At 69.1% G+C, this 230,686-nt stretch carries 206 protein-coding genes, 1 tRNA gene and 1 pseudogene (2 of these 208 only partly in view); 85 read left to right on the top strand and 123 right to left on the bottom strand.

Translation table 11 applies throughout. The annotated features are described in order from the left end of the window. Positions 1–393, top strand: the 3' portion of a protein-coding gene (locus FFS72_RS02600) for a hypothetical protein (protein WP_137872491.1). 60 nt of this gene lie to the left of the window's left edge; only the last 393 of its 453 coding nucleotides appear in the window; its start codon lies off the left edge, out of view; it ends in the stop codon at positions 391–393. Positions 394–397: 4 nt separating this feature from the next. Here FFS72_RS02600 and FFS72_RS02605 read toward each other — a convergent pair whose 3' ends face one another. Then, a complete protein-coding gene (locus tag FFS72_RS02605) occupies positions 398–1,354 on the bottom strand; it encodes a R2-like ligand-binding oxidase (RefSeq protein ID WP_137872492.1) in 957 nt (318 codons plus the stop codon). An 82-nt stretch (positions 1,355–1,436) separates the two neighbouring features. Further along, complete coding sequence (locus FFS72_RS02610) at positions 1,437–2,579, bottom strand: M24 family metallopeptidase (protein WP_137872493.1); 1,143 nt, start codon at positions 2,577–2,579, stop codon at positions 1,437–1,439. Between the two features lie 38 nt (positions 2,580–2,617). Here FFS72_RS02610 and FFS72_RS02615 point away from each other — a divergent pair, with 38 nt between their 5' ends. Next, a complete protein-coding gene (locus FFS72_RS02615; protein WP_137872494.1) occupies positions 2,618–3,562 on the top strand; it encodes a 5'-3' exonuclease in 945 nt (314 codons plus the stop codon). 3 nt (positions 3,563–3,565) lie between these two features. On the opposite strand, the gene FFS72_RS02620 is transcribed toward FFS72_RS02615, so the two are convergent. The 7 genes from FFS72_RS02620 to pafA all read right to left on the bottom strand — a co-directional run bounded on the left by FFS72_RS02620 (position 3,566) and on the right by pafA (position 11,955). Further along, complete coding sequence (locus FFS72_RS02620) at positions 3,566–4,348, bottom strand: DUF4333 domain-containing protein (RefSeq protein WP_137872495.1); 783 nt, start codon at positions 4,346–4,348, stop codon at positions 3,566–3,568. A 168-nt stretch (positions 4,349–4,516) separates the two neighbouring features. Next, complete coding sequence (locus tag FFS72_RS02625) at positions 4,517–7,207, bottom strand: DEAD/DEAH box helicase (RefSeq protein WP_137872496.1); 2,691 nt, start codon at positions 7,205–7,207, stop codon at positions 4,517–4,519. A 68-nt stretch (positions 7,208–7,275) separates the two neighbouring features. Then, positions 7,276–8,223, bottom strand: a complete 948-nt coding sequence (tatC, locus tag FFS72_RS02630; protein ID WP_137872497.1) for a twin-arginine translocase subunit TatC — start codon at positions 8,221–8,223, stop codon at positions 7,276–7,278. A gap of 71 nt (positions 8,224–8,294) precedes the next feature. Further along, positions 8,295–8,546: a Sec-independent protein translocase subunit TatA gene (gene tatA / locus FFS72_RS02635; RefSeq protein ID WP_050064319.1), complete on the bottom strand. Its 252-nt coding sequence runs from the start codon at positions 8,544–8,546 to the stop codon at positions 8,295–8,297. Between the two features lie 72 nt (positions 8,547–8,618). Next, on the bottom strand, positions 8,619–9,587 hold the full coding sequence (locus FFS72_RS02640) for a helix-turn-helix transcriptional regulator (protein ID WP_137872498.1): 969 nt from the start codon (positions 9,585–9,587) through the stop codon (positions 8,619–8,621). Next, positions 9,584–10,570 (bottom strand): helix-turn-helix transcriptional regulator, encoded by a 987-nt coding sequence (locus tag FFS72_RS02645; protein WP_171018533.1) that lies wholly within the window; start codon positions 10,568–10,570, stop codon positions 9,584–9,586. The genes FFS72_RS02640 and FFS72_RS02645 overlap by 4 nt, the downstream gene beginning before the upstream one ends. A gap of 26 nt (positions 10,571–10,596) precedes the next feature. Beyond that, positions 10,597–11,955, bottom strand: a complete 1,359-nt coding sequence (pafA, locus tag FFS72_RS02650; RefSeq protein ID WP_212744312.1) for a Pup--protein ligase — start codon at positions 11,953–11,955, stop codon at positions 10,597–10,599. Between the two features lie 118 nt (positions 11,956–12,073). Between pafA and FFS72_RS02655 the strand changes: the two genes are divergently transcribed. Then, on the top strand, positions 12,074–13,492 hold the full coding sequence (locus tag FFS72_RS02655; protein ID WP_137872735.1) for a bifunctional phosphatase PAP2/diacylglycerol kinase family protein: 1,419 nt from the start codon (positions 12,074–12,076) through the stop codon (positions 13,490–13,492). A 7-nt stretch (positions 13,493–13,499) separates the two neighbouring features. On the opposite strand, the gene prcA is transcribed toward FFS72_RS02655, so the two are convergent. The 5 genes from prcA to FFS72_RS02680 form a co-directional block, all read right to left on the bottom strand. Then, entirely contained in the window at positions 13,500–14,261 is a 762-nt protein-coding gene (gene prcA, locus FFS72_RS02660; RefSeq protein WP_137872499.1) for a proteasome subunit alpha, read from the bottom strand. Further along, positions 14,258–15,115, bottom strand: a complete 858-nt coding sequence (prcB, locus tag FFS72_RS02665; RefSeq protein WP_137872736.1) for a proteasome subunit beta — start codon at positions 15,113–15,115, stop codon at positions 14,258–14,260. Before prcB ends, prcA begins: the two co-directional genes overlap by 4 nt. 41 nt (positions 15,116–15,156) lie before the next feature. After that, a complete protein-coding gene (locus FFS72_RS02670) occupies positions 15,157–15,351 on the bottom strand; it encodes a ubiquitin-like protein Pup (RefSeq protein ID WP_050064313.1) in 195 nt (64 codons plus the stop codon). A 131-nt stretch (positions 15,352–15,482) separates the two neighbouring features. Continuing rightward, positions 15,483–16,982, bottom strand: coding sequence for a depupylase/deamidase Dop (gene dop / locus FFS72_RS02675; protein WP_050064312.1), 1,500 nt, complete (start codon positions 16,980–16,982; stop codon positions 15,483–15,485). Positions 16,983–17,151: 169 nt separating this feature from the next. Next, positions 17,152–17,532: a nitroreductase family deazaflavin-dependent oxidoreductase gene (locus FFS72_RS02680; protein WP_137872500.1), complete on the bottom strand. Its 381-nt coding sequence runs from the start codon at positions 17,530–17,532 to the stop codon at positions 17,152–17,154. Positions 17,533–17,567: 35 nt separating this feature from the next. Here FFS72_RS02680 and FFS72_RS02685 point away from each other — a divergent pair, with 35 nt between their 5' ends. Next, positions 17,568–18,110: an NUDIX hydrolase gene (locus FFS72_RS02685; protein WP_137872501.1), complete on the top strand. Its 543-nt coding sequence runs from the start codon at positions 17,568–17,570 to the stop codon at positions 18,108–18,110. 19 nt (positions 18,111–18,129) lie between these two features. Here FFS72_RS02685 and FFS72_RS02690 read toward each other — a convergent pair whose 3' ends face one another. Continuing rightward, a complete protein-coding gene (locus FFS72_RS02690; RefSeq protein ID WP_137872502.1) occupies positions 18,130–19,563 on the bottom strand; it encodes a carotenoid oxygenase family protein in 1,434 nt (477 codons plus the stop codon). 58 nt (positions 19,564–19,621) lie between these two features. Here FFS72_RS02690 and FFS72_RS02695 point away from each other — a divergent pair, with 58 nt between their 5' ends. Next, complete coding sequence (locus FFS72_RS02695) at positions 19,622–20,305, top strand: TetR/AcrR family transcriptional regulator (RefSeq protein ID WP_137872503.1); 684 nt, start codon at positions 19,622–19,624, stop codon at positions 20,303–20,305. 56 nt (positions 20,306–20,361) lie between these two features. Here the strand turns inward: FFS72_RS02695 and arc are convergent, their stop codons facing one another. Continuing rightward, complete coding sequence (gene arc, locus FFS72_RS02700; protein ID WP_137872504.1) at positions 20,362–22,137, bottom strand: proteasome ATPase; 1,776 nt, start codon at positions 22,135–22,137, stop codon at positions 20,362–20,364. 171 nt (positions 22,138–22,308) lie between these two features. Between arc and FFS72_RS02705 the strand changes: the two genes are divergently transcribed. Further along, positions 22,309–22,815 carry a WKL family lipoprotein gene (locus FFS72_RS02705; RefSeq protein ID WP_137872505.1) on the top strand — a complete coding sequence of 169 codons (507 nt, stop codon included), beginning with the start codon at positions 22,309–22,311 and terminating at the stop codon, positions 22,813–22,815. A gap of 126 nt (positions 22,816–22,941) precedes the next feature. Here FFS72_RS02705 and FFS72_RS02710 read toward each other — a convergent pair whose 3' ends face one another. Continuing rightward, entirely contained in the window at positions 22,942–23,793 is an 852-nt protein-coding gene (locus FFS72_RS02710; protein WP_137872506.1) for a tRNA (adenine-N1)-methyltransferase, read from the bottom strand. A gap of 84 nt (positions 23,794–23,877) precedes the next feature. On the opposite strand from FFS72_RS02710, the gene FFS72_RS02715 reads away from it, so the two are divergent. Both FFS72_RS02715 and FFS72_RS02720 read left to right on the top strand, forming a co-directional pair. Next, positions 23,878–24,768 carry a RecB family exonuclease gene (locus tag FFS72_RS02715; RefSeq protein ID WP_137872507.1) on the top strand — a complete coding sequence of 297 codons (891 nt, stop codon included), beginning with the start codon at positions 23,878–23,880 and terminating at the stop codon, positions 24,766–24,768. Between the two features lie 7 nt (positions 24,769–24,775). Further along, positions 24,776–25,576 carry a thioesterase family protein gene (locus FFS72_RS02720; RefSeq protein WP_137872737.1) on the top strand — a complete coding sequence of 267 codons (801 nt, stop codon included), beginning with the start codon at positions 24,776–24,778 and terminating at the stop codon, positions 25,574–25,576. Positions 25,577–25,630: 54 nt separating this feature from the next. Here the strand turns inward: FFS72_RS02720 and hisG are convergent, their stop codons facing one another. The 6 genes from hisG to metH are packed head-to-tail and all read right to left on the bottom strand — an operon-like array spanning position 25,631 to position 32,896. Beyond that, positions 25,631–26,482 (bottom strand): ATP phosphoribosyltransferase, encoded by an 852-nt coding sequence (hisG, locus tag FFS72_RS02725; RefSeq protein WP_137872508.1) that lies wholly within the window; start codon positions 26,480–26,482, stop codon positions 25,631–25,633. A 57-nt stretch (positions 26,483–26,539) separates the two neighbouring features. Further along, on the bottom strand, positions 26,540–26,803 hold the full coding sequence (locus FFS72_RS02730; RefSeq protein ID WP_050064303.1) for a phosphoribosyl-ATP diphosphatase: 264 nt from the start codon (positions 26,801–26,803) through the stop codon (positions 26,540–26,542). 28 nt (positions 26,804–26,831) lie between these two features. Next, positions 26,832–27,767, bottom strand: a complete 936-nt coding sequence (locus FFS72_RS02735) for a pseudouridine synthase (protein ID WP_137872509.1) — start codon at positions 27,765–27,767, stop codon at positions 26,832–26,834. 6 nt (positions 27,768–27,773) lie between these two features. After that, positions 27,774–28,622, bottom strand: coding sequence for an oxygen-dependent tRNA uridine(34) hydroxylase TrhO (gene trhO, locus FFS72_RS02740; protein WP_137872510.1), 849 nt, complete (start codon positions 28,620–28,622; stop codon positions 27,774–27,776). Then, entirely contained in the window at positions 28,623–29,318 is a 696-nt protein-coding gene (locus tag FFS72_RS02745) for an HAD family hydrolase (RefSeq protein ID WP_502704068.1), read from the bottom strand. A gap of 8 nt (positions 29,319–29,326) precedes the next feature. Then, the gene (gene metH / locus FFS72_RS02750; RefSeq protein ID WP_137872511.1) at positions 29,327–32,896 is read right to left on the bottom strand and encodes a methionine synthase; all 3,570 of its coding nucleotides are present in this window, start codon (positions 32,894–32,896) and stop codon (positions 29,327–29,329) included. Positions 32,897–32,971: 75 nt separating this feature from the next. On the opposite strand from metH, the gene FFS72_RS02755 reads away from it, so the two are divergent. Together FFS72_RS02755 and FFS72_RS02760 are read left to right on the top strand one after the other, a co-directional pair. Then, positions 32,972–33,880 (top strand): PAC2 family protein, encoded by a 909-nt coding sequence (locus FFS72_RS02755; protein WP_137872739.1) that lies wholly within the window; start codon positions 32,972–32,974, stop codon positions 33,878–33,880. A 5-nt stretch (positions 33,881–33,885) separates the two neighbouring features. After that, positions 33,886–35,016, top strand: coding sequence for an MFS transporter (locus tag FFS72_RS02760; RefSeq protein WP_137872512.1), 1,131 nt, complete (start codon positions 33,886–33,888; stop codon positions 35,014–35,016). 16 nt (positions 35,017–35,032) lie between these two features. Here FFS72_RS02760 and FFS72_RS02765 read toward each other — a convergent pair whose 3' ends face one another. Continuing rightward, positions 35,033–35,404 carry a hypothetical protein gene (locus FFS72_RS02765; RefSeq protein ID WP_137872513.1) on the bottom strand — a complete coding sequence of 124 codons (372 nt, stop codon included), beginning with the start codon at positions 35,402–35,404 and terminating at the stop codon, positions 35,033–35,035. A gap of 155 nt (positions 35,405–35,559) precedes the next feature. Here FFS72_RS02765 and FFS72_RS02770 point away from each other — a divergent pair, with 155 nt between their 5' ends. Further along, complete coding sequence (locus tag FFS72_RS02770) at positions 35,560–36,306, top strand: hypothetical protein (RefSeq protein ID WP_137872514.1); 747 nt, start codon at positions 35,560–35,562, stop codon at positions 36,304–36,306. Here FFS72_RS02770 and FFS72_RS02775 read toward each other — a convergent pair. The 3 genes from FFS72_RS02775 to FFS72_RS02785 all read right to left on the bottom strand — a co-directional run bounded on the left by FFS72_RS02775 (position 36,284) and on the right by FFS72_RS02785 (position 38,982). Then, a complete protein-coding gene (locus FFS72_RS02775) occupies positions 36,284–36,886 on the bottom strand; it encodes a hypothetical protein (protein ID WP_171018535.1) in 603 nt (200 codons plus the stop codon). The two genes, FFS72_RS02770 and FFS72_RS02775, sit on opposite strands and share 23 nt — an antisense overlap. A gap of 143 nt (positions 36,887–37,029) precedes the next feature. Further along, positions 37,030–37,680: an ArsR/SmtB family transcription factor gene (locus FFS72_RS02780; protein ID WP_137872516.1), complete on the bottom strand. Its 651-nt coding sequence runs from the start codon at positions 37,678–37,680 to the stop codon at positions 37,030–37,032. A gap of 54 nt (positions 37,681–37,734) precedes the next feature. Further along, positions 37,735–38,982: an MFS transporter gene (locus FFS72_RS02785; protein ID WP_137872517.1), complete on the bottom strand. Its 1,248-nt coding sequence runs from the start codon at positions 38,980–38,982 to the stop codon at positions 37,735–37,737. Positions 38,983–39,153: 171 nt separating this feature from the next. Between FFS72_RS02785 and nirB the strand changes: the two genes are divergently transcribed. The 15 genes from nirB (at position 39,154) to FFS72_RS02860 (ending at position 64,143) form a co-directional block, all read left to right on the top strand. Then, entirely contained in the window at positions 39,154–41,652 is a 2,499-nt protein-coding gene (gene nirB / locus FFS72_RS02790) for a nitrite reductase large subunit NirB (RefSeq protein ID WP_137872518.1), read from the top strand. Next, a complete protein-coding gene (locus FFS72_RS02795) occupies positions 41,649–41,969 on the top strand; it encodes a Rieske (2Fe-2S) protein (RefSeq protein ID WP_137872519.1) in 321 nt (106 codons plus the stop codon). Before nirB ends, FFS72_RS02795 begins: the two co-directional genes overlap by 4 nt. 64 nt (positions 41,970–42,033) lie before the next feature. Continuing rightward, a complete protein-coding gene (locus tag FFS72_RS02800) occupies positions 42,034–45,753 on the top strand; it encodes a nitrate reductase subunit alpha (protein WP_137872520.1) in 3,720 nt (1,239 codons plus the stop codon). A 10-nt stretch (positions 45,754–45,763) separates the two neighbouring features. Next, positions 45,764–47,401, top strand: coding sequence for a nitrate reductase subunit beta (gene narH, locus FFS72_RS02805; protein ID WP_137872521.1), 1,638 nt, complete (start codon positions 45,764–45,766; stop codon positions 47,399–47,401). After that, entirely contained in the window at positions 47,401–48,144 is a 744-nt protein-coding gene (narJ, locus tag FFS72_RS02810) for a nitrate reductase molybdenum cofactor assembly chaperone (protein WP_137872522.1), read from the top strand. Before narH ends, narJ begins: the two co-directional genes overlap by 1 nt. Further along, positions 48,141–48,875 carry a respiratory nitrate reductase subunit gamma gene (narI, locus tag FFS72_RS02815; RefSeq protein WP_137872523.1) on the top strand — a complete coding sequence of 245 codons (735 nt, stop codon included), beginning with the start codon at positions 48,141–48,143 and terminating at the stop codon, positions 48,873–48,875. Before narJ ends, narI begins: the two co-directional genes overlap by 4 nt. A gap of 141 nt (positions 48,876–49,016) precedes the next feature. Then, positions 49,017–49,751: an MspA family porin gene (locus FFS72_RS02820; RefSeq protein ID WP_137872524.1), complete on the top strand. Its 735-nt coding sequence runs from the start codon at positions 49,017–49,019 to the stop codon at positions 49,749–49,751. A 226-nt stretch (positions 49,752–49,977) separates the two neighbouring features. Further along, positions 49,978–51,417, top strand: coding sequence for a TIGR02677 family protein (locus tag FFS72_RS02825; protein WP_137872740.1), 1,440 nt, complete (start codon positions 49,978–49,980; stop codon positions 51,415–51,417). Further along, the gene (locus FFS72_RS02830; protein WP_137872525.1) at positions 51,414–52,784 is read left to right on the top strand and encodes a TIGR02678 family protein; all 1,371 of its coding nucleotides are present in this window, start codon (positions 51,414–51,416) and stop codon (positions 52,782–52,784) included. The genes FFS72_RS02825 and FFS72_RS02830 overlap by 4 nt, the downstream gene beginning before the upstream one ends. 13 nt (positions 52,785–52,797) lie before the next feature. Continuing rightward, positions 52,798–56,952 carry a TIGR02680 family protein gene (locus FFS72_RS02835; protein ID WP_137872526.1) on the top strand — a complete coding sequence of 1,385 codons (4,155 nt, stop codon included), beginning with the start codon at positions 52,798–52,800 and terminating at the stop codon, positions 56,950–56,952. 84 nt (positions 56,953–57,036) lie between these two features. Further along, complete coding sequence (locus FFS72_RS02840; RefSeq protein WP_137872527.1) at positions 57,037–59,958, top strand: ATP-binding protein; 2,922 nt, start codon at positions 57,037–57,039, stop codon at positions 59,956–59,958. Positions 59,959–60,050: 92 nt separating this feature from the next. Beyond that, positions 60,051–60,719, top strand: coding sequence for a type 1 glutamine amidotransferase domain-containing protein (locus FFS72_RS02845; RefSeq protein ID WP_137872528.1), 669 nt, complete (start codon positions 60,051–60,053; stop codon positions 60,717–60,719). 68 nt (positions 60,720–60,787) lie between these two features. Continuing rightward, a complete protein-coding gene (locus FFS72_RS02850; protein WP_137872529.1) occupies positions 60,788–62,188 on the top strand; it encodes an FAD-binding oxidoreductase in 1,401 nt (466 codons plus the stop codon). Between the two features lie 45 nt (positions 62,189–62,233). Continuing rightward, positions 62,234–63,601, top strand: coding sequence for a flavin-containing monooxygenase (locus FFS72_RS02855; RefSeq protein ID WP_137872530.1), 1,368 nt, complete (start codon positions 62,234–62,236; stop codon positions 63,599–63,601). A gap of 113 nt (positions 63,602–63,714) precedes the next feature. Continuing rightward, positions 63,715–64,143 carry a hypothetical protein gene (locus tag FFS72_RS02860; RefSeq protein WP_137872531.1) on the top strand — a complete coding sequence of 143 codons (429 nt, stop codon included), beginning with the start codon at positions 63,715–63,717 and terminating at the stop codon, positions 64,141–64,143. Positions 64,144–64,192: 49 nt separating this feature from the next. Here the strand turns inward: FFS72_RS02860 and mshC are convergent, their stop codons facing one another. From mshC to FFS72_RS02885, 5 genes are all read right to left on the bottom strand, one after another. Continuing rightward, the gene (mshC, locus tag FFS72_RS02865) at positions 64,193–65,434 is read right to left on the bottom strand and encodes a cysteine--1-D-myo-inosityl 2-amino-2-deoxy-alpha-D-glucopyranoside ligase (protein WP_137872532.1); all 1,242 of its coding nucleotides are present in this window, start codon (positions 65,432–65,434) and stop codon (positions 64,193–64,195) included. 79 nt (positions 65,435–65,513) lie between these two features. After that, positions 65,514–66,347 (bottom strand): SCO1664 family protein, encoded by an 834-nt coding sequence (locus tag FFS72_RS02870; RefSeq protein ID WP_137872533.1) that lies wholly within the window; start codon positions 66,345–66,347, stop codon positions 65,514–65,516. Positions 66,348–66,351: 4 nt separating this feature from the next. Continuing rightward, a complete protein-coding gene (locus FFS72_RS02875) occupies positions 66,352–66,963 on the bottom strand; it encodes a DUF3090 domain-containing protein (RefSeq protein ID WP_137872534.1) in 612 nt (203 codons plus the stop codon). 40 nt (positions 66,964–67,003) lie between these two features. Continuing rightward, entirely contained in the window at positions 67,004–67,720 is a 717-nt protein-coding gene (locus FFS72_RS02880; protein ID WP_137872535.1) for a histidine phosphatase family protein, read from the bottom strand. Positions 67,721–67,747: 27 nt separating this feature from the next. Further along, positions 67,748–68,590: an undecaprenyl-diphosphate phosphatase gene (locus tag FFS72_RS02885; RefSeq protein WP_171018551.1), complete on the bottom strand. Its 843-nt coding sequence runs from the start codon at positions 68,588–68,590 to the stop codon at positions 67,748–67,750. A 157-nt stretch (positions 68,591–68,747) separates the two neighbouring features. Here FFS72_RS02885 and FFS72_RS02890 point away from each other — a divergent pair, with 157 nt between their 5' ends. From FFS72_RS02890 to FFS72_RS02920, 7 genes are all read left to right on the top strand, one after another. Next, positions 68,748–69,674 (top strand): aldo/keto reductase, encoded by a 927-nt coding sequence (locus tag FFS72_RS02890; RefSeq protein ID WP_137872537.1) that lies wholly within the window; start codon positions 68,748–68,750, stop codon positions 69,672–69,674. 10 nt (positions 69,675–69,684) lie between these two features. After that, positions 69,685–70,110 (top strand): TIGR03668 family PPOX class F420-dependent oxidoreductase, encoded by a 426-nt coding sequence (locus FFS72_RS02895; protein WP_137872538.1) that lies wholly within the window; start codon positions 69,685–69,687, stop codon positions 70,108–70,110. A 93-nt stretch (positions 70,111–70,203) separates the two neighbouring features. After that, positions 70,204–70,881 (top strand): biliverdin-producing heme oxygenase, encoded by a 678-nt coding sequence (locus tag FFS72_RS02900; RefSeq protein WP_137872539.1) that lies wholly within the window; start codon positions 70,204–70,206, stop codon positions 70,879–70,881. An 8-nt stretch (positions 70,882–70,889) separates the two neighbouring features. Continuing rightward, positions 70,890–71,906, top strand: a complete 1,017-nt coding sequence (locus FFS72_RS02905) for a heme/hemin ABC transporter substrate-binding protein (protein WP_502704069.1) — start codon at positions 70,890–70,892, stop codon at positions 71,904–71,906. 59 nt (positions 71,907–71,965) lie between these two features. Next, on the top strand, positions 71,966–72,979 hold the full coding sequence (locus FFS72_RS02910; RefSeq protein WP_137872742.1) for a FecCD family ABC transporter permease: 1,014 nt from the start codon (positions 71,966–71,968) through the stop codon (positions 72,977–72,979). Beyond that, positions 72,976–73,824 (top strand): heme ABC transporter ATP-binding protein, encoded by an 849-nt coding sequence (locus FFS72_RS02915; protein WP_137872540.1) that lies wholly within the window; start codon positions 72,976–72,978, stop codon positions 73,822–73,824. Before FFS72_RS02910 ends, FFS72_RS02915 begins: the two co-directional genes overlap by 4 nt. A gap of 53 nt (positions 73,825–73,877) precedes the next feature. Then, complete coding sequence (locus FFS72_RS02920; protein ID WP_137872541.1) at positions 73,878–77,126, top strand: ATP-binding protein; 3,249 nt, start codon at positions 73,878–73,880, stop codon at positions 77,124–77,126. On the opposite strand, the gene FFS72_RS02925 is transcribed toward FFS72_RS02920, so the two are convergent. Further along, on the bottom strand, positions 77,083–77,772 hold the full coding sequence (locus FFS72_RS02925) for a hypothetical protein (protein ID WP_137872542.1): 690 nt from the start codon (positions 77,770–77,772) through the stop codon (positions 77,083–77,085). The genes FFS72_RS02920 and FFS72_RS02925 overlap by 44 nt on opposite strands. Positions 77,773–77,875: 103 nt before the next feature. Here FFS72_RS02925 and FFS72_RS02930 point away from each other — a divergent pair, with 103 nt between their 5' ends. Together FFS72_RS02930 and FFS72_RS02935 are read left to right on the top strand one after the other, a co-directional pair. Continuing rightward, complete coding sequence (locus FFS72_RS02930; RefSeq protein WP_249353085.1) at positions 77,876–78,955, top strand: YncE family protein; 1,080 nt, start codon at positions 77,876–77,878, stop codon at positions 78,953–78,955. Positions 78,956–79,011: 56 nt separating this feature from the next. After that, complete coding sequence (locus FFS72_RS02935; protein ID WP_137872543.1) at positions 79,012–80,082, top strand: quinone-dependent dihydroorotate dehydrogenase; 1,071 nt, start codon at positions 79,012–79,014, stop codon at positions 80,080–80,082. Positions 80,083–80,129: 47 nt separating this feature from the next. Here the strand turns inward: FFS72_RS02935 and FFS72_RS02940 are convergent, their stop codons facing one another. Both FFS72_RS02940 and FFS72_RS02945 read right to left on the bottom strand, forming a co-directional pair. Then, complete coding sequence (locus tag FFS72_RS02940) at positions 80,130–80,663, bottom strand: YbhB/YbcL family Raf kinase inhibitor-like protein (protein WP_137872544.1); 534 nt, start codon at positions 80,661–80,663, stop codon at positions 80,130–80,132. A gap of 11 nt (positions 80,664–80,674) precedes the next feature. Beyond that, positions 80,675–82,003, bottom strand: a complete 1,329-nt coding sequence (locus tag FFS72_RS02945; protein ID WP_050064551.1) for a M20/M25/M40 family metallo-hydrolase — start codon at positions 82,001–82,003, stop codon at positions 80,675–80,677. Positions 82,004–82,218: 215 nt separating this feature from the next. Here FFS72_RS02945 and FFS72_RS02950 point away from each other — a divergent pair. From FFS72_RS02950 to FFS72_RS02965, 4 genes are all read left to right on the top strand, one after another. After that, positions 82,219–82,304, top strand: a tRNA-Leu gene (locus FFS72_RS02950). A gap of 217 nt (positions 82,305–82,521) precedes the next feature. Further along, entirely contained in the window at positions 82,522–83,976 is a 1,455-nt protein-coding gene (locus FFS72_RS02955) for an SDR family NAD(P)-dependent oxidoreductase (RefSeq protein WP_137872545.1), read from the top strand. Between the two features lie 132 nt (positions 83,977–84,108). After that, positions 84,109–85,629, top strand: a complete 1,521-nt coding sequence (locus FFS72_RS02960; protein ID WP_137872546.1) for a glutamate-cysteine ligase family protein — start codon at positions 84,109–84,111, stop codon at positions 85,627–85,629. An 11-nt stretch (positions 85,630–85,640) separates the two neighbouring features. Continuing rightward, positions 85,641–86,879: a saccharopine dehydrogenase family protein gene (locus tag FFS72_RS02965; protein WP_137872547.1), complete on the top strand. Its 1,239-nt coding sequence runs from the start codon at positions 85,641–85,643 to the stop codon at positions 86,877–86,879. Here the strand turns inward: FFS72_RS02965 and FFS72_RS02970 are convergent. Further along, positions 86,860–87,561, bottom strand: a complete 702-nt coding sequence (locus tag FFS72_RS02970) for a lysoplasmalogenase family protein (RefSeq protein ID WP_137872548.1) — start codon at positions 87,559–87,561, stop codon at positions 86,860–86,862. The two genes, FFS72_RS02965 and FFS72_RS02970, sit on opposite strands and share 20 nt — an antisense overlap. Positions 87,562–87,592: 31 nt before the next feature. Here FFS72_RS02970 and FFS72_RS02975 point away from each other — a divergent pair, with 31 nt between their 5' ends. The 3 genes from FFS72_RS02975 to FFS72_RS26730 all read left to right on the top strand — a co-directional run bounded on the left by FFS72_RS02975 (position 87,593) and on the right by FFS72_RS26730 (position 91,228). Beyond that, entirely contained in the window at positions 87,593–88,930 is a 1,338-nt protein-coding gene (locus tag FFS72_RS02975) for a CoA transferase (RefSeq protein ID WP_502704072.1), read from the top strand. A gap of 57 nt (positions 88,931–88,987) precedes the next feature. Then, positions 88,988–90,025: a nucleoside hydrolase gene (locus FFS72_RS02980; RefSeq protein WP_137872549.1), complete on the top strand. Its 1,038-nt coding sequence runs from the start codon at positions 88,988–88,990 to the stop codon at positions 90,023–90,025. 72 nt (positions 90,026–90,097) lie between these two features. Next, on the top strand, positions 90,098–91,228 hold the full coding sequence (locus FFS72_RS26730; protein ID WP_249353086.1) for a BPL-N domain-containing protein: 1,131 nt from the start codon (positions 90,098–90,100) through the stop codon (positions 91,226–91,228). Here the strand turns inward: FFS72_RS26730 and FFS72_RS02990 are convergent. Next, positions 91,225–93,678, bottom strand: a complete 2,454-nt coding sequence (locus tag FFS72_RS02990; protein WP_171018538.1) for a helix-turn-helix transcriptional regulator — start codon at positions 93,676–93,678, stop codon at positions 91,225–91,227. The two genes, FFS72_RS26730 and FFS72_RS02990, sit on opposite strands and share 4 nt — an antisense overlap. Before the next feature lie 453 nt (positions 93,679–94,131). Between FFS72_RS02990 and FFS72_RS02995 the strand changes: the two genes are divergently transcribed. The 4 genes from FFS72_RS02995 to FFS72_RS03010 are packed head-to-tail and all read left to right on the top strand — an operon-like array spanning position 94,132 to position 100,739. After that, positions 94,132–98,049, top strand: a complete 3,918-nt coding sequence (locus FFS72_RS02995) for a Pls/PosA family non-ribosomal peptide synthetase (RefSeq protein ID WP_249353087.1) — start codon at positions 94,132–94,134, stop codon at positions 98,047–98,049. After that, the gene (locus tag FFS72_RS03000) at positions 98,046–98,729 is read left to right on the top strand and encodes a BPL-N domain-containing protein (RefSeq protein WP_212744313.1); all 684 of its coding nucleotides are present in this window, start codon (positions 98,046–98,048) and stop codon (positions 98,727–98,729) included. Before FFS72_RS02995 ends, FFS72_RS03000 begins: the two co-directional genes overlap by 4 nt. A 1-nt stretch (position 98,730) precedes the next feature. Next, on the top strand, positions 98,731–99,954 hold the full coding sequence (locus tag FFS72_RS03005) for a heparan-alpha-glucosaminide N-acetyltransferase domain-containing protein (RefSeq protein ID WP_137872552.1): 1,224 nt from the start codon (positions 98,731–98,733) through the stop codon (positions 99,952–99,954). 14 nt (positions 99,955–99,968) lie between these two features. Next, positions 99,969–100,739, top strand: a complete 771-nt coding sequence (locus FFS72_RS03010) for a BPL-N domain-containing protein (protein WP_249353088.1) — start codon at positions 99,969–99,971, stop codon at positions 100,737–100,739. A gap of 17 nt (positions 100,740–100,756) precedes the next feature. On the opposite strand, the gene FFS72_RS03015 is transcribed toward FFS72_RS03010, so the two are convergent. The 4 genes from FFS72_RS03015 to mutA are packed head-to-tail and all read right to left on the bottom strand — an operon-like array spanning position 100,757 to position 106,472. Further along, a complete protein-coding gene (locus tag FFS72_RS03015; RefSeq protein WP_249353089.1) occupies positions 100,757–101,341 on the bottom strand; it encodes a C40 family peptidase in 585 nt (194 codons plus the stop codon). Between the two features lie 19 nt (positions 101,342–101,360). Further along, on the bottom strand, positions 101,361–102,356 hold the full coding sequence (meaB, locus tag FFS72_RS03020; RefSeq protein WP_171018539.1) for a methylmalonyl Co-A mutase-associated GTPase MeaB: 996 nt from the start codon (positions 102,354–102,356) through the stop codon (positions 101,361–101,363). Continuing rightward, positions 102,343–104,595: a methylmalonyl-CoA mutase gene (gene scpA, locus FFS72_RS03025; RefSeq protein ID WP_137872554.1), complete on the bottom strand. Its 2,253-nt coding sequence runs from the start codon at positions 104,593–104,595 to the stop codon at positions 102,343–102,345. Before scpA ends, meaB begins: the two co-directional genes overlap by 14 nt. Then, positions 104,592–106,472 carry a methylmalonyl-CoA mutase small subunit gene (gene mutA / locus FFS72_RS03030; RefSeq protein ID WP_137872555.1) on the bottom strand — a complete coding sequence of 627 codons (1,881 nt, stop codon included), beginning with the start codon at positions 106,470–106,472 and terminating at the stop codon, positions 104,592–104,594. Before mutA ends, scpA begins: the two co-directional genes overlap by 4 nt. 116 nt (positions 106,473–106,588) lie before the next feature. On the opposite strand from mutA, the gene FFS72_RS03035 reads away from it, so the two are divergent. From FFS72_RS03035 to otsB, 5 genes are all read left to right on the top strand, one after another. Next, positions 106,589–107,386 (top strand): PaaI family thioesterase, encoded by a 798-nt coding sequence (locus FFS72_RS03035; protein ID WP_137872556.1) that lies wholly within the window; start codon positions 106,589–106,591, stop codon positions 107,384–107,386. Then, a complete protein-coding gene (locus tag FFS72_RS03040) occupies positions 107,380–108,123 on the top strand; it encodes a TVP38/TMEM64 family protein (protein ID WP_137872557.1) in 744 nt (247 codons plus the stop codon). Before FFS72_RS03035 ends, FFS72_RS03040 begins: the two co-directional genes overlap by 7 nt. A gap of 38 nt (positions 108,124–108,161) precedes the next feature. Beyond that, positions 108,162–108,728 carry a hypothetical protein gene (locus FFS72_RS03045; RefSeq protein ID WP_137872558.1) on the top strand — a complete coding sequence of 189 codons (567 nt, stop codon included), beginning with the start codon at positions 108,162–108,164 and terminating at the stop codon, positions 108,726–108,728. Beyond that, on the top strand, positions 108,725–109,234 hold the full coding sequence (locus FFS72_RS03050; protein WP_137872559.1) for a hypothetical protein: 510 nt from the start codon (positions 108,725–108,727) through the stop codon (positions 109,232–109,234). The genes FFS72_RS03045 and FFS72_RS03050 overlap by 4 nt, the downstream gene beginning before the upstream one ends. A 134-nt stretch (positions 109,235–109,368) precedes the next feature. After that, on the top strand, positions 109,369–113,079 hold the full coding sequence (gene otsB / locus FFS72_RS03055; RefSeq protein WP_137872560.1) for a trehalose-phosphatase: 3,711 nt from the start codon (positions 109,369–109,371) through the stop codon (positions 113,077–113,079). 1 nt (position 113,080) lies between these two features. Here the strand turns inward: otsB and FFS72_RS03060 are convergent, their stop codons facing one another. From FFS72_RS03060 to FFS72_RS03075, 4 genes are all read right to left on the bottom strand, one after another. Continuing rightward, on the bottom strand, positions 113,081–113,893 hold the full coding sequence (locus FFS72_RS03060; RefSeq protein WP_249353090.1) for an HAD family hydrolase: 813 nt from the start codon (positions 113,891–113,893) through the stop codon (positions 113,081–113,083). Positions 113,894–113,920: 27 nt separating this feature from the next. Further along, positions 113,921–115,102, bottom strand: a complete 1,182-nt coding sequence (locus tag FFS72_RS03065) for an SPFH domain-containing protein (RefSeq protein WP_171018540.1) — start codon at positions 115,100–115,102, stop codon at positions 113,921–113,923. 21 nt (positions 115,103–115,123) lie between these two features. Continuing rightward, positions 115,124–115,555: an NfeD family protein gene (locus FFS72_RS03070; protein WP_050064250.1), complete on the bottom strand. Its 432-nt coding sequence runs from the start codon at positions 115,553–115,555 to the stop codon at positions 115,124–115,126. Positions 115,556–115,620: 65 nt separating this feature from the next. Beyond that, the gene (locus tag FFS72_RS03075) at positions 115,621–116,445 is read right to left on the bottom strand and encodes a DUF3097 domain-containing protein (RefSeq protein WP_137872561.1); all 825 of its coding nucleotides are present in this window, start codon (positions 116,443–116,445) and stop codon (positions 115,621–115,623) included. 52 nt (positions 116,446–116,497) lie between these two features. Between FFS72_RS03075 and FFS72_RS03080 the strand changes: the two genes are divergently transcribed. Beyond that, positions 116,498–117,310, top strand: a complete 813-nt coding sequence (locus FFS72_RS03080) for an Rv1486c family protein (RefSeq protein ID WP_137872562.1) — start codon at positions 116,498–116,500, stop codon at positions 117,308–117,310. A gap of 35 nt (positions 117,311–117,345) precedes the next feature. Here the strand turns inward: FFS72_RS03080 and FFS72_RS03085 are convergent, their stop codons facing one another. Continuing rightward, positions 117,346–117,804 carry an SRPBCC family protein gene (locus FFS72_RS03085; protein ID WP_137872563.1) on the bottom strand — a complete coding sequence of 153 codons (459 nt, stop codon included), beginning with the start codon at positions 117,802–117,804 and terminating at the stop codon, positions 117,346–117,348. 205 nt (positions 117,805–118,009) lie between these two features. Between FFS72_RS03085 and FFS72_RS03090 the strand changes: the two genes are divergently transcribed. Then, the gene (locus tag FFS72_RS03090; RefSeq protein WP_137872564.1) at positions 118,010–119,302 is read left to right on the top strand and encodes a type I glutamate--ammonia ligase; all 1,293 of its coding nucleotides are present in this window, start codon (positions 118,010–118,012) and stop codon (positions 119,300–119,302) included. Between the two features lie 13 nt (positions 119,303–119,315). Here the strand turns inward: FFS72_RS03090 and FFS72_RS03095 are convergent, their stop codons facing one another. The 9 genes from FFS72_RS03095 to FFS72_RS03135 all read right to left on the bottom strand — a co-directional run bounded on the left by FFS72_RS03095 (position 119,316) and on the right by FFS72_RS03135 (position 127,984). Next, a complete protein-coding gene (locus FFS72_RS03095; RefSeq protein ID WP_137872565.1) occupies positions 119,316–119,624 on the bottom strand; it encodes a hypothetical protein in 309 nt (102 codons plus the stop codon). Positions 119,625–119,702: 78 nt separating this feature from the next. Continuing rightward, complete coding sequence (locus FFS72_RS03100; protein WP_137872566.1) at positions 119,703–120,755, bottom strand: ferrochelatase; 1,053 nt, start codon at positions 120,753–120,755, stop codon at positions 119,703–119,705. A 4-nt stretch (positions 120,756–120,759) separates the two neighbouring features. Beyond that, positions 120,760–121,593 carry an NADH-dependent enoyl-ACP reductase InhA gene (gene inhA, locus FFS72_RS03105; protein ID WP_137872567.1) on the bottom strand — a complete coding sequence of 278 codons (834 nt, stop codon included), beginning with the start codon at positions 121,591–121,593 and terminating at the stop codon, positions 120,760–120,762. A gap of 53 nt (positions 121,594–121,646) precedes the next feature. Continuing rightward, a complete protein-coding gene (gene fabG1 / locus FFS72_RS03110; RefSeq protein ID WP_050064242.1) occupies positions 121,647–122,369 on the bottom strand; it encodes a 3-oxoacyl-ACP reductase FabG1 in 723 nt (240 codons plus the stop codon). A gap of 62 nt (positions 122,370–122,431) precedes the next feature. After that, entirely contained in the window at positions 122,432–123,412 is a 981-nt protein-coding gene (locus FFS72_RS03115; RefSeq protein WP_137872568.1) for a VWA domain-containing protein, read from the bottom strand. Next, positions 123,409–124,365 (bottom strand): DUF58 domain-containing protein, encoded by a 957-nt coding sequence (locus FFS72_RS03120; protein WP_137872569.1) that lies wholly within the window; start codon positions 124,363–124,365, stop codon positions 123,409–123,411. Before FFS72_RS03120 ends, FFS72_RS03115 begins: the two co-directional genes overlap by 4 nt. Beyond that, on the bottom strand, positions 124,362–125,543 hold the full coding sequence (locus tag FFS72_RS03125) for an AAA family ATPase (RefSeq protein WP_137872570.1): 1,182 nt from the start codon (positions 125,541–125,543) through the stop codon (positions 124,362–124,364). Before FFS72_RS03125 ends, FFS72_RS03120 begins: the two co-directional genes overlap by 4 nt. 48 nt (positions 125,544–125,591) lie before the next feature. Next, positions 125,592–127,160 (bottom strand): NlpC/P60 family protein, encoded by a 1,569-nt coding sequence (locus tag FFS72_RS03130; RefSeq protein WP_137872571.1) that lies wholly within the window; start codon positions 127,158–127,160, stop codon positions 125,592–125,594. 305 nt (positions 127,161–127,465) lie between these two features. Continuing rightward, positions 127,466–127,984, bottom strand: a complete 519-nt coding sequence (locus tag FFS72_RS03135; RefSeq protein WP_137872572.1) for an Rv1476 family membrane protein — start codon at positions 127,982–127,984, stop codon at positions 127,466–127,468. Positions 127,985–128,349: 365 nt separating this feature from the next. Between FFS72_RS03135 and acnA the strand changes: the two genes are divergently transcribed. The 3 genes from acnA to FFS72_RS03150 all read left to right on the top strand — a co-directional run bounded on the left by acnA (position 128,350) and on the right by FFS72_RS03150 (position 133,586). After that, complete coding sequence (gene acnA / locus FFS72_RS03140; protein ID WP_137872573.1) at positions 128,350–131,154, top strand: aconitate hydratase AcnA; 2,805 nt, start codon at positions 128,350–128,352, stop codon at positions 131,152–131,154. A gap of 113 nt (positions 131,155–131,267) precedes the next feature. Continuing rightward, positions 131,268–131,843, top strand: coding sequence for a TetR/AcrR family transcriptional regulator (locus FFS72_RS03145; RefSeq protein WP_137872574.1), 576 nt, complete (start codon positions 131,268–131,270; stop codon positions 131,841–131,843). Between the two features lie 138 nt (positions 131,844–131,981). Beyond that, positions 131,982–133,586 carry a GMC oxidoreductase gene (locus tag FFS72_RS03150; protein ID WP_171018554.1) on the top strand — a complete coding sequence of 535 codons (1,605 nt, stop codon included), beginning with the start codon at positions 131,982–131,984 and terminating at the stop codon, positions 133,584–133,586. A gap of 3 nt (positions 133,587–133,589) precedes the next feature. Here the strand turns inward: FFS72_RS03150 and FFS72_RS03155 are convergent, their stop codons facing one another. From FFS72_RS03155 to FFS72_RS03165, 3 genes are all read right to left on the bottom strand, one after another. Then, positions 133,590–133,817 (bottom strand): helix-turn-helix domain-containing protein, encoded by a 228-nt coding sequence (locus tag FFS72_RS03155; RefSeq protein ID WP_137872575.1) that lies wholly within the window; start codon positions 133,815–133,817, stop codon positions 133,590–133,592. A gap of 92 nt (positions 133,818–133,909) precedes the next feature. After that, positions 133,910–135,541, bottom strand: coding sequence for an ABC-F family ATP-binding cassette domain-containing protein (locus FFS72_RS03160; protein WP_137872576.1), 1,632 nt, complete (start codon positions 135,539–135,541; stop codon positions 133,910–133,912). A 6-nt stretch (positions 135,542–135,547) separates the two neighbouring features. Then, entirely contained in the window at positions 135,548–135,925 is a 378-nt protein-coding gene (locus FFS72_RS03165) for a DUF1622 domain-containing protein (RefSeq protein WP_137872577.1), read from the bottom strand. Between the two features lie 72 nt (positions 135,926–135,997). Between FFS72_RS03165 and FFS72_RS03170 the strand changes: the two genes are divergently transcribed. Together FFS72_RS03170 and FFS72_RS03175 are read left to right on the top strand one after the other, a co-directional pair. Further along, positions 135,998–137,125: a lycopene cyclase family protein gene (locus FFS72_RS03170; protein WP_137872578.1), complete on the top strand. Its 1,128-nt coding sequence runs from the start codon at positions 135,998–136,000 to the stop codon at positions 137,123–137,125. A gap of 21 nt (positions 137,126–137,146) precedes the next feature. Beyond that, positions 137,147–138,190, top strand: coding sequence for a TIGR03617 family F420-dependent LLM class oxidoreductase (locus tag FFS72_RS03175; RefSeq protein WP_137872579.1), 1,044 nt, complete (start codon positions 137,147–137,149; stop codon positions 138,188–138,190). Here the strand turns inward: FFS72_RS03175 and FFS72_RS03180 are convergent. Both FFS72_RS03180 and ligD read right to left on the bottom strand, forming a co-directional pair. Further along, positions 138,153–138,962 carry a metal-dependent hydrolase gene (locus tag FFS72_RS03180; RefSeq protein ID WP_137872580.1) on the bottom strand — a complete coding sequence of 270 codons (810 nt, stop codon included), beginning with the start codon at positions 138,960–138,962 and terminating at the stop codon, positions 138,153–138,155. The genes FFS72_RS03175 and FFS72_RS03180 overlap by 38 nt on opposite strands. Positions 138,963–139,074: 112 nt before the next feature. Continuing rightward, complete coding sequence (gene ligD / locus FFS72_RS03185) at positions 139,075–140,970, bottom strand: non-homologous end-joining DNA ligase (RefSeq protein ID WP_137872581.1); 1,896 nt, start codon at positions 140,968–140,970, stop codon at positions 139,075–139,077. 63 nt (positions 140,971–141,033) lie between these two features. On the opposite strand from ligD, the gene ku reads away from it, so the two are divergent. Further along, the gene (gene ku / locus FFS72_RS03190; protein ID WP_137872582.1) at positions 141,034–141,828 is read left to right on the top strand and encodes a non-homologous end joining protein Ku; all 795 of its coding nucleotides are present in this window, start codon (positions 141,034–141,036) and stop codon (positions 141,826–141,828) included. A gap of 10 nt (positions 141,829–141,838) precedes the next feature. Here ku and FFS72_RS03195 read toward each other — a convergent pair whose 3' ends face one another. From FFS72_RS03195 to FFS72_RS03235, 9 genes are all read right to left on the bottom strand, one after another. Continuing rightward, positions 141,839–142,300, bottom strand: a complete 462-nt coding sequence (locus FFS72_RS03195; RefSeq protein WP_137872583.1) for a DUF4334 domain-containing protein — start codon at positions 142,298–142,300, stop codon at positions 141,839–141,841. Next, complete coding sequence (locus tag FFS72_RS03200; protein ID WP_137872584.1) at positions 142,297–143,418, bottom strand: NAD(P)-dependent alcohol dehydrogenase; 1,122 nt, start codon at positions 143,416–143,418, stop codon at positions 142,297–142,299. Before FFS72_RS03200 ends, FFS72_RS03195 begins: the two co-directional genes overlap by 4 nt. Positions 143,419–143,631: 213 nt before the next feature. Beyond that, a complete protein-coding gene (locus tag FFS72_RS03205) occupies positions 143,632–144,078 on the bottom strand; it encodes a metal-sulfur cluster assembly factor (RefSeq protein ID WP_283235396.1) in 447 nt (148 codons plus the stop codon). Continuing rightward, entirely contained in the window at positions 144,075–144,563 is a 489-nt protein-coding gene (gene sufU, locus FFS72_RS03210; protein WP_137872585.1) for a Fe-S cluster assembly sulfur transfer protein SufU, read from the bottom strand. Before sufU ends, FFS72_RS03205 begins: the two co-directional genes overlap by 4 nt. 1 nt (position 144,564) lies before the next feature. Further along, the gene (locus FFS72_RS03215) at positions 144,565–145,869 is read right to left on the bottom strand and encodes a cysteine desulfurase (RefSeq protein WP_137872586.1); all 1,305 of its coding nucleotides are present in this window, start codon (positions 145,867–145,869) and stop codon (positions 144,565–144,567) included. A gap of 5 nt (positions 145,870–145,874) precedes the next feature. Then, positions 145,875–146,666, bottom strand: coding sequence for a Fe-S cluster assembly ATPase SufC (gene sufC / locus FFS72_RS03220; RefSeq protein ID WP_050065952.1), 792 nt, complete (start codon positions 146,664–146,666; stop codon positions 145,875–145,877). A 51-nt stretch (positions 146,667–146,717) separates the two neighbouring features. After that, positions 146,718–147,899 (bottom strand): Fe-S cluster assembly protein SufD, encoded by a 1,182-nt coding sequence (gene sufD, locus FFS72_RS03225; protein WP_137872587.1) that lies wholly within the window; start codon positions 147,897–147,899, stop codon positions 146,718–146,720. After that, positions 147,900–149,306 carry a Fe-S cluster assembly protein SufB gene (gene sufB / locus FFS72_RS03230; protein ID WP_212744316.1) on the bottom strand — a complete coding sequence of 469 codons (1,407 nt, stop codon included), beginning with the start codon at positions 149,304–149,306 and terminating at the stop codon, positions 147,900–147,902. A 136-nt stretch (positions 149,307–149,442) separates the two neighbouring features. Further along, entirely contained in the window at positions 149,443–150,111 is a 669-nt protein-coding gene (locus FFS72_RS03235) for a helix-turn-helix transcriptional regulator (RefSeq protein ID WP_283235397.1), read from the bottom strand. Positions 150,112–150,276: 165 nt separating this feature from the next. Here FFS72_RS03235 and mptB point away from each other — a divergent pair, with 165 nt between their 5' ends. The 6 genes from mptB (at position 150,277) to FFS72_RS03265 (ending at position 156,892) form a co-directional block, all read left to right on the top strand. Beyond that, positions 150,277–152,040 (top strand): polyprenol phosphomannose-dependent alpha 1,6 mannosyltransferase MptB, encoded by a 1,764-nt coding sequence (mptB, locus tag FFS72_RS03240; protein ID WP_137872589.1) that lies wholly within the window; start codon positions 150,277–150,279, stop codon positions 152,038–152,040. Then, the gene (locus FFS72_RS03245) at positions 152,037–152,972 is read left to right on the top strand and encodes an ABC transporter ATP-binding protein (protein ID WP_050065956.1); all 936 of its coding nucleotides are present in this window, start codon (positions 152,037–152,039) and stop codon (positions 152,970–152,972) included. Before mptB ends, FFS72_RS03245 begins: the two co-directional genes overlap by 4 nt. Beyond that, positions 152,969–153,769: an ABC transporter permease gene (locus FFS72_RS03250; protein WP_137872590.1), complete on the top strand. Its 801-nt coding sequence runs from the start codon at positions 152,969–152,971 to the stop codon at positions 153,767–153,769. The genes FFS72_RS03245 and FFS72_RS03250 overlap by 4 nt, the downstream gene beginning before the upstream one ends. 95 nt (positions 153,770–153,864) lie before the next feature. Then, a complete protein-coding gene (locus FFS72_RS03255; RefSeq protein ID WP_249353114.1) occupies positions 153,865–155,214 on the top strand; it encodes a hypothetical protein in 1,350 nt (449 codons plus the stop codon). 118 nt (positions 155,215–155,332) lie between these two features. After that, on the top strand, positions 155,333–156,313 hold the full coding sequence (locus FFS72_RS03260) for a COX15/CtaA family protein (protein ID WP_137872591.1): 981 nt from the start codon (positions 155,333–155,335) through the stop codon (positions 156,311–156,313). Positions 156,314–156,403: 90 nt separating this feature from the next. Beyond that, positions 156,404–156,892, top strand: coding sequence for an SRPBCC family protein (locus FFS72_RS03265; RefSeq protein ID WP_137872592.1), 489 nt, complete (start codon positions 156,404–156,406; stop codon positions 156,890–156,892). A 67-nt stretch (positions 156,893–156,959) separates the two neighbouring features. Here FFS72_RS03265 and FFS72_RS03270 read toward each other — a convergent pair whose 3' ends face one another. Further along, positions 156,960–157,325, bottom strand: a complete 366-nt coding sequence (locus FFS72_RS03270; protein WP_137872593.1) for a hypothetical protein — start codon at positions 157,323–157,325, stop codon at positions 156,960–156,962. A 33-nt stretch (positions 157,326–157,358) separates the two neighbouring features. Here FFS72_RS03270 and FFS72_RS03275 point away from each other — a divergent pair, with 33 nt between their 5' ends. Further along, complete coding sequence (locus FFS72_RS03275; RefSeq protein WP_137872594.1) at positions 157,359–158,324, top strand: quinone oxidoreductase family protein; 966 nt, start codon at positions 157,359–157,361, stop codon at positions 158,322–158,324. Positions 158,325–158,405: 81 nt separating this feature from the next. On the opposite strand, the gene FFS72_RS03280 is transcribed toward FFS72_RS03275, so the two are convergent. Beyond that, the gene (locus FFS72_RS03280) at positions 158,406–159,377 is read right to left on the bottom strand and encodes a heme o synthase (RefSeq protein ID WP_502704073.1); all 972 of its coding nucleotides are present in this window, start codon (positions 159,375–159,377) and stop codon (positions 158,406–158,408) included. 396 nt (positions 159,378–159,773) lie between these two features. Between FFS72_RS03280 and tkt the strand changes: the two genes are divergently transcribed. The 6 genes from tkt (at position 159,774) to FFS72_RS03310 (ending at position 166,908) form a co-directional block, all read left to right on the top strand. After that, a complete protein-coding gene (gene tkt / locus FFS72_RS03285; protein WP_137872596.1) occupies positions 159,774–161,876 on the top strand; it encodes a transketolase in 2,103 nt (700 codons plus the stop codon). A 5-nt stretch (positions 161,877–161,881) separates the two neighbouring features. Next, entirely contained in the window at positions 161,882–162,994 is a 1,113-nt protein-coding gene (gene tal, locus FFS72_RS03290; RefSeq protein WP_137872597.1) for a transaldolase, read from the top strand. 5 nt (positions 162,995–162,999) lie between these two features. Continuing rightward, complete coding sequence (gene zwf, locus FFS72_RS03295; protein WP_050065964.1) at positions 163,000–164,571, top strand: glucose-6-phosphate dehydrogenase; 1,572 nt, start codon at positions 163,000–163,002, stop codon at positions 164,569–164,571. Positions 164,572–164,590: 19 nt separating this feature from the next. Further along, positions 164,591–165,499 (top strand): glucose-6-phosphate dehydrogenase assembly protein OpcA, encoded by a 909-nt coding sequence (gene opcA / locus FFS72_RS03300; protein WP_137872598.1) that lies wholly within the window; start codon positions 164,591–164,593, stop codon positions 165,497–165,499. A gap of 68 nt (positions 165,500–165,567) precedes the next feature. Continuing rightward, positions 165,568–166,314: a 6-phosphogluconolactonase gene (gene pgl / locus FFS72_RS03305; RefSeq protein ID WP_137872599.1), complete on the top strand. Its 747-nt coding sequence runs from the start codon at positions 165,568–165,570 to the stop codon at positions 166,312–166,314. Positions 166,315–166,683: 369 nt separating this feature from the next. Continuing rightward, the gene (locus tag FFS72_RS03310; protein ID WP_137872600.1) at positions 166,684–166,908 is read left to right on the top strand and encodes a hypothetical protein; all 225 of its coding nucleotides are present in this window, start codon (positions 166,684–166,686) and stop codon (positions 166,906–166,908) included. Between the two features lie 9 nt (positions 166,909–166,917). Here FFS72_RS03310 and ppc read toward each other — a convergent pair whose 3' ends face one another. After that, complete coding sequence (gene ppc, locus FFS72_RS03315; RefSeq protein ID WP_137872601.1) at positions 166,918–169,701, bottom strand: phosphoenolpyruvate carboxylase; 2,784 nt, start codon at positions 169,699–169,701, stop codon at positions 166,918–166,920. A 72-nt stretch (positions 169,702–169,773) separates the two neighbouring features. Next, on the bottom strand, positions 169,774–170,007 hold the full coding sequence (gene secG, locus FFS72_RS03320; protein WP_050065968.1) for a preprotein translocase subunit SecG: 234 nt from the start codon (positions 170,005–170,007) through the stop codon (positions 169,774–169,776). A 219-nt stretch (positions 170,008–170,226) separates the two neighbouring features. Between secG and FFS72_RS03325 the strand changes: the two genes are divergently transcribed. Then, positions 170,227–171,141 (top strand): tyrosine-protein phosphatase, encoded by a 915-nt coding sequence (locus FFS72_RS03325; RefSeq protein ID WP_137872602.1) that lies wholly within the window; start codon positions 170,227–170,229, stop codon positions 171,139–171,141. Positions 171,142–171,202: 61 nt separating this feature from the next. Here the strand turns inward: FFS72_RS03325 and FFS72_RS03330 are convergent, their stop codons facing one another. Both FFS72_RS03330 and FFS72_RS03335 read right to left on the bottom strand, forming a co-directional pair. Next, the gene (locus FFS72_RS03330) at positions 171,203–172,861 is read right to left on the bottom strand and encodes an FAD-binding dehydrogenase (protein ID WP_137872603.1); all 1,659 of its coding nucleotides are present in this window, start codon (positions 172,859–172,861) and stop codon (positions 171,203–171,205) included. 7 nt (positions 172,862–172,868) lie between these two features. After that, positions 172,869–173,474 carry a TetR/AcrR family transcriptional regulator gene (locus FFS72_RS03335; protein WP_137872604.1) on the bottom strand — a complete coding sequence of 202 codons (606 nt, stop codon included), beginning with the start codon at positions 173,472–173,474 and terminating at the stop codon, positions 172,869–172,871. Between the two features lie 102 nt (positions 173,475–173,576). Between FFS72_RS03335 and speG the strand changes: the two genes are divergently transcribed. After that, positions 173,577–174,095, top strand: coding sequence for a spermidine N1-acetyltransferase (speG, locus tag FFS72_RS03340; protein WP_137872605.1), 519 nt, complete (start codon positions 173,577–173,579; stop codon positions 174,093–174,095). A 19-nt stretch (positions 174,096–174,114) separates the two neighbouring features. Here the strand turns inward: speG and FFS72_RS03345 are convergent, their stop codons facing one another. Then, positions 174,115–174,573: a nitroreductase family deazaflavin-dependent oxidoreductase gene (locus tag FFS72_RS03345; RefSeq protein ID WP_283235398.1), complete on the bottom strand. Its 459-nt coding sequence runs from the start codon at positions 174,571–174,573 to the stop codon at positions 174,115–174,117. Positions 174,574–174,710: 137 nt separating this feature from the next. On the opposite strand from FFS72_RS03345, the gene FFS72_RS26320 reads away from it, so the two are divergent. After that, entirely contained in the window at positions 174,711–175,199 is a 489-nt protein-coding gene (locus tag FFS72_RS26320) for a nuclear transport factor 2-like protein (RefSeq protein ID WP_171018542.1), read from the top strand. An 86-nt stretch (positions 175,200–175,285) separates the two neighbouring features. On the opposite strand, the gene tpiA is transcribed toward FFS72_RS26320, so the two are convergent. The 14 genes from tpiA to FFS72_RS03420 all read right to left on the bottom strand — a co-directional run bounded on the left by tpiA (position 175,286) and on the right by FFS72_RS03420 (position 188,530). Next, positions 175,286–176,071 (bottom strand): triose-phosphate isomerase, encoded by a 786-nt coding sequence (tpiA, locus tag FFS72_RS03355; protein ID WP_137872606.1) that lies wholly within the window; start codon positions 176,069–176,071, stop codon positions 175,286–175,288. Then, the gene (locus tag FFS72_RS03360) at positions 176,061–177,275 is read right to left on the bottom strand and encodes a phosphoglycerate kinase (protein WP_137872607.1); all 1,215 of its coding nucleotides are present in this window, start codon (positions 177,273–177,275) and stop codon (positions 176,061–176,063) included. Before FFS72_RS03360 ends, tpiA begins: the two co-directional genes overlap by 11 nt. A gap of 5 nt (positions 177,276–177,280) precedes the next feature. Next, a complete protein-coding gene (gap, locus tag FFS72_RS03365; RefSeq protein ID WP_137872608.1) occupies positions 177,281–178,300 on the bottom strand; it encodes a type I glyceraldehyde-3-phosphate dehydrogenase in 1,020 nt (339 codons plus the stop codon). Positions 178,301–178,395: 95 nt separating this feature from the next. Then, positions 178,396–179,373 carry a DNA-binding protein WhiA gene (gene whiA, locus FFS72_RS03370; RefSeq protein ID WP_171018555.1) on the bottom strand — a complete coding sequence of 326 codons (978 nt, stop codon included), beginning with the start codon at positions 179,371–179,373 and terminating at the stop codon, positions 178,396–178,398. After that, complete coding sequence (locus tag FFS72_RS03375) at positions 179,370–180,404, bottom strand: gluconeogenesis factor YvcK family protein (protein ID WP_137872610.1); 1,035 nt, start codon at positions 180,402–180,404, stop codon at positions 179,370–179,372. The genes whiA and FFS72_RS03375 overlap by 4 nt, the downstream gene beginning before the upstream one ends. Next, a complete protein-coding gene (gene rapZ, locus FFS72_RS03380) occupies positions 180,401–181,297 on the bottom strand; it encodes an RNase adapter RapZ (RefSeq protein ID WP_137872611.1) in 897 nt (298 codons plus the stop codon). Before rapZ ends, FFS72_RS03375 begins: the two co-directional genes overlap by 4 nt. Continuing rightward, the gene (gene uvrC / locus FFS72_RS03385; protein WP_137872612.1) at positions 181,294–183,411 is read right to left on the bottom strand and encodes an excinuclease ABC subunit UvrC; all 2,118 of its coding nucleotides are present in this window, start codon (positions 183,409–183,411) and stop codon (positions 181,294–181,296) included. Before uvrC ends, rapZ begins: the two co-directional genes overlap by 4 nt. A 35-nt stretch (positions 183,412–183,446) precedes the next feature. Continuing rightward, a complete protein-coding gene (locus tag FFS72_RS03390; protein ID WP_137872753.1) occupies positions 183,447–183,899 on the bottom strand; it encodes a PH domain-containing protein in 453 nt (150 codons plus the stop codon). 2 nt (positions 183,900–183,901) lie between these two features. Continuing rightward, positions 183,902–184,387, bottom strand: coding sequence for a 6,7-dimethyl-8-ribityllumazine synthase (ribH, locus tag FFS72_RS03395; RefSeq protein ID WP_137872613.1), 486 nt, complete (start codon positions 184,385–184,387; stop codon positions 183,902–183,904). Further along, positions 184,384–185,637 carry a bifunctional 3,4-dihydroxy-2-butanone-4-phosphate synthase/GTP cyclohydrolase II gene (locus FFS72_RS03400; RefSeq protein WP_137872614.1) on the bottom strand — a complete coding sequence of 418 codons (1,254 nt, stop codon included), beginning with the start codon at positions 185,635–185,637 and terminating at the stop codon, positions 184,384–184,386. The genes ribH and FFS72_RS03400 overlap by 4 nt, the downstream gene beginning before the upstream one ends. Before the next feature lie 131 nt (positions 185,638–185,768). After that, complete coding sequence (locus tag FFS72_RS03405; protein ID WP_137872615.1) at positions 185,769–186,386, bottom strand: riboflavin synthase; 618 nt, start codon at positions 186,384–186,386, stop codon at positions 185,769–185,771. A gap of 47 nt (positions 186,387–186,433) precedes the next feature. After that, on the bottom strand, positions 186,434–187,486 hold the full coding sequence (ribD, locus tag FFS72_RS03410) for a bifunctional diaminohydroxyphosphoribosylaminopyrimidine deaminase/5-amino-6-(5-phosphoribosylamino)uracil reductase RibD (RefSeq protein ID WP_137872616.1): 1,053 nt from the start codon (positions 187,484–187,486) through the stop codon (positions 186,434–186,436). A gap of 2 nt (positions 187,487–187,488) precedes the next feature. Then, positions 187,489–188,172: a ribulose-phosphate 3-epimerase gene (gene rpe, locus FFS72_RS03415; protein ID WP_137872617.1), complete on the bottom strand. Its 684-nt coding sequence runs from the start codon at positions 188,170–188,172 to the stop codon at positions 187,489–187,491. 10 nt (positions 188,173–188,182) lie between these two features. Next, entirely contained in the window at positions 188,183–188,530 is a 348-nt protein-coding gene (locus tag FFS72_RS03420) for an MmcQ/YjbR family DNA-binding protein (RefSeq protein ID WP_137872618.1), read from the bottom strand. 199 nt (positions 188,531–188,729) lie between these two features. Here FFS72_RS03420 and FFS72_RS03425 point away from each other — a divergent pair, with 199 nt between their 5' ends. From FFS72_RS03425 to FFS72_RS03435, 3 genes are all read left to right on the top strand, one after another. After that, on the top strand, positions 188,730–190,100 hold the full coding sequence (locus tag FFS72_RS03425; RefSeq protein ID WP_137872619.1) for a hemolysin family protein: 1,371 nt from the start codon (positions 188,730–188,732) through the stop codon (positions 190,098–190,100). After that, positions 190,093–191,097 carry a hemolysin family protein gene (locus FFS72_RS03430; protein ID WP_137872620.1) on the top strand — a complete coding sequence of 335 codons (1,005 nt, stop codon included), beginning with the start codon at positions 190,093–190,095 and terminating at the stop codon, positions 191,095–191,097. Before FFS72_RS03425 ends, FFS72_RS03430 begins: the two co-directional genes overlap by 8 nt. Positions 191,098–191,190: 93 nt before the next feature. Next, on the top strand, positions 191,191–192,471 hold the full coding sequence (locus tag FFS72_RS03435; RefSeq protein ID WP_137872621.1) for a hemolysin family protein: 1,281 nt from the start codon (positions 191,191–191,193) through the stop codon (positions 192,469–192,471). On the opposite strand, the gene FFS72_RS03440 is transcribed toward FFS72_RS03435, so the two are convergent. Genes FFS72_RS03440 through FFS72_RS03450 form a run of 3 tightly spaced genes read right to left on the bottom strand, consistent with a single transcriptional unit; the run spans position 192,465 to position 195,899 of the window. Next, positions 192,465–192,812, bottom strand: a complete 348-nt coding sequence (locus tag FFS72_RS03440; protein ID WP_137872622.1) for a UBP-type zinc finger domain-containing protein — start codon at positions 192,810–192,812, stop codon at positions 192,465–192,467. The genes FFS72_RS03435 and FFS72_RS03440 overlap by 7 nt on opposite strands. Beyond that, positions 192,805–194,244, bottom strand: coding sequence for an ATP-binding protein (locus tag FFS72_RS03445; RefSeq protein ID WP_137872623.1), 1,440 nt, complete (start codon positions 194,242–194,244; stop codon positions 192,805–192,807). Before FFS72_RS03445 ends, FFS72_RS03440 begins: the two co-directional genes overlap by 8 nt. Then, positions 194,241–195,899: an NAD(P)/FAD-dependent oxidoreductase gene (locus FFS72_RS03450; RefSeq protein ID WP_137872624.1), complete on the bottom strand. Its 1,659-nt coding sequence runs from the start codon at positions 195,897–195,899 to the stop codon at positions 194,241–194,243. The genes FFS72_RS03445 and FFS72_RS03450 overlap by 4 nt, the downstream gene beginning before the upstream one ends. A gap of 186 nt (positions 195,900–196,085) precedes the next feature. On the opposite strand from FFS72_RS03450, the gene FFS72_RS26925 reads away from it, so the two are divergent. From FFS72_RS26925 to FFS72_RS03465, 3 genes are all read left to right on the top strand, one after another. Continuing rightward, the gene (locus FFS72_RS26925; protein ID WP_283235399.1) at positions 196,086–196,217 is read left to right on the top strand and encodes a hypothetical protein; all 132 of its coding nucleotides are present in this window, start codon (positions 196,086–196,088) and stop codon (positions 196,215–196,217) included. 357 nt (positions 196,218–196,574) lie between these two features. Beyond that, on the top strand, positions 196,575–197,159 hold the full coding sequence (locus tag FFS72_RS03460) for a Chromate resistance protein ChrB (RefSeq protein WP_137872626.1): 585 nt from the start codon (positions 196,575–196,577) through the stop codon (positions 197,157–197,159). Further along, positions 197,156–198,322 (top strand): MFS transporter, encoded by a 1,167-nt coding sequence (locus tag FFS72_RS03465; RefSeq protein WP_137872627.1) that lies wholly within the window; start codon positions 197,156–197,158, stop codon positions 198,320–198,322. Before FFS72_RS03460 ends, FFS72_RS03465 begins: the two co-directional genes overlap by 4 nt. Positions 198,323–198,353: 31 nt before the next feature. Here FFS72_RS03465 and lplAB read toward each other — a convergent pair whose 3' ends face one another. Beyond that, the gene (lplAB, locus tag FFS72_RS03470; protein WP_137872628.1) at positions 198,354–199,403 is read right to left on the bottom strand and encodes a lipoate-protein ligase LplAB; all 1,050 of its coding nucleotides are present in this window, start codon (positions 199,401–199,403) and stop codon (positions 198,354–198,356) included. Positions 199,404–199,430: 27 nt separating this feature from the next. Between lplAB and FFS72_RS03475 the strand changes: the two genes are divergently transcribed. Further along, on the top strand, positions 199,431–199,784 hold the full coding sequence (locus tag FFS72_RS03475; RefSeq protein WP_137872629.1) for a VOC family protein: 354 nt from the start codon (positions 199,431–199,433) through the stop codon (positions 199,782–199,784). A gap of 28 nt (positions 199,785–199,812) precedes the next feature. On the opposite strand, the gene FFS72_RS03480 is transcribed toward FFS72_RS03475, so the two are convergent. Further along, positions 199,813–200,160 carry a hypothetical protein gene (locus tag FFS72_RS03480; protein WP_137872630.1) on the bottom strand — a complete coding sequence of 116 codons (348 nt, stop codon included), beginning with the start codon at positions 200,158–200,160 and terminating at the stop codon, positions 199,813–199,815. A 64-nt stretch (positions 200,161–200,224) separates the two neighbouring features. Next, positions 200,225–200,305: pseudogene (locus tag FFS72_RS27035) on the bottom strand (VOC family protein); the annotation flags it as partial. 157 nt (positions 200,306–200,462) lie between these two features. Here FFS72_RS27035 and FFS72_RS03490 point away from each other — a divergent pair. Beyond that, positions 200,463–202,280, top strand: a complete 1,818-nt coding sequence (locus tag FFS72_RS03490) for a multicopper oxidase family protein (RefSeq protein ID WP_137872631.1) — start codon at positions 200,463–200,465, stop codon at positions 202,278–202,280. Between the two features lie 182 nt (positions 202,281–202,462). On the opposite strand, the gene FFS72_RS03495 is transcribed toward FFS72_RS03490, so the two are convergent. Genes FFS72_RS03495 through def form a run of 3 tightly spaced genes read right to left on the bottom strand, consistent with a single transcriptional unit; the run spans position 202,463 to position 205,378 of the window. After that, on the bottom strand, positions 202,463–203,935 hold the full coding sequence (locus tag FFS72_RS03495) for an RsmB/NOP family class I SAM-dependent RNA methyltransferase (RefSeq protein ID WP_137872632.1): 1,473 nt from the start codon (positions 203,933–203,935) through the stop codon (positions 202,463–202,465). Then, positions 203,932–204,864 carry a methionyl-tRNA formyltransferase gene (gene fmt / locus FFS72_RS03500; RefSeq protein WP_137872633.1) on the bottom strand — a complete coding sequence of 311 codons (933 nt, stop codon included), beginning with the start codon at positions 204,862–204,864 and terminating at the stop codon, positions 203,932–203,934. The genes FFS72_RS03495 and fmt overlap by 4 nt, the downstream gene beginning before the upstream one ends. A gap of 1 nt (position 204,865) precedes the next feature. Then, positions 204,866–205,378 (bottom strand): peptide deformylase, encoded by a 513-nt coding sequence (gene def / locus FFS72_RS03505; RefSeq protein ID WP_137872634.1) that lies wholly within the window; start codon positions 205,376–205,378, stop codon positions 204,866–204,868. 242 nt (positions 205,379–205,620) lie between these two features. Here def and FFS72_RS03510 point away from each other — a divergent pair, with 242 nt between their 5' ends. Next, on the top strand, positions 205,621–205,827 hold the full coding sequence (locus FFS72_RS03510; protein WP_050066244.1) for a hypothetical protein: 207 nt from the start codon (positions 205,621–205,623) through the stop codon (positions 205,825–205,827). A 25-nt stretch (positions 205,828–205,852) separates the two neighbouring features. Here FFS72_RS03510 and FFS72_RS03515 read toward each other — a convergent pair whose 3' ends face one another. From FFS72_RS03515 to FFS72_RS03600, 18 genes are all read right to left on the bottom strand, one after another. Next, the gene (locus FFS72_RS03515) at positions 205,853–206,848 is read right to left on the bottom strand and encodes an esterase/lipase family protein (RefSeq protein ID WP_137872635.1); all 996 of its coding nucleotides are present in this window, start codon (positions 206,846–206,848) and stop codon (positions 205,853–205,855) included. 60 nt (positions 206,849–206,908) lie between these two features. After that, positions 206,909–207,760, bottom strand: a complete 852-nt coding sequence (locus tag FFS72_RS03520) for a PadR family transcriptional regulator (RefSeq protein ID WP_249353092.1) — start codon at positions 207,758–207,760, stop codon at positions 206,909–206,911. A 111-nt stretch (positions 207,761–207,871) separates the two neighbouring features. Further along, the gene (locus tag FFS72_RS03525; RefSeq protein ID WP_212744314.1) at positions 207,872–209,887 is read right to left on the bottom strand and encodes a primosomal protein N'; all 2,016 of its coding nucleotides are present in this window, start codon (positions 209,885–209,887) and stop codon (positions 207,872–207,874) included. Positions 209,888–209,955: 68 nt separating this feature from the next. Beyond that, on the bottom strand, positions 209,956–211,170 hold the full coding sequence (gene metK, locus FFS72_RS03530; RefSeq protein WP_137872636.1) for a methionine adenosyltransferase: 1,215 nt from the start codon (positions 211,168–211,170) through the stop codon (positions 209,956–209,958). A gap of 114 nt (positions 211,171–211,284) precedes the next feature. Then, a complete protein-coding gene (gene coaBC, locus FFS72_RS03535) occupies positions 211,285–212,598 on the bottom strand; it encodes a bifunctional phosphopantothenoylcysteine decarboxylase/phosphopantothenate--cysteine ligase CoaBC (protein ID WP_171018543.1) in 1,314 nt (437 codons plus the stop codon). A 34-nt stretch (positions 212,599–212,632) separates the two neighbouring features. Beyond that, positions 212,633–212,929, bottom strand: a complete 297-nt coding sequence (rpoZ, locus tag FFS72_RS03540) for a DNA-directed RNA polymerase subunit omega (protein ID WP_050066003.1) — start codon at positions 212,927–212,929, stop codon at positions 212,633–212,635. 74 nt (positions 212,930–213,003) lie between these two features. Continuing rightward, positions 213,004–213,588, bottom strand: a complete 585-nt coding sequence (gmk, locus tag FFS72_RS03545; protein WP_502704070.1) for a guanylate kinase — start codon at positions 213,586–213,588, stop codon at positions 213,004–213,006. An 82-nt stretch (positions 213,589–213,670) separates the two neighbouring features. Next, complete coding sequence (gene mihF, locus FFS72_RS03550; protein ID WP_050066004.1) at positions 213,671–213,991, bottom strand: integration host factor, actinobacterial type; 321 nt, start codon at positions 213,989–213,991, stop codon at positions 213,671–213,673. A 126-nt stretch (positions 213,992–214,117) separates the two neighbouring features. Beyond that, positions 214,118–214,945, bottom strand: coding sequence for an orotidine-5'-phosphate decarboxylase (gene pyrF, locus FFS72_RS03555; protein WP_137872638.1), 828 nt, complete (start codon positions 214,943–214,945; stop codon positions 214,118–214,120). Further along, positions 214,942–218,280, bottom strand: coding sequence for a carbamoyl-phosphate synthase large subunit (gene carB, locus FFS72_RS03560; RefSeq protein ID WP_137872639.1), 3,339 nt, complete (start codon positions 218,278–218,280; stop codon positions 214,942–214,944). The genes pyrF and carB overlap by 4 nt, the downstream gene beginning before the upstream one ends. Next, positions 218,280–219,446: a glutamine-hydrolyzing carbamoyl-phosphate synthase small subunit gene (gene carA, locus FFS72_RS03565; RefSeq protein ID WP_137872640.1), complete on the bottom strand. Its 1,167-nt coding sequence runs from the start codon at positions 219,444–219,446 to the stop codon at positions 218,280–218,282. The genes carB and carA overlap by 1 nt, the downstream gene beginning before the upstream one ends. Next, positions 219,443–219,934 carry a PH-like domain-containing protein gene (locus FFS72_RS03570; protein WP_137872641.1) on the bottom strand — a complete coding sequence of 164 codons (492 nt, stop codon included), beginning with the start codon at positions 219,932–219,934 and terminating at the stop codon, positions 219,443–219,445. The genes carA and FFS72_RS03570 overlap by 4 nt, the downstream gene beginning before the upstream one ends. Then, entirely contained in the window at positions 219,931–221,244 is a 1,314-nt protein-coding gene (locus tag FFS72_RS03575; protein WP_137872642.1) for a dihydroorotase, read from the bottom strand. The genes FFS72_RS03570 and FFS72_RS03575 overlap by 4 nt, the downstream gene beginning before the upstream one ends. Beyond that, positions 221,241–222,188 (bottom strand): aspartate carbamoyltransferase catalytic subunit, encoded by a 948-nt coding sequence (locus tag FFS72_RS03580; protein ID WP_137872643.1) that lies wholly within the window; start codon positions 222,186–222,188, stop codon positions 221,241–221,243. The genes FFS72_RS03575 and FFS72_RS03580 overlap by 4 nt, the downstream gene beginning before the upstream one ends. After that, the gene (gene pyrR, locus FFS72_RS03585) at positions 222,185–222,784 is read right to left on the bottom strand and encodes a bifunctional pyr operon transcriptional regulator/uracil phosphoribosyltransferase PyrR (RefSeq protein ID WP_137872644.1); all 600 of its coding nucleotides are present in this window, start codon (positions 222,782–222,784) and stop codon (positions 222,185–222,187) included. The genes FFS72_RS03580 and pyrR overlap by 4 nt, the downstream gene beginning before the upstream one ends. A 190-nt stretch (positions 222,785–222,974) precedes the next feature. After that, positions 222,975–223,475: a transcription antitermination factor NusB gene (gene nusB / locus FFS72_RS03590; protein ID WP_137872645.1), complete on the bottom strand. Its 501-nt coding sequence runs from the start codon at positions 223,473–223,475 to the stop codon at positions 222,975–222,977. A 1-nt stretch (position 223,476) separates the two neighbouring features. Beyond that, positions 223,477–224,040, bottom strand: a complete 564-nt coding sequence (efp, locus tag FFS72_RS03595) for an elongation factor P (protein ID WP_050066012.1) — start codon at positions 224,038–224,040, stop codon at positions 223,477–223,479. Positions 224,041–224,058: 18 nt separating this feature from the next. Beyond that, positions 224,059–225,165, bottom strand: a complete 1,107-nt coding sequence (locus tag FFS72_RS03600; protein ID WP_137872646.1) for a M24 family metallopeptidase — start codon at positions 225,163–225,165, stop codon at positions 224,059–224,061. 123 nt (positions 225,166–225,288) lie between these two features. On the opposite strand from FFS72_RS03600, the gene FFS72_RS03605 reads away from it, so the two are divergent. Next, a complete protein-coding gene (locus tag FFS72_RS03605) occupies positions 225,289–225,921 on the top strand; it encodes a B-4DMT family transporter (RefSeq protein ID WP_171018544.1) in 633 nt (210 codons plus the stop codon). 82 nt (positions 225,922–226,003) lie between these two features. Here FFS72_RS03605 and aroB read toward each other — a convergent pair whose 3' ends face one another. The 6 genes in view from aroB to FFS72_RS03635 are tightly spaced (at most 58 nt apart) and all read right to left on the bottom strand, a layout consistent with a single transcriptional unit that may run on beyond the window. Then, a complete protein-coding gene (gene aroB / locus FFS72_RS03610; protein WP_137872647.1) occupies positions 226,004–227,107 on the bottom strand; it encodes a 3-dehydroquinate synthase in 1,104 nt (367 codons plus the stop codon). Beyond that, a complete protein-coding gene (locus FFS72_RS03615; RefSeq protein WP_137872648.1) occupies positions 227,104–227,670 on the bottom strand; it encodes a shikimate kinase in 567 nt (188 codons plus the stop codon). The genes aroB and FFS72_RS03615 overlap by 4 nt, the downstream gene beginning before the upstream one ends. Beyond that, complete coding sequence (gene aroC / locus FFS72_RS03620; protein WP_137872757.1) at positions 227,667–228,854, bottom strand: chorismate synthase; 1,188 nt, start codon at positions 228,852–228,854, stop codon at positions 227,667–227,669. Before aroC ends, FFS72_RS03615 begins: the two co-directional genes overlap by 4 nt. Before the next feature lie 43 nt (positions 228,855–228,897). Continuing rightward, a complete protein-coding gene (locus tag FFS72_RS03625; protein ID WP_137872649.1) occupies positions 228,898–229,323 on the bottom strand; it encodes an A24 family peptidase in 426 nt (141 codons plus the stop codon). A 58-nt stretch (positions 229,324–229,381) separates the two neighbouring features. After that, complete coding sequence (locus FFS72_RS03630; RefSeq protein ID WP_249353094.1) at positions 229,382–230,260, bottom strand: shikimate dehydrogenase; 879 nt, start codon at positions 230,258–230,260, stop codon at positions 229,382–229,384. Beyond that, positions 230,250–230,686 carry the end of an endolytic transglycosylase MltG gene (locus FFS72_RS03635; RefSeq protein ID WP_137872650.1) on the bottom strand. It continues 793 nt past the right edge of the window, so 437 of the gene's 1,230 nt are visible here — the last part of the coding sequence; the start codon falls outside the window, past its right edge; its stop codon occupies positions 230,250–230,252. The genes FFS72_RS03630 and FFS72_RS03635 overlap by 11 nt, the downstream gene beginning before the upstream one ends.

The following is a 230,686-nucleotide window of genomic DNA, read 5'->3' on the forward strand; positions in this document are numbered from 1 at the left end:
CTGCTCGCCGCGGCTCCCGCGAACGCCCTTCCACCACACCCGTTCGGTCCACCAGCCCTGACCATCGGTTGCCCCAACCAGGGCAGCCTGATGTCGCTGACCGGCGCCACCGGACAGTCCGGGCCCGAACCGGGCATCAACCCAGGAGAGATCCGCTTCCAGACGTTCCCCGCCGCACCGCCGATTCCTGCGGCAGGCCAGGTGACCGTCGCATGGATCAACTTCGACACCGGGCAGAGCGGGATCGCGAACCTCGAAGGGGCCTACCCCTACTACTCGAAGACGGTGTACACCGGACGCGGCAACGTCATGGCCACGGTGTTCGGATCCATCAACCTCGGCAGTATGCCGCTGTGCCAGTCGAACCCGACGTTCGGCAACTTCATCGCCTGACGCGTCACTTCCGGGCGTCCGCGAACGCCGCCGCGTCCTCCTGCCCGAAGCGGTCCTCGAGAACCTCGGGGCTGTAGTCGAGGTCGATCTCCTCGACCGGGCGACCGCGTGCGGACTCGATCGCGCCGAGCCTGCGCTGCGCGCGGTCCGCGGCGTATGCGACGAACTCCTCGGGGTCGAGACCGAACGGCTGCACCTCGAACTGGGCGTTGTTCCAGTTGATCAGCCCGATGGCGAGGGGCATCAGCTCCGTCATCCGCTGCTGGACGACGTCCCAGTTGTGGTCGTCGGCGGCCACGTGCCTGCGGCAGGTGAACGTGCCCCACGCCATGTGACGCCGTTCGTCGGTGCCGATCAGCCGGATCAACTCCTGCATGCCGGGCAGGATGTCCCACTCCGTGCAGATCTTCTGCCAGCCGTAGTACCCGGTCAGTGCGAGGCTGCCCTCGATGACGTGGTTGTAGGTCACCGACGCCCGCACCTGGTTCGCCGGGCTGGGGTCGGCCTCCAGGACACGCAGACAGTCCGGCAGCTCCTCGTAGAACAGCTGCCGGTACGAGGGGTTGTCGGCGACGAAGTGGTGCAGGTCGCCCGTGAGGCCGACGGCGTCCATCCACAACCGGAAGATCTGCGTGTGCTTCGCTTCCTCGAAGCAGAACTGCGTCAGGTACATCTCGTCGCCGAGTCGGCCCTCCGCGGACATCGCCCGCATGAACGGCTGGATGTCCTCGGTGACGGCCTCCTCCCCGGCGATGAACTGGGCGCACAGTTGGGTGGCGCTGCGCTGCTGCTCGCTCGTCAGTCCGGCCCAGTCCTCGGCGTCCTGACCGAAGTCCACCGACATCGGATCCCAGAAGTGCGCGTTCCCCTTCGCGAACAGGCGCAGCGGAAAGGAATCCCAGTTCAGTCCGCCGGACCGGAGCGATCCGAAACCCTGGCGGTGCGGTGATGTCGTGGTCATGGCGGCACGTCCTCACGAGTATGGGTGTGGTCCAACTCACACCCTATGCCTCGTCGCGTCCGTCACCTCGTAACGGCGACCCTCAATTCGCGGGCAACACCGTCAGCCCGTGCGGACGGGTGTTCATCGGCTCGCAGCCATCCGCGGTCACCACCACGATGTCCTCGATCCGGGCACCCCAGACTCCACGGAAGTAGATGCCCGGCTCGATGCTGAACGCCATTCCTTCCGAGAGTTCGATGCGGTTTCCCGCCACGATGTACGGCTCCTCGTGCACCGACAGACCGATCCCGTGACCCGTGCGGTGCACGAACACCTCGGCCAACCCCTCGGCGGCGAGGACGCTACGCGCCGCCGCGTCCACCGATTCCGCCGTCACGCCCGGCCGCACCGCGTCCACCGCGGCCTGCTGCGCACGCTCGAGGATCGCGACCTTCGCCGCGACCTCCGCCGACGGCTCACCGATGCTGTACGTCCGGGTGCTGTCCGAGTTGTATCCCGGCGCAACGGGACCACCGATGTCGATCACCACCACGTCACCGGCCTCGATGACCCGATCCGACACCTCGTGATGCGGGTCCGCCCCGTGCGGGCCCGACCCGACGATCACGAACTCGGCACCCGTGTGGCCCTCCTCCACGATCGCCGCCGCGATGTCGTCGGCGACCTGCGCCTCCGTCCGCCCGGCGCGCAGCCACTCCGCCATCCGCGCGTGCACCCGGTCGATCGCCGCCCCCGCGCGCCGCAGCGCGTCGATCTCCGCGTCGTCCTTCACCATGCGGAGTTCCCGCAACACCCCGGTCGCAAGGACGGGCGGCGCACCCAGCGCCGTCGTCAACGGAATGACGTGCAACGCGGGCATCGCCTCCGCAACCGCCGTGCGCCCCGGCCTCGGCAGGAGCGACCCGACCACACCGTACGGATCGACCCCGTCCACCCAGTCGTGAACCGGCAACCCCAGATCCGCGACCGCCGACTCCCCGAGACCGGCGAGTTCGAGCGTCGGAACGACCACCGCAGGCGACGATCCGTCCGCCGGAATCACCAGACAGGTCAGCCGCTCGAACGACTCGGCGCCCGACCCCACCAGGTACTTCAGGTCCGGGCCCGGAGTGATGAGCAACGCGTCCAGCCCGGACGCGGCCGTCAGCTCCGCCGCGCGGCGCAGGCGGTCGGCGTAGACGGCAGTCGGAAAGCGTGCGGGGGACGCGCTCTGTGCACTCATGACAGTCAAGGTTAGTGGTCTTTGGCAGGATGGGCGGCATGACCGGACCCCTCCTGCTCCTCGACGGCGCGAGCCTGTGGTTCCGCGCGTATTACGCACTCCCCGAATCCTTCACGGCGAAGGACGGCCGACCTGTCAACGCCGTCCGCGGATTCACCGACATGGTCGCGTCACTGATCACCCGACACCAGCCCGGCAGGCTCGTGGTGTGCCTCGATCTGGACTGGCGCCCCCAGTTCCGGGTCGACCTCGTGCCGTCCTACAAGGCGCACCGCGTCGCCGAGGAGTTCACCGCGGGACCGGACGTCGAGGAGGTCCCCGACACCCTCACCCCGCAGGTCGACATGATCATGGACGTTCTCGCCGCGGCGGGCATCGCCACGGCCGGGGCAGTCGGATTCGAGGCCGACGACGTCCTCGGCACCCTCGCCGCCCACGAACGGGACGACACCGTCGTCGTCGTCAGCGGCGACCGCGACCTGCTGCAGGTCGTCGCCGACGAACCCGTGCCGGTCCGGGTGCTCTACGTCGGACGCGGACTGTCCAAGGCCGAACTGTTCGGACCAGCCGAGGTCGCCGAGAAGTACGGCGTCCCCGCCGATCGTCCCGGCCCCGGATATGCCGAACTCGCCCTGCTGCGCGGCGACCCGTCGGACGGCCTGCCCGGCGTCAAGGGCGTCGGAGAGAAGACCGCGTCGACGCTGCTCCTGCAGTACGGGTCGGTGGAGGCACTCCGCGCCGCCGTCGACGACCCGGAATCGGGTCTGGCCAAGGGGGTTCGAGCGAAACTCGCCGCATCCGCCGACTACCTCGACGCCGCGCTCCCCGTGGTGCGGGTGGCCGTCGACGCCCCGGTCGAACTCTCCGGACCCGACGGCCTTCCCGCGACACCCCACGACCCGGATCGCCTGGCCGCACTCGCCGACGACCTGAACATCGGAACCTCGCTCGGTCGACTCACCGCGGCGATGGCGGCGCGGTAGGCGTCACTTGGAGGTCGGGCGGCTCACCTCGTAGGTTCCCTCGTCGTCGGTGAAAGTCACCTTCACCTCCTGCGGAGTGCCCTCCACCGTCAGTGAACAGGTGAAACTCGCGCCCTCGACAACCTTCTGACCCGACGGGCAGTCGACATCCTCGATGCCGGTGAACTGGTATCCCGTCAAGACGTCCGTCACGCCCTGCTCCGCGGCGTCGCTGTCGAGCGTCTTGCTTCCGGAGAACACCCCGCTGACGGCGAGCGCGAGCACCACGACCGCGACCGCGGCGGCCGCACCGAGCCCGATCCACAGCGGCATCTTCGACTTCGGAGCGGCCGCCGGGAACTGACCCGGGTACCCACCGCTCGGGTACTGCCCGAATGCCTGCGGGAACTGACCTGGTTGCGGCTGTCCGGGATGAGGGGGGACGGGCTGCTGCTGACCCGGTTGCGGCTGGCCCGGGAACTGCTGGCCGTACGCGGGATACTGCTGCCCATAGGCGGGCGGCTGCTGCCCGTACGCGGGTTGCTGCTGAGGCTGCTCCTGCGGGTAGCCCTGGTACTGCGGTGCCTGCGGATACTGACCCGGCGCCGGGTACTGGCCCTGCTGGGGAGCCTGCGGATACTGACCGTACTGGGGGGCGCCGTACTGCTGCGGAGCTCCGTACTGCTGGGGCTGCCCCGGCTGGTCGGTCCACGCCTGCAGACCCCACGCCTGCTGCTGAGGCTGCTGCGCCGAGGGATTCGCCTCCGGGTTTCCCGCACCCTCCGGACCCGTCGTGTCGTCACTCATGTCCTGCCTCCACTTCCCGCTTCCCGCCGCTCACGCGTACGTCACCCATTACGCCGCCCCCCTGGGATCGCGGCAGAACAATTCGGAATACAACCACATCTTCACGGTTCGGGCGCCGCCGACCGACAGCCACCGCGTTCTGGCAGTGTCAACAGGCCACGATTTCGTTCAGGCCGCGTCCACGGCCACGACCCCGCGGCGGATCGCACCAACCGCCTTCGCCGCCGCCGACCGCACCTCCGGATCCGGCGCGGTCTGGTGAACCTGGTCCAGCAGGTCGATCACCTGCCTGCACCACCGCACGAAATCGCCCGCCGACAGCGCCTGGCCGCGATCCCCCGCGGCGAGAAGGGTGTCCACGAGCGGTTCACCGCGCGCCCACATGTGTATCGCCGTGACGAAACCGAAGTCGGGTTCCCGTGTCAGCGGCAGCTTGTGCCCGACCTCGTCGGTGCGCAGTGCCGACCACAGCCGCACCGTCTCCCCGAGTGCTCGCTGAAGCGGCGCCGTCGGACCCCGATCCGCTGTCGCCGCGTCCTGCCGGGACTCGAACACCAACGCCGACACCACCCCGGCGAGCTCTGCAGGAGCCAGCCCCTTCCACGTTCCGTGTCGCAGGCACTCCGCCACCAGCAGATCGCTCTCCGAGTACAGCCGCATGAGGCGGTGACCGTTCTCGGTGACGCCGCCGTCGGCGTCGGTGTAGCCGCGCTCGGCGAGCAGTCGCAGGATTCGATCGAACGTCCGGGCCAGCGAGTTCGTCGTCGCCGCGACCTTCTGCCGCTTGCTGTCGATCTCACGGGCAAGCCGGTTGTAGCGCTCGCCGATTCGGCTCAGCCGCTCCCGATCCGGTGCCGTGTGACCGGGATGATCCCGCAGCGCCCGACGCAACGTTGCCAACTCCCGGTCGCTCGCGGCGGGGGACTTGCGTTTCGAGTACCGGGTCGGCGCAACGATTCCCGTGCTACGCAGGGCCGACGCGAGATCGCGTCGGGTACGGGCGGTGCGGTGCTGCACGTGGCGAGGCAACCGCATGGTGCCCAACGCTTTTGCGGGCGTCGGGAAGTCGGCTGCGGAGATGCGTCCCGCCCACTTGTCCTCGGTCAGCACCAGCGGACGCGGATCGGTTCGGTCGTTGTCCGGTTCGAGGACGACGGCGAGTCCGGTACGGCGACCCGTCGGGATCCCGATGACGTCGCCGCGCCGGAGCGCCGTCAACGCCTCGACCGCCTCGCCGCGCCGGTCGGTCCGCCCTTGACGTTCGAGTTGCCGCTCCCGATTCCGGACCCGCTCCCGCAACTGCGCGTACTCGAAGAACTCGCTGTCGGCACCGCCGAGCTGCTCCCGCAGCTCGGCGAGCGCGTGTTCGTCCTTCTCGATCGAGCGGACCATCCCGACCACGGACCGGTCCGCCTGGAACTGCGCGAACGACCGCTCCAGCAGCGCGCGCGCATCGGAGGCGCCCATCCGGTCGATCAGGTTGATCGACATGTTGTACGACGGCCGGAAGGAGCTGCGCAGCGGGAACGTGCGGGTCGATGCGAGCCCGGCCACTTCGGTGGCTTCGACGCCGGGCTGCCACAGGACGACCGCGTGCCCCTCGATGTCGATGCCGCGGCGGCCGGCCCGCCCGGTGAGCTGCGTGTACTCACCCGGAGTCAACTCCGCGTGCGTTTCGCCGTTGAACTTCACGAGTCGCTCGAGGACGACGGTCCGGGCGGGCATGTTGATGCCGAGTGCGAGGGTTTCCGTCGCGAACACCGCGCGGACCAGTCCCTTGACGAACAGTTCCTCGACGGTGTGCCGGAACGCGGGCAGCATCCCCGCGTGATGCCCCGCGATGCCCCGCTCGAGGCCTTCCCGCCACTCCCAGTACCCGAGCACCGACAGGTCGTGTTTCGGGAGTGCGCCGGTGTGCTTGTCGATGATCGCGGCGATCTCGTCGGCCTGCTCCTCGGTCGTCAGGCGCAGCTTCGACCGCAGACACTGGGCGACCGCGGCATCGCATCCCGCGCGACTGAAGATGAACGTGATCGCGGGCAGCAGTCCCTCGTCGTCGAGCCGGGCGATCACCTCGGGCCGCGGCAGGGGTCGGCTACCGGAGCTCGGAGACGATCCGCGACCCCGCCCGCGGGGCTGCCACGATTCGTGCCGGTCGAGTGCCTGCCGCTGCTTGAGATACCGGACCAGCTCCCGGTCGATGACCAGCCGAGCCGCCGGATCCGCGTCCTGCGCGGTCGTGTCGAACAGGTCGAAGAGCCGACGGCCCACCATCATGTGCTGCCACAGCGGAATGGGCCGTACCTCGTCGACGACGACCTCGGTGTCGCCGCGGACGGTCTCCATCCAGGCCCCGAACTCCTCCGCGTTGCTGACCGTCGCCGACAGGCTCACCAGCCGAACATCGTCCGGCAGGTGCAGGATCACCTCCTCCCACACCGCGCCACGGAACCGGTCCGCGAGGTAGTGCACCTCGTCCATCACGACATGCGAGAGTCCGCGCAGGGTCGGCGAATTCGCGTACAGCATGTTGCGGAGCACCTCGGTGGTCATCACCACAACCGGCGCGTCGGAGTTGATGCTGACGTCACCCGTGAGCAGGCCGACGGAGTTCTTGCCGTACCTCTCGACGAGATCCGCGTACTTCTGGTTGCTGAGCGCCTTGATCGGCGTCGTGTAGAAGCACTTGCGGCCGGACACGAGCGCGAGGTGAACGGCGAACTCTCCGATCACCGTCTTGCCCGCACCGGTCGGAGCGCACACGAGGACGCCGTGTCCGGATTCGAGTGCTCGGCACGCCTCCACCTGGAACCCGTCCAGGGGGAAGCTCAACTGCGCGGCGAAGAGGTCGAGTTCCACCCCGTCAGGCTATCGATCGGGACGCACCGCGGCCGACAGGCCCGCTCCGGGTGCGCCGCCGCGGACTGCTACAGGGTGTCCGAGTAGTCGTTGACGCGGGTCGGGGACCCGATGTCCGACGTGGCGCCCACCGGGGACACCGCGGTGTCGAGCGGCGATGCCTCGTCGTCGTCGAGCTCGGCCCATTCCGCCGCCGCGGCCTTGCGTGCCTTGCGCCTGTCGTTGAGTCGGGCCACCTGGATCGCGACCTCCAGCAGGACGGTCAGTGCCACGGCCAACGCGAGCATCGAGAACGGATCCTGGCCGGGCGTGAACACCGCCGCGAAGACGAACAGCGCCATGATCAGTCCGCGGCGCCATGCCTTGAGCTTCTCGTAGCTGAGCACACCGACGAAGTTGAGCGCGACGATCAGCAGCGGGATCTCGAAGCTGACGCCGAAGATGATCAGCAGATTGATCAGGAAGCCGAAGTACTCGTTACCACTCAGTGCCGTGACCTGTACGTCGCCACCGATGGTGAGCAGGAAGTGCAGTGCCTTCGACACCACCAGGTAGGCGAGGAGCGAGCCGGCAACGAAGAGGGTGGCCGCCGAGGCGACGAACCCGATTGCGTAACGCCGTTCCTTGTTGTGCAGGCCCGGGGTGATGAACGCCCAGATGTGGTACAGCCAGATCGGGCAGGCCATCACGACGCCCGCGGTGAACGCGACCTTGAACCGGAGCATGAACTGCTCGAACGGCCCGGTCGCGAGCAGCCGGCACGCACCGTCGGACGTCAGCTCGGCCCGTGACTCCGGCGGCAGGGAACAGTACGGCCCGCGGAGGATGTCACCCAGGCTCTCGATGCCGAAGAGTTGGTGCGAGTACCAGAAGAACCCGAAGGCAGTGGTCACCGCGATCGCGAGAAGTGACCACAGCAACCGTGTACGCAACTCGTACAGGTGGTCGATCAACGACATCGTGCCGTCGGGGTTGACCCGGCGCCTGCTGCGCCGCGGGTCGAAGGGGATTCGCACTGATTCGGGCCCTGGTTCTGCTCAGCCGTGATCGGGGGCGCCGCGCGCCCCCGATCACCCGGTGGGTCTGGTTACGAGGCCTTGGTCTCGGTGACGGTCTCGGTGACCGCCGGCTGCTGCACCTGCGGGGTTGCGGGAAGCTGCGCGGCGGGAGCCTGCTCCGGCGCGGGCGTGCCGTCGTTCTGCATCTCCTTGACTTCGCTCTTGAAGATCCGCAGCGAACGGCCCAGTCCGCGGGCGGCGTCGGGCAGCTTCTTCGAGCCGAAGAGAACGATGACGACGACGGCCACGATCAGCCAATGCTGCCAGCTCATGGCACCCATTTTTACCTCCAGAAATCGGTTGTCTCGATGCTACCGGACCCAGTCAGGAGCGGCGCTGGGGAATGCTGTGAATCAACCCTCGATCGCCTGTTGGTACGCCGCGAGTGCCGCACGAGCTCGCACACGTACCGACTCGGACAATTCAGGCGGACCGAGGACTCGGATTCCCGCGCCGAATCCTGCCATGAGACGGGCCATCCAGGAGGGGGAAGCGAATCTCATCGATGCCTCGACACTGCCGTCGTCCCGCACGACGATGTCCGTCATCGGGTAGTAATCGAGCACCCAGGCGTGGTCGGGAGCGATCAGCAATCGCGCCTGCGGGAGCGTGTCGTCGTCCTGGAACAAGTCGAGAGACGACGAATCGTCGTAGGCGGATGCGGGGACGCTGGCAGCCTCGTCCAACTCGGTGGCCTCGTCGATCCGGTCGTACCGGAACAGCCGGACACCGTCGGCCTGCCTGCACCACGCCTGCAGGTAGCTGTGATTGTCGACCAGCACCACCCGGATCGGATCGACGACGCGACGCGTCACCGCGTCCCGCGATGCCGAGAAATAGGTGATGTCCAGCGCCCGCCCGTGCCGGACCGCCGCACGCACCGTCGCGACGACCGGGTTCTCCGGGTCCGTCTCCACAGCGGAACGCGTCACCACCCCGCCCGCCGCGACACCAGCAGCCGACTCGATCTTCGCGATCGCGCCCTGCACCGACGTCGGGTCCGCCGTCCCCGGCAGTTCGCCGAGGGCACGCAACGCCACCAGCAGCGCCGTCGCCTCCGTCGACGTCAGCCGCAGCGGACGGTCGATGCCCGCCGAGAAGGTGACCTCGATGGTCTCTTCTTCGAAGGACAGGTCGATGAGGTCGCCCGGCCCGTAACCCGGAAGCCCGCACACCCAGAGCTGTTCGAGGTCCGTCGTCAACTGCGCGACGGTGACGCCGAGCTCGGCCGCGGCCTCGCTCTTCGTGATCCCCGGGTTCGCGACGAAGTACGGCACCATGTTCAGCAGCCGCGTCAGCCGCAGGGACAAGCGCTGGCTCATCGGGTCTCTCCCGCGGCAACGGTCAGGCGCGCGATGACGTCGTCCCGAAGTGCAGCGGGCTCGATCACCACCGCATCGGCTCCGTATCCGGCGATGAGCCGAGCCAGCCAATCCCTCGACCGAACCGGTACCTCGAACACCACTCCCCCTTCGCCGCCGATCGTCGCCGGCCGCACCGGCTTGCCAAGGCGTCGCACACCCTGCGCGCGCCCGTCCCGCACCCACACCGTCGCCGTCCCCGACACACCGGCTGTCCCGACCGCCCGCCCGACGATGTCGCGCAGATCCGTCCCCGCCGGCTTGTGCACGACTCCGGCGGGACCGACCGGGACCACCGGCTCCGCGATCCGAGACAGCCGGAACGTGCGCGGCGCGCCGCGATCGACATCGTGCCCGACCACGTACCACCGACCGTCGTGAGTGACCACACCCCACGGTTCGACCGTGCGGGTCGCGAACGGCGCGTTGGGCGCCGGTCGATGCTCGAACCGAATGGCACGCCCGGCCTCGATCGCCGACAGCACGGTGTCGAGTGCGGGTTCGGACCCCCGGCTCCTGGCAGGCAGCGCGGTGACGAGTGCGGACGCAGACTCCTGGTCGACGACGACACCCGCGGCCCTGAGCTTGAGTACCGCTCCCTGCGCTGCCGACGTCATCTCCGGCGATTCCAGCAACCGCAGTGCGATCGCCACCGCGGCGGACTCCTCGCTCGTCAGATCGATCTCCGGCAGCGCGTACGCCTCCAGATTGATCCGGTACCCCTCGGCGGAGGTGAAACCTGCAGCGGGCCCCGTCTCGAGCGGAACCCCGAGGTCGCGCAGTTCGCTCTTGTCCCGCTCGAACATCCGACTGAACGCCTCGGAACTTGCCGAGTCCTGGTACCCCGCGACACTCTCGCGGATCTTGTCCGCAGTCACGAATTGCCGGGTCGCGAGCAGGCAGATGACAAGATTCATCAACCGTTCGACTTTGCTGGTCGCCACGGATCAGCAGCCTAACGGCACGCCCCTCACATCGACGCGATGAGCCTCTCCACTCGTTCGTCGACCGACCGGAACGGGTCCTTGCACAGCACCGTTCGCTGGGCCTGATCGTTGAGCTTGAGGTGCACCCAGTCGACGGTGAAGTCGCGCCCGGCGTCCTGGGCCGCCGCGATGAAGTCGCCGCGCAGCTTCGCCCGCGTCGTCTGCGGCGGCACGTTCACCGCGGCGTCGATCTGCTCGTCTTCGGTGACCCGCTTCGCGAGTCCCTTGCGCTGCAGCAGATCGAACACCCCGCGCCCGCGCTTGATGTCGTGGTACGCCAGATCGAGTTGCGCGATCTTCGGGTCCGCCAGCTCCAGGTTGTGCTTGTCCTGGTACCGCTGGAACAACTTGCGCTTGATCACCCAGTCGACCTCGGTGTCGACCTTCGCGAAGTCCTGCGACTCCACGGCGTCGAGCACGCGGCCCCACAGTTCCACCACCGCGGCCACCTGCGGATCGGGCTCACGGTTGTGCAGGTGCTCGACGGCCCGCGCGTGGTACTCGCGCTGGATGTCGAGCGCACTGGCCTGCCGCCCGCCTGCGAGGCGAACCGGCCGACGTCCGGTCAGGTCGTGGCTGACCTCGCGGATCGCGCGAATCGGATTGTCCAGGGCGAAGTCCCGGAACGAGACGCCCGCTTCGATCATCTCCAGCACCAGCGACGCCGTACCCACCTTGAGCATCGTGGTGGTCTCGGACATGTTGGAGTCACCGACGATGACGTGCAACCGGCGGTACTTCTCCGCGTCGGCGTGCGGTTCGTCCCTCGTGTTGATGATCGGCCGGGAACGGGTCGTCGCGGACGACACGCCCTCCCAGATGTGCTCGGCACGCTGGGACAGGCAGAACGTCGCGGACTTCGGGGTCTGCAGCACCTTGCCCGCTCCGCAGATCAGCTGACGCGTCACGAGGAAAGGCAACAACACATCGGAGATGCGGGAGAACTCACCTGCACGAACCACGAGGAAGTTCTCATGGCAGCCGTACGAGTTGCCCGCCGAATCGGTGTTGTTCTTGAACAGGTAGATGTCGCCGCCGATGCCCTCCTCGGCGAGCCGCTGCTCCGCGTCGACGAGAAGATCCTCGAGGACGCGCTCACCGGCGCGGTCGTGCGTCACGAGCTGCACGAGTCCGTCGCACTCCGCTGTCGCGTACTCCGGATGGGATCCGACGTCCAGATACAGGCGTGCGCCGTTCCTCAGGAACACGTTGGAGCTTCGTCCCCACGACACGACACGCCGGAACAGGTACCGCGCAACCTCGTCCGGACTCAGTCTCCGGTGACCGTGGAAGGTGCAGGTGACACCGAACTCGGTCTCAATTCCCATGATTCGTCGCTCCACACTTCGACAGTACAGCGCGGAACGCCTCAGTCACCTGGTTCGCGTACCCGGCAGCGCCGCCTACTGTGGGAACGTGGCCGAAGTGAGACTTTTCGCAGCGAGTACCGACCTGAAGGTAATGCGCCTGAGCACCGATCTGCCGCCGTCACCGCTCGACGGCGGCCTCCGACTACTGAGCGGGGCGGCGAACCACAGCGTGCTGTGGATGGGTACTGCCGCCGGCATGATGCTCGTCGGTGGGCGGGCCCGCCGCGCGGCCGTCCGCGGGCTGTTCGCGGTGGCAGGGGCGAGCGCGCTGTCCAACGCCGTCCTCAAGCCGCTGTTCCCGCGCCGCCGCCCTCCCGCGGGCACTCTCGAGTTCGCGCACCGCAGGGGCCTGCCTGCGCCCCGTTCGTCGTCCTTCCCCTCCGGGCACTCCGCATCCGCCGCAGCATTCGCCACCGCAGTCGCGATCGAGTACCCGGCGGCAGGACTGGCGATCGCGCCCGTCGCGGCGGCAGTCGGCTACTCGCGGGTGCACACCGGCGTGCACTGGCCCTCCGACGTCCTGGTGGGGGCGGGTGTCGGTGCCGCGATCGCCCTCGCCACCCGTCGGTGGTGGGCGGTCCGCTCCGAGGAACCCGCGACGCTCGGGCCGGACCATCCGTCCCAGGCGCTACCCGACGGCGAAGGCATGGCCGTGTTCGCCAACCCGGGCTCCGGCAGCGACGACGGCGACATCAGGGCCGACGTCGCGAAGCACATGCCGCAGGCGCGAATCGTCGAGTTCGATGCCGATCGCGACTTCACCGAGCAGATCGACGATGTTGTGTCGAAGTACTCACCGAAGGCACTGGGCGTGTGCGGCGGTGACGGAACCGTCGCGACCGTCGCCGACGCCGCCATCAGGCACGACCTCCCGCTCGCCGTGTTTCCCGGTGGCACCCTCAACCACTTCGCCCGCGACGCGGGGGCAGGCGATGTCCAGTCGACCGCGCAGGCGGTCGCCGAGGGGCAGGCCGAGCTCGTCGATGTCGGCGCGGTACAGGTCGACGGCGCGACTGCGTTGACATTCGTCAACACCGCCAGCCTGGGCGGCTATCCGGACGTGGTTCGGCTCCGCGAGAAGTGGGAACCACGCATCGGCAAGTGGCCGGCGGCGGCGCTCGCCATGGTGCGGGTCCTGGCATCGGCGGAACCGCTCGCCGCCGACATCGACGGCCGTCCGCACGCGGTGTGGATGCTGTTCGTGGGGAACGGCCGGTACTCGCCCGCGGATCAGGTGCCGATGTCGCGGCCCGAGATCCACCGCGGCATTCTCGACGTCCGGTACCTGCTCGCCGATCACCGCTGGTCCCGACTCCGGCTCGTCGGGGCCGCACTGACCGGAACCCTCGGAACGTCGCGTACCTACGTTCAGCGGCGCGTCCCCACCGTGTCCGTGACCATCGACGGCCCGAACGTCGCACTGGCGACCGACGGCGAAGTGATCGCCGACGGCCGCCAGTTCGAGTTCCGCAGTGAACCGCGGAAGGTGGTGCTGTACCGCCAGGTGTGAGCGGCGCTCACTCCGCCGTCGCGGTATCCCCCGGTTGCTCCGGCGCGGCTGTGGCACCGGGGAGCAGCGCTTCGAGAGCCGCGCCCGTGACACGGCGGAACGCCCGCCGCGGTCGACTCTGGTCGAGCACTGCGACCTCGAGACTCCCGACGCCGAGCACTCGGCGCTCCAGCTCACCGTTGCCACCGGTCGCGGTGCCGTCCTGCAACGCGTTCACCGCAACCGTAACCGCAGCATCCAGCGAGAGCCCCGGTTCGTACGACGTACGCAGTGCCGTTGCGATGGGCTCGGTCGCTCCGCCCATCACGACGAACTGCTGCTCGTCAACGATGGAACCGTCGTAGGTGATCCGGTACAGCTGCGCGTGATGAGGCTGGTCCGAACGCCCGACCTCGGCAACACACAGTTCCACCTCGTACGGCTTCGGCTGCTCGGTGAAGATCGTGCCGAGCGTCTGCGCGTAGGCGTTCGCGAGCGAACGGCCCGTGACGTCGCGGCGGTCGTAGGAGTAGCCCCGCATGTCCGCGTGCATGATGCCTGCACGCCTGAGGTTCTCGAACTCGTTGTACTTGCCGACTGCCGCGAAACCGAGACGGTCGTAGAGTTCGCTCACCTTGTGCAGTGACGACGACGGATTCTCCGCAACGAACAGCACACCGTCGGCGTAGGTGAGCACGATGACGCTCCGTCCGCGCGCAATGCCCTTGCGCGCCAGCTCCGAGCGATCCCGCATGATCTGCTCGGCGGAGGCGTAGTACGGCATCGTCACGGCGTGTCACCTGCTTCCTTGGTGCGATCGGCGATCACGGCGCGCGCGATCTCGGCGAGACGCGACGCATCGACGACGGCGGCGCCCGCGTCGGTGATCACCACCGCGGTCGGGTAGATCCCGCGGGTCAGATCCGGGCCACCGGTCGCGGAGTCGTCGTCCGCGGCGTCGTAAAGCGCCTCGATTGCCGCCCGCAGCGCGCCGGACTCGTCCGCGGCCGGGTTGAAGATCTTCTTCAGCGACGACTTCGCGAAGAGCGAACCCGATCCCACCGCGTGGTAACCGGCCCGTTCCTCGTAACGACCACCGACCACGTCGTACGAGACGATCCGGCCCGCCCGCGCGGTGTCGGAGGCGTCGAGGTCGTAACCGACGAGCAACGGCACCACCGCCAGACCCTGCATCGCGGCACCGAGGTTGCCCCGCACCATCGACGAGAGGCGATTCGCCTTGCCGTCGAAGGTGAGCGGGACGCCCTCGATCTTCTCGTAGTGCTCGAGTTCGACTGCGAACAGTCGCACCAACTCGATGGCGACGCCCGCGGTGCCCGCGATACCGGCTGCCGAGTAGTCGTCGGTGACGTACACCTTCTCGACGTCCCGGCTGGCGATCAGGTTGCCCATCGTCGCCCGGCGATCACCCGCGAGGACGACACCTCCGGCGAACGTCAGGGCCACAATCGTCGTGCCGTGCGGGGCGACGTCCGAGCGAGCTGTCATCGGCTCACCCCTTTCTGCAGAAGTTCCGAGGTCGAATCGGTTCTCCGGCAACAGTTCCGGCGCATGCAGACGCAGATGCTCGGCGAACGAGGAAAGCTGGGAATCGAAACCCATCCGAGAATCGAAACGCAGCATCCCGCCCCCCACCACCGAACGCGCCGCCGGGAAATCGGCCGTCACTGGCCGCCCTTTTGCACGTACGCGCGCACGAAGTCCTCAGCGTTCTCCTCGAGCACGTCGTCGATCTCGTCGAGAAGGTCGTCCGTCTCTTCCGCGAGCTTCTCGCGACGCTCCTGACCCGCGCCACCGTCGCCGGGGACGGCATCGTCGTCGTCGCCACCGCCACTGCGTGTCGTCTGCTCCTGAGCCATAGCCACCGACCTCCTCGTCATCTCGTTGCACCGCTGCACAGCGCGCGTGCTCGGACCTTCACACTACCGATCGGCAGCGACACCGGGAGGTTTCCCGTTCGTGTCGCAGGCGATCGCTTCACGTCGGCGAATCAGGTGGTCAACTGGTCGACCAGGTCTGCAGCCGACTCTGCCGAATCGAGGAGCGCACCCACATGGGCCTTGCTCCCACGCAACGGCTCGAGCGTCGGAATCCGGACCAGCGAATCCCGTCCCAGGTCGAAGATCACCGAGTCCCAGCTCGCCGCCGCGATGTCGGCGCCGAACCGTCGCAGGCACTCGCCGCGGAAGTACGCCCTGGTGTCGGTGGGCGGGTTGTGGATCGCTTCCAACACCTGCTGCTCGGTGACGAGGCGCTCGATCGAGCCACGGGCGACAAGTCGGTTGTACAGGCCCTTGTCGAGGCGGACGTCCGAGTACTGCAGGTCCAGCAGGTGCAGCTTGGGAGCCGACCAGGCCAGGCCCTCGCGCTTCCGGAACCCTTCGAGAATCCGAAGCTTCGCCGGCCAGTCCAGCAGGTGCGCGCACTCGAGCGGATCGCGTTCGAGCAGGTCGAGCACCAGCGCCCACTTCGAGAGGACGTCGGCGGCACGGACGTCGTCCGATCCCTCGCGCTCGACGAATCGGGCGGCGCGCTCGTGGTAGATCCGTTGCAGCGCAAGACCGGTCATCTCCCGGCCGTCAGCGAGCGCTACGGTCTGCCGCAGCGTGGGATCGTGGCTGATCTGATGGACGGCCGTGACCGGCCTGGCCAACTGCAGATCGGTCAGGTCGACTCCGGCCTCGATGAGGTCGAGCACCAGTGCCGTCGTCCCGACCTTCAGGTATGTCGACCACTCCGCGAGATTCGCGTCACCGATGATGACGTGCAGCCGGCGGTACTTCTCGGCGTCGGCGTGCGGCTCGTCCCGCGTGTTGATGATGCCGCGCTTGAGCGTCGTTTCGAGGCCGACCTCCACCTCGATGTAGTCGGCTCGCTGCGACAACTGGAAGCCGGGTTCGTCACCGGACTGACCGATGCCAACGCGACCGGAACCGCAGATCACCTGGCGGGACGCGAAGAACGGCGTCAAGCCGGCGATGATCGCGGTGAAGGGGGTGTCCCGAGAGCACAGGTAGTTCTCGTGGGTGCCGTAGGAAGCACCCTTGCCGTCGACGTTGTTCTTGTACAGCTGCAGGCGCGGTGCACCGGGGACGCTGGAGGCATGCCGGGCGGCCGCCTCCATCACGCGCTCCCCCGCCTTGTCCCAGATCACGGCATCGAGAGGGTCCGTCACCTCGGGCGCGGAGTACTCCGGGTGGGCGTGATCGACGTACAGCCGGGCACCGTTGGTGAGGATCATGTTCGCGGCGCCGACCTCGTCGGCGTCGATCACCGGGGCCGGACCGTTGAACCTGCCGAGGTCGAATCCGCGTGCGTCCCGCAGGGGCGACTCGACCTCGTAGTCCCATCGCGTCCGCTTGGCCCTCGGGACGCCCGCGGCGGCGGCATAGGCCAGCACCGCCTGTGTGGAGGTCAGGATGGGGTTCGCCGTCGGTTCCGACGGGGACGAAATCCCGTACTCGACCTCGATACCGATGATGCGCTGCATGGCGTCGAGCCTAGAACCTCGCTGCCACTTGCACGCGTATCAGCAGGTGGACGGCCCGGCCGACCCCGCCCGTCAGGGCGGGGTCGTTGGACGAACTCGCTTTGCTGCCCGACCCCTAAATGCCGATAAGTTGCGTTATGACATTATTGCAGGGTGACAAAACAGCAGGTCACCGCTCGATTTCGAGGTCCAGGTAGTCGGGTGCCCCGATTCTCTTCAGCACGAAACGAACTGGAGGTGACGCCCAACTCGCGTTCGAGTCCTCCCCCACAGCCGGATTCACCAGCCTCCGCAGCCGCCCTCGCGTCACCACATCCGCGAAGCCGGCGGCCTCGACGTTGCGCACCCAATCGCTCCCCTGCCCATAGGACAGGGCGATTCGGTAGCCGTCACCGTGTCGGAAGATGTTGACGGGAGTGCGGTACAGACGTCCACTGCGGCGGCCCCGGTGCAGGACGATCGCGCAGCCTGGAAGCCATCCGTGAACGAACAGCGCAACGCGATTCGTCACCACCCGGTTGAACCTTGCGAGCCGACGGGGAAGGGGCACGGTTCGAGCCTAACGCTGCGTGCCAGGATGGACCGATGGTTGATACGCCCGGCAGTCCGCCACCTGACCGGGGCGACGAGATCGTCACCGTCTACGACGCCGACGGACGCACCACCGGGACGGCGCCTCGCTCACGCGTGTACGCAGAGGGCCTGTGGCATGCCAGCGCAGGCGTACTTCTCCGGTCGGTCGACGGCGACCGAATCTACGTGCATCGCCGCGATCCCGGAAAAGCGGTGTTCGCGGGAATGCACGACTGCCTCGCGGGTGGTGTCGTCGATCCCGGCGAGACCCCCGAAGTGACCGCGGCTCGAGAACTCGGCGAGGAACTGGGTGTCCTCGGTGTCGCTCTCGAGCCACTGGCGTACGTGCCTTGGGACGGCGAGTGGAACGGAGCGCCACTGCGCTGTCACCTGTTCGCCTTCGAGGGCCGCTGGGACGGCCCGATCGTCCACCAGCCGGGCGAGGTCGTCGCCGGGTGGTGGTGGACGGTCGAGGAACTGCGCGACCATCTGGCAGATCCGTCGTGGCCGTTCGTGCCCGACACCCGGGCCCTGCTCGCAGGCACCGTCCTGTGACGCGAGCGGCGTACGCGCTTCAGTCGATCCAATTCCCGTGAAAGCCTGCAGGCACCCGCTGCCGAAGCCGTACCGCGGCCACGTCCTCGAGCGTCTGCGCGTCCAGGATGAGCAGATCCGTTGAGCTTGCGGCCAGGTCCGTGACGAAGCCGAGGACCACCCCGTCCCCCTCGGGCGCGGTCGCCGACGACGGCGCGAAAGTGAATTCCCCCACGGAGGAGGCTGTTCCGAAGTCTCGCTCGACCACGACACCCTCCGCGCCCGCCGTGCGTACCAGCTTGCGCTCCCCCATGTCGTCGTCGCTTCCCCCGACGGCCCAACCCTGTCCACTCGCGCTGGTGGCGAATCGGTCGTCCATACGCGGAAACTCGAGGTGCTCGTCCGACAACCTGGTGCGGCGAACAGTCCGCGCACGCAGGTCCACACACCAGCGTTCGAGACGCGGCTTGCCTTCCGTCGGACCGGATGGGTCCTCGTCGAACACCCGCTCGTGCACCACGAGGTCGACGGTGACGGACCGATCGTCGTTGTGTGCGTTCATCGGATGGAACACGTAGCACGGGCGATCGAGTTCGATCCAGGTGATCGAGGACGCATCCGTGGCCGATCTCGGCAGCAGTCCCACTCGCGCGGGATAGTCGGGGTTCCACCGGTAGGGGAACCGCCCGGCGGGGACCGGAGGAAGGCGGTTCAGGATCGTCCGCGGCATCCTGACCTTGCCGACCGTCGCGTCCAACGCCAGACGCGCGATCGGACGCATCGGTCGAGGTAGGTCGATCACCGCGGCATCGGCATCGAAGGTGACGGGCAGGTCGTAGAGGACGACGTAGTCCTTCGTCAGGGAGAAGGCGTGCATCATCGGGCTCCCGCCGACCGGGACTGACATCTTCCGCCTGAGGCGGCCGTCGGGTCCGATCACCGTGTACTGCACGGCGCTTCCCCGGCCGAAGTGGTACGCGACGGCGTGCAGTTCGCCGGTACGCGGATCTACGAGGGGGTGCCCGGAGTACCCACCGCGGACCGCACCCTCGAAGTCACACACATCGACGGTGTCCAGCTCCGGCGACAGCTCGGCAGACGCCGCGCCGCCTTCGACGAGCGCGAGCAGACGACCGCCGAAACCGATGACGTTCGTGTTGGCCGACGGTCCGTGCAGCGGCGACCGATGGCGTTCGTCCGGGTGTCCCCGACCCAGCGAACGTGATGTGACCTCGGAGTCAACCCAGCGATTGCGGTACCACAGGGCGTCGCCGCCACTCAGTCGGACGCCGTGCACCATCCCGTCACCCGTGAACCAGTTGTGGTTCTCGGCCAGGAGCCCGAGGACCGGGTTGGGGCCGTTCCGGACATAGCGGCCGTCGAGCCAGTCGGGGATCGTCCCGCGCACCTCGAGGTCGAGTTGCGTTACCTCGCGGCGCACCGGCTCGAAGCGTCCGGTCAGGAAACTCACCACGTCGAATCCCCCTCCAGAACCAGGTATTACATTGTTATCATGCGAGAATATCAATGTTATGGATGAGCCGACAGACGTAGCGCCGAACACCCGGGACGCCGTACTCGCGGCAGCGCTGGAGATCGTCGTGGACGAGGGACCGAACGGACTCACCGTCCGCAGGCTCGCGACGGCGGCGCGGACGTCGACGATGTCCGTCTACACACACTTCGGCAGCATCGGCGGCGTCGCGGGGGCCGTTGTCGAGCACGGCTTCGGCATGCTGGGCCGGACGTTGGCCGCCGCACCGCGGACGGGCGACGCCCTGTCCGACCTCTTCGGGATCGCGCTGACCTATCTGACGTTCGCGCGCGAACACCCCCGGCTCTACACGATGATGTTCCAGCACTCGGCAGCCGACTGGAGTCCGGGACGCCGTAGCGACGTCGTCGCCACCGGATCACCGACGACGTCGGCACAGGGACGGGCCGCGTTCACTCTGTTCCTGGGCGCGTTGACGCGCACGGACTCCGATTCCACCGACTCCCCTGCTGCGCCCGACGGCCAACAGCTCGCCCTCGCAGCCGAACTGTGGAGTGCGTTGCACGGCAACGCGATGCTGCGGATAGCCGGCCACCTCGACACGGCCGACGACTCGGTCGCACACTCGCTGCTCATTGCGCTCGCCGTCGGCAACGGCGTGGATCGGGCGTCGGCTGTCTCCGCCCTCACCCGAGCCCGCACGGAAGCGCCCGAACACTGACACAGATGACGGTGGGGTGCCGCGAATCCGCTGCACCCCACCGTCATCTGCGCGTACTACAGGTACTGACCCGTGTTGGATTCGGTGTCGATCGCACGGCTGGCGCTGGCGTTCTTGCCGGTGACCAACGTGCGGATGTACACGATCCGCTCACCCTTCTTGCCCGAGATACGTGCCCAGTCATCGGGATTCGTGGTGTTGGGCAGGTCCTCGTTCTCGGAGAACTCGTCGACGATCGAGTCGAACAGGTGCTGAACCCTGAGACCGGGTGCGCCGGTCTCGAGGACCGCCTTGATCGCGTACTTCTTGGCACGGTCCACGATGTTCTGGATCATCGCACCGGAGTTGAAGTCCTTGAAGTACAGAACCTCCTTGTCTCCGTTCGCGTACGTGACCTCGAGGAAACGATTCTCGTCGCTCTCGGCGTACATACGATCCACGACGCGTTCGATCATCGCCTTGACACACAATGCGCGATCGCTGTTGAACTCGGCGAGGTCGTCGGCGTGCACCGGGAGCGTTTCCGTCAGGTACTTCGAGAAGATGTCCTGAGCGGATTCCGCGTCCGGCCGTTCGATCTTGATCTTCACGTCGAGCCGGCCCGGACGAAGGATCGCGGGATCGATCATGTCCTCACGGTTCGAGGCGCCGATGACGATCACGTTCTCGAGCCCCTCGACACCGTCGATCTCGCTGAGCAGCTGCGGCACGACCGTCGTCTCCACGTCGGACGAGACGCCGGACCCACGGGTCCGGAAGATCGAGTCCATCTCGTCGAAGAACACGATCACCGGTGTGCCCTCGGACGCCTTCTCACGCGCACGCTGGAAGATCATCCGGATGTGCCGTTCGGTCTCACCGACGAACTTGTTCAGCAGCTCGGGGCCCTTGATGTTCAGGAAGTAGGACTTCGCTTCCTTCGCGTCCTGACCGCGGGCCTCCGCAATCTTCTTCGCGAGCGAGTTGGCGACGGCCTTGGCGATCAGCGTCTTGCCGCAGCCCGGCGGGCCGTACAGCAGGACACCCTTCGGCGGACGCAGCGCGTACTCGTGGAACAGGTCCTTGTGCAGGAACGGCAGTTCGACGGCGTCGCGGATCTGCTCGATCTGCCTGCCGAGACCGCCGATGTCGCCGTAGTCGACATCGGGGACCTCTTCGAGCACCAGGTCCTCGACCTCGGCCTTGGGGATGCGCTCGAAGGCGTAGCCCGCCTTGGTGTCGACGAGCAGCGAGTCGCCGGGGCGGAGCTTCCGATTCGGGGAGTCGATGTCCTCGTCCTCCGCGTGCACCGTGGTGTCCGAGGCGGCGAGCGCCAGCGGATGCGCGAGCCACACGACGCGCTCCTCGTCGGCGTGCCCGACAACGAGTGCGCGCTCGCCGTCGTCGAGGACTTCGCGCAGCGCGCAGATCTCACCGATCCGCTCGAACGATCCCGCTTCGACGACCGTCAGGGCCTCGTTCAGCCGGACCGTCTGGCCCGGCTTCAGCTCGTCTGTGTCGATGTTCGGCGAGCAGGTCAACCTCATCTTGCGACCGGAGGTGAACACGTCGACCGTCTGATCCGCGTGAGCGCACACCAGAACGCCGTATCCGCTCGGGGGCTGGCCGAGGCGGTCGACCTCCTCGCGCAGTGCGATGAGCTGCTGACGTGCTTCCTTGAGTGTGTCCATCAACTTGGAGTTGCGGATCGACAACGAGTCCACGCGCGATTCGAGTTCACGCACCTGTTCCGGTGACTGGGCAAGTTGCCGGCGAAGGGCCGCGGCCTCGAGCTTGAGGGCGTCGAGCTCAGCCCTGGCAGCCACCGAGTCCGGATTCTCTGTTGCGCTCATGTGCGACTCCTCCCAGTTCGTTCCGTCAACGCTACCGCCGAGCCAGTGAAACTGCGTTGCGACACTTGAGAGATCGCATACTGCAGGACTTTTCTCGGAAGCCGGACCGATTTCTTCCCATGTTAGCCTCACCTACATCCACGCCGGTTTTCGAGGAAAGGCCAACCCCCTGTGATCACTCGCACGCCACTCATCGCCGCCGGAGCCGTCGTCCTCGCCGTCGGCCTCGTCGGGTGCAGTTCGGACGACTCCGACGACACGGCCACCGCGACGACCACTGCTGCTGCCGCGACCACCACCAGCGCAGATACGACCGCAGCCGGTTCCGCGCCGGCAGCAAATGCGCCCTCGGCCGAGGAGTTGAACGCCACACTGACGACGTTCTTCGATCCCGCGGTGCCCGCCGCCGAGAAGGTCGTACTCGTGGAGGACGGCGAGAAGCAGGCCGCGGTCCTCGAACAGTTCAACGGTGTGCTGCAGGGATACCAGCTGACGGCCCAGGTCACCGAGGTCACACCGGTCGACGAGGACACGGTGAAGACGTCGACGACCATCGCCGGACCGCACGGCGGTGCTCCGACGACGGTCGTCTTCGAGGAGGAGAACGGCGCCTGGGTGATCTCCCCGGAGTCGGTCTGCACGATCCTCGGCATGGGCCGCCTGACCTGCGTGCAGTAGGCGGCCAAACCCTCGGGAATTTCCCACCCTCGGACGAAGCCTCGGGCAGTCCCCACTCTCGGGCGAAGCCTCGGGCAGTCCCCACTCTCGGGCGAAGCCTCGGGCAATCCCCACCGCGCCGCCGTCTCAGCCCTTGCTGGGGCGGCGCTGCGGCTTGGGTGTCACGGTGCCCTCGGCCAGGCGTCGGGCACTGACGAGGAACGCGGTGTGGCCCTGCATCCGGTGCTCCGGGCGCACCGCCAACCCGACGACGTGCCAGCCGCGGACGATCGACTCCCAGGACCGCGGTTCGGTCCAGCACTCCTGCTCGCGCATCGCCTCGACGACCTTCGACAGCTGCGTCACCGTCGCGACGTAGACGATCAGCACCCCGCCGGGGACCAGCGCCTTCGACACCGCGGGCAGGACGTCCCAGGGCGCGAGCATGTCGAGTACGACGCGATCGACCTCGCCGTGGACGTCGGCGTCGTAGTCCGCGAGGTCGCCGATGGTCAGGTCCCAGTTCTCGGGGCGTCCGCCGAAGAACGTCTCCACGTTCCGCACCGCGTGCTCGGCGTGGTCTTCACGCACCTCCCACGAGGTGACCTTGCCCTCGGGGCCGACCGCGCGCAGCAGCGAGCAGGTGAGCGCGCCCGATCCGGCCCCCGCCTCCAGCACCCGGGCCCCCGGGAAGACGTCGCCCTCGTGGACGATCTGCGCGGCATCCTTCGGATAGATGACCTGGGCGCCGCGCGGCATCGACAGCACGTAGTCGACCAGGAGCGGGCGCAGGGCGAGGTACGGGGTGCCGTTCGTCGACGTCACGACGCTGCCCTCGGGCGTGCCGATGAGGTCGTTGTGCAGGATGCCGCCGCGGTGGGTGTGGAACTCTCGCCCCTCTTCGAGCACGACGGTGTACTTGCGTGCCTTCGCGTCGGTGAGCTGGACGCGATCGCCGACCCGGAACGGTCCAGTCGGGCGGCCGTGCAACGCTGACATCTCGTGACTCCTGTAGTTGTTGTGCCCGGCGACCGGTGCGCCGGTCCCGACGGCGTGTCGGACCCTCGGCATAGCCTGCCAGGTGTGAGCAGCCCCGCGACGACGCCCCCCGCCGAATCCGACGAGGGCGTGGCCCGGACGAGGTCACGCCCCGCGTTGTCACCGTCTCGGGCGGCGGACTTCCGACAGTGTCCGCTCCTGTATCGCTTCCGCGCCGTCGACCGTCTCCCCGAGGCCAAGACGACATCGCAGGTAAGGGGGACGCTCGTCCACGCGGCACTCGAGGACCTCTTCGGTCTGCCCGCACCGGAGCGGATTCCGGCCACCGCGACAGCGCTGGTCGAGCCCGCGTGGATCCGGCTGATCGAGGAGACACCCGACGTCGCGGATGCCGTGCCGGACGACGACCGGGACGCGTTCCTGGACGCCGCTCGCCGCATCGTCGCCGACTACTTCCTCCTCGAGGACCCCACGACGTTCGACGCGGAGGCGTGCGAGGTCCGGGTCGAGACCGAGCTGCCGGACGGGGTGCCGCTGCGGGGTTTCGTGGACCGCATCGATGTCGCACCGACGGGTGAGATCCGCGTCGTCGATTACAAGACCGGTCGCGCGCCGCGCGAAGGATTCGAGCGGGCTGCGCTGTTCCAGATGAAGTTCTACGCGCTGATGCTGCTGCACACTCGTGGTGTCGTGCCCGCGCAACTCCGGCTGATGTACCTGTCCGACGGCGAAATCATCACGTACGCACCCGATCGCGACGAACTGCACCGGTTCGGCGGAACCCTGAGTGCAATGTGGCAGGCGGTCCTCGAGGCAGGTCGCACGGGCGAGTTCGAACCGAGTCCGGGTCCGATGTGCCGGTTCTGCGATCATAAGGCGATGTGTCCCGAGTTCGGTGGCACACCGCCGCCCTATCCGGGCTGGCCGTGGCCCGGCGACGACGGGCAGGAGAGTGAGGATTCTGCCGGTGAGTGACGCGGCGATGTCAGCCTATTTCGTTCCGCTGGAGCCACTTCCGGACGGCACGGAGAGGTTCGAGCCGACCGATCACACGGTGAGCACCTGGTCGACCGACATGCAGCACGGGTCGCCGCCGTCGGCGCTCCTCGCCCGGGCCGTCCGCCGCTGTGAGCATCGTTCGGACACCCGTGTCACCCGGGTGGTGATCGAGATCCTCGGCCCCATCCCCCTCACCGAAATCCGGGTTCGATCCTGGGTCGAACGGCCCGGCCGCCGAATCGAACTGGTCGTGGCCGAACTGTCGGCACAGGCGCCGGACGGCTCGTGGCGCGTCGTGGCGCGCGGGTCCGGCTGGCGCATGGAAACCGCTGACACCACCTCGATCGCGAACCCCGCCGACGCCACGATCCCGCCGAGATCCGGCGCACTCCCCCTCCCCGAGGACAGCTTCTGGCGTTCCGGATTCATCGACACCGTCGACTGGTGCTGGCTCACCCCGATCGGCGCACCGGGCCTCTCCCACGCGTGGGGAAAGCCGAATCCCGAACTGGTGGAGGGCGAACCGCTCGACCCGCTCGACCGGCTGTTCCTCATCGCGGACACCGCGAACGGAGTCGGGACCAAACTGGACCCGGCGTCGTGGACGTTCCTCAACACCGACGTGACAGTGCACATCTTCCGGGTACCGGACGGCGCGTGGGTCGGTGTGTCCGCGGAGACGTCCTACGGCCCTGACGGTGTGGCGATGTCTTCCGGTGTCCTGCACGACGACTCGGGTCCCGTCGCTCGGGTCACGCAGACGGTGCAGGTCCGCGCCCGCTGAGACACGAGTGGCCCCCACCGATCGGGTGGGGGCCACTCGCGTGTGGATCGTAGGTCAGAACGCCCGGCAGGTGCGGATGTCGGTCGCGAGGATCGCCTTGGCGCCGATCTCGGCGAGCTCGTCCATCACGTCGTTGCTGACCTTGCGCGGCACCATCGAGCGGATCGCGACCCAGGCGTCGTCCGCGAGCGGGGCGATGGTGGGCGATTCGAGTCCGGGAGTGATCTGCAGCGCCTCCTGCAGCCGATCGCGCGGGCAGTCGTAGTCGAGCATCACGTACTGCTGGGCGCGAACCACGCCCTGAACGCGAGCGATGAGCTGGTTGCGGGCCTTGTCGTCCTGGTCGGAGCCCTCTCGCTCGATCAGGACGCCCTCGGAGTCGCACAGGGACTCGCCGAACGCGACGAGGTTGTGCTGACGGAGCGTGCGTCCGGAGCCGACGACGTCCGCGATGGCGTCGGCGACGCCGAGCTGGATGGAGATCTCGACGGCACCGTCGAGGCGGATGACCGTGGCTTCGAGGCCACGGCGGGCGAGGTCGGCGCGGACCAGGTTCGGGTACGACGTCGCGATCCGGAGCCCGCCGAGGTCCTCGGGCGCCCAGGTCTTGCCCGCCGGTGCGGCGTACCGGAAGCTCGATCGTCCGAAGCCGAGGGAAAGCCGTTCGGCGACCTGAGCACCGGAGTCGAGCGCGAGGTCACGCCCGGTGATGCCGAGATCCAGTTCACCCGACGCGACGTAGATCGCGATGTCCTTGGGCCGCAGGAAGAAGAACTCCACCTGGTTCGACGGATCGAGGACGGTGAGATCACGGGAATCGGTGCGGCGCCGGTAGCCGGCCTCCGACAGGATTTCGGCAGCGGACTCGGACAGGGAGCCCTTGTTGGGAACTGCAACGCGCAGCATGGTGGTCCTTCCTTCGAAGGCGAGAGGTGGTCTACACGGGAGTCGGAGTCGGACGACTCACAGATGTCGGTAGACGTCCTCGAGCTTGAGTCCGCGACCGATCATCAAGACCTGCACCCAGTACAGGAGCTGGGAAATCTCCTCGGAGAGTTCCTCGTCGCTCTGGTACTCGGCGGCGATCCACACCTCGCCGGCCTCCTCGATCACCTTCTTGCCCTGGGCATGGACGCCTGCGTCCAGTGCGGCCACGGTGCCGGAACCCTCGGGGCGGGCGGCGGCGCGGTCGGACAGCTCGGCGAACAGCGAATCGAAGGTCTTCACGGGTGACCATTGTTTCACAGCACCCTGCTCACTCCGCCACCGAGTCCGGGGCGCCCGAGTCGGTCGACAGGGTGCGTCTGCTCGTGAACTCTCGGGTCTCGCCGCTGATCGGGTCCGTGAACCGCACCCGTCGAGCGAGGAGGCGCAGCGGGTCGGTGAAGTCGCCCTGTGCCCGGTTCCGCAACACCGGGTAGAAGTCGTCGCCGAGGATCGGCGCGCCGAGGGACCACATGTGCAGCCGCAACTGGTGGGTCCGCCCTGTCGTCGGCAGCAGGCGGTAGCGCGCGTGGTCGCCCAACACCTCGACCACGTCGACGTCGGTGTGCGCGTTCGGCTCCCCCGGTACCTCGCGGGCGGTCGGCTCACCGTGGATCTTGTCGATGCGACTGCGTACGGTCCGCGGGAACGGGGTATCGCGCAGGTTCGGGGCCACCGCCTCGTACTCCTTGGTGACCTGGCGCTGCTCGAACAGCTGTTGGTACGGCCTGCGCAGCGCCGGGTCGGTCGTGCAGACGAGCACACCGGCCGTCATCCGGTCCAGTCGGTGCGCGGGCACCAGGTCGGGAAGGTCGAGGGCGCGGCGCAACCGGACGACCACGGACTCCCTGATGTGCCTGCCGCGCGGGATCGTCGCGAGGAAGTGCGGCTTGTCCACGACGAGCAGTCCGTCCGCGTGGTGGAGGACGTCGAGGTCGAACGGGACCGGAATCTCGGGGGCGGGGTCGCGGTAGAAGTGGATCGCCAGACCCGCACGACACGGGTGGGCGGGGTCGAGTGGCGCGCCGTCCCGGTCGACGACCTCGCGCGCAGCGAAGCGTGCGTCCCAGTCGTCGTCGGGCCAGGCGGCGAGGAGGAAGGCGCGAACCGTTCCCGGCGGGTGCCCCGGAGGCACCAGCACTCGATCCGGACCGAGGCCGTCACGCAGCGGCAGCGGTGACCGGGTCGCCACTCGCCGACGGGTCATCGCGCGTCAGTCCGGAACACAGGTGTCGCAGACCAGGGTCTGCTCCCGGCCGTTGACGTCCGGGTGGTTGCGGTACCGGGAGGTCGGTGTTCCGCACAGGGTGCAGACACCGATGACCGTGGCGCGGTCCGAGAACTCGACGTTCATCCGCCCGTCGAAGACGTACAGCGACCCTTCCCAGAGGCCGCGGTCGCCGAACGTCTCGCCGTAGCGGACGATTCCGCCGTCGATCTGGTAGACCTCGTCGAAACCGCGGGCCCGCATCAGCGCGGACAGCACCTCGCACCGGACCCCGCCGGTGCAGTAGGTGACGACGGGCTTCGACTTGAGGTGGTCGTACCGTCCGCTGTCGAGTTCCGCGACGAAGTCGCGGGTCGTCGCGACGTCGGGGACCACGGCGCCGCGGAACCGTCCGATCTCGGCTTCGAAGGCGTTGCGGCCGTCGAAGAAGACGACGTCGTCGCCGCGTTGCTCGACGAGGTCGTGTACCTCCTGAGGCGACAGGTGCGTGCCGCCACCGACGACACCGTCGGCGTCGACCTGCAACTCGTCGGGCGCACCGAACGTCACGATCTCCGACCGAACCTTCACCGACAGCCGCGGGAAGTCGGCGCCGCGGCCGTCGGACCACTTGATGTCGGCATCCTTGAACGGCGCGTACTCACGTGTCCCGCGGACGTATCGCTTGACGGCCGCGATGTCCCCACCGACTGTCGCGTTGATCCCGTGCTCCGACACAAGGATTCGCCCGGTGAGCCCGTTCGACGAGGCGAGGGTGTGCTGCCACAGCCGGATCGCCTCGGGGTCGGCGAGCGGGGTGAACCGATAGAACAGGACGATCTTCGGGACTGCCACTCAGACCGCCACGAGTGCGTGCATCGAATGCAGGTCGTCGGCGGACAGGCCGACGAGGGTGTCGCGGAAGATGCGGAGCGGACCGGCCGGAACCTCGATGAGGGAGGGCACGACCAGCACCGGACAACCCGCCGCCTCGGCGGCCGCCGCACCGGTCGGCGAGTCCTCCACCGCGAGGCAGTGTCGCGGGTCCACCCCGAGCAGCTCGGCTGCCCGCAGGTACGGTGCCGGATCCGGCTTGCCCGCGGACACCTCGTCGCCGCACACCGAGAAGTCGAAATGTTCGCGGCCGAGGGTGTCGAGCGCGACGTCGCCGAGTTCGCGTTCGGTGTTGGTCACGAGCGCCGACCGCAGACCCAGCGACCGCACCAGCGCGAGCGCATCCCGCGCGCCCGGCCGCCACGGAAGACCGTCCGCGAACATCTCCGCCATCCGCGCGTACAGCCACGTCCGGGCCTGCAGGAGTGCGTCCGGCGTGCGTTCGAGTCCGAGCGAGTCGAAGACGATCGCCAGGGCGCCCGGCGTCGAGGCACCGATGGTCGCCGTTCGGGTCTCCTCCGTCATCGGTCCCCCGAGATGCACGGAAAGTTCCCGAACCCCGATGTCCCAGAGTTCTTCCGACTCGAGCAGCGTGCCGTCCATGTCCCACAGGACGGCACGCAGCCCGGACGTGTTCATGATGTCGCGATCAGGCATTGCAATTCTCAGACGTTGAAGTACTTGGCTTCCGGGTGATGCAGGACGAATGCGTCGGTGGACTGCTCGGGATGCAACTGCACCTCTTCCGAGAGCGTGACGCCGATGCGTTCCGGTTCGAGCATCGCGACGAGCTTGCGTCGATCCTCGAGATCGGGGCATGCGCCGTAACCGAACGAGTAACGGGCACCGCGGTATTCGAGCTTGAAAAAGTCCTCGACATTCGCCGGGTCCTGCTCCGCGAGGTTGTGGCCGCCGGGCAGCACCAGTTCCTCGCGGACCCGGCGATGCCAGTACTCGGCGAGCGCTTCGGTGAGCTGCACACCGATGCCGTGCACCTCGAGGTAGTCGCGGTACGAGTTCGCGGCGAACAGTTCGTTCGCGAAGTCGGCGATCGGTTGACCCATCGTCACCAGGTTCATCGGCAGGACGTCGACCTGCCCGCGGCTGCGGGCGTCGGCGCGTGAGCGCACGAAGTCGGCGATGCACAGGAAGCGGTCCCGCTCCTGGCGCGGGAAAGTGAACCGGAACCGCTCGGCCGCGTCGGGCTCGGGCGACTCGAGGACAACGACGTCGTCGCCCTCGGACACGACCGGGAAGTACCCGTACACAACGGCGGCGTGCTGCAGCACACCCTCGGTGCTCAGTCGGTCCAGCCAGTACCGCAGGCGCGGACGGCCTTCCGTCTCGACCAGCTCCTCGTACGTGGGTCCGTCACCCGCCCGCTGACCGCGCAGCCCCCACTGGCCGAGGAACAGTGCCCGCTCGTCGAGCAGGCCGGAGTACTCGGCGAGGGCGATGCCCTTGACGACCCGGGTGCCCCAGAACGGCGGCGCAGGGACGTCGAGATCGACGGCGACGTCGGAGCGCTCCGGAACCTCGACCGGCGCCGCCTCCGCCTTCCGCTTCTCGGCGATCCGCTTGGAACGTTCGTGCCTGGCCTTGCGCTCGGCCGCCTTCTCCTTGGCCGCCAACGCCTCCGGGCTGTCCGGCGCAGGCCCCTCGCCACGCTTGGTCGCCATGATGGTGTCCATCAGGTGCAGGCCCTCGAACGCGTCACGCGCGTACGACACCTCACCCTCGTAGACCTCGGCGAGATCGTTCTCGACGTAGGACCGGGTCAGCGCCGCACCACCGAGGAGCACCGGGAACTGCTCGGCAACGCCCTTGGCGTTGAGCTCCTCCAGGTTCTCCTTCATCACGACGGTCGACTTCACGAGCAGACCCGACATGCCGATGACGTCGGCGCGCTTGTCCATCGCGACGTCGAGGATCGTGGCGATCGGCTGCTTGATGCCGATGTTGACGACCTCGTAGCCGTTGTTGGACAGGATGATGTCGACGAGGTTCTTGCCGATGTCGTGGACGTCGCCCTTGACCGTGGCGAGGACGATACGGCCCTTGCCTGCCTCGTCGGTGGCTTCCATGTGCGGTTCGAGGTGCGCGACGGCGGCCTTCATCACCTCGGCGGACTGGAGCACGAACGGCAGCTGCATCTGCCCGGACCCGAACAGTTCGCCGACGGTCTTCATGCCGGACAGCAGGGTCTCGTTGATGATCTCGAGCGGCGGACGCTCGACCATCGCGGCGTCGAGATCGGCGCCGAGCCCGTCGCGCTCACCGTCGACGATGCGTCGTTCGAGGCGCTCGAACAGCGGCAACGCCGCCAGCTCCTCGGCACGCGAGGCTCGAGCGGAGGCCGCGGAGACGCCTTCGAACAGCTCCATCAGTTTCTGCAGCGGGTCGTAGTCGCCCTCGCGGCGGTCGTAGACCAGGTCGAGCGCCGTCTGCCGCTGCTCGTCGGGGATCCGCGCCATCGGCAGGATCTTCGACGCGTGCACGATCGCGGTGTCGAGGCCGGCCTCGGTGCACTCGTGCAGGAACACCGAGTTCAGCACCTGACGGGCGGCCGCGTTGAGGCCGAACGAGATGTTCGAGATGCCCAGCGTGAAGTGCACCTCGGGGTGCCTGCGCTTGAGTTCGCGGATCGCCTCGATGGTCTCGATGCCGTCGCGCCGCACCTCCTCCTGACCGGTCGAGATCGGGAAGGTCAGCGCATCGATGATGATGTCGGACTCCCGCAGGCCCCACGTCGTGGTGATGTCCTCGATGAGCCGCTCGGCGATGCGGACCTTGTGCTCGGCGGTGCGGGCCTGGCCCTCCTCGTCGATGGTCAGAGCGACGACGGCCGCGCCGTGCTCCTTGACCAGCCGCATGATCCGCTGGTAGCGGGAGGTCGGGCCGTCACCGTCCTCGTAGTTGACGGAGTTCACCGCGCAGCGGCCACCGAGGTGCTCGAGTCCCGCACGCAGGACCTCGGGCTCCGTGGAGTCGAGCATGATCGGCAGCGTCGACGCCGTCGCGAACCGGCTCGCCAGTGCGGCCATGTCCGCGGCGCCGTCCCGGCCGACGTAGTCGACGTTGAGGTCGAGCATGTGCGCGCCGTCGCGGGTCTGGTCCTTCGCGATGTCGATGCACTTCTGGTAGTCCTCGGCGAGCATCGCCTCGCGGAATGCCTTGGAACCGTTGGAGTTCGTACGCTCACCGATCATGAGGATCGACGCGTCCTGATCGAACGGCACGTGCGCGTACAGCGACGAGGTGCCGTCCTCCGGCTGCGGAACGCGCTTCGCCTTCTCGACGAGACGCACCGCATCGGCGACCCTGCGGATGTGCTCCGGCGTGGTGCCGCAGCAGCCGCCGACCAGTCCGAGTCCGAACTCGCGGACGAAACCGGACAGTGCGGCGGCCAGTTCGTCCGCGCTCAGCGGGTATTCGGCGCCGTTCGGGCCGAGTTGCGGCAGACCGGCATTCGGCATCACCGACACCGGCAACCGCGAATGCTTCGACAGGTGCCGAAGGTGCTCGCTCATCTCGTCCGGCCCGGTGGCGCAGTTGAGACCGATCATGTCGATGCCGAGCGGCTCGAGTGCCGTCAGCGCGGCACCGATCTCGCTGCCGAGGAGCATCGTTCCGGTGGTCTCGACCGTGACGTGCGTGATGATCGGGATGCGTCGTCCGGCCTTGTCCATGGCGTTCTGGCTGCCGATGATCGCGGCCTTCACCTGAAGCAGGTCCTGACAGGTCTCGACGAGGATCGCGTCGGCGCCGCCGTCGATCATGCCGAGCGCGGACTCCATGTAGGCGTCACGCAGGACACCGAACGGCGCGTGACCGAGTGTCGGGAGCTTGGTGCCCGGACCCATCGATCCGAGCACGAAGCGGGCCATGCCGTCGCGGCCCGGCCCCATCTCGTCGGCGATGTCGCGCGCGATGCGGGTGCCCCGCTCGGACAGGTCACGGATCCGGTCGGAGATGTCGTAGTCGGCGAGGTTCGGAAGGTTGCAGCCGAAGGTGTTGGTCTCGACGGCGTCGGCGCCGGCCTCGAAGTAGGCGGCGTGGATGTCGCGCAGCACGTCGGGGCGCGTCTCGTTCAGGATTTCGTTGCAACCTTCGAGGCCGAGAAAGTCGTCGAGCGTGAGATTCGCGGCCTGCAGCATCGTTCCCATCGCACCGTCGCCGATGACAACGCGCTCCGAGAGCGCATCCAACAGGGCGGAATGGAATGGGGCAGACATGCCGTCCAGAGTAGTGGGCGCCTCGGACAGGGCTGGCCGTAGGCTAGGCAGGTGAGTCCAAGCGAACAATTCGGCGTGCCCGGTCCCGAAGGAACCGACGCCTTCGACACTGCCGCGACCGACGACGAACTCGTCCTCCGCGACCCGATTCTCGTGGCCGCGTTCGAAGGCTGGAACGACGCCGGCGACGCGGCCAGCGGCGCGGTCGAACACCTCGAACTGATCTGGGATGCCAGACCTCTCGCGGAGCTGGACTCCGAGGACTACTACGACTACCAGGTGAACCGTCCGCAGGTTCGGCAGGTCGACGGGGTCACACGCGAGATCCAGTGGCCCGCCACCCGGATCTCGGTGTGCTCCCCGCCCGGCAGCGACCGCGATGTGCTGCTGCTCCGCGGCATCGAACCGAACATGCGCTGGCGCAGCTTCTGCGACGACCTCCTCGAGATCATCGAGGAACTGGGCGTCACCACCGTGGTGATCCTGGGTGCACTGCTCGCCGACACCCCGCACACGAGGCCCGTCCCGGTCACCGGCACCGCGTACAGCGCCGAGTCCGCCCAGAAGTTCAACCTCGAGCAGACCCGATACGAGGGTCCGACCGGTATCACCGGCGTGCTGCAGGACGAATGCGTCAAGGCGGGGGTGCCCGCGATCTCGTTCTGGGCGGCCGTCCCCCACTACGTGTCGCAGCCCCCGAACCCGAAGGCGACAGTCGCCCTGCTGCGCCGCGTCGAGGACGTCCTCGACGTCGAGGTGCCCCTCGGCGAGCTCCCGGCGCAGGCCGAGGACTGGGAGGAGTCCGTCACGGAGATGACGGAGGAGGACGACGAGATCTCCGAGTACGTGCGCACGCTCGAGGAGCGCGGCGACGCGGAGGTCGACATCTCCGAGGCGATCTCCAAGATCGACGGTGACGCGATCGCCGCCGAGTTCGAGAAGTACCTGCGCAGGCGCGGACCGGGGAGCTTCGGCGGGCTGTAGTTCCTGTGCCCACGCGTGACCGGTTCCAGCGCGGCGCTCTGTACGCGGGTGGATTCCTCGGCCCCTTCGGCGGTGGCGTCGTCTCGTCGATGCTCCCGGAGCTCGGCGACTCGTTCGGGGTGAGCACCGCGCAGGCGGCATCGTCGCTCACCTCGTATCTGCTGCCGTTCGCGGCGCTCATGCTGGTGTCGGGGACATACGGTTCGCGCTGGGGTGGCCTGCGGACGGTTCGCGTCGCCTACGGCGTGTACGCCGCCGCGGCCGCGCTGTCGGTGCTGGCGCCGACGTTCGCCCTGTTCCAGGTCAGCCGCGTCCTGCAGGGCTGCGCGAACGCGTTCACGACGCCGCTGCTGCTGGCGGCGCTCGCCGCCGTGACACCAAGGGCGCGGCTCGGGCGGGCGCTCGGCGTGTTCGGTGCGTTGCAGGCGGCCGGGCAGACCAGCGCTCCTCTCGTCGGCGGCGTCGCCGCGGAGGTGAACTGGCGTCTCGCGTTCGCGGTGATCGCCGCGGTGGCACTGTGCCTCGGCGCGGTCGGGCTGCCCCGGACGGCGGCGGTCACGCAGGCAGGCGCGCCCGCGCGACTGCGGGACGCCCTCGACCCCTCGGTACTGCGGATCGGGCTCGTGGCGCTGCTCGGGTGGGGCGCGCTCGGCGGCCTCGGCTTCCTGGTGGCGTTCCGCGCCGAGGACGCCCTCGGCCTCGACTCGGCGCACCGCGGTCTGCTGCTGACCGGTTTCGGTCTCGCCGGGATCCTCGCCGCCCGCCCGGTCGGGGCCGCGATCGACCGATGGGGTGCGCGGGCCGCCGTCATCACGGGTGCGGTCGGCGGCGCCGTGCTCGTCGCCGCGACGGGTGCGCTCGGGACGGTCGGTGCGGTGGCGGTGACGTGGGCGCTGTCCGGGGTGGCGGGGCAGTTCGTGCTCGTCGGCGTCAATTCCGCGATCCTCGGGTCCGAGGGAGCCAACCGCGGCGGCGCGGTGTCGGTGGTGCAGGCGATGCGGTTCGGGGGTGCCGCGCTCGCGCCCCTCGCCCTGACCCCGCTGTACTCCGTCGATCCGGTTGCGGCATTCGTGCTACCGACCGCCATGCTCGCGGTCGCGGCGCCGCTGCTCATGCCGAAGTCCCGCCCGTCCTGAGTGACGTGGCCGAACCCTAGGCAGGAACCTCGACAACCAGCCACTGCACGGTGCCGCCCACATTCCAGAGCGCTCTCGGATTGTCGAGTGCCGCGAGGTGGACGACCCCGGCCCGGTCGCCGGTGATCACACCACTTTCCCCTGACGGTGGGCTCGGAGCGAGAAACTCGGACGGGTCCGGTCCCTGCCACACTGGCAGGTCGACAGCCGAGATGTCCGTGTCGATCAGCCCGGGTCGTTGTACGAGAACCCGATCGGGATGAGGTGAGCTCTCGGCGGCCGGGGTGATGCCGGACCCCGCGACAGCGCCACCGGCACTGCTGCACCCCGCGACCGCGAGAACAAGTCCGGTCGCCGCGAACCCCGCTACCGCGCGACGTACCTGCACTTTTCCTCCCCAGTGACCTCGACCCCGGAACACATCCAGCATCGCACGCATCTGTGACTCCTGACCGTGAATCACGACCGCAGCGCTCGGTCGATCACCGAAATTGGGGCAGATGCCCCATGCCCATCGACTGCGATCGGCCGAGGATTTCGGTCATGACCAGCCACCAGACTCCCCAAGAGGCCGCCCTCGCCACGGTGCGCGACGCCGCGCCGTGGCCGGGGACCGACGAACGCTTCGTCGGCTACGGCGTGATGGGCTTGCCCTTCCGCAACGGCCACTACCTCGCACTTCGTCACTATGTCGCAACCACAATCGGTCCGGGATATCGGACCGTGTGGCATCGCGACCCCGGCGGTGCGTGGTCGTTCTACTCCGGCATCGAGCCGGAGCAGAGCTGTCCGCGCTACTTCGCCGACTCCCCCACCACCCACACCGTTCACGCGAACATCGACCTCGACTGGGTCGGGCCGTACGAACTCAGGGTCACGATCCCCGATGTTCTCGACTGGCGACTCGAACTCGCGTCGACCCCCGCGACGGCGACGATGTCGGCGATCGGGCGCCGACTTCCCGTCTCCGCGTGGCGCAGTCAGGCGTTCCTCAAGGCGATGGAACACACGGCACGACCGCTGATGCGCACGGGCCGTATCGGACTGTGCGGCTCGGTCCCCAACGGCCAGCGGTTCGGCCTCGCGCCGCAACGGCTGTGGGCGGTCGCCGCGAGCAGCGCTCGTCTGCACGGCTCCGACCTGGGTGACCCGGGCCCGCTACCCCGTCAGGATCGCCTCGGCGACTTCTGGCTTCCCCAACGTGGCCTGTTCGCCGTCGGCAACGCCGAGTTCGAGACCTTCGACCCGACGCGGCATCGCACGGTGGTCACGAGCGATCGTCGCGGGTGAATCGCCGGATCGCGGTACCGCCCCACCAGACAGCGAGAAGCGCGACCACCCCACCGACGACGAGTGGCACGCCCCGCCCGGCAGTCAACCGCGTCCATGCGCTGATGCGTGCCGACGACCCCGACGGCTCCCGCGGAGGCCCGTACACCTGCTCGGTCACCGCTCGGACGTCGACATCTCCCCCGCTGCTCGGCCCGCAGACGTTGCCCTCCCATGCAGCATCGACGTCGTACGGCCTCGAGACGAACAGGAGGTACTCCTGCCCCACTTCGTAGCGGGTTCCGCAGCCGTTGCCGTTGGACAGGGTGCCGACCGTCGTCGTTGCTCCGACGTCACCCTTGAACACCTCCGAGACCTCGAACTCGTAGATGTCGGTGAAGCCGGTGGAGACCTTGTCGGTGGCGCGTCCCACGAACACCCCCGACGCGTGGGAAACGGCCGCTTCCGGCGTCTCGGAGACGGCGCACGAACAGGCACACGCTGTGCCCGGCATGGCGACGGCAGCGGATCCGGCGACGACGAGTGCCGCCACCCCGAGGACCACGGGCCGCAGACCGCCCTGGAGTCGCTGCGCGCGCATCCTCACATCGTCAGGCATCGGATCCGCCGACCGGCCCGGACTGTCGGAACGCATACGAGGGTGGCATACCCAGAAGTCGGTTTTCTCGTGTCGCCCGTTACGAGCGGGCAGCACGACGGCCTCCCCACGGAATGCTGTGCAGGCTACGAGCCCGCGACGGGCAGCCCCGCCAGCCGCCACTCGAGCATGCCGCCGTCGAGGCGGGTGATGCACATTCCCGCCTCGCGGGCGATGCGGACCGCATCGGGTGCCATCACGCAGTAGGCACCACGGCAGTACGCGACGATCTCACGGCCGGCCGGCAGTTCGCCGAGGCGACGCGCCAGGTCGGCGAGCGGGACGTTGATCGAGCCTGGGATGTGGCCCGCGGCGAATTCCTCGCTTGGCCGCACGTCCACGAGAGTGATCTCGCCGGCATCGCGGCGCCGAATCAGCTCCTCGCGGGTGATGGCGTCGTCCGGCGATCCCAGCACCTCCGCGGCAGACGCGGCAACCTCGGCGAGATGTGCCCGGGCGACGTCCTGGACGAGGACCAGCAACCGGGCGACGTCCGGCCCCGCCAGGCTGTAGATCTGACGGGTGCCGTCCCGCCGAGCGACGACGAGGCCACTCGCCTTGAGAGCCTGCAGGTTCGCCGATGCAGTCGTCACGTTCATCTCGGTCGCGGTGGCGATGGCATCGACCGTGCGCTCGCTCTGCGCGAGCAGGTCCAGGATGCGCAGCCTGCCACCGTGACCGACGGCCTTGCCGACCCGGGCGATCTGGTCGTAGAGCTCCGCTCGCGTACCCGACATGCCACCCACCTCCTGTGTTCGATCAGCTCGTGAGAATCGCTGCCGCGCTACCCATCAGCGGCGAGCCCGGAACAGGACCGGCACCAGCAGCAGCGCCAGGACACCACCGCCGAGAGCCAGGGTCGCGTAGTCGGTTGCAGACATCACGACACCGGACAGCGCGCCGCCACCCGCTCCGGCGAGGGCGATCAGGACGTCGATGGAGCCCTGCGTCCGGGGCCGGTTCTGCGGGACCGTGGCGTCGACAACCAATGCAGTTCCCGAGATCAGGCCGAAGTTCCAGCCGAGCCCCAGCAACGCGAGTGCCACGATCAGCAGGGTGAGCGAATCCGCGGGGGCAACCGCGGCGGTGACTCCGGCGAGCAGGAGAGTGACACCCGCCGCGGCGGCCATCGGCAGCCGGCCGACCTTGTCGACGAGGACACCCGTGACCAGGGACGGCAGGTACATGGCGCCGACGTGGACACCGATCACCAACCCGATCTCCCCCAGCCCGTGACCGTGCGCACGCATGTGGACCGGGGTCATCGTCATGATCGCCACCATGGCGATCTGGGTCAGAACCATGACGGCGGCGCCAACATAGGCACCGATGCCGGGCGGCGGCGCCGCATCCGTCGCGACGGCCGCGTGCTCGGCGGATTCCAGTCGTCGGGCAAGGAGGTACGGGTCCGGCCGCAACAGCGCGAAGAGAACCGTCCCCGCGGCGAGGTACGCCGCCGCGGCCAACAGGAACGGCCCCGACAGCGCGGGCAGCCCGAGCCGGACCGCCCACTCTCCGAGCGGCTCGACGAGGTTCGGCCCCGCGACCGCCCCGAGGGTGGTCGCCACCATCGCGACGCTGACGGCCGTCCCGCGCCCTGCGGCGGGCGCGAGATCCGTTCCCGCATACCGTGCCTGCAGATTCGTCGCGGTGCCTGCGCCGTAGACGAACAGGGACACGAGTAGCAGGGGCACACTTCCGGTTGCGGCCGCGACGACCACACCGATGGCGCCGACGCCGCCCGCCCCGAATCCGAGGGCCAGGCCCGTCCGCCTGCCGCGACCCGCGGTGATCCGGCCGACGAGAAACGCCGCCAGTGCCGACCCGAGCGTGAAGAGCGCGGTCGGCACGCCCGCGAGGCCGTCGGTGCCGAGCATGTCCTTGGCGAGGAGCGCTCCGACGGTGATCCCGGCTGCCAGGCCGGCGCCACCGAGAATCTGGCTGGCGACGACGACCATCAGCGTGCGCCGCTGCACCCGGCGGCGTTCGGCGTCGTCGATCGCGGGAGTGCCGACCTCTGATTCACCGCTCGCGACCATGGCTGACCTCCCCGCCCCCTCCGATTACCTCGCTATTCCATAACTTCATGGAATAGTAGCGGAGGTCGACGGAAACCCTTACAACCGGACGCGCGACTCGGTGAGCACTTCCTGATTGCCGCGTAACGTCCCGGCAGCGATTGCGTCACCCGATGCCCGCACCCTCGACGCATGGCGAGCACAGGTGAGGCGAAGAGGCGACTGCTGGTCGTCGGCAACGGCATGGCAGGCGCCCGCACCGTCGAAGAGATTCTCGCGCGCGGCGGTCGGGACATGTTCGACGTCACGATGATCGGCGACGAGCCGTACGGCAACTACAACCGCATCATGCTCTCCCACGTCCTGTCCGGTGAGGCGACCGCGGACGACGACGACATCATCCTCAACCCGATGAGCTGGTACCGCGAGAACGGTGTGACGCTCTACGCGGGCGACCGCGCCGTCACCCTCGACCGGTTTGCGAAGACCATCACCTGCGAGAGCGACCGGGTCGTCGACTACGACGTCCTCGTCGTCGCGACCGGCTCGAACACCTTCTTCCCCAACATGGACGGACTGCGCGAAGCGGACGGCAGGCTCGGCCGTGGCGTCTTCGGTTTCCGCACCATCGCCGACACCAACGGCATGCTGCAGATGGCGCAGTCCCGGGACGGTGTCTCCGCGGTCGTGATCGGCGGCGGACTGCTGGGCCTCGAGGCCGCGTACGGGCTCCGCACGCAGGGCCTGACGGTCAACGTCGTGCACTCGCCCGGACACCTGATGAACCAGCAGCTCGACGAGCGCGGCGGCCAGGTGCTGCGCGCGAAGATCGAGGCGCTCGGTGTCGGCGTCCACACCGCGATGCGCACCACAGCGGTGCTGCGCGACGACAGCGGAAACGTCACGGGTGTCGCGTTCAATGACGGCAGCAGCCTGCCCGCCGACATGGTCGTCGTCACCGCGGGCATCCGCCCCAACGCCGAACTGGCGCGCGCGGGCGGCCTGGTCGTCGAGCGGGGCATCGTCGTCGACGACCAGATGCGGTGCGAGGACGAGGGTTCGGTCTACGCGGTCGGCGAATGCGCCCAGCACCGCGGCGAGTTGTACGGACTGGTCGCGCCGGTGTGGGAGCAGTCGGTGGTCCTCGCCGAGCATCTGACGGGATCGAATCCCGCGGCCGCATACCAGGGTTCGTCGTCGACCACGAAGCTCAAGGTCGCGGGACTCGACGTGGCGGCGATGGGCGTCAAGAGCCCGGAATTGGAGACCGACGAGTTCATCCAGTTCTACGATTCCCGAACCGGGGTCTACAAGAACATCGTGGTGCGGGACGGCAAGCTGGTCGGTGCGACGCTGATGGGCGAGATCGGCAAGGCGTCCCTGCTGACACAGGTGTTCGACGGCAAGGTCGAACTCCCCGAGGACCGCATGTCGTTGCTGTTCGACCTGGCCGGCGCCGCGGACGCCGCGTCGGCGGCGGACCTGCCCGACGACACGCAGGTGTGCAACTGCAACGGCGTCACGAAGGGCGACCTGGTCGCGTGCGTGCACGGCGGCGCCGCGACGCTGACGGAGGTGTGCGCGAAGACCCGCGCAGGCAAGGGGTGCGGCTCCTGCAAGGGACTCGTCACCGACATAGTCGCCTACGCCGCGGGCGGCTCGTTGGCCGCGGATCCGGCGGCCGACTGGTACGTGCCGTGCATCCCGATGACGAAGACCGAGCTCGTCGCCGCCATCCGGGAGCGCGATCTGCGCGCGGTGTCACAGGTGTTCGCCGAACTCGCCACGGACGGCCTCGAGCAGGCACCCGCGAAGATGCCGCTGGCGTCGCTGCTGCGCACCGTGTGGGGTCCGGACTGGGTCGACGAGCGCGGAGCCCTCTTCATCAACGACCGCGTCCACGCGAACATCCAGCGCGACGGCACGTTCTCGGTGGTCCCGCAGATGAAGGGCGGCGTCACCACACCGGATCAGCTGCGCCGCATCGCCGATGTCGCCGACAAGTACGCGGTCCCGCTCGTGAAGGTCACCGGCGGACAGCGCATCGACCTGCTCGGCATCAAGAAGGAAGACCTGCCGAAGGTGTGGGGTGACCTGGACATGCCGTCGGGCTACGCCTACGGCAAGAGCATGCGCACGGTGAAAACGTGTGTGGGAAGCGACTTCTGCCGCTTCGGACTCGGTGACTCCACGAACCTCGGCATCGCCCTCGAGGAGCGGTTCCAGGGTCTCGAAGCCCCCGCGAAGCTCAAGCTCGCCGTCGCGGGGTGCCCCCGGAACTGTTCGGAGGCACTGTGCAAGGACTTCGGAGTGGTCGCAGTCGGCGACGGGCGTTGGGAGATCTACGTCGGGGGCGCCGCCGGCGCGCACATCCGGAAGGGCGACCTGCTCGCCACCGTCGAGTCGGGTGAGGAGGTGATCGACCTGGCCGGACGGTTCATCCAGCACTACCGCGAAGACGCGAAGTGGCTCGAACGCACCTACGACTGGGTGCCGAGGGTCGGCCTGGAGCGGTTGCAGGCGCTGTTGGTTCGAGACGAGGAGGGCATCGTGGCCGGACTGGACGAGAGAATGGCGACCGCGGTCGCCGGCTACAGCGACCCGTGGCGCGAGCGCAGCGCCCCGAAGTCGCCCGCGCAGTTCGCGCCCGCGCTCCCGCTGCTCCCGCTCCCTCAGGTGCCGGTCCGATGACCGCGACGATGGACCGGCAGGTCGCGGTCGGGTCCGTCACCGACCTGACGCCGGGCGAGGGTCGCACGTACGTGGTCGACGGTCACCAGATCGCCGTGTTCCTGCTGTCCGACGGCACGGTGCGCGCGATGGATGCGGTGTGCCCGCACAAGGCAGGGCCGCTCGCCGATGGACAGATCGACGGTGCGGTGGTCACCTGCCCGCTGCATCAGTACGCCTTCCGCTTCGACTCCGGCGCCTGCACCACGGAGACGGTCGCTCCGGTGCGCGTGTACCCGGCGCACGTCGCCGACGGGGCGGTGATCGTCCAGGTCTGACCGGCCAGCTGACCAACTCAGAGGCAGGACTCGCTCTGTCGCACTTCGTCTTCGAGAGGTACTCATGACCCCGACCACCGGGACCCCGACCACCGGAAAGCTGGATGCAGACGCCCTGCTCCGCTTCGGTAAGCACTTCCAGCGCGGTGAGGCGTCCGCCGACATGCGCACCCTGTACCAGATCGGCGGCCGCACGTCCGACGACTTCTACCGCGATCGGATGTCGTACGACAAGGTCGTGCGGTCCACCCACGGGGTGAACTGCACGGGTTCGTGCTCGTGGAAGATCTACGTCAAGGACGGCGTGATCACCTGGGAAGCGCAGCAGACGGATTACCCGTCGATCGGTCCGGACAAGCCGGAGTACGAGCCGCGCGGCTGCCCGCGTGGCGCTTCCTTCTCCTGGTACACGTATTCGCCGTCGCGGGTGCGCTACCCGTACGTCCGCGGGGTGCTGCTCGAGATGTACCGCGAGGCCAAGGCCCGGCTCAAGGATCCGGTGCTCGCGTGGGCGGACATCGCCGACGATCCGGAGAAGTCGAAGACGTACAAGGCGGCCCGCGGCAAGGGCGGCTTCGTCCGCGCCGAGTGGTGGGAGGCCGCCGAGATCGTCGCGGCCGCGCACGTGCACACCATCAAGCGGTACGGCCCGGACCGGGTCGCCGGCTTCTCGCCGATCCCGGCGATGTCGATGGTCAGCCACGCGATCGGCGCCCGGTTCATCTCGCTCATCGGCGGCGCGATGCTCTCGTTCTACGACTGGTACGCCGACCTGCCCGAGGCGTCGCCGCAGGTGTTCGGCGACCAGACCGACGTCCCCGAGTCCGCGGACTGGTTCGACGCCGGCTACCTGATCATGTGGGGTTCCAACGTCCCGGTGACGCGTACCCCGGACGCCCATTACATGACCGAGGCCCGCTACCGCGGCCAGAAGGTCGTCGTGGTCTCCCCCGACTACGCGGACAACACGAAGTTCGCCGACCAGTGGTTGCCCGCGCGCCCCGGCACCGACGGTGCCCTCGCCATGGCGATGGGTCACGTCATCCTCACCGAGTTCTTCGTCGAGAAGCAGGTTCCACGCTTCGTCGACTACGTCTCGAAGTTCACCGACCTGCCGTACCTGGTGACTCTCGAGCCGCGGCCCGTCGACGCGACGACCAACGGCCACGGCCCGACGTACCTGCCGGGAAAGTTCCTCACGGCAGCCGATCTCGGCGACACCGGTGAGGGCGCCGTTCACAAGACGGTGCTCCTCGACTCCGCGACCGGCGAACCGGTCGTCCCGAACGGGTCGCTCGGCGACCGCTTCACCGAGTCCGGCAAGGGCAAGTGGAATCTCGACCTGGAGGGCGTCGAACCGGTACTGAGCCTGCACGGCGAGGACGGCGACGCGGTCACGGTCGACCTGCCCCGCTATGACACCGCGACGCCCGGAGTCCTCCATCGCGGGGTACCCGTGAGAACCGTTGCGGGACGCCTCGTCACGACGGTCTTCGACCTCATGCTTGCCCAGTACGGCGTCGTGCGAGACGGACTGCCGGGCACCTGGCCGACGGGCTACGACGACGCCGACGAGCCGTACACTCCGGCGTGGCAGGAAGGCATCACCGGTGTCCCCGCGGCCTCCGCGGCGCGGGTGGCGCGCGAGTTCGCCGACAACGCCGATCGTTCCGGCGGCCGGTCGATGATCCTGATGGGCGCGGGCACCAACCACTGGTTCCACTCCGACCAGATCTACCGGTCGTTCCTGACGTTGACGCTGCTCACCGGCTGCCAGGGTGTCAACGGCGGCGGCTGGGCGCACTACGTCGGGCAGGAGAAGTGCCGGCCCGTCACCGGGTGGTCGACCCTCGCGTTCGGCTCCGACTGGGCCAGGCCGGCGCGGCAGATGCAGGGCACCGTGTTCTGGTACCTGGCGACCGACCAGTGGCGGTACGACCCGTTCACCTCGGAGGCGATGGCGTCGCCGCTGGCGTCCGGGGCGTTCGCGGGACGCACCGCCGCCGACAACATCGCGCTCGCATCCCGGCTGGGTTGGATGCCGAGTTACCCGACGTTCAACCGCAACCCACTCGATCTCGCGGACGAGGCGGAGCGACTCGGGAAGAATCCGGCCGACCACGTCGTCGACGGCCTGAAGTCGGGCCACCTGCAGTTCGCGGTCGAGGACCCCGATGCGCCGGAGAACTTCCCGCGAACCCTGATCGTGTGGCGGTCGAACCTGCTCGGTTCGTCGGCGAAGGGCAACGAGTACTTCCTCGAGCACCTGCTGGGAGCGGGATCGAACCTGCGGGCGTCGGACTCGACCGGGATCCGGCCGGAGGAACTGATCTGGCGGGACGAGGCGCCCGCCGGCAAGTTGGACCTGCTGACCACGCTGGACTTCCGCATGACCAGTACCACCCTGTTCTCGGACGTGGTGCTGCCCGCGGCGACCTGGTACGAGAAGCACGACCTGTCGAGCACGGACATGCATCCGTTCGTGCACGCGTTCTCGCCCGCGATCTCCCCACCGTGGGAGTCGAAGACCGACTTCGACGCGTTCCACCGCATCGCCCGCGGTTTCAGTTGGCTTGCCGAGAAGCACCTCGGCACCCGCAAGGACATCGTCGCGGTCCCGCTGCTGCACGACACCGTCGATGCCACCGCGCAGCCGGGCGGCAAGGTCCTGGACTGGAAGCGCGGTGAGTGCGAGCCGATTCCGGGCAAGACGATGCCGAAGCTGGTGGTCGTCGAACGCGACTACACGACCATCGCCGAGAAGATGGGGGCACTCGGCCCGCTCGTCGAGGAGCTCGGTCTGACGACGAAGGGCGTCACGACGTTCCCGACCGAAGAAGTCGGCTACCTGCGCTCCGTCAACGGCGCCGTGGCAACCGGACCCGCTGCGGGACGCCCGTCACTTGCCAAGGACAAGCACGCCGCGGAGGCGATCCTCGCGTTGTCGGGCACCACGAACGGGCGCCTGGCCACCCAGGGATTCGAGCACCTGCAGGAACGCACCGGAACACAGCTGGTCGACCTGGCCGCCGAGAACGAGGGCACCCGGATCCGGTTCTCCGACACGCAGGCTCGGCCCGTTCCCGTCATCACCTCGCCCGAGTGGTCCGGCAGCGAGACCGGTGGCCGACGCTACTCGCCGTTCACCATCAACACCGAGCGCCTCAAGCCCTGGCACACGCTGACCGGTCGCCAGCACTTCTACCTCGACCACGACTGGATGTCCGAACTCGGTGAACAGCTGCCGATCTTCCGGCCACCGCTGGACATGACGGCGTTGTTCGCGGAGCCCGCGGTCGGTGAGACCCACGGCAACGGCGTCGGCGGCAGCGTCACGGTCCGCTACCTGACCCCGCACAGCAAGTGGTCGATCCACTCGGCGTACCAAGACAACCTGCACATGCTGACCCTCTCGCGCGGTGGTCAGACGATCTGGATGTCCGACGTGGACGCCGCGAAGATCGGTGTCGCGGACAACGACTGGATCGAGGCGACGAACCGCAACGGCATCGTCGTCGCCCGCGCGATCGTGAGCCACCGCATGCCCGAGGGCACGGTGTTCATGTACCACGCCCAGGACCGTGCCGTGGACGTGCCGAGAACGGAACGCACCGGCAAACGCGGCGGCATCCACAACGCGCTGACTCGCGTGATGATCAAGCCGTCACACCTGATCGGCGGTTACGCGCAGCAGTCCTTCGCCCTGAACTACCACGGCCCCACCGGAAACCAGCGCGACGAGGTCACCACGATTCGTCGCCGCGACCAGGAAGTGACGTACTGACATGAGAGTCATGGCACAGATGGCCATGGTCATGAACCTGGACAAGTGCATCGGCTGCCACACGTGCAGCGTCACCTGCAAGCAGGCATGGACCAACCGTGGCGGCGTCGAGTACGCGTGGTTCAACAACGTGGAAACCCGTCCCGGACAGGGCTATCCGCGGCAGTACCAGGACCAGGAGAAGTGGAAGGGTGGTTGGACGCTGAACAAGCGCGGCAAGCTCACCCTCAAGTCCGGCTCGCGTATGAAGCGGCTGCTGAACATCTTCGCGAACCCGGACCTGCCCACGATCAACGACTACTACGAGCCGTGGACGTACGACTACGACAACCTGCTCGCGTCGGCGCCGATGGACACCACCCCGGTCGCGCGGCCGAAGTCGCTGCTGACCGGCGAGGACACCAAGGTCACGTGGGGCGCGAACTGGGACGACGACCTGGGGTCGGGACCGGAGCAGGTCGGCAAGGACCCTCTACTGGCGAAGGTGTCGGACAAGGTCAAGCTCGAGTTCGAGCAGACGTTCATGTTCTACCTGCCGAGGATCTGCGAGCACTGCCTCAATCCGGCGTGTGCGGCGTCGTGCCCGTCGGGCGCGATCTACAAGAGGTCCGAGGACGGCATCGTGCTCGTCGACCAGGACAAGTGCCGCGGCTGGCGGCAGTGCGTCACCGGCTGCCCGTACAAGAAGATCTACTTCAACCACAAGACCGGCAAGGCCGAGAAGTGCACGTTCTGCTACCCGCGGATCGAGGTCGGCATCCCGACGATCTGCTCGGAGACATGCGTCGGTCGGCTCCGCTACATCGGTGTGATGCTCTACGACGCCGACGCGGTGCTGGACGCGGCGTCGGTCACCGACGACAAGGACCTGTATCCGTCGCAGCTGGGTGTGTTCCTCAACCCGCACGATCCCCGTGTCATCGCGGAGGCGGAGCGGGCGGGCATCTCCTCGGAGTTCATCGAGGCGGCGCAGAACTCTCCCGTGTACAAGCTGATCGTGGACTACCAGGTGGCGTTGCCGCTGCATCCGGAGTACCGGACGATGCCGATGGTCTGGTACATCCCGCCGCTGTCGCCGATGGTGGAGGCGCTGTCCGACACCGGTCACGACGGTGAGTCCGCCGACAACCTGTTCGGTGCGATCGACTCGCTGCGCATCCCGATCGAGTACCTCGCGGAGCTGTTCACCGCGGGCGAGATCGGACCGGTCCGCGCGTCACTGCAACGTCTGGCCGCGATGCGCGCGCACATGCGTCAGGTCAATCTCGGTGAGGCGATCAAGCCGGAGGTGGCGGAAGCCGTCCGTCTCACGCCGGACGAACTGACCGCGATGTACCGCCTGCTCGCCCTCGCGAAGTACGAGGACCGATACGTCATTCCCACCGGCGCCGGCTCGGATGCCCACCGCCTCGATGCGCTCGCCACCGGCTGCAGCCTGGAGGACGAGGGCGGACCCGGCATGGGCGGTCCGGACGCGGGCGGCGCGGGTATGACGGCGTTCGAGGTGATGGCCGACAAGTTCCACCTCGTCGGGGAGGACACCAACGGCGCAGCACCGGAGAACAAGGAACGCCGGATCAACCTCCTCAACTGGGACGGCCGCAGCACCGACGGGCTGGTTCCGGTCGGCTCACGGGAGGAGTCCTGATGGGTGTGCTGAACCTGCGCCGGAACAAGCGCGCCGCGTCCGCGGCCGATGCCCTGACCGAAACCCAGCAGCGCCTGGTGTGGCGCATCGCGGCCCTGGTCCTCGACTACCCGCACCAGTCCACGCTCGACCTGCTGGACGATCTGCACACCGCCGCGGCGCAGATCCCGGACCCTGCCGGACCAAACCTGCTCGCGTGTATCGAGCACATGCGTGAATCGGATGCGATCGCACTCGCCGCGCGCTACGTCGAGACGTTCGACCTGCGGCGGCGGTCGAGCCTGCACCTCTCGTACTATGCGTACGGCGACACCAGGAACCGGGGAATGGCGTTGCTGCGCTTCAAGACCGCGTACCGCAACGCCGGCCTGGAACTGGGCGACCACGAGCTGCCCGACTTCCTGCCCGTGGTGCTGGAGTTCGCCGCGACCACCGACCCGACCCGGGGACGACGCCTGCTGATCACGCACCGCGCCGTGATCGAAGTGCTCCGACTGTCGCTGCACGACAGCGGGTCTGCGTACGCGAGCGTGATCGACGCCGTCTGCTCGACGCTGCCGGAACTCGACACCGACGATCGCGCGCAGGTGGTCAAGCTCGCCGCGGAGGGTCCACCCGAGGACGCCGTCGGCCTCGACACCTACGCGCTGGATCCGGCGCTGCACCCCCACATCGACGACCACCCCGGCTTCGGCGACCCCACCCGCGTCGCCGATACCGCCCAGATCGGAGCCACCCGGTGAGCAATCTGCTCTGGCTGACACTGCCGTACATCGCGCTGACCTCGTTCGTCGTCGGCCATGTGTGGCGGTATCGCAAGGACCAGTTCGGCTGGACGACACGGTCGTCGCAGATGTACGAGTCACGGCTCCTGCGCCTGGGCAGTCCGCTGTTCCACTTCGGGATCCTCGCGGTTCTCGCCGGGCACGTCGGCGGCGTGCTGATTCCGGCGAGTTGGACCAGTGCGCTGGGGATCTCCGAGGGCGCCTACCACGTCATGGCCGTCGGTATGGGCGTCCCTGCCGGCATCGCGACCGTGGCCGGGCTGGCGATCCTGGTGTATCGCCGGACCACCGTGGTGAGTGTGCGCAAGGTGACCACCGTCAACGACAAGATCATGTACGGCCTGTTCATCGTGGTGATCGCCACCGGCATGTTCAACACCCTCGGCGAGAACGTGATCCTCGGTCACTACGACTACCGTTCGACAGTCTCGCCGTGGTTCCGCAGCCTGTTCTCCCTGAGCCCGCAACCGGAACTGATGGTGGGCGTTCCGCTGAGCTTCCAACTGCACGGCCTCACTGTGCTCGCGCTGCTGGCGATCTGGCCCTACACGCGCCTCGTTCACGTGTTCAGCGCCCCACTCGGGTACCTGGGCAGGCCGTACGTCGTCTATCGCAGCAAGGACGTGAAGCGGCCGGGCGGAAACCGGTACGACCGCGCCTGGGAAACGGCAAACCGGACGCGCGCGTGAACACGACGTGTCTACGCGGTAGAAAACTGCTCGTTCGCCGACACCATCCGATAGCGTTCGAGGTGGTTCGGGGATGTTTGCCCACGCCGGTGACCGGGTGCGTGCCCGCATCCGGGTGACAACCCAACGGATGAGGTGTTCATGGACGTCAGTCGTATGGAACGTCGGACTCGTCGAAGTACCACCGCGTCGGCCCCTCGTGCGGGCCGACACCGCTCCCGGGCACTGGCCGTCGCCGGTGTCGCTGCCCTCGTCGTCGGACTCGGAACCGGCACCGCCGGCGCCGTCGTCAACAACTACAGCAGCATTACCGACGGGTCCGACAACCTCGTCGAGATCAGCCAGGGCGACACCTCGATTGTCGGGGTCCCGCCGCTGGACAGTTCGCCGCTGAGCCGCGAGTTCTTCCACAGCGGCTATGCGGAAGCCCGCATCAGCGGGCCGAGCGCAGCGTCGATGGCAGGCAGCAAAATCTCCTTCGGATACCAGGTCGGATACCCGATCGCCCTGGGCGGCGCGACTGTTCAGTTGAACACTCCCGGACTCGGATTCGAGTCGGAAGGCACCAGCGGCATCATCTTCGGTGACATCTTCGACGAGAACAACATCGAGATCGGGTTCGAAAACCGCAACATGCTGGCGGGCGACATCATTCCCCAGCAGAACCTGATCTTCGATCTGGAGCCGGGCGGCATCACCGATGTCCCCGTCGTCGAGGACAAGGAGTTCGGCGGTCCCTTCGCGAAGATTCGAATCGGCAACGTCCACGGCAGCGTGTCGGGCGCCATCGGTCCCGTCACCCTGCGCCCGTACGCGAAGGTCGAGCTCGCGTCCGGGGACATCGTGATGACGTACGGGGCCCCGGTCCCGATCTGATCGCAGTTCCCTCACCACCCGCATCGGGCGGGATCCGGCACCGGATCCCGCCCGACGTGTGTCGCGGCCCGGTCAACTGGGTCCAGGGTCCCGACTCCCCTACCCTGTCACGGTGAGTGAATCCGGCCCGGCACCCAACGACGAGCGCGAAGGCGGTCTCCAACAGGCCGACGAGCGCGACGGCGCTCTCCATCCGGCCGATGACCCGTTCGTGGCAGCGGACCGGCTGCGGATGTTCGCGTTCGCGACGGCGGACAAGCGCACCGATTATCTGACGGTGCTGCGTGCGTTCGACCACGCCAGGGCCAACTACGTGGTGCTGTTGCACGCCGGTGACGTGGCCGACACGCTGACCAGGATGGGGACGCGGGCGATGTCCGCCGCGGAGATCACTCCGCTCCTCGACCAGCTCCATCAGTGGGGCGTTCTCGAACGCAGCTACGACGGGTCCCGGGCCGCGACGCTGGCGGAGTACCGCAACCGGCACTTCGTCTACCAGTTCAGCCGGCTGGGTTATCAGGCGTTCCGCGCGGTCCGGGACGTGCTCGCGCTGCGCCTCGACGAGGCCGCCCTCTCCCGTCTCGCCCTGCCCGATCTGCTGTCGGATCTGCAGCAGTTGGCGGAGGCGAACCGCCGCGGCGACGGCGAGTTGATCTATCGCACGCTGCGACGCCTCGACTCCACGCTGTCCGACATGGCGACGCGGGCGTCGCAGTTCTACCTCACGCTCGGTGACCTCGTCCGCACCACGGAGATCACCCCGGAAGCGTTCCTGGTGCACAAGGACGCGCTCCTCACCCACATGCGGGAGTTCAGCTCCGACCTCGCGCGGTACGCGCCGAAGCTGGCGTCGGCGATCGCCGACGTCGAGGAGAGTGGCGTGCGCGACCTCCTCGGGCGGGCCGCGATCGCCGACGAACGCCTGTTCCTGACCGTGGCGGAGCGGGAGGCCGACTGGACGCAGCGGTGGTCCGGGCTAACGCAGTGGTTCGTCGCCTCCTCCGACGGTCCGAGCGAGTCCGAGCGGCTCCGAGAGGGCACGATGGCCGCCATCTCGGCGGTGCTGGCCCTGCTGCGCCGTGTCACGGAGACGCGACGCGGCGGCGTCAGCCGGGAGAGTCAGCTGCGACACCTGGCCGGCTGGTTCGCAGGCGCCCCCACCGAGGATGCCGCCCACGCGCTGTTCCAGGCGGTGTTCGACCTGGGTCGGCCGCGGCACCTGTCGGCGGTCCATCCGGATGCCGACGTCATCCCGGATTCGCGGTCGTGGTGGGACGCGCCGCCGGTGGAGATCTCCCGCACCCTCGCCGAGACGGGAAAGCCTGCCGCGGCCGGGGCACCGGGCCGCGTTCAGCGCAACGAGGCGAGCATCCGCCGGTTGCGGGACGCGCAGCTCGCGGCGCAGCGTGCGCGCGCGGAGGCGGCGCGCTCCCTGGCCGCGGGCGGTGCCTACGACCGCGTCCTCGGCGAGGAGGAGACCGATGTGCTGCTCGGCTTGTTGACCGCCGCGTTGACCGCACGGGTACCGGTCAGTGGCGTCGTACGCGACAGCACGGGTTCCGAGAACGGGGTGCGCCTGACCCTGTCGCCGCACGAGGAATCGACGACCGTCGAGACGGCCAGGGGCCGACTGCACCTGGACCGGCTGCGGGTGAGCGTCCAGTGAGGGCGCGCGAGATCTCACCGCTGATGCTCGAGTCCTATCAGCGGGCGGCACGGGTGATCCTGGCGAACCACCTGGTGACCACGACGTACCCGGATCCGCTGGCCCTGCCGCTGCTGCGACGGTGGACGACCGAGCTGCGGGACGACCTCCTCGAACTGTTCGGGTACCGCCTGGAGGTGACGGAGACGACGGCCCGGCTGTTCACGGCCGCGGACCGCCTCGATCCCACAGCTCCGGCCACGTCCGGGGATCGGCCCTTCGACCGGAGGCGCTACGCGTACCTCGCGCTGGCACTGGCCGCGCTCGGTCGCGCCGGGAACCAGATCACCCTGTCGGAGTTGGCCGATCACGTCGCGGCGGAGGCCACGCAGGTCCCGACGGTCGACCTCTCGACCGAGCGGTTCACGGACCGCAGCGCGCTCGTCGACGCGATCGGGTGGCTCACCGCCCGAGGTGCCATCCGGCTCGCCGACGGCGACGCGACCGGCTGGGCGTCGAATCCCGATGCGGGCGAGGCGCTCTACGACATCGACCGGTCGGTGGTGATCGCCCTGTTCCGTCCACCGCGGGCGCTGCAACACCTGACGTCGGTGCGCGGACTGCTCACCGTGGTCGACGAGACCGCCACCACACGGGAGACTGCGCGCCGGGTTCGGCGCGCGCTGGTGCAGCATCCCGTCGTGTACGCGGACGACCTCGACGAGGACGAGCGGTTGCAGCTCGCGTTGCCCCGGACCGCAGCCGACGTCGCGATGCTCACCGGCCTCGTCGTCGAGCGCCGCGCCGAGGGCATCGCGCTGATCGACCAGTCGGGCCGCCTCTCGGACATCCGCTTCCCCTCGACCGGGACGATCGCGCAGGTCGCGCTGCTGCTCGCCGGGGAAATGGCGGACCGCGTTCAGGATCCCGACGCTCCGGACCCGCTACGAATCCCCCTGCCGAACAACAGAACCGACGACCTGATCGCGCAGCTCGACGGCGCGATCCCGGCGGCCGGAGTCCTGCGCGAACTCGCGGACGATTCCGCGGAGTCCCGGCCCGAGGCACGCTTCGACGCACCGCAGGAGACGGAGGCGACCTATCCGCTCGTCGAGGACAGCTGGATCGACGGTGTCGTCACCGACCTCGGAGTGCGTTTCGGCCGCACGTTCGCCGCGCAGTGGCAGGCGGATCCCGCTGGACTGCGCAGGCGGTCGGTCGACCTGCTCGACGCGCAACGCCTCGTCCGCAAGGTCGACGGCGGCGTCCTGGTGCTCCCGGCGTTGGCGCGCTACCGCGGTGTCGTCGTCACTGTCCGCGAACGAGAACCCCAACTGGACCTGTCGACCGAGCTCGTGAACTCCGATTCGTCGGACCCTGAGGAATAGAGGCTGACTTCGCATGGCAAGTGCGCGTTTTCGACCGACCCGCGCCGGGATCGTCAACCTGTGGGACTACCGGGACCAGGAGTTCTCCTTCGCCGACGGCCGCCTCGTCCTGCGTGGCCCCAACGGCTCCGGTAAGACCAAGGCACTCGAGGTGCTGTTCCCGTTCGTCCTCGACGGACGCATCGAGCCCCGCCGGCTGAATCCGTTCGCCGGTGAGGAGCGGACGATGAAGTCGAATCTGCTCTACCGCGGCGACGAGAGCGCCCACTCCTACGTGTGGATGGAGTTCGCGCGCGGAAACCCGGACGATCCGGAGGCAGTGACCGTCGGGATCGGCATGCGTGCGAGCCGGCAGAACGACAAGGTGACGCGCTGGCACTTCGTCGCGGACGGCCGCGTCGGCGTCGACTTCTCCCTGATCGGCGCGGGCGACCAACCGTTGACGAAGAAGCAGCTCGCCGAGCAGATCGGCGGCGACGCCATCACGGACCGGCCGGTCGATCACCGTGCCGCGATCGATGCCCGCCTGTTCGGGCTCGGTGCGCAGCGCTACGACCAGCTGATCACGCTGATTCTGACGCTGCGGCGACCGCAGCTCGCGAAGAACCTGGACCCGAAGGGACTGTCACAAGCACTCACCGACGGTCTGCGGCCCATCGACGACCAGCTGGTGCTGGAAGCGGCGCGCTCGTTCAGCGACATGGAAGAGGTCGGGCGGGCACTGGAGGGCCTGACCACCGCGGACCAGGCCACCCAGGACTTCGTCTCGGTCTACACGAAATACCTCCGGCAGCAGGCCCGGACGGACGTCGAGCAGGTGGCGCGGCGGTTCGAGTCCGTCGAGGCCGCCACCGCCGCCGTCGCCGATACCGTTGCCGCTCAGTCGAACCGCCAGGAGGAACGCGCGGCAGCGGAGGAACGACTGACCGCCGCCGAACGCGCACTCGACCTGGCCCGCGCCGAGCTCGAGACCCTGCAGCGTTCGAGCGCCTACGAGGGCAAGCAGCAGCTCGACGACCTCGGTGCCGTCGTGGCCGATCTGCGCCGCTCCACCGACCAGCAGGCGGACAAGTCGGTGAAGGCACAGGCGGCGTTGGCTCAGCGCGCCGAGGAGGCCGCCCAGTCGCAGGCGCGGGTGACGCGCGCGACCGAGGCGTTGGCCCGCGCCGAGGCCGACCTGCAGGAGGCGGCGGGCGACGCAGGCATCACGTGGGCGGCACTGCCCGACACTGCTCGCGGCGACGAGATCACGTCCGCGGTCCGGGGGCACGCCGAGGAGCGATCCGGTGACGTTCGCGCCGTGCGGGACGCTCTGACCGTGGTCGAGCGTGCGTCCGCCGAACGCGTTCGCGCCGACCGGGCCGCGGACCGGGGACGCGAGCAACTGGACGCAGCCGCCGCCGCGGTGAAGGAGGCCCAGGCCGCTGCGGCGCTGGCCCGCACCGAGTGCCAGGGATCGCTCCGCCGGTGGTGGTCGACTCACTCGTCGCTCTACGCGCGGGTCGGGGTGTCGAGCGCGATGTTCGTCGCGATGCACGATGCCGTGTCCACCGTCGGCACCGACGACGCACCCGGGTTCCCGGAGATCCTCGCCGACCACACCACCGAACCCCTCGACACGCTGCGCGGCCGACGTCGCGACGCCGAGGTCGCCGCCGAACGGTCCGCGGCCGCTGCAGCCGAGTTCACCGCGGACCGGGTGCGGGTCGCGGCCGAACACGACGACGCACCGCCCGCGCAGCCGGCCCGCACGGGTTCTCGGTCGGGTCTGGCCGGAGCGCCGCTGTGGCGGTTGGTGCGGTTCGCCGACGATGTCGACGCGGCAACCGCAGCCCGCATCGAAGCGGCGCTGGAAGCGGCGAACCTTCTCGATGCATGGGTCCCGGACGGCGACGTCCCCCCGGCCGAGTCGGAGTTGTTCCTGATGTCGCTGCCCCCGGATGAGCGGCCGCGGGGACGCACCCTGGCCGACGTGCTGGTCGTGGAGCCGGATGCGGGCGTACCGGAGAACCGTGTCGCGGATGTGCTGGCGTCCATCGCAGTGGCAGACGATGCGGCGACCGCGACCGTCGCCATCGGTATGGACGGCCGCTTCCGCCAAGGCGTCCAGGTTGGTGTCCACACCAAGTCGGACGCCGAGTTCATCGGCGCGACGGCACGGCAGCGTCGCCGCGAGCTGCGTCTGGCCGAGCTCGATGCCGCAATCGAGCTCGCCGAGTCGGAACGGTCGGCGGCTCGGGCGGAGCAGGCGGCTGCAGCCGACCTGCTCGTCCAGCTCACTGCGGCAGGCAAATCCCTGCCCCGCCCGACCGGTGTCCTCACGGCCCTGCGTGGGGTCGCGGAAGCCGCGGGCGCCCTGCGTACCAGGGACGAGGCGGCATCGACCGCACAGCGTGAACTGGACCAGGCGATCGCTGAGCTGTCCGCACAGGAACGCACACTGCGGGAGACGTCCGTCCGGCATCGCGTCGCCGATCCGGCGCGCGGCATCGACGCCCTGTCCGCCGCGATCCGGCACTTCGAGGCATCCGGCGATCACGTCGTCCGATGCCGACGCGACCGCGAGAAGGACATCGAACGCAGCCGCGAGGCCGACGACCGCCACGCCGAGGCGAGGGACGTCGCGGAGGAGTTCGCGGAGGAGTCCGCAGCGGCCCAGGAGAACCTGGAGCAGCAGGTCCAGCGTCTCGCGACCCTCCGGGAGGCGATCGGAGCCGGCGCCGACGACATCGAAGCCGACATCGACCGGGCCCGCGCCCGTATCGACGCGGCCACCACCGAGCAGCGCGCAGCGCGCAAGGCAGGCGACGGCGCGGTCGAGGCGATCGGCAAGGCGGCGGGCGCGTACGGCGCCGCGGTCGAGTCGCTGCGGGCCGCACTCACCGAGACCCGTTCCGATGCGGGCCGCCTCGCGCCGTATGCGCAGCGCGACCTCCTCGACCTGCTCGGCGTCACCGACGCCCACACCTGGCCGGCGTCGGATGCCGCCTGGCTCACGACCGAACAGCTCGTGTACCGGATCGAGAACGAACCCGGCGAACCCGCCCCGGTGGTGCCGGACGAGGTTGCCGCACTGCACGCGGCCATCGACTCCGCCACGGCCGCGGTGAAGGTGTCGGAGGCGGCGGGCAAGTCCACACGCTCCGCGCTGACGAGTGCGCTGCAGGAGTTCGACGCCCGACTCGCCGCCGCGGGCCAGGACTACCGGTTGCGTTGGGACGCGGCGGACGGCGTGACCACCGCATCCGTGCAGCACGATCAGGGGCAGTCCTCGATCGCCGACTTCGCGGCGATGATCGGCCGTGCCCGCGACGACCAGCAGCAGCTCCTCACCGATTCGGAGCGGCGGATCCTCGAGGACGCCCTGCTGACCGGGTTGGCGCAGCAGATTCACGAGCGGACCGTCGACGCCCGCGACCTGATCACCCAGATGGCTGCCGAGATGCGTGGCAGGCGCATGTCGTCCGGCAACACGATCGGTGTGCACTGGGTCCTCGCCGACAACCTCGACGACGGGTCGCGGGCGGTGTCGAAGCTGCTCGACCGGGACGCGTCCGCGCTCGGCCCCGACGAACTGGCCACGATCCGAGCGCATTTCGCGACCCGGATCCGGACACTGCGCGCCGCACATCCCGAACGCGCGTACCCCGAGATCCTCACGGAGGCACTCGACTACCGGCGGTGGCGGGTGTTCTCCTTCACCCTGATCGGCGGCGACGGCAGCGAGGACAAGCTGACGGTTGCCCGGCACGGCGCACTCTCGGGTGGCGAGCAGTCGGTGTCACTGCACCTGCCACTGTTCGCGGCCGCGCACGTGATGCTCTCGTCCGCCGACCCGCACGCGCCGCGTCTGCTCGGCCTGGACGAGGCGTTCGCGGGTGTCGACGACAACGGTCGAAGCGAACTCCTCGGCATGAGCGTGCAGTTCGATCTCGACCTGTTCATGACCGGCTACGACCTGTGGGTCACGTACGGCGGCGTCCCCGGTTGTGCGCACTACGACCTGTCGCACTCGACCCCCGAGCATTCGGTCAGCGCCACGCTGATGGTGTGGGACGGCGGCATGCTGATGCAGGAACACGACGGGTCCGACCTCGCGAAGGCGCTCGGGTCGCCCGGGCGCCGTAAGACCCTCGAACCCGGCGGGCTGGAGTTCGCAGAGGTGTGATGCGGCCGGCCCCGGGGTGTCGTCTCCGGGCAACGCCCTGTCGCGTGCTGGTGCGCGGTCTACCCTGAATTTCCAGGAGGCCGCATGCTGCACGTCACCTTCCTGGGCGAGCAGGCGATCATCGACTCGGAGACCGGCGACGCCGTCTCCCCGTCTCCCCGTGCGCTGGCGCTGCTCGCGTTCCTGGTCACCCATCCCGGGATACCGCAGGCGCGGGCCCGGCTCGCCGCCCTGTTCTGGCCGGATTCGCCGGACGGTCAGGCGCTGACGAATCTGCGTCGGGAACTGCACAGCCTTCGGCGTTCCGTGTCGGACACCCCCGATCTGGTGGTCACCACAGCGGATCTGTGCTGGAGGGACGGCGAGTGCGCCGTCGACGTGCGAGCGTTCGACACCGAACGCGCGCAGGCTCTCGACGCCGGCGACGACGCGGCGTTCGAGGCACACGCGACGTCGGCCCTACGCGCCTACCGCGGCGCATTCCTGCCCGGCTGCGAGGACAACTGGGCCACCGCCGTGCGTGGGGAACTCGAGCAGCGATGCGTAGACCTGTGTGACCGGCTTGCCGCCGTGCGCAGGCGGCTAGGGGATCTCCCGGCCGCGGCCGAGGTGATCCGGCGTCGGATTCTGTTGCGGCCATCGGAGGAAACCGGGTACCGGACGCTGATGGAGCTCCAGTTCGAACTCGGTGACCGCTCGGGTGCCGTGCGCACCTTCCACCACTGCGCCGCGGTGCTCGAACGCGAGCTCGGAGTCGAGCCCGACCAGGTCACCCGCGACGTCTTCGAACAGCTCCTGCGTGACGGGGACACAGCCACAGATCATCAGCATCTCGGTACGCAGGCCCGGGTTCCAACGCCGCCTCTCGTCGGCCGCGATCGGTCGATCACCGCGCTCTCCGACGCGTGGAGCCGCGCGATGACCGGTCGGTCCGAGCTCGTCGTCGTGTCGGGCGATGCCGGCGTCGGGAAGACGCGCCTGGTCGCCGAGTTCGGACGGAGCGTCCGCCGTCGCGGTGCGATCGTCGCGAGGGCTCGGTGCCTCGCCGGAACCGGGCGGCTGCCGCTCGCGCCCGTCGCGGACTGGTTGCGCGATCCCGCCCTCGCCGACGCGGCACGACAACTGGCACCGGAGTGGCGGGCAACGGTGGATCGGCTGCTGTCGCCCGGCCGAACCGAACCCGATGTGGAGGGCGCGGCCGGGGCGTGGCGGCGGGCCCGCTTCGTGGAGGGCCTGGCTCGGGCGCTTCTCGCGCCCGGCGCGCCGACGCTGCTCGTCCTCGACGACGTGCAGTGGTGTGACGGAGACACCCTCGACGTGCTCCATCATCTGCTCGGCGCGTTCCCACGGTCGCCCGTCCTGGTCGCGGCGACGATGCGCAGCGACGGCACGGAATCGACGCGCCAACTCGGGCGAATGGCCTCGACGATCCCGGTCACCACGGTGCCTCTCGGCCCGCTGGACGCTGCGTCGGCGGCGGCGCTCGCCGACGCCCTGGCAGGGCGAGTGTTGTCCGAGACGGAACACGCTCTGCTGCTGGCCGGGACGGGAGGATTCCCCTTCCATCTCGTTGCGGCGCTGCACTCCGGGGTCGTTCCCGGAAGCGGCGACCAGCGCGCCGACCGCCTTCGGGATCTGTTGGGGGCACGGCTCGCCACGCTCGGACCGGACGCGGCGGCGATCGTCGCCCTCGTCGCGGCGGCGGGCCGGGACGTCAGCCTCGACCTGCTGGTGGAAGCCGGCGATCTGGACCCGGTCGCGACCGTACGCGCCGTGGACGTCCTGTGGCGGCAGCGCATCCTGCGGGAGACGGGACGCGGCTACGACTTCGCGCACGACCTGCTGCGCGACGCCGCGTACGCGCGGATCGACCCGCCGCAACGATGGCTGCTGCATCGACGGCTCGCGCACGGCCTCGAGTCGGTGCACGGCGACGACCTCGATCCGTACAGCGCTCAGCTCGCACGCCAGTACGACCGGGGTGGACGCCCCGACCGCGCACTCCCCCACTACCTCCGCGCCGCCGAACTGGCCACCGCCACATACGGTTACGACGAGGCCGTGCGACTGCACCGGGCCGCGGTCACCGCGGTGCGTTCCCTGCCCGACAGCATCGGCACGCGCCGACGCGAACTCGCCGTCCTTCAGGCATCGGCCGCGCCGCTGACGGCGTCGCGGGGATACGCCTCCCCCGACCTGCAGGCGACACTCGAGCGTGCCATCGACCTCGCGGAGCAGTTGGGGCAGCGGGAGCAGTGGGCAGCCGGGCTCGTCGGCCTGTGGTCGTCGAGGTTCGTCCAGGGCCGCAACCTCGATTCCGAACGGGTTGCGGCACGTGCACTCGAGGTCGCGGACGGAGTCGGCGACCCCGATTCGCTCGGCGCCGCCCACTTCGCCTACGGCGGGTCTGCCGTGAGTCTCGCCCGACCCGAGGAGGCGCTCACGCACTTCGAGGCGGCGGACGCACTCACCGACGGCGGCCGCACCCTGTGGGTCGGCGCCCGGTACGACGTGCACGGGCGGGCGTGGTCGGCGCACGCGCTGTGGTTGTGTGGCCGGTTCGACGAGGCCCAGGTCGCCGCCGACTCGGCCGTCTCGCTGGCTCGGACGGACGATCAGCCGTACACCCTGACCGTCGCCCTGGCCTACGGGGCGGTCACGCAGCAGATACTCGGCGACACGGACGCGTTGCGCCGCGCGGTCGATGATCTGGGTGAACTCTGCGACCGGTACGGTTTCGCCTACTACCGGGAGTGGTGGATGGTGCTGGACGGGTGGGTCCGCTCCGACGCCGAGCTCGCCGCGAAAGGCGTCGACAGGCTCCGCGCCACCGGCGCGTTCGCCCGGATGCCGTACTGGCTGTACCTGCTCGCCGACATCCATGCCCGTGCCGGACGTACCGGGAGCGCGCGAGCGATTCTCGACGCAGCGCTCACCGCGGCTCGCACCCGCGCCGACCGCTGGTGGCTGCCGCAGATCGAACGCGGCCGCGACGCCCTCTCCTGACGTCGGGCGTGCCCGCTCGGAACGGGCTACCGTCGATCGTGCGCGCCGCACCTGCTCCGAGAACCCGTCACATGACGACGAGAGGCCGACAGATGGCGAAGATCCTGTTCGTGATGACCGGTGCCGACGGGTGGACGCTCGCCGACGGCACGAAACACCCCACCGGATTCTGGGCGGAAGAAGCGGTCCTTCCCCTCCGAGCGTTCACCGCCGCCGGCCACGAGGTCGTCGTGGCCACTCCGGGAGGTGTGGTGCCACCGGTGGACCCGGCGAGCCTCGCCGCCGAACCCGGCCTCGCGGACGCCGTGGCCTCGGCTCCCGAGTTCGCCGCACCCGTTGCGCTCGCAGACGTGCGGTTCGCCGACTTCGACGCGGTGTTCGTACCGGGAGGGCACGGCCCGATGGAAGACCTGGCCGTCGACGCCGATTCGGGCCGCATCCTGACCGAGGCACTCGGCAGCGGCAAACCCGTCGGCGTCGTGTGCCACGGACCTGCGGCACTTCTCGCCGCGACGACACCCGACGGCACCAACGTGTTCGCCGGCTACCGTGTCACCGCGTTCACCAACGCCGAGGAACACGCTGGCGGGCTCGCGGACAAGGCGAAGTGGCTGCTGCAGGACCGCCTCACCGACGCCGGGATGCAGGTGGAGGTCGGCGAGTCGTGGAGACCGCACATCGAGGTGGACCGCACGGTCGTCACCGGTCAGAATCCGGCGTCGTCGGTGCCGCTGGCCACCGAGCTCCTGAGCCGGCTCTGACCAGGGCGAACGCACACCGAACGCGAATGCGAACGGTTCCCGAACGCCCCACTCCTAGCGTCGAAACCATGACCACAACACCTGCCCTCGACTACTCCGACCTGGCGGCCGCGATGCGCGGCCACGTCGTCACCCCGGACCACCCCGACTACGACACGTCCCGCGCCGTCTACAACGCGATGATCGATCGCCGCCCCGCTGCGATCGCGTACTGCCGGGACGCCGCGGACGTCATCGCCGCCGTCAAGTTTGCCCGCGACCACGACATCGAGATCGCCGTGCGCGGCGGCGGCCACAACGCAGGCGGACTCGGCGTCTGGGACGGCGCCCTCGTCGTCGACCTGTCCGAGATGCGCAGCGTCACCGTCGACCCCGAACAGCACACCGTCCGCGTCGACGGCGGCTGTGTGTGGGGCGACGTCGACCACGCCACCGTCGCGTTCGGGATGGCGACCCCGTCCGGGTTCCTCGCGTCCACCGGCGTCGGCGGCCTGACCCTCGGCGGCGGCATCGGCTATCTGTCCCGGCGGTTCGGATTGACGATCGACAACCTGCTCGGCGCCGACGTCGTCCTTCACGACGGCACCTTCGTCCGCACCGACGCCGACCGGCATCCGGACCTGTACTGGGCGCTGCGCGGCGGCGGCGGCAACTTCGGCGTCGTCACCTCGTTCACGTTCCGCTGCCACGACATCGGCGAGAACGGCATCGTGCTCGGCGGTCCCGTGCTCTACGACATCGCGGACACCGCCGACGTGATGCGCTGGTACCGCGAACTGGTTCCCGCCCTGCCGGAGGAACTCAGCGGCTGGATCGGGTTGCTGACGGTGCCGCCCGCGCCACCTTTCCCGGAGGAACTGTGGGGGCGCAAGGCGTGCGGCATCGTGTGGTGCTACACCGGCCCGCACGATCGCGCCGACGAGATCCTCGAACCTATCCGCACGTTCGGCGACCCGCTGCTGTACGGGGTTCACGACCTCCCGTTCACCGCACTCCAGCAGGCGTTCGATGCGCTGTATCCGGCTGGGCTGCAGTGGTACTGGCGTGCGGACTTCTTCGAGGAGATCTCCGATACCGCGATCGCCGTCCACGAGAAGTTCGGCGAACAGCTGCCGACCGGGCATTCCACGATGCACATGTACCCGATCGACGGCGCCGCGGCCCGCGTCCCCGAAGGCGACACCGCGTTCGCCTACCGGAACGGCGGGTGGGCAGGCGTCATCGTCGGCGTCGACCCCGATCCGGCGAACGCGGACGCCATCACCACCTGGGCGAAGGACTACTGGACCGAGCTCCATCCGACGTCGGCCGGCGGCGCGTACATCAACTTCATGATGGACGAGGGGCAGGACCGGGTCCGGGCGTCCTACCGCGACAACTACGACCGCCTGGCGCGGATCAAGCGGGACTACGATCCCGGCAACCTCTTTCACATCAACCAGAACATCGAGCCCGCACGAGCGGAGTGACGCGAACGCGGTGTCCCAGGCGGAGCCGAGTGCGATCCTGACGGGATGTCGTATCTCGTGAAGCCCGACCACCGGGCTCCTGCCGTCACCGCCAGCGTCCCGGTGGATCCGACCCTGCCCCGAACCTGCGTGATCGGGGCAGGGTCGTCCGGTATCGCCGCGGCGAAGGCCCTGTACCTCGCCGGCATCCCGTTCGACTGCTTCGAAAAGGGCAGCGTGATCGGCGGGAACTGGGTCTACGACAACCCGAACGGGCAGTCCGCCTGCTACGAGTCGCTGGAGATCAACACCTCCTGCGCGAGGATGGCGTACTCCGACTTCCCGATGCCGGACGAGTACCCGCCGTACGCTCGCCACGACCAGATCCGCGCCTACTTCGAGGCGTACATCGATCATTTCGGGTTCCGCCACACCATCACGTTCGGCACCACCGTCGAGCACGTCGCCCGCACCGAGGACGGCAGGTGGGCGGTGCGCACGTCAGGACACGACGGCGAACACACCCACACCTATGACGCCGTGATCGTCGCGAACGGGCACCACTGGGATCCACGCTGGCCCGACCCCGCCTACCCCGGCACGTTCGCCGGTGAGCAGATCCACGCCCACGACTACCGCAACGCCGAGCAACTCTCAGGCCGCGACGTCGTGGTCGTCGGGATGGGGAACTCCGGGCTCGACATCGCGGTCGAGGCGTCGAAGGTCGCACGCAGCGCCACGATGTCGGTGCGCCGCAGCCACTACGTGCTGCGCAAGTTCCTGTACGGCGGCGCGGCCGACCGGTTCTCGATGCCGGGCTGGGCGCCCGGATGGCTGGTCTCGGCCGGGCTGCGGAGTGCCGCCCTCTCCTCCGGTGACCTCACCCGCTACGGACTTCCGCGCCCGACGCACAGGCCCGGTCAGGCACATCCCGTCCAGTCCGAACAGATCCGCGCACGACTGCAGGCGGGCGCGATCACGCCCCGCCCGGGCATCGACCGATTCGACAACGACACAGTCGTTTTCACCGACGGCAGCCGCGCGAAGGCCGACCTGATCGTGTGGGCCACCGGCTACCACGTCACGTTCCCATTCCTCGACCCCGATCTGGTCGCCGCCCCCGACAACGACCTGCCGCTCTGGAAGCGCGCGGTGCACCCGGACCTGCCCGGCCTCTACTTCGTAGGCCTCCTCCAGCCGCTCGGCGCGGTCATGCCGCTCGCCGAGGCGCAGAGCGCATGGATAACCGACACCCTCACCGGCCGCTACCTCCCGCCGAGCGCCGACGAGATCCGGTCGCAGATGACCGCCGACCACGAACGCACCAAGCGGCGGTTCTACGCGTCGCCTAGGCACACGATGGAGGTCGACTTCGAGCACTACCTCTGGGACCTCGCACGCGAACGCAGGCGAGGCGCCCGCAGAGCGCGATAGCACCGGCGCACTCGGAGAGGTTTCGCACAACCCTGGCCGGGGAACCTCGAAGGCAGGGATCTGCGGTCGCAGAACCGTGTCCGGGGGCGCAGATCCCATGACAAGGAGTCGAGATGAACACCGATACCGTCATGTGGATCGTGATTGCGGTCGTCGCAGTGCTGGTCGTGGCTGCGGTTGTGCTGGCCCTGATGCGCAGACGGGCCACCCAGCACCGCAAGCAAGCCGAGGAGATTCGTACCGACGCGCGACAGAAGTCGTTCGAGGCGGGTCGGCAGGAGGCACTCGCGAACGAGTCCGCCGCCGAAGCCCGTATCGCCGCAGCCGAGGCGGACGCGAAGAGGGCGGAGGCGCAACGCCTGCAGCACGAAGCGGGCGCGGCAGGCGCCGAGGCCACGACCGCACGCGCAGAGGTCAACGAACAGTGGAATCGCGCGGACGCACTCGATCCGGACCACAACGCGAAGAACGCGGACGACACACACCCACGGGAGGTACCGGACGCCGGTGGTCAGACTCCCAGGCACCGCGACGGACACTGAGGACTCCGGTTCCGACGGCGGCGAGTGGCGGCGAGAATGCCCGACCGTGTCAGCGCAAGGAGACACCCAGCAGCGCGTCGACGGCGTCGGAGAACAGTCCCGGCGCCGCGGCGTCGTGACCGCCGTGGTCGACGGCGCGCTGCGCCCACCCGTCGAGGGCGTCGAGTGCCTTCGGGGTGTCCAGGTCGTCGGCCAGATGCTGGCGCAGTCGCGCGATGGTGTCCTCGACTGCCTGCGCCGTCGGCAGCGCGGCGGCGCGGCGCCACAGCGCCACCCGATCCTGAGCAGTTGCCAGCACCTCGTCCGTCCACGGCCGGTCGACGCGGTAGTGCCCGGACAGTAGGCCGAGGCGGATCGCCATCGGATCGACGCCCTCACCGCGAAGCTTGGACACGAAGACGAGGTTGCCGCGGCTCTTGGACATCTTCTCGCCGTCCAGGCCGATCATTCCCGTGTGCACGTAGTGGCGGGCGAAACGCCGCTCGCAGACAACCGATTCCGCGTGAGCGGCGGAGAACTCGTGGTGCGGGAAGATGAGGTCGCTTCCGCCGCCCTGCACGTCGAAACCGGAGCCGATGCGGTTCAGTGCGATCGCCGAGCACTCGACGTGCCAGCCGGGCCTGCCCGGTCCGAACGGCGACGGCCACGACGGCTCACCGGGCCGGTTCGCGCGCCACACCAGCGCGTCCAGCGGGTCCTGCTTCCCGGGGCGGGCCGGGTCGCCGCCGCGCTCCGCGAACAGGCGTTCCATCGTCTCGCGGTCGTAGCCGGACTCGTATCCGAACTGCTCGGTCGCGTCGACCCGGAAGTAGACGTCCGGGTACTCGGCGTCGTCGACGACGTACGCGGCGCCCGCGGCGAGCATCTTGCCGACCATCTCGACGACCTCGTTCACCGATTCGACGGCGCCGATGTAGTCGCGCGGCGGCAGGACGCGCAGTGCTTCCATGTCCTCCCGGAACAATGCGGTCTCCCGCATCCCGAGAACAACCCAGTCCTCGCCGTCTCGTTCGGCCCGCTCGAACAGCGGATCGTCGACGTCGGTGACGTTCTGGACGTAGTGCACGTCGTGGCCGGAATCACGCCAGATCCGATTCACGAGGTCGAACGCGAGGTACGTCGCGGCATGACCGAGATGCGTGGCGTCGTACGGCGTGATCCCACAGACGTACATGGTCGCCGTCGGCCCGGGTGTGACGGGCCGCACGCGGCGATCCGCGGTGTCGAACAACCGCAACGGCGGCCCCTGACCGGGTACGGGCGGGACGGCGATGTCGGACCAGGACTGCATGACGGCGAGCCTATCGGAGACGGTGAATCAGCCGCATGGACGGGATCGGGTCAGGACGCCGACTGCCCCGACCGGCCGCTCAGAACGCGGGCCAGGGGATGGGGCGGTTCGTCGTCGGCTGCGGCATCACGGGGTTGGCCAGAAGATCTCGGGTGCGCATCCGCAACGCTTCGACCTCCTCCGACGTGACGTGCTCGGCGAGCCGGTCCGCCAGGTCGCCGCGCAGTGCCACTTCGAACGACTCGACATCCACGAGCAGGTCACCGCCGATGCGCTGTCCCGCCCACCCCCACAGCACGGTCCGCAGCTTGTTCTCGGCATGCAGGCAGATGCCGTGGTCGACGCCGTACACCGACCCGTCGGTTCCCTCCAGTGCGTGCCCGCCCTTGCGGTCCGCGTTGTTCAGGAGCACGTCGAGAACGGCCACGCGCTGCAGCCGGGGATCGTCGGCGTGGATCAGGGTGACCTCCTCACCCTCCCCGTCGTAGGCCTGCAGGATGCGGAACCAGCCGTCGGGCACACGGTCGGGCGGACAGATGTCGACGAGGTCGAGTCGTTCGCCGCGGTCACCGACCGACTCAGGGGTCGGTACCCAGCGCTGCACCATTCCGGGTCCGTACGGCCCATCGCGGAGGATCGTCCGCGGGATCACACTCCACCCCAACGCCTCCGACACCAGGTATGACGCGACCTCGCGGCCCGCGAGGGTGCCGTCGGGGAAATCCCACAGCGGCTGTTCCCCGCGGATCGGCTTGTAGACGCATCGCACGGTGACGCCGTCCACCGTCGCCTCACACACCAGAGTCGCGTTGCTGGCCGAGACGATGCGACCGAGGACGGTCAGTTCGCCCGTGGCGAGGACGTCGGAGGGAACGGGATCGTGGTCGCCCGGCTCGGATGCTGCGAAGGTCACCTGGTCAGCTCTCGTCGTCGGCGGGATCGCCACCGGGTTCGTCGACGGGTTTCGCGAAAGTCGACCCGCGCCGGTACCCGTTGGTCCGGACACACATGTGACCGCCCGGGGTGAGCGGCTCCCCGCACAGTGGGCACGGTGACCGGCCCGCTGACACGACCCGCTCGGATCTGGCGGCGAATTCCCTGGCCTGTTCCGGGGTGAGGAACACCCGGACCGCATCGGGCCCGTCCTCGACGTCGTCGAGGACCATCGACTCGTCGACCTCGGATTCCGAGACCGCCAGCAACTCGACGACGACGGCGCCCGCGTCGGAGTCCCAGCCGAGCCCCATCGTGCCGACCCGAAACTCCGCGTCGATCGGCATCACCAGTGGACTGATGTCCCTCGGCTGCGCCTCGTGCGGCGGAACCTCGGTGCCGAACCGGCGGTGCACCTCGTCGAGCAGGAGACCCACCCGATCGGCGAGCACTTGTACCTGCTGCTTCTCCAGCAGCACGCTCACCACCCTGGTGGCATGGACGGCCTGCAGGTAGAAGGCGCGGTCGCCGGGCTCGCCGACGGTGCCCGCGACGAAGCGGTCGGGGGTGCGAAACACGTGAATTGCCCGAGACATTCAGCACCTCCGCCTGATCGAACTGCTGTTTCCCGTCCTGTCAGCTCCCATTATCCGCCCTTCCCCCGGTTCCGACCTCGCCACCGGGAACGGCCTCGGAAGCGGCGACTCCCGCGGGTTTCCCGCCGTGCCCACGCAACCCACTCAGGTCCGAACCCGTGTCGTTCATCTTCAGGACGAACGGGCGGGTCGGGGTGTAGCGAACGACGCTCACCGATGCCGGCTCGGCCACGATCCGCTGGAAGGCGTCCAGGTGTGTTCCGAGCGCGTCGGCGAGCACCGACTTGATGACGTCACCGTGGCTGCACGCGATCCACAGGACGTCTCGTTCGTGCTCGGCGGCGAGCCGCGCGTCGTGGGCCCGAACCGCGGCGACGGCACGTGCCTGTACCTGCGCGATGCCCTCCCCTTCCGGGAACACGGCGGCGGACGGATGCTGCTGCACGACCTTCCACAGCGGTTCGCCCAGCAGGTCCTTGATGGGACGACCCGTCCACTGCCCGTAGTCCACCTCGACCAGCGCGTCGTCGACCAGCGGCACCAGCCCGAACTTCTCGGCAAGCGGTGCCACCGTCCGTTCGCACCGCAGCAGCGGCGAGCGGACGATCGCCGCGATGTCGAGATCGGCGAGCCTGCCTACGAGGCCCTCCGCCTGCTCACGTCCGAGATCGTCCAGGTCGATGCCGGCACTGCGGCCCGCGAGCGTGCCCGACGTGTTGGCCGTCGAGCGGCCGTGCCGGACCAGGATCACCGTCATGGGGCCAGCCTAGCCACGACGCGGCGGTCAGGTCGCGGCGACGACACCGGTCCCCAGGAGCACCATCAACACGACGCCGAGGATGATCCGGTAGCCGACGAACCAGTACATCGAATGGTTGACGACGAACCGCAGCAGCCAGGCGATCGTGACGTAGCCGATGACGAACGAGATCGCGGTCGCGACGAGCAACTGCGCACCGCTGGCGTTGAGTCCCTCACCCGCTGGCGCGAACGCGTCGGGCAGCGAGAACAACCCGGCCGCGGTGACCGCGGGGATCGCGAGCAGGAACGAATAACGCGCCGCCGCCTCACGGGTGAGCCCGAGGAAGAGGCCCGCGCTGATGGTGCCTCCCGAACGCGACACTCCGGGGATCAGTGCGAGGGCCTGCGCGGAACCCATCAGGATGCCGTCCTTGAGTGTCAGCTCCTCGATGGGTCGCTGCTTGCGCCCGAAGTGCTCGGCGGCGGCGATGACGAGTGCGAACACGATGAGCATCGCGGCGACCAGCCACAGGTTGCGTGCGGCGGTGCGGACCTGGTCCTTGAACAGGAACCCGAGGATGCCGACGGGGATGGTGCCGATGATGACGTACCAGCCCATCTTGTAGTCGTGGTCGCGCAGATCCCGGTCGAGCAGCCCACGGAACCAGGCCACCGCGATGCGCCAGATGTCGCGGGCGAAGTACACCAGGACCGCGGCCTCGGTGCCGAGCTGCGTCACCGCCGTGAACGACGCACCGGCATCCGTCTCCCAGAACAACTCCGACACGATCCGCAGATGCCCGGACGAGGAGATCGGGAGGAACTCGGTCAGGCCCTGGACGATGCCGAGAACGATCGCCTGCAGCCAGGTCATGGACTCCCCGATCACCGCGTACGCCTTTCGGTCTCGGACGAGCAGCGGGCCGGCAGGTGGGCCATCGACATGGCGGAGTGACGCATCACGCAGTGCACCGTACCCGGCGAGTCAGGAGCACACATATCGCCGTCCGGCACTACCCTGTCGCAATTGTGGTGATCGAACTATGAAGCAGCGCACGGTCGGACGTAGTGGACTGCGAGTGTCCCGTCTCGGCCTCGGCACCCTGTCGTGGGGCCGGGACACCGACGGGGACGAGGCGGCCGCACAGCTGCTGGGGTTCGTGGAAGCCGGTGGCACACTGGTCGATTCGTCGCCGTTCTACGGCGGAGGTACGGCGCAGCGGATACTCGCGGAACTGCTCGACGACGTCGTGCCCCGCGCCGACCTGGTGATCTCGAGCAGCGGCGGCGTCCACCCGGGCGGAGTGGACTGCTCGCGGCGGGCGCTGCTCGCCCAACTCGACGACACCCTCCGCGAACTCGGCACCGACCACCTGGATCTGTGGCAGGTCGCGACGTGGGATCCGCAGACTCCCGTCGACGAGATCGCCGCGACCCTCGCGTACGCCGTGGAGTCGGGCCGGGTGCGGTACGTCGGCGCCCGCGGGCACCTCGGGTGGCAGCTGGCGACGGCGGCGACGTCCCGGGCACTGGGGTCGGCGCCACTGACCGCGACGCAGGCCGAGTACTCACTCCTCGCGCGCGGTGTCGAGGAGGAACTGATTCCCGCTGCGCAGCACCATGCGATCGGCATGTTCGCGGCGGTGCCGTTGGCCGGGGGTGTGCTGACCGGCAAGTACCGGGGCGGCGTTCCCGCGGATTCCCGCGGGGCGGCCGACGCGACGGCGGAGTCCGTGTCGCAGTACCTGACCGCCGACGCGGGGCTGGTGGTCGACGCCGTCATCACCGCCGCCGACGGTCTCGGTGCGTCACCGCTCGCCGTGGCCCTGGCCTGGGTTCGGGATCGCCCCGGCGTCGCGAGCGCGATCGTCGGTGCCCGTGACTACGCACAGGTGACCGGGGTGCTCGCGTCGGAGGAGCTCGAACTTCCCGCTGCGATCGCGGCGGCGCTCGACGACGTGAGTGCCTAACCTCGACTGTGTGAAGGAGAACGTCGCGCGGGAACGCTTCGCGGCCGCCCGTGTCGCGACCCTGGGCACGGTGACCGCGGACGGCCTACCGCACCTGGTGCCGGTGGTTTTCGCCGTGTCCGGCGACCTGATCGTCAGCGCCGTGGACGACAAACCGAAGTCGACGCGGCGGCTGCGCCGACTCGACAACGTGCGCGCCCACGGCCGGGCCAGCGTCCTCGTCGACGAGTACGCCGACGACTGGACCCGGTTGTGGTGGGTCCGGGTCGACGGTCCGGCGGAAGTGGTGGACGCCACCTCGGCGGTCGGAGCGGCCGCCGTTCGCGCGCTCGCGGGGAAGTATTCGCAGTACAGGGCGGTACCGCCGGGTGGCCCCGTCATCGTGGTGCGTCCGGAGAAGTGGGTGACGTGGGTCGCCCGCACGCACGACGACTGAAGGGCAGGCTAACCTGTTTGAGACACGGTTACCGACAACGTGTTTCCATAATGGTCCGTGTCCAACGACAAACCATTCCTGACAGGGGTAACGATGACAGTGCTCGACCCGGCGGCAGCGGCCACACCCGGTTTCGCCGAGCGGATCAAGGTGCAGACCGACGCCGCACACCGCAACACCGAGCAATCCCGTTTCGTCGGCGAACTGCTGGCGGGCAAGCTGTCCCCCGCCGCTCACGCGGCCCTGATCGCGCAGACCTACCTCGTGTACCGCACCCTCGAGGAGGCAGGCCGCACTCACGCCGACAACCCCCTCGTCGCGCCGTTCCTGGGTGACGAGCTTCTCCGCACCGAAGCTCTCGAAGCCGACCTCGAGTTCCTGCTCGGCGAGCAGTGGCGAGACCAGGTGACGGCAACGCCCGCGACCCAGCGGTACATCGACCGCCTCACCGAGGTCGCGTACGACTGGCCTGCCGGCTTCGTCGCGCACCACTACATCCGCTACCTCGGCGACCTGTCGGGCGGCCAGATCATCCGCCGGATGCTCGAGCGCGCCTACGGCTACGACACCGATGGACTTCGCTTCTACATCTTCGACGCCATCGAGAAGCCCAAGCTCTACAAGGACGCCTACCGCGCGAAGCTCGACGCGGCGCCGCTCACCGACGAGGAGCAGCAGCGGCTGATCGACGAGGTCAACCTCGCCTACGAACTCAACAGCAACCTGTTCGCGGACTTGGAAGCCGACATCGACACCTACCTGGTCAAGTGATCTGTTCGATGTCCATGCGTACCCGGACGGTGTTCCGCGCCGCGGTGGCCGTTCTCGCGGTCGCCGTGGTGTCCGCGGGATGCAGTTCCCAGGACGCGGCGTCGGCCGACCAGTCGGGCCGAACCACCGCCGCCCTGGACAATCTCGACCCGACGCCGATCGCGGACGACCCGACACCGGCGCTGCCGGTCACGGTCACCGGTTTCGACGGCGCGCAGGTCACCGTCACCGACACCAGCCGCATCGTCGCCGCCGACCAGTACGGCACGCTCACCGAGACGGTGTACGCGCTCGGGCTCGGCGATCGTCTTGTCGGACGTGACGGTGCCGCGACGTTCCCGGCTGTCGACGGGGTCACGAACGTGACCCCGTCGGGGCACTCGATGTCGGCCGAGGCGATCCTCGCGCTCAATCCGACGGTGGTCCTCACCGACACGAGCATCGGCCCGCGCACGGTTCAGGACCAGCTGCGGTCGGCCGGCATCCCCGTCGTGTTCTTCGATCCGACCCGGACGCTCGACGGAGTGCCGGGCCAGATCGAGGCGGTCGCCAACGCGCTCGGCGTCCCGGAGCAGGGCAAGGCGCTCGCGGCACGCACCACCGACGAGATCGAGGCCGCGACCGCGATGGCCCCACAGGGCGGAACCCCCCCGAAGGTCGCCTTCCTGTACATGCGGGGAACCTCGATCACGATGATGGCCGGTCCGGGTTCGGGTGCGGACTCGCTGATCGAGGCGCTCGGCGCCGTCGATGCGGGCACCGCCTCCGGTCTGACGCAGCAGTTCACCCCGATCACGAGCGAAGCGATGATCGCGGCGGCACCCGACGTGTTCCTCATGATGACCAAGGGCCTCGACTCCATCGGCGGCCTCGACGGTCTCGCGAAGATTCCCGGGATCGCCCAGACGCCCGCGGGCCGGAATCAGCGCGTCGTCGACATGCAGGACGGTGTGCTGCTCAGCTTCGGCCCGCGGACCGGTGAGGTGCTGCAGGCGCTCGCTGTCGCCCTCTACGGCGCCGAGTGACCACCCGCGCCGCCGCCCCGGTCGAGAGCGGCGAGTCACGGCGGCCGCGTCCCGCCGTCGTGCTCACCGCCCTCGCCCTCGGGCTGCTCGTCCTCGCGCTCGTCTCGGCATGTGTCGGCCAGGTGCCGACCTCCCCCGCCGAGGTGCTCGGATCGATCGCGCATCGCATCGGTCTCGACATCGGGCCGATGCCTGCGCACCCCGTCGGCGAAGTCACGCTCTGGGAGGTGCGGTTCCCCCGGGTGATCCTCGCGATCGTCGTCGGCGCGGGCCTCGCCTGCGCGGGTGCACTGCTGCAGGGCGTGTTCGCCAACCCGCTCGCCGAACCCGGCGTCATCGGTGTCTCCGCGGGCGCGGCGGTCGGCGCGTGCGCGGTGATCCTCACCGGCGGCGCGTTCGTCGCGGGCACTGCCGTCGCCGCCGCCGCATTCGCGACCGGCCTCGTGACGACCATCCTCGTGTACCTGCTGGCGCGATCCGAGGGCCGAACCGAAGTGGTCACCCTCGTCCTCACCGGCGTCGCGATCAACGCGTTCGCGGGTGGGCTGATCGCGTTCTTCACGTTCGTCGCCGATCCCGCTGCTCGCGATCAGATCGTCTTCTGGCAGCTCGGCAGCCTCAACGGCGCCACCTGGCAGGCCGTCGCCGTCGTCACCCCGATGGCGGTGCTCGGCATCGCCGCCACGATGCTCATCGCCCACCGGCTCGACCTGCTCGCCCTCGGCGAGTCCGCCGCCGCGCACCTCGGCGTCAACGTCGAGCGACTGCGGCAGATCGCGGTCCTGATCGTCGCACTGCTCGTGTCGGCGTCGGTGGCGTTCACCGGCATCATCCTGTTCGTCGGTCTCGTCGTGCCGCACCTGATGCGCATGATCGTCGGCCCGGGACATCGGATACTGATCCCCGCCAGCGTGCTGTGCGGTGCCATCGTTCTGCTCGCCGCCGACCTCGGCGCCCGCACACTGGTGCCGAACGCCGACCTCCCGCTCGGCATGCTGACCTCGCTGATCGGCGGACCGTTCTTCTTCTGGATGCTGCGCCGCACGCGCAAGCAGCAGGGAGGCTGGGCATGACCGTGTCCACCCGGCTGCGCGAGATGTTCGTACGCGATCTGCCCGTCCCCACCCGTCCCGGAGACGGCGACGTCACGATGCGAGCGGTCGGCGTCGCCGTCGACCGCGGCTCCCGGCGCGTCCTCGACTCGGTGTCCCTCGATGTCCGGGCAGGCGAGGTCCTCGCCCTCGTCGGCCCCAACGGTGCGGGCAAGTCCACCCTTCTGGCAGCGTTGTCCGGCGACACCGCCGTCGCGGCAGGCCACGTCGAGCTCGCCGATCGCCCGCTCGGCAAGTGGACCGGTGCGGACATGGCTCGGCTCCGCGCCGTGCTGCCCCAGCAGCACACCGTCGGATTCTCGTTCACCGCATCCGAGGTGGTCCGGATGGGCCGCACCCCCTGGGCTCGGACCGTGCTGCGGGACGAGGACGACGAGGCGGTCGCCGAGGCGATGGCGGAATGCGACGTCGAACGGTTCGCGGCACGCCCCTTCGCGGCCCTCTCCGGCGGCGAGAAGGCGCGGGTCGCGCTGGCGCGGGTGCTGGCGCAGCGCACCCCGACACTGCTGCTCGACGAACCGACCGCGGCACTCGATCTCGGGCATCAGGAGGCGGTGATGCGGCTGGCCGCGCAACGCGCGCGGGAGGGCACCGCGGTCGTGGTGGTCCTGCACGATCTGGCGTTGGCCGCCGCCTACGCGAATCACATCGCCGTGCTCGCGGACGGCGGCCTCGCAGCACTGGGAACACCTCGCGAGGTGCTCGAGGAGGACCTGCTCGGGCGGGTCTACGGCCACCCCGTCGAGGTCCTCGATCATCCGCGCACCGGCGCCCAACTGGTGTTGCCTCGACGCGACGCGCGCTGACGCGAACAGAACAGCGAGCGAACGGACCGGCACGGCGTTACGCTGCCGCTGCGATGACCGAGACGCAGGCGGTGCCCGCGGCACCGACACCGCTCAACGCCGTGCACCTGCGGGTGCACGGCTCCCTCTCCGCGACCGTCGCGGGCGCCCCGGCTGCGCTCGGGGGCCCCGGCGCCCGGTCCGTCGTCGCGCGCCTCGCGGCCGCGGCGGGGCGGGTGGTCTCGACGGATCTGCTGATCGACGATCTGTGGGCGGGTCAGCCGCCGCCGAAGGCGCTGGCCGCGCTCCAGGTTCACGTGTCGAACCTGCGCCGCGTCCTCGAACCGGCGCGGGCACCTCGAACGCCCGCGTCGGTGATCGTCAGTGCCGCACCGGGTTACGCGCTCCATCTGCCGGCCGAGTCGGTGGACGTCTGGCAGTTCGAGAACCTGGTCACCGACGGCCTGCGCCGCGCCGACTCCACCGAGCGCGCCGAAATCCTCTCCGCTGCACTGTCACTCGCGACCGGAGAGCCCTACCACGAGTTCGTGGACGCGCGGTGGGCGCGTGCGGAGAACGCCCGACTGGCGGAACTGCGCTGCACCGCGCTCGAGGCGTGGGCCCAGGCCCACCTCGAACTCGGCAGGCCCGACCTCGTCCTCGACACCGTCAGCAGGCACACGGCCGAGCACCCCGGTCGCGAGGGCGGTGTCCGACTGCACGCGTTGGCGCTGTACCGGACCGGACGACAGGCGGACGCGCTGCAGGTGCTGCGCCGGACGCGGAACTATCTCGGTGACGAACTCGGCGTCGACCCCTCCGCCGAACTGCAGGAACTCGAACGCGACATCCTGCGCCAGGACGCGGCTCTCACCCCGACGGCGCCAGACGACCGCGCGCCGGGACCGGTGCCGGATCTCCGGTGGGGCGACTCCCGCGCGACCGGCATCGACGACCTCCTGGGTGGCGTGCGGGCCGCCTCCCGTCGTGCCGCCGAGTCGGGCCTGCAGATGGTGTGGGTGGGCGGCGATGCCGGCGAGGGCAAGAGCACCCTCGCCCGAACGTTCACCGACGAAGCCGCTGCGGCGGGCTGGCAGGTGGCTCGGGGCAACTGCCCCGAGGTCGACGGCGCTCCCGCGGGATGGCCGTGGATCGAGGCGCTGCGCGATCTCGGCGACGACACCGCTGCTTCGGATTCACCCTTCCGGATCGGGCAGCGGGTCACCGACCTGCTCACCCGGCCGGGGACCCGCACCGTCGTCGTCCTCGACGACGTGCACCGCGCCGACGAGCCGTCGCTGCAGGTCCTGAGGCACGTCGCGACAACGGGATCACGATCGATCACGGTGCTGCTGTGCACCTTCCGTCCCACGGAGGTCGGCTCGGACCTGGAGGCGACGTGGGCTGCAACGGCAGCCGTCCCCGGCACACGACTGACCATGCACGGCCTCGGTCGCGAAGGCGCCGCCGCCATCGCCCGCGAGACCGGGCTCCCCGACCTCGACGACGCTCTGCTGTCGGAACTGCTGGATCGAACCGATGGCAATCCGCTGTTCCTGCGCGAGTACACCCGACTCCTCGCCTCGGAAGGCGTCGACGCGTTCCGGACGCGCGTCCCGGACGGGGTCCGGGACGTGCTGCGCCGACGGATCTCCCGACTTCCCGAGCGCACCGTCCTCGAACTGCGACGAGCGTCGGTGCTCGGACGCGAATCGGATCTGGGAACCCTCGCCGGGCTGGGGCAGACCGACGACGACACCCTGCTGGACGCTCTCGAACCCGCCCTTCTCGCGGGCATCATCACCGAACCGACCCCGGACCGGGTGCGGTTCAGCCACGACCTCGTCCGCGCCACGCTCTACGACGAGCTGTCGCCGATGAGACGCAGACGACTGCACGCGTCGGCGCTGTCCGAGTTGGCGATCCGCAGGCCCGGCGACACCGCCGTCCTGGCACACCACGCGGCCGCGGCGGCCACCCCGGACACTGCCGCCGACCTGCTCGACTTCGTGCGGGCGGGTGCCCACGACGCCGAAGCCAATGCCGCACACCGTGACGCGATGGCGCTGTGGGAGTCCGCGGAGGCACTGTCCACCATGGCGACCACAGCCGATCCGCGCGTGACCGCCGACGTCGTGACCGCGCGGGTCGGTGTGCAGGCGCGCACCGGAGACGTCGTCGGTGCGCGGGCACTGCGGCGGCGTGCGATCCACCTCGCCCGGGACCTCGGCGATCGGGACGCCCTGCTGCGTGCCGTGACGTCGTGGACGGCGCCCGTGGTGTGGACGATTCAGGTCGACGCGGCGCCGGATACCGAGATGCTCGACGCGATCGACGCCTGCCTCGCTCACGACGACCTGACTGCCGGCGACCGGGCACTGCTGCTGACGACGCTGACGTTCGAACTGGAGGGCCACGACGACCGGCGCTACCTCGAGGCCGCGGTCGCGGCGCGGGACGCGGCGGCCGAATCCGGGGACGCACGAGTCCTCGTGCGGGCACTGAACGCGTTCGGATACGTCGCGTTCGGCCCGGATCTGGTGTCGGAACGCACCGCCAACGCGGCGGCGCTGCTGGTCGCGGCCGACGAGGCCGGCGACGAGGGCTTCACCTCCCTCGCCTACTTCCAACGCTTCCTCGCGGCCACCGCGGTGACCGACCTTCCCGCTGCCCAGGAGAACGCCCGGCTGGCGATGAAGCACGCCGCCGGGCACCAATTGGGTCAGATGCTCGGAGTCCTCTCCGTGTTCGACGCCATGACCCTTCTGATGGCGGACCGCGTCGAGGAGGGCGTCGCGGCGTACGACGCGGTGTCCGCGGCGATGGCCGCGCAGGGTGTGGCGTCGGCGCAGTGGATCGGGCTGATCGGGTGGATCGGCGCCGCCGTGCGGGCGGGCGACCTCGCGCCGCTCGTCCCGGTGCTGGAGGAACTCGAGTCGCTGCGCCCGCAGTCGGTGCGGTTCCCGCTGATCGTCGCGCTCCTGGACGCCGGTGACGCCGACCGGGCACGAAGCCTGTGGGCGTCGAGCGTGCCGTACGGCCGCGACTACTACTGGCTCGCGATGACGACGTTCCAGGCGCACGCCGCGGCCCGCCTGGGCGAGCTGGACACGGCTCGGCTCCTGCACGACGCCCTGCTGCCGTTCCGCGGCCGAATCGCCGGCCTGGACTCCGGATCGTTCTACGCCGGACCGGTCGACGCCGCGCTCGGTGCGCTCGCCGACGCACGCGGAGACGTCGAGGCGGCGGCCCGGTTTCGGGCCGCCGCCTCGGACCTCGTCACACGGACAGCGCACGAGCTTCGAGTCCGACCTCGGGCGTAGTGGACCGGTCGCGCCTGCCTCCCGCGCGCAGGATCAGGACGCCGATCGCCGCGAAGGCGAGACCACGGGGCAGTTCGATGACCAGGCCGGTGACGCCGGGCGCCTCCGGCCACGGGATCACGCAGATCACGCCGCCGATGGCCATGATCGCGCCGATCCAGCGCGGCACCGCGCGGGTCTGCATCAGTACCACGCCGAGGGCGATCAGGCTCAGCATGTACGCGAGCCCGAAGACGGTCTGGATCGTCACGAAGATCGTGGACGGGAACAGCGAGCCGTCTTCGGGCAGCAGGTGCGCCAATGCCGGATCCGATGCGAGCTCGTACGAGACGAAGGCCTCGACGGCGAGGTGACTGAGCGCCGTGAGCATCAGCGAGGCATAGAGCGTCACGAACGCGATCAGCCCCGCGAGGCCGGCGCGCTGCGCGATCCAGGCGTAGACACCGGGGAGCGCGACGAGCTGGACGACGGTGCCGACGAGCAGGACCAGCTGTGCCCACGGACTGGTCCACGCGGTGAGCGAGTCGGCGGAGTGGGAGTTCCCGTCGACGACGGGATGCAGGAGTCCTCCGGTGAGGTTGAGGACGAACGCGACGATGATCGCCCAGGCGCTGAGCCGATACAGGAGTGCGGGTGTGATGGTCATGTCACGAGGCTGAACCGCCGCACTTGGCGACGACTTGGCGTCGGCCGGCGGGGCCGTGCGAGGGCGATCACGGGGTGGTGATTCGGGGAACGGGGAGGCGATCGTGAATGCTGGAGGCCGACTCTCGTTCGCCATCGACCGCGAACAGATCCACCACCGTGAGGAGACGTACATGCCGGGCCCGAGCGCACGCACCGCGACCGTACTCGCAGGAGCGGCGTTGCTGCTGGTCAGCGGCTGTGCCAGCGACGGTGGGGACGACAAGATCCAGACGATCGAGGCGGCGACCGCGGCCGAGTCACCCGTCCCGTCCAACACTCCCACCGGTACGGTGACCCCGCTCGCGCAGCGGATCGCGGCGGCGACGTTCGACCCGTCGACCGGGACCGTGGCGATGCTCACAGACGATGCCCGCACCCTGCTGACGGTGTCCGCAACCGATCCCGCGGCGGCGCCGCGGGAGGTGGCGTTGCCGGGTGGAACCGCGTCGCTGTCGGCCCCGCGCGACGGCGTCCTCGCGGTCCCCGCCGGGCGGGGGGTCGCGACGGTGAACATCGCGGACGGCACCGCCACGACGATTCCCGTCGACGCGGACGTGAAGTCGACCGCGCTGCTCGGTGACGGCCGCATCGCCGTCGGCACCGCTGACGGCGACGTCCTCGAGATCGACAACTCCGGCGCGGTCGCGCACACCGTCGACGGGCTCGTCTCCGTCGACGCGCTCGGCGTGGTCGGGGACGAGGTCAGCGCCCTCGACCGGCAGCAGACCTCGGTCACCGAGATCAACCTCGACGACGACAGGCCCGGTATGGCGTTGCGGGCAGGAACCGGCGCGACGAACCTGATCACCGACAACTTCGGCCGCATCCTCGTCGCCGACACCGACGGCGGCGCACTGCTCTCCTTCACCGCCGATCCGCTGATGATGCATCAGAAGTACCCGGTCGCGAACTCGCCGTACGCGCTCGCGGTCGATGCAACCACCGGCATGGTCTGGGTGACCGTCACCGCCACCAACGAGGTGATCGGCTTCGACCTCTCGACCGGCAGCCCCGTCGAGAAGCACCGCTACCCCACTGTCCGCCAACCCAACTCGGTCGCGGTCGACTCGGAGACCGGCACGGTGTTCGTGGCGTCCGGCACCGGTGACGGGGTCCAGCGCATCGATGTCGCGGCACACTGAGCGACCAGACCCCCCTTTACGTCAGCCCCCATCTGCTTAGCCCTGGAGACACCAACGTGTACAAGCTGCTGCTGCGTCTGATGTTCCTGCTGCCGCCGGAACGCGTGCACCATCTCGCGTTCTTCGCGATGCGTCTCGTCACCACCCTCGCGCCGCTGCGGACCGTGGTGTCGCGGATCCTCACCGTCCCCGACCCGGTTCTGCGGACCCGGGCGTTCGGCATCGACTTCCCCGCACCACTCGGCCTCGCGGCCGGCTTCGACAAGAACGCCACCGGTGTGAACGTGTGGGGCGCTCTCGGATTCGGGTACGCCGAGGTCGGGACGGTCACCGCGCAGGCGCAGCCCGGCAATCCCGCGCCGCGCCTGTTCCGTCTGCCCGCGGACCGGGCACTGCTCAACCGCATGGGTTTCAACAACCACGGCGCCGGTCCGGCGGCGAACGAGTTGCGCAAGCGCATCACGACGCTGCCGATCGGCGCGAACATCGGCAAGACGAAGGTCGTGGCCGCGGAGGACGCCGCCGACGACTACGCGACCAGTGCCCGCCTGCTCGGCCCGCTCGCCGACTTTCTCGTCGTCAACGTCAGTTCCCCGAACACCCCCGGTCTGCGGGACCTGCAGGCCGTTGAGTCGCTGCGCCCGATCCTCGCGGCGGTACTCGACTGCGTGGACGTGCCGGTGCTGGTGAAGATCGCCCCCGACCTGTCCGACGAGGACGTCGACGCGGTCGCCGACCTCGCTGTCGAACTGGGGCTGGCCGGGATCGTCGCCACCAACACCACCATCTCGCGCGATGGGCTGAACACCCCCGCGGACGAGGTCGCGGCACTGGGGGCGGGAGGCATCTCCGGCGCACCCGTCGCCGAGCGCTCACTCGAGGTGTTGCGCCGACTGCACGCCAGGGTCGGTGACCGGATCGTGCTCGTGTCGGCGGGCGGCATCGAGACCGTCGACCAGGCATGGGAGCGCATCCTCGCGGGCGCATCCCTGATCCAGGCGTACACCGGGTTCATCTACGGCGGCCCGTTCTGGATGAAGCGGATTCACAAGGGGCTGGCCCGCAAGGTCCGCGAGGGCGGCTACGCCTCACTCGCCGACGCGGTCGGCGCCGGCACCCGCCCCTGATCACCTCAGGGTGAGGGAACCATTGCCGGTCCCCTCACCCTGTGAGGTCAGTGACCGAAGGTGACCGTCAGCAGTGCGCGGGCGATGGCGTGCCCGAACAGGTTGAAGCCCAGGAAGGCCGGCGTCGAGTCGGCCGTGAGGCCGTCGATCGTCTCCACGTCGAGGGCGTGCACCGCGTAGATGTAGCGGTGGTCGCCGTGGCCCTTCGGCGGAGCCGCGCCCAGGAAGCGGTGGCCGCCGCCGTCGTGGCGCAGGGTGATCGCACCCTCGGGCAGCGCCGATCCGCCCTCGTCGCCCGCGTTCTCCTCCAGCGAGGTGACCGACGCCGGAATGTTCGCGACAGCCCAGTGCCAGAAGCCCGACACCGTCGGGGCGTCCGGATCGAACATGGTGACCGCGAAGCTCTTCGTCTCCGGAGGGAACCCGGACCAGGACAGCTGCGGCGAGACGTCCTGGCCGCCCGGCACCCCGAAGATGCCGCTGAGCTGCTTGGTGGGCACCGTGTCCCCCTCGGAGATCTGCTCCGACGTCAGGGAGAAGGTCGGCAGGTCCGGCAGGTCGGCGTAGGGATCGTGAGCCATGAAGTGTCCTCTCAGCTGTTCAACAGAAAGTGCTCGAGCACCCGCGTGCCGAACTCTAGTGCGTCCACCGGGACTCGTTCGTCGACTCCGTGGAACAGTGCCGTGAAGTCGAGGTCCGCGGGAAGCTGCAGCGGCGCGAACCCGAAGCACCGAATCCCCAACGTGGCGAACGCTTTTGCATCAGTACCACCCGAGAGCATGTACGGCACGGTACGTCCGTCGGGATCGTGCGCGAGGATCGCCGCGTTCATCGCGTCGACCAGGTGTCCGTCGAAGGTGGTCTCGTACGAATCCAGCTTGGTGATCCACTCCCGCGTCACGTCCGGCCCGATCAACCGGTCGACTTCCTTCTCGAACTCGGCCTGCCGCCCGGGCAGCACCCGGCAGTCCACGACGGCCGTCGCGGTCTGCGGGATGACATTGGCCTTGTAGCCGGCATCGAGCATCGTCGGGTTCGCGGTGTCCCGCAGTGTCGCGCCGATGATCCGCGAAATCGTGCCGAGCTTCTGCAGCGTGGTGTCGATGTCGGGTGCGCTCGGGTCGTAATCGAGGCCGGTCTCGTCGGACACCGCACCGAGGAATTCGGCCACCGAGTCGGGGACGACCAGCGGGAACGTGTGGCGCCCCAGTCGCGCCACCGCCTCCGCCAGGATGGTGACGGCGTTGTCCTCGTGCAGGAACGAGCCGTGACCTGCGCGAGCCCGGGCAGTCAGGCGCATCCAGCCCAGGCCCTTCTCTGCGGTCTCGACCAGGTAGAGGCGTGCGTCGGTGCCGTCCGGCCGAGGGACCGTCAGCGAGAACCCACCGACCTCCCCCACCGCTTCCGTGATCCCCTCGAACAGGTCGGGGCGGTTCTTCACCAGCCACTGCGATCCCCAGGTGCCTCCCGCCTCCTCGTCGGCGAGGAACGCGAACACCAGGTCACGCGGCGGGACGGTCCCCTCTGCCTTGAACTGTCGGGCCAGCGCGAGCGTCATCCCGACCATGTCCTTCATGTCGATCGCGCCGCGGCCCCACACGTATCCGTCCTCCACGGCGCCCGAGAAGGGGTGCACGCTCCAGTCGGCGGGTTCGGCGGGCACGACATCGAGATGGCCGTGGATCAGCAGGGCTCCGCGCGACGGGTCCGCGCCGCGCAAACGTGCGAAGACGTTCCCGCGGCCGGGCTGACCCGATTCGACGTACTCCGTCTCGTAGCCGACCTCCTCCAGCTTCCTCGCGACCCACTCCGCGCACTCGCGCTCACCCTTCGTGGTGGCGAGGTCACCGGTGTTGGAGGTGTCGAACTGGATGAGCGCGCTGACGAGGTCGACGACCTCCGCCTCGGCTCGACTGCGAATTTCTCCGGACCGGACGGCGTTTTCGGGGTTCTCTGCGTTCTCGATGTGCGGCACCACCCTTTCCTACCACCCGTCACACCACCCTCAGCGCGGAGCCGACGGGAATTCACCCCCTCTGACCAGCGACAACGAGGCGATTTTGGCCTTTGGGTCGGGGTGGGTTAATCTTTCCCAGCACGCAGCGAAGAGCAGCGAGCAGAACAAAGAGTGTGCAAGCGCGAGTGGCGGAATGGCAGACGCGCTAGCTTGAGGTGCTAGTGTCCTACTAATGGACGTGGGGGTTCAAGTCCCCCCTCGCGCACTCTGAGTTGAGACAGACAGAAGAAGGCCCCGGACGCGAGTCCGGGGCCTTCTTCTGTTGTGCGCCTTGCGAATTCGCGGTGCGACCAGGGGAATCTGCTGGTGGCCGCGCGAGTCGGTAGAATTGATCGCGGCCGCCCGTCGCGGCCGACGGCTGAACTGCGGCCGAAATCACCCACGAGATCCAGGAACCGAGCACCCCACCGATGGCACAACCGATGACAGGTATCGACTCCACCGACACGGAGAGAATCGACCCCAAGGATCTGGAGACCTGTCTGAGGGTCCTCGCCGAAGCCGGAGAACTCGACTCCGAACATCCCGACTCGGTCGCGCTGCAGCGCGCGAGCGGCAAGATGTTCAAGCGCCTCAAGCGCCGCAAGCGCATCGAGACCCGCGACGCGAAGTCGGCCGCCGACCGCGCCGTCGTCGCCTCCACCGCGACCGGTTCCCCGAACCGCATCGATGACGAGACCGCGGGCGTGCTCATCTCCTCCCCGACGGCAGGCGACTCCGCAGGCACGCTGATCCGGCCCCGCCCCTGCTACATCTGCAAGCAGCGCTACACAGTCGTCGACGCCTTCTACCACCAGCTGTGCCCCGAGTGTGCGGCCCGCAGCCACGCCAAGCGGGACGCGAGCACCGACCTCACCGGCCGGCGGGCACTGCTGACCGGTGGACGGGCCAAGATCGGCATGTACATCGCACTGCGCCTGCTGCGCGACGGCGCCCACCTCACCATCACGACCCGCTTCCCCAACGACGCGATCCGCCGGTTCACGGCGATGGAGGACAGCGCCGACTGGATCCACCGTCTTCGTGTGGTCGGAATCGACCTGCGCGACCCCGCTCAGGTGGTGGCGCTCGCCGACGATGTTGCGGCGCAGGGGCCGCTCGACATTCTCATCAACAACGCCGCCCAGACCGTGCGTCGGTCGCCGGGCGCCTACTCCGCACTCGCCGAGGCGGAGTCGGGTCCGCTGCCCGCGGGCGCGCTGCCCGAGGTCGTGACGTTCGGCAAGACCAGTGACGCGCATCCGGCCGCCCTCGCCAGTTCGCTTACCGCCGCGACGCAGTCGATCGTCCACCAGGTCAGCGAACTCGCGATGGTCGCGGGATCGGCCACCCCGGAACGCATTTCGCAGGGCATCGCGATCGACGCCGGCGGTCTCGTGCCCGACCTCGCGCACACGAACAGCTGGGTGCAGAACGTCGGCGAGGTCGATCCGATCGAGTTGCTCGAGGTGCAGCTGTGCAACTCGGTGGCGCCGTTCATCCTCGTCGACCGGCTTCGTCCCGCGATGGCTGCCTCACCGGCTCGCCGCAAGTACGTCGTCAACGTGTCCGCGATGGAGGGCCAGTTCTCCCGTAGGTACAAGGGGCCCGGCCACCCGCACACCAACATGGCGAAGGCCGCACTGAACATGCTCACGCGGACCAGCGCGACCGAGATGCTCGAGCAGGACGGCATCCTGATGACCGCCGTCGACACCGGCTGGATCACCGACGAGCGTCCCCACTACACGAAGCTGCGCCTCGCGGAGGAGGGCTTCCACGCCCCGCTCGACCTCGTCGACGGCGCCGCCCGCGTGTACGACCCGATCGTCCAGGGCGAGGCAGGCGTGGACCTGCACGGCTGCTTCCTCAAGGACTTCGTGCCCTCTGCCTGGTGAACCACCTGTCCGGGCCACGGTGAGCTGCGGGGCGGCGACGCCCCGCAGCTCACCGACCTGCGATACGGTTGAAACCCGAGGATCCGGTCAATACTCCTGGTACGCGTTCGCGAACGATCGAGGGAGTTCCGCATGGGCCGTGAAGTCACCAGTCTGGTGTTCACCCGCAAGGACCGGCAGGTGTTCCGCGAGAAGGTCCACGCCTGCCTCGACGCGCTCGCGGACCTCCTGGCCGGCGAGGAGGACGCGGGAGCCGAACCGACCGTCGGCCTCGAGGTCGAGCTCAATCTGGTTGACGGAGAATGCAACCCGGCGATGGTGAACACGTCGGTTCTCGACGCCATCGCGGACCCGGCCTACCAGACGGAATTGGGCCAGTTCAACATCGAGGTCAATGTCGCACCCCGCAGGCTCGACGGCGACAACCTCGCCACCCTGGAGGACGAGCTCCGCACCACACTGAACCAGGCGAACGACCGGGCCGCCGCGGTGGGCGGGCGCCTGGCCCTGATCGGCATCCTCCCGACCTTGCGCAAGCAACACCTGCAGCAACGCTGGATGTCGTCCGATCCCCGATACACCGCCCTCGACCAGCAGATCTTCGCGGCCCGCGGCGAGGACATCGAACTCGACATCGCCGGTGTCGCATTGGCGCAGCAGCCGGACGGCGAACGCCTCGCGGTGGTGACCGACACGATCCTGGCCGAAGCCGCGTGCACGTCGACGCAACTGCACCTTCAGGTCTCACCCCGAGAGTTCGCGGCGCACTGGAACTCCGCGCAGATGTTGGCGGGCGTACAGGTGGCGATGGCGGCCAACTCGCCGTTCTTCGCGGGGCGGGCGCTGTGGCACGAGACGCGTATCCCACTGTTCGAGCAGGCTACGGACACCCGCCCCCTCGAACTGCGCAATCAGGGAGTGCGCCCTCGGGTGTGGTTCGGGGAACGCTGGATCTCGTCGATCTTCGACCTGTTCGAGGAGAACTCGCGGTACTTCCCGGCGCTGCTCCCGGAGTGCACCGACGAGGACCCTCACGCCGTGATCTCGGCAGGCGGAGTCCCGGAACTGGCCGAGTTGCGTATGCACAACGGCACCATCTACCGCTGGAACCGCCCGATCTACGACACCACCGACACCGACCACCACCTTCGCCTCGAGAATCGGGTCCTGCCCGCCGGGCCGACCGTCCGCGACACCGTCGCCGATGCGGCGTTCTACTACGGGGCAGTGCGGGCGCTCGCCCGGGCGGAACGGCCGGCATGGTCGCGGATGCCGTTCGAGGCGGCGGCCGCGAATCTGCAGGAGGGCGCCCGGCACGGCTTCGGCGCGCGGCTGTACTGGCCGGATCGCGGATGGACGTCGCCATCGGACCTGGTGCTCCACACGCTGCTTCCCCTCGCGCACGCCGGCCTCGACTCGCTCGGCGTCGACCCGCGCGTTCGCGACACCTATCTGGGTGTCGTCGAGGACCGCTGCCGAACCGGGCGCAACGGCGCGCGCTGGCAGCGGGACGCCGTCGCGGCGCGGGAGGCCGCGGGCGAGGACCGGGACCGCGCACTGGCAGGCATGGTCGCGGACTACCTCGAGCGGATGCACTCGGACGCCCCGGTGCACACGTGGGACAGCCCTGGACACCACCTGACCAACGAGTAACGTTGCCGCCCATGACACGCACCCGCGACCTCGACGTCGTCGTCTACGGCGCCACCGGCTTCGTCGGCCGCCTCACCGCCGACTACCTCGCACGCAACGCACCGGACGGCACCCGTATCGGGCTGGCAGGCCGGTCCCGCGACAAGCTGGAACGGATCCGTGAGACGCTGCCCGGTGCGTCGGAATGGCCGATCCTGATCGCGTCCGCGGACGATCCCGACTCGCTCACCGCCCTGGCGAACGCCACCCACGTCGTGGTGACGACCGTCGGCCCCTATGCCCGGTACGGGATCGATCTGGTTCGTGCCTGCGCGGAAGCGGGCACCGACTACACGGATCTGACGGGCGAGGTGCAGTTCGCGCGCGCGTCCATCGACGGCTATCACGACGTCGCCGCCGCGAGCGGTGCCCGGATCGTGCACTCCTGCGGTTTCGACTCCGTCCCCTCGGACATCGGCGTCCACGTCCTGCACGAGCAGGTCGCGGCCGACGGCGAGGGAACGCTCGCCGACACCACGCTGGTCCTCTCGTCGTTCCGCGGCGGCGTCAGCGGCGGCACGATCGACTCGATGCGCGGCGTCGTCGACGCCGCGAAGTCCGACAAGCGGACGCGGTCGATGGTGTTGCAGCCGTATTCGCTGAGCCCCGACGTCGCTGCGGAACCGGACCTCGGCCGACAGTCCGACAGCGCCCTCGTCAAGGGGTCGGAAATCGCCCCGAACGTGAAGGGCGTGACGGCACCTCACCCGATGGCGTCGGTGAACACGCGTGTGGTCCGGCGTAGCAACGCCCTGCTCGGCTGGGCGTACGGTCGCACCTTTCGGTACCGGGAGGTGACGAGTGTCGGGCAGTCGTGGCTGTCCCCCGTCGTGGCGGCCGGTGTCGCCGCAGGCCTCGGCGGGTTGGTCGCGGGCCTCGCGTTCGGCCCCACGAGGAAGCTGCTCGACCGGCTCCTCCCCGACCCGGGCGAAGGTCCGAGCGAGAAGACCCGCAACACGGGGCATTTCACGACCGACGTCTACACCACCACGACCACCGGTGCCCGCTACGCCTCGCGGATGCGCGCCCAGGGCGATCCGGGATACAAGGCGACGGCGGTGATGCTCGGAGAGTCGGCGCTGGCGCTGGCGCTCGACCGGGACAAGCTTCCCGATGCGGCGGGTGTGCTGACCCCGGCGACGGCGATCGGCGACGCTCTCGTGGACCGGCTCCGCGGAGCGGGCTTCGAGATCAGCGTGCGACGGAACTGACGGCCCGCGGTGTCGCGGCGGCCCGGTCGGCTGCCGCGACGCCGTACACGAGCAGCGACTGTCCGGCGATGTAGGTGAGCATCACCCAGAAGCCCTCGGTGGGCGGCGTGAACCAGTCGGCGAACGCGCCGAGCGCGATCATCGCGTCGGACAGCAGGAACAGCGCCCCGCCGACCCCGGCGACCGCGCCGAGCCCGGTGGACAGCACCGCCATCGCGCCGAGGCACAGGCCGTAGACCAGCGCGGGGACGAGCAGCGCCCCGGCGCCGGGCGCGCAGGCCGCCACGAGGAGGGCAACGGCCAGCACGTATCCGGCGACACCGGGACGCCGCAGCAGAGATCGATGCCGATACGGCAGGAACGCGGCGATGTACGCCAGCTGCGCCAGCAGGAAGAACCCGATCATCACCAGGAACGCGGCGTCACCGTCGAAGGCATCGGGTGCGGTGTCACCGAGCCACGAGAACGCCAACGCCACCAGCACGATCCGCACCAGCCGCGACCGGGGTGACGTGGTGACCGCGACGAGCGTCGCGCCGAGCAGCGGCATCAGGAACCACTGGCTGACGTCCGCCACCCCGTCCGCGCCCACGAGCTGCGCGACGAGGTGAACGGCGGCAACGGCGACGAACACGACCGCGGCAACGGTGGCGGCGCGGCGGGACGGCACGTCGAGGATCATCGGCCGATCGTATGCCGCGCGGTACCGTTCGATCGTGGCATCACCGCAAGCCGTCCACGACGAGTACGAGCGGGGCTGCGGAATATCCGCGGACCCCGGCTCGGTGCGGTATCCGGTGCCGTCGGGATCCCTGGCCGCGAGACTGCCTGCGGCGGCGTTGGCGGCGGGTTCCGTCGGCGCTCTCGCGTCGGCCGTGAACCGGTTGCTCGTCTCGCGCGGACGCGACCCGCACACGTGGGTACTCGATGCCGAGCGGATCGCAGCGTCCTTCACCGCGGACCGGCTGATGCGGATCGGCGGCGAGCCCGTGCAGGGATTCGCGCCGATGTCCGGGTTCTTCGCGGCGGCGGACGGCTGGGTGCGCACCCACGCGAACTATCCGCACCACCGCACGAGACTGCTCGCGGCGTTGGATCTCCCGGCCGACGCCGATCCCGGGATGCTGTCGGTCCGGATCGGGGAACTGTCGGCGAGCGACGTCGAGAACCGGTGTGCTGACGCCGATGCGGTGGCGACTCGGGTCCGGACCGAGGAGGAGTGGGCGGCGCACCCGCAATCGCTCGCCGCGTCCGCGGGTCCGCTGGTGGCGATGACGGCCACCGGCGCGCATTCGGGCGCAGCCCTGTCGGTGGCGGATCCGGTTCGCCCGCTCGCGGGCCTGCGGGTGCTGGATCTGACGCGGGTGCTGGCCGGTCCGGTCGCCGCGCGCGCGTTGGCACTGCTCGGTGCGCAGGTCCTCCGCGTCGATCCCCCGCACCTGCACGAGATCGACTGGCAGCACCGCGACACCGGTCAGGGCAAGCGGTCGACGCTGCTCGATCTGACCACCGCCGCCGATCTGGACACGATGCGCGGCCTCGTCGCGACCACCGACGTGCTCGTGACCGGCTATCGGCCGGGAAGCCTCGATCGCTTTCACTTGACCGGGGACGCACCGGGCCTCGTGCGGGCATCGGTCAGCGCGTGGGGCGACCGGGGTCCGTGGGCGTCGCGCCGGGGCTTCGACAGCATCGTGCAGGCGGCGTCGGGGATCGCCCTGGTCGAGGGCGGCGAGCATCCGGGCGTCCTTCCCGCGCAGGTGCTCGACCATGCGAGCGGATACCTCCTTGCCGCAGGAATCGTCGATGCCGTCACGCGCCGCGACGCGGACGCGCGGGGACGCGATGTGTCTGTGTCCCTGGCCCGGACGGCACGCACGCTCCTCGATCTGCCGGGCCGTGTCGCCTCGCCCGCCCAGCCCCTCGCCGTCGGCCCGTCGGCCGCCATCACCCACGGGGCGATCACCACGGCTCGGCCCGCGCTGCCGGGGTACTCCGAGTATCCGTTCCCTGCCCACGACTGGGGCGCCGATGCGCCGCACTGGGTCTGAGTGGCCGCGGCACAGCGCCGCCGTCTACCCGGCGCACGGTCTGGGAGGATGACTGCCATGCCCACCGTGCCGCTGATCGTCGACGTCGACACCGGAATCGACGATGCACTCGCGCTGCTGTACCTCGTCGCGAGCCCGGATGCCGAGATCCTCACCGTCGCGAGCACCGGTGGCAACGTTCAGACCGCACAGGTCGCCGCGAACAACCTCGCATGGCTGGACCTGTGCGGGAGGCCCGACATCGAGGTCACGCTCGGCTCTGCCGTCCCCCTCGTCGGCGACCTTCGCACCACCGAGGACACGCACGGCCCGCAGGGACTCGGATATGCCGTCCTTCCGGTGTCGTCGCGTCCACTCGCGGAGCGCAGTGCCGCCCAGGCCTGGGTCGACGAGGCCCGGTCTCGTCCCGGTGAGGTGACCGGACTGGTCACGGGTCCGCTGACGAATCTCGCACTCGCACTGCGCATCGAGCCCGAACTGCCGAGGCTGCTCCGGCGGCTGGTGATCATGGGAGGCGCGTTCAACCATCCGGGGAACACCACCCCGAAGTCGGAATGGAACATCTCCGTCGACCCGGAGGCCGCGAAGGCGGTGTTCGACGCGTTCTCCGACGCCCCCGCCGACCGCCGCCCCATCGTGTGCCCACTGGACGTCACCGAGACGATCGAGATGCGTCCCGAGCACCTGCGCAGGCTCGCCGTCGCGGCGGGCAGCGAGCCCGCCGAGCTGATCACCGCGCAGGACCCACCGGGAACCCGGTCACGCACGAGCAATCCGGTGCTGCGCACACTGTTCGACGCGATCCGGTTCTACCTGCATTTCCACGACGACCACGGTCAGGGCTTCCTCGCGCACATGCACGATCCGTTCGCCGCTGCACTGGCGCTGGACCCGACGTGGGCTCGGACCCGGCCCGCCACCGTCGACGTCGAACTCGACGGCACCCTGACCCGCGGATGCACCGTCGCGGACTGGCACGGGATGTGGGGACGCGAGCCGAACGCCGAGATCGCCGTCGCCGCAGACCCCGACGCGTTCTTCGATCACCTCGTCGAGCGGATAGGCCCCGCGGTGCGTCACATCACACCAGGCTGACGACGCGGCTGTACTGTCAGGGCATCGTCGCATGGTGGCGGCGGTGGTGAATCGGCAACGAATCGAGGTGCGGTGCACGCTCACCGGCGGGTTCTGATCGTCCTGACAGCCGTGATCGCACTGCTCGGCCCGCTGACCGCGGTGACCGCGCACGCCGCCGTCCCGATCGCGCCTGAGCAGCCACTCGCGCTCGTGTACCGCGGTCCGGCTTCCGTACCCGGCACCGCCGAATCGGTTGCCACCGTTCTCCGGAACTCGCCGTCGAAGTTCCGTGTCGAGTACGTCGGCCCGAACGACACCCCGATCACCGCGGCCACCCTGGCGCGCGCCACCGTGTTCGCGCAACCGGGCGGACCGAGCCTGAGCACGGCATGGAAAGCGATGCGGCCGTATGCCGATCTGCTCGAGGACTGGATCGCGGGCGGCGGAAACTACCTGGGCTTCTGTGTCGGCGGCTACCTCGCGGGCGCCACCCCGGGCTACGACCTGCTGCCGGGCGACACCTACCAGTACAGCGCCAAGCGCGGCGCGACGGTGTGGAACGAGGATCCCGCCCGGTCGACGGTGGTGTGGCGCGGCCAGGAGTACACCACCTACTTCCAGGATCCGCCGGGATTCGACATCGAGCCCGACGACTCCACAACGATCCTCGCAACCTACGAGGGAGGCGAGATCGCCGCGCTCGCCGTCGATCACGGCAAGGGGCGAGTCGGTGTGACCGGACCCCACATCGAGGCGGACCGGAGCTGGTTCGTCGACGACGACCTGTCGCCGGACGGTGCGGTCAACCCGCACCTCGCATACGACCTGATCGAAACGACCGTGCAGGGCAACACGTCCGGACGGGTCCCGACGCCGACGGCGTCCCCTGTTCCGGCACCGGCACCCGTCGTCCCCGGGCTTCCCGTGCTCCCACTCCCACCGGCGATCCCGTCCGCCTCCGCGATGCCCGTGTCGGGCGCCGCGATCCAGACCCCGACCACCGCGCAGTCGACCTCGCCTGCTCTTCCGGGCTTGCCTGCACTTCCGGCCGTTCCTGCTGCACCGGCCGTTCCGGCACCGCCGGCCGTTCCTGCCGCACCGGCGGTGACCGCACCCGAACCGCCGGAGCTGCCGTGGCCATTCGGCCTGGTCGCCGACCTCCCGTTCGTGCGGCACTTCGTCATTCGCATCGGAGCCGGAGCGCCCGCGCCTGCCTCCTAGACGAGAGCTCGCCGCCTCGCCTCGCGGACCGCATCGCCCCGAGAGTGAACCCCCAGCTTGCGGTACAGGCCCTGGAGCTGCGTCTTGATCGTGTTGGGTGAGACGAACAAGGATTTCGCGATGTCGACGACGGGGTCGCCGCGAACCAGTCCGTGCAGCACCGCGAGCTCCCGCTCGGTCAAGCGCACGGCGGGCGCCGGCGGCGGGTACGGTGCCCACCCCTGCGCTCCGACATCGGCAGGCGGCAAGCCGAACTCGGACAGCGCGCTCCGCATCTCGGCCGGCACGGTCGTGAACGGCCGCGCCAGTCCGGTGTCCTCCGACAGCGCCACCGCACGGTTCCAGGCGACGCGGGCAGCGTCTCGTTCACCCGCGCCGAGCGACACCATCGACTCGATCAGGAACGCCTCGAGCCGCACCCTCGTGTAGATCCCCCGCCGACGAGTCAGTGCGGTTGCGTGTTTCGCCGCGGTCGAGGTGTTCCCGGTCAGCAGCGCCGCACGAGCCGTCGACAACCGGACCAACGGGTGCAGCGGCCCGCTGACGAGTTCGGCCCGCTCCAGCACATCGGAGCCCGCGCCCAGGGCCGTATTCAGGTCCATCTCCGCGGCGTCGAGCAGCGGACGGGCGAATGCTGCTGGGCCGAGCCACTTCCCGAACTCGGCCCGATGCCGCTGTACGCGGTCGAGGCCTGCCTCGGGTCGACCGCGCATCAGCTCGTACTGGGCCCGCGCGTACACCACGAACGCCCAGTTCTCGATGTTGCCGGTCAGCTCAGGCAGCGTCGTCAGAACGTGTTCGGCAGCGGCGACGTCCAGTCGGTCGAGCGCGACGATCACCCGTGCAGTGATCGCAGGCAATTCGATCGTGGTCCCGAGCCATCCGGCGACGCTGCTGAATGTGGACTCCTGTTCGATCCAGCGCTGTGCGCGGCGACCCTCACCGAGTACCGCCTGCTGGAGCGCCAGTTGCCCGGCGGCCTGTCGCGCCGCGAAGTCGCCGGCACCGCGAGGACACACCGTCACGGCGCGCTCGAACAGATCCGCGGCCCTCTGGTGGTCGCCGCGGTACTCACTGGTCAAACCGAGATGCGTCCACACCGGAGCCAGGTCGGGCCGCATGCCCTGATCGGCGGCCTCGGATTCGATTCGGGTTGCGAGGTCGACGAGTTCGGCATGGTCGCGAACCGCCTCGTCGTAGACGCCGATCCAGCGCATCAGTATCGAACGAAGCACGCCGGGTGCGAGGGCGAGGTCGAACGAGTCCTGCCCGTCGATGTCCGAATCAGGCGAAATCACCTCGGGCAGTGAACGCGGCAGGGGTCGGAGATCGGAGGAGATCCGCACCGCCAGTTCACGCGCATACAGCATCGCAGGACGTGATCGGAGCACATGCTCGGGCAACCCACAGAGCGCACGGAACAGCACGCCGAACCTGGTGGCGGTGATCTCGACCCAGTGCGCCGCCAGCACCTCCACGACCAGATCCCAGTCCTGCCCCTCGGTGGCATGACGCAACGCTTCGACAGGATCGCCGACTGCCTCGTACCACCGCGCGAGGGCGACCGAAACCTCGGGCGGCGGCTGCGTTCCCACACGCATCGCTCCACGCCGCAGCGATCGGCGAATCGCGGCGGGAAACACGTGGTACGACTCCGGCGACGGCGGCATTCGGTACAGCAGCCCGGCGCATTCGAGCGCCGCGATCGTCTTCTCGGCGTCGTCGACGCGGAGCATCGTCACCACCGTCTCGGTCACCCGCCGGACCGCAGCCACCGTCCGGGCGGCCGCGCGCAGACTCGGAGGAAGAGGCTCGAGGAGGTTGGTGTCGACGTACCGGTCGACCTGCACCTCCACTGCGAGACAGGCGCGCTCTCGTTCGAGCTCGAGGTCCTTCCCGTAGACACGGAGCACGTTCTCCGCCAACGCAACCAGCGCGGGGTGCCCTCCCGTCATGAGCCACACGTCGCGCGCGGCCCTCCTCGAGGAGGGATGCCGATCGGCGAGCAACTCGGCGACCTCGTCGAGGGTGTACTCCAGTTCCGCGGGCATCACCACCGACACTCCGGACGACGGGAACCGGTCGTCGAACACCGACCCGTCCCGCGTGGTCAGGACGAATCGACAGGTCGGGTAGCGGACCTGAAGATCCCTCAGCCTCACACCGATGTTCGTGAGGAGGCCCTTCTCCGGCAGGTCGAGAACGACCATCGCGTCCGCAACCCCCGCCGACGCAGATGCAGATGCCACGGCAGCCCAGTACGCGTCCGGCCCCGTCGCCGGGCCCGGAGCCGCGATTCGGCGCGCGGCGATATCGGCGCGGTGCGCAAGCCACGATTCCACGAGCTCGGTCTTGCCGTATCCGGCCGGTCCCCACACCACGGTCAGTGGCGACTCGTCGAGCCTGCGAAGCAGGCGGAACCGACGTGCCGAAACCCGGACATCAGTCATCTCCCACCCCCTCGAACCGTCCGACATGTCCGAAATAGCCTACCGATACCTGCAGGTCGCACCTCATCAACCCCCGGATCGTGAGTGCGCTCACGTCCACGTCGGCGAGTGGGTGAATTCACGGGTGATTCCTTCGGCAGCCACACGGAGATTCACACCTGACCGGGATGGTCCTTGCAGCACTCTCCCAGCGAGTACTCCTGCAGGAAACGATCCGAGAAACCGCGCGCGCCCACCCCGACATCGAGCGTGCCACCCCAGCGCTTCCCACGATATGGACACTCGTCCTTCATGTCGGAACGCGCTTGACTGACCGCCGCCCAACCCCCAGTTAGCTACACGTTGACTGGACTCTTGTTCGCTACCGTGAGGATCCGGATGTCTGGCCCGTACCCGACCCGGGCGACCGGCAGGTCCGCCGCCGTCGCCGGGACCAGGCGTCGCCTTGAACACGTGTTCGAGGCGACGGCCGACCGGACCCCGGATTCGATCGCCCTGCTCTGCGAGGGCAATACCTTCACGTACGCCGACATCGAGTGGCGGGCCAATCAGCTGGCCCACCACCTGATCAGCGTCGGCATCGACGTCGGTGCACGCATCGGCATCCTGCTGGAACGATCCCCCCACACGTATGTCGCGCTGCTCGCCGTGCTCAAAGCAGGCGCCGCGTTCGTACCGATCGATCCCGCCTCCCCCGCCGACCGCGTCGACTACATCACCAGCGACGCGGGCGTCGACCTCGTGATCACCAGCACGTCGTTCGCCGGCCTGCTCGCACCGCTCGGCGTCCCCTGGACCGAAGTCGACGGCGAAGCGGACCTCATCGCACACCATGCCGTGACACGACCGAATTTCGAGGTGACGCACCGGGATCCGGCCGCGTACATCATCTACACGTCCGGTTCGACCGGACGCCCCAAGGGTGTCGAGGTCGCGCAGTCCAGCATCTGCAACTTCCTCGACATCGTGCCCACCGTCTACGACGTGCAGCCCACCGACCGCGTGTACCAGGGCATGACGATCTCCTTCGACTTCTCGATCGAGGAGATCTGGCCCACGTGGGCCGTCGGCGCGACCCTCGTCCCCGGACCGATCGGGGCGGGGCGGCTCGGCGGTGAACTCGCCGACTTCCTCGAGTACAACAACGTCACGGTGCTTTACTGCGTCCCCACCCTGCTCGCCACGATCCCGCGGGAGCTGCCGCTGCTGCGCAACATCCTCGTTGGCGGCGAGGCGTGTCCCCGCGAACTCGTCGAGCGCTGGGGCCGACCCGGTCGCCGGATCCTGAACACCTACGGACCGACCGAGGCCACCGTCACCGCCACCTGGTGCGAGCTCGTACCGGGGCGGCCCGTCACCATCGGTGTGCCGCTTCCGACGTACTCCTGCGTGATCCTCGACGAGCACAGGCGCGTCGTCCCGGACGGCGAGGTCGGCGAGCTGTGCATCGGCGGTCCCGGAGTCGCGCGCGGCTACGTCGGCCGCCCCGATCTCACCGCCGACAAGTTCCTCCACGTCCCCGAGAGCGGTATCGACGGGCGCCTCTACCGCACCGGCGACCTCGCACGGTGGACCGAGTGGGGGGAGATCGAATACCTCGGCCGCGCCGACAGCGAGGTCAAGATCCGCGGTCACCGCGTCGACCTCGGCGAGATCGAGAGCGTCCTGCTCGTCGACGACGGCGTTGCCAGTGCGGTCGTCTCACTCGTGACGGTCGCCGACGTGGAACAACTCGCCGCGTGGGTGGTGCTGATGCCGGGAACGGGCGCCTCCCCGGCCACGATCGATGCACTGTTCGCCCGTCTCGCCGACGAGACGGGCCGGCGCCTGCCCGACTACATGGTCCCGACCTTTCTCGACGTGGTGAACGAACTCCCGATGATGCCGAGCGGCAAGGTCGATCGGCCCAAGTTGCCCGCACCGTCGGGTCGACGACTGTCCGGCCCGACCGGACCGATCGTCGGGGCGCACGGTGATGTCGAGAACGACCTACGGGAGCTCTGGGCGACGCTGCTCGGACTTCCCGCCGACGACGTCTCGGTGGAGGCGGACTTCTTCACCGAACTCGGTGGACACTCCCTTGCGGCCGCACAGTTGGTGACCCGGCTGCGCGAGAGCGGCATGCACCCCACCGCCGGGATCAGAGACGTGTACGCCAACCCGACCATCCGGGCGATGGCAGGCGCGCTCCCCCACGACCTTTCGTACGGCGCGGGCGGGCCGCCCACTCCCCCTCGTCCGCCGGTGGACGAGCCGGGCGACGAGCCGATCGGAAACGCCACCATCCGCACCGCAGGCGCCGTCCAGGGACTGTTCGTCCTGCTGGTTCTGCTGGTGGTGACGATCCCCGTGTCCATCGTCTACCACGCCCACCACGGCCAGCCGTCGTTCGACGCCCTCGTCGACCTGCTGATCGCCACCGTTCCGTCCTACCTCGTGGTCCGCTGGGTGCTGCCGGTCCTCGCGATCAGGCCGCTGTCGGTCGGGGTCACCCCCGGCCGCTATCGACTCTGGGGCACAACCTATCTGCGCCTGTGGATGGTGGATCACCTCATGCTGCTCGCCCCGATGCCGGTGCTGAGCGGTTCGCCTCTGATGGCTCCGTTCCTGCGCGCGCTCGGCGCCCGGGTCGGCCGCGACACCCACATCGGAACGTCGACGATCTCGTTCCCGGCGCTGGTCGACATCGGCGACGGGGCGTCCGTCGGCACCAACACCGATGTCCGGCCGTGGCGAGTCGTCGGGCGCGACGTGATCGTGGCCCCGATCGTCATCGGTGCGGGCGCCTACGTCGCCTCCAACAGCGTCCTCGAAGCGGGCAGTTCCGTCGGCGAGGGCACGATGCTCGGTGACCAGTCCGCGCTCACAGAGGGCGTCGCGCTGCCACCCGGGACCCGATGGGCGGGATCACCGCCGCAGCGCGTCCCGGCCCTCGACGCACGTCTCGAATCCATGGCCGCACAGCCCCCTCCGCCCGGCTGGGGCCCGAAGCTACTGCTGCTGACCGCTGTCGGGGTCGTGGCGCTGGAAGCACTCGCCATCGCCACCATCGTCCCGAGTCTGGTGCTGGTGTGGGCGGTCCTGCTCGAGTTCGGGATGATCGCGTCCCTGCTCGCGACGCTGGTGTCGGGTGCCGTCTACGTCGCCAGTGTCTGCGCGGTGGTCCTGCTCGGCAAGAAGCTGATCCTGCCCGCGCTGCCGGTTGGCACCTTCCCCGCGGCATCCGTGCTCGGGGTCCGGAAGTGGGCCACCGACAAGCTGCTCGAGATGAGCCTGCTGTACACGAACACGCTGTACGCCACCCTCTACACCGTGCCGTGGCTGCGCGCTCTCGGCGCCAAGGTCGGGCGCGGCGCGGAGGTCTCGACCGTGTCGCACATCGACCCCGACCTGCTCACCATCGGCGAGGAGAGCTTCGTCGCCGACATGGCGAGCCTCGGTGGCAGCGCCTTCTGCAACGGCCGAATGATGTTCGCCCCGACCGCGGTCGGCACCCGGGCGTTCATCGGCAATGCCGCGGTTCTCCCCAGCGGCATGCGCACCGGTGACGGCTCACTCGTCGGGGTGCTGACCGTGCCACCCGCCGACGGAGTGCCGCCGGACACGTCGTGGCTCGGTAACCCCGCGTTCCACCTTCCTGTTCGTCAGGACAGTGGCGAGTACGACGAGGCGGAGACCTTCACACCCGACCGGGGCGTGGTCGCCCATCGCTGGTGGATCGAGTTCTTCCGGATCGTGCTGCCACCCACGGTGATCGGCGTCAGCTTGTACTTCTACCTGCTCGGTCTGTCGCTGACGGCGCGCAGCAGTACCCTGCTCTGGACCGTCCTGACCGCACCGTTCCTGGCACTCGCGACCGCACTCGGAGTCGTCCTGTTCTCCGCCGCGGTGAAGAAGAACCTCGTCGGCACCTACCGGCCGCGGGTGGAGCCGCTGTGGGCCAAGTTCGTCCGCCGATCCGAATTCGCCACCGGCATGTACGAATCCGCCGCCGTCCCGGTGCTGCTCAACCAGTTGACCGGCACTCCCTACCTGCCGATGATCCTGCGCTGGTTCGGTGCCGGAATGGGCAGGCGCGTCTGGATCGGCACCACCTATCTCACCGAATTCGATCTGGTTCGGGTGGGCGACGATGCCGTGATCGGTGCCGGTGTGTCGTTGCAGACCCACCTGTTCGAGGATCGCGTCATGAAGATGTCGACGGTCACCGTCGGCGCCGCCTCCACCGTCGGCACCCGCGCCGTCGTCCTCTACGACTCCGTGGTCGGCGACCACGCCGAACTCGCGGCCCTCTCACTGCTGATGAAGGGCGACGAACTCCCCGCGGGCACCCGCTGGGAAGGTGTTCCGGCCCAGGCGGTTCGCACGTGAGGTCCTCGCCGCGCCGCCCACTGGCACTGGTCTACCGCGGCCCGGGAGCCACCCTGCCGGGCTGCGCCGAGTCCGTCGCGGCGCTCCTGACGCGGAGCCGCTGGAACTTCGACGTGCACTATGTCGGCCCGCGGGAATACCTCCACCTCACCCCGGAGATCCTCGGGTGCGCAGCCGTGTACGCGCAGCCCGGCGGCGACGAGTTGCTGCCGGCGTGGCGACGCATGCGCAGGCACCGCGACGTCGTCCGCGACTACGTCCGCGGCGGCGGACGATACCTCGGGTTCTGCCTCGGCGGGTACCTCGCAGGCTCGACTCCCGGCTTCGATCTGCTCCCCGGCGACACGGACCAGTACATCGCGACACCCCGCTCCGAGGTCCCCGGCACCGAGGCCCGCGTCGTGGACGTGCGGTGGCGGGGACGCCCGCAGCCGATGTACTTCCAGGACGGACCGACATTCGAGCTGCCGCACCACTTCACACCCGGTATGTACGTCCTCGCGGCGTACGCCAACGGTGAGGTCGCCGCACTCACCGCGCGATTCGGCGCGGGCCGTGTCGGCGTCGTCGGCCCCCATCCCGAGGCGGACGACGCGTGGTTCGCCGACTCCGGCCTGTCCACCCCCACCGACGTCGGCACCGCCGCCGGCCTCGACCTGATCGATGCGGTGATGAGCTGACATGACCACCGAAACCGCCGTACCCGTCGCCGCCACGCCGCCACGGCGACGGATTCGCCTGAGCGGAATCGACCTCGCTCGCGGGCTGGCCGTGTTCGGCATGATCGCCGTGCACTCCCTCAACGACTACGACGAGGAGGGGCGCGCCACGCTGTCGTACACGGTGTCGGCCGGGCACGCCTCGGCGATGTTCGCGTTGCTGGCCGGTGTCGCGATCGCGTTCCTGTCCGGTCGGCGCCGACTCCCGCGCGGACGACAGTCCCTCGGGACCGCCGCCTCGCTCGCCGCCCGCGCGCTGATGCTCGCGGTGATCGGATTGTCGTTGGGATACACCGAGATCGACTACGGGGTGGTGATCCTGCCCTACTACGCCGTCATGTTCCTCCTCGCTGTCCCGCTGGTGTACCTGGGAACCCGCACGCTGGCCGTGCTGGCCCTCGTGTTCGCCGTGCTCACACCGGTACTCAGCCAACTCGTACGCCCCCACCTGCCGTCACCGTTCACCCGGCAGGTGTCCTGGGAGACGGTGCTGGTCGAACCGCTCCAGTCGCTTGCCAACCTGTGCTTCACCGGCGAATTCCCGGCCTTCGTGTGGATGACCTATGTGGTCGTGGGCATGGTGGTCGGCCGACTCGACCTCTCGTCGATTCGGGTCACCGCCTGGCTCGTCGGCGTCGGCGCGCTGCTCGTGTCGCTCTCGGCGACCGTGTCGTGGATGTTCCTGCACCCGTTCGAGGGGTTGAGCCGGATCGAGGCCGTCTCGGATCCCGACACAATCGAGGAGATCCTCACGTTCGGCTCGGACGGCACCGTTCCCACCGACACCTGGTGGTGGCTGGCCGTCAACGGCCCGCACACCGGAACTCCGCTGGACCTGGCGAACACTGTCGGCAGTTCGCTGCTCGTCCTCGGTCTCTGTCTGATGCTGTTCCAGATCACCTGGCCGGCCGTGGCCCGAACGGTGCGCGTCGTCACCGCACCCCTGGTCGCGGTGGGAACGATGTCGCTGACGGTCTACGTTGGCCACATCATGTTCATCAACTCCGACTTCGACCTGTACGGCCCGACCGAGGGGTATCTGCGGCAAGCGCTGGTGATCTGCACGTTGGCGCTCGCGTGGCGGGCGACCGCGGGACGCGGCCCGCTCGAGGGTCTGGTCACCTCCGTGACCAGCCGGGTCCGCCGGGTCGTCGAGTCCCGCGTCGCACGCACGCGACGCGCGTGAGGCCCCGAGTGCCGGTGACACGGCGCCGCTTCCTGATCGGCGCGGCGGGCCTCGGTCTGGCGGGTGCCGCGGCGGCACTGACGGTGCCAGGTCTGGTCGGCGATCCCGACGACCGACCGGTCGCGCTCGTCTACCGCGGACCCGCGACCTGCTCGGGGTGCGCGGAATCGGTGGCGGACCTGCTCGCGACCGCGCCGACTCCGCTGCGTCCGGTGTACTGCGGACCGGACGAGGACGTCGACGTCACTCCCGAATCGCTCGCCGGGGCCGCCGCGTACGCGCAGCCCGGCGGCGGGAGTCTCGCCCGGGGATGGCGGCACACGCGCCACTACGCACCCCAGCTACGTGACTTCGTCGCCGGCGGCGGCACCTACCTCGGATTCTGCCTCGGCGCGTACCTCGCGGGCGACGACCCCGGCTACCGTCTGTTCCCCGGTCGGGTACGGCAGTACATCGGCACCGACGACGCGACCATCCACGACACCGAGGACACCGTCGTCTCCGTCAGCTGGCGAGACCAGGAGCGGCACATGTACTTCCAGGACGGCACGGCGTTCGCCGTCCCCCACGACGACTGGGACGCGGTCGGTGCGACGGTGCTGGCGCGCTACCCCAACAGCGAGGTCGCAGCCGTCGTCACCCCGTACGGACGTGGGCGCGTCGGACTCGTCGGTCCACACCCGGAGGCCGACGAATCCTGGTACACCGGAACGGGTCTGACCAATCCCGACGGCATCCGATTCGACCTCGGCCACGATCTCGTCGCAACCGCCATGCAGCGCTGACCAGCAGGCCCCACGCTTCAGAAGCGCTGCACGTTGTGGATCGGCGGCAGTTCGGCGAGCTCGGTGAGACCGATCGGGACATCCTCGTCGTAGGCGTTGAACACCTGCCCGTCTCCCGCGTAGATGCCGACGTGATCGGCCGCGTCACGGAAGGTGATCACGTCCCCCGGCGCCATCTCCTCCACCGGGATGGGTTCACCGAACAACGCCTGGTCCTCACTCACCCTGGGCAGGACCACCCCGGCCTGCCCGAATGCCCACTGCACCAGGCCCGAACAGTCCCACTCGTCGGGGCCGGTTCCGCCCCAGCGGTACGGCTTGCCCTCCTGTGTGTAGGCGGCGGCCAGTGCCGCCAGCCCCGCCGGACTCGAGGCGGACGTGACGAGGACGTCGAGCTCGGCCTCCTCCGGCGGAGCCGACTCCTCGGTCATCTCCTGCGCGGACAGGCGGTCGATCTGGTCGGCGGTCGAGCGGGCCAGGATCGGTGGGACCACGACCGCACCGGTCACGGCCGCGAGCAGTCCGGCCGCAACCAGCACCGGCCGCAGGCGGATTCGGCCCGAGGACCTCTCGGTGGGCGACACCGTCCGACTCGCTTCCACTGTCGCCCTCCCCAGAGCTCTACTCGTCGAATGCCTCCAAGATCCGGTGTGCGGCGAGCGCCGCGGTCAGCGAACCGTCGCGGACCTGCTGCTCGACGTCACCGCGGATCGCCTTGACCGCCGGATCCGTGTCGAGGCGGCGCAGCAGCTGGTCGTGGACCATCGACCATGTCCAGTCGACCTGCTGCTGGTGGCGTTTGCGTTCGAGTTCGCCTGCGTCGCCGAGGACCTTGCGGTGCCGCAGCACCTCGTCCCAGAACTTGTCGACGCCGGTGTTCTCGAGCGCGCTCATCGTCAGCACCGGTGGCTTCCACAGCGCGTCGTGCGGGTAGATCAGCCGCAACGCGCCCGCGAGTTCCCGAGCCGCTGCCTTGGCCTCCCGCTCGTGCTTGCCGTCCGCCTTGTTGACGGTGACGATGTCCGCGAGTTCGAGCACACCCTTCTTGATGCCCTGCAACTGATCACCGGTGCGGGCCAGGGTCAGGAAGGTGAACGTGTCGACCATGTTCGCGACGGTCACCTCGGACTGCCCGACGCCGACCGTCTCGACCAGGATCACGTCGTACCCGGCGGCCTCGATCAGCACCATCGTCTCGCGGGTCGCCTTGGCGACGCCGCCGAGGGTGCCCGAGGTCGGGGACGGCCGGATGAACGCATTCGGCTCGACCGACAGGTTCTGCATGCGGGTCTTGTCGCCGAGGATCGAGCCGCCGGTCCGGGTGGACGACGGGTCGACCGCAAGCACGGCGACCTTGTGCCCCAACGAGATCAGATACATCCCGAGGGCTTCGATGGTCGTGGACTTGCCGACCCCGGGGACCCCGGTGATGCCGACGCGGATGGCACCACCGGCGTGCGGGAGCAGGCGTAGCAGCAGCTGCTGCGCCTGCTCCCGATGATCCGTCCGGGTCGACTCGACGAGGGTGATCGCCTTCGCGATCTCCCCCCGCCTGCCGGCGAGAACCGCATCCCCGAGAGCGGTCAGATCCAGTGGCGGACGACTAGTCGGCAGCAACCGAATCGTGTCCCAACTGATCTGCCAGCTTCGTCAGCAGTCCGACCGCCGCGTCCGCGAGGACCGTTCCGGGCGGGAAGATCGCCGCGGCGCCCGCCTCGTACAGCTCGTCGAAATCACCGGGCGGGATGACGCCGCCGACGACGACCATGATGTCGGGGCGACCGACCGACGCGAGGGCCTCCCGCAGCGCGGGCACCAGAGTGAGGTGACCGGCGGCGAGGGAGGACACGCCGACGATGTGCACGTCGGCGTCGGCCGCCTGCTGGGCGACCTCCTCCGGGGTCTGGAACAGCGGTCCCACGTCGACGTCGAATCCGATGTCCGCGAAGCCGGTGGAGATCACTTTCTGGCCGCGGTCGTGTCCGTCCTGGCCCATCTTCGCGACGAGGATGCGCGGGCGACGGCCCTCGGCCTCCGCGAACTTCTCGACGAGTTCGATTGCGCTGGAAATGTTCTCCGACTTTCCGGCCTCGTCCCGGTACACACCGCTGATGGTCCGGATCTCGGCCTGGTGACGCCCGTACACCTTCTCCAACGCATCGGAGATCTCTCCGCCGGTGGCCTTGGCGCGGGCCGCGTTCACGGCCAGGGCGAGCAGGTTGTTCTCCATGCCGCCCTCGGTGCTGGCGGCGGCGCGGGTCAGCTCGGCGAGCGCGGCCTGGGTGGCCGCCTCGTCGCGCTCGGCACGCAGCTGCTGCAACTTCGCGAGCTGCTCGGCACGCACCTTCGTGTTGTCGACCTTGAGCACCTCGATGCTGTCCGGCTCGTCCGGCACGTACTTGTTGACGCCGACCAGCGGCTGCCGTCCCGAGTCGATGCGGGCCTGGGTGCGGGCCGCGGCCTCCTCGATGCGAAGCTTCGGGATGCCCTCGGAGATGGCCTGCGCCATGCCGCCGGCCTCCTCGACCTCGGCGATGTGCGCCCGCGCCCGGTTGGCCAGCTCGTTGGTGAGCCACTCGACGTAGTGCGAGCCGCCCCACGGGTCGATCGGCCGGGTGGTGCCCGATTCCTGCTGCAGCAGCAGCTGGGTGTTGCGCGCGATGCGAGCCGAGAAGTCGGTCGGCAGCGCGATCGCCTCGTCGAGCGCGTTGGTGTGCAGCGACTGGGTGTGGCCCTGGGTCGCGGCCATCGCCTCGACGCAGGTCCGCGCGACGTTGTTGAAGACGTCCTGCGCGGTGAGCGACCAGCCGGAGGTCTGCGAGTGGGTGCGCAGCGACAGCGACTTGGAGTTCTTCGCCTCGAACTTCTCGACCAGCTCGGCCCACAGCAGACGCCCGGCGCGGAGCTTGGCGACCTCCATGAAGAAGTTCATGCCGATGGCCCAGAAGAACGACAGACGCGGCGCGAACTTGTCGATGTCCATGCCCGCGTCGAGACCGGCGCGGATGTACTCGATGCCGTCGGCGAGGGTGTACGCCAGCTCCAGGTCGGCCGTCGCGCCCGCCTCCTGGATGTGGTAGCCGGAGATGGAGATCGAGTTGAACTTCGGCATCTTCGCGCTGGTGTAGGCGAAGATGTCGGAGATGATCCGCATCGACGGCTTCGGCGGGTAGATGTAGGTGTTGCGGACCATGAACTCCTTCAGAATGTCGTTCTGAATGGTTCCGGCCAACTGCTCGGGCGCGACGCCCTGCTCCTCCGCGGCGACGACGTACAGCGCCAGGATCGGCAGCACGGCGCCGTTCATGGTCATCGACACCGACACCTGCGACAGGTCGATGCCGTCGAACAGCTGGCGCATGTCGAGGATCGAGTCGATCGCGACACCGGCCATGCCGACGTCACCCTGCACGCGCGGGTGGTCCGAGTCGTAGCCGCGGTGCGTCGCGAGGTCGAACGCGACCGACAGACCCTTCTGACCGGACGCGAGGTTGCGGCGGTAGAAGGCGTTGGACTCGGCGGCGGTGGAGAAGCCGGCGTACTGCCGGATGGTCCACGGCTGGTTGACGTACATCGTCGGGTACGGGCCGCGCAGGAACGGCGCGGCACCGGGGAAGCTGTCGAGCGGGTAGCCCGATGCCTCGGCGGCGTCGCGGTCCGCCTTGGTGTACACCGGCTTGACGTCGATGCCCTCGGGCGTCGACCAGACGACGTCCTCGGCTGCGTAGTTGTTCGCCTTGGCGGCGTCCTCGATGTGTGCGGCGGTCTCGGCCTCGGTCGGCGCGGCGGGTGCCGGGAAGTCCGGGTCGGTCAGCGGCACGTCGGCGAAGCTGCCGATGTCGTGCGTGATGCTCATTTCGCTCCCAGGGTGTCGAGCAGACCGGTCAGCGCCGACACTGCGTCAATACGAGCGGTCAGGAAGCCGTCCGGCCGATCCGCGCCCTGCGCGTCGGCGAACGTCTTCTCCGGTCCCGCGAGGAGGACGGTCTCGATGCCTGCGGCGCGCAGTGCGTCGACCGCGGGGACGCCGTCGGTGCCGTACCGCTTGTCGGTGCCGCACAGGACCGCGATGGTGGTCTCCGACTCCTTGACGATCCCGGCGACGGTGGCCAGGTCGAGGGTGCCGGGGTTGACCGCTTCGATGCCGCCGGAGGCGAGCAGGTTCGCGGCGAAGGTGGTGCGTCCGTTGTGCTCGGCGACCGGGCCGAGCGCCGCGAGCAGCACCTTGGGCCGGTGGCCGCGCTCGGCGAGGAAACGGTCCGACCGGTCGCGCAGCGCCTCGAACGCAGCGCCGTAGCGGGCGACACCGGCGAGCGGCGAATCGCCCTCCGCGATCGGGGTCTCGCCGAGGTTGGGGAACTCGTTGACACCGGTGACCGCGGTCCTGCGGTGAGCGATGTCGGAGTCACGCTTGTCGCGGGTGGCGGCGATGCGCTCGGCGATCACGCCGGCGTCGAGGGCTGCGGCGTATCCGCCTGCGGCCTCGATCTGCTGCACGAACTCCCACGCCTTCGCAGCGATCTGCGAGGTCAGGTCCTCGACGTACCAGGAGCCCGCACCCGGATCGAGCACGCGCCCGAGGTTCGACTCCTCGAGCAGCAGCAGCTGGGTGTTGCGGGCGATGCGGGCCGCGAACGACTTCGACGTCTCCACGCTGCCCTCGGGCAGCGCGGCGTCGAACGGCAGGACCGTCACCGAATCCGCGCCGCCGACTCCGGCGCCGAACGCCGCGAGGGTGGTGCGGAGCATGTTCACCCACGGATCGCGCTGCGCCATCATCGCGGCGGAGGTGACCGCATGCTGCGGTGCGCCGCCGAACTCGCTCGCGCCGCACACCTGCGCGACGCGTGCCCACAGCTGCCTGCCTGCGCGAAGCTTGGCGATCGTCTGGAACTGGTCGTCGGTCGCCGCGAAGCGGAACTCGACCTGCCCCAGTGCCTTCGAGATCGTCAGACCCGAATCGGTGAGAGCGCGAAGGTATTCCAGGCCCGCGGCGACGGCGGCACCGAGCTCCTCGGCATCCGACGCACCCGCATTGTGGAATGCGGTGCCGTCGACGGTGATTGCGCGAACCGTCTCGGCGCGGTCGGCCGCTGCCCCGGCGAGCGCGACGGTGGCGGCCAGGTCGACCCCGTCCGCACCCGAGTAGCGATCGGTGAGCGCGGACGCGCCGAGCGCGACGGTGATCGCGGCTCGGTCGGTGACGCCGTCACCGGCCGCGGCACGCGCGTCGATCAGCGCGTAGAGGTTCTCGGCCGCCGCGGCGGTGGCCGCTCCGGCGTCGAGGGTCAGCGGCGCGAGGTCGAGCAGGACACCGCCGAGCGCGACATCGAGAGCGTCGGCGGACAGCCCGTTGCCGCCGACGTTCAACCAGATGGCGCTGACGCCGTTCTCGAGCCCGTCGAGGACGGCCTCGTTGATCTTCTTCGCGTCGCTCTCGTCGGCGCCGAACGCGGCGCTGACCTTCCATCCGCTGTTGACGTCGCGGTGCGCGTCGCGTCCGCGGACGAACGGGAACACGCCCGGCAGCGGAGCCTCGGCGGTTTCCTCCCTGCGGGTGTACAGCGGGGTGACGGTGACGCCGTCGTAGGTGACGGTGTCGAGGAGGTGCTCCGGATCTGCGGGCAGCTCGGACACGTCGACCTTGCGGGCCTTCGCGAGCACCGCAGCCACCGCCTGCTGCCACGCCGCGTGGTCGCGGGCGGCCTCCTCGGTCTGTGAAGCGGGTGACACTGGCACGGTGTCTGCTTCCTCTCGGTTTTCGGACATGGTCATTGTGCGTGTGATGCTAACCCCGCCCCGGCGAGCACGATCCGCTGGCTCAATCTAACGTTCGGTAACCTCACGGCATGAGCATCGCCACCGAGCTGGGCCGCACCCCCCAATCGCTGTTCGGGGTGAGCCGGGCGGTCCGCGACGGCGACGTCAATCGCATGACGATGACCCTCGGCGACGGGCCCGCGGCCACCGCAGCTCTCGGCGTCCTCGTCGACGACATCCTCGGGTTCACCCTCTTTCACCGCCGCGGCGAGCGAGACGGCCTGGTCAGCGCCACACTGTCCGTCGATTTCGTACGGCCGACCGGGTGGCAGGGCCCCTATCTGACCGCGGAGGGCGCGGTCGAGGTGCTCGACCGTGACGGCGGCCTGGCATCCGCCCGGATCGTCGACTCCGCGGGCGCCCTCGTCGCGAGGGGAACACTGTGGGGCTCGTTCGTGGACGGGGTCACACAGTCCCGCCCCATTGCGACGGAGATCACACCTGCGCCCCTCTCCGCCGGAGCGTCGGACCCGACCGACGCACTGGGCGGGACCGTCGAGAGCACCGACAGCGGCGCGCGCCTGACCGTTCCCCCCAACCAGGATCTGGTCAACGCCATCGGCATGATGCACGGCGGCGTCCTGACGTGTGCGCACGACGTCGCCGCCACCGCGGCGGCGGGCGGTTCCATGCGCGCCGCGTCGATGAAGGTGAATTTCTTCCGGCCGGTTCCCGTCGACGCGACGACCGTCTTCGATGCCACGGTGGTCCGCGACGGGCGCCGGGTGTGCATGGTCCGGGTCGTCGCGCTCGACGCTGCGGGCCGCGAATGCTCGACGGCCGCCGTGACGTTGCGGCGCGACCCCGACGCCTCCCCGGCGTGCTGAACTCCGGCGTGCTGAACTCCGCCGTCCGACTGCTGCGTAACCCCAAGGTGCTGCTGCTCGCGGTGCTGCTGCTCGCGCTCGGCGCGGCGGCACTGTTCGTCCCTCTGCCGACGGTCGACCAGCTGCGGGAGTGGTCGGACTCGCTCGGACCGGCGTTCCCGGTGACGTTCTTCGTCGTGCACGCGATCGTGACGGTCGCTCCGGTACCTCGGACGGTCTTCACCCTCGCGGCGGGACTTCTGTTCGGATCGGTGGCGGGCATCGCCCTGGCCGCGGGCGCGACGACGGTCAGCGCCGCGATCGCACTGCTCCTGGTCAGAGCCGTGGGCCGGGACGTGGTCGCGGCGCATCTGACGCATCCTGCGGTGCAGAAGATCGACGACAGGCTGGCCCGCCGCGGCTGGCTGGCCGTCGGATCGTTGCGGCTGATCGCGCCGGTGCCGTTTTCGATCACGAACTACTGCGCCGCGCTGTCGTCGATCCGGTTCTGGCCCTTCATCCTGGCGACGATGGTCGGCATCGTCCCCGGGACGATCGGCGTGGTGGTGCTCGGCGACGCGATCGGCGGCGACACGTCTCCCGCGCTCCTCGCGGTGTCGGCGGCGTGCCTGCTGCTCGGCGTGGTCGGGCTCGTCGTGGACGCTCGGCTCGGGGTCCCCGCGGCACCGGAGCTGACTCTCGACGAGGCGCGTACCGCGTCAGGCCTTCACACTGGACACAGTGACATCAAGTCCTAAACCTTGACTGGACAGTATCCAGGTTTTAGCCTTGACCGATGTTCGTGCTGACGATCGACCAGCGTCGCAGCCGCCGCGACGTCGACCGCATCCCGGATCTGCTGGCCCACTACGCCGACCGGCCACTGCTCCGCCCATTCGAACGCACCGCCGGCGACGAGGCCCAGGCGGTCACCGACGACGCGGAACTCGTGGTCGACATCGCACTCGACGCCGCTGCCGCCGGCCACTGGAGCGTCGGCATCGGCATCGGCCCGGTCGAACAGCCACTCCCCGAGAGCACCCGCGCCGGCCGCGGACCCGCCTTCGAAGCGGCCCGCCGTGCCGTCGAACGCGCCAAGAACATTCCGGGAGCCATCGCCGTCGACGGATCCCCCGGCGCCGAAGCCGCCCTCATGCTCCTGTCCGCGACCATCACCCGCCGCTCCGATGCCGGACGAGCGGCCGTCGACGCGATGCGGACCGGCATGACGCAGTCCGACGCGGCCGCCCACCTGGGAATCAGCAAACAGGCCATGTCGCAACGACTGTCGGTGGCAGGCTGGCAGGCCGAGGAAGCGGGCCGCCCGCTCGCCGCGCAACTGCTGGAGGCAGCCGACCGATGACAGCACTGGCATTGATCCTGCTCGCCGTCGCGGCGATCGCACCGCTCGTCCTGTCCGCCAAACGGATCCCCACCTGGATCGCACCCGTCGTGACCACGCTCGCACTCGGAGGCAGCGCCCTCGCCGCGACGGCAACACGCCCCGTCACCGGCTTCGCCCTCGGTGCGACCCTCGTCATCGCGGTGGCGGCCGCCGCGACCGGCGGCGCTCCCGTGGTGCTCGCGGCCTTCCGGATCGCGCGCCGCCGTTCCGAGTCCGGTGCCCGCCCGGACGAGGGGCCGCTGCGCGGTGGGCGCACCATCGGCGTCCTCGAACGCGTCGCGGTCGCCGTCGCGATCCTCGCCGGGTGGCCGGAGGGTCTGGCGATCGTCCTCGCGGTCAAGGGACTGGCCCGCTATCCCGAACTACGTGAGCCGCACGCGTCGGAACAATTCATCATCGGCACCTTCACCTCGGTGCTGTGGGCGGTCGCCGTGACCGGTGTCGCGCAGGCCCTCATCACCTGATTCGTTCGCCCACCCGTCACCTCCAACGGCGCAGTCACCAACAGTGCACTTCCGAGCGATGTTCTTCCCAACGAGGCCCGGACCGACGTACCCTGACCAAGGGCCGTGATCCGTTCGGAGAGCAGGCGATACGCATGTCGGATGCGCACACCGGGGGCTCGGTTCGACCTGTGATCGATCTGCGACGGCATCACGCCGTCGCTCTCGACCTCGACCTCGCGATCGATTCCGTCGACGGGGCGCGCTGCGTGGAATCAACCGTTGCCCTGATCGACCGGTTCCAGCGCTCCGGTGTCCCGTGCGCCGTGATTGCGAGCGACGGTGCCGCAGGCGGTCCCGAGGCAGCGGAGGTCACGCGCCGGATTCCGGTCCGGGTGGTCGAGGCGGCACCGGAGGACACCGTGACCCGCCTCGGCGCTTCCACCGTGGACGCGGTCCTCGTCGCCACCGCCCCGGATGTCATCGCACAGGCACGCCGCAGCGGTTTCGCACTGGTGATCGGCGTCGACCGCGACCCGCGCCGCGTGGACGAGCTACTGCGCCGGGGCGCCCACGTGGTGGTCGCGGATGCCTCGGACGTCGAACTCCGCGCCGGTGACCGCCGCCTTTCCGACATTCCGCCTGCCCTGACGGACCGCCACGAGCTCGCGGCACCGCTGTGTGTCCGCCGGCCCGTGGTCTTCCTCGACTTCGACGGCACACTGGCCGATATCGTGCCCGACCCGGCGGCGGCCGTGCTCGTCGACGGCGCCGCCGCCGCTCTGACTCGGCTGGCGGCCCAGTGCCCCGTCGCGGTGATCAGTGGTCGCGATCTCGCCGATATCCGGGCCCGGGTGGGTGTTCCCGGCATCTGGTACGGGGGAAGCCACGGCCTCGACCTCCTCGGCCCCACCGGCGAGAGGTACGAGAATCCGGTCGCGCTGGCCGCCACGCCCGCGCTCGAGCGGGTCACGCGGGTGCTCGAGGAAAGTCTCCGTCACGTCCCGGGGGCGCTGGTGGAACCCAAGCGGTTCACCGTCGCCGTCCACTACCGGAACGTGCCCGCCGATCGTGTCGACGAGGTCACGAGCGCAGTGCACGAAGTCGGTGCAGGCGAGGACGCACTCCGGATCACACTCGGCCGCAAGGTGATCGAACTGCGTCCCGATGTCAACTGGGACAAAGGCCGGGCTCTGCAGTGGATCCTCGATCGCATCAACGCTTCGAGCGAGGGCACCGACCCCCTCTGCCCACCGGTCGACGTCGACGCGCTCCTCCCGATCCATGTCGGTGACGATCTCACCGACGAGGACGCGTTCGATTCACTGCCCGCCAAGGGCGTCGGCATCGTGGTGCGCAGCGCGGAGGCCGCAAATCGGCGGTCGGCTGCGCTGTTCGCCGTCGATGGCCCGGACCAGGTGCGCGAACTGCTGCACCGGCTCGCCGGCAACGTGGAACGGGACTCGCCGACCTCATCCCGGGACGGGGGCTGGATCCTGCACTTCGACGGCTACGTTCCGGAAGCCGAGAAATTGCGCGAAGCACTGTGCACGGTGGGCAACGGCTACTTCGCAACCCGCGGTTGCGCACCCGAGGCGACAGCGGGTCCCACCCACTATCCGGGCACCTACGTGGCCGGACTCTTCAACCGCCTGCGCGACGAACGGCAGGGCGTCCTCATCTCCAACGAGAGCATGGTCAACGTACCGAACTGGTTGCCGCTCACCTTCCGCATCGACGGCGGGCCCTGGTTCGACGTCGACGAGGTCGAACTGCTCGAGCACCACCAGAATCTCAACCTGCGCCGGGCGGTTCTCACCCGACGACTCCGATTCCGCGATGCCGAGGGACGGACGACCGCGGTCCTCCAGCGACGGTTCGTCGCGATGCATCGCCCCCACGTCTGCGCGCTGCAGACCACCGTCGTGGCCGAGGACTGGTCGGGAACCATCGAATTCCGCTCAGCGGTGGACGGATCGGTGCGTAATACCCTCGTCGACCGATACCGAGACCTGGCCTCCGATCACCTGAGCCGCGTACAGGCGACCGAACTGCCGCCGGACTCGGTCCTGCTGACAGTCGAGACCAACCAGTCCCGCGTACCGATCGCGCTCGCGGCGCGGACCGTGATTCTCCGTGACGGTGGGCCGTGCGAGTCCCGGCGCCGATGGTTCGACACCGACGGCGTCGCCGGCCACGACATCTCGCTCGAACTCGAGGCCGGTCGATCCGTCACGGTGGACAAGACGGCAACCCTGTTCACCGGGCGCGACCACGCAGTGTCCGATCCCGACGACGAGGCGCAACGCCTGCTGTCAGGGGTGGAGGGGTTCGAGGAGCTCCTGGCAGGTCACGCCCTGGCGTGGGAGCACCTGTGGGACAGGATCGGCATCGACATCGCCAGCCGACCGGAGGCGTCGCGACTCCTCCGGTTCCACCTCGTGCACCTGGTGCAGACCGTCTCCCGGAACACTGCCGACCTGGACGCGGGTATCCCGGCCCGCGGATTGCACGGGGAGGCATATCGGGGCCACATCTTCTGGGACGAGCTGTTCGTGTTCCCGGTATTGACGCTGCGGGCGCCGGAGCTGACCCGATCACTGCTGCGCTACCGGTATCGCCGACTGCCCGAGGCCCGTCGCGCGGCGCGCGCCGCCGGGCACCGGGGCGCGATGTTCCCGTGGCAGTCGGGCAGCGACGGCCGGGAGGAGAGCCAGCAACTGCACCTGAATCCCAGCTCGGGGCGGTGGCTTCCGGACGCGAGTTGGCGACAGCACCACATCGGAATCGCGGTCGCGTACAACGTGTGGCAGTACTACCAGATGACCGACGACCTCGAGTTCCTCGCCAACTACGGCGCCGAGATGTTGCTCCAGATCGCCCGGTTCTTCGCCAGCCTCGCGTCCTTCGACCGGTCGCGGTCCCGGTTCGTCATCCGCGCAGTGATGGGCCCGGACGAGTTCCATTCCGGCTATCCGGAGGCGCCGTACGACGGAGTCGACAACAACGCATACACCAATGTCATGGCGGTATGGGTGATTCTGCGTGCCCTCGATTCACTCGATGCCGTCGCCGATCCTCGTCGCACCGAACTTCTCGACAGCCTGCACCTGAACGCGCCGGAGCTGGCCCGGTGGGAGGCGATCTCCCGGTCCATGTTCGTACCGTTCCACGATCGAGTGATCAGCCAGTTCGAAGGCTACGGCGATCTGCTCGAACTCGACTGGGACGGCTACCGGCAGCGTTACGGAGACATGCGACGACTCGACCGCATCCTCGAGGCCGAGGGCGACGACGTCAACCGCTACCGCGCGTCCAAACAGGCGGACGTGTTGATGCTGTTCTACCTCCTTTCAGCCGACGAACTGCGAGATCTGTTCGGGCGGCTCGGATATCGGCTCGGCCCCGACGACATCGCGCGCACCGTCGAGTACTACGTCGCCCGGACCTCACATGGTTCGACCCTGAGTGCGGTGGTACTTTCCTGGGTCCTGGCCCGCCTCAACCGCGACCAGGCGCTGGAGTACTTCGAGAGCGTCCTCGCATCCGACATCAGCGACATCCAGGGCGGCACGACGGCCGAGGGTATCCATCTCGCGGCGATGGCGGGCAGTGTCGATCTGCTGCAGCGCTGCTTCACCGGACTCGAAACCCGTGGCGACATGCTGGTTTTCGCACCCTACTGGCCGGAGAACCTCGGCGATCTGGAGTTTCCGATCAAGTATCGGGGGCACCAGCTGTGGCTCACCGTGAGCGGACGCAAGGTCACTGTGCAGTCCGGGGCCGGCCATCAACGACCGATCACGATCATGTGTCACGGCCAGGTGAGAGAGTTGCGGCCCGGCGAGACGGTCACCCTGGACTGACTCACCCGCCCTGGGTGCGATCCGGACCACGCCTGCGCTCAACCCCGGACTGGGTGGACCAGGTCAGCGCCACGACGTCCGGTACCACCACGTCTGCGCCGCTTCGCTCGAGAGCCGAGGCGTGCCCGGCGGTCGCGATCCCCACGACCTGGCCGAACCCACCATTCGTCGCGGCCGCGACACCGGATTCGGCGTCCTCGACCACGACCGCGTCGGCCGGATCGAGCCGCAGCCGTCGGGCGGCCTCGAGGAACAGCGCCGGATCCGGTTTCCCCGGCAGACCGAGGCGGTCGGCGTCGATGCCGTCGACGCGCACGTCGACGGCGACTCCGGCCCGGCTGAGCACAGTCGCGGCGTTGCGGCTCGCGCTGACCACTGCGACCGGCACCCCGGCGGACCGGAGTCGCCGGATGAGGTCAACGGTGGGCGCGATCGGGTGCGGCCCCTCCGCGTCGAGGAATTCGTGGAACAACCGGTCCTTCCGCTCCGCGAGCGCGGCCACACTCTCGGCGGCCGGTTCGTCTTCCGCAGTCGTTTCCGGCAGGGTGATCGACCGGGAGTCGAGGAAGGACCGGACCCCGTCCGCGCGATTCTTCCCGTCCACGTAGGTCAGGTAGTCCTGTTCACCGAACTCCGGCTGCTCCGGGTGGTGTCGGGCCAGGAACTCGTCGAAGACCGCGGCCCAGGCCCGCCGGTGCACCGCCGCTGTATCGGTGATCACTCCGTCCAGGTCGAAGATCACCGCCGAGAACTCCCGACCGCGCAGGATCACTCCGGGGCCTCGCCCCGGCTCGCCTTCGACCGGTGGTGTCACGACAGGACCTCCGACTTCCGAACAACCCTAGAGTTGCTCGCCCTCAGGCTGCTCCTGCGACGGCAACGCGTGCTGCCCCGGGGCCGTCGGCAGCTCGTGCTCGGACAGCACCGACGACGCCACAGGCTTGTTCGCGACCGCTTCCGCAGCGGCAACAGCCTTCGCGACCGCCGGGTCGGACTTGACCTCGAACCAGTCGGCCACCTCCTCGGAGTCGTCGACCGGCCCCGAAGCGGCCTCCTCGCTGCTCGGCTCGTAGCGGAACACCCCGTCGTCACCCGGCGCACCGAGCGTCTTCGCGAAGCCCTTGAGCGCGTCACCGAAGTCGCTGGGCACCAGCCACACCTTGTTCGCGTCGCCCTGCGCCATCTGCGGCAGCGTCTGAAGGTATTGGTATGCAAGCAGTTCCGGCGTCGGCTTCCCGGCCTTGATGGCGGCGAACACCTTCTCGATGGCCTTGGCCTGCCCCTGCGCCTGCAGGTACTTCGCGGCCCGCTCACCCTGCGCGCGCAGGATTCGCGACTGCCGCTCACCTTCGGCGTCGAGGATGGCGGCCTGCTTGGCGCCCTCGGCCGCGAGGATCTGACTCTGCTTGGCGCCCTCGGCGGTCTTGATCGCGGACTCGCGGGTGCCCTCGGCGGTGAGGATCATCGCGCGCTTCTCGCGGTCCGCCTTCATCTGCTTCTCCATCGACTCCTGGATCGACGGCGGCGGATCGATGCTCTTGAGCTCGACGCGGGCGACACGCAGACCCCATCGCCCGGTCGCCTCGTCGAGGACGCCGCGCAGTTGCCCGTTGATCGAGTCGCGAGAGGTCAGCGTCTCCTCCAGCGTCATGCCGCCGACCACGTTGCGCAGCGTGGTGGTGGTCAACTGCTCGACGCCGACGATGTAGTTGTTGATCTCGTACACCGCGGCCTGCGGGTTCGTCACCTGGAAGTAGACGACGGTGTCGATGTTCAGCGTCAGGTTGTCCTGGGTGATCACCGGCTGCGGCGGGAACGAGACGACCCGCTCACGCAGGTCCACCTTGGCGCGAATCTTGTCGACGAACGGCACCAGCAGCGTCAGCTGTCCCGACACGGTGCGCTGGTAGCGACCGAGTCGTTCGATCACAGCGGCCTCGGCCTGCGGGACCAACGCGACGGACTTCGCCACGACGATCACCACGAGTACGACGATCACCGCCAGCACGATCAGTGCGGCCATGTGTTCATTCCCCCTTGGGTTCTACGGACCCCGCCACACGACGGCGGTCGCGCCGTCGATCTCCATCACGGTGACGGTGGTTCCCTGCGGATAGACCTCGGTGTGGTCGAGCGGACGGGCGGTCCAGACCTCACCGGCGAGCTTGACCTGACCCTGATGCTCGGAAACCTCTTCGAGCACGAGCGCGTGTTTGCCGGGCAGCGCGGCAGTGTTCGTCGGGAGCACGGGCGGCTGGGCGTAGCGACGCAGCAGCGCGGGCCGGACGCCGACGATCAGCGCCGCGGACACCAGCGCGAAGACCAGCGCATCGACCCAGACCGGCAGATCCGTCAGCGCGCTGAAACCGGCGGCCGACAGGGCGCCTCCCGCGAGCATGAGCAGGAAGAAGTCACCCGTGGCCGCCTCCGCCGCCGCGAGCAGTACGCCGCCCACCAACCAGATCACCGCTGCCACATCACCCACTCTAGCCACGGCGAGCGGCGAACGGGCGGGCCCGACTCCCCCGGCGTCCGCAGGCGTCAGTCGACGGTCACGAAATCCACGAGCCGTTCGACCGCCCCGATCAGCGGAGCCTCGAGGTCACGGAAGCTCGACACCGCGCCGTACACCCGACGCCATCCGTCCTGCGGTGTGCCCCAACCGAGTTCGCGGCAGATTCCCGTCTTCCAGTCCTGTCCGCGCGGAATCGTCGGCCACGCCGCGATCCCGACGGACTTCGGTCGCACCGCCTCCCACACGTCGATGTAGGGGTGCCCGGTCACCATCACGTACGGCCCCAGCCCCTGCGTCAGTGCGGTCTCCTTCGACCCCTCGACGAGATGGTCGGCGAGGACGCCCACCTTCCGGCCCGGTCCCGGACCGAACTCGGCGAGCCGCTCCGCGAGGTTGTCGAGTCCCTCCAACTGCTCGACCACGACGCCTTCGATCCGCAGGTCGTGTCCCCAGACCCGCTCGACGATGGCCGCGTCGTGCACCCCTTCGACCCAGATCCGGCTGGGGAGCGCGACGCGGGCCTTGACACCCTCGACCCTGGTCGAACCGGACGCCGAGCGGGTCTGGGCGGCGGGCTTCGTCACGGTCGGCCGGACCAATGTGACGGGCTTGCCGTCGACCAGGAAGGCGGCCTCACGCATCGCGAACAGGCGGGTCTGCTTCCGCGCGTCCTCCAGTCGGACGTAGTCACCGTCGTAGGTCTTCTCCATTCCGACCACGGCGCCACACCACCCGGTCGCGGCGTCCTCGACGACGAGACCTCGATCGGCGGGCACCTTCGGATACTCGCGGGCCCGGCGCCTCGTGTGCCCGTCGAAGATGTTCCCGCTGTACATGTCGCGTCCACTCACGAGGAACCAGGCTAGTGTTCACCGCCGCCCGCGGGTCCTAAGCTTGGATACCGTGTCCTGCCCCAGCATCACCTTCACCCTGTGGTCGGCGTCGTGGCTAGCCGGCGCCACGTCGCCGGACGACGTGATCGACGCCGTCCGGGCGTGGGCCCCGATGCACCTGGTCGCCGCTGCCGACGCCGAGGTCGCGCTGCGCTGGGACCTGCCGTGGCCCGATCCGACCGACGCGGGGCCGGTGACACTGCTGCAGGCGGTGCGGGCGGTGACGACATCCGACAGCGAGGCGGCTCCGAGCCTCGTGCTGCCCGCCGCCGGTGACGCGCGCGGGCTTCCCGTCGGGTCCGCGTTCGCGACCGCCGCACTGGACGCCGGGCAGGGCGTGCTCGTCGGCGCACCCGGGAATCCCGGCATCGGGATCGTGCCGACCGTCGAGGGTCCGGACGTGTTGCGCTGGACGGTGTTCGGCGTCCCCGCGCTCCCGCATCACCCCGAGCACAGCGGGCTCGGGGAGGCGGAGTACGCGTTGCGGGAGGCCGTCCGGGACGCGGCCGCCGCGCTGTCGTCCCTGCGTGGCGGATTCTCCGCCGCGGCGGGCGATCCACGCAGCCGGATCGCCGAAGCCCTCGCCGACATCGCCCACCACACGACCCCGGACGGCACACCGGCCCGAGTGCTGCGGATCCTCGACACCGCCGACCAGGTCGCGGCGATCCTCACCGTGGCAGGCGAGTCGTCGGGACGCGCGCAGACCGCGACCGGGGCGGCCCTCCGGGACGACACTCTGCGTCCCCTCTGGACGGCGGTGCGCGGCGCCCGTACCGCCGCGGTCGCGGCGTGTGTACGCAGCGGCCAGCCGCGCACCTGATCCGTCGACCCGCCCGCGGTCGCCGAAGCGGGCGATCAGCCTTCGACGGCAGCCGCGATCCGCTCGAGGGTGCCGCTCATGGTCTGCCGGTTCCGGGCGGCGCGATCGTCGACGCCGGACACCCGCGCGCCGTACGCCCGGGCCTGCTCCGTCCGCAGGTCGTCGGTCCACTCCGTGACCCGGCAGCCGCCCTCGGCGGGCTCGATGCGGTATCCCCAAGTCGCGTAGTGGACGCCGTGCATCGAGCAGTCGAACGCGAAGCTGCTGCCCGGTTCGGCCTCGACGACGGTCCCCTGGGTGGTCCACTCGTGGTCGCCGTTGCGGTTGTGCCCGTCGAACGTCGCTCCGACCGACGGACCGTCGACGCCGTCGTGCCAGTGGCAGGCGTGGCACTCCTGGGACCACTCCCCCATTCGGGTGACGTCCGAGATCACCGCGTACACCGCCGCCGGGGTGGCGACGATGTCCCGCGACACTTCGATTCTCACAACCATGTGAACTCCTCTTCCTGCATCGTTCTGGACCTGGTCGGACCGGGCGCCCCTGTCCTCCGACGCCGGCACGGAAACGGCGGCCACGCGGCGAGCCGAGTACCAGCGAGCCGGTGGCCACCGGCTCGACGGTAGTGGACCGGTCTGCCCGCGTCGGTGCGACACTGGAATCGCGCACCACCACATCCGTCACACGGATCGAGTCATCATGGCCGAATCGGTACCCGCGCCGCGGCTGGTCGTCGGATCGTTCGTCGACATGGCCGGAGTGTCCCGCGCCAAGGCGATGCCCGCCGACCGCGCGGACGTGTTCGTCGCAGCGGGCGCCGGGGTCTCCAAGTCGTGGTTGGTGTTCTGCGTGGACGACCACCTCGCGTTCACACCCGATCTGTCCGTCGTCGGGGACCTGCGACTGCGCATCACCCGCGACGAGATGCGCGAGCTCGGAAGCGGAAACCTCTGGGCTCCTGCGGATCTCACCTACCAGGACGGCACGCCGTTCCCCGGATGCCCCCGCGAGGCGCTGCGCACCACCGTCACCCGGTTGGCAGAGGCAGGTGTCGAGGCGCTGGTGGGCCACGAGCTCGAGTTCACGTTGTTCGGAGTACCCGACACCGGGCGCTGGGCAGCGTACGGTCTCGAATCGGTTCTGCGCCAGGACGATTTCGTGAACGACGTCCTGACTGCCGCAGCGCGGGCGGGCATTGCCGTCGACCAGGTGCACGCCGAGTACGGCCCCGACCAGTTCGAGATATCCCTGGCGCCCACCGATCCCGTCGCCGCCGCGGACGGAGTGGTGCTGGCCCGCACGGTGATCTGCGCGACCGCTCGCGCACACGGGATGCTCGCCTCGTTCTCGCCTCAACCGACCCCCGAGAGTGCGGGCAACGGCGCCCACCAGCATCTGTCGTTGTGGGGCGACGGGGCACCACTGCTCTCGGGCGGTCGCGGACCGCACGGACTGACCGATGCCGGCTCACACGCGATCGCCGGACTGGTCGCCGCCCTCCCCGACTTCCCGCTCGTCCTGACCGGCTCGGCGGTGTCGCACCTACGAATGCGCCCCGACAACTGGGCCGGTGTCCACTGCTGCTGGGGCCTCGAGAACCGGGAGGCTGCGGTGCGACTGTGCGAAGACACCATGGGCAATCCGATCGGAGCGAACATCGAGGTCAAACCCATCGATCCGTCAGCCAATCCCTACCTCGCGACCACCGTCGTGCTCGGCGCGGCCCACGCGGGTCTGACCACCGGCGCGGCGCTGCCACCCGAGGTGATCGTCAACCCGGGCGAACTGCCCGCCGACGAGCGCGTCACCGTGATGCCGACCGCCGCCGACGACATGCTCGACCGGTTCGCGAACTCACGACTGGCTGCCGACCTGTTCACCCCGACCGTCCGCGAGGCACTGCAGGCGGTGCGCTCCTACGAACTCGACCGTTACCGAGGCGTCGCCGCCGCGGAGACGACGGCACGCCTGAGATACGCCTGGACCAACTGACGCGCCTACGGCGCTACATCTCGCCGAAGGTGAAGATCCGGCAGCCGCGAAGGTTCGCGGCGCCGACGACGTCGGCTGCACGGTCGGGATCTCCTCTGTCGACGAGATTGTTCGCGAGCCTCGCCTGGTCCTGGCAGTAGCCGATGAGCTGCTTGTCCTGGGGCGGGTTGCTCGTGTAGGTGTCGCCAGGCGCTGCGGTGGCCCCGAGTGGAGCGAGCACGCAGGCTGCGCAGGCGCACACGGCGACGACAGCCGCGCGGCGGAGGCGTGAGGCGAAACGCGGTCCGGGCGAGCGGACCGGTTCGGTGCTGAGGAGAGTCATCGGCGACTCCTCTCGGTGGGAGCGACTACGACAGGTTCCATCCTGCCCCGCCGCGGCGCCCGAAACCAGGGCGTGCCGTCAGCTCGGCCTGCGCGTCGGCCGTGCAGGTGGGACACAGCAGTCGGGCGCACACAGCGTGCCGTTCGTTCCGACGCCGTACAGGGGTTCGGTGCCGAGCCTGCGCGCGGGGACCCCGTCGACGCGTTCGGCGACCAGTTCGGCCACCATCGCCGCAAAACGCGGATCGGTGCCGGGTGTGCCCGCGCGCGCGTACCCGAGCCCCAACTCGGCGGCCCGGTCCCGGGCCTCGGTGTCGAGATCCCAGATCACCTCGAGGTGGTCGGAGACGAATCCGACCGGGCACACGATCACCGCGCTCGCCCCGGCCGCGGCGACCGCGTCGAGGTGGTCGCAGATGTCGGGTTCGAGCCACGGAACCTGCGGCGGCCCGGACCGCGACTGCCACACCAGGTCGTGGTCCGCGGCGCCGACCGCCGCCGCGCACAACCGCGCGGCCTCGGCGACCTGACGGCTGTAGAGCCCGCCTCCCTCGGCGCGCGGACCTCCCGACGCGTCCGCCGCGACCGGCACCGAGTGAGCGGTGAACACCAGGCGCGCACCGTCACGCTGCGACTCCGGCAATTCGCCGCGGGCCGCGGTGATCGCGTCCGCGAACGCAGCGACCATCAGCGGATGGTCGTAGTACTGACGCAGTTTCGTCAGGTCCGGCGCCCCGTAGACCGCAGCCCGCGCCCGGGTGACGTCCTCGTGGTACTGCCTGCACCCCGAGTAACCACCCCACGCAGAAGTCGGAAACACCAGGGCCGAGCGGACACCGTCGTCGCGCATGCGAGCGACGGTGTCCTCGACCATCGGATGCCAGTTGCGGTTGCCGAAGTACACCGGCAGTTCGATTCCCGCAGAAGAGAATTCACCCTCGATCGCAGCGATGATGTCGCGATTGAGGCGATTGATCGGCGAAACCCCACCGAAGTGCAGGTAGTGCTCGACCACCTCGTCCAGGCGTTCCGGTGGCACCCCCCTGCCGCGGGTGACGTTCTCGAGGAACGGTCGCACGTCGGCGGGCTTCTCGGGTCCGCCGAAGGACAGCAGCAGGAGGGCGTCGTACACCGTGTCAGCCCATGAAGTTCTCGGGGAACCACGTGTTGTGGCTGGCTCCGCCGTCGACGTAGATGATCGAGCCGGTGGTGGCGGGCAGGAAGTCCGACAGCACCGCGCACACGCTGGTACCCACGACGCCCGGATCGTCGACGTTCCAGCCGATGGGCGATGCGCCGTCCCAGTAGTCGTTCAGCATGTTCAGCTTCTTGGCGTCGTCCGTCGCGGTGCCCGAGATCGCCTTCGCCGCGAGCGTCTTGATCGGGCCCGCCGCAACCAGGTTCGATCGGATCTTCTTGGCGTAGCCCACTTCCCGTGCCACGTACCGGTTCACGGACTCCAGCGCAGCCTTGGCGACGCCCATCCAGTTGTAGTCCGGCATCGCGGTGCGCGGATCGAAGTCCATGCCGACGATCGAGCCGCGCTCGTTCATGACGGGAAGCACGGCGCGCGCGAGCGAGGCGTAGCTCCACGCGGAGATCTCGAACGCCTTGGCAACGTCCGGTCCGGGACCGTCGAGGAACGGCACGGCATCGGGACCCATCAGAGTCTTGGGCGCGAAGGCGATCGAGTGGACGACGCCGTCGAGACCCTCGGGGGCCAACTCACGGACCTTGTCGGCGAGCGCACCGAGGCTCTCCTCGTTGGTCACGTCCAGGGGGATCGCCGCCGGCACCGTCTCGGGGAGACGCTGAGCGATCCGGTCGATCAGTCGCAGCCGCTCCGGGATGCCGGTGATGATCACCTTGGCGCCCTGCTGCTGGGCGACCTTCGCGGTGTGGAACGCGATGGAGGCATCGGTGATGATGCCGGTCACGAGAATTGTCTTGCCTTCGAGCAGTCCGCCCATGGTTGTGCTCCTCTGGAGGTGAAAGTCGTGGTGTGGGAGAAGGTTCTAGGCGGTCAGTGACCCATACCCATGCCGCCGTCGACCGGGATGACGGCACCGGACACGTATGCGGAATCCTCCGACGCGAGGAAGCTGACGACGGCGGCCACATCCTCGGGCTTGCCGAGGCGCTGCAGCGGGATGAACTTCTGCGCCATCTCCTTCATGTCGTCGGACAGGTCGGCGGTCATGTCCGTCTCGATGAAGCCGGGTGCGACGACGTTCGCGGTGATCGAGCGCGAACCGAGCTCGCGGGTGACCGACCGCGCAAGGCCGATCACGCCTGCCTTCGACGACGCGTAGTTGATCTGGCCGGCCTGACCCGCCATGCCGACGACCGAGCCGAGGAAGATCATCCGACCCCAGCGACCCCGCAGCATCGCCCGGTTGGCGCGCTTGGCGCACCGGAACGCGCCGGTGAGGTTCGCGTCGATGACCTTCGTGAACTGGTCCTCGGTCATCCGCATCAGGAGCGTGTCGTCGGTGATGCCCGCGTTCGCCACCAGCACCTCGACGGGACCCTGATGCGCCTCCACCTCGCTGAACGCACGGTCGACGGAGTCCGCATCGGTGACGTCGCACTTGACCCCGAAGAGCCCGTCAGGAGCGCCGGATCCGCGGTGGGTGACCGCCACCTTGTGACCGTCCGCCGCGAGACGCTGGGCAACCGCGAGGCCGATACCTCGGTTGCCACCGGTCACGAGTACGGAGCGGGACGGGGTGGACTCGTTCGACATTCGATCAACCTATCTGTTGGGTAAGGGTCAGCCGGAGGCACATTCTGTCAGGCGCCACTGGGTCACGGCAGGCGTTGGCGCAGAACCAGTGCAGCGGCCATTCCGGCAGTGGTGAAGAGGACACCGAGAACCAGCCACGCACGGCTCGCGTCGCCGCGGGTGATCTCGAACCCGATCTGCTCCTCGAGCGTGTCGTACACCTTGTTGAGTTCCTCGAGGCTCGACGCGGTGAAGAAGGAGCCACCGGACAGATTCGCGATCTCACGCAGCGACGGGTCGTCGACGGGCACGGCGATCCGATCGTCGCCGATGTCGACGGTGCCGTACGAGGTGCCGAACGAGATCGTCGAGATGGGAACGCCCCGCTCCTTCGCCTCACTCGCTGCCGTGTAGCCGCCGCGGGCGTCGTCCGGGCTGTCCGGAACCGTCTGCTTGCCGTCGGACAGCAGCACGATCCGGGCGGGCGGAACCTGATCGCCTCCACCGAGGACGGCGCCGAGCGTCTCGATCGACTGCAGTGACGTGAAGATCGCCTCACCGGTCGCGGTCCGCTCGGCCAGGGTGAGGTGATCGATCGCGGCCTTCGTCTCCTCGCGGTTGACGGTCGGCGAGACGAGGACGGACGCGGTGCCCGCGAAGGCGACCAGCCCGAGGTTGATGCCGGGGGTGAGCCCGTCCGCGAACTGCTTCGCGGCTTCCTGCGCGGCCGCGAGCCGGGTCGGCGCGACGTCGGTGGACTTCATCGACAGTGACACGTCGATCACCAGCATCACCGTCGCCCGGTTGCGCGGAACCTTCTTGTCCGACGTCGGGCCGGCGAGCGCCACCGTCAGCAGCATCAACCCCACGAGAACCAAGGCCGTCGGCAGGTGCCGAAGCCGACCCGGTCGGGTGGGCGCAACCTTCTCCAGCAACTCCAGATTCGAGAATCGGAGCATGTTGCGCTGCCGCCGGCGCTGCGCGAGCACATAGGCGGCGGCGAGTGCGGCGACGACGACGAGGAACGCCAACCACCCGGGTGACGCGAACTGGGTCAGACTCACTGGCGGGCCGCTCGATTCACCCGGGAACCATAGCTGTGTCTGCGGGCCGCGACGAAGCGCACGACGTCGGCGATCCAGTCACGGTCGGTGCGCAGGCCGAGTACCGGTGCACCGCACCGACGCAACGCCTGCTCGACGTCCACCCGGTGCGCCTGCGCGGCCGCGGCGAAATCGGCCCGCAGCCGCGGTGTCGTCGTGAACTCGCGGGTTCGGCCCGTCTCCGGGTCGTGCAGGACCACGTCACCGAGGTCCGGCAGTTCGAGGTCGCGCGGATCGAGCACCTCGACGCCGAGCAGGTCGTGGCGGCCGGACACGGCCCGGAGCGACCGTTCCCAGTCGAGCGGGCCGAGGAAGTCACTGATCACCACGGCGAGTCCGCGACGTCGCTGCGGCCGCCGTAGCGACTCGATCGCACCCTTGAGGTCGCCGCGCACCCCGTCGGGCGCGTGCGGCGTGGTCGCGATCTGACGGAGCATCGCCCTGGAGTGGATCCGGCCGCCACGCGCCGGGATGCGCACGGTCCGGTGGCCGGTCGTGACGATCGCGCCGATCCGGTTGCCACCCCCACTGGTGAGGTGGGTGACCGCGGCCGCCGCCGCGACCGCGAGGTCCCGCTTCTCCGCACCCGTGGTGCCGAAGTCGAGGCTGGCGGACAGGTCGACGACCAGCCACGTCTCCAGCTCGCGGTCCGCGACGGACTGCCGCACGTGCGGGTGCGTCGTGCGGGCGGTGACCGACCAGTCCATCTGCCGGACGTCGTCGCCCGGCTGATACATCCGTGCGTCACCCGGTTCGGTACCGGGGCCCGGGATCAACCCGAGGTGCTCGCCGTGCAGGACGCCGTCGAGGCGCCGACGAACCGTCAACTCGAGGGTCCGCAACGCCGCCGACAGTTCGGGGTCGTGTAGCTGTCCGGACCGCAGGGACGGCAGCGGTGAACCGGACGGCGTCACCGCGGCGCGCCCCCTACCGGTGCCGCGGCAGCAGCGGGGTTCGGAGCGGGCGCGGGCGCCGGCGCGACAGGCTGCGCCGCCACCTGCGGGAGACCGACCGTCTGCAGCACACGCGCGATGACGTCGTCGGGGCTCACCTCGTCGGCGAGCGCGTCGTACGACAGCACCAGACGGTGACGCAGGACGTCAGGGATGACGTCGAGCACGTCCTGCGGGACCACGTAGTCGCGTCCGCGCAGCATCGCGAGCGCCCGCGACGACGAGATGATGCCGAGCGTCGCGCGGGGCGATGCACCGTACGAGATCCAGCCTGCGACGTCCGTCAGCCCGAACGACTCGGGCGTGCGGGTCGAGGCGATCACCCGGACCACGTAGTCGACCAGCGCGTGATGAACGAACACGCCTGCTGCCGTCTTCTGCAGCCGGATCAGGTCGTCGGGACCGAGGACCTGGCGCGGTTCGGGCGCCGCCACACCCATCCGGTAGACGATCTCGCGTTCCTCCTCGACCGACGGGTAGTCGACGAGGATCTTGAACAGGAATCGGTCTCGCTGCGCCTCCGGCAGCGGGTAGACGCCCTCGTTCTCGATGGGGTTCTGCGTCGCCATGACCAGGAACGGCTCGGGCATCGGGAAGGTCTTGCCGCCGATGGTGACATGCCGCTCGGCCATCACCTCGAGCAGTGCCGACTGCACCTTCGCGGGCGCGCGGTTGATCTCGTCGGCGAGGAGGAAGTTCGCGACGACGGGACCGAGCTCGATGTCGAACGCCTCGCGTCCCTGCCGGTAGATACGGGTGCCGACGAGGTCGGTGGGCACCAGGTCGGGGGTGAACTGCACACGGGAGAAGCTGCCACCGACCACGGTCGCGAAGGTCTCGACGGCGAGCGTCTTGGCAACGCCGGGCACACCTTCGAGCAACACGTGCCCCTTGGCCAGGAGCCCGACGAGAATCCGCTCCACCAGCCGGTCCTGACCCACGATGACACGCTTGACCTCGTAGATCACCTTCTCGAGAAGCTGCGCCTCGGACTGGACGTCCGACGCGGTCGTCGAGACCGTCCCGGGCTTCGCCGTTTCAGGCTTCGCCGTGTCGGGCTTCGCCGCGCCGCCGGACCCTGTCCCGCCGTCGGCTGCTGCGGCAACCGCGAGATCACGGCCCGCGCCCTGTGAGGTCACCAAGAATCCACCACTTTCACTCCCCCCGACCCCACTCGACCGAGCGGATCAGGACACCAACCGGACCACGTACGGGGTCATACCGTCCCAGCGCAGGGGCGAGACCTTGACCACCGATCCCGACTGCGGAGCTTCGATCATCTCCCCGTTGCCAAGGTACAGCCCGACGTGCTGGCTGGCATTGGGCCCGTAGAAGACCATGTCGCCGCGTTTCATCTGAGAACTCGGAACCTGTTCGCCAGCGGTGTACTGGTATCCGGTGTAGTGCGGCAGCGAGATCCCGATGCCGGCGAACGCGTAGATCATCAGTCCCGAGCAGTCGAATCCGACCTTGTTGAAGTCGCCGTAGCTGTCGGCGACGCCGCCGTCGCGGATGCCGAGAGTCGGACCGTTCTCGTTGCCCCCGCCCCACGCGTACGGAATGCCCAGTTGCGACATCGCGCGGTCGATGACGGACTCGACTGCGGCGCTGCCGGTGATCGACGGTCGCGGCTTCGTCGGTTTCGGCTTGGGCTTGGTGGTGGGCGCGGTCTCGGCCTCCTCGCTTTCCAGCGACGTGTCGTCGCTGTCCGCGGTGCCGGAGTCCGTGTCGTCGCTGTCCGCGGCGCCGGACTCCGTGTCGTCCTGGTCCTCGACCTGCGTGTGGCTTCGCTGCCCTTCGGCCAGAGCCCGAGCCCGGTCTCGCGCGGCCTGATCCGCGGCGACTCGGGCGGCCGCCTCGGCGGCGGCCTCTCGAGCTGCGGCCGCGGCGGCCTCGGCGGCGGCCTGCTCGGCGGCCCGCTGGGTGTCCCAGTTGACGAAGGCCTGCCGCTGGCTCTGCAGCCCCGAGACGTTGTCCCGGGCCGACGCGAGTTGCGACTCGGCGGCGGCCTTCTCCGCTTCGACCGCCGCCTTCTTCGACTGCTGATCGGCCAGCGCGGCCCGTGCCTCGGCGATAGCGCCTTCCGCTTCCGCCTTGCGTGCCTCGGCCGCCGACGCCGCCTCGTCGGCCTGCTGCTTGGCCTCGCGGGCCGCGGAGTTCTTGTTGGCCTCCGCCGTCCGGGCGCGTTGCAGCGAGTCGAGGACGGCGTTCTTGTTCGACGCGAGTACGCGCATCACCTGCGCACGGTCGAGGATGTCGTCCGGTCCCTGCGAGCCGATGAACGACGCCATCGACGAGACGCCGGTCCCCTGCCGGTACGTGCTGGCGGCGAACTCGTCGAACCGGACCTGCGCCGCCTCGATCTGAGCGCCCGCATCTCGCAGTGCCTGGAGCGTTCCCGCTACGGCGTCGGCGGCGGAGACCGCGGCGTCGCGGGCCGACTGGAGGTCGACGAGGGCCTTGTTCACCGCTTCGCGCTTGATCGCGACGGCGTCGTCGAGTGCGCGGAGCCGTTGGTCCGCACTGGCGACCTCGTTGATCAGGGATCCGACCTGACCGATCCGGGCGGCGACGTCGTCGCCGGCCTGCTGCAGTTGCCCGTCGCTCGGGTTCGGGGGCGGCGGCGGAACGGCACCAACGAGGCCCGGCGTGGCAACGAGGACCGCGACGGCGAGGCCGAGCCCGACCAGGGTCTGCGCGCGGCGCACCCGTTTCCGCGTGAATCTGCGGGTCCCGCCCGGTGCCCTTCGTCTCACGATCGTCTCCCTCGGTCGCGCAACCACCCGGGGAAGGCGTGCACGCCGGAGGACGTCCCGGGCTTGCTCACCCGTGGACTCCGGTGAGCAGGCGCCACTTACGTGGCGGCCCTGCCCGCAGCGACACTTCTTCCCCAAGAGTGCCATTGGCACCGTACGACACTTCGCGAACTAGCGAAACTCCAGTCACAACTGACACAGGAGTAATTACACCGCACACACCCCGCCTGTACTGGGAGTAACTCGCGGGCAGCGAAAGATATTTTCCGGCTTGAGAATTCGAACCGCCGACGCGCGGGTGGCGGTCAGTCCTCCACGCGTGTCGCGGCCGCGGCCCGACGCGAGCGCAGGCGCCACGTCACGGCGGCGCCAGCGCCGACGACGAGCAGGATCCCCACCGTGATCAGTCCGTACGGCGCATCCGGCTCGACGACCGCATCGAGGAACTGGTTCGCGGAAGCCACCGCGTTGCCGGTGTAGGCGTGATCCTGCGCATCCTCGACCGCGACGCGGGGCAGCGCGTCGCTGGACGTCCCCACCCAGTTCGGACTGAGGACCAGGACGGTTCCCCCCTGCTGTTCACCGACGTCGGTCGCGATGTCGCGCAGCTGCGAGTCGCGTCCCGGGTTCTCGTCGAGCACCACCACCCGAAGCGTGATCCCCTCGCGGTCCGCACGGGCGACCACGTCCTGGAGCCCGGCCACGTCGTCGGCAGGCGCGGACACCCCGTCGTCCTGGAGGTCGGCGAGGATGGTGTCGATATCGACGCTGTTCGGAATGTCGGCGGGGGCCGGGAGGAACGCGATGGTGTGGGAAACAGGCATCTTTCTTCCGGAGCGTCGGTAGCGGGTGCGGCGGGCGCCGCGGGACCGCCACGCACATTACGGGACTGTTGCGCAGGAATCGGACAGAGTGACATTGCCGTTTCGCCGAGACGCCCTCCGGGAAGGCGCACTCACATTGCGGACAGCAGCCCCGGAGACAAGGATCACGAGGTGTGACGCGCGGAGCACCCTGCCCGCGAGTCTCAACAGGACAAGCGTACTGTTAGAGTTGTTGCGAGGTATTTCGGCGCGACCGTCCGGTCGGGTGCGACTCGAGTCGAACGGCTCCCTGGTCGCCGCGACGAGCCTCGCTTGCCGTCGGCACAGCCCCGTCGACGGCGAACCTCAAGACGAGTGGAGCTGCCGTGAGCACCAGTATTGATTCGTTCGGCGCCAAGGGAACCCTCGAGGTCGGTGAGAACTCCTACGAGATCTTCCGCCTCAACGCGGTCCCCGGCACCGAGAAGTTGCCCTACGCCCTGAAGGTGCTGGCAGAAAACCTGCTGCGCACCGAGGACGGCGCCAACATCACCGCCGACCACATCCGCGCGATCGCCAACTGGGATCCGTCGGCCCAGCCGAGCGTCGAGATCCAGTTCACCCCTGCCCGCGTCATCATGCAGGACTTCACCGGCGTGCCCTGCGTGGTCGACCTCGCCACCATGCGTGAGGCCGTTGCCACCCTCGGCGGCGACCCGAACAAGGTCAACCCGCTCTCCCCCGCCGACATGGTCATCGACCACTCGGTCATCCTCGACGTCTTCGGCCGCGCAGACGCCCTGGAACGCAACGTCGACCTCGAGTACGAGCGCAACGGCGAGCGCTACCAGTTCCTCCGCTGGGGCCAGGGCGCGTTCGACGACTTCAAGGTCGTCCCCCCGGGCATGGGCATCGTCCACCAGGTCAACATCGAGTACCTGGCGCCGACCGTCATGACCCGTAACGGTCAGGCCTACCCCGACACCTGCGTCGGCACCGACTCCCACACCACGATGGTCAACGGCCTGGGCGTGCTCGGCTGGGGTGTCGGCGGCATCGAGGCCGAGGCTGCGATGCTCGGCCAGCCGGTCTCCATGCTCATCCCGCGCGTCGTCGGCTTCAAGCTCACCGGTGAGATCAAGCCGGGCGTCACCGCGACCGACGTCGTGCTCACCGTCACCGACATGCTCCGCAAGCACGGTGTCGTCGGCAAGTTCGTCGAGTTCTACGGTGCGGGCGTCGCCGAGGTTCCCCTCGCGAACCGCGCCACCCTCGGCAACATGAGCCCCGAGTTCGGTTCCACCGCAGCGATCTTCCCGATCGACGGCGAGACCATCAACTACCTGCGCCTGACCGGCCGCAGCGACGAGCAGCTCGCTCTCGTCGAGGCGTACGCCAAGGAACAGGGCATGTGGCACGACGCCGCGCACGAGCCGGCCTACTCCGAGTACCTGGAGCTGGACCTCGGCACCGTCGTGCCCTCGATCGCAGGCCCGAAGCGTCCGCAGGACCGCATCCTGCTGTCGGACTCGAAGAACGCGTTCCGCAGGGACATCCACACCTACGTGGAGGACCACAACCCGGCCGATCACAGCCAGCTGGACGAGGCCGTCGAGGAGTCGTTCCCCGCGTCCGATCCCGCCGCGCTCTCCTTCGCGGATGACGCCGCAGGAGCCGTGGCCTCGGCTGCGAACGGCGCCGAGGGTCGCCCGACCAAGCCGGTCAAGGTCACCACCGACGAGCAGGGCGACTTCATCCTCGACCACGGCGCCGTGGTCGTCGCGGGCATCACGTCCTGCACCAACACGTCCAACCCGTCCGTCATGCTGGGCGCAGCTCTCCTCGCCCGCAACGCGGTCGAGAAGGGCCTGTCCACCAAGCCGTGGGTCAAGACCAACATGGCTCCGGGCTCGCAGGTCGTCAACGACTACTACGAGAAGGCCGGCCTGTGGCCGTACCTCGAGAAGCTCGGCTACTACCTGGGCGGCTTCGGCTGCACCACGTGCATCGGCAACACCGGCCCGCTGCCCGAGCCGATCTCGAAGGCCATCAACGACAACGACCTCTCCGTCACCGCGGTGCTCTCCGGCAACCGCAACTTCGAAGGCCGTATCTCCCCCGACGTCAAGATGAACTACCTGGCGTCCCCGCCGCTGGTCATCGCCTACGGCCTCGCGGGCACCATGGACTTCGACTTCGAGACCGACGCCCTGGGTCAGGACGCCGACGGCAACGACGTGTTCCTCAAGGACATCTGGCCGTCCGCGCAGGAGATCGACGACACCATCAAGTCGGCGATCAGCCAGGACATGTTCCGCAACTCGTACGCCACCGTCTTCGCCGGTGACGAGCGCTGGCAGGGTCTGAGCACCCCCGAGGGCGACACCTTCGCGTGGGACGACAACTCGACCTACGTCCGCAAGGCTCCGTACTTCGACGGCATGACCATGGACCCGGCTCCGGTCACCGACATCTCCGGCGCCCGCGTCCTCGCGCTGCTCGGCGACTCGGTCACCACCGACCACATCAGCCCGGCAGGTCCGATCAAGCCCGGCACCCCCGCCGCGCAGTACCTCGACTCGCACGGCGTGGAGCGCAAGGACTACAACTCCCTCGGCTCCCGTCGTGGCAACCACGAGGTGATGATCCGCGGCACGTTCGCGAACATCCGCCTGCAGAACCAGCTCCTCGACGGCGTCTCCGGCGGCTACACCCGCGACTTCACCCTCGAAGGCGCACCGCAGTCGTTCATCTACGACGCGTCGCAGAACTACCAGGCAGCCGGCATCCCGCTGGTCGTCCTGGGCGGCAAGGAGTACGGCTCCGGCTCGTCGCGTGACTGGGCGGCCAAGGGCACCAGCCTGCTCGGCGTCAAGGCCGTCATCACCGAGTCCTTCGAGCGCATCCACCGCTCGAACCTCATCGGCATGGGCGTCATCCCGCTGCAGTTCCCGGTGGGCGAGTCGGCGAAGTCCCTCGGACTGACCGGCACCGAGGTCTTCGACTTCGAGGGCATCGAGAAGCTCAACGAAGGCGTCACCCCGAAGACCGTCAAGGTCACCGCCACCAAGGAAGACGGCGACAAGGTCGTCTTCGACGCGGTCGTCCGCATCGACACCCCCGGTGAAGCCGACTACTACCGCAACGGCGGCATCCTGCAGTACGTGCTCCGCAACATGATCCGGGGCTGACCCGATCATCTGGGTCACTGTGTGACGCAGTGACCGTGTAGTGCGCTGACGGCGGGCTCGGGACGTCTCGTCTCGGGCCCGCCGTTCCGTTTTCGTACGAAAGGAACCCGGCTGTGCCGAAGGTCAGTGAGGACCACCTGCTGGCACGTCGACGGCAGATTCTCGATGGCGCTCGCCGCTGTTTCGCGGAGTTCGGCTACGAGGGCGCCACGGTGCGCAGGCTGGAGGACGCGACGGCGTTGTCGCGAGGTGCGATCTTCCACCATTTCAAGGACAAGGACGGCCTGTTCCTGGCACTCGCCCAGGAGGACGCGACGCGGATGGCCGACGTCGCCGCCGAGCAGGGTCTGGTCCAGGTGATGCGGGACATGCTTGCGCAGCCGGACCAGTTCGACTGGCTGGCGACGAGGGTGGAGATCTCGCGTCGTCTGCGCACGGACCCCGCGTTCGCAAAGGAGTGGAGCCGGCGGGGTGAGGAACTCACCGAGGCCACGGTTGCTCGGCTGGAACGCCAGAAGGAAGCCGGTCGCCTGCGTGACGACCTGCCGACCGACGTGCTGGTCGGGTACCTCGACCTGGTGCTCGACGGTCTGATCGCCCGAATCGCATCGGGCCACGGCGGCGAGAACCTGTCCGCCGTACTCGACCTGGTGGAGGAATCGGTGCGGGCTCAGCGCACGTCCGACTAGCCGAAAGCGCCCGCGGGCGTGGCGGTTTTGCGTCGACCGGCCGCGTGAGATTCCCCATAGACTTAGGTATCGCTTACCTATGTGACGCCCGTTACTGTCGCGACTGTGATCACATCTTCAACTACACCCGTCACCCCGATGTCGAGGCGGGCGCTGCTGCGTGCCGCGGTCGGCGCGGGCGCCCTCGGCGCGCTCGGCGCCGCCTCCCTCGCCCGGTCGGGTGTCGCCGGTGCCGCCGTCGACGGCCAGGAAACCGCGATCGTGATCGGGACCGGTTTCGGCGGCGCCGTGGCAGCGCTACGACTCGGCGAGGCCGGCATCGCGACCACCGTCTTCGAGCGCGGACGGCACTGGCCGATCCGGCCCGACGGCGACACCTTCGCCACGCTCCTGCGCCCCGACGGCCGTGCCGCGTGGTTCAGCGACACCGTCGGCGCCACCGCGACGGTCGGCATCCCGGTCGGCCGGTACCCGGGCATCCTCGATCGCGTCAAGGGCAACGGAATCGACTCCGTGTACGGAGCCGGAGTCGGTGGCGGTTCCCTGGCGTTCGGATCCTTCACGCCGGTCCCCCGGAAGCAGGATTTCGAGCAGGTCTTCCCCGGCGGCGCCGGGTTCGACGAACTCGCCGCAACCTACTACCCGCGAGCGAAGACCATGCTCGGCGCCTCCCCGCTGCCTGCCGACATCATGGCCCATCCTCGCTACGTGGGCACCCGGTCGTGGCAGGCGACCGCCCGCCGATACGGCAAGGAGCCGGTCGCCTTCGACTACGCGATCGACTGGGACATCGTGCGCGCCGAGCTCGAGGGTCGCGCTGTCGCCTCGATCACCAACGGGGAACTGGGTTTCGGCGTCAACAGCGGCGCCAAGAACTCCGTCGATCGCAACTACCTGCCCGCTGCGGAACGCACCGGAAACGTGACGATCCACGCCATGCACGAGGTCTTCGAGATCCGGCCGCGAGATCGGCGACCCGGCTTCGTCGTGTCTGCTCGAGTCATCGACGACCAGCACCGAACGGTGCGAATCGTCACCGCCGAAGCCGACTACCTCTTCATGGCCGCCGGGTCGTTCCACACGACCAGAATGCTCGTCGAGGCCCGCGCGAAGGGCACGCTCCCCAACCTGTCCCCGCGCATCGGCGAGGGCTTCGGCGCGAACGGGGACTTCCTCACCGCGCGGACCGCGTTGTCGGACGACTACGGAGACCTGCAGGGCGGGCCCGGATTCGGACGTGTCTACGAGGACGACCTGCCTGGCGGCCCCGCGTCGATCGTCTACCACTCGACGCCGTTGCCGTCACCTCTCGGAAAGCTGGCCACCACCAACCTCATTCAGGTGCACAGCGACGAGCGCGGGACCATCGACTTCGACCACGCCATCGGCACCGCGGTGATCAACTACCCCCACCCCGAAGGCAATGCCCTCGACCGACGCGGGGCCGCGTTCGCCGAACAGTTCCGCCAGCGCGCCGAGGTCCGGCACGGTCGTCCCCTCAGCGGAATCCCCGTCTACTCGCGGGCGGTCGGATTCGGATCCGCGAGTACCTACCACGGGCTCGGTGGGGTCGTGATGAACCACGCGGCAACGATGGACGGCGCCGTCCTCGGGTACGACAACCTGTATGTCGTCGACGGCGCCTTCGCACCGGGCGCGGTCGGCCTGGTCAATCCGTCGCTCACCATCACCGCACTCGCCGAACGCACTCTCGACCGATTCCTGGCGCAGCGTCGGGGCTAGTTGTCAGGCACCGCGGACGGCGCGGCGACGGTTGGGGCCGCCGCGCCCGCGCAGTTCGACTCCGGACTCGGTGAGCAGGGTTCGGATGAAGCCGTAGGAGCGTCCGGTGGCGTCGGCGAGGGATCGGATGCTGGCGCCCCCGACGTAGCGGGCGCGGACCTCGGTCTGCATTTCGTCGCGGGCGCCGCCAGAGATGCGCGTGCCCTTCCTCACCTGCTTCAGATCTGCCATCACCAGTCCCCTCGAAAGACACCCGATGTGATGCACGTCACCATTCGAAATCCAGGCTAGTACAGATCCTCGACCTCGGCCTGGGCCGGCCGTCAGGCCAGCGAGATGAGGTCCAGGTAGTCCTGCGACCAGTGGTCCTCGGTGCCGTCCGGGAGCAGGATGACGCGTTCCGGGTTCAGCGCCTCGGCCGCGCCGGGGTCGTGGGTGACGAGGACGACGGCGCCGGTGTAGCTGCGCAGCGCCTCGAGCACCTGCTCGCGGGAGATCGGATCGAGGTTGTTGGTCGGCTCGTCGAGCAACAGCACGTTCGCCGCCGAGGACACCAGACCGGCCAGCGCGAGGCGGGTCTTCTCGCCGCCCGACAGGGTGCCTGCCGGCTGGTCGAGCTGAGGGCCGGAGAACATGAACGCGCCGAGCAGACCCCGCAGGTCCTGCTCCCCCGCGTCGGGCGCGGCGTGCCGAATGTTCTCCCACACGCTGGCCTCGTCGTCGAGGGTGTCGTGTTCCTGCGCGAAGTACCCGGTCTTGAGTCCGTGGCCGGGTACGAGCTCCCCGAGGTCCGGCTTCTCCGCTCCCGCAAGCAATCTCAGCAGCGTCGTCTTGCCCGCGCCGTTGAGCCCGAGGATGACGACCCGGCTGCCGCGGTCGATCGCGAGGTCGACGCCGGTGAAGATCTCCAGCGAGCCGTACACCTTCGTCAGACCCTTGGCCATGAGCGGCGTCTTGCCGCACGGCGCGGGCTCCGGGAACCGAATGTGGGCGACCTTGTCGGCGACGCGAACGTCGTCGAGTTCGGCGATCAGCTTGTCGGCGCGCTTGGCCATGTTCTGCGCGGCCGTCGCCTTCGTCGCCTTCGCTCCGAGCTTCGCGGCTTGCTGGCGCAGCGCGGATGCCTTCTTCTCCGCGTTCGCACGCTCACGGCGGCGCCGCTGCTCGTCGGTGGCGCGGGCATCGAGGTACTTCTTCCAGCCCATGTTGTAGATGTCCGCTTCGCCGCGCACCGCGTCGAGGAACCACACCTTGTTCACCACGTCGTTGAGCAGGTCGACGTCGTGGCTGATGACGATGAGGCCGCCGTCGTGGTTCTGCAGGAACCCGCGCAGCCAGGTGATGGAGTCGGCGTCGAGGTGGTTGGTCGGCTCGTCGAGCAGCAGCGTCGTGGTGGACTTGCCACCCGACGAGTCGGAGGCCGCGAACAGGATGCGTGCCAGCTCCACACGGCGGCGCTGACCACCGGACAGGGTGCGCAGCGGCTGCGCGAGCACCCGGTCGGGGAGACCGAGGCTGCTGCAGATCCGCGCCGCTTCCGATTCCGCCTCGTAGCCACCGAGCGAGCCGAAGCGGTCTTCCAGGGATCCGTACTTGCGGACGGCCTTGTCGCGCGTGGCGTCGTCGACGGCCTCGGCCATGATCGTCTGCTGCTTCTCCATGCTGCGGATGATCTCGTCGAGCCCGCGGGCCGACAGGACACGATCCTTGGCGAGGACGTCGAGGTTGCCTTCCTTCGGATCCTGGGGAAGGTAACCGAGCTCACCGCTGCGGACGACGGTGCCCGCGTAGGGCTCGCCTTCGCCGGCGAGAATCCGGAGGGTCGTCGTCTTGCCGGCACCGTTGCGGCCCACCAGGCCGATGCGGTCGCCGGCCTGCACACGCAGGGCCGATCCGGGCGCCGAGAGGAGGGTTCGCACACCGGCACGAACTTCGAGGTCGGTGGCAGTAATCACGACGGTTCAGCCTACCGGATCGCCGGCACCTTCCCTGCCACGGTCCGCGCGCTCCTGCCACGGCCACCGTCCGCTGATCTCCAACTGGAGCGACCAGCTCAGGAACGTCCGGATCAGCACGATCAACGCCAGGACTCCGACGGACTCGAAAGTGGGGGTGACGGCAACGGTCTTGATGATGTCCGCGGCGACGAGGAACTCCAGCCCCAGGAGGATCGAGCGACCCAGGTTGCGCCGGTACGGGGTGTACACGGGGGCGCCGGGCCGGGACCGGATCGTGGAGAGCGCGATCCAACTCGCGACGGCGGCGCCGACGACGATGACGGCCACACCGACGATGTCGACGACCGACCCGACGTTCGAGATGACGGATTCGACATCCATGGCAACGACCCCCCACCTTCCTCCGATTCGGTTGGGAACAGGGTCGCAGGTTCGCCGCTACCGTGTGTGATCGTGAGCGATGGCGGCGTGGCGGACCTGGTGGTGGTCGGGCTCGGCCCGGCGGGGCGAGCGCTCACCCACCGGGCGCACGCCGCCGGTCTCGCTGTCGTCGCCGTCGACCCCGCGCCCGATCGCGCCTGGACCCCCACGTACGCGATGTGGGCGGACGAGCTTCCCGCCTGGCTCGATCGACGCGTGGTCGCCGCCGACGTCGCGGGGCCCCGCGTCGTGGCCGTTCGCGAACACGTTGTCGAGCGCGAGTACGTCGTCCTCGACAACGCCATCTTCCGAGCCGCACTCGACACCGGAAGCGCACGGGTCGTCACCGGCCGCGCCCTGCACCTCGACGGGTCCGCGGTGACACTGGGCGACGGCACGGTGCTGCGGGCCCGGCACCTTGTCGACGCGCGGGGCCTGCGGGCCGGCGGCGGTGCGGCGGAGCAGACGGCGTACGGGATCGTCCTGCCCGCGGCGGCAGCAGCACCTGCCCTGGGCCATGCGCCCGCGCTGTTCATGGACTGGCGACGCGACAACGGAACAACGACCGACGATCCGCCGTCGTTCCTGTACGCGGTCCCCGTCGGGAACGGCCGCACGCTGCTCGAGGAGACGTGTCTGGTCGGCCGTCCCGCGCTCCCCGTGTCCGTGCTGCGCGAGCGACTGCTCACCCGGCTGAGCCACCGCGGCGTCGACGTCCCCACCGACGCGGAGGTCGAGAAGGTCCGCTTCCCCGTCGAGGCACCTCGACCCGGCGGGGGCGCGCTGGCGTTCGGGTCTCGCGGCGCCCTGACGCATCCCGGCACCGGCTACAGCGTCGCGGCGTCCCTCGGCGCTGTCGACGACCTGGTCGGGGCGCTCGTCGCGGGAGACGATCCGGGGAAGGCGTTGTGGCCGCGGCCCGCTCGCACGGTGCGAGCGCTGCGGGAGGTGGGTCTGCGGGCACTCCTCGCACTGCCGGCCCCGCTCGTCCCCGAGTTCTTCGACGACTTCTTCGCGCTGCCACCGCAGTTGCAGCGGGCCTACCTGTCGCGGCGCACCGAGCCGCGCGCCACCGCGTCGGCGATGTGGACGCTGTTTCGCCACGCGTCGATGCCCGTGCGGCGCACACTGGTCGGCGCCGCGCTGCCGCGTCACCACTGAGCTCAACGAAGGAGAGCCCTGATGAAGGTCGAGATCCAGCTCGACGCACCACCGGTCGACGCCGCCCGCCGGGCCGTCGAACTCGCCGGAACCGGTGCCGCCGGACTGTTCACCTTCGAGGGACCGCACGACGTGTTCTTCCCCCTCGTCGCGGCGGCAGGAGTCGTCGACGTCGACCTGGCGACGAACGTCGCGATCGCCCTGCCCCGCAGCCCGATGCACCTCGCGAACGCCGCATGGGACCTGCAGTCGATGAGCGGGGGCAGGTTCCGCCTCGGGCTCGGCTCACAGATCCGCCCGCACATCGAGAAGCGGTACTCGTCGACCTGGTCCCGGCCGGCCGCCCGCATGCGCGACACCGTGCTCGCCGTCCGGGCGATCCTCGAGGCCTGGCAGAACGGCACCCGACTGGACTACCGCGGCGAGTTCCACACCCACACCCTCATGCCACCGACGTTCGTGCCGGGACCGAACCCGCACGGCGTACCCCCGATCCTGCTCGGAGCGCTCGGCCCGGTGATGACGCGGACCGCCGCCGAGGTCGCGGACGGCCTGCTCGTGATGCCGTTCCACAGTGAGCGGCACTTCCACGAACGCACTCTGCCCGCGGTGGAACTGGGCCTGGCGCGCCGGGAGCGCGACGGCTTCGAGGTCGTCCCGCAGGTGATCGTGGCGACCGGCCGAACCGACGCGGAACTGACCGCCGCAGCCACCGGGGTGCGGGCGCTGCTGGCGTTCTACGGGTCGACGCCCGCCTACCGACCCGTGCTCGAGGTGGAGGGCTGGGCGCACCTGCAGGAGCAACTCAACGCCCTGTCCAAGCGTGGCGCGATCGCCGAGATGATCGCCCTGGTCGACGACACGATGCTCGAGACGCTGGCCGTGCGGGGCACGCCGGAGGCGTGCGCCGCCGAGATCGTCCGCCGTTTCGGCGACCACGCCGACCGCGTGTGCTGCTACTTCCCCGGATACGACGTCGATCTCACGCACGTGCGAGACCTGGTGGCAGCGCTCTCGGCGGACACCCTCAGCGCAGCGCCCCGAACTGCACCAGTGCATCGTTGACGGCCTCGGGAACTCCGTCGAGCGCCCAGAGCGCGAGTCCGCCCGCGATCAGCGTCAACACCGGCCCGAGGAAAGCGCGTTCGAACGTTCCCCCGGCCCGGATCGACAGCCACGACGGCAGCTGAAACTCCCACCATCGCCTGCCCCGCCACGGCAGCAGCGGAGCCAGGAACGGGACGCCTTCCTTGGTGATGGCGTCCCCGAGGCAGTGCACGGCGCACCCCAGACCGACCGCGACTCCGAGTGCCCGCGAACCGATCTCGTCGGGGTACCAGGTCCAGGTCAAGGCAGCCAGCACGCCCGCGACGAGGGTGACGGCAATCCAGCCGCTGCGTTTCGCCCAGCCTCCCGCGAGACCCCGTAGCGCCAGTCCGAGCGTGAGGAACAGCGTGCCGATGACCGCGGGACGCCCGAACGCCACGACCAGCGCAGACACACCGAAGCTGATCGCGATCGCGAACAGTGCGGTGTGGGTGAGCGTTCGGTGCCCACCGGTGCGTTTCGGATCGCGTCGGCCTCGGGTCAGGCGGTAGTACCAGAGCGACACCTCGTCGACGACCTTCGCGAGGGCCCAGCTGACGGGCCCGAAGGACCGAGCCACGGTCGACTGACCGGTGTCGAGGTCGGGAAGCAACGCGGCGCCCGCGCACACACCGGCGAAGGTGAACATCTCGGCGGTCGACGTCGGCCCACCCCACTCGGGCGGAAGCACCTGCGCGGCCAGCAGACCGGCGACGGCGCCGGAAACGGCGTGGGTCGCACCCATCACCATGAGAGCATCATCACGAACGCGAAAACCTTTCGGACAGAACGCACAAGAGCACTGCCCGAAGCCAGCCGCCCACGACGGGTCGAATGTATCAACCGCCACCGACACGGCTTCGCTACTCGGGCACACCCTCGAGGTCACCCGGCCCCTTGTCCGGTCGCAGGCCCCGCCACACGGGGTGCCGCAGCCTGCCGTCGTCCGTCAGCTCCGAGTAACGCACTTCCGCAACCGTTTCCGGACGCACCCAGCGCGCCGACCGAGCATCCGCGGCGGGCACGGTGTCCCCGAAAGGCGAGTCGTCCGACGCCGTCTCCGCCACGAGGTCGCGCAGGCGACCGAGCGTGGCGTCCGACATGCCGCTGCCGACCCGGCCGAGGTAGCGCAGCCGTCCCGGGCCCGCAGGCAGACCCACCAGCACCGAGCCGACGCCTTTCGCCCGGCCGCCCTCCCCCGGCAGCCAGCCCCCGATCACCACCTCACACGTCCGGAAATGCTTGAGCTTGAGCCACACCGACGAGCGACCCGATCGGTAGCCACTGTCCCATCGCTTCGCGACCAGGCCTTCCATGTGTGCCGCCCGACTGCTGTCGAGAGCCTCGTCCAGGTCGGGCGGCGCCAGGTCCGGCACGCGCCAGGAGTCGCCCTCCGGAATCCTGATCGCCTCGAGCACGCGGCGGCGATCGCGCAGCGGCTTGTCCCGCACCGAGACCCCGTCCAGTTCGAGGACGTCGAAGAGCAGCAGCGCCACCGGATTCGACTCCCGCTCCCGCGCCGACGGTGGACGTGACCGGCCCATCCGCTGCTGGAGCCGCCCGAAGCTCGGTGCACCGTCGTCGCCGAACGCGACGATCTCGCCGTCCAGCACCCCGGTGTGGCCCGCGAGCCCGGCGGGCAGATGCAGCAACTCGGGATACCCGACGCCGATGTCCAGGCCGTTCCGGCTGGTCAGACGCACCGGGTGATCCTCGCCGCCGAACGACACGAGTGCCCGGATTCCGTCGTACTTGTACTCCAGTGCCCAGGTGTCGGGATCGGCGCGCGACGCGAACTCGGATGCCGTGGTGGCGGTTGCCAGCATCGGCGCCTCCGCTCGGTTCCGGCCGCCGACCACTCCGGCACCCGCGATCGCCTGCCTCGCCTCGTGCGGCCGCGGCACGGTCGCGGGTGCGACACCGCCGCGCAGCCGCTCGAGGACCTCGTGGAAGTCCAGTTGGCGCAGACCCGGTTTCGTGAGCTCCGCCCAGGCACGGGGCGCCGCCGCGGTCGGTTGCGCGGTGCCGCGCAGGGAGTACGGCGAGATGGTGGTCTTGGTGGCCGAGTTCTGGCTCCAGTCGACGAACACCTTCCCCGCGCGCACCGCCTTGGACATCGTCGACGTCACCCGCTCCGGGGTCTGCCGTTCGAGTTCGACGGCGATCTCCTTCGCGACCTCGGAGCAGCGCCGTGACGTCCACCCGTCGCCGACGCCCGCGTACAGGTGAATCCCCTTGCTGCCGCTGGTCACCGGCAGCGCATCGAGACCGCGGGCCTGCAGTCGCTCCCGCACCCGCAACGCCACCTGCGCGCACTCGTCGAGCGTCACGCCCGGCCCCGGGTCGAGGTCGATCACCAGCCGGTCGGGGTTCCCGGGCGATCCGTCGGGCGCGAACCGCCATTGCGGGACGTGGAACTCGAGTGCTCCGGACTGCGCGAAGTAGACGAGGTCCGCGAGCTCGGCGACCTCGGGATACACGACGGTCCGCGAACCCTGCGTGAGCGTGTGCCGAGATATCCAGTCGGGGGTCGCCGCCTCGACGTTCTTCTGGAAGAAGGGGTCGGCGGCGGTTCCGTCCGGCCACCGCTTCCGGGTCAGTGGACGCCCCGTCAGCAACGGCACCAGCGCGGGCCCGACCTCGGTGAAGTACTGCAGGACCTCGGCCTTCGTCGTGCCCGAGTCCGGGTACAGCACCTTGTCGAGATTCGTCAGGGTCAGGCGTCGATTTCCGACCCGGACCGCAGTGTTGTGCGCCATCAGCACCCGCCCACCGATTCGCCACACCTGGCCTGATCACACAGTATGGACCATCATGGGGTGATGCGGTCGATATGGAAAGGCTCCATCGCGTTCGGTCTGGTGAACGTCCCGGTGAAGGTCTATTCCGCCACCGAGGACCACGACATCAGGTTCCACCAGGTCCACGGCAAGGACGGCGGACGCATCAAGTACAACCGTGTGTGCAGCGAATGCGGTCAGGTCGTGCAGTACGCGGACATCGACCGGGCCTACATCTCCGACGACGGCGCCCAGGTGGTCCTCACCGACGAGGACTTCGAGAAGCTCCCCGCGGCGGAGAAGCACGAGATCCCGGTCCTGCAGTTCGTCCCGTCCGACCAGATCGACCCGATCCTGTTCGAGAAGAGCTACTTCCTGGAGCCGGACTCCGCGTCCCCCAAGGCGTACCAGCTCCTCGCGTCGACCCTGACCGACAGCGAACGCACCGCGCTCGTGCACTTCACGCTCCGCCAGCGCACCCGACTCGCGGCGCTGCGGGTGCGTGACGGCGTACTGGTGGTGCAGACCCTGCTGTGGCCGGACGAGGTCCGCGCCGCCGACTTCGGGTCCCTCGACGAGGCATCGTCGCCGTCGGAGAAGGAACTCGCGATGGCGACGATGCTCGTCGACTCGATGTCCGAGGACTTCCATCCGGAGTCGTACACCGACGACTACCAGATCCAACTGCAGAAGCTCCTGGACGAGACGATCGCGAACGGCGGCGAGAAGGTCAGCCTCCCCACCGGCGCGGGCCAGGAGGCCGACGCCGAGGTGGTCGACCTCGTCGCCGCACTGCAGCGCAGCGTCGACGAGGCGAAGAAGTCCGCAGCCGGCTGATCCCGCCGGACTATTCGGTGTCGCGGTCGAGCGCGAACCAGTAGTGCTCTCCGTTGTCCAGGACGCCCTTGCCGTTCATCACACCGATGAGGGTGTCGGGGCCGACCCGCTTGAAGTGGTCGAACACCGGCATGCCGTCGTAGACCATCGTCGCGGTCACCTCGCCGCGGAACTCGACCATCCAGAGACTGGCGACGCCCTTGCCGCCCTTGACGTCGGAGAACAGCTCGCCGTCCTCGCCGCGGCACACCAGCGGCTGCACGTCGAAGCGCGATCCGAACGTCTTGCCGTACCAGCGGGTCTTCTCGAGCAGCTGTTCCGTGTGGTGTCCGGTGCGGAATCCGCGTCCTCGCCACCGGCCGGAGAGCTCGTCGATGTGCACGACCGGCAGGGCCGCCCACAGCTCGTCCAGTTCCCGCGGGTCGACGCTCTCGGCCGCGAGCAACTTCTCGACCTGATCGTGGTGGTTCATGCCTGTCCTTCCGAGGATGCGAACGTGAGTACGGGTTTGACCGCCGCACCGGAGCGGGTTGCCTCCAGCGCGGCAGGCAGGTCGTCGAAGTCGAATGTGGTGATCAGCTTGTCGAACGGGAACTTTCCAGCCCGCCACAGCGCGATCAGTTCCGGCAGGAACTGCTGTGGGTCCGCGTCACCCTCGATGACACCGGTGACGCTCCGGCCCATCAGGAGCGCCGACTGGTCGAGTGTCACGGGGTTGCGGCCGCCGCGCAGTCCGACGGTCACGCAACTGCCGGGCGATCGCAGCACCGCCACCGCGGTGGCCAGTACCTCGGGTGTGCTGACGGCATCGACGGAGTGGTCCGCGCCGCCGCCGGTCGCCGCACGCAGTTTTTTCGCGAGGTCGGGTTCGGCGCTGTCGAACACCGCGGTCGCGCCGAGGGTGAGCGCCAGTTCCCGCCGTGTGGGCAGCGGATCGACGACAACGATCGTCGAGCATTCGGCAATCACCGCGGCCAACACGGCAGCCAGTCCGACCGCCCCGCCGCCGAATACGACGATGGACGAGCCCGTGCGAGGACGCAGCACCCGCAGCACCGCACCCGCGCCGGTCTGGATGCCGCAGCCGAGCGGGCCCAGGAGTTCGATCGGCAGGTCGCCTGCGACCTGGACCGCGTCGGACGCAGCAACAACGGCGTGCGTCGCGAAGGAGGACTGACCGAACCAGTTGCCGTGCAGTGCAACCGAATTCATCGACAGGGTCGTGCTGCCATCGGCGCGGCGACCGGAGTAGTTCCGGAGCGCGAATCGCGTGCAGTACGCCGGGTGCCCGTTGGCGCAGTTGATGCAGTCGCGGCACGCCGAATAGCTGAGCAGCACGTGATCCCCGGGGACCAGGGCGTCCACGGCGCTGCCGACCGCCTCCACCACGCCCGAACCCTCGTGGCCCAGCACTGCGGGGACGGGAACGGGAACGCCGCCGGCCGCGGCCGTGAGATCGGTGTGACAGATGCCGACTCCGGCTATCCGTACGAGCACCTCGTCGTCTCGCAGATCACCCACTTCGACGTCGCGGATCTCCAGCGGCTCACCGTAGGCCCCGAGAACGGCAGCACGAGCAGTTCTACCCACCACACTCCTCAAACATTGCGAACAGCGATTAACTTCGCTGCGAGTGTAGCGCCGACGACAATCGGCCAGGGAACTGCTCCAACCGAATGACGTTATCGACACGAGCCGCGAATAGTGATTAACTTACCGGCGCGCGGTGCGCAGACGAGAAGGTCCCGCCGACACAGGGGATCGGCGGGACCTTCTCGTTTTCAGTTGTTCGAAATCACGCGGTCAGACCGTGAATCCGAGTGCGCGCAACTGTTCGCGTCCGTCCTCGGTGATCTTGTCCGGGCCCCACGGCGGCAGCCACACCCAGTTGAGCTTCAGATCGTCGACGAGGCCGCTCTTCACCAGCGCGCCACGTGCCTGCTCCTCGATCACATCCGTCAGCGGGCATGCCGCCGACGTGAGCGTCATGTCGACGATCGCGACGGTCTCCTCGGACTCGTCGACGGAAATGCCGTACACGAGACCGAGATCGACGACGTTGATGCCGAGTTCAGGATCCACGACGTCGCGCATCGCTTCCTCGATGTCGTCGACGAATGCCTGCTGCTCGGCGGTCAGCTCCACCGGAGCGGCCACCTCGCCGGCGGTCTCCTCGCCGGAAGCCGCGTCGACGGCCGCCGTCTCGACAACGGCGTCGACACCGGTGACGTCCGCCTGTGTGTCACTCATGATGTAACTCCTCCGGTCCCGGCGGGCACGCTCTCCCCCGCCGCGTCGTCATCGACAATTTGTACGACCGCGTCCTTGAACGCCATCCATCCCAGCAGTGCGCACTTCACGCGTGCGGGGTACTTCGCGACACCCACGAACGCGATGCCGTCACCGAGCACGTCCTCGTCTCCCTCGACGGCGCCCCGGCTGGTGATCATCTCGTTGAACGCCTCGACGACGTCGAGAGCTTCCCGGACCGGCATTCCCGTCACCTGGTCGGTGAGCACCGACGTCGCAGCCTGGCTGATCGAGCAGCCCTGGCCGTCGTACGAGACGTCGCCGACGCGTCCGTCGTCGGTGACGTGGACCCGCAGGGTGACCTCGTCACCGCAGGTCGGGTTGACGTGGTGCACCTCGGCACCGAACGGTTCCCGCAGGCCCCGGCCGTGCGGATGCTTGTAGTGATCCAGGATCACTTCCTGGTACATCTGCTCCATCCGCATGTCAGGACGCCCCGTCGATCGTGCTGCCGTCTTCCCTCGGCTCCTGCAACGCCTCGTGGGTTCCGAAGAATTCCTGGGCACGCCGGATTGCCGCCGCGAGCGCCCGCACCTCGTCTTCGGTGTTGTAGACCGCGAACGACGCCCGCGCGGTCGCAGCGACACCGAACTTCCGGTGCAGCGGCCACGCGCAGTGGTGTCCGACGCGGATCGCGACACCCTCGTCGTCGAGGATCTGACCGAGGTCGTGGGCGTGGATGCCGTCGACCACGAAGGACACGGCACCGCCGCGGTTCTCGGTGGTCGTCGGTCCGACGATCCGGACCCCGGGGATCGCGCCGAGCAGGTCGAGCGTGAGCGCGGTGAGCTCGTGCTCGTGCGCCGCGACGGCGTCCATGCCGATCGCCTCGAGATAGCGCACCGCGGCACCGAGGCCGACGACCTGCGAGGTCATCGGCACGCCCGCCTCGAAACGCTGCGGCGGAGCCGCGTAGGTGCTGGCCTCCATCGTCACCGTCTCGATCATCGAACCGCCCGTGATGAACGGCGGCATCGCCGCGAGCAGTTCCCGCTTGCCGTAGAGCACGCCGACACCGGACGGGCCGAGCATCTTGTGGCCGGAGAACGCCGCGTAGTCGACGTCGAGCGCGTGGAAGTCGACTGCCATGTGCGGCACCGACTGGCAGGCGTCGAGCACGACCAGCGCCCCCACCGCGCGTGCCCGCCGCACCAGTTCCTCGACGGGAGCGACGGCGCCGGTCACGTTGGACTGGTGGGTGAACGAGACGACCTTCACGGAGTCCGTCAATTCGAGCGAATCGAGGTCGATGCGTCCGTCGTCGGTGACGCCGTACCAGCGCAGGGTCGCACCCGTGCGCCGGGCGAGCTCCTGCCACGGAACGAGGTTCGCGTGGTGTTCGAGCTCGGTGATGACGATCTCGTCGCCCGGACCGACGTGGCGGTCGAACCGGTCGTCGCCGAGCACGTAGGTGACCAGGTTCAGCGCCTCGGTCGCGTTCTTCGTGAATGCCAACTCGTCCGCGTCCGCGCCGACGAAACGGGCGATCGACGCGCGCGCGTCCTCGTAGGCGTCGGTCGCCTCCTCGGCGAGCTGGTGGGCACCGCGGTGCACCGCAGCGTTGCAGGTCGTCAGGAACTCACGCTCGGCGTCGAGAACCTGCACCGGCCGCTGCGAGGTCGCCCCCGAGTCGAGGTAGACCAGGGGCTTCCCGTCCCGGACCGTACGGGCCAGGATCGGGAAGTCCTTGCGGATGCTGGTGACGTCGAGCGCCGCCGCCGTGCTGGTCATGAAAGTCAGGCTCCCGCCGCTGCGGCCTGCGTGAAGCGCACGTAGCCGTTGGCCTCGAGCTCGTCGGCCAGCTCGGGTCCGCCGGACTCGACGACCTGGCCACCGACGAACACGTGCACGAACTGCGGCTTGATGTAGCGCAGGATTCGGGTGTAGTGCGTGATCAGCAGGACGCCGCCGTGCTCGCGCTCCTGGTAGCGGTTCACGCCCTCGGAGACGATGCGGAGCGCGTCGACGTCGAGGCCGGAGTCGGTCTCGTCGAGGATCGCGATCTTCGGCTTGAGCAAACCGAGCTGCAGGATCTCGTGGCGCTTCTTCTCGCCGCCGGAGAAGCCCTCGTTGACGGACCGCTCGCTGAACGCGGGGTCGATCTCGAGCTCGGTCATCGCGCCCTTGACCTCCTTGACCCAGTGCCGCAGCTTCGGGGCCTCGCCGCGGACCGAGGTGGCGGCGGTGCGCAGGAAGTTCGACATCGAGACGCCAGGCACCTCGACGGGGTACTGCATCGCGAGGAACAGGCCGGCGCGGGCCCGCTCGTCGACGCTCATCTCCAGAACGTCCTCACCGTTCAGCGTGATGCTGCCCGAGGTGATCTCGTACTTGGGGTGGCCCGCGATGGCGTACGACAGGGTCGACTTGCCGGAGCCGTTGGGGCCCATGATCGCGTGCGTCTCACCCGAGCGCACCGTCAGGTTGACGCCCTTGAGAATGTTGATCGGCTCGGCGTTCTCGTCGGTCTGCGCGACGCGGACGTGCAGGTCCTTGATCTCCAGAACGGAGGTTTCAGGAGTAGTCATTCCAAAATTCCTTTGAGAAGTGTTGTGGCGGCGACGAACTCGGCGTGCGGCTCAGACGCCGACTGCGGCGAGCTCGACCTCGATGGCGGCTTCGAGACGCTCACGCACCTCGGGGACGGCGATCTTCTGGATGATCTCGTGGAAGAAGCCGCGCACGACGAGACGGCGTGCCTGCTCCTCGGAGATGCCCCGCGAACGCAGGTAGAACAACTGCTCGTCGTCGAACCGGCCGGTGGCGCTCGCGTGCCCGGCACCCACGATCTCGCCGGTCTCGATTTCGAGGTTCGGCACCGAATCGGCGCGGGCGCCGTCGGTGAGCACCAGGTTCCGGTTGAGCTCGAACGTGTCGGTGCCCTCGGCGGCCGCGCGGATCAGCACGTCACCGACCCACACCGTGTGCGCGTCCGGCTTGTGCGAATCCACGTCGCCCTGGAGCGCGCCCTTGTAGACGACGTTCGACTTGCAGTGCGGCTGCGAGTGATCGACGAGCAGACGGTGCTCGAAGAACTGTCCGGCGTCCGCGAAGTACAGGCCGAGGAGTTCAGCGTCGCCGCCCGGACCCTCGTACTTCACGACCGGGGTGACGCGGACGACGTCGCCGCCGAGCGTGACGGCCGTGTAGCGCAGCACCGCGTCGCGGCCGATGCGGGCGTGATGAGCGGCGGCGTGCACGGCGTCGTCGGCCCAGTCCTGCACCGCGACCACCGTCAGCTTCGCGCTGTCGGCGAGAACGAACTCGACGTTCTCCGCGTAGGTTCCACTGCCCCGCTGGTCGAGGACGACCGTCGCGTTCGCGAACTGCTCGAGGCGGATCTGGATGTGCCCGAAGGCGACCTGGTCGACGCCGGGGCCGGTGACGACGATGTTGACCGCCTCGGCGATCTCGCGTTCGGCACCGACCGTGACGACGGTCGCCGACTCGAATCCCGAATACGCCTGGGCGGCAACCCGGTCCGCGGGAACGCCACCCTGACCGAGGCGCGCGTCGTCGCGCCCGACGGTTTCGACGGTGACGCCGTCGTGTGCGGACACCTCGACCGTCGCCGTCGCGGTGCGGACGGCGGTGCCGTCGTGCAGGCCGCGGAGACGACGCAGCGGCGTGAACCGCCACACCTCGTCGCGGCCACCCGGAATCTCGAACGCGTTCACGTCGAACGACGTGAAGACCTCACCCTTGTTGACAGCCGGTGTACGGGCCTCGGCCGCGACGGCTGTGTTGTTGACGGAGCTCACTTAGCCGACCGCCCCTTCCATCTGCAGTTCGATCAGGCGGTTGAGCTCGAGGGCGTACTCCATCGGCAGCTCCTTGGCGATGGGCTCGACGAACCCGCGCACCACCATTGCCATCGCCTCGTCCTCGGTGAGGCCGCGGCTCATCAGGTAGAACAACTGGTCCTCAGACACCTTGGAGACAGTGGCCTCGTGACCCATCGACACGTCGTCCTCGCGGATGTCGACGTACGGGTACGTGTCGGAACGCGAGATCTGGTCGACCAGCAGCGCGTCACACTTGACGGTCGACTTCGACCCGTGCGCACCCTTGTTGACCTTGACGAGGCCACGGTAGGAGGCGCGTCCACCACCCCGGGCGACGGACTTCGACACGATGGTCGAGGACGTGTGCGGCGCCAGGTGCAGCATCTTCGCGCCGGTGTCCTGGTGCTGGCCCTCGCCTGCGAACGCCACCGACAGCACCTCGCCGCGGGCGTGCTCGCCCATCATCCACACGGCCGGGTACTTCATCGTGACCTTGGAGCCGATGTTTCCGTCGATCCACTCCATGGAACCGCCCGCGTCGACCTTGGTGCGCTTGGTCACGAGGTTGTAGACGTTGTTCGACCAGTTCTGGATCGTGGTGTAGCGGCAGTGGCCGCCCTTCTTCACGATGATCTCGACGACCGCGGAGTGCAGCGAGTCGGACTTGTAGATCGGCGCGGTGCAGCCCTCGACGTAGTGCACGGAGGCGTTCTCGTCGACGATGATCAGCGTCCGCTCGAACTGGCCCATGTTCTCGGTGTTGATCCGGAAGTAGGCCTGAAGCGGGATGTCCACGTGGACGCCCGGAGGGACGTAGATGAACGAGCCGCCCGACCACACGGCGGTGTTCAGCGCGGAGAACTTGTTGTCGCCCGCCGGGATGACGGAGCCGAAGTACTCCTTGAAGATCTCCGGGTGCTCGCGCAGACCGGTGTCCGTGTCGAGGAAGATCACGCCCTGCTTCTCGAGATCCTCACGGATCGAGTGGTAGACGACCTCGGACTCGTACTGCGCCGCGACGCCGGCGACGAGGCGCTGCTTCTCCGCCTCCGGGATGCCCAGCTTGTCGTACGTGTTCTTGATGTCCTCGGGCAGGTCCTCCCAGGACTCGGCCTGCTTCTCACTGGACCGCACGAAGTACTTGATGTTGTCGAAGTCGATGCCGTCGAGGTTCGAGCCCCAGTTCGGCATCGGCTTCTTGTCGAAGGTCGCGAGCGCCTTGAGCCGGATGTCGAGCATCCACTCGGGCTCGTTCTTCTTCGCGGAGATGTCCCGTACGACAGCCTCGGACAGGCCGCGCTGGGCGCTGGCACCTGCAACGTCCGAATCGGACCAGCCGTAGCCGTAGTGACCGAGCGAGGCAATGGTCTCGTCCTGCGTCATGGCCTGCGAGCCACCGGCTGTCTGGTCTTGAGTGACGGTCATGCGAGCTCCTTCCGGAGTCTTGTTGCGTACCGGTACAGGCTGGGCACCGGCGGAATGTGACGTTTCTGGGGGCGGGTCGGATCTTCGGCGGCGGTCAGGTCGCTTCCTGGTGCTTTGCTGCGGGCGCCACCAGCGGCACGTGCGTGGTGCACGCGCAGTCTCCGTTGACGATGGTTGCGAGCCGCTGGACGTGCGTGCCGAGGAGTTCGGCGAACGCCTGGGTCTCCGCCTCGCACAGTTCTGGGAACTCGGACGCGACGTGCGCGACCGGGCAGTGATGCTGGCAGATCTGGACTCCGTTGCCGACGGGACGGGTCGTCGCGGCGAATCCGGCCGTGGTGAACGCGTCCGCGATGGCGTCGGCGGTCTGCTCCACCTCGTCGACGTCGTGCCCGGTGGCGGGATCGATGTCGGCGACGATCGTCTGCACGCGGCGACGCGCGAACTCGGTGATCGCGGCCTCACCGCCGATCTCCCGGAGCTGACGCATCGCGGCGCCCGCGAGGTCGTCGTAGGAGTGCCCGAGTCGTGAGCGCCCCGCCGCGGTGAGCTGGAACTGCTTGGCCGGCCTGCCGCGACCCTTCTGCTGCCATGCCGCGGAGCGGGTCGACCTGGCTTCGCCTGCATCGATGAGGACATCGAGGTGACGGCGCACGCCTGCCGCACTGAGCCCGAGTTCGGCTCCGATCTCCGTGGCCGTGATCGGACCCTGTTCGAGGAGCAGCTTCACCACCGCGGCGCGGGTGTGCCCCTCGGGGGCCATGACGGTAGCGGGAGCAACGACCGAACGGGACGCAGCATCAGGTGCGTAACCTGCGCTTTCGTCGCACTCAGAGTGCCCGCGGACCGTTTTCACAACACCAGTGTGACGGAATTCGCGAGGGCGGTCCAGCAAGGGTGCCCTGAGTAACACCGCTACGCTTCACCTGTGCCGCAGACGGACGACACACCGGAGAACGGTGGCCACGAGACGCTCACCGCTCCTCCTACTCGGACGGCGCGGGCCGCGACGCTGGTTCGTCGTGCCCTCGGTCTCGACCGGGATCACGAGGGATTCGCCGTCGCCAGCCTCCACGGGGACGAGGCCGAAGCACCCGGACTGAACGCCAGGGAGACCGCCCAGCTGCGTGGCGTCCGGCGGTTCGGCGCCACAGGCGCGCTCCTCATGGCACTCGGTGCGCTGGGCGCAGGCGCGCAGCCGGTACTGCAGAACCCGGTTCAGGGACTTCGCCTCCTCGGCCTGCCCGCACGCATGCCGAGTGTCGCTCTGACCCTGACGATGACGGGCAGTGCCATGGTGGTGCTGGCGTGGCTGCTGCTCGGCCGATTCGTCATCGGTACCTTCCGTGGCGGTTCCCCGGTCCGCCGCCTCACCCGGTCCCAACTCGACCGCACCCTGCTGCTGTGGATCGTCCCGCTCGCGATCGCGCCCCCGATGTTCAGCAAGGACGTCTACTCGTACCTCGCACAGTCGGAGATCGCCGCGCGCGGCCTCGACCCCTACGCCATCGGTCCTGCTCAGGCGCTCGGCGTCGACCATGTCCTGACGCGGACCGTGCCCACCATCTGGCGGGACACCCCCGCCCCCTACGGGCCGCTCTTCATCTGGATCGGCAAGGGCATCTCCGCGCTGACCGGCGAGAACATCGTCGCGGGGATCTTCCTGCACCGCATGGTCGCCCTCGCGGGCGTCGCGCTGATCGTGTGGGCGTTGCCCCGCCTCGCCCGCAGGTGTGGCGTCGCGCCCGTCGCAGCGCTGTGGCTCGGCGCAGCGAACCCCCTGCTGCTGTTCCACCTGGTCGCCGGCATCCACAACGAAGCGCTCATGCTCGGCTTGATGCTCGCAGGCATCGAGATCGCGCTGCGTGCCATCGAGAGTCCACCCGACGTCCGGTTCCGGCTCCGCGGGTCACCCGCCGAGCGGCGCGCACTGGCGCTGCTGCTGGCCGGAGCCGCCCTGATCGCCCTGTCCGCGACTGTGAAAATTCCCACACTGCTCGCACTGGGCTTCCTCGGCATGGCGCTGGCCCGGCGGTGGGGCGGCACCTTCCGGTCGGTGTGCGCCGCCGCGGCGCTGCTCCTCGCGGTGACGACGACCGTCATCCTCGCCGTCAGCCTCGTGAGCGGCCTCGGCTTCGGCTGGCTCAGCCCCGACACCCTCGGCACCGCCAACGAGGTCCGCAGCTGGATGTCGTTGCCGACCCTGCTCGGCCTCGGAACCGGCCTGGTGGGCGTCCTGCTCGGGCTCGGCGACCACACCACCGCCGTGCTGAGCCTCACCCGCCCGATCGCGTCCCTGGCTGCGGCTTTCGTGGCGCTGCGCATGCTCATCGCCGTGCTCGTCGGGCGAATCCACCCGATCGGCGCGCTCGGCGTTTCCCTCGGATTCCTCGTTCTGTTGTTCCCGGTCGTGCAGCCCTGGTACCTGCTGTGGGCGGTGATCCCGCTCGCCGCGTGGGCGACCCGACCCGTGTTCCGCATCCCCGCGATCGCGTTCTCGTCGGTGGTCAGCCTGATCGTGATGCCGAACGGCGGCGAGTACGCGCCGTTCATCATCGTGCAGGCCGCGATCGCGACGATCCTCGTCTGCGGTTCGATCATCGCGGCGACCCGCAACACACTCCCGTGGCGGGCCGACACCGGGGCATCGGACGGAACGCGTTCGGGCGACGCCTACGCTGAGGTCCCGTGAGTTCATCCCTGTCCACTCCCGTACTGCATCTCGACGGTGTCGTGAAGGCGTTCGACGGCATCCGAGCCGTGGACGGCCTCGACCTGACCCTCGAACGTGGCCAGGTCCTGGCGCTGCTAGGACCGAACGGTGCGGGAAAGACCACCACCGTCGAAATGTGCGAGGGGTTCGGGCGACCCGACAGCGGCACCGTCCGCGTGTTCGGGCTCGATCCGGTCACCGCGTCCGCACAGGTCCGGGCACGGATCGGTGTCATGTTGCAGGGCGGCGGCGCGTACCCGGGGTCGAAGGCCGGCGAGATGCTCGACCTCGTCGCCGCCTACTCGGCGAACCCCCTCGATCCGGCGTGGCTGCTGCGCGAACTCGGCCTGACCGACTCGGTCCGCACTCCGTACCGCCGATTGTCCGGTGGACAGCAGCAGCGCCTCGCGCTCGCGTGCGCCCTCGTCGGACGCCCCGAACTGGTGTTCCTCGACGAGCCGACGGCCGGACTCGACGCCCAGGCCCGGCTGATGGTGTGGGAGCTGATCGAGGCCCTGCGCCGCGACGGCGTCTCGATTCTGTTGACCACCCATCTGATGGACGAGGCGGAAGCCCTCGCCGACCGCCTCGTGATCATCGACCACGGCCGTGTCGTCGCGGAGGGCACTCCGCACGAACTCACCCGACACGGCGCCGCGGGGCAACTCCAGTTCACCGCGCCCGAGAACCTGGATCTGACGACGCTCGCCGCGGCACTACCCGCCGGTTTCACACCGAGTGAGGCGACGCCGGGCAGTTACGTCGTCGAAGGCGACATCGATCCGAGCGTGCTCGTCGCGGTGACCACGTGGTGCGCCGACCAGGGCGTCCTCGTCACGGAGATTCGCGTCGACCAGCGCCGCCTCGAGGACGTCTTCCTCGACCTGACCGGACGGGAGTTGAGGGGATGAGCATGTCCCACGCCGATCGGCGGGCCGACAACCGCTTCACCGCGGGGACGTTCGCCCCCGATCCCAGGCCGGCGCCGCGCGCGCGGATGCTCGCCGCGCAGACGAAGCTGGAACTGACGCTGCTGCTCCGCAACGGCGAGCAGCTGCTCCTGACGATGTTCATCCCGATCACTCTGCTGATCGGCCTGACGCTGCTGCCGTTCGGTGACCTCGGTGATCCCCGGGTGAACCGGGTGATGCCCGCGGTGATGATGGTGGCCGTCATGTCCACGGCGTTCACCGGTCAGGCGATCGCCGTCGGGTTCGACCGACGCTACGGAGCGTTGAAGCGGCTGGGCGCCACTCCCCTGCCCAGGTGGGGCATCATCGCAGGCAAGAGCGCCGCAGTGGCGATCGTCGTCGCGATCCAGATGATCGTGCTCGGCGCCATCGGCTTCGCGCTCGGTTGGCGCCCCGAGGTCGTCGGCCTGCTGTTCGGGGTCGTCGTGATCGCCCTCGGCACCGTCATGTTCGCGGCCCTCGGGCTGCTGCTCGGCGGAACACTCAAGGCCGAGATCGTCCTCGCGCTGGCCAACGTCCTGTGGTTCGTCATGGCGGGCATCGGTGCGGTCGTGTTCGGCGGAGACGGAATCCCCGACGCGCTGCACACCCTCGCGCGGCTCGTCCCGTCGGGAGCGTTCGCGGAAGCGCTGGACCAGGGACTGACGGGGTCGGTGGACGTCTTCGCGATCGTCGTGATGGTGGCGTGGGGTGCAGCCGGGGCATGGTTGGCCGTGCGGCTGTTCAAATTCACCTGAGCGGAAATAGCGACTCCCCGCGCGTGCGGCGGAATCATGCCCTGGTGTCGACAACCGCCGCGCGCATCGTGGTCCCCGCAGTCCTGACTCTCGCCATGTTCACCGGCACCGCGTCGGCGGCGCCCACGTGGGGTCCCCTCGCGCCGCCGAACCCGCATCTCGGTCCCGTCGGGACGTCCACGATGCACGGCGACGCGGGGTCGTCGGACGGGACACCGCTTCCCGGGCCCGGAACCGGGCCGGTCGGTGCGACCCAGATTCCCCTGTTCTCGGCGTGCCCCACGCTTCTCGAGGGCTCGGACGGACGGGTCGTGGCACTGTGCACGGCGATCGCGGGTCAGCAACCGACCGTGCACCTGCTCGACGCCGACAGCTCTCGATCGGTCGCCTCGCTCCCGCTGGCGAAGGGCAGCCTCCTCGGCGGCGTGTACGCATACCTCGACGACGACAACCGCCTCGTCGCGGTGGACGGAAACCGGCAGCTGCTGCGGATCGGTCACTCCGCGGACAGTGTGTTCGTCGATTCGACGGTCGACCTGTCCGGGGCGGTCCCCTCGGGCGATGCCGTCACCGGTCTGGTCCCGGACTGGCACGGCAACGTCTGGTTCGCGACGGGCCGAGGTGTCGTCGGCACCGTCGACAGCGCGGGCGTCGCGCGGACGATCACCCTTCCCGTCGGCGAGCAGGTCCAGAACAGCATCTCCGCTTCGCCTGCCGGCGTCTCGGTGGCCACCACCCACGCCCTGTATCAACTCTCGGCCGATGCCGATGCCGCCCCGAGGATCGACTGGCGCCACGACTACGACCGCGGTCCGGCCCGCAAGCCCGGCCAGCTCAGTTGGGGTACCGGGTCGACGCCGACGTACTTCGGGCCGGACACCGGCCACGACTACGTCGCGATCGTGGACAACGACGATCCGCGAGTGAACCTGCTCGTGCGACGCGTCGACACCGGCGACCTGATCTGCACGATCCCCGTGCTCACGCAGGGCGGTCCGGGTAGCGAGAACTCGCCGCTCGGAGTCGGGAACTCGGTGTTCGTCGCGAGCACCTACGGCTACCCGTATCCGACCGTCCCGGACGGCGCCGGGCCGGCGGTCCCCGCGTCGGCTCCGTTCGCGGGCGGCATGACGCGCGTCGACGTCGACGACTCCGGCTGCCGCGTCGTCTGGGACAACGCCGTCCGCAGCGCGGCGGTACCGCACCTGTCCACCGCGGACGGGCACCTGTACACGGCGGTGCGCAAGGGTCTCCCCCTGGCGACGCCACTGGACGGCTTCACGTTCGCGGTGATCGACCCCGACACCGGCGCCGTGATCTCCGAAACCGGTGAACCGGGGACCATCGTGAACGACACCCTGCAGATGTCGGCGCTGATCACCTCGCGTGGTGACTACCTCCAGGGCACGATCACCGGGCTGGTACGGGTCCGCGCCGCGGGCTGAACCGAGTCGACGGCGGCGGTGCCGCCCCAATGACACGGCGGCGGTGCCGCCCCAGCGACACCGCGGCGGTGCCGCCCCAACGACAGCCTGTAGTTGATCGGTCGTTACCATCGGTCGCGTGCTGTATCGCGGGTTCGTGAACCTGGTCAATCGTCTGCCCCTGCCGTCGTTGGCGGTCCAGAAGTGGATCGCGATCGCGGTGGTCGTGAGTCAGGGCGGTATCGCCGTCACGGGTTCGGTGGTCCGGGTGACGGCGTCGGGCCTTGGCTGCACGACGTGGCCGCAGTGCCACCCGGGCAGTTTCGTGCCGACGGGGACGTCCACCGCGCCGTGGTTCCATCAAGCGGTCGAGTTCGGCAACCGCCTGCTCACCTTCGTGGTGGTGGCGACCGCGGCAGCCGTTGTCATCGCCGTCACCCGTGCCGCCCGGCGGCGCGAGGTGCTGTTCTACGCGTGGCTGATGCCGCTGTCGACGGTCGCGCAGGCGGTGATCGGCGGCATCACGGTGCTGACGGGTCTGCTGTGGTGGACGGTCGCGATTCACATGCTGGTCTCGATGGCGATGGTGTGGCTGTCGGTGATCCTGGTCCACAAGATCGACCAACCCGATGACGGCGTCGATGTGGTCGTGCTGCCCAAGCAGTTGCGGTGGCTGACGGCACTGTCCGGTGTCGCGCTGGCGGGCACTCTCGTCGCGGGCACGATGGTCACGGGTGCGGGTCCGCACGCGGGCGACAAGTCGCCGGAGCGCACCGTCGCACGCCTGGATCTGGACATCACGAATCTCGTGCACCTGCATGCCGAGCTGCTTGTCGGGTATCTGTCCCTGCTGGTCGGCCTCGGATTCGCGCTGTACGCGGTGGGTGCACGGGCCGCGATCACGCTGCGGATGAAGGTCGTTGTCGGCTTGGTCCTCGCGCAGGCAGCTGTCGGGCTGGTCCAGTTCTGGACGGATGTTCCCGCGGTCCTCGTGACGATCCATGTGGCACTCGCGGGCGCATGTACTGCGGCCACCGCCGCCCTGTACGCGGCAGGCCGGGTCCGAGAGCCTGCTCCCGCAGGCGTGACACCCACGACCGCAGGCGTCGCCAGCAACTGACGTTCCGCCGTCCCGGATTGTCGATACCGCCGATTACCATTCGGCACGGCGCCACCGCCGCACATCGAGTCGACATCCGAAGGAGCCGTCATGCGTCTGCGCGACACACCGACCGTCGAGGTCACCGCACGTCTCGCCTGTAGTCCGGAACGAGCGTGGGCGTTGGTCACCGACATCGAGCTGCCGACACACACGGACGGCGAACTGCAGCGGGTCGAGTGGCTGGACGGCGCCACCGGTGTGGCGGTCGGCGCGCGGTTCCGCGGCTACAACGCGAACTCCCAGATGGGCGAGTGGCACACCGAACCGGAGGTCGTCGAGGTCGAGGACGGACGCCGCTGGGTGTGGTGCGTGGGCTCGGCGTCCGCGCCGCTCGCGGTCTGGGGCTTCGAGGTCGATGCGGATGGTGACGGCAGCGTCGTCCGCCAGTGGGCCAAGGTCGGAACGGGACGTTCACCGCTGTCCGACTTCATCGATCGGCATCCGGACAAGGAAGCCGCGATCCTCGAACATCGGATGTCCGTGTGGCGGGACGGCATGACCGCCAACCTGGCGGTGCTCGAGCAGCTCGCCGACTGAGGCAGGGAACATGCGTCGGGCCGGCTCACCGTGACGGTGAGCCGGCCCGACGTTTGTCGCGAGGTTGTCAGCCCAGGCCGTTGCGGGCCTTCGGGAAACGGGTCTGGTGCGCGACCCAGCCGGCCATCTTCTTCCAGTGCCCGACACGCGGGGTGACGATGCTGGTGACGCTGCGCTCCCACCCCGACGTGGACAGTCCGTCAACCGCCTCCACGACGGCGTCGGCGGTGGCGATGTCCGCGACCACCTCGTCACCGAGGATGCCGTCGGCTCCGACCAGGGTGATCCGCACGCCTGCGTACCCGATCGGCTGGATGACGGCGGTCGCGGAACCGCCGTGCTCGGCAACGAACTTGCGCACCGCGGCAACGATTCGCGGGGGTGCGACGACGGTCGGCGCGGCGGCGCCCGAATCCTGGGTGTCCACAGTCATACGCTCAGGATACGGGAGTGCAGAATCGGTCTCATGCGCGCAATCACCGTGAACGAATTCGGCGGACCCGACGTCCTCACCCTCACCGACAGTCCGGACCCGGTGCCGGGCGAACTCGACGTCCTGGTTCGCACCGAGGCCATTGGCGTGAACTTCATAGACACCTACTTCCGCACCGGCGCGTACGCCGTCGACCTGCCGTACATCGCCGGTTCCGAGGGCAGCGGCGTCGTCGAGGCGGTTGGTTCCGGGGTGACCGATCTGCGGGTGGGCGACCGCGTCGCGTGGTCCGACGCGCCGTCCAGCTACGCCGAGCTGGTCGTGGTTCCCGCGGCGAAGGCGGTGCCGGTGCCGGACGGGGTCCCGGCCGCGCAGGCGGCGTCGGCGCTCCTGCAGGGCATGACCGCCCACTATCTGCTGCACTCGGTGTATCCGGCTCAGCCCGGCGACACCGTGCTCGTGCACGCGGGCGCGGGCGGCGTCGGCCTGATCCTGACGCAGCTCGCCGCGGCCCGCGGGGTACGCGTGATCACGACGGTGTCCACCGACGAGAAGGAGGCGCTGTCCCGCGAGGCGGGCGCCGCGGAGGTGCTGCGGTACGGCGACGACCTGGCCGGCCGGGTGCGGGCACTGACCGGCGGCGAGGGTGTTGCCGCGGTGTACGACGGTGTCGGCGCGGACACCTTCGAGGCGAGCCTGGCGTCGCTGCGGATCCGGGGCACGCTGGCACTGTTCGGTGCGGCGAGCGGGCCGGTTCCCCCGTTCGACCCGCAGCGTCTCAACAAGGCGGGATCACTCGTCCTGACCCGCCCGACGCTGGCGCACTTCACCCGGGACCGCGAGGAACTGCTGTGGCGGGCGGGCGACGTGTTCGCCGCGATCGCGGACGGGACGCTGTCGATCCGTGTCGGTGCCACCTATCCGTTGACCGATGCAGCGCAGGCGCACCGTGACCTGCAGGGCCGGAAGACGACCGGATCCGTCGTCCTGGTGCCCTGACCGCACGATGTGAACGGACCGTGCAGTCCCTCGGAGGGAATGCACGGTCCGTTCACACGCGACTGAGCGAGCTCGGAAGGGTCAGGAGAAGAGGGCGGCGATCGTGTCCCAGCCGAGGACCGAGTCGACGGCGAGTCCGAGGCAGACCACGGCAAGGTAGTTGTTCGACTGCAGGAACAGCCGCAGCGGCTTGACCTGCTCACCACGGCGCACGCCGGCGTAGAGCTGGTGCGCCATCAGCAGGAACCAGGCACCGGCAACCAGCGCGACCGCGGCGTAGATGACGCCCGCGGCGGGCACCAGGACGAGTGTGGTGAGGACGGTCAACCAGGTGTAGACGAGGATCTGCTTGGTGACGCGTTCCTCGGTGGCGATCACCGGGAGCATCGGCACGCCCGCGGCCTTGTAGTCCTCCTTGTACCGCATGGCCATCGCCCAGGTGTGTGGCGGCGTCCAGAAGAAGATGACGAGGAACAGCACGATCGGTTCCCAGCTGATGCTGCCGGTGACCGCGGCCCAGCCGACCATCACGGGCATGCAGCCCGCGGCGCCGCCCCAGATGACGTTCTGCCAGGTCCGCCGCTTGAGCACCATGGTGTAGACCAGCACGTAGAACGCGATGGTCAGCGCGATCAGGATCGCGGCCAGCGGGTATGTCGCCCACCACAGCCATCCGAAGGACGCGATGCCGAGGGCCAGTCCGAAGATCAGCGCGTGCGATGTGGGCACCGCCATCCGGGCCAGCGGGCGCCGGGCCGTGCGCTTCATCACCTTGTCGATATCCGCGTCGACCACGCAGTTGAGGGTGTTCGCGCTCGCGGCGCCCATCCAGCCGCCGAACAGGGTGGCGAGGATGAGCGGGAAGTCGACCGTGCCGCGGTCCGCCAGCAACATCGCCGGGATGGTCGCGACGAGGAGGAGTTCGATGACCCGCGGCTTGGTCAGCGCCAGGTAGGCGAGAACCGTCCCCAGTATCCGACCCCAGACGGTGTCCGACCTGGTGGAAGGAGTGGCATCGGGGGCTCCGGCGAGACCGTGTCCGCCACGCTCCACTATCCGCACCGTGTCTCCTACTTCTCGGGCCCTGCCGAGGGGCCCGGGTTCACGACTCGGCCGGAAGGACCGTGCGCGCGCCGACGTCAACCGCTCCGGTGACACTCCGCTGACGGGGGCCCAGAGCACTACTACACACGATGGTAGACGGCGAGCCGACCAGAACCGAACCGGGCCGGGGCCGAGAGGGCGCGCCGGGTGGGCACCAGATCGACCGGCCTGCACCCGAGCACTACTGTTGTGTCGGAACTACGCTTGGTTTCGAACCCACCGGATGCGCGAGGCGACGACCCTCGCGGTTCGGTGTTGGGTTCGCGATCAACGGGCCCGACGCGAATCGGGCTCGCCGCGCACGTCCCGCGTCGCCGTTCACCTATGTCAGGAGACTTCAAGCTCGTGTCGACCACAGACGAGATCCGCGTCCTCACCCATCCGGCGCATCCCGCCGACTGGACCGACCTGGACACGAAGGCGGTCGACACCGCCCGTGTCCTCGCCGCCGACGCCGTGCAGAAGGTCGGCAACGGCCACCCCGGCACCGCGATGAGCCTGGCTCCCCTCGCGTACACGCTCTTCCAGCGGGTGATGCGGCACGACCCCACGGACGCCGAGTGGGTCGGTCGCGACCGCTTCGTCCTCTCGTGCGGTCATTCGAGCCTGACGCTGTACATCCAGCTGTACCTGTCGGGATACGGCCTGGAGCTGGCCGACCTGGAGGCACTGCGCACCTGGGGTTCGCTGACCCCGGGCCACCCGGAATTCGGTCACACCACCGGTGTCGAGATCACCACCGGTCCGCTCGGCCAGGGTCTCGCGTCGGCGGTCGGAATGGCGATGGCCGCTCGTCGTGAGCGCGGACTCTTCGATCCCGACGCCCCGGCAGGCACGAGCCCGTTCGACCACCACGTGTACGTCATCGCGTCCGACGGCGACCTGCAGGAGGGCGTGACCTCCGAGGCCTCCTCGATCGCGGGTGTGCAGCAGCTCGGCAACCTGATCGTCTTCTACGACGACAACGAGATCTCGATCGAGCACGACACCGCCATCGCGTTCGGTGAGGACGTCGCCAAGCGCTACGAGGCGTACGGCTGGCACGTGCAGCGCGTCGAGGGCGGCGAGAACGTGACCGCGATCATCGAGGCAGCGGAGGCCGCGAAGGCCGTCACCGACAAGCCGTCGATCATCATCCTGCGCACCATCATCGGATACCCGGCTCCGACCAAGATGAACACCGGCGACGTGCACGGCGCCGCACTCGGTGCGGACGAGGTCGCCGGCGTGAAGGCCGCCCTCGGTTTCGATCCGGAGAAGAGCTTCGACGTGGACGCGTCCACCCTGGCGCACGCCCGCGAGGTGCAGACCCGCGGCTCGCAGGCGCACGCGCAGTGGCAGCAGTCCTTCGACGCGTGGGCCGGCCGCGAGTCGGAGCGCAAGGCGTTGTTCGACCGCCTGCACGCGGGCGAGTTCCCCGAGGGCTGGACGGACGTCCTCCCGACCTGGGAGCCGGACGCGAAGGGCGCCGCGACCCGCAAGGCGTCCGGCAAGACCCTGAACGCACTCGGTTCGATCCTGCCGGAGCTGTGGGGCGGCTCGGCCGACCTCGCGGGCAGCAACAACACGACGATCGACGGTTCGGATTCGTTCGGCCCGACGTCGATCTCGACGAAGGACTGGACCGCGCAGCCGTACGGCCGCACCCTGCACTTCGGCATCCGCGAGCACGCGATGGGCTCCATCCTCAACGGCATCACGCTGCACGGCCCGACCCGCCCCTACGGCGGCACCTTCATGGTGTTCAGCGACTACATGCGCCCGGCCGTCCGGCTGGCCGCGCTGATGGGCACCCCGGCCATCTACGTGTGGACGCACGACTCCATCGGTCTCGGCGAGGACGGCCCGACGCACCAGCCGATCGAGCACCTCGCGGCGCTGCGTGCCATCCCGAACCTGTCGGTGGTCCGCCCCGGCGACGCCAACGAGACCGCACAGGCATGGCGGTACGCGCTGGAGAACACCACCGGCCCGACGGCGCTGGCCCTGACGCGTCAGGACATCCCGATCCTCGAGGGCACCAAGGAGCGGGCAGCCGAGGGAGTCGCACGCGGCGCGTACGTCCTCGAGGACTCGTCGACGGGGACCCCGCAGGTGATCCTTCTCGCGTCCGGTTCCGAGCTGCACCTCGCGGTCGAGGCACGCAAGGTCCTCGAGGCCGACGGCATCGGCACCCGCGTCGTGTCGGTTCCCTGCCTCGACTGGTTCAACCAGCAGGACCAGGCGTACCGCGACGAGGTGCTCCCGCCGGCAACGCGTGCCCGCGTCTCCGTCGAGGCAGGCATCGCGATGCCGTGGTGGCGCCTGCTCGGCGACGCCGGTGAGGCCGTCTCCATCGAGCACTTCGGTGCGTCCGCCGACTACAAGGTCCTGTTCCGTGAGTTCGGGATCACGGCCGAGGCCGTCACCGACGCCGCTCGCCGCACCCTCGATCGAGTGAAGGGCTGATCGTCATGACCCAGAACAAGTACCTCGCAGATCTGTCTGCCGCCGGTGTCTCGGTGTGGCTGGACGACCTCTCGCGGTCCCGGCTCGAGACCGGCAACCTGGCGCAGCTGGTGGCGGAGAAGTCCGTCGTCGGTGTGACGACGAACCCGTCGATCTTCCAGGCCGCGCTCAAGGGCCCCGAGTACCAGGCCCAGCTGCACGAGCTTGCTGCTCGCGGCGCCGACGTGGACGACACCGTTCGCGAATTGACCACCGACGACGTGCGCAACGCGTGCGACCTGCTGGCCCCGCAGTACGAGGCGTCGGCAGGTGTCGACGGCCGGGTGTCCATCGAGGTCGATCCGCGCCTCGCGCACGACACCGAGGGCACCGTCGCACAGGCGATCGAGCTGTGGAAGATCGTCGACCGCCCGAACCTGCTGATCAAGATCCCGGCCACGCTCGCGGGTCTGCCCGCGATCACCCGGGTGATCGCGGAGGGCATCAGCGTGAACGTGACGCTGATCTTCTCGGTCGAGCGACACAAGGCCGTGATCGACGCCTACCTCTCGGGCCTGGAGTCCGCGAAGGCCGCCGGGCACGACCTGGCGACGATCCACTCGGTCGCCTCGTTCTTCGTCTCCCGCGTGGACACGGAGATCGACGCCCGGCTGGAGACGATCGGCACCGACGCCGCGCTGGCACTGCGGGGCAAGGCAGGCGTCGCCAACGCCCGCCTCGCGTACGCCGCGTACCAGGAGGTGTTCGAGTCCGGTGACCGCTTCGCCGAGCTGGCGAAGTCCGGGGCACGCGTGCAGCGCCCGCTGTGGGCGTCGACGGGCGTGAAGAACCCCGACTACCCCGACACCCTGTACGTCACCGAGCTGGTCGCCGCGAACACGGTGAACACCATGCCGGAGAAGACTCTCGACGCGGTCGCCGACCACGGTGTCGTCTCGGGCGACACCATCTCGGGTACGGCAGCCGCCTCGCAGGAGGTCTTCGACGCGGTCGCGGCCGTCGGGGTCGACCTGGTCGACGTGTTCGACAAGCTCGAGTCCGAGGGTGTCGACAAGTTCGAGGTCTCCTGGAACGAACTTCTGGGAGCCACCGCCGCGTCCCTCGCCGCGGCAGGCTGATCACCGTGGGAGGCACGGGTGCCGCAGAGCGGCGCAGGACCGGCGCGTCGACGCCACAGTGGGTCAATCCGCTGCGTGACGAACGCGACAAACGACTGCCCCGTATCGCGGGCCCGTGCTCCCTGGTGATCTTCGGCGTCACCGGAGACCTGGCGCGCAAGAAGCTCCTTCCTGCCGTCTACGACCTCGCGAATCGGGGACTGCTCCCGCCTGGGTTCACCCTGATCGGGTTCGCCCGGCGGGACTGGACGGACGAGCACTTCGCCGCCGTCGTGCACGATTCGGTGCGCGAGCACGCACGCACCAAGTTCCGCGAGGTGGTGTGGGAGCGACTCGCCGAGGGAATTCGCTTCGTGCAGGGCAACTTCGACGACGATGCCGCGTTCGACGAGCTCGCGAAGACCCTCGCATCGGTGGACGAGCGGCGCGGCACCGGCGGCAATCACGCCTTCTACCTGGCGATCCCGCCTGCCGCCTTCCCGACGGTGTGCGAGCAGCTGTCGCGATCCGGCCTCGCCGAGCCGGGCGAGGAGCAGTGGCGGCGCGTGGTCATCGAGAAGCCGTTCGGTCACGACCTCGAGTCGGCGCAGGACCTCAATGCGGTCGTGAACACCGTCTTCCCGGAGGACTCGGTGTTCCGCATCGACCACTACCTGGGCAAGGAGACGGTCCAGAACATCCTGGCGTTGCGGTTCGCGAACCAGCTGTTCGACCCGATCTGGAACGCCCACTACGTGGACCACGTCCAGATCACGATGGCCGAGGACATCGGATTGGGTGGCCGCGCCGGTTATTACGACGGCATCGGCGCCGCCCGTGACGTCATTCAGAATCACCTGCTGCAACTCCTCGCGTTCACCGCGATGGAGGAGCCGGTGAGCTTCGAGCCGTCGGAGCTGCAGGCGGAGAAGGTCAAGGTGCTCTCCGCGACGCGGCTCGCGCAGCCCCTCGACGAGACCACCGCCCGCGGGCAGTACTCCGGCGGCTGGCAGGGTGGCCGCAAGGTCGTCGGCCTGCTCGACGAGGAGGGATTCTCGAAGGACTCCACCACCGAGACGTTCGCCGCCATCACCCTCGAGGTCGACACCCGCCGCTGGGCCGGTGTGCCGTTCTACCTGCGCACCGGTAAACGCTTGGGCCGCAGGGTGACCGAGATCGCGGTCGTGTTCAAACGCGCCCCGCACCTGCCCTTCGACCAGACCATGACCGAGGAACTCGGCCAGAACGCGCTGGTGATCCGGGTGCAGCCCGACGAGGGCGTCACGATGCGGTTCGGCTCCAAGGTGCCCGGCTCCTCGATGGAGGTCCGGGACGTGAACATGGACTTCAGCTACGGCCAGGCGTTCACCGAGTCCTCCCCCGAGGCGTACGAACGACTGATTCTCGACGTCCTGCTCGGCGAGCCCTCGTTGTTCCCGGCGAACGCGGAGGTCGAGCTCTCCTGGAAGATCCTCGACCCCGTGCTCGACCACTGGGCGGCGTCCGGGCGTCCGGAGCCGTACGAAGCGGGCACCTGGGGCCCGCCGTCGTCGCAGGAGATGCTTCGCCGCTCCGGACGCGAATGGAGACGACCGTGACGCTAGGAGTGGTCCACTCGTGATCATCGACATTCCGGCCACGACGACGGGCGCCGTGAACAAGAAGCTCGTCGAGGTGCGCGAGACGGGCGGCGCTGTCACCCTCGGCCGCGTCCTGACGCTGGTCGTCAGCACCGATGACGACGACAACGCGGAAGCGGTGATCGATGCCGCCAACGAGGCGAGCCGCGAGCATCCGTGCCGTGTCATCGTCGTCACCCGCGGGGGGCGTGTGGGCGAATCCCGCCTCGACGCGCAGATCCGGGTCGGCGGCGACGCGGGTGCGTCCGAGGTCGTCGTGTTGCGGCTGTACGGCGAACTCGCCGACCACAGCGACAGCGTGGTTGTTCCGTTCCTGCTTCCGGACACTCCGGTCGTGGCCTGGTGGCCTGACACGCCGCCCGCGATCCCCGCACGGGACCCGCTCGGCCAGTTGGCGATTCGGCGGATCACCGACGCGACGGGCACGGCGGACCCGGCCGCGACGATCAGGTCGCGGCTGCAGGCGTACACGGCGGGCGACACCGACCTCGCGTGGGCACGCGCAACCCCGTGGCGGGCCCTGCTCACATCGGCGGTAGACCAGCCGCCGCACGAGGGCCTGGTGTCCGCGACGGTGTCGGGACTGTCCGCGGAGCCGGCCGTCGACCTGATCGCGGGTTGGCTCGCCAGCCGTATCGACGGCCCCGTCCGCAGGCGTGGTGGCGAACTGAGGATCGACCTTCAGCGCGAGAGCGGAACCATCACCCTGAGTCGCCCACAGACGGGCAAGACCGCCACGCTGAGCCGGACCGGAGCCCCCGACGCCCTGGTGTCGTTGGCGCGCAGGGAGACCCGCGACTGCCTGGCCGAGGAGTTGCGCCGCCTCGATCCCGACGAGATCTATCACGCCGCGCTCGCGGGGCTCGAACGCGTCATCTGGGAATAGTTCGGGGAGGATCGTTCGGATCGAGAACGGTCCTCCACCTGACGCGTCGCAACGCCTAGGGTGACTTCATGACTGATTCCGTGACTGTGCAGACCTACGACGATTCCGCTGCGCTCATCGAGGCGGCGGCCGCGAAGTTGATCGACGTGATCGTCGACGCGCAGTCCGAGAGGGGCGTCGCTTCCGTCGTCCTCACCGGTGGCGGCAACGGGATCGGAGTCCTGCGCGCGCTCCGCGCCGATTCGGGCAAGGTCGACTGGTCCAAGGTCGAGGTGTTCTGGGGTGACGAACGTTTCGTCCCCGCCGGGCATCCGGATCGCAACGAGGTCCAGGCCCACGAGGCACTGCTCGACCACGTGCCCGTCGACCCGGCACGGCTGCATCCGATGCCGTACGGGGACGGGGCGTACGCGGGCGACCCGGACGCGGCTGCACACGCCTACGAGCACCTTCTCGCCGCACATGCAGGCGGCGGCCCGATCCCCAACTTCGACATCCACCTGCTCGGGATGGGCGGTGAGGGCCACGTCAATTCGCTGTTCCCCGACACGGACGCCGTCCGCGAGGAAACCCGGTTCGTGGTCGGAGTGACCGACTCCCCCAAGCCGCCCGCCCAGCGGGTGACGCTGACGCTCCCCGCGGTACGGCGGGCGCGGCGGGTCTGGCTGCTCGTCGCGGGCGCGGACAAGGCGGAAGCGGTGGCGGCTGCGGTCGCCGGCGCCGATCCCGTCGACATTCCGTCCGCGGGCGCCATCGGCGCCGAGGAAACGGTGTGGTTCCTCGACCGAGCGGCGGCCGCGAACCTGCCGGACTGACCGGCTCAGTCGGTGGCCGTTTCCTCGTCGGACGGACGGGGATTCGGCTCCGGCGGTGTGGATCCGCCTCTCCTGCCGTGAAGGAGGGAGTGACTGCGCAGGGTCGCGCGTCCCGTCGTGCTCCCCCGGATTCCCCCACGCCAGTCCTGCGTTCCCGCGCAGCGTGTCATCGTCGGCACCCTCCTCAACTCTCGTTGACGGATTTGACGCACGGAACCGCGCTCTCGTTCCGTGCGGTTCCGACGACACCGGCGTTCAGTGCGCGATGCCCAGCAATCGACCCGTGCGGTCGATGGTCGCGCCGACCGAATCGGGCTGCATCAGGGCTCTCCCGATGCGCCACGGTGGCACTCCCGGGACAATGGCGGCATGGACATCGCGACGTGGTGGCAACTCCTCCCCGCCGACTCCCGTGACTGGCTCGTCGAACACAACGGTGAGCCGCTCGATCCGTCGGTCCGGGACGAGATCCTCGCCGTCAACGGGGGCGAGACGAACCCCGGCTGGTGGGCAGGCGAATCCACCGACGGCGAGTCGGAACTGACGGACTCGGCCATCGACTGGATCGAGGAGTTCGCCAACGGCGAGCAGTGACCGGTTTCGCTACCCGCTGTTGCGCAGCGCCGTGGCGAGGCCGTTCATCGTCAGCTGGATGCCACGCCGGACCAGGTCGCTGTCGTCTCCGGCCCGGAATCGGCGGAGCAGTTCGACCTGTAGGTGGCCGAGCGGCTCGAGGTACGGGAACCGGTTGTACATGGACCGTTCCAGCGCAGGGTTGTCCGCGACGAGGGAGTCGTTGCCGGTGATCGCCCGGTACATCGCGACAGTCCGGGCGTGCTCGGCCACGATCATCCCGAACACCTTCTCCCGCAGTGCCACGTCGGGGACGAGTTCGGCGTAGCGTGCGGCCAGTCCGAGATCGGACTTCGCCATCACCATCGCCAGGTTGGACAGGACCGTCCGGAAGAAGGGCCACCGCCGGTACAGCTCGCTCAGGCGTGCCAGTTTCTCCGGATCATCCCCAGTCCACGATTCGAAGGCGGTTCCGGTGCCGTACCACCCGGGCAGCATCACCCTCGACTGACTCCACGCCAGCACCCACGGGATCGCGCGCAGGTCGGCGATCGAGCGAGTGGGTTTCCGCGACGACGGCCGCGACCCGATGTTCAGCGCACCGATCTCCGCGACCGGTGTCGACGTCGTGAAGTACTCGACGAAACCCGGTGTGTCGTGGACGAGTTCGCTGTAGGCGACGCGGGCCCGCTCGGCGAGTTCGTCGAGCAGTGCGTAGGCGTCGTCGGCGTCGTCTCCGAGCCCCTCGACGTCGAGGAGCGTCGATTCGAGCGTCGCGGCGACGAGAGTCTCGAGATTGCGATGCGCGATGCGCGGCTGTGCGTACTTGGCGGCGATCACCTCGCCCTGTTCGGTGATCCGAAGCGATCCCCTGACCGCGCCCGGTGGTTGCGCGAGGATCGCCTCGTAGCTCGGGCCGCCGCCGCGACCGACGGTGCCGCCGCGACCGTGGAAGAGCCGCAACCGGATTCCGGTGTCCTTCGCCGCCTCGACGAGGTCGAGTTCAGCCCGGTACAGCGCCCAGTTCGCCGCCAGGTACCCACCGTCCTTGTTCGAGTCCGAGTAGCCGAGCATGACCTCCTGCAGCCCGTTGTGGGCGTCCACCACAGCCCGGTACTCGGGGACGGCGAGGACCGCGCGCAGGGTGTCCGCTCCCCCGCGCAGGTCCTCGATCGTCTCGAACAGCGGCACGATGTTCGGTCCGCTGCGCCGGGAGGAGCCGGGCACGAGCAGTCCGACCTCCTTGAGCAGGACGGCCGCTTCGAGCATGTCGCTGACGGTCTGGCACATGCTGATGATGCAGTTCGGGACTGCGCGGGTGCCGAGTTCTGCGACGGCGTCCGCGGCGGCGGCGAAGATCGCGAGCTCCGACGTCGTCCTCTCTCCGAACACCGCGCCGGGCCTGGTCAGCGGACGCGGCGTCCGCAGTTCCGCGGCGAGCAGTTCGACGCGGGCGGCCTCGCCGAGGGAGGCGTAGTCGGGATGCACGCCTGCCCAGGCGAACAGTTCCGCGATCACCTCCTCGTGCACCTCCGAGTTCTGGCGCAGATCGAGACCCGCGAGGTGGAATCCGAAGGCCTCCACCGATTCCCGGAGGGTCGCGAGGCGATCGTCCGCGAGCATGCCGTCGCCGTGCCCGCGCAGCGACCCGTCGATCACGTCGAGGTCGGCGAGCAGTTCGTCGGCCGTGAGGTACGGCGCCAGCCCGGTGTCGGCACGTGCCGCCGAGGACGTGCGCGCCAGGTCGTCGCCGAGCACGGAGATCGCCGTCTCGGTCAACCGGCCGCGCATGCCCCGCAGCGCCCGGCGGTAGGGTTCGTCCGCTCGGGACGGGGCGGTGTCCCCGGACGCCGCCGCGAGTGCGTTCAGCGCCTCCGATACGGTGACCAGCCGCGACGACATCGCGAGTTCCTGTTCGAGGGTCTCGAGGTCGTGCAGGTGTCGGTCGAGCGCGGTCGCCGCAGCGCGGTGCGTGGCGCGGTGCACCACCTCGGCCGTGACGTTGGGGTTCCCGTCGCGATCGCCGCCGATCCAGGTCCCGGTGCGGAGCATCGGTTCGGGTAGCAGGCCGGCGTCCGGCCAGCGTCCGCGCAGTTCACGTCGAAGGGCAGCGTTGATTCGGGGCACGACGTCGAACAGCGCGGCGTCGTAGTACCGCAGGCCGACTTCGATCTCGTCCTGGATCCGCAGGCGCGACAGCCGGATCAGCGCGGTTTGCCAGAGAGTGAGGATCTGGCGGCGCAGCGCGGTCTCCCACTCCGCCGTCTCGACGTCGTCGAGGTCGGTGCGTTCGCGCAGCCGCATGAGCTCGGTGATGCGGTTCTGCGTCTCGAACACCGTCCGACGTCGCGTCTCGGTGGGATGCGCCGTGATCACCGGAACGACCTGGGCGCCGGCGAGCGCGTGCGCGACGGTCGACGGATCGATCTCCGCCGCATCCAGTTTGGCGTAGGTGGCGGCGAGACTGCTGTCCTGCGGCGGTTCGCCGGCACGCACGTGGACGGCGCGCCGACGTTCGCGGTGCAGATCCTCGGCGAGGTTCGCGAGGAGCGCGAAGTGACTGAACGCCCGGATCACGGGAATCGCGATCGCCGTGTCGACTCCGGCGAACAGGTCGGCGAGCTCGGTGCGCTCGACCTCGGAGCGACGGACGCGGAACGACTCGACCCGGGCGCGTTCGACGAGCTCGAACACCTCGTCGCCGGCCTGGTCACGGACGGTCTGCCCGAGTATGCCGCCGAGCAGTCGAATGTCCTCGCGCAGAGGCTCGGTGGCCTCCCGCGACGGGCGTGCAGCGTCGTCCGGCGTCGTCATCGCCTCAGTATCGAGGCGCACCGCGCTACCCGCAGCGCGAGCGGAGCGATGACGCCGCAGACCTCACGTGGGTCAGCTGAACTTGATCTCCAGGCCGATGCCGAGGATCGCGATGAGCCAGATCAGGCCGGTGAACACGGTGAACCGGTCGAGGTTCTTCTCGACAACGGTGGAGCCGGACAGGCTCGACTGGACGCCGCCGCCGAAGAGGCTGGACAGGCCGCCGCCCTTACCACGGTGCAGGAGCACCAGCAGGATCAGCAGGAGGCTGGAGATCACCAGCAGGATGTCCAGAAAGAGTCTCATCTCGACCGTACTCAGCCCTTCGCGCGACGATTGTGGCCACAAGCGTGCCCAGCCTACCGGTATTACACCCATTGGTCGGCAATCGGACCTTACGGATACCGGACGCGCACCGCTCCGCTTCCCGCTGGACGGGAACAACTATGACGTAGATCACGATGCCACCTGAACACTTCCGACGCGTACGCACCTCCACCACCAGTCGATCGGAAGAGATTGCCCATGTCACATCGTTCCAGAGCTGTCGGAGTCCTCGTCGCCGCCGGGGCGGCGCTACTCACGAGCATCGGTGGCGTCGCACAGGCGGAAACCGGACTCCCTGCACCGGTGGCCGCGCTGCTGGACTCCGGCTCCGCCTCGCTCGGCAGCTCCGCGCCCGTCGCCCCGGACGCCCCCCGACTCACGAGCGTCGACAACTTCCGCGACATCGCAGGCACCGGCGCCGGCTACGTGGGCACCCACGGCAGGCACGTGAACAAGGGCGTGTTCTACCGAGCGAACGCGATCGTCCCCAACGAGGCGGATCTCGCGACCCTCGCCGGGCTGAACCTGTCCACGGTGTACGACCTGCGCACCGACGACGAGGTCGCGCAGAAGCAGAATGTGCTGCCCGCCGGCGTCGCGTACAAGCGGATTCCGATCCTGTCCGGCAACATCAACGAAATGCTCGGCAAGATCAAGGCCCCCGAGGACGCCGTCACGATGATGGAGGACATGAACCGGTCGTTCGTCACCGGTGAGGTCGAGCGGGCGAAGTTCGCCGAACTCCTCACCGCAATGGCGAACACCGACGGCGCCCAGGTCTTCCACTGCACCGCGGGCAAGGATCGCACCGGCTGGACCACCGCGCTGTTGCTGAGCCTTGCGGGCGCATCCGACAGCACGATCATGGAGGACTACCTGCTCACCAACGAGTACGCGAAGGACTCGATCGCGAAGAACACCGAAGGAATCAAGCGCGCGTTCGGTGACGCCTACCTCAATTACATCCCGCTGGTGTCCGTGCAGGCGAGCTTCCTGCAGGCGGGCCTCGACCAGGTGGACACCACCTACGGCTCGATGGACAAGTACCTGACCGACGGGCTCGGTCTGTCCCCCGAGACCATCGGCAAGTTGAAGGCGAAACTGCTCGGGTAGCACTTCACGCCCGTGCGTGGTCTCGACCCTCGGGGTGGAGACCACGCACGGACGACGGCCCCTACAGCCTGCGGGCCAGCGCCCGGCCGGCGCTGCGCCCCGAGAAGATGCAACCGCCGAGGAAGGTGCCTTCGAGGGCGTTGTAGCCGTGCACGCCGCCGCCACCGAAGCCTGCGACCTCGCCCGCCGCGTAGAGACCGTCGAATGCGGTGCCGTCGGGGCGGATCACCTGCGAATCGAGGTTGGTTTCCAGTCCGCCGAGCGTCTTACGGGTGAGCAGGTTCAACCGGACCGCGATCATCGGACCGTGCGCCGGGTCCTGCAGCTTGTGCGGCTTGGCGACGCGGATCACCTTGTCGACCGCGTAGGTGCGGGCGTTGCGGACAGCCATGATCTGCATGTCCTTGGTGTACGTGTTCTCGATCTCCCGGTCGCGGGCAACGACCTCCCGTTCGACCTGGTCGAAGTCGAGCGGCGGCCCGGGGTTGATGGCGTTCATGCCGTCGACGAGGTCGCGCAGGTTGTCGCGGACCACGAAGTCCTCACCGTGCTGTTTGAACGCCTCGACGGGACCGGGCGCACCCTTCTTGATGCGGCCGAGCAGGAGTTTGAGGTCCTTGCCGGTCATGTCCGGATTCTGCTCGGAACCCGAGAGCGCGAACTCCTTCTCGATGATCGACTGCGTGAGGATGAACCACGTGTGGTCGTGGCCGGTGCCGACGATGTGCTTGAGCGTCGCGAGGGTGTCGTAGCCGGGGAACAGCGGGACGGGCATACGGGTACCCGTCGCGTCCAGCCACATCGACGACGGGCCGGGGATGATGCGGATCGCGTGGTTGGGCCAGATCGGATCCCAGTTGACGATGCCCTCGGTGTAGTGCCACATACGATCTCGGTTGACGATGTTGCCGCCCGCCGATTCGGTGATCCCCAGCATCCGGCCGTCGACGTGTGCCGGGACGCCGGTGATCATCCGTTCCGGGGCCCGTCCGAGTCGTTCGGTCGGCCAGTTCTCCTTCACCAGTTCGAAGTTGCCGCCGATACCGCCGGAGGTGACGACGACCGCCTGGGCACGCAACTCGAACTGTCCCGCCGCTTCCCTCGTGGACTCGACGCCCCGCGGTTCGTGGGACGGCGCGAGAACGGTGCCGCGGACGCCGACAGCCGCGCCGTTCTCGACGATCAGCTCGTCGACCTGGTGCCGGTGCCGGAAGGTGACCAGTCCGCGAGCGGCGGCCTCGAGCACCGGTTCCCGGAACACTCGAACGACCTCGGGGCCGGTGCCCCAGGTGATGTGGAAGCGGGGCACGGAGTTGCCGTGCCCGGTGGCGAGCCCGCCGCCACGTTCGGCCCATCCGACATTCGGCATCACGCGAAGGCCGAGGTCGTGCAGATAGGACCTCTTGTCGCCGGCCGCGAAGTTGACGTAGGCCTCGGCCCACTGCCGCGGCCAGTGGTCCTCGCGGTCGCGGTCGAACCCGGCGCTGCCCATCCAGTCCTGCATCGCGAGTTCGAGGGAATCCTTGATGCCCATCCGGCGCTGTTCGGGGCTGTCCACGAAGAACAGGCCGCCGAGCGACCAGAACGCCTGTCCACCGAGGTTGGCTTCGTTCTCCTGATCCACGACCACGACGGACTTCCCCGCCCGGGTCAGTTCGTACGTGGCGACCAGGCCGGCGAGCCCGCCCCCGACGACGATGACATCGGCTGTCTCGGACATCTGCACCTCACTTGTTCTCGCTGTAACTGCGGACGACATGGACGAACAGGGCTGTACGCGCTCGGGCGATCCCGCGGTCGTCGGGTTCCATCAGGACCTGGACCGAGGTTCCGTCGTGAACCGCGACGAGCGCGCGGCCGAGCGCCTCGGAGTCGGTGATGCGCCTGCCCGCGCGGGCCAGCGCGGCATCGACGATCGGCAGGATCGTCGACTGGATCGACGCCTCGCGCGCGGCCATCACCGACCTGAGGTCGGGATTGCGCAGCGCATGGGCCGTGAACTCGGCCGTGATCCGGTACCACCGGTCCTCGACGGGGATCGCGGCGACGATCCGCGCGGCGGCGTCCTCGAGATCGAACGATTCCGATTCCACACCGGCCTCGGCGACGGTGACGGCCTCACGTATCCCGGCGAGCATCGCCTGCGAACGCTGCTCCCACATCGCGAGGAACAGCTCGTCGAGTGAGTCGAAGTTCGAGTAGAACGCACCGCGGGTGAATCCCGCTCGCTCACAGACCTGCTCGACGGTCGAGCGCCCGAACCCCTCTTCGGCGAACACGTCGAGCGCCGCGGCGAGAAGCCGCTCCCGGGTGTTCGCTCGACTCCTCGGCATGTTCGATACATTAATGTATCGAACCGCTGGGCGGGGGAAGTCCGGACAATCCGACCGCGAGGCTGCGCACCGGAACGGCCGGACACGGATACGCTCGAACCCGTGGCCGACAACTCGACGGTGAACCTGCGCCCCCTCGAACGCGACGACCTGCCGTTCGTGCATCGACTGTTCAACGACTCCCAGGTGATGCGGTACTGGTTCGAGGAACCGTACGAGTCCCTCGCCGAGCTGACGCAGCTCTACGAACGGCACATCCACGACGAACGGGAACGGCGGTTCGTGATCGAGACGGAGGGCACCGCGGTCGGTCTGGTCGAACTCGTCGAGATCGACTACATCCACCGGAACTGCGAGTTCCAGATCATCGTGGCGCCGGGCAATCAGGGCAAGGGGTACGCCGGCATCGCGACACGCAAAGTCCTCGCGCACGCGTTCGGGGTGCTGAACCTGCACAAGGTGCACCTCATCGTCGACACCGAGAACCATGCCGCCGTGCACATCTACGAGAAGGTCGGGTTCACCGTCGAAGGCGTTCTGCGCGAGGAGTTCTTCGCCGCGGGCAAATACCGCGACGCCACCCGGATGGGCATCTTCCAGCGCGACTTCCTCACGCACTAGGCCCGAGCAACCCAGCCCGTCACCGCGGCGTGAGCACCACGACCGGGATCGGCCGCGTCGTGTGCCGCTGGTACCCGGAGTAGCGGCCACCGTTGTTTGCATCGGCGGCGGCGAACAGCCGCGTGTACTCCGGGTCGTCGGGCCCCAGCAACCGGGCGGTGACGGGGATCCTCGTGGTACCGACCCGAATCGACGCCTCCGGATGCGCCTTCAGGTTGAAGTACCACCCCGGCGACTGCGGGGCACCGCCTTTGGACGCCACGACGACATAGTCCTCGCCGTCACGGACGTAGGTGAGACTGCTGACGCGAGCCTGCCCGGTCTTCGCGCCCACGGTGTCGAGCAGCAGGCAGGGCACGCCGAGGATGTGGTGCCCGATCCTGCCGCCGGTGCGCTCGTACACCCACTGGTGCACCTTCAACACCTGCACGCCGATCTTCTGGACGATCGGGTTCTCCTCCACCTTCACAATGTCCACCTCCGGATCGTGTGCGGTCCAGCGTAGCCACTTCGAGTGCCCGGCTCGAGACTTCACCCGACGTCGGAGACGCGTCGACCACGGGGCAATGCCGAGGTGGAGAGACGAATCGAGCCGGCGTCCTGCACACTATGGCGATGAGAGCCTGGTTCGCCGCCGGTGCGACAACAGCATTCACCGGCCGCTACGTCCTGCTCCGGGTGCTGCTGCACAGGTTCACGCGGGATGTCGCCGCACTCAACGCAGGTGATCACCGCCCACTTCTGAGCGCCTACCGCCATGACGCCGTCCTGCGATCCGGCGAGCTCGACCACCGCTGGTCCGGTGTGTATGTCGGCCGGGACGCAATCGAGGAGTTCCTGCGGACCTTCGTCGCTTCGCGTCTGCGGGGCGAGATCGGCGCAGCGTATTTCGGTGGCCCACCGTGGCGGATGACGACCCTCGTCCGCTTCACCACCCACGTGATCGCCCCCAACGGCACGGTCCGGCATCGGAACAGGACGATCCTGCAGGTCCGCACCAAGTGGGGACGAATTGTCGAGCAGGAGGACTTCTACGAGAACACTGCGCGCGCAGAGGCATTCGACGCGCGCCTGAGACAGCTCGGGCTCGACGCGATCGGATAGGAATCAGCGCACCCCCAGAGACGCGGTTGGGCGCGTGCACCTCGAGAGGTGCACGCGCCCAACGCGTAGTCGTTCGATCCGAAGGATCAGGGCAGGGGTCCCCCGGCCGCGATCGCGGACAGCGTCGCGAACTCGTCGGCCTTGAGGGACGCTCCGCCGACCAGACCGCCGTCGACGTCGGGCTGAGCGACGAGCTCGCCGACGTTCTTGGCGTTCATCGATCCGCCGTAGAGCACCCGCACGTCCGCCGCGACCGCGGCCGACGCCAGCTCCGCGAGGGTGGCACGCACCGCGGCACACACCTCCTGCGCGTCGGCGGCCGAGGCCACCTTGCCGGTGCCGATGGCCCACACGGGCTCGTACGCGACGACGACCTTGCCGATCTCGTCCGCCGACAGCCCGGCGAGTGAACCCTTGAGCTGCGCAACGTTGAAGGCGACGTGGTCGCCCGCCTCACGGACGTTCAGGCCCTCACCGATGCACACGATCGGCGTCACGCCGTTCGCCAGCGCCGCCTTGGTCTTGGCGAGCACGATCGCGTCGGTCTCGCCGTGGTACTGGCGACGCTCCGAGTGCCCGACGACGACGTAGGTGCAGCCGAGCTTGGCGAGCATCGCACCGCTCACCTCGCCGGTGTACGCACCCGACTTGTGCTGGGAGATGTCCTGGGCGCCGTACGTGAGCAGAAGCTTGTCGCCCTCGACGATCGTCTGCACGCTGCGAATGTCGGTGAACGGCGGGATCACCGTCACGTCGACCTTGTCGAAGTACTTCTCCGGCAACGAGAAGGCGATCTTCTGCACCAGGGCGATGGCCTCGAGGTGGTTGAGGTTCATCTTCCAGTTGCCTGCGATCAACGGCTTACGCGCCATCGAGTACCTCCAGACCGGGCAGGGACTTGCCCTCGAGGTACTCGAGCGACGCGCCGCCACCGGTGGAGATGTGCGAGAAGCCGTCCTCCGGGAGACCGAGCTGACGCACCGCGGCAGCCGAGTCGCCGCCGCCGACGACGCTGAACGCGCCCTTGCCGGTGGCCTCGACGATCGCCTCGGCGACACCCTTGGTGCCCGCCGCGAACTTCTCGAACTCGAACACACCCATCGGCCCGTTCCAGAACACGGTCTTGGAGTTCGACAGGATCGCCGCGAAGCGCTCCACCGACTCCGGGCCGATGTCCAGGCCCATCCAGCCGTCCGGGATCTCGAGCACGGACACCGTCTTCGCCTCCGCGTCGGCGGAGAAGGAATCGGCGATCACCACGTCCTGCGGGATGTGGATGACATCCGCGTACCGCTCGAGGAGCGCCTTGCAGGTGTCGATCATCGACTCCTCGCACAGCGAGTTGCCCACCGAAACACCCTGCGCCGCAAGGAAGGTGTAGTACATGCCACCACCGATGACGAGGGTGTCGGCCTTGTCGGCCAGCGCCTCGATCACGGCGAGCTTGTCGGAGACCTTCGACCCGCCGAGCACGACCGCGTACGGCCGCTCGGACTCCTGCGTGAGCTTCTGCAGGACCTCGACCTCGGCCGCGACGAGCGTGCCCGCGTAGTGCGGCAGCAGCGTCGCGACGTCGTAGACCGATGCCTGCTTGCGGTGCACGACACCGAACCCGTCGGACACGAACGCACCGTTCATGTCCGTCAGCTCGACGAGCGCCTTCGCCAGCGCGAGCCGCTCGGCGTCGTCCTTGCTGGTCTCGCGGGGATCGAAGCGGATGTTCTCGAGCAGCAGCACGTCACCGTCGGTGAGCCCCTCGGACCTGGCGAGCGCGTCCTGGCCCACGACGTCGCCGGCGAGCTGGACGTTGCGACCGAGCACCTCGCCGAGCTTCGCGGCGACCGGCGCCAGCGACAGCGCCGGATCCGGTTCGCCCTTCGGGCGGCCCAGGTGCGCCATCACGATGACCTTCGCGCCGGCCTCGGCGAGCGCCGAGATGGTCGGCGCCGAGGCCAGGATGCGACCCGGATCGGTGATGGTGGCACCGTCCAGCGGGACGTTGAGGTCGGAGCGCACCAGCACGGCGCGGCCCGCGACCCCCTCGTCCAGCAGGTCCTTCAGAGTCTTGACTGCCACTGTGATCAAAGAGCCTTTCCAACGAGACCGATGAGGTCGACGAGACGGTTCGAGTAGCCCCACTCGTTGTCGTACCAGGCGACGATCTTGACCTGGTCGTCGATGACCTTCGTCAGACCGGCGTCGAAGATCGACGAGTGGGGGTCGGTGACAATGTCCGAGGATACGATCTGGTCCTCGGTGTACTTCAGGATGCCCTTCAGCGGCCCCTCCGCGGCGGCCTTCATGGCGGCGTTGATCTCCTGGACCGACGCCGGCTTCTGCAGGTTCACGGTGAGGTCGGTGGCCGATCCGGTCGGGATCGGCACACGCAGTGCGTAGCCGTCGAGCTTGCCGGCCAGCTGCGGAAGCACGAGCCCGATGGCCTTCGCGGCGCCGGTACTGGTCGGGACGACGTTGAGGGCGGCGGCGCGTGCGCGACGGAGATCCCGGTGCGGACCGTCCTGCAGGTTCTGGTCCTGTGTGTAGGCGTGGACCGTGGTCATCAGGCCCCTGACGATGCCGAACTCGTCGTCGAGCACCTTGGCCACCGGGCCGAGGCAGTTCGTCGTGCAGGAAGCGTTGGAGATGATGTTCTGGCTACCGTCGTACGCGCCGTCGTTGACACCCATCACGATCGTGATGTCCTCGCCCTTGGCGGGCGCAGAAATGACGACCTTCTTGGCGCCCGCATCCAGGTGCCCCTTCGCCTTGGCGGCGTCGGTGAAGATGCCGGTGGACTCGACGACGACGTCGACACCCAGGTCACCCCACGGCAACGCCGACGGACCCTCGCGCAGCGACATGGCCTTCATCTTCTGGTCGCCGACGACGATCGTGTCGTCGCCTTCGAGTGAGACGTCGTACGGCAGACGACCGAGGATCGAGTCGTACTTCAGCAGGTGAGCGAGGGTTGCATTGTCGGTCAGATCGTTGACCGCCACGATCTCGATGTCCGTGGTGCCGAGCGCTTTCTGTGCGTCGACCGCCCTGAACAGATTGCGTCCGATTCGGCCGAAGCCGTTCACGCCTACCCGGATTGTCACTGTGTACTCCCGTCTGGCAGTTCTCGTGTGATGTCCCAGTCGACGCCTGGATCCGATTCACTGCTCCTCGGCACCCGAGGGTCGGCTCCGCCTCGCTACGCCTCGTCGAGCAGCTCCGCGGTCACTGCGGACTCGGTGTCCGGAATCCCGGTTTCCTTGGCCTTGCGATCCGCCATGGACAACAGGCGCCGGATGCGTCCCGCTACAGCATCCTTCGTCATCGGAGGATCTGCCAGTTGGCCGAGTTCCTCCAGCGACGCCTGCCGATGTTGCACCCGCAGGCTGCCCGCGGCCGCGAGATGATCGGGGACGTCCTCGCCGAGGATGTCCAGAGCCCGCTCCACCCGCGCCGCCGCCGCGACAGCGGCCCGTGCGGATCGTCGCAGGTTGGCGTCGTCGAAGTTCGCCAGCCGGTTCGCCGTGGCCCGCACCTCACGGCGCATCCGGCGTTCCTCCCAGGTCAATCGCGTGTCCTGCGCACCCATGCGGGTGAGCAGCGCGCCGATGGCCTCGCCGTCGCGCACCACGACGCGGTCGGCACCCCGGACCTCACGGGCCTTCGCCGCGACACCCAGTCGCCGCGCCGCACCGACCAGCGCGAGCGCGGCCTCCGGGCCGGGGCAACTGATCTCCAACGCGGAGGATCGCCCGGGCTCCGTCAGAGACCCGTGCGCGAGGAACGCGCCGCGCCACGCGGCCTCCGAGTCGACGACGCTGCCACCGACGACCTGCGCGGGAAGACCGCGGACCGGCCGGCCCCGCAGGTCGAGGAGCCCGGTCTGGCGGGCGAGGGCCTCGCCGTCCTTGCTCACTCGCACGATGTAGCGCGCACTCTTGCGCAGCCCGCCCGCCCCGAGGACGTGCACGTCTGCGGCGTACCCGTAGAGGTCGTGAATCTCGCCGCGCAGGCGGCGGGCCGTCGACCCGAGGTCGACCTCCGCCTCCACGACGACTCGGCCGGCGACGATGTGCAGTCCACCCGCGAACCGGAGCAGCGACGACACCTCCGCCCGACGTGCGGACACCTGGGTCACCACGAGCCGACTCAGCTCGTCCTTGACCTCCGCTGTCATTGCCACGAAGTGGACTCCCTTCCCGTATGTGTCGCGTGCGGTTCGCAGTGCCCCCGCAACAGTGCAGTAGACAGGATCTGATCGAGCGCCGCGGCCACCTTGCCCGGATGGTGTGTCGCGGTCCCGTGGCGTGCGACGTCGGCGTAGCCGACGTTGGCGCCGAGGCGGGCAGCGGCGCGGCACAGGTGGTCGCGCTCGCTGCCCTCGGGCACCGAGTGCGAGTCGACGAGTATGTCGTCGACCCGCAGATCCGGCGCGTGTTGTGCAAGGACGTGCAGGTGCCGTTCGGCCGAGAACCCGGCGGTCTCGCCCGGTTCGGGGGCGAGGTTGAGGATCAGGGCCTTACGGGCCTGGGTCTCGCGCAGCGCCGCGGCCATCTCGGGTACGACGACGTGCGGGATGACACTCGTGAACCAGGACCCGGGGCCGAGGAGCACCAGGTCGGCCCGCTCGATGGCCTCGACCGCGGAGGGTGTCGCGGGAGGGTCGGGTGGAAGCAACCGCACCCGCCGCACCTGCCCCGGCGTCGTCGCGACCGCCACCTGTCCCCGGATCGTGCGGCTGACCCGTGGATCGGACTCGAGGCCCACGACGTCCGCCTCGATCGCCAGCGGGATCGGCGACATCGGCAGGACCCTGCCCTCGACGCGGAGGAGCCGGGCCACCTCGTCGAGCGCACTGACGGTGTCGCCGAGCACCTCGGTCAGCCCCGCGATGATCAGGTTGCCGACCGAGTGGCCCGCGAGTGCTCCCGTTCCACCGAAACGGTGCTGCAGTGTCTGGGTCCACGTCGCGACGTCGGGGTCCTCGGAGGCCAGGGCCGCCAGCGCCATGCGCAGGTCGCCGGGCGGGATGAGCCCGAGTTCGGAACGAAGGCGCCCCGACGAGCCACCGTCGTCCGCGACCGTCACCACCGCGGTGACGTCGCTGCTGAGGCGCCGGGCCGCGCGGAGCGTCGCGTACAGACCGTGGCCGCCTCCGAGCGCGACGATCGCCGGACCCGGAGCTGTGTCCTGAGAGCCCTGCGTCATTCGCGACCCAGATCGCGGTGAACCACCTTGACGGTGATGCCCGAGTCTGCGGCGAGTCGGGACGCCAGCGCCTCCGTCATCGCGACGCTGCGGTGCTTGCCGCCGGTGCATCCGACCGCGATCGTCATGTAGCGCTTGCCCTCCCTGCGGTAACCGGTGGTGGTGAGATCGACGATGTGGTGATAGGTGTCGAGATAGTCCTGGGCACCGTCCTGCCCGAGCACGTAGTCGCGGACCGGAAGCTCACGTCCGGTGTGTTCGCGCAGCTCGGGGATCCAGTGCGGGTTCGGCAGAAAACGTACGTCGCACACCACATCCGCGTCCATCGGCAGCCCGTACTTGAAGCCGAAGGACTGGACGGTGACGGCGACGGACGGCACCTGGCCGCCACCGAACGCGGCCTCCACGCGATGACGCAGTTCGTGCACCGAGAGCGACGAGGTGTCGATCACGAGGTCGGCGTCGGCACGGACGGGCGCGAGGCGCGCCCGCTCGGACGCGATCCCTTCGCTGAGGGTTCCGTCGCTGCCCTCGCTCTGCAGCGGATGGCTGCGCCGGTTGTTCTCGAACCGCCGCACCAGCACCGAGTCGCTCGCCTCGAGGAACAGCACGCGGGTTCGGGTCGCGCTTGCCGCGACCTCCTTCACCACTGCTGCCAGTTCGCCCGTGAATCGCCGACTGCGAACATCGATCACCACCGCAAGCTTCGGGATCCGCGAGGACGGCAACCGCCCGAGGTCCACCATGCGCGTGATCAGTTCGGGTGGCAGGTTGTCCGCGACGTACCAGCCCATGTCCTCGAGCACCTTCGCGGCGGTGCTCAGTCCCGCGCCGGAAAGCCCGGTCACCAGGGCGACGTCGATGTCCGGCCGTTCGGTCACGTGTTCGGTCACTCGACACCCGCCCTCTCAGACTTCACGACACCGGCCTCCACCGCTTCGGGCCCGACGTCGGCGGACCCCGACTCATCATCCCCTACGAGGGCCCGATCATCGGTTTCCTCAGCCGGGGTTTCCCCGCGCGTCACCGCGGATTCCCCGTTCAGGGCGGCGAGGACGGCCCGCGCCGTCGCCACACCGACGCCGGGCACGGCGGTGATCTCCTCGACGGTGGCGTCCTTGAGCCGGGCGACCGAACCGAAGTGGGTGACGAGTGCCGTGCGCCGCCGCTCGCCGAGTCCCTTGACGGAGTCGAGTGCCGACGCGGTCATCCGGCGGGACCGTTTGCTGCGGTGGAAGGTGATCGCGAACCGGTGCGCCTCGTCTCGGACTCGTTGCAGCAGGTACAGCGAGTCGCTGGTACGAGGCAGGATCACCGGATCGTCCTCACCGGGAACCCACACCTCTTCGAGCCGCTTGGCGAGACCGACGACGGCGACGTCGGTGATGCCGAGTTCGTCGAGTACCGCGGCCGCCGCGGTGACCTGCGGCTTTCCACCGTCGACGACGTACAGGTTCGGCGGGTACGCGAAGCGGCGCGGGCGGCCGGTGGTCGGATCGAGGGCCGCTTCGGGAGCGAGATCGCCACCCGACCCCACATCGGCGGCGTCGTCGGTACCGCCTCGGACGTCCTGCGCGTGACGCAGGAACCTGCGCCGCGTCACCTCCGCGATGGACGCGACGTCGTCGGACCTGCCGTCGCCCGCGGCCTCCCTGATCGCGTAGTGCCGGTAGTCGGACTTGCGGGGTAACCCGTCCTCGAACACCACGAGCGATGCGACGACGTCGGTGCCCTGCACGTGGCTGATGTCGACGCATTCGATCCGCAGCGGCGCCTCGTCGAGTTCGAGGGCGTCCTGGATGCCCTGCAGCGCAGCCGACCGGGACGTCAGGTCGCCTGCCCGCTTCAGTTTGTGCTGGGCCAGTGCCTCTTTCGCGTTGCGTTCGACGGTCTCGGCGAGCGCCTTCTTGTCTCCGCGCTGCGGCACCCGCAGGGACACCGCCGAGCCACGCAGCCCGCTGAGCCAGTTCTGCATCTCGTCGGCGTTGCGGGGCAGCACCGGGACCAGCACCTCCCGCGGCACCGCCGTCGCCTTGTCGGCCTGCAGTCCGGGCTGGTCGGTCAGGGCCGCCTGCTCGCCGTAGAACTGGGTGAGGAACTCCTCGACGAGTTCCCTGGTGTCCTGGTCACCGGACAGTTCGACGACCCATCCGCGTTGGCCGCGGACTCGCCCGCCCCGCACGTGGAAGACCTGCACGGACATTTCCAGTTCGTCGGCGGCGAAGTCGACGACGTCGGCGTCGGTTCCGTCGCCGAGCACGACGGCCTGCTTCTCCAATGCCTTCCGCAGTGCCCCGAGATCGTCCCGCAGGCGTGCCGCCGTCTCGAAGTCCAGGTCGTCGGACGCCTGCTGCATCCGGATCTCGAGTTCCCGGACGAGCTTGTCCGTGCGGCCGGCGAGGAAGTCGCAGAAATCCTCGACGATGGCGCGGTGCTCGTCGGCGCTTACCCGCCCGACGCAGGGCGCCGAGCACTTGTCGATGTAGCCGAGCAGGCAGGGCCTGCCGATCTGGTTGTGCCGCTTGAACACTCCGGTGGAACACGTCCGGGCCGGGAACACCCGCAGCAGCAGGTCGAGGGTTTCGCGGATCGCCCACGCGTGCGAGTACGGACCGAAGTACCGGACCCCCTTGCGCCGCGGACCCCGGTAGACGAACAGCCGCGGATACTCCTCGCCCAGGGTCACCGCGAGCACCGGGTACGTCTTGTCGTCGCGGTAGCGGACGTTGAACCGGGGGTCGAACTCCTTGATCCAGTTGTACTCGAGCTGGAGTGCCTCGACCTCGGTCCCGACGACGGTCCACTCGACGCTGCCCGCCGTCGTCACCATCTGACGCGTCCGCGGATGCAGCGACGCGACGTCGGCGAAGTAGGAGTTCAGCCTGCTGCGCAGGTTCTTCGCCTTGCCGACGTAGACGACCCTGCCGTGGGGATCGCGGAACTTGTAGACGCCGGGCGCCGTCGGAATGGTTCCGGTGGCGGGGCGATAGGTGGCGGGATCTGGCACGAAATCCAGACTAGTCGCGGGCTCCGACGTGCCCGTCAGCTCGCGTTGTTCGCGGGGGCGTACTTCTCGGCGAGACGCCGGAACGACTGCACCGCGGACACGGCGTGCTCACGATCGTTGGACTGGATCGCCATGACCGGGATGTACTCGTCGTCGGGGAGTTCGATGCGGGCCCAGGCGGCGCCGTCGGGGAACGACAGGCCCTCCACGAGGTCCCAGTCGACGTGACGCTCACCGAAGGCGTTGCGCACCCGAACCCCCTCGCGGCTCACCCGCAGTCGGGGTCGCGCCAGCAGCAGGACACCACCGGCCAGCATCATCCCGATGCCGATCATCGCGAGCTGATCCACCAGCCGGAAGTACACACCCGTCGCCGTCGTCCGCAGCAGCACGCCGAGGACGAGGAAAACCAGGACGCAGAGGACGGCGACACCGTAGGCGTAGCGCGCGGACTTGCGAGGCCGTACCTCGAGTTCCCAGTCGCTCACCGTCACTGCCCCGCCTGCTCGCGGAGGTTCTTCAGCGTCACGGCGGTGTCGATGGCGGCGGCGCACGCCTGGCCGCCCTTGTCCTCGACGGAATCGGGCAACCCGGCCCGGTCCCGCGCCTGCTGCTCGGTGTCGGTGGTGAGCACCCCGTTGGCGACGGGGGTGCCCTCGTCGAGGGAGACGCGGGTCAGGCCGTAGGTGACGGCGTCACACACGTACTCGAAGTGCGGGGTGCCGCCGCGGATGACCACGCCGAGCGCGACGACGGCGTCGTGCATCCGGGCGAGCTGCTGTGCGACGACGGGCAACTCGATGGCGCCTGCGACGCGGACCAACGTCACGTCCTCGATCTGCGCCTGCCGGGCAACCCGCTTCGCCCCGGCGATCAGGGCCTCCGAGATCTCGGGGTGCCAGGATCCGGCGACGATGGCGAGGCTCAGGTCCTTCGCCTGCCCGAGCTGCAGTTCGGGCAGTCCCTCGCCGCTCACACCGCACCGCCCTTCTCGAACTCGTCGAGACCGGCGAGGTCGTGGCCCATGCGGTCCCGCTTCGTCCGCAGGTAGGTCAGGTTCTCGGCGTTGGCGCGCAACGGCATCGCCACCCGCTCGAGGATCTGCAGACCGTAGCCGTCGAGACCGACCCGCTTCGCGGGGTTGTTGGTGAGCAGACGCATCGAGGTGATGCCGAGGTCGACGAGGATCTGCGCGCCGATGCCGTAGTCGCGGGCGTCGGCGGGCAGACCCAGCTCGAGGTTCGCGTCGACGGTGTCGGATCCGGCGTCCTGCAACTGGTAGGCCTGCAGCTTGTGCATGAGGCCGATGCCGCGACCCTCGTGACCACGCATGTAGAGGACGACGCCGCGACCCTCGGCAGCGACCATCTCCAGCGCGGCGTCGAGCTGCGGGCCGCAGTCGCAGCGCAGCGACCCGAACACATCACCGGTCAGGCACTCGGAGTGCACCCGGACGAGGACGTCGGAGCCGTCACCGTCCGGGCCGGAGATGTCGCCCTTGACGAGGGCGACGTGCTCGACCTCGTCGTAGATGCTCTGGTAGCCGACCGCCCGGAAGTCGCCGTGCGGCGTCGGGATGCGGGCCTCCGCGATCCGCACGACGTGCTTCTCGTGCTTGCGCCGCCACGCGATGAGGTCCGCGATGGAGATCATCGCGAGATTGTGGTCGTCGGCGAAGACGCGCAGCTCGTCGGTCTGGGCCATGTGACCCTCGTCCTTCTGGCTGACGATCTCGCAGATCACGCCCGCGGGGCGCAGATCGGCCATGCGGGCGAGGTCGACAGCGGCCTCGGTGTGGCCGGGACGACGCAGGACGCCGCCCTCCTTGGCGCGCAACGGGACGACGTGGCCGGGGCGGGTGAAGTCGGAGGCGCCGGTGTTCGGGTCGGCCAGCAGGCGCATCGTCGCGGCGCGGTCGGACGCCGAGATGCCGGTGCCGATACCTTCCTTCGCGTCGACGGTGACCGTGTAGGCGGTGCCGTGCTTGTCCTGGTTCGACGAGTACATCGGGGGCAGGCCGAGACGATCGCAGTCGTCGCCGTCGAGCGGCACGCACAGGTAGCCGGACGTGTAGCGGACCATGAAGGCCACGAGTTCCGGCGTCGCCTTCTCGGCGGCGAAGATGAGGTCGCCTTCGTTCTCGCGATCCTCGTCGTCGACAACGACAACGGCCTTGCCTGCGGCGATATCGGCGACTGCGCGCTCGATACTGTCGAACCTGGTCACGTCCTGCGCTCCATCACTCATCGATCACTCATCGATTGCTCCGTGCACCACCGGGCGAGCGCCGTCGGATGCACCTCAACAGTACGACCTCACGACCGCGGGCCGTCATCGTGTCCCGGGCCGGGAGGCCGTCACGCGTTCTGTCTACCGGCCGTCTGCAACCGCTCGACGTACTTGGCGATCACGTCGACCTCCAGGTTGACGAGCGTTCCCGGTGTGGCGGTCCCGAGGACCGTCAGAGCGAGGGTGGTCGGGATCAGGGAGATCTCGAACCATTCCTGATCGGCATCGCCGCCGAGCGCGGACACGGTCAGCGAGACGCCGTCGACCGTGATCGACCCCTTCTCCACCACATACCGTGAGATCGACGCGGGCAGGGAGATCCGCACGACCTCCCAATTCTCGGACGGGGAGCGGCTGACGATCGTGCCGGTGCCGTCGACGTGGCCCTGCACGAGGTGGCCGCCGAGGCGGCTGTTCAGTGCGGCGGCACGTTCGAGGTTCACCCTGCTGCCGACGGCGAGGTTGCCCAGGCTCGAGCGATTCAGCGTCTCGGCCATCACGTCGGCGGTGAAGCTGTCCCCGTCGAGGACGTCGACCACGGTCAGGCAGACGCCGTTGACGGCGATCGAGTCGCCGTGACCGGCGTCGGAGGTGACCAGCGGTCCGCGGACGGTGAAGCGGGCCGCGTCGGCCAGGTCTTCCTTGGCGACGATCTCGCCCAGTTCTTCGACGATGCCGGTGAACACTGTGTCGTTGTCTCCTCGTGAGTGGGGCCGGGGTGTGGCGGCGTGATTCATGTGCGGTCCGACCGTTGCGGCACCAGCGTGAGCAACAGATCCGGGCCGACGGCGTCGACGGACTCCCGGGTGAACCGCAGCGCCTGCGCGATGGTGCCGACTCCAGCATCCTCCACGGCTGCGGCGCCCGCACCGAGCAGTACCGGTGAGAGGAACGCGTGGACGCGGTCGATCAATCCCGCCTCCAGGAACGCGCCGGCCAGATGCGGCCCACCTTCGAGCAGGACGTCGGGCCGGTCGGCGAGCGCGGCAAGCACCTCGTGCGGGTCGCGGGTCCGCAGGATCAGGGTTTCGGCGGCGTCGTCGAGCACCCGCGACGACCGCGGAATCTCGCGTTTCCCGACGACGACCCGCAGCGGTTGCCGGTCGGCGAGGGAGCCGTCGGGTTCGCGTGCCGTCAGCCACGGATCGTCGGCGAGGACGGTCCCGGTGCCGACGACGATCGCGTCGAGTTTCGCTCGTTCGAGGTGGACGAGGGCACGCGCCTCCGGGCCGGTGATCCACTGGCTGGTGCCGTCGGCCGCGGCACTGCGTCCGTCGAGGCTTGCGGCGAACTTCCAGGTCACGTGGGCGCGGCCGGTCCGCTGACGGTGCAACCACGCCCGCAGCGACGTGCGCTCGACGAGGTCTGCGCCCACACCGCCGAGCACGTCGACCCCGGCGGCCCGCAACGTGTCTGCGCCACCCGCGGCCTGCGGGTTGGGGTCGGTGACGGCGTAGACGACGCGCTCGATGCCCGCCTCGATCAGTGCCGCCGTGCACGGACCGGTGCGGCCGGTGTGGTTGCACGGTTCGAGGGTGACGACGGCGGTGCCGCCACGAGCGCGGTCCCCCGCGACGCCCAGCGCCATCACCTCGGCGTGCGGCCCCCCGACGGGACTGGTCGCGCCGACCCCCGCGATCAGTCCGTCGGTGTCGAGAATCACAGCGCCCACGGGCGGATTCGGGCTGGTTGTGCCTCGCACGCGTTCGGCGGCGTCGTTCGCGATCGCAACCGCGGCGAGGTCCTGCTCGGCGGCATCCTCACGGCGATGCGCACTGCCCGCCACGACTAGACGGCCAGTGTCAGATGCGGCGACGCCGACGCCGCCTGGGCGCGGAGCTTGCGCACCGCCTCGGCGGGATCGGCCGCGCCGTAGACCGCGGAGCCGGCGACGAAGCAGTCGACGCCCGCTTCGGCTGCGGCCTCGACGGTGTCGGTGTTGATGCCGCCGTCGATCTCGACGAGGAGGGTCAGCTCACCGGAGTCGACGAGCTTGCGGACGGCGCGGGCCTTGCCGAGCACGTCGGGGATGAAGGACTGCCCACCGAAGCCGGGTTCGACGCTCATGACGAGCAGCGTGTCGAACTCCTTGAGGATCTCCAGGTAGGGCTCGATCGGGGTTCCGGGCTTGACCGACAGGCCCGCCTTCGCACCCGCGGCGCGGATGTCGCGGGCGACGGAGATCGGATCGTCGGTGGCCTCGGCGTGGAAGGTGACGTTGTGTGCACCTGCCTCGGCGTACGGCGGTGCCCAACGGCCCGGGTTGTCGATCATCAGGTGGCAGTCGAGGGGAATGTCGGTGGCCTTGATCAGCGACTGCACGATCGGAAGGCCGAGGGTGAGGTTCGGCACGAAATGCGCGTCCATCACGTCGACGTGGAGCCAGTCGGAACCGGCGACGGCGGCGGCTTCGTCGGCGAGTCGAGCGAAATCGGCGGACAGGATGGACGGTGCGATCATCGGGTGAGCCACGCCGACGAGCTTAGTCGCCGTCGCCGGGGCGTCCTGCGAGCAGTCGCTTCGGCGCAGTGCGGCGCCACGCCTCCGTGACCAGTTCCACCAACTGGTCGTGGTCGACGGCATCGAGATCGACGAGGATCGCCCCGTACCCGTCGTAGTGCGGCGTCGTGTAGAACGCACCGTCGCCCGATGACAGCAGCGCCTCCTTCTCGTCGAGGCCGCAGCGCACCACGAGCCCGCCGTCGGCATCGCTGCGCAGGCGGACGAAACCCTTGCCCGCCACCTTCAGCGCCGGGGTGCGGTACCAGGTGGATTCCGCAACCTCCGGCAACCCGCTCGCGGCGGCGACGACGTCCTCCCAGGTCTGCATGCAGTCGAGTGTGCGCCACCGATCGGTGTGAACCTTGGACGAATGCGCACATCACGCGATGGGCGTTTTGCCCTATTCTCGACGAGTACCCGTCTGAACCCACACAGAGAGAGTTCATGAAGAGCGCACGGCGCAAACCTCGAAGACCCGTACCGCCCCGCACACCCCACGGTGCCGCGACCCTCCCGGAGGCGCGACCGTGATCACTGTCCTCACGATCCTTCTCGGCGTGGCGGTCGTCCTGCTCATCACCGCCGTGACCGGCTACTTCGTCGCCCAGGAATTCGCCTTCATGGCCGTCGACCGGTCCCGCCTCACCGCGCGCGCCGAAGCCGGTGACCCCGCCGCGACACGAGCACTCGCCGTCACCCGCCGCACGTCCTTCATGCTGTCCGGCGCGCAGCTCGGCATCACCGTCACCGGCCTGCTGGTCGGCTACGTCGCCGAACCCCTGATCGGCCGCGGCCTCGGGGAGCTCCTCGGCGGCGTCGGGATCCCCACCGCTGTCGGCGTCGGCATCGGCGCGATCGCGGCCGTGCTGCTGTCCACCGTCATCCAGATGGTGTTCGGCGAACTGTTCCCGAAGAACCTCGCGATCGCCCGCCCCGAGCTCGTCGCGGGCCGCCTCGCCTTGTCGACGACGCTGTACCTCACCCTGTTCGGCTGGCTGATCGCACTGTTCGACGCCTCGTCGAACCTCCTGCTGCGGGCGCTGCGGATCGAACCCGTCCACGACGTCGAGCACTCGGCGACGGTCCGCGACCTCGAACACATCGTCGCCGAGTCCCGAAACACCGGCGAGCTCCCCCGCGAGCTGTCCGCACTGCTCGACCGCATTCTCGACTTCCCCACGCGCACAGCCGAACACGCGATGGTCCCGCGTTCCCGGGTCGACGTGGTCCGCGCCGACGAACCCGCCTCCGACGTGATCGCGCGGATGGGCTCCGGTCACACCCGCTATCCCGTCGTCGGCGCCTCCAGCGACGACCTGGTCGGCGTCGTCCACCTGCACGACCTGCTGGGTGCAACCCCGACCGGGACCGCCGCGAATCACGCGCGCCCCGCGGTGCTCGTTCCGACCACGCTCCCACTGCCGGACGTCCTGTCCCGGTTGACGTCAGCGAAGGACGAGATGGCGCTGGTCATCGACGAATACGGCGGCTTCGCGGGCGCCGTCACGATCGAGGACATGGCCGAGGAATTGATCGGCGAGATCGCCGACGAACACGACCCGGACCGCGAGGCGACCGACGTCGAGGCCGTCGGCGGCGGCTGGCTGATCCCCGGCGCGGTCCACGTCGACGAGGTGGGACGCATTCTCGACCGGGACCTTCCGGAGGACGACGACTACGAGACACTCGCCGGTCTGGTGATCGCGCGGTTCGGCGGGCTGCCCGCCGTCGGCGACACCGTGACGATCCCGTTGCCGGCCGACCCCGCGGACCTCATCGCGGATGAACCACCACCACCGGAGTCGTTGCACGTCGAGGTGCGGGGCGTCGACAAGCACGTCCCGTCGTCGCTGTTCGTCACCGTCGCAGCAGATGTGAAGGGGCCGGGCGATGAGTAACCCCTGGATCGTCGCCGCTGTCACGGTCGTGCTCATCGCGGCCAGTGCGTTCTTCGTCGCCGTCGAGTTCGCGCTCATCGCCGCGCGCAGGCACCGATTGGAGGACGCGGCACCGAACAGCCGGTCGGCACGAGCCGCGCTGCGCAGTGCGTCCGAACTGTCCGTCCTGCTCGCCGGCTCGCAGCTCGGCATCACCGTCTGCACGCTGGCACTGGGCGCGGTCACGAAACCCGCTGTCCACCACTGGCTCACACCGATGTTCTCGCAGTGGGGTGCGCCACAGTGGCTCGCCGACGTCGCCGGTTTCGTACTGGCACTGCTGATCGTGACGTTCCTGCACCTGGTCGTCGGCGAGATGGCACCGAAGTCGTGGGCCATCGCCCATCCCGAGAGGTCGGCGACGCTGCTCGCGATTCCGATGCGCGGGTTCATGTGGCTGACCCGCCCGCTCATCGTGAGCCTGAACCGGCTGGCGAACTGGTGCCTGGTGAAGGTCGGTGTGCAGCCCGTCGACCAGGTTGCGTCCGGGCAGGATCCGGCGGCGCTACGGCATCTCGTGGAGCACTCGGCGACGGTCGGCACCCTCGACGAGCGCTACCACGGGCATCTCACGGGTGCGCTCGAACTCGAATCGCTCACGGTCGGTGACATCGTCCGGCCGAACACCGATCCGAGCAGCGTCGCCGCCGACGCGACCGTCGAGGTGATCCGGGCGACTGCCGATCGACTGGGCCACCTACGACTGCTCGTTCGCGACACGGGCGACGTGCTCGGGGTGGTGCACGTCCGCGACAGTCTGGGCGCGGGGGCGGACGTACGGGCACGCGACCTGATGCGTCCAGTACTCGGTTTGGCGACGGGGACACCGGTGTACGCGGCGCTGGCGACGATGCGGGAAACGCGCAGTCACATCGCGATCGTGCGCAGCGACGACGGAACGCTCGTCGGACTCATCACCCTCGCGGACGTCCTCGCGCGATTGCTGCCGACTTCCTAGACTGACCGCACCCCGGTCCGTCGAGTACGACGAAGGAGGGATCATGGACGGTGCTGCGAGAGCCGTCCGCCCCACGCAGTCAGGGTCGGTCCCGTGAACACGGCCACGGCACTCAATGTCGGGCTGGTGCTGCTGTTCATCCTCGTCGGGGGCGTGTTCGCGGCGACGGAGATCGCTCTGGTGTCGTTGCGGGAGAGCCAGATCCGGGCGCTGTCGCAGCGGGGCAGGCGCGGCGCCCGAACCGCGGACCTCGCCAGGAACCCCAATCGGTTCCTGTCCGCGGTGCAGATCGGGGTCACGGTCGCCGGCTTCTTCTCCGCCGCGTACGGCGCGTCGGCGATCGCGCCCGACATGGCCCCCACCCTCCGCGGGTGGGGGCTCTCGAGCGACACCGCCGACGTCGTGGCGTTGATCGGCACGACGCTCGTCGTCGCCTATCTCTCACTGGTTCTGGGCGAGCTGGTGCCCAAGCGGATTGCGCTCCAACGCTCCACCGGCGTCGCCCGGGCCACCGGCCCGCCGCTCGACCGGTTCGCGGTGCTGATGCGTCCGGTGATCTGGCTGCTGTCCGTCTCGACCGATGCGGTGGTCCGGCTCCTCGGCGGTGACCCGGCCCGCACCGCCGAGGCCGTCACCCCCGACGAGCTGCGGGAACTACTGATCGGACACGACGCGCTCCCCGCCGAGCAGCGAAAGGTGCTGTCGGAGGTGTTCGACGCCGGCAACCGCACGCTGACGGAGGTGATGCGCCCGCGAACCGAGGTGGATCACCTCGAAGCCGACAGCACCGTTCGGCAGGCCCGGGACCGCGCGATCGAGCTCGGGCACAGTCGCCTGCCTGTCGTGGTCGGTGGTTCACTCGACGCCGTCCTGGGGTTCGTGCACCTGCGGGACCTGTTCCGGGCGGACGGTGACGCGGTGGTGGCCGACCTGTGCCGCCCGCTGGTGCAGTTCCCCGGCAGCAAGAGGGCACTGTCGACGCTGGCGGAGATGCGCCGCGAGAACGTCCAACTGGTCCTGGTGATCGACGAGTACGGCGGTTCCGCGGGCATCGTGACGCTCGAGGACATCGTCGAGGAACTCGTCGGCGAGATCGGCGACGAGTTCGACGACGCCACCGAATCCGACTCGTCGACCTCACGACCGGACACCGTCGACGGCCTGCTCCTCGCCGACGACTTCGAGAAGCAGACGGGCATCACACTGCCTCCCGGCCCGTTCGACACCGTCGGCGGATTCGTCATGCACCGGCTGCAAGACGTCCCCCGGGTCGGTGACACCGTCACCGTGGGCGGTGTCAGCCTGACCGTGGCCTCGCTCGACGGTCATCGCATCGATCGCATCACCCTCGGCGCCGCCGACAGCCCTCAGTGAATGTGATTGCGCCAGTCCAGCGGTACCCGGCCCTCCGGGCCCGGCGCGGGCTGATTCAGCGGGTGGTGGCGGGGTTCGGCGAGGTCCGGACCGTCGTACATCTGCTCGGTCCGATAGTTCCAGAACCAGTCCTCGCCCGGCTCGTAGCTCTGTACGAACGGGTGACCGGTCGCGGCGGCGTGCGCCGACGCGTGCTGCGCGGGCGACGAGTCGCAGCATCCGATGTGCCCGCACTCGGCGCAGCGCCGCAGGTGCACCCACCACCCCTGCGCGGCGTCGCAGTCGACGCAACCAGGTCCGCTCGGCGGCACGTCCGGTGCGATGCCCTCGATGTCAGTCATGTTCTTCTCCCTCCGGTGCGGTGAGCGGGACACGGACCACGAATTCGGTTTTCCCAGGGCGTGATTCGACGCGAATGTCGCCCCCGTGCCGGTCGACGATCCGCCACGAGATGTCGAGACCGAGACCCGTCCCCTCGCCGACCGGTTTGGTCGTGAAGAACGGTTCGAAGAGACGACCGCGCACGTCGTCGGCGATGCCCGCTCCGGTGTCCTCGATGACAACGGCGAGGCGGTCGCCGTCTCGCCGGGTGCGGACGGTGAGGGTTCCGCGGCCGCCCATCGCTGCGACGGCGTTGTCGACGAGGTTGGTCCACACCTGGTTGAGTTCGGCTGCGTGCACCGGGATCGGCGGCAACGTCCGGTCGTAGTCCTTCACCACCTCGACGTCCTTGCCGATCTTTCCGCTGAGCATCACGAGTGTGCTGTCGAGCAGGTCGTGCACGTCGGAGACCTGCACGGGGGCGCGGTCGAGCTGCGAATACTGTTTCGCGGCACCGACGAGGTTGGTGATCCTGGATGTGGACTCGGTGATCTCGTTCATCAGCAGTTCGGTCTCGATGGTGTGCGCGAGCCACCCGACCGCACTGGCGAGAAGCTCCGGGGCGACGGTCGACGCGACCCGCTCGAGCCAGGCGACGTCCAACCCCGCCTGCACGAACGTCGGCGCGAGGGTCCACGCGCCCGCGATGCCGTGGTCGTCGAGCCACGCGCCGAGTTCGTCCTCGCGGTCGGACTCCTCCAGCGGACTCAGCGTCGGCGCGCTCGCGACGACCGCCACCGCGTCCTCCTGGATGCGGATGAGCAGGTGGAGCACCGCGGGGTCGTAGGCACCGGACGCGATCAGCCCCAGCTTGTGCCGCATCTTCACGACCCGGTCCCGGAGTTCGGAGGTGGCCCGGACCGCGGCCGCCGCGGGATTGTTCAGCTCGTGTGTCAGGCCCGCCGACAGTGATCCGAGGGCCAGCAGGCGTTCGCGCTGGTCGAGGATTTCCCGTGCGTTGCGATTACCGAAGAACAGCCCCTCCAGTAGGTGCAGTGCCATCGGGAACCAGTCGGCCATCAGGCGCGCGAAGTCCCCGGCGGCGAGAACGAAGAACGTGGCGCGCTCCGGCACCGTCATCGACCCGCTGTACACCTGCGGAACCCGGTCCCCCATGTACGCGGTCCACGCGCCCGCGTAGGACCCGCGGTGCGAGGTGCGTGACATCTCCACCTCACGCGTACCCGACAGGACTGTCAGGACCACCGTGCCGTCGAGCAGGACGTAGAAGCAGGTGGCGGGCTCCCCCTCCCGGTACACCGGACCGGGTTCCACCGTCTCGATCCGCCCCACCCGGCACAACTCGTCCAACTGGTCGTCGTCGAGTTTCTCGAAGAGGAACAGTGTCCGCAGCAGGTCCGGCGAGCAGACAGGCACCGCGCCGCCGGTCATTGCCGGTCCAGGTAGCGGTGCACCAGCATGACGGCCATCGCGCCTTCACCGACCGCGGACGCGACTCGTTTCGCCGAATCTGCCCGCACGTCGCCGGCCGCGAACACCCCCGGGACACTCGTTTCCAGATGCTGGGGTGGCCGGTCGAGATCCCATCCGTGTGGCCGCCGCCCTTCCACGACGAGATCGGGACCGGACACGACGTATCCGGCGTCGTCGCGGACGACGACGCCGTCGAGCCAGTCGGTGCGGGGCGCGGCGCCGATGAACAGGAACAGCCAGGGCGCGTCGACGGTGTCGATCGCTCCGGTGACGTTGTCGCGCAGCGTGATCCGCGACAGGTGGTCGTCGCCGTCCGTTCCGATCACCTCCGAGCAGGCGCGGACGACGATGCGCGGGTTCCGTGCGATCTGCTGGATCAGGTAGTGAGACATGGACGCGTCGAGGGATTTCGCGCGCACCACGATCGTGACCGAGCGGGCACTTCTCGCCAGGTAGACCGCTGCCTGGCCCGCGGAGTTCGCCCCGCCGACGATGTACACGTCCTGGTCCGCGCACCTCGCCGCCTCGGTGACCGCGGAGCCGTAGAACACGCCGCGGCCGGTGAAGTCGTCGATCCCCGGCACCGGCAACTGCCGGTAGGACACCCCGGTCGCGAGGATGACGGTGTGCGCGTCGAGGGTGGCGCCGTCGGCGAACCGCACGGTCCGCGCGGACCCGTTCACCTCGAGTGCCACGACCTCGCGGGTGGTCACGATCTCGGCGCCGAACTTCGCCGCCTGGCGCCTGGCGCGGTCGGCGAGCTGGCCGCCGGACAGCCCGTCCGGGAAGCCGAGATAGTTCTCGATCCGCGAACTCTGTCCGGCCTGCCCGCCCGTGGCGGTGCGCTCGATGAGGACGGTGCGCAGCCCCTCCGATGCGCCGTACACGGCCGCGCCGAGCCCTGCCGGGCCGCCGCCGATGACGACGAGGTCGTAGAAGTCGGCGCAGGGTGTCGTGGACAGACCGACGCGGGCCGCCAGTTCCGAGTCGGTCGGCTCCACCAACGCCCGGCCGTCGCTGGTGATCACCACCGGCAACCGCAGGCCGTCGGCGCCCGCGGCCTCCAACAACCGCTGGCCCTCCGGCTCGTCCGACATGTACCACCGATACGGACACTGGTTGCGCGCCAGGAACTCCCGCACCTCCGACGACCGCGCGGACCACCGGTGCCCGACGATCCGGATATCGGTGACGGGCCGGGCGTCCGACGTCGCCCACGCCTCGAGCAACGCGTCGAGGACCGGATACAGCTTCTCCTCCGGCGGATCCCACGGTTTGAGCAGGTAGTGGTCGAGGTCGACGACGTTGATGGCGTCGATCGCCGCGTTGGTGTCTGCGTACGCGGTGAGCAGCACGCGTTTCGCGGTGGGATACAGGTCCATGCCCTGTTCGAGGAATTCGATGCCACTCATGCCCGGCATCCGGTGGTCGGCGAGCAGCACGGCCACTGGATCGCCCCGCAACTTCATCTCCTTGAGCGCGTCCAGCGCGTCGGCCCCCGACTGCGCGCGGACGATCCGGTACGACTCCCCGTACCGACGCCGCAGGTCGCGCACGATGGCGCGGGAGACGCTCGGATCGTCGTCGACGCTGAGGATCGCGGGCAGGGCCATCGCACTCCCATCCGGGACCGGGGAATCTACTCGACATCGAGTATCGCAACGTTCGCGGCGTTGCGCGCCCCGTCCTCGCGCCGGCGGAGGCGCTCAGCCGACCGATTCGGACGGTGGGAGCATGCACATCGGCGGCGGTGGCACCTGGTACTCCGCGCATCGCTCCTGTCTGCGTTCGAGCTGCTGTTGCCGTTGCTCGTCGCGGAGATCCTGATCGTCCCGGTCCCGGTCCCGGTCCCGGTCATCGTCCGAACCATCATCGAGCGGACCGTCGACACCGTCTACGGCCACCGGTGCGGTGACACCCGGGAGCGCTGACGAGTTCGCAACCGATGAGGGAAACGCGAGTAGCGGGACAGCGACGGCCCCGGCAGCGAGAAGTTCGACGACACTGGCGGCCAACGTCATGATCGTGCCTTCCTTCCGGTTCGAAAGGCCGGTCGCGGCACGTAGCAATCCGCCGACGGACAGCGTCGGGTGTCGGGTGGTGTCGCCCAGCCCTCCGGCAGGCGCGGGATGCGGGGCTACACAGGGAACGAACCCGATGTCCCCGATTTTCGGTGACGGGGCGCCCTCGGCATCCGCAAGACCCAGTACTGAGTGAAACGCCTCACGCTCCGCGGTATTCCCGTCGAGAACAGCTCGGCGTTTGTAACGCCTGTTACATTTCATGGTGTGACTGCTGATTCCTCCCCGAATGTCGAGTGGACGGTGCTGGTGATCCGGCTCGCCGCGGAGCCGACGCGACACCGCGTTGCAGTGTGGCGGGAGCTGCGCAAAGTGGGCGCACTGTCCTTGGGGCAAGGCGTGTGGGCGGTCCCCGACGTCCCCGCGTTCTCGGCCGGCCTCGGCAGAGCGAGGGAACTCGCAGACCGCGCCGGCGGCGAGACCGTCGCGCTCCGCGCCACCGGAGTCACCGACGACGACTCCGGTCGATTCGAGGCGATGTTCACCGCCGCCCGCGAGGACGACTGGACCGAATTCCTCTCCGACTGCGACAAATTCGAAGCCGAGATCGACAAGGAGATCCGCACGGCGAAATTCACCCTCGCGGAACTCGACGAGGAGGAGCAGAGTCTCGAGCGACTGCGACGCTGGCACCGCGACATCAAGGCGCGCGACGTGTTCGGCGCTCCGAGCGCTGCGGCCGCCGCCGAACGACTCCGCCACTGCACCGACCGACTCGCCGACTACACCGAGAAGGTCTTCGAGACGCTGCACGGAACCGACACCACGAGCTCCCGAGAGGTTGTGGAATGAGCTCCCCGAGTGCGACGCCGCCGACCTGGCAGCTGTGGCCGCTGTACGCGGCGGGATTCACCACCGCCTTCGGCGCCCACTCGGTTGCGGCCACCCTCGGTTCCGACGCCGGTGACCTGCAGAACTCGCTCCTCTACCTGGGTCTGCTCCTCGCCCTGTACGACGGCGCCGAGGTGATCCTCAAGCCCGTGTTCGGCACCCTCGCCGATCGGATCGGCGCCAAGCCCGTGATGATCGGCGGCCTGATCGCGTTCGCCGTCTGCTCGGCGCTGTACGTCGTCGCCGACGACGAAACATGGCTGTGGGTGACGCGCCTCGGTCAGGGCGCCGCGGCGTCGGCGTTCTCCCCTGCCGCGGGCGCCCTCGTCGCGCGGCTGAACCCAAATGCCTCCCACGGCAAGGCATTCGGCAGCTACGGGTTCTTCAAGAGCATCGGATACACACTCGGCCCGCTGATCGGCGGCGTCATCGTCTGGCTCGGCGGACTGCCCGCCCTCTTCGTGGTCCTCACCGTCGTCGCCGCGGTGACCGCTGTGTGGGCCGCGGTCGCCGTGCCCGCGGTACCGCCGCTGCCGAAGACCCGGCAGACCGTCGTCGACCTCGCCCGGCGCCTCGCCGACCGCACGTTCCTCGCACCGACCGCCGCGCTCGCCGCCGCGACCGCGGCGCTGTCGGTCGGCGTCGGGTTCCTCCCGGTGTCCGGTGCGGCGGCAGGCCTCGGCCCGGTCGCGACCGGAGCCGCGGTGTCCGTCCTCGCCGCGACCGCCGCGTTCGTCCAACCCCAGATCGGACGTCGGTACGACGCGGGCAGGTTCACCGCCCGCGCGGGCATCACCGTCGGCCTGCTGATCACCGCCGCCGGTCTCGCCTTCGCAATGGTGCCGGGCCTGGCGGGCGTGCTTGTCGCGGCCGTCGGTATCGGCGTCGGCACCGGCATCATCACTCCGCTCGGCTTCGCGTCCCTCGCGTCGTCGACTCCCCCGGAACGCATCGGGCAGACGATGGGCGCGGCAGAACTGGGCCGAGAACTCGGCGACGCGGGCGGCCCGCTGCTCGTGGCGGGCGTCGCCACGGTCGCCACGCTCACAGCCGGTTACGGCGTCCTGGCCGTCCTGGTCGCGCTGCTACCCACGGTTCCGAAGTTGCGCAGTCCCGTGCCGTGAGTCCAGGCGTCGGCAGGCGGGCCGACAGGACTCACTGCACCCGGCGCGTCCAGGCATCCGTCGTGAACTTGGTCTCCACCAGTTCACGCGCGGCGGCCAGTTCGGCGTCGGTGTACTCGCTCGGCCGGGTGTCGTAACGGGTGCGGAAATGCGCCACGAACGCACCGATGATCTCGGCCCTCGACATGCCGGTCTGGGAGCGCATCGGGTCGACCCGCTTGCCGGAGCTGGTGATTCCCTTGTCGGAGATCTTCTCCCGCCCGATGCGCAGCACCTCGGTCATCTTGTCGGCGTCGATGTCATACGACATCGTCACGTGGTGCAGCACCGCACCGGCGACGAACCGCTTCTGTGCGGCGCCGCCGATCTTGCCGTGCTCGGAGACGATGTCGTTGATGGGGACGTACCGTGCCTTGATGCCGACGTCGGCGAGTGCACCCATCACCCACTGGTCGAGGAACTCGTAGGAACGCTCGAAGCTCAGTCCGTCGACGAGCGAGGTGGGAACGGACAGCGAGTAGGTGATGCAGTTGCCCGGTTCCATGAACATCGCGCCGCCGCCGGAGATGCGCCGCACGATGCCGATGCCGTGTCGCGCCGCGGCGTCCTCGTCGACCTCGTTGCGCACCGACTGGAACGAGCCGATCACCACGAGCGGTGAGTCCCAGTCCCAGAACCGCAGCGTCGGGCCGCGTTCTCCCGACGCAACCTCTCGAGTGATGACCTCGTCGAGCGCCACGTGCATCGCAGGGTCGAGCACGACCGGCCCGATGACGTCGAAGGTGTGGTCGTACCAGCCCGTGGCGTGGCCGAGTGCGCGCCGGATCGCGATCCCGACGGATTCCGGTGTGAACCCGATCATCGCGACCCCGTCACCGAGCGCATCCGTGATCGCCTTCCCCAGTTGCGGGGCATCGGCATTGACGGACATCCCGGTCACCGCGGCGACGATGTCGCCGAGCGCCTCGTCGGGTTCGAGGAAGAAGTCGCCGGACAGTGCCACCCGTGACAGCCGTCCGTCCTCCGTCTCGACGTCGACCACCACGAGCTTGCCGCCGGGAACCTTGTACTCGCCACGCATCGGTCCAGCCTAACTACGATCGACACCATGCGAGTCAGGCGAATCACCACGAACCTGCCGGTGGGCGACATCGATGCCGTGAAGTCCTTCTACACCGACTATCTCGGCTTGAGCACCGAGGAGTTCAACCTCGGGTGGGTCGCCCGCTACACCGACCCCGAGACGGGCGCGCACGTCCAGCTCGTCACCGGAGACGCGACGGCGCCCGAGGATTCGGCGATCTCCGTCCACGTCGACGACCTCGACGCCGCTTACGAGGAAGCGGTCCGGGCCGGCTACGAGATCGTGCATCCCCTGACCGTCGAGAAGTGGGGCGTACGACGATTCTTCGTGCGCGCACCCGACGGCACGGTGATCAACGTCGTCGCACACCACCACTGACGACGAGAGAATGACGCGAGGACCCGGCTCACCCCACCGGAGCGAGTGCGACGACCACCGTCACCGAGCCCTTGTCGTCTCGGCGGCTGACGGCGTGCCCGGCCCTGGTCCCCTCCGGAAGCTGCAGCTCGATCGGACCACCGTCCCCGGTGAAGTTGCGCCACCAGGTCTTCTGATCGGGAAGTGCGACGCTCACCGACACCTCGTCGCCACGCCGGCGATACGCGACGGGAAGCTCGACTCGGTTCCCTGATCTGCGCCCGTGATAGGCGAGCACGACCATCCCCCGACCGAGCACGCGCCCGACGACCGGGAGTTCGAGCAACGGGACCACTGCCTTGTTGACGACCTTCGCCGCCCGTGCGAATCCACCCATGCACGCGAGTGTGCCCGCGGACGCCGCCCACCGCCAGGCGGCCGCCGAGCCCCGACCGCCACTGGCCCCCGTCCAGCGCGGCGACGTGCGCACCGTCCCGGAATTTCATCGTCATTCCGAGGGTCCCGGTGTAGAACTCGAGGGCCGACCCGACCCGCCGTCGGCGATGCGCGGAAGGGACCCGAAGCCCTAGGGCCGCGGGTCGTTCGGATGGGACGGATAGCGGCGTGTCGCGGCCGACCCATCGGTAGCATCCCGAGCAGTTGCTTCTCCCTGTGCCTGACAGCCAAAGGAGTTCGACGATGAAAATCTCGCGACGCGGATTCTTCGGACTGACCGGTTCGGTCGCCGCGCTCGGCTGGCTGGGTGCACCGTCGGCCTCCGCCGCGCCGGGTGCGCCGGTACCACCTCCGCCGGTCCCGATCCCGGATCTGCCGCCAGCGACCGGCCCGAGTCCGCTGAACTTCGCGTCGCCCCCGCTACGCCGGTTCGTCACCGACCTACCGCGCCTGCCGACCTCCGCCGCGGCGGTAACGCTCACCGCGCGGTCCAGCATCCACACGTACCACCCGGACCTCCCGCCGACGACGGTCCTCGGCTACCACGACGGCGTCCTCGGCCCCACGCTCGAGGCCCACCACGGCGTGCCGACAACGGTGTCGTTCGTCAATTCGATCGACGTCAATCCACTCGGCTATGCCGTCGACCTGACGATGCACGGCGCCACCGAGGAGGATCGGACGAATCCGCGGACGACGGTGCACCTGCACGGCGCCCCCAGCCGCCCGGACTCGGACGGACACCCGATGATCACGTGGCGGCGTGGCGGCGTACAGAACAACCACTACGCCAACGGTCAGGAGGCCGCGACTCTCTGGTACCACGACCACGCGATGGCGAACACCCGCCTGAACGTGCAGGCCGGGCTCGCCGGGTTCTATCTGCTGCGCGACGAGTTCGACACCGGCCGCGCCGACAATCCGCTCGGGCTGCCCGCCGGCGAGTTCGAGGTGCCGATCATGGTGCAGGACCGCATGTTCAACGCCGACGGAACGCTGCAGCCGCGGCTGGCCCGCTTCCAGCCTCCCGGCTACAACCAGGGTGGCCAGTTCGGCGACGTCGCCGTGGTCAACGGGGTCGCATGGCCACGGATGCCGGTGCGGCGCACGCTGTATCGGATACGACTCGTGCAGGCGTCGAACTCCCGCACCTACCGGTTCGCGTTCTCGAACGGGATGCGGTTCACGGTGATCGGCGGCGACCAGGGCCTGCTCGACGCCTCCGTCGACACCGACCACATCGTCATGACCTCCGGGGAGCGCGCCGACCTGCTGGTGGACTTCTCGGCGCTCGCGCCGGGCGAGTCGGTGACACTCGTCAACACCGCCCTCAACAGTTCCGGCAACGCCGTGCTCGCGGTCCCTGCACTGCCCGAGATCATGCGGTTCGACGCGGATCAGGCTGCGGCCGCACCGGTTCCGATACCGGAGCGGCTGCGCGGCGGGCCGGGACTCCCCCCGGCGATCGCCCCCGCCACCACCGACGGCGTCACCCGCACCCGGATCATGACGTTCCTGGCCCGCTTCGACCTGAACCGCACGGCCGCGGTACTGCCACTGGAGGGGACGATCAACAATCTGCCCTTCCTCACCGACGACGTCGACGTCGCCCGGGCCGGGACGACCGAGATCTGGCACATCGTCAACACCTTCCCGTTCGAACATCCCGTCCACCTGCACCTGGCCCGGTTCCGGGTACTCGGCCGGCAGAAGCTGTGGACCGCCGGCTACATGGCCGCCTCGCTCCCGCCGCTCGAGGAGGGCATCCGCTGGGCGCCGGACCCGTCCCCGTTCCTCATCGGGGAGCGAACACTGCCGGCAGCGTGGGAGGCGGGCTGGAAGGACACCGCGCTCGTCGAGTCCGACGCGGTGCTCACCCTCCTCGTGCACTGGCCCTCGGTCGCCGACCTCGACTTCGACCCGGACGCACCGATTCCGGTCCCTGCCGACGCGGAGGGGCACCACGGCACTGACCAGGAGATCCGCGGGTACACCTGGCACTGCCACAACCTCGAACACCAGGACCACGACATGATGCAGCCGATCCGGGTGCACGGGTAAGCATCGGCCGCCCGAATTCTCGACGGGTCACCTACAGCGCGACTCGGCGACGAATCGATTGCACAACAAAAGCGGACGCGGCCCGCTCACCTGAACTCGCGCCCTGTGCGAGCGTCGAACGGGCGGCTACCGAAGCCACCTCTGGGCGAATGTCCCGGCAGCCGCCCGTTCCGCGGTCTCGATCACTCAGGTTTGCGCAACGCCGCCATGAACATCGCGTCGGTGCCGTGCCGGTGCGGCCACAGCTGGACGCCGGGTCCGGCACCGAGGGTCGGAACACCGGGGACGAACTCGCGGGTGTCGAGCGCTTCGACTCCGTGCCTGCGGACGGCGTCGGCGACGACGGCGGCCGTTTCCGACAGGTGCGGCGAGCAGGTGGAGTACAGGACGACGCCACCGGGACGGACCAGGGAGATCGCGGATGCCAGCAGTTCACGCTGCAGGGCGACGAGTTCGGCGACATCGGACGGCTTGCGGCGCCACCGCGCCTCAGGCCGCCTGCGCAGCGCACCGAGTCCGGTGCAGGGCGCGTCGACGAGGATCCGGTCGAATCCCGGCTGGAGGCCGGGGTCGCGGCCGTCGGCGACGTGGACGTCGACGGGCAGCCCGCGGGTGGTCTTGCGAACCAGGTCGGCGCGGTGTGCCGCAGGCTCGACGGCGTCGACCCGCGCACCTTCGATCGCGGCGAGCGCGCCCAGGAGTGCGGCCTTACCGCCGGGGCCCGCGCACAAGTCGAGCCAGCGTCCACCGTCGGGACCGTTCAGGGTGGCGCGCGCGAGCGCGAGTGCGACGAGCTGACTGCCCTCGTCCTGCACGGCCGCGAGACCTTCCCGGACCGGTTCGAGCTGGCCGGGATCGCCGCCGTCGAGGTGCACCGCGTACGGCGAGTACGGGCCTTCCTCACCACCGGTGATCAGGGCGAGTTCCTCCGCGGAGATCTCCCCCGGCCGCGCGACGAGGTGCACGGCGGGACGCGCATCGTCCGCGGCCAGTACCTGTTCGAGCTCCGCGGCGTCGGCGCCGAGGGCGTCGGCGAACGCCTGCGCGATCCACACCGGGTGCGCATACCGGAACGCGAGGTACCCGATCTTGTCGCGATCAGCGTCGGGCGCGAGCTGCGCTACCCACTCGTCCTCGGACTTCTCCGCAACACGTCGCAGCACGGCGTTGACGAAACCGGCTCGGCCACTGCCGAATTCGGTGCGGACCAGGTCGACGGACGTCGCGACCGCGGCGTGCGATCCGATCCGGGTTCGCAGCAGCTGGTAGGCGCCGAGACGCAGGACGTCGAGCAGGGGTCCGTCGATCTCGTCGACCGGCCGGCCCGCTCCCGCGGAGATCACGGCGTCGAGCAGTCCCTGAGCTCGGCACGCGCCATAGGTCAGTTCGGTGGCGAGGGCGGCGTCGCGGCCGTCGATCCCCCGCTCCCGCAGCAACGCCGGGAGGACGAGGTTCGCGTAGGAGTCGCGCTCACGGACCGCGCGCAGGACGTCGCGAGCCGCGGTTCGCGGCTTGTCGACGCCCGCACCGTCGGGTCGCTTCGCCTGCCGTGGGCGCGTATTCGGCCGCTTGCCGTTCTGGTTGCCGGTGTTTCGGTCCGCGTTGTCGCGGGGGCCGCCGCGGTTGCCGCGGGACGGACGTCGGGATTCGGTCATTGTGCACGCACCTCGGGGTCGAGGCGCGCACCGCGCGCCCAGTCTGCTGCCGCCATGAGCTTCTTTCCTTGCGGCTGAACCTGACTCAGCCGTACGGGTGTGGTCGCGGTTCCTACGTAGCAGCCGTCCTTGCGGACCAGGAACTGGCCCGGTTCGAGCGGCGCGTCCAGCGCGTCGACGGGGGTCACCGGCGCCACCTTCACGCGCAGGTCCCCGACCTGTGTCCACGCACCGGGCGCGGGTGTCACGGACCGGATGCGACGATCGATCACCGCGGCGGGCAGCGTCCAGTCGACACGAGCCGACTCGACCGTCACCTTGGGGGCGTGCGAGACACCGTCGTCGGGCTGCGGGACCGGGATCAGCGCACCGTCCTCGATGCCGTCGAGCACCGATTCGAGCAGGTAAGCACCGCTTTCCGCGAGCCGACCGAGCAGCTCGCCCGCGGTGTCGGTGTCGCGAACCCGTTCGGTGGCGACCCCGTAGACGGGTCCGGTGTCGAGACCCTCTTCGAGGCGAAAGGCGCTGGCACCGGTCATGTCGTCACCGGCGGCGATCGAGGCCTGCACCGGCGCCGCGCCGCGCCATGCGGGCAGCAGCGAGAAGTGCAGGTTCACCCAGCCGTACTTCGGGACGTCGAGGACGGGCCGCGGCAGCAGCGCGCCGTACGCGACGACGGGCGCACAGTCCGGTGCCAGCTCCGTCAGCCGGGCCAGGAAATCCTGGTCGGACGCCCGGGCGGGGGTGAGGACCTCGATGCCGTGCTCGTCGGCCAGCAGCCCGACTGGCGACCGGGTGACCTTGCGGCCACGACCAGCGACGGCGTCGGGACGCGTCACGACGGCGACGACCTCGTGCCGGGTCGACGCGATCAGCCGGGCCAGGGACGGGACTGCGGGTTCGGGTGTGCCCGCGAAGACGATCCGCATGTCAGCGCACCCCCGCATCCGCGCCGAGCCAGGGAGCGTCGCGAAGTGTGCGCATCGCGGACTTCCGGTCGGCCGGTTCCATCCGCGACAGGAACAGCACCCCGTCCAGATGGTCCGTCTCGTGCTGGACGCAGCGGGCCATGATGTCGGTGCACTCGAAGGACACCGGTTCGCCGTGCATGTCGACGCCGCTGACGCGAACGGTCGTCGCCCGCCGGATGTCCGCGCGCACCCCGGGAATCGACAGGCAGCCCTCGGTGCCCACCTGCACGTCGTCGCCGACGACCTCGTAGGTCGGGTTCACGACGTGCCCGAACATGTCGCCGCAGTCGTACGCGAACACTCGCAGAGACACACCGATCTGTGGGGCCGCGATGCCTGCACCCTCGTGCTCGCGCATGGTGTCCACCAGGTCCGTGACCAGCTGCTCCAGCTCCCGATCGAACTCGACCACCTCGTCCGCACGGGTCCGCAGGACGGGGTCGCCGAAGAGGCGAACAGGCTGAACACTCACTGGGCTGCTCCCGGGAAGTCGATGCGACGGTCCAGAACAGTCTAGGGAAGTGGCGTCCCGTCCCCGACCACAGGCGGCAACGCCTGCCTCGGACCGGCGCAGAGGGTGTCGCCGATGCAACGGTTTCGCAAACCTCGGCCTGTACCCGCGCGTTCCGCCGCACTTCGTTGCCAGACTTGCTGCTGTCGCGCGGCCCGACCGCGCGCACGCCCGAGTACCACCGAACACACACGGAGGTCGACATGGCAGGTACGGACAACAAGCTCGACAAGGCATGGGAAGGCAAGTCGATCGAGGAGATCGCGAAGGCCCCCGTCTCCGCGCTTCAGGGGGTGAGCGAGAGCGACGCCGACCATCTCGCGGCGGCGTTCGGCATCAAGACGGTCGCCGACCTCGGCACCAACAAGTACTTCCGATGGGCGCAGGGGTTCGCGGCACTCGCCGACTGACGACTCCCGACATCGCTCGACCCCGTCACCGCCCGACCATGCCGAGCATTCCCGTGCCCAGTGGCACCGGACGGCAGACGGGGTCGGGCGCCGTCGGATCGAGTGCCTGCAGCGTGAGTCCGATGGTGTACTCGTCATAGACCATGTTCATGTGGCCGGTCATGTTCTGCGGGCAGCGATCCTGGATCAGGATGTTCGTGGCGCCAGGCCCCCGCAGCGCGATGTTCGTGTACGGCTGGATCATCTCGTCGTAGCGGGTCCCGATCGTGGTGTACCGGACGCCGGGCACGGTGTCGCCGTTCCCGTTGAGGTCGGCGAGGAAGTCCGAGCCCTGCGCCTGCTGCGCGACGGCCACCGTGGTGAACAGGCTCACGATGTCGCGTCCGCCGGGGATCGCATCCGCGGCGGGCACCAGCCCGTAGAAGATGCCGCCGTAGCTGGGTGACGCGATTCCGATCCACTTGTCGACGACGGACGCGCCGCCGAGATCGTTGACGAAGTACCGCGCGACGGTCGCGCCCTGGGAGAACCCGACGAGATCGACCTTCGCAGCACCGGTTTCGCGGAGGACGCGGCCAACGAAGTCGGCGATCTGCTCGGCACTCAGGTACATGTCCTCGTTGCCGTACGACGTGGCACCGGGTGCGGCGCCGAAGTCGAGGGCGAACACGCAGTACCCGGCGTCACGAAGTCGGGGCGCGATCGCGGCCCAGTCCGAGTAGGTGCTGGAGTCGCTACCGTGGGCGAGCACGACCGGATTGGGGTGCTGCGGGGTGGGTCGGCACCCGAAGTCGTTGGTGCCGGGCGGGACGCTCCCGGGATGCGCCTCGGCATAGTCGGCGGCGTTCGCGTGCGTGGTCTGCACCGGCCCCGGCAGTTGCGGAACGTGGGACACCGATACCGATTCGTCGACCGACGACCCCGCGCTACCCGTCGGAAGCGCACCGGCGCTGCTCGTGGACACCGCCGCCAGCACCGCCGCGCACACCAGTGCGCCCCCCAGCGTTTCCGAGAACCTCATGGCGCATCCCCCGACCGACGTGAACAAGGCTCATCATCGTTGCAGGTGAACGCCGATTCGTCACTGTGTTCCGTCAGAAACGCCGGTGCCGTCGTTCGTGCCGCCCGGTTCGTCGGCAAGAATTCGGTAGATCGCACGTTTCGCCCCGGTCAGCACCTCGCCCGCAGCCCTGGCCTGATCGATGGTGCCAACGGAGGCGACCTGCCGGACCGCTCCGGTCAACTGGTTCATCAGTCCACGCAGTTCCTGCGCCGGCCTGCCGACAGAGGCTCTGATCTCGTCCCACGGGTTGCCGAGTTCGTCGCGATGCTCCTCGACATAGGTGACGCCCGCGTCGGTGAGCCGGGCCGTCTTGCGTCCGTCCACCTTCTCGATGAGAACGAGGCCCTCGTCCTCCAGTTGGGAGAGCGCCGGGTAGATGGACCCGGGGCTCGGCTTCCAGACCCCGCTGCTGCGTTCCGCGATGCGCTGGATCAGCTCGTAGCCGTGCATCGGCTGCTCGCCGAGCAGCAGGAGCACCGCCGACCGGACGTCGCCGCGGCGTCCCCTGCCCCCTCTGCCGCGACCGCGCCCGAGCCGGTCCTCGACCGGACCCCGGGACCGCCGCCCCGCGCCCGGGCCGTAGTCGCCGCGCGGACCGTAATCGCCACGAGGGCCGAAGTCACCGCGCGGGCCGTAGTCGCCACGCGGGCCGTAGTCGCCACGCGGACCGAAGTCCCCGCGCGGTCCGTAGTCGCCACGCGGCCCGTAGTCGCCTCGCGGACCGAAGTCCGCTCCTTGACGCCCGGATTCGCCTCGACCCGCGTCACCGCCGCCGTCCGGACCGATGTCCTCGCGGTGGCCGTCACGGCCGATCCGACCGGGGCGCCTGCGGCGGCCACGCGCGTTCATGTCTCGCTGAATGTTGTCCATGATGTCGTTCCCTTCATATCGTTATCGACACACTCAACGATATATCGACAATAGGTCTACGACAAGGATGGTTCTGGACATCACAGTTGTGTTCGCTGCTCGGCGGGCGCGTCAGCCGATCCGGAGCGGGTCGATCTGCACGCGCAGAGGCCCGGACTCCTTGCGCGCCGCCCGGCTCGACTGCGCCTCGCGCAGCGCCCGCGACAGTGCGGCACCCGATTCGCGCGGCACCCGCACCAGCATGCGTTCCACCTCGTCGGGCTCCGGACCCTCGCCACCGAACGGCATCCGCTCCCCCGCCGGAAGCGGGACGGGACCCAGCTTCTCGGCGTCCGCGGGCAACACGGCGGCCCCGAGGAACGCGTCGATCGCCGCGCGGGTGCCGTCGACCGCCGCCATGTGCACGGTCGGCGGAAAGTGCACCTCGGCGCGCTGCGCAAGCTGAATCCTCGCCGCCCCCACAGGATCCCAGCGCACCAGGGCCTGCACGGCCGGGATGCCCGAGTCGGCGACGACAACCACCCTGCCGCCTGAAGACGCGGGCCGGACGAGAGCACCCGCCGTCATCCAGCGGCGCAGCGTCTCCTCCTCGGCTCGCAGGTCGGCACGCCCGAGCAGCGCCCACCCGTCGAGCAGCAGCGCGGCGCCGTAGCCACCCTGCATCACGGGTTCGGCGCCGACAGTCGAGACGACCAGCGCCGCACCGGGTTTCACGTCCGTCAGTACGTCACCGCCACCCGACATCCGCACCGGGACGCCGGGGAACGCCCGCCCCAACTCCTCCGCGGTTCGACCCGCCCCGACGACCACCGCGCGCAGCTGCCGCGAGCCGCAGACGTTGCACCGATGTGTGGCATCCGCGACACCGCACCAGCGACAGCTGGGCGTACCTGCACCGTCGGGCCCGGCCGCCGACGGCAGCGCGAGCGGGCCGTTGCAGCGTCGGCAGCGCGCGGGCGCGCGGCACTTCCCACACGCCAGCGACGGGACGTAGCCGCGGCGCGGAACCTGGACCAGGACGCCGGTACCCGCCGCGAGGGCCTCACGGGCCGCGGTGAACGCGATCCCCGGCAGCCTCGCCGCACGGGCACCGGGATCGCGGGCCAGTGCGTGGTCGCTGTCGGCGAGCGCCGTCACCTGCGGCGCGCGGGACCGCACCACCGGCCGATCCGCGACGAGGTCGCTCGCCCACCCCGACTCGACGAGGGCCTGCGCCTCGACCGTGCGCGAATGCGACCCGATGACGGCGGCCGCACCGGTCCCGTGCGCGCGCAGCAGCGCGACCTCGCGGGCGTGCGGGTACGGCGCACGCGGTTCGGCGTGCAGGTCGTCGCCGTCGTCCCAGACGACGATCAGACCCAGGTCGGGGACGGGGGCGAACACCGATGCGCGGGTGCCGACGACCACCTTCGCCGTGCCGCGGAGCGCCGCCAGCCAACGTCGATACCGCATCGCGGGACCCAGTCCCGCGGCAAGCGGAACGACCAGGTCGTCGCCGAGAACGGCCGCGCACGCCGAGGCGACGCGGTCGAGGTCCTTCTGGTCCGGGACGACGATCACGGTGGATCGTCCGCGACGCGCCACCACCGCGGCGAGTTCGCCGATGCGGGTCGGCCAGTCCTCCCCAGGCAGTGCCTGCCACACCGCGCGCGGCGATCGACCGTCGACCAGCGCGGACACGAAACTGTCGCCGTAACGGTAGGCGGACCATGCCGACACGTCCGGATCGGCGGTGGCCACCGCCGGCTCCGGCGCCGCCTCCGCCTCCACGCGCGCGTGCCGCGGCGGGACGGCCAGCCGCAGCACGTCCGCACGTGTTCCCGCGTACCGGGCGGCGACGGCGTCGACCAGCGTCGCGACCTCGGCGGTCAGCACCGGCTCGGACGACACCACCCGTTCGAGCCAGCCCAGCTTGCCGGGATGCTCGCTCGTCTGGATGCGTTCGAGCAGGAACCCGTCGACGAGCCGTCCCGAGAACCGAATCCGCACCCGAACCCCCGGCTGGGCCTGCTCGTCCAACTCCAGAGGAACCAGGTAGTCGAACTCGCGGTCCAGGTGCGCCACCGGCAGGATCGGCAACACCCGCGCGACCGGCAGCGTGGACGCGGCCTCACGGGCGGCCGTCACGCGACCCACCGGCCCGAACGACACGAGCCGCCCACCGACAACGGTGAGCGGCTCGGCCGATGGATCACCTAGAGCCCGGCGGCCGCGCGCAGCTTCTCGGCGCGGTCCGTGTGCTCCCACGGCAGGTCGATGTCGGTGCGGCCGAAGTGGCCGTACGCCGCCGTCTGCGCGTAGATCGGGCGCAGCAGGTCGAGGTCGCGGATGATCGCGCCGGGACGCAGGTCGAAGATCTCGGAGATCGCCGACTGGATGCGGGCCGGATCGGTCTTCTCGGTGCCGAACGTCTCCACGAACAGACCGACAGGGGCGGCCTTGCCGATGGCGTACGCGACCTGCACCTCGATGCGGTCGGCCAGACCCGCGGCGACGGCGTTCTTCGCCACCCAGCGCATCGCGTACGCCGCGGAACGGTCCACCTTCGACGGATCCTTGCCGGAGAACGCGCCACCACCGTGACGAGCCATGCCGCCGTAGGTGTCGACGATGATCTTGCGACCGGTCAGGCCCGCGTCACCCATCGGACCACCGAGCACGAACTTGCCGGTGGGGTTGACGAGCAGTCGGACGTCGGACGTGTCCAGCGACGGCACGTCGATCTCGGCGAGCACCGAGCCGAGCACCTTCTCGCGGATGTCCGGGGTGAGCAGGTTGTCGAGGTCGATGTCCGCGGCGTGCTGCGTGGACACGACGACGGTGTCGAGGCGAACGGCCTTGTCGCCGTCGTACTCGATGGTGACCTGGGTCTTGCCGTCCGGACGCAGGTAGGGCAGGACGCCGGACTTGCGGACCTCGGTGAGACGACGGGAGAGCCGGTGTGCGAGCGCGATCGGCAGCGGCATCAGTTCCGGGGTGTCGGTGCAGGCGTAGCCGAACATCAGACCCTGGTCGCCGGCGCCCTGACGATCGATGTCGTCGTCCGAGCTGCCCTCCACGCGAGCCTCGTGCGAGTGGTCGACACCCTGCGCGATCTCCGGCGACTGCGCACCGATCGCGATGTTGACACCGCAGGAGTTGCCGTCGAATCCCTTGGCCGACGAGTCGTAACCGATCTCGAGGACCTTGTCGCGCACGATCTTGGGGATGTCGGCGTACGCCGAGGTGGTGACCTCACCCGCGACGTGGACCTGTCCGGTCGTCACCAGTGTCTCGACGGCGACGCGGCTGCGGGGGTCCTGCTCGAGCAGTGCGTCGAGAATGGAGTCGCTGATCGCGTCACAGATCTTGTCCGGGTGCCCCTCGGTCACAGACTCGCTGGTGAATAGCCGACTACCGGACTTGCTCACAGATCTCCCTCTCGCCAACTGATGATGTATCGCACACGAACATTAATGCCTGGTACGGCAGATAAGAACACTTAGGATCACGGCGTTCGCGATGCGATCGCCGTCACACCCACACTACGAGCTTCCGGTGTGCCCGGCACCCGCTCGCACACCCGGGGAATCGTCGGACAGCAGGTCCGCGACGGCGTCGAGCACCCGACTCGCCATCAGGGCCTTGGATCCGTGGGCCAGCGCATGCTCGGAACCGTCCGCCGACAACAGCCATCCGTCGTTGCTGTCCACCTCGAACGCCTTGCCGTCGCCGACCGCGTTGACGACCAGCAGGTCGCAGCCCTTGCGCGCGAACTTCTCGCGGGCGTGGTCGAGGACGCTGCCGTTGGCGTCGCCGGTTTCCGCGGCGAATCCGACGATGCGTGTCGCGGCGGGCAGCGAGCCGTCGGCGCGGGCCCGCACCAGGCCCGCGAGGATGTCGTCGTTGCGGGTCAGCGGGACGACGTCCGGCTCGTCGGCGCCCTTCTTGATCTTGGACGCGGCAAGTGTGGTGGGCCGGAAATCGGCCACGGCCGCGGCCATCACCACGGCGTCGGCGGTCGGCGCGATCGCGTCGACCGCGACCTTCATGTCCCGCGCCGTCTTCACCCGGACGACGTCGACCGCGGCCGGGTCGGCCAGTTCGGCGGTGTAGCCGGCGACGAGGGTCACCTGGGCGCCGCGTTGCGCGGCGAGGCGTGCGATCGCGTAGCCCTGCTTGCCGGAACTGCGGTTGCCCAGGAAGCGTACGGGGTCGAGCGGTTCCCGCGTTCCGCCTGCCGACACGACGATCCGCCGCCCCTCCAGGTCACGCGGCAGTCCGTCGGCCCGCTCCAGGAGCAGGTTCGCCAGTCCGAGGATCTCGTCGGGCTCGGGCAGGCGGCCTGCGCCGGTGTCCTTGCCGGTGAGCCTGCCGGAGGCCGGTTCGATCACGACGATGCCCCGCGACCGCAGGGTCGCGACGTTGTCGACCGTTGCGGGGTGCTCCCACATCTCGGTGTGCATCGCGGGCGCGAACAGCACCGGACAGCGCGCGGTCAGCAGGGTCGCGGTGAGCAGGTCGTCGGCGCGGCCGTGCGCGGCACGCGCCATCAGGTCGGCCGTGGCAGGCGCGATGACCAGAAGGTCGGCTTCCTGCCCGAGCCGCACGTGCGGCACCTGCGGCACATCCGTGAAGACGCCGGTCTGCACCGGGTTCCCGGACAACGCCTCGAAGGTGGCGCGACCGACGAACTCGAGCGCCGACTCGGTGGGAACCACCCGGACGTGGTGCCCGGCCTCCGTGAAGCCACGGATGATCGAACAGGCCTTGTATGCGGCGATACCGCCGCCCACCCCGACGACGATGCGTCGTGGTGAACCGGCGGTATCGGTAAGCGAATCCGTCACGGACGCCACAGTATCGGGGCGTTCCGGGTGATTACGGAGTGGGTCACTCGCCCTCGGTGTGCTCGAGCAGGTCCGAGTGGATCTCGCGCATGGCGATCGACAGCGGCTTCTCCTGGAGGCCCGGCTCGACCAGCGGGCCGACGTACTCGAGGATGCCGTCGCCGAGCTGGTTGTAGTAGTCGTTGATCTGACGCGCGCGCTTGGCCGCGTAGATCACCAGCGCGTACTTCGAGGAGGTGCGCTCGAGCAGCTCGTCGATCGGCGGGTTGGTGATACCCAGCGGCGTGTCATACGCCGGGATTCCGTGACGATCGGTCGCGACTGCGGTGGTTGCGCTCACTGGCGAGTCTCCTACGGTTGGTCGAGCGGTTGAGAAAATCGAGCTGAACTGGTCGTTATCTGCGACAACGGCGATCAGTGCTGGTCGCCGACCAACAAGGATACCAAGTCGTCGCAGGCTCGGTCGACGTCGATGTTGACGACGACCTCGTCGAACTCGTCCTTGGCGGCGAGTTCGACCCGCGCGGTCTCCAGCCTGCGGGCCACCACGTCCTCGGATTCGGTGCCTCGCGACGTCAGCCGCGACACCAGTTCCTCCCAGCTCGGCGGGGCGAGGAACACGAGTACCGCCTCCGGCATCGCGGCCCGCACCGCGCGGGCTCCGGCCAGGTCGACCTCGACCAGGACGGGATGTCCGGCGGCGAGCGCGGCCTCGACCGGCGCGGCCGGCGTGCCGGACCGCTGGAGTCCGCCGTGGATCTCGGCCCATTCGAGGAGCTCACCGGCGTCGATCATCCGATCGAACTCGGCGGGCGTGACGAACCGGTAGTCACGGCCGTCCACCTCACCCGGGCGGGGATCCCTTGTCGTTGCAGACACGCTGAAGACCAGGTCGGGGAGCCGTTCGTGCAGCATGCGCACGACAGTCGACTTACCGACGGCGGAGGGGCCGGCCAGTACCACCAGCCGGCCCCTCCGCACTGCGTCGTCCCCCGCCACGGGCTGAGAGGATGCACTCCCCTTCGCTCGCGGCGTGGTGGTCTCGCGGTCTGACACGTTGTGTGCGTCAGCCACCTGCGACTCAGGCCTCGAAATCGAACCTGGTCAGCAGCGCCTTGCGCTGACGATCGCCGAGGCCACGCAGGCGGCGGGTCGGAGCGATCTCCAGCTCGGTCATGATCTCCTGCGCCTTGACCTTGCCCACCTTGGGCAGGGCCTCGAGCAGGGCGGACACCTTCATCTTGCCCAGGATCTCGTCATTCTCGGCGTCCTTGAGGACCTGCTTGAGGTCGGTGCCGCCGCGCTTGAGGCGCTCCTTGAGCTCAGCCCGGGCCTTACGGGCGGCAGCCGCCTTCTCCAAAGCAGCAGCACGCTGCTCATCGGTCAACTGGGGAAGGGCCACGGTTCCTCCGTCTCGTCGTGTGCAAATGCCTACAACCCCCGGATAACCAGGGGCGATAGCGACCGTACTCACGCCGGGCGACGATTGCGAACCCACCCCCCGACCCGAGGCGGCAAAACGCGTCGGCTATGCGAGGCCGGTCTCGACCTCGTCACGGACCCGCACGGCCGCCTCGCGCAGAGCCGAAACGGACGGACCCGACCGCAGAACGTCACGAGATGTGTTGGGCAACAACAACTCTCGCGAACCCTCGAAAATGTCGGCGAGATCACGCACGGTGGCGCCCTGCGCACCGAGTCCCGGCGCCAGGATCGGGCCGGTGAACTCGGACAGATCGAGGCCGTGACCGCGTGTCGCACCCACTACCAGGCCGATCGTGTCGTTGCCGTCACGGTTCTGTGCCACCGCCGCATCGACGATGGACTGCGCCACCGAGGGCCCGCCGGACGTCACGGACTGCTGCAGTCCGCCGCCCTCCGGGTTCGAGGTGCGGGCCAGCGCGAACAAGCCCCTGCCGGTCTCACCCGCCAACGTCACGGCCGGATCGAGGGCACCGAAGCCCAGGTACGGAGACACCGTCACCGCGTCCGAGACGAGCGGTGAGCCCTCCCCCAGCCACGCCTGCGCGTACGCGGACATCGTCGAGCCGATGTCCCCGCGCTTGGCGTCCGCGACGACGAGCGTCCCGGCGTCCCGGAGCGCCGCGATGGTGCGCTCCAGGACGGCGAACCCGGCCGCGCCGTACGCCTCGAAGAACGCCACCTGAGGCTTCACGAGGGCGACCTCGCCCGCGAACGCCTCGACGCAGATGTCGGCGAATGCCGCGAGACCCTCGGCCGTCCTCGGCAGGCCCCACGCGTCGAGGAGAGGCGGATGCGGGTCGATGCCGACACACAGCCTGCCCCGGCTCCGGACCGCGGTCCGGAGCCGGTCACCCCAGCGATCGGAACTCACGAGGCGGGCTCCCGCAGCACTGCATGCAGGTCCTGCAGGGACCGGACGCCGATGTCGCCGCGAATTCCCGCCTCGATGCCCTGGACGGCCGCGGAGGCGCCCTGGACCGTGGTGATGCACGGGATGCTCGCCGACACCGCCGCCGCGCGGATCTCGTAGCCGTCGACACGCGGACCCGAGTTGCCGTACGGCGTGTTGATCACCATGTCGACCTCGCCGGCCTTGATCTGGTCGACGATGGTCACCGCACCCTCGGGCAGCACCTCACCGGACGCCTTGTGCACCGTCTCGCAGGGAATGCCGTTGCGCCGCAGCACATCCGCCGTGCCCTCGGTCGCGAGGATCGAGAACCCGAGGTCCGCGAGCCGCTTGACCGGGAACAGCAGCGACCGCTTGTCCTTGTTGGCGACCGAGACGAAGACCTTCCCGCTGGTCGGCAGCGACCCGTAGGCGGCGGTCTGGCTCTTCGCGAACGCGGTACCGAAGTCCTTGTCGATACCCATGACCTCGCCCGTCGACTTCATCTCGGGGCTCAGGAGGGTGTCGATCCCGGTACCGTCCGCGCGGCGGAAGCGGTTGAACGGCAGCACCGCCTCCTTGACCGCGATCGGGGCGGTCATCGGCGCGTCGAGGCCGTCCCCGGACTCGGGCAGGATGCCCGCGGCCCGCAGGTCCGCGATCGACTCGCCCAGCATCACGCGGGCGCACGCCTTCGCGAGCTGCACCGCCGTCGCCTTCGACACGAACGGCACCGTGCGGGACGCGCGGGGGTTCGCCTCGAGGACGTACAGGATGTCGTCCTTGAGCGCGTACTGGACGTTGAGCAGGCCCTTGACGCCGATGCCCTTCGCCAGCGCTTCGGTGGACCGGCGCACGTTCTCGAGGTCGGCGCGTCCGAGCGTGATCGGCGGCAGCGCACACGCCGAGTCGCCGGAGTGGATGCCGGCCTCCTCGATGTGTTCCATCACGCCGCCGAGGTACACCTCGGTGCCGTCGCACAGCGCGTCCACGTCGATCTCGACGGCGTCGTCGAGGAACCGGTCGACCAGGACCGGACGATCGTCGGAGATCTCCGTCGCGCGGGAGATGTAGTCCTGCAGCGAGGCCTCGTCGTAGACGATCTCCATGCCGCGGCCGCCGAGCACGTAGGACGGGCGCACCAGCACGGGGTATCCGATTCCGGCGGCGATCTCACGAGCGCCGTCGAAGGTGGTGGCGGTGCCGAACTTCGGCGCGGGCAGGCCCGCCTCGGTCAGGACGCGCCCGAACTCGCCGCGGTCCTCGGCCAGGTCGATGGCTTCGGGGCTGGTTCCGACGATCGGGACACCCGCCGCCTTGAGGCGCTTCGCCAGACCCAGCGGCGTCTGTCCGCCGAGCTGGACGATGACACCCGCGACCGTTCCGGACGCCGACTCCGCGCGGTACACCTCGAGGACGTCCTCGAAGGTGAGCGGCTCGAAGTACAGCCGGTCGGCGGTGTCGTAGTCGGTGGAGACGGTCTCCGGGTTGCAGTTGACCATGACCGTCTCGTACCCGGCCTCGGACAGCGTCAGCGCGGCGTGCACGCACGAGTAGTCGAACTCGATGCCCTGGCCGATGCGGTTCGGACCGGAACCGAGGATGAGGACCTTCGGGCGATCGCGCTGCTCGGCGACCTCCGTCTCCGCGTTCGGGTCCAGCTCGTACGTCGAGTAGTGGTACGGGGTCTTGGCCTCGAACTCGGCGGCGCAGGTGTCGACGGTCTTGTAGACCGGGTGCACCTTCAGCTCGTCACGCAGCGCCCGGACGGCGTCCTCGTCCGCGAACTGCGAGGGACGCAGCGCCGCGATCTGCCGGTCGGACAGGCCGTGGTACTTGGCCTGCCGCAGCGTCAGCTCGTCCAGGTTCTCGGCCGCGCGGATCTGCTCGCCGAGCTCGTGAATCTGCTGGAACTGGTCGAGGAACCAGGGATCGATCTTCGTGGCCTCGAAGAGCTGCTCGACGGTGGCGCCGAGCGCGAACGCCTTCTCGATGCCGTACATGCGGCCGTCCTGCGGGACCGACAGGTCGGCCAGCAGCGCCTCCAGGCTCTCGGCCTCGACCTCGGGACCCGTCCAGTAACCGGCCCGCTTGGTCTCCAGCGAGCGCATGACCTTGCCGAACGCCTCGGTGAAGTTGCGGCCGATGGACATGGCCTCGCCGACCGACTTCATCGTCGTGGTCAGCGTGCCGTCGGCACCCGGGAACTTCTCGAACGCGAACCGCGGAGCCTTGACGACCACATAGTCGAGCGTCGGCTCGAAGCAGGCAGGCGTCTCCTTCGTGATGTCGTTGACGATCTCGTCGAGGGTGTAGCCGATGGCCAGCTTCGCGGCCATCTTCGCGATCGGGTAGCCGGTCGCCTTCGACGCCAGCGCCGACGAACGGGACACGCGCGGGTTCATCTCGATGACGACCAGGCGGCCGTCGGTCGGGTCCATCGCGAACTGGATGTTGCAGCCACCGGTGTCGACACCGACCTCACGCAGGATGTCGATCGAGAGATCGCGCATCTTCTGGTACTCGCGGTCGGTGAGCGTCATGGCCGGGGCCACGGTCACCGAGTCGCCGGTGTGCACACCGACCGGGTCGACGTTCTCGATCGAGCAGACGATGACCACGTTGTCGCGGCCGTCGCGCATCAGCTCGAGTTCGTATTCCTTCCAGCCGAGGATGGACTCCTCGATCAGGACGTTCGCGGTGGGCGAGGCGGCCAGGCCGCCGCCCGCGATCCGGTTGAGGTCGTCGACGTCGTACGCCATGCCGGAACCGAGGCCGCCCATCGTGAACGAGGGCCGCACGACCACCGGGTAGCCGAGCTCGGCGACCGTGTCGTGCACCTCCTCCATCGTGAAGCAGACCCGCGAGCGCGCGGACTCGCCGCCGACCTTCGCGACGATGTCCTTGAACTTCTGCCGGTCCTCGCCGCGCTGGATGGCGTCGAAGTCGGCGCCGATCAGCTCGACGTCGTACTTCTCGAGGATGCCCTGCTCGTGCAGCGCAACAGCGGTGTTCAGGGCGGTCTGCCCACCGAGGGTGGCGAGCACGGCGTCGATCTTGTGGCCCTGCTCGGCTTCCCGGGCGATGACCTTCTCGACGAACTCGGCGGTGATCGGCTCGACGTAGGTGGCGTCCGCGAACTCGGGGTCCGTCATGATCGTCGCCGGGTTGGAGTTGACCAGCGAGACTCGCAGGCCCTCCTCGCGCAGGACGCGGCACGCCTGGGTGCCCGAGTAGTCGAACTCGCAGGCCTGGCCGATGACGATCGGTCCCGAACCGATCACCAGGATGTGCTGAAGATCTGTGCGGCGTGGCATTACTTCTTGGCTCCTTCGAGCAGGCTGGTGAAGCGGTCGAACAGGTATGCGGCGTCGTGCGGACCGGCCGCGGCCTCCGGGTGGTACTGCACGGAGAAGGCGGATCCGTCGAGCAGACGGACACCTTCGACCGCACCGTCGTTGGCGCAGGTGTGGCTGACCTGTGCGCGACCGAACGGGGTGTCGAACTCCTGGCCCGCCTCGCCTTCGAGGGCGAACCCGTGGTTCTGCGCGGTGATCGCGATGCGTCCGGTCTCGTGCTCGACGACCGGGATGTTGATGCCGCGATGGCCGAACTTCATCTTGTAGGTACTCAGGCCGAGCGCACGCCCGAGGATCTGGTTACCGAAGCAGATGCCGAACAGCGGAAGCCCCTGGCCCAGGACCTCCTTCGTCAGGTGCACCGCACCGTCCGCGGTCGCCGGGTCGCCGGGGCCGTTGGACAGGAACACGCCGTCGGCACCGAGGTCGAGGATCTGCTCGAGGCTCGTCGTCGAGGGCAGCACGTGCACCCGGATGCCCCGCTGCGCGAACATGCGCGGGGTGTTGGTCTTGATGCCGAGGTCGATGGCGGCGACGGTGAACCGCGCCTCGCCGCCGATCGGCTCGATGACATAGCCGGAGTCGGTGCTGACCTCGCGCGCCAGGTCGGCGCCGAGCATCGACGGCTGACCCTTCACCGCGGCGAGCATCGACGCGTCGTCGCCCAGCGCGGAGCCGGAGAAGACGCCCGCGCGCATCGAACCGCGTGTACGCAGGTGCCGCACCAGGGCGCGGGTGTCGATGCCGGCGATGCCGACGACGCCCTGCGCGACCAGCTCGTCCTGCAGCGACCCGGTGGCCCGCCAGCTCGACGTCGTGCGGGACGGGTCCCGAACCACATAGCCCGCGACCCAGATCTTGTTCGAGTCGCCGGAGGCCTGGCGGCCGGCCGAGAGCGCCTCGCCGTCCTCACCGTTCCAGCCGGTGTTGCCGATCTGCGGCGCGGTGGCGACCACGATCTGCCGGTGGTAGCTGGGGTCGGTGAGGGTCTCCTGGTAGCCGGTCATACCGGTCGAGAACACCGCCTCGCCCAGAGTCTGTCCGACGGCGCCGAATTCGACGCCTCGGAAGATCCGTCCGTCCTCGAGGACGAGGGCCGCGGGCCCTGCTTGCACGATGCTCACGCTTTCTCTCCGTTCACCCAGATCGGGTACACACTCTTGTCGTCTCCACGGAATCCGGTGTCGATCTCCGTACCGGCGGGCAGCTCCCACCGGATCACCAGGACTCCGTCCTTCGTCATGACCTTGCCCGCGAGTCCCCGCTCGGTGCGGATGGCGCGGATCGATTCGTTCGGGATCCAGATCGGGGACTCGCCGTCCCGTTCCATCAGGATTCCGTGTTCGTAGCGGGCGAGATCGCAGTTCGCGCGGTGACCGAGGTCACCGACGGCGATCCGGTTCTGCCAGCTCGGTGCGAGCGTGCTGCCCACGTACAGTCCCGTGCTCGGTGCGATCAGCTGGGCTCCGAGGTCCGTGGGGACGGCGGGCAACTCCCCGACCTGGTCCTGCTGGCGCTTGGCGCGGCCCTTCCAGCCCCAGTACATCAGCGCGACCAGCAGCACCCACACGAGGACGAAGCCGGCGGTCAGCCAGACCCGGTCCCAGCTCATCGCTGCACCTCCCCGCCAAGCACGGTCACCCGACCGCGCAGCAGCGTCGCGGTGACCTTCGCGCCGAACGTCATCGACTCGAACGGCGTGTTGTTCGCGATCGACGCCAGTTCGGGGCCGTGGACGGTCCATTCCCGGCTCGGGTCGACCAGCGTCAGATTCGCCGGCTCGCCGACCGCGATCGGACGACCCTGGTCGGGCAGTCCGACGATTTCGGCGGGCCGCTCGCTCATCACCTTCGCGACGCCGCGCCAGTCCAGGAGACCGGTCTCGACCATCGTCTGCGCGATGATCGCGAGGGCCGTTTCCAGCCCGAGCATGCCGGGCCGGGCCTGCGCGAACTCGCAGCACTTGTCCTGCTCGGCGTGCGGGGCGTGGTCGGTGCCGACGCAGTCGACGGTGCCCTCGGAGAGCGCGACACGCAGCGCCTCCACGTCGGAACGTTCCCGCAGCGGCGGGTTGACCCGGTTGACGCCGTCGTAGGTCTCGAGCCGTGAGTCGTCGAGCAGCAGGTGGTGCGGTGTCACCTCGGCGGTGATCGAGATGCCCTGGCCCTTGGCCCACTTCAGCAACTCGACGGTGCCCGCGGTGGACGCATGGCAGATGTGCACCCGCGCCCCGGCGTCACGCGCGAGCAGCGCGTCGCGGGCGACGATCGACTCCTCCGCTGCGCGGGGCCAGCCGCCGAGCCCGAGGCGGGCCGCGGTCGGGCCCTCGTGCGCGACCGCGCCGACGGTCAGGCGCGGCTCCTCCGCGTGCTGGGCGATGAGGACACCGAGCGCGCTGGAGTACTCGAGTGCGCGGCGCATGATGAGCGGGTCGTCGACGCAGTGTCCGTCGTCGGAGAACATCTTGACCTGCCCGACGCCCGCGGCCATCGTCGCCATCTCGGCGAGCTGCTTGCCCGCGAGACCGACGGTGACGGCGCCGACCGGATGGACGTCGACGAGGCCGACCTCCTGGCCGCGTCGCCACACGTGGTCGGTGACGACGACGGAGTCGGCGACCGGGTTCGTGTTGGCCATGGCGAACACCGCGGTGTAGCCGCCGAGAGCGGCCGCGGCGGAACCGGATTCGATGGTCTCGGTGTCCTCGCGACCGGGCTCGCGCAGGTGGGTGTGCATGTCCACGAAGCCGGGCAGCAGAACCTGACCAGCGGCGTCGATGACGGTCGAGCCGTCGGGCGCGGTCAGACCGGTGCCGATCTCACGGATCTCGCCGCCGGAGATCAGAACGTCCTGCGGCTCACCCTCGCCGTAGATCCGCGCCCCGCGGATCACCACGTCGCCGCGGGAGTTGTCACTGCTCACAGCGCTGCACCTTCCTCGGTACCGACCAACAATCCGAACAACACCGCCATGCGGACATGAACTCCATTCGTAACCTGTTGCAACACTGCAGTTTTCGGTGAATCAGCGACGGCAGAGGCAATCTCCATCCCGCGCAGCATCGGGCCGGGATGCAGAACCGCGGCATGATCGGGCAGCAACGCGAGCCGACGCTCGTTGAGCCCGTACGTGATCGAGTACTCACGCGGCGACGGGAAGAACCCACCGTTCATCCGCTCCGCCTGGACCCGCAGCATCAGGACCGCGTCCGCGCCGGGCAGTTCCGCATCGAGCGAGTACGACACCGTCACCGGCCAGCTGGACACTCCGACCGGAAGCAGCGTCGGCGGAGCGACGAGCACGACCTCGGCGCCGAGCATCGACAGCAGGAATGCGTTCGAGCGCGCCACCCGACTGTGGAGGATGTCGCCGACGATCAGAATCCGCTTGCCTGCGATGTCCCCGAGGCGCTGACGCAACGTCAACGCGTCGAGCAGGGCCTGGGTGGGGTGCTCGTGCGTGCCGTCGCCCGCGTTGATGACGGCAGGTCCGCCGCCGTTGCCGTCGCCGGTCCACTCCGCGATCCGGTGCGCCGCACCCGAGGCGGGATGACGAACGATCAAGGCGTCCGCACCGGCGGCGTGCAGGGTGAGCGCGGTGTCACGCAGCGACTCCCCCTTGCTCACCGACGAACTCGACGCGCTGACGTTGATCACGTCCGCACTCATCCACTTGCCCGCGACCTCGAACGAGACACGGGTGCGGGTGGAGTTCTCGAAGAACACGGTCATCACCGTGCGGCCACGCAGGGTCGGGAGCTTACGGACCTCGCGCCCGAGGAGGGCTTGCTGAAACCGTTCCGCGTCGTCGAGCAGTCGGGTGGCCGACTCGGCCGTGAGATCGGTGACCGAGAGCAGATGCTTCACCGTGCGGTTTCCTCGTTCTCTCCGCTGCTGAGGGTGACGGCGTCGAGGCCGTCGTACTCCTCGAGCAGTACCTGGACGTCTTCGCTGCGTGCCGTCGGCACGTTCTTGCCGACGTAGTCGGCGCGCAACGGGAGCTCGCGGTGACCGCGGTCCACGAGCACCGCCAACTGCACGGCCCGGGGGCGCCCGAGGTCGCGCAGCGCGTCCAGCGCGGCGCGGACCGAGCGTCCGGAGAACAGGACGTCGTCGACGAGGACGACGAGCGTGCCGTCGACGCCGCCGTCCGGTACGGACGTGCGTTCGAGCGGCCGATGCGGCTTGGTCCGCAGGTCGTCGCGATACAGGGTGATGTCGAGAGAACCGACCTGGGGCCGGACTCCGCAGAACTCCTCGATCTTCACCGCGAGGCGGTGCGCGAGGGTGGTGCCGCGAGTGGGGATTCCGATCAACACCACGCGAGGCGGATCGGCTTCCGCGTCGAGCGCGGTCTTCTCGATGACCTGGTGCGCGATCCTGGCGATCGTGCGACCGACGTCGGCAGCGGAGAGCAACTCCCTGACGGGAGGCGTATGGGCCGACGGTTCGGACGTGGACAAATGGACCTCCTTCTCCGCCTCTCGGGACGGGTCGTTAAAGGATGTCTGACGGTGCTCAGACTATCAGCGGTGGTGCCGCCGACCCGAACCCGCGCGAGGTGTCGTCAGCCACACGACGACGCGCCCGGCCTGAGAACGACGAACGCCGCGGACCCCGAAGGTCCGCGGCGTTCGTGTCGTGCATCGGCGTTCAGCTCTCGCCGGAGGTCTCACGGTCGGCCGGCGTCTGCGCCGTCGCCGCTGCAGCGGCGCGCACCTGAGGTGCGACCAGGACGACCTGGCCGAGGATCCCGTTGATGAATCCCGGCGACTCGTCGGTCGAGAGTTCCTTCGCGAGCTCGACCGCTTCGTCGACGGCTACCACCGGAGGCACATCCGTCGCGTGGAACAGTTCCCACACCGCGATCCGGAGAATCGCACGATCCACGGCGGGCAGACGCTCGAGCGTCCAGTCCTGCAGATGGTCGGCGATGACCCGGTCGAGCCGGTCCAGGTTCTCCGCGACACCGGTGACGACGGTGACCGTGTACGGGTTGACGGGTGCGACGGTGTCGTCCTTCGAGGACAACGTCACCCGCTCGGCCGCGAGGTCCACCGGGTCGAGATCACGCGCCTCCGCCTCGAAGAGGAAGTCGACGGCGCGCTTGCGGGCCTTGTGCCTGGCCCCGAGCTTCTTCTGGCTACCGGACACGCTACGAGTTCACGCGGCCCAGGTAGTTGCCGTCACGAGAGTCGATCTTCAGCTTGTCGCCCGTGTTGATGAACAGCGGGACCTGGACCTCGGCGTCCGTCTCCAGCGTGGCCGGCTTGGTGCCACCGGTCGAACGGTCGCCCTGCAGGCCCGGATCGGTGTGCTTGACGACCAGCTCGACGGTCACGGGCAGCTCGACGAACAGCGGAGCGTCCTCGTGGGTCGCGACCTGGACCTGCATGTTCTCCAGCAGGAAGCGCGCGCCCTCGCCGACGGTTGCCTCGTTGATCGAGATCTGGTCGTAGGTGTCGCCGTCCATGAAGACGTAGTCGCTGCCGTCGTGGTACAGGTACGTCATGTCGCGGCGGTCGACGGTCGCGGTCTCGACCTTGACGCCCGCGTTGAAGGTCTTGTCGACATTCTTGCCGGAGAGCACATTCTTGAGCTTGGTACGCACGAACGCGGGACCCTTGCCCGGCTTGACGTGCTGGAACTCGATGATCTGCCAGAGCTGGCCCTCGATCTTCAGTACGAGCCCGTTCTTGAAATCACTGGTGTCAGCCACTGGCTTCGTGTCTCCTTATTAAACGATTGTCAGATCTTTGCTGGTGAGCGTGAGGAGCTCCGGCTCCTCCTCGCGAACCACGAGAGTGTCCTCGATCCGGACGCCTCCGCGTCCCGAGAAGTACACCCCAGGTTCGACGGTCACCGCAGCACCGGCTAGTAGTGTACCGGCCCCGGCCTTGCCGATTCCCGGCGCTTCGTGGATCTCGAGGCCGACGCCGTGCCCGAGACCGTGCTGGAACAGCTCGCCGTAGCCCGCTGCCTCGATCACCGAACGCGACGCCGCGTCCACCTCGGCCAGCGGAGCACCCGGCGCCAACGCCGCGCGTCCGGCCGCCTGAGAGCGCGACACCAGGTCGTACACGTCACGCTGCCAGTCGGCCGCCGACCCCAGTACATAGGTGCGGGTCATGTCCGAGTGGTAGCCGGCGACGGTGGCACCGAAGTCGAGTTTGACGAAGTCGCCCGACGCGAGCACCGCGTCGGTGGGCCGGTGGTGCGGAATCGCCGAGTTCGCACCGGCCGCGACGATCGTCTCGAACGAGATGCCGTCGGCGCCGTTCTCGAGCATGAGGAACTCCAACTCGCGACCGACCTCGCGTTCTGTCCGTCCCGGGCGCAGCCCGCCGCGTTCGATCAGCGCGGCGAGCGCCACGTCGGCTGCTGTGCACGCGCGCCGGAGCAGACCGATCTCGTGTTCGTCCTTGACCTCACGCAGGCGTTCGACCAGGCGTGGGCAGCGGGTCAACGTCAGGTTCGGCGCAGCGTCGCGCCAGCCCGCGAGGGCGTCGACCGTGACGACGTGGCTCTCGAATCCGGCTCGCACACCGGGCCGGTCGGCGAGCGTACGGATCAGCGCGGCGGCGCTCGCCCGGTCGATGATCGCCCGCAGGTCCGGCACCTGTTCGCCGACCTGGGTGACGTAACGACCATCGGTGCAGACGACCGTGCGGTCCTCCGCGCCCGGCTCGTCGGCGGCGTCGACGACGAGCGCCGCGTTCGATCCCGTGAAGCCAGTGAGGTACCGGATGTTGAGGAGGTCGGTGACGATCAGGACGTCGAGTTCGCGGTCGGCGAGCAGGCGGCGCAGTGCGGCCCGCCGGGCTCCGTGATCTGCAGTGGACATGGGCCCAACGTACGACAGCCGGGCACCGACTTCGCATGGAAAGCGACAGTGACCGGATGATGTCCGTCACCGTCGATGTCGGTTGCGTCACGCCACGAACGTGACCCTCGTTACGCTGTGGGTATGAACTCCTGGATTGTTCGTGGACTCGGCATGACCTTCGTGCATGTCGTCACCCGGGTCGCGCTGGGCGTCGCGGTCGCGGCCTGGCCACTGCACGGGTCGCTGATGCGGTGGCTCGGCCTGGCCGTCGTCGTGCTCGCCGCCCTCGTGTGGGCCGGACTCGACGGTATCCGCGACGCTCGTGCGCACCCGTCGGAGCGGGAGGAAGCCGACCTGACGATGACCTGGCTCAAGGCCGGCGCAGTCGCGGGTCTGCTCTCCGGTGCACTGTGCTGGCTCGTGGGGTCGGTCTCCGACGTCTCGGTCGGCGAGAACTCGCTGTTCTTCGAGCTCACCTCGGGTGCGGCGTTCACCCTGCTGCTCGTCTTCGTCCCCGCGATGCTGGCGGTCGCGGTCGGCCGATTCATCGCGCACCGCGACGCAAACAAGAACGAGGCGGCCGAGGATCGGGCCGCCGCACCGGTCTCGGTCGGAGTCGGCGCAGCGGGCGGCGACGAGTGGGCGCACGAGGACAGCGACAGCGGCTACGGATTCGCCGAAGGCCCGTACTCGGACCAGACTTCCGCAACCGACGGCTACCCCGATGACGCACCCACCGAGGTCTTCCGCGCGGTCGAGCGCCCGAAGGACTGACCCACCTCGTCCTGAGACGACTGTGCCGGGCGACGATGTCGCCCGGCACAGTCGTTCTTGGTTCGGGTGTTCCTGTTCGGACTCAGAGCAGGATCGTGTTCGCCTGCGGTTCCCGACCGATCGCGGCGTAGGCGGCGGCGAGCAACGTCGGGTCCGGGCCCTCGAGGCGGCTCGGCTTGGCGAGGCCGTCGAGCACGACGAACCGCAGCATGCCCGCGCGGTTCTTCTTGTCGGTCTGCATCCCCTTGAGCAGGTCCGAGAACGCGTCGGCGTCGTAGGTCGTCGGCAGGCCGATGGACTCCAGGATCGCGCGGTGCCGGTCCGCGGTGGCGTCGTCGAGGCGTCCGGCCAGCCTGCCCAGCTCGGCGGCGAACACGAGTCCGACCGACACGGCAGCGCCGTGGCGCCACCGGTACTTCTCACGACGTTCGATCGCATGGCCGAGGGTGTGCCCATAGTTGAGGATCTCGCGCAGGCTCGACTCCTTGAGGTCGGCGGCGACAACCTTCGCCTTGACCTCCACCGAGCGGCGGATCAGTTCGGGCAGCACCTCGCCCGTCGGATCCAGCGCGACCTCCGGATCCGCCTCGACCAGGTCGAGGATCACGGGGTCGGCGATGAACCCGGTCTTGATCACCTCGGCCATGCCGGCGACGATCTCGTTGCGCGGCACCGTCTCCAGCGTCGCGAGGTCGATGAACACGGCGGCCGGTTCGTGGAACGAGCCGACGAGGTTCTTGCCCGCATCGGTGTTGATGCCGGTCTTGCCACCCACGGCGGCGTCGACCATGGCGAGCAGCGTGGTCGGCACGTGCACGACCTGCACCCCGCGCATCCACGTTGCGGCGACGAAGCCGGCGAGGTCGGTCGCGGCACCGCCACCGAGGCTGACGACGGCGTCGCTGCGAGTCAGTCCGATCCGCCCCAGGACCTCCCAACAGAACCCGGCGACCGCCAGATCCTTGCCGTCCTCCGCGTCCGGGATCTCGATGCTGTGGGCATCGACACCGCGTTCCTTCAACGCCGCCTTGAGGACGTCCGCGGTCTGCAGCAGCGTCGGCTGGTGGATGATCGCGACGGTCCTGGTCCCGGCCAGCTGGTCGACGATGTCGCCGAGCAGTCCGCGCCCGATGATCACCGGGTACGGGCTGGCCGACTCGACCTGCACGCGCACGGGTTCGCTCACTGTGTGCCTTCTTCCTTCGATGAGTCGGGGTGCGTCGTCGACGGGTTCGGAGACTGGGTCGCACCCAGTCGCGTGACGAGTTGCTGCACGAGACGGGCGGGACTGCGACCGTCGGAGCGCAGCCGAATGGTCGCGACCTCCCGGTAGAGCGGCCTGCGCCGGCGCATCAGCTCGCGGTACTTCTGCCGCGGGTCGCCGCCGTTGAGCAGCGGCCGGCTCGTGTTCGCGCCGGTCCTGCGCAGTCCTTCGGCGACGCTGATCTCCAGGTACACGACCGTGTGTCCGGCCAGGCGGGCACGCGTCGCATCGGACAGGATCGCGCCGCCGCCGAGCGAGACGACGCCGTCCTGTTCGAGGAGCGCACGGCGCACGACGTCCTCTTCGATCTCCCGGAACGCCGGTTCACCGTCCTCGGCGAAGATCTCCGGGATGCTGCGCCCGGTCTCGTGTTCGATCGCGGCGTCGGTGTCGAAGACCTCGACGTCGATCGCCCGAGCCAGGCGCCGCCCGATCGTGGACTTGCCCGCGCCGGGCGGCCCGATCAGGACCGCACGTGGAGTCACCGTGCCAGCCGCTCCCGCACTGCCGCGAGGTACCCCTCGACGTTGCGCTGGGTCTCGGCGGCGGAGTCGCCACCGAACTTCTCGAGCGCGGCCTGCGCGACGACGAGCGCGACCATGGACTCCGCGACGACGCCTGCTGCGGGTACCGCGCAGACGTCGCTGCGCTGGTGGATCGCGACGGCCTCGTCGCCGGTCGCCATGTCGACGGTGGCCAGCGCCCGCGGCACCGTGGAGATCGGCTTCATCGCCGCGCGCACGCGCAGCGCCTCGCCGTTGGTCATGCCGCCTTCGAGGCCGCCCGCGCGGTTGGTCGACCGCAGCACACCGTCGGGTCCGGGCTTCATCTCGTCGTGCGCCGCGCTGCCGCGACGTCGGGCGGTCTCGAAGCCGTCACCGACCTCGACGCCCTTGATCGCCTGGATACCCATCAGGGCAGCCGCGAGGCGCGAGTCGAGGCGGTTCTCGCCGCTGATGAACGAGCCGAGTCCGACGGGCAGTCCCTCGATGACGACCTCGACGACACCGCCGAGGGTGTCGCCGTCCTTCTTGGCGGCCTCGATCTCGGCGATCATCGACTCCTCGGCCGCCTTGTCGAACGCGCGCACGGGGCTGGCGTCGACGGCGTCGAGGTCATCGGCGTGCGGGGCGGGGCCGACGTAGGGCTTCGAGGCGCCGATGGAGATGACGTGCGAGACGACCTCGACACCGAACACCTGGCGGAGGAAGTTTCGGGCGAGGGTTCCGGCAGCGACGCGGGCCGCCGTTTCGCGGGCACTGGCGCGTTCGAGCACGGGCCGGGCGTCGTCGAAGCCGTACTTGAGCATGCCCGAGAAGTCGGCGTGGCCGGGCCGCGGCCGAGTCAGCGGGGCGTTCCGCGCGAGGTCCTTGAGCAGTGCCTCGTCGACGGGGTCGGAGGCCATCACGGTCTCCCACTTGGGCCACTCACTGTTCGCGACCTCGATAGCGACGGGTCCGCCCATGGTGCGGCCGTGCCGGACGCCGCCGACAACGGTGACGACGTCCTTCTCGAAGCTCATGCGGGCACCGCGACCGTAGCCGAGGCGGCGGCGAGCCAGTTGGGTGGCGATCTCGTCCGAGGTGATCTCGACCCCGGCGACCATTCCGTCGACCATCGCGACGAGGGCGGGACCGTGGGATTCTCCAGCAGTTATCCAGCGCAGCACGTCGACCATCATTCCACGGGCCGACCACTGCAATGCACACCGGTCACAGCGTCAACGCGGCGAGCGTCGCGAAGCACATCGACGGTCCGTGCGGCAGGTCCTCGACACGACGCCCGGCAACCCGCAGGACACAGCCCACGAGGGCGGTCAGTGCGAACGCCCCCACTGCCGCGGCCAGCCACACCGCCGACCCGGCGGTTCCCGTCGCGGCGCCGAGGCCGAGCGCGAGTTTGACGTCGCCGCCGCCCATCGACGCCGGTGACACGAGGTGCATCAGCAGGTAGACGCCTGCCAGCAGGAGTGCGCCCACGATCGCAGGCCGCAGCTCACCGCGCAGACCGGCAACGCCGACGATCACCCCTGCACCCGACAGTGTCAGCGCGTTCGGTAGGCGCCTCGTCCTCAGGTCGGTGACGCTCAGCCGAACACACCACACGGCGAGCACCGCGAATTCCCACATCTCCCCCATGCGGTGCACGCTGCCACACCCGCGCGCACCAACCGGTGCGGTGACCTGGCGTTACGTGTCAGCCTGTGGATGAACGGCGCGGGAGCACCGCCGCCATGGCGTCCCGGGGGGCGGGCCTGCCCGTGAACTGCTCGACCTGGCCGAACGCCTGGTTGAGCAGCATCCGAAGCCCGTCGACGACGGTGCCGCCCGCAGCCTCGACAGCGGACGCGAGCGGGGTGGGCCAGGGATCGTAGATCGCGTCGAACACCACCGGTGCCTGCGCAACGGCGGACGCATAGGGGGCGATCGCGGCGGCGGGCACCGTGCTCACCACGACCGCGGCGTCGCGGCACGGGGCCGACAGTCCGTCGAAGTTCTGGTACCGGGCGCGCACGCCCATCACCTCCGCACAGGCGAGGGTGTCCGCGGCGCGGTCGGCCGAGCGGGCAACCACCGTCACCTCGGCGACCCCGAGGTCGGCGAGTGCACGCAGCGCCGGTCGCGAGGTGCCGCCCGCGCCGATGACGACGGCACTCGACCCGCTCAGGTCGACGACCCCGACCTCGGCGAGCGCGCCCGCGACGCCGTCGACGTCGGTGCAGTCCGCGCGCCAGCCGCTGCCCGAACCACTGTCACCGATGCGGACGAGAGTGTTCGCGGACCCGACCTGCACGGCCCGTTCGGTCCGTTCGGTGGCGTGGGCGAGCGCGGCGAGCTTGCCCGGCATCGTCACCGACAGTCCCACCCACTCCGGTCCGAGCCCGTCGACGAGCGCGGGAAGCTGCTCGCCGGTGCACTCGATGCGCTCGTAGGTCCAGTCGGTCAGGCCGAGCGCCCGATACGCGGCGAGGTGCAGGTCGGGCGACCGGGAATGCTCGATCGGCTTGCCGAGGACCGCCGCGCGGCGCGGCGCGCTCGCCGTGTTGTCGTAACCCGTCACGTTGTCAGCGACCACTGCGCAGGATCCCACTTTCCACGGCCTTCTTGCTGTTCTCCAGGTGCTCCTCGTAGCTGTGGGTGAACAGCGTGGTGCCCTTGTCGTCGATGGTGACGAAGTACAGCCAGTCCCCCGCAGGCGCGGTTTCCACCGCCTGGACCGCCGCGATGCTCGGCGACGAGATCGGGGTCGCGGGCAGGCCTTCCTTCGCGTACGTGTTCCACGGTGTGACGGTGGCCCGGTCCTGGTCGGTGGTGGCGAGTTCGGTGGTGTCGAGCGCGTAGTTGACCGTCGAGTCGAACTCGAGCTTCTGGGGCACGGCGAGACGGTTGACGATCACTCGGGCGACCTTGCCGAAGTCGGCGGGCAGCGACTCCCGCTCGACGAGCGAGGCCGCGATCAGCACCTCGTAGGGGTTCAGCCCCACGTTCGCTCCGGCGGTGG

The sequence above is a fragment of the Rhodococcus sp. Q genome, assembly GCF_005503035.1.
Classification (GTDB): Bacteria; Actinomycetota; Actinomycetes; order Mycobacteriales; family Mycobacteriaceae; genus Rhodococcus_G.

Coding starts and splice junctions, on each gene's coding strand:
- FFS72_RS03090 (WP_137872564.1), top strand. CDS start 118,010: ATGGCCGAATCGGTACCCGCGCCGCGGCTGGTCGTCGGATCGTTCGTC.
- FFS72_RS02640 (WP_137872498.1), bottom strand. CDS start 9,587: ATGAGCCAGCGCTTGTCCCTGCGGCTGACGCGGCTGCTGAACATGGTG.
- FFS72_RS03250 (WP_137872590.1), top strand. CDS start 152,969: ATGAGCATGTCCCACGCCGATCGGCGGGCCGACAACCGCTTCACCGCG.
- FFS72_RS03600 (WP_137872646.1), bottom strand. CDS start 225,165: ATGTCCACTGCAGATCACGGAGCCCGGCGGGCCGCACTGCGCCGCCTG.
- narH (WP_137872521.1), top strand. CDS start 45,764: ATGGCACAGATGGCCATGGTCATGAACCTGGACAAGTGCATCGGCTGC.
- FFS72_RS03495 (WP_137872632.1), bottom strand. CDS start 203,935: ATGACCGAATCCCGACGTCCGTCCCGCGGCAACCGCGGCGGCCCCCGC.
- FFS72_RS02695 (WP_137872503.1), top strand. CDS start 19,622: ATGGATGAGCCGACAGACGTAGCGCCGAACACCCGGGACGCCGTACTC.
- FFS72_RS03520 (WP_249353092.1), bottom strand. CDS start 207,760: ATGGACAACATTCAGCGAGACATGAACGCGCGTGGCCGCCGCAGGCGC.
- FFS72_RS03310 (WP_137872600.1), top strand. CDS start 166,684: ATGGACATCGCGACGTGGTGGCAACTCCTCCCCGCCGACTCCCGTGAC.
- sufC (WP_050065952.1), bottom strand. CDS start 146,666: ATGACTACTCCTGAAACCTCCGTTCTGGAGATCAAGGACCTGCACGTC.
- FFS72_RS03045 (WP_137872558.1), top strand. CDS start 108,162: ATGTTCGTGCTGACGATCGACCAGCGTCGCAGCCGCCGCGACGTCGAC.
- FFS72_RS02845 (WP_137872528.1), top strand. CDS start 60,051: ATGGCGAAGATCCTGTTCGTGATGACCGGTGCCGACGGGTGGACGCTC.
- FFS72_RS03150 (WP_171018554.1), top strand. CDS start 131,982: ATGTCGAGGCGGGCGCTGCTGCGTGCCGCGGTCGGCGCGGGCGCCCTC.
- lplAB (WP_137872628.1), bottom strand. CDS start 199,403: ATGCGTGGCGAGTACAAGGTTCCCGGCGGCAAGCTCGTGGTGGTCGAC.
- scpA (WP_137872554.1), bottom strand. CDS start 104,595: ATGAGCATCACGCACGACATCGGCAGCTTCGCCGACGTGCCGCTGACC.
- metH (WP_137872511.1), bottom strand. CDS start 32,896: ATGTCTGCCCCATTCCATTCCGCCCTGTTGGATGCGCTCTCGGAGCGC.
- FFS72_RS03445 (WP_137872623.1), bottom strand. CDS start 194,244: ATGACCGGCGGCGCGGTGCCTGTCTGCTCGCCGGACCTGCTGCGGACA.
- FFS72_RS03270 (WP_137872593.1), bottom strand. CDS start 157,325: ATGACTGTGGACACCCAGGATTCGGGCGCCGCCGCGCCGACCGTCGTC.
- tatA (WP_050064319.1), bottom strand. CDS start 8,546: ATGGGTGCCATGAGCTGGCAGCATTGGCTGATCGTGGCCGTCGTCGTC.
- FFS72_RS03510 (WP_050066244.1), top strand. CDS start 205,621: ATGGCAGGTACGGACAACAAGCTCGACAAGGCATGGGAAGGCAAGTCG.
- FFS72_RS03375 (WP_137872610.1), bottom strand. CDS start 180,404: ATGACGCAGGGCTCTCAGGACACAGCTCCGGGTCCGGCGATCGTCGCG.
- FFS72_RS02785 (WP_137872517.1), bottom strand. CDS start 38,982: ATGGTCGCGAGCGGTGAATCAGAGGTCGGCACTCCCGCGATCGACGAC.
- FFS72_RS03095 (WP_137872565.1), bottom strand. CDS start 119,624: ATGACTCTCCTCAGCACCGAACCGGTCCGCTCGCCCGGACCGCGTTTC.
- FFS72_RS03490 (WP_137872631.1), top strand. CDS start 200,463: ATGAAAATCTCGCGACGCGGATTCTTCGGACTGACCGGTTCGGTCGCC.
- FFS72_RS02835 (WP_137872526.1), top strand. CDS start 52,798: ATGGCAAGTGCGCGTTTTCGACCGACCCGCGCCGGGATCGTCAACCTG.
- FFS72_RS03335 (WP_137872604.1), bottom strand. CDS start 173,474: ATGCCGAGGAGTCGAGCGAACACCCGGGAGCGGCTTCTCGCCGCGGCG.
- FFS72_RS03005 (WP_137872552.1), top strand. CDS start 98,731: ATGACCACCGAAACCGCCGTACCCGTCGCCGCCACGCCGCCACGGCGA.
- secG (WP_050065968.1), bottom strand. CDS start 170,007: ATGAGACTCTTTCTGGACATCCTGCTGGTGATCTCCAGCCTCCTGCTG.
- FFS72_RS02925 (WP_137872542.1), bottom strand. CDS start 77,772: ATGACCATCACACCCGCACTCCTGTATCGGCTCAGCGCCTGGGCGATC.
- FFS72_RS03155 (WP_137872575.1), bottom strand. CDS start 133,817: ATGGCAGATCTGAAGCAGGTGAGGAAGGGCACGCGCATCTCTGGCGGC.
- FFS72_RS03065 (WP_171018540.1), bottom strand. CDS start 115,102: ATGGCCGCACTGATCGTGCTGGCGGTGATCGTCGTACTCGTGGTGATC.
- FFS72_RS03135 (WP_137872572.1), bottom strand. CDS start 127,984: ATGCCTGTTTCCCACACCATCGCGTTCCTCCCGGCCCCCGCCGACATT.
- ligD (WP_137872581.1), bottom strand. CDS start 140,970: ATGGCGCACAACACTGCGGTCCGGGTCGGAAATCGACGCCTGACCCTG.
- FFS72_RS02920 (WP_137872541.1), top strand. CDS start 73,878: ATGACCGAGACGCAGGCGGTGCCCGCGGCACCGACACCGCTCAACGCC.
- FFS72_RS03450 (WP_137872624.1), bottom strand. CDS start 195,899: ATGGCCCTGCCCGCGATCCTCAGCGTCGACGACGATCCGAGCGTCTCC.
- FFS72_RS03625 (WP_137872649.1), bottom strand. CDS start 229,323: ATGGGGGAGATGTGGGAATTCGCGGTGCTCGCCGTGTGGTGTGTTCGG.
- FFS72_RS02620 (WP_137872495.1), bottom strand. CDS start 4,348: ATGAGTGACGACACGACGGGTCCGGAGGGTGCGGGAAACCCGGAGGCG.
- FFS72_RS03215 (WP_137872586.1), bottom strand. CDS start 145,869: ATGACCAGCACGGCGGCGGCGCTCGACGTCACCAGCATCCGCAAGGAC.
- FFS72_RS02615 (WP_137872494.1), top strand. CDS start 2,618: ATGACCGGACCCCTCCTGCTCCTCGACGGCGCGAGCCTGTGGTTCCGC.
- carB (WP_137872639.1), bottom strand. CDS start 218,280: ATGCCACGCCGCACAGATCTTCAGCACATCCTGGTGATCGGTTCGGGA.
- FFS72_RS03035 (WP_137872556.1), top strand. CDS start 106,589: ATGAGCATCGCCACCGAGCTGGGCCGCACCCCCCAATCGCTGTTCGGG.
- otsB (WP_137872560.1), top strand. CDS start 109,369: ATGTCGGATGCGCACACCGGGGGCTCGGTTCGACCTGTGATCGATCTG.
- mshC (WP_137872532.1), bottom strand. CDS start 65,434: ATGCAGTCCTGGTCCGACATCGCCGTCCCGCCCGTACCCGGTCAGGGG.
- FFS72_RS03235 (WP_283235397.1), bottom strand. CDS start 150,111: ATGGCCCCCGAGGGGCACACCCGCGCCGCGGTGGTGAAGCTGCTCCTC.
- FFS72_RS03605 (WP_171018544.1), top strand. CDS start 225,289: ATGAACTCCTGGATTGTTCGTGGACTCGGCATGACCTTCGTGCATGTC.
- FFS72_RS02905 (WP_502704069.1), top strand. CDS start 70,890: ATGTCCATGCGTACCCGGACGGTGTTCCGCGCCGCGGTGGCCGTTCTC.
- FFS72_RS03175 (WP_137872579.1), top strand. CDS start 137,147: ATGAAGGTCGAGATCCAGCTCGACGCACCACCGGTCGACGCCGCCCGC.
- FFS72_RS02915 (WP_137872540.1), top strand. CDS start 72,976: ATGACCGTGTCCACCCGGCTGCGCGAGATGTTCGTACGCGATCTGCCC.
- sufB (WP_212744316.1), bottom strand. CDS start 149,306: ATGACGCAGGACGAGACCATTGCCTCGCTCGGTCACTACGGCTACGGC.
- FFS72_RS02610 (WP_137872493.1), bottom strand. CDS start 2,579: ATGAGTGCACAGAGCGCGTCCCCCGCACGCTTTCCGACTGCCGTCTAC.
- FFS72_RS02710 (WP_137872506.1), bottom strand. CDS start 23,793: ATGTCAGCGTTGCACGGCCGCCCGACTGGACCGTTCCGGGTCGGCGAT.
- FFS72_RS03180 (WP_137872580.1), bottom strand. CDS start 138,962: ATGGTGATGGGTGCGACCCACGCCGTTTCCGGCGCCGTCGCCGGTCTG.
- FFS72_RS02735 (WP_137872509.1), bottom strand. CDS start 27,767: ATGACCCGTCGGCGAGTGGCGACCCGGTCACCGCTGCCGCTGCGTGAC.
- hisG (WP_137872508.1), bottom strand. CDS start 26,482: ATGCTGCGCGTTGCAGTTCCCAACAAGGGCTCCCTGTCCGAGTCCGCT.
- FFS72_RS02795 (WP_137872519.1), top strand. CDS start 41,649: ATGACCGCGACGATGGACCGGCAGGTCGCGGTCGGGTCCGTCACCGAC.
- ku (WP_137872582.1), top strand. CDS start 141,034: ATGCGGTCGATATGGAAAGGCTCCATCGCGTTCGGTCTGGTGAACGTC.
- FFS72_RS02875 (WP_137872534.1), bottom strand. CDS start 66,963: ATGTCTCGGGCAATTCACGTGTTTCGCACCCCCGACCGCTTCGTCGCG.
- FFS72_RS03420 (WP_137872618.1), bottom strand. CDS start 188,530: ATGCAGACCTGGGAGGACGTCGTCGCCGCCGCGAGCGGGTTGCCGGAG.
- FFS72_RS26320 (WP_171018542.1), top strand. CDS start 174,711: ATGAGAGCCTGGTTCGCCGCCGGTGCGACAACAGCATTCACCGGCCGC.
- FFS72_RS02955 (WP_137872545.1), top strand. CDS start 82,522: ATGACAGGTATCGACTCCACCGACACGGAGAGAATCGACCCCAAGGAT.
- FFS72_RS03570 (WP_137872641.1), bottom strand. CDS start 219,934: ATGAGCTGGGACCGGGTCTGGCTGACCGCCGGCTTCGTCCTCGTGTGG.
- FFS72_RS03515 (WP_137872635.1), bottom strand. CDS start 206,848: ATGAGGTTCTCGGAAACGCTGGGGGGCGCACTGGTGTGCGCGGCGGTG.
- FFS72_RS03205 (WP_283235396.1), bottom strand. CDS start 144,078: ATGAGTGACACACAGGCGGACGTCACCGGTGTCGACGCCGTTGTCGAG.
- FFS72_RS02880 (WP_137872535.1), bottom strand. CDS start 67,720: ATGACGGTGATCCTGGTCCGGCACGGCCGCTCGACGGCCAACACGTCG.
- prcB (WP_137872736.1), bottom strand. CDS start 15,115: ATGCTGCGTTTCGATTCTCGGATGGGTTTCGATTCCCAGCTTTCCTCG.
- FFS72_RS02970 (WP_137872548.1), bottom strand. CDS start 87,561: ATGATCCTCGACGTGCCGTCCCGCCGCGCCGCCACCGTTGCCGCGGTC.
- FFS72_RS03440 (WP_137872622.1), bottom strand. CDS start 192,812: ATGACTGACATCGAGGGCATCGCACCGGACGTGCCGCCGAGCGGACCT.
- arc (WP_137872504.1), bottom strand. CDS start 22,137: ATGAGCGCAACAGAGAATCCGGACTCGGTGGCTGCCAGGGCTGAGCTC.
- FFS72_RS02670 (WP_050064313.1), bottom strand. CDS start 15,351: ATGGCTCAGGAGCAGACGACACGCAGTGGCGGTGGCGACGACGACGAT.
- FFS72_RS02900 (WP_137872539.1), top strand. CDS start 70,204: ATGACAGTGCTCGACCCGGCGGCAGCGGCCACACCCGGTTTCGCCGAG.
- FFS72_RS03085 (WP_137872563.1), bottom strand. CDS start 117,804: ATGGTTGTGAGAATCGAAGTGTCGCGGGACATCGTCGCCACCCCGGCG.
- pgl (WP_137872599.1), top strand. CDS start 165,568: ATGACTGATTCCGTGACTGTGCAGACCTACGACGATTCCGCTGCGCTC.
- narJ (WP_137872522.1), top strand. CDS start 47,401: ATGGGTGTGCTGAACCTGCGCCGGAACAAGCGCGCCGCGTCCGCGGCC.
- inhA (WP_137872567.1), bottom strand. CDS start 121,593: ATGGGCGGACTGCTCGAAGGCAAGACAATTCTCGTGACCGGCATCATC.
- FFS72_RS02890 (WP_137872537.1), top strand. CDS start 68,748: ATGAAGCAGCGCACGGTCGGACGTAGTGGACTGCGAGTGTCCCGTCTC.
- FFS72_RS03430 (WP_137872620.1), top strand. CDS start 190,093: ATGAGTAACCCCTGGATCGTCGCCGCTGTCACGGTCGTGCTCATCGCG.
- FFS72_RS03330 (WP_137872603.1), bottom strand. CDS start 172,861: ATGTCCGAGACAGCCGATGTCATCGTCGTCGGGGGCGGGCTCGCCGGC.
- FFS72_RS02990 (WP_171018538.1), bottom strand. CDS start 93,678: ATGACTGATGTCCGGGTTTCGGCACGTCGGTTCCGCCTGCTTCGCAGG.
- FFS72_RS03265 (WP_137872592.1), top strand. CDS start 156,404: ATGCGTCTGCGCGACACACCGACCGTCGAGGTCACCGCACGTCTCGCC.
- FFS72_RS03480 (WP_137872630.1), bottom strand. CDS start 200,160: ATGGGTGGATTCGCACGGGCGGCGAAGGTCGTCAACAAGGCAGTGGTC.
- FFS72_RS02980 (WP_137872549.1), top strand. CDS start 88,988: ATGCCCACCGTGCCGCTGATCGTCGACGTCGACACCGGAATCGACGAT.
- sufU (WP_137872585.1), bottom strand. CDS start 144,563: ATGCGGATGGAGCAGATGTACCAGGAAGTGATCCTGGATCACTACAAG.
- FFS72_RS02685 (WP_137872501.1), top strand. CDS start 17,568: ATGGTTGATACGCCCGGCAGTCCGCCACCTGACCGGGGCGACGAGATC.
- FFS72_RS03475 (WP_137872629.1), top strand. CDS start 199,431: ATGCGAGTCAGGCGAATCACCACGAACCTGCCGGTGGGCGACATCGAT.
- FFS72_RS03050 (WP_137872559.1), top strand. CDS start 108,725: ATGACAGCACTGGCATTGATCCTGCTCGCCGTCGCGGCGATCGCACCG.
- FFS72_RS02960 (WP_137872546.1), top strand. CDS start 84,109: ATGGGCCGTGAAGTCACCAGTCTGGTGTTCACCCGCAAGGACCGGCAG.
- FFS72_RS02965 (WP_137872547.1), top strand. CDS start 85,641: ATGACACGCACCCGCGACCTCGACGTCGTCGTCTACGGCGCCACCGGC.
- FFS72_RS03465 (WP_137872627.1), top strand. CDS start 197,156: ATGAGCTCCCCGAGTGCGACGCCGCCGACCTGGCAGCTGTGGCCGCTG.
- FFS72_RS02655 (WP_137872735.1), top strand. CDS start 12,074: ATGCGCCTGAGCACCGATCTGCCGCCGTCACCGCTCGACGGCGGCCTC.
- whiA (WP_171018555.1), bottom strand. CDS start 179,373: ATGACAGCGGAGGTCAAGGACGAGCTGAGTCGGCTCGTGGTGACCCAG.
- FFS72_RS02840 (WP_137872527.1), top strand. CDS start 57,037: ATGCTGCACGTCACCTTCCTGGGCGAGCAGGCGATCATCGACTCGGAG.
- FFS72_RS03255 (WP_249353114.1), top strand. CDS start 153,865: ATGTTCACCGGCACCGCGTCGGCGGCGCCCACGTGGGGTCCCCTCGCG.
- FFS72_RS02855 (WP_137872530.1), top strand. CDS start 62,234: ATGTCGTATCTCGTGAAGCCCGACCACCGGGCTCCTGCCGTCACCGCC.
- ppc (WP_137872601.1), bottom strand. CDS start 169,701: ATGACGACGCCGGACGACGCTGCACGCCCGTCGCGGGAGGCCACCGAG.
- tal (WP_137872597.1), top strand. CDS start 161,882: ATGACCCAGAACAAGTACCTCGCAGATCTGTCTGCCGCCGGTGTCTCG.
- FFS72_RS02940 (WP_137872544.1), bottom strand. CDS start 80,663: ATGGCTCACGATCCCTACGCCGACCTGCCGGACCTGCCGACCTTCTCC.
- nirB (WP_137872518.1), top strand. CDS start 39,154: ATGGCGAGCACAGGTGAGGCGAAGAGGCGACTGCTGGTCGTCGGCAAC.
- fabG1 (WP_050064242.1), bottom strand. CDS start 122,369: ATGTCGAACGAGTCCACCCCGTCCCGCTCCGTACTCGTGACCGGTGGC.
- FFS72_RS02860 (WP_137872531.1), top strand. CDS start 63,715: ATGAACACCGATACCGTCATGTGGATCGTGATTGCGGTCGTCGCAGTG.
- fmt (WP_137872633.1), bottom strand. CDS start 204,864: ATGCGGATCGTCTTCGCGGGCACACCCGAACCCGCAGTCCCGTCCCTG.
- FFS72_RS03325 (WP_137872602.1), top strand. CDS start 170,227: ATGTCACATCGTTCCAGAGCTGTCGGAGTCCTCGTCGCCGCCGGGGCG.
- FFS72_RS02800 (WP_137872520.1), top strand. CDS start 42,034: ATGACCCCGACCACCGGGACCCCGACCACCGGAAAGCTGGATGCAGAC.
- FFS72_RS03275 (WP_137872594.1), top strand. CDS start 157,359: ATGCGCGCAATCACCGTGAACGAATTCGGCGGACCCGACGTCCTCACC.
- FFS72_RS02720 (WP_137872737.1), top strand. CDS start 24,776: ATGTCAGCCTATTTCGTTCCGCTGGAGCCACTTCCGGACGGCACGGAG.
- FFS72_RS02605 (WP_137872492.1), bottom strand. CDS start 1,354: ATGACCACGACATCACCGCACCGCCAGGGTTTCGGATCGCTCCGGTCC.
- dop (WP_050064312.1), bottom strand. CDS start 16,982: ATGCAGCGCATCATCGGTATCGAGGTCGAGTACGGGATTTCGTCCCCG.
- FFS72_RS02780 (WP_137872516.1), bottom strand. CDS start 37,680: ATGTCGGGTACGCGAGCGGAGCTCTACGACCAGATCGCCCGGGTCGGC.
- FFS72_RS02820 (WP_137872524.1), top strand. CDS start 49,017: ATGGACGTCAGTCGTATGGAACGTCGGACTCGTCGAAGTACCACCGCG.
- FFS72_RS03195 (WP_137872583.1), bottom strand. CDS start 142,300: ATGAACCACCACGATCAGGTCGAGAAGTTGCTCGCGGCCGAGAGCGTC.
- tpiA (WP_137872606.1), bottom strand. CDS start 176,071: ATGGCGCGTAAGCCGTTGATCGCAGGCAACTGGAAGATGAACCTCAAC.
- FFS72_RS02770 (WP_137872514.1), top strand. CDS start 35,560: ATGACCAGCCACCAGACTCCCCAAGAGGCCGCCCTCGCCACGGTGCGC.
- FFS72_RS02775 (WP_171018535.1), bottom strand. CDS start 36,886: ATGCGCGCGCAGCGACTCCAGGGCGGTCTGCGGCCCGTGGTCCTCGGG.
- FFS72_RS02745 (WP_502704068.1), bottom strand. CDS start 29,318: ATGCCTGATCGCGACATCATGAACACGTCCGGGCTGCGTGCCGTCCTG.
- FFS72_RS02850 (WP_137872529.1), top strand. CDS start 60,788: ATGACCACAACACCTGCCCTCGACTACTCCGACCTGGCGGCCGCGATG.
- FFS72_RS03165 (WP_137872577.1), bottom strand. CDS start 135,925: ATGGATGTCGAATCCGTCATCTCGAACGTCGGGTCGGTCGTCGACATC.